Source organism: Lachnospiraceae bacterium JLR.KK002, assembly GCA_036941025.1.
GTDB lineage: Bacteria > Bacillota > Clostridia > Lachnospirales > Lachnospiraceae > Petralouisia.
This window is the reverse complement of the sequence record JAYMNP010000001.1, coordinates 57,672-288,357: the sequence shown is the minus strand read 5'-3', so window position 1 is coordinate 288,357 and position 230,686 is coordinate 57,672. Positions and strand designations below refer to the sequence as shown.

The 230,686-nt window shown below is 45.2% G+C and carries 220 protein-coding genes, 2 tRNA genes and 14 pseudogenes (2 of these 236 only partly in view); 52 read left to right on the top strand and 184 right to left on the bottom strand.

Going from position 1 to position 230,686, the window contains the following annotated elements; all coding sequences use genetic code 11:
* Both VSQ32_01455 and VSQ32_01450 read left to right on the top strand, forming a co-directional pair.
* Positions 1-175, top strand: the end of a protein-coding gene (locus VSQ32_01455) for a cellobiose phosphorylase (GenBank protein MEH2941550.1). It extends 2,525 nt beyond the left edge of the window; only the last 175 of its 2,700 coding nucleotides appear in the window; its start codon lies beyond the left edge, outside the window; the stop codon is at positions 173-175.
* 23 nt (positions 176-198) lie between these two features.
* Positions 199-2,610, top strand: coding sequence for a N,N'-diacetylchitobiose phosphorylase (locus VSQ32_01450; protein ID MEH2941549.1), 2,412 nt, complete (start codon positions 199-201; stop codon positions 2,608-2,610).
* A 6-nt stretch (positions 2,611-2,616) separates the two neighbouring features.
* Here the strand turns inward: VSQ32_01450 and VSQ32_01445 are convergent, their stop codons facing one another.
* Together VSQ32_01445 and VSQ32_01440 are read right to left on the bottom strand one after the other, a co-directional pair.
* Positions 2,617-3,390 carry a helix-turn-helix transcriptional regulator gene (locus VSQ32_01445; protein ID MEH2941548.1) on the bottom strand — a complete coding sequence of 258 codons (774 nt, stop codon included), beginning with the start codon at positions 3,388-3,390 and terminating at the stop codon, positions 2,617-2,619.
* 5 nt (positions 3,391-3,395) lie between these two features.
* Positions 3,396-4,010, bottom strand: a complete 615-nt coding sequence (locus tag VSQ32_01440) for a sce7726 family protein (protein ID MEH2941547.1) — start codon at positions 4,008-4,010, stop codon at positions 3,396-3,398.
* Positions 4,011-4,265: 255 nt separating this feature from the next.
* On the opposite strand from VSQ32_01440, the gene VSQ32_01435 reads away from it, so the two are divergent.
* Positions 4,266-4,601 (top strand): PadR family transcriptional regulator, encoded by a 336-nt coding sequence (locus tag VSQ32_01435; protein ID MEH2941546.1) that lies wholly within the window; start codon positions 4,266-4,268, stop codon positions 4,599-4,601.
* 190 nt (positions 4,602-4,791) lie between these two features.
* On the opposite strand, the gene VSQ32_01430 is transcribed toward VSQ32_01435, so the two are convergent.
* The 14 genes and pseudogenes from VSQ32_01430 to VSQ32_01365 all read right to left on the bottom strand — a co-directional run bounded on the left by VSQ32_01430 (position 4,792) and on the right by VSQ32_01365 (position 22,183).
* Positions 4,792-5,100: a type II toxin-antitoxin system RelE/ParE family toxin gene (locus VSQ32_01430; protein MEH2941545.1), complete on the bottom strand. Its 309-nt coding sequence runs from the start codon at positions 5,098-5,100 to the stop codon at positions 4,792-4,794.
* A complete protein-coding gene (locus VSQ32_01425) occupies positions 5,090-5,356 on the bottom strand; it encodes a type II toxin-antitoxin system prevent-host-death family antitoxin (GenBank protein ID MEH2941544.1) in 267 nt (88 codons plus the stop codon). Before VSQ32_01425 ends, VSQ32_01430 begins: the two co-directional genes overlap by 11 nt.
* A 204-nt stretch (positions 5,357-5,560) precedes the next feature.
* Positions 5,561-6,073 carry an AAA family ATPase gene (locus tag VSQ32_01420; GenBank protein ID MEH2941543.1) on the bottom strand — a complete coding sequence of 171 codons (513 nt, stop codon included), beginning with the start codon at positions 6,071-6,073 and terminating at the stop codon, positions 5,561-5,563.
* A 65-nt stretch (positions 6,074-6,138) separates the two neighbouring features.
* A complete protein-coding gene (locus VSQ32_01415) occupies positions 6,139-7,926 on the bottom strand; it encodes an ABC transporter ATP-binding protein (protein MEH2941542.1) in 1,788 nt (595 codons plus the stop codon).
* Positions 7,927-8,032: 106 nt separating this feature from the next.
* A complete protein-coding gene (locus VSQ32_01410) occupies positions 8,033-9,754 on the bottom strand; it encodes an ABC transporter ATP-binding protein (protein MEH2941541.1) in 1,722 nt (573 codons plus the stop codon).
* 446 nt (positions 9,755-10,200) lie between these two features.
* Positions 10,201-12,195: a CAP domain-containing protein gene (locus VSQ32_01405; protein MEH2941540.1), complete on the bottom strand. Its 1,995-nt coding sequence runs from the start codon at positions 12,193-12,195 to the stop codon at positions 10,201-10,203.
* Between the two features lie 120 nt (positions 12,196-12,315).
* Complete coding sequence (locus tag VSQ32_01400; GenBank protein MEH2941539.1) at positions 12,316-14,142, bottom strand: glycoside hydrolase family 2 protein; 1,827 nt, start codon at positions 14,140-14,142, stop codon at positions 12,316-12,318.
* A gap of 634 nt (positions 14,143-14,776) precedes the next feature.
* A complete protein-coding gene (locus tag VSQ32_01395) occupies positions 14,777-15,457 on the bottom strand; it encodes a D-lyxose/D-mannose family sugar isomerase (protein ID MEH2941538.1) in 681 nt (226 codons plus the stop codon).
* 105 nt (positions 15,458-15,562) lie between these two features.
* A complete protein-coding gene (locus tag VSQ32_01390; GenBank protein MEH2941537.1) occupies positions 15,563-15,943 on the bottom strand; it encodes a DUF4432 family protein in 381 nt (126 codons plus the stop codon).
* A complete protein-coding gene (locus VSQ32_01385) occupies positions 15,856-16,629 on the bottom strand; it encodes an aldose 1-epimerase family protein (GenBank protein ID MEH2941536.1) in 774 nt (257 codons plus the stop codon). Before VSQ32_01385 ends, VSQ32_01390 begins: the two co-directional genes overlap by 88 nt.
* Positions 16,630-16,689: 60 nt before the next feature.
* Positions 16,690-19,317 carry a transglutaminase-like domain-containing protein gene (locus VSQ32_01380; GenBank protein ID MEH2941535.1) on the bottom strand — a complete coding sequence of 876 codons (2,628 nt, stop codon included), beginning with the start codon at positions 19,315-19,317 and terminating at the stop codon, positions 16,690-16,692.
* Positions 19,304-20,050, bottom strand: coding sequence for a copper homeostasis protein CutC (locus VSQ32_01375; GenBank protein ID MEH2941534.1), 747 nt, complete (start codon positions 20,048-20,050; stop codon positions 19,304-19,306). Before VSQ32_01375 ends, VSQ32_01380 begins: the two co-directional genes overlap by 14 nt.
* A gap of 85 nt (positions 20,051-20,135) precedes the next feature.
* Positions 20,136-21,261: pseudogene (locus tag VSQ32_01370) on the bottom strand (DUF3502 domain-containing protein).
* A gap of 22 nt (positions 21,262-21,283) precedes the next feature.
* A pseudogene (locus VSQ32_01365) lies at positions 21,284-22,183 on the bottom strand (carbohydrate ABC transporter permease).
* Positions 22,184-22,646: 463 nt separating this feature from the next.
* Here VSQ32_01365 and VSQ32_01360 point away from each other — a divergent pair.
* Positions 22,647-23,369: a PD-(D/E)XK nuclease family transposase gene (locus VSQ32_01360; protein MEH2941533.1), complete on the top strand. Its 723-nt coding sequence runs from the start codon at positions 22,647-22,649 to the stop codon at positions 23,367-23,369.
* Here VSQ32_01360 and VSQ32_01355 read toward each other — a convergent pair.
* The 5 genes from VSQ32_01355 to VSQ32_01335 form a co-directional block, all read right to left on the bottom strand.
* A complete protein-coding gene (locus VSQ32_01355; GenBank protein MEH2941532.1) occupies positions 23,332-23,826 on the bottom strand; it encodes an AraC family transcriptional regulator in 495 nt (164 codons plus the stop codon). The two genes, VSQ32_01360 and VSQ32_01355, sit on opposite strands and share 38 nt — an antisense overlap.
* A gap of 79 nt (positions 23,827-23,905) precedes the next feature.
* Positions 23,906-25,324, bottom strand: coding sequence for a glycoside hydrolase family 125 protein (locus VSQ32_01350; protein ID MEH2941531.1), 1,419 nt, complete (start codon positions 25,322-25,324; stop codon positions 23,906-23,908).
* Positions 25,325-25,486: 162 nt separating this feature from the next.
* The gene (locus VSQ32_01345; GenBank protein ID MEH2941530.1) at positions 25,487-26,038 is read right to left on the bottom strand and encodes a GrpB family protein; all 552 of its coding nucleotides are present in this window, start codon (positions 26,036-26,038) and stop codon (positions 25,487-25,489) included.
* A gap of 21 nt (positions 26,039-26,059) precedes the next feature.
* Positions 26,060-27,007 carry a site-specific DNA-methyltransferase gene (locus VSQ32_01340; GenBank protein ID MEH2941529.1) on the bottom strand — a complete coding sequence of 316 codons (948 nt, stop codon included), beginning with the start codon at positions 27,005-27,007 and terminating at the stop codon, positions 26,060-26,062.
* Positions 26,995-27,756: a hypothetical protein gene (locus tag VSQ32_01335; GenBank protein ID MEH2941528.1), complete on the bottom strand. Its 762-nt coding sequence runs from the start codon at positions 27,754-27,756 to the stop codon at positions 26,995-26,997. Before VSQ32_01335 ends, VSQ32_01340 begins: the two co-directional genes overlap by 13 nt.
* A gap of 238 nt (positions 27,757-27,994) precedes the next feature.
* Between VSQ32_01335 and VSQ32_01330 the strand changes: the two genes are divergently transcribed.
* Complete coding sequence (locus VSQ32_01330; protein ID MEH2941527.1) at positions 27,995-29,245, top strand: phosphotransferase; 1,251 nt, start codon at positions 27,995-27,997, stop codon at positions 29,243-29,245.
* 121 nt (positions 29,246-29,366) lie between these two features.
* Here VSQ32_01330 and pdaA read toward each other — a convergent pair whose 3' ends face one another.
* The 4 genes from pdaA to VSQ32_01310 form a co-directional block, all read right to left on the bottom strand.
* Positions 29,367-30,179: a delta-lactam-biosynthetic de-N-acetylase gene (pdaA, locus tag VSQ32_01325; protein MEH2941526.1), complete on the bottom strand. Its 813-nt coding sequence runs from the start codon at positions 30,177-30,179 to the stop codon at positions 29,367-29,369.
* A gap of 599 nt (positions 30,180-30,778) precedes the next feature.
* Positions 30,779-31,336: a DJ-1 family glyoxalase III gene (locus tag VSQ32_01320; GenBank protein MEH2941525.1), complete on the bottom strand. Its 558-nt coding sequence runs from the start codon at positions 31,334-31,336 to the stop codon at positions 30,779-30,781.
* A gap of 79 nt (positions 31,337-31,415) precedes the next feature.
* Positions 31,416-32,054 (bottom strand): sugar O-acetyltransferase, encoded by a 639-nt coding sequence (locus tag VSQ32_01315; GenBank protein ID MEH2941524.1) that lies wholly within the window; start codon positions 32,052-32,054, stop codon positions 31,416-31,418.
* Positions 32,051-33,748 (bottom strand): alpha-glucosidase, encoded by a 1,698-nt coding sequence (locus VSQ32_01310; protein ID MEH2941523.1) that lies wholly within the window; start codon positions 33,746-33,748, stop codon positions 32,051-32,053. Before VSQ32_01310 ends, VSQ32_01315 begins: the two co-directional genes overlap by 4 nt.
* A 231-nt stretch (positions 33,749-33,979) precedes the next feature.
* On the opposite strand from VSQ32_01310, the gene VSQ32_01305 reads away from it, so the two are divergent.
* Positions 33,980-34,885: an AraC family transcriptional regulator gene (locus tag VSQ32_01305; GenBank protein MEH2941522.1), complete on the top strand. Its 906-nt coding sequence runs from the start codon at positions 33,980-33,982 to the stop codon at positions 34,883-34,885.
* Between the two features lie 138 nt (positions 34,886-35,023).
* On the opposite strand, the gene pdxA is transcribed toward VSQ32_01305, so the two are convergent.
* A complete protein-coding gene (gene pdxA, locus VSQ32_01300) occupies positions 35,024-36,028 on the bottom strand; it encodes a 4-hydroxythreonine-4-phosphate dehydrogenase PdxA (protein ID MEH2941521.1) in 1,005 nt (334 codons plus the stop codon).
* Between the two features lie 295 nt (positions 36,029-36,323).
* On the opposite strand from pdxA, the gene VSQ32_01295 reads away from it, so the two are divergent.
* Entirely contained in the window at positions 36,324-36,512 is a 189-nt protein-coding gene (locus tag VSQ32_01295; GenBank protein ID MEH2941520.1) for an alpha/beta-type small acid-soluble spore protein, read from the top strand.
* A 117-nt stretch (positions 36,513-36,629) separates the two neighbouring features.
* Here VSQ32_01295 and VSQ32_01290 read toward each other — a convergent pair whose 3' ends face one another.
* The gene (locus VSQ32_01290; GenBank protein MEH2941519.1) at positions 36,630-38,462 is read right to left on the bottom strand and encodes a methyl-accepting chemotaxis protein; all 1,833 of its coding nucleotides are present in this window, start codon (positions 38,460-38,462) and stop codon (positions 36,630-36,632) included.
* 562 nt (positions 38,463-39,024) lie between these two features.
* Here VSQ32_01290 and VSQ32_01285 point away from each other — a divergent pair.
* Positions 39,025-39,372, top strand: coding sequence for a hypothetical protein (locus VSQ32_01285; protein MEH2941518.1), 348 nt, complete (start codon positions 39,025-39,027; stop codon positions 39,370-39,372).
* Positions 39,373-39,840 carry a CYTH domain-containing protein gene (locus tag VSQ32_01280; protein MEH2941517.1) on the top strand — a complete coding sequence of 156 codons (468 nt, stop codon included), beginning with the start codon at positions 39,373-39,375 and terminating at the stop codon, positions 39,838-39,840.
* Positions 39,841-39,922: 82 nt separating this feature from the next.
* Here VSQ32_01280 and VSQ32_01275 read toward each other — a convergent pair.
* The 6 genes and pseudogenes from VSQ32_01275 to VSQ32_01250 all read right to left on the bottom strand — a co-directional run bounded on the left by VSQ32_01275 (position 39,923) and on the right by VSQ32_01250 (position 47,471).
* A pseudogene (locus VSQ32_01275) lies at positions 39,923-40,729 on the bottom strand (Fic family protein).
* A 379-nt stretch (positions 40,730-41,108) separates the two neighbouring features.
* Positions 41,109-41,375, bottom strand: a complete 267-nt coding sequence (locus VSQ32_01270) for a hypothetical protein (GenBank protein MEH2941516.1) — start codon at positions 41,373-41,375, stop codon at positions 41,109-41,111.
* 26 nt (positions 41,376-41,401) lie between these two features.
* Entirely contained in the window at positions 41,402-41,911 is a 510-nt protein-coding gene (locus VSQ32_01265) for a ferritin (protein ID MEH2941515.1), read from the bottom strand.
* 179 nt (positions 41,912-42,090) lie between these two features.
* Entirely contained in the window at positions 42,091-42,885 is a 795-nt protein-coding gene (locus VSQ32_01260) for a PocR ligand-binding domain-containing protein (protein ID MEH2941514.1), read from the bottom strand.
* A gap of 261 nt (positions 42,886-43,146) precedes the next feature.
* Positions 43,147-46,401: a carbamoyl-phosphate synthase large subunit gene (gene carB / locus VSQ32_01255; GenBank protein MEH2941513.1), complete on the bottom strand. Its 3,255-nt coding sequence runs from the start codon at positions 46,399-46,401 to the stop codon at positions 43,147-43,149.
* On the bottom strand, positions 46,401-47,471 hold the full coding sequence (locus VSQ32_01250; protein MEH2941512.1) for a carbamoyl phosphate synthase small subunit: 1,071 nt from the start codon (positions 47,469-47,471) through the stop codon (positions 46,401-46,403). Before VSQ32_01250 ends, carB begins: the two co-directional genes overlap by 1 nt.
* A 472-nt stretch (positions 47,472-47,943) precedes the next feature.
* On the opposite strand from VSQ32_01250, the gene VSQ32_01245 reads away from it, so the two are divergent.
* The 4 genes from VSQ32_01245 to VSQ32_01230 all read left to right on the top strand — a co-directional run bounded on the left by VSQ32_01245 (position 47,944) and on the right by VSQ32_01230 (position 52,331).
* The gene (locus VSQ32_01245) at positions 47,944-49,263 is read left to right on the top strand and encodes an extracellular solute-binding protein (GenBank protein ID MEH2941511.1); all 1,320 of its coding nucleotides are present in this window, start codon (positions 47,944-47,946) and stop codon (positions 49,261-49,263) included.
* 115 nt (positions 49,264-49,378) lie between these two features.
* The gene (locus tag VSQ32_01240; GenBank protein MEH2941510.1) at positions 49,379-50,257 is read left to right on the top strand and encodes a sugar ABC transporter permease; all 879 of its coding nucleotides are present in this window, start codon (positions 49,379-49,381) and stop codon (positions 50,255-50,257) included.
* 1 nt (position 50,258) lies between these two features.
* Positions 50,259-51,116 (top strand): carbohydrate ABC transporter permease, encoded by an 858-nt coding sequence (locus VSQ32_01235; GenBank protein ID MEH2941509.1) that lies wholly within the window; start codon positions 50,259-50,261, stop codon positions 51,114-51,116.
* 207 nt (positions 51,117-51,323) lie between these two features.
* Complete coding sequence (locus tag VSQ32_01230; protein MEH2941508.1) at positions 51,324-52,331, top strand: CAP domain-containing protein; 1,008 nt, start codon at positions 51,324-51,326, stop codon at positions 52,329-52,331.
* Between the two features lie 131 nt (positions 52,332-52,462).
* On the opposite strand, the gene VSQ32_01225 is transcribed toward VSQ32_01230, so the two are convergent.
* The 4 genes from VSQ32_01225 to VSQ32_01210 all read right to left on the bottom strand — a co-directional run bounded on the left by VSQ32_01225 (position 52,463) and on the right by VSQ32_01210 (position 56,218).
* Positions 52,463-52,900: a hypothetical protein gene (locus VSQ32_01225; protein MEH2941507.1), complete on the bottom strand. Its 438-nt coding sequence runs from the start codon at positions 52,898-52,900 to the stop codon at positions 52,463-52,465.
* A gap of 74 nt (positions 52,901-52,974) precedes the next feature.
* A complete protein-coding gene (locus VSQ32_01220) occupies positions 52,975-53,574 on the bottom strand; it encodes an MAE_28990/MAE_18760 family HEPN-like nuclease (GenBank protein MEH2941506.1) in 600 nt (199 codons plus the stop codon).
* Between the two features lie 21 nt (positions 53,575-53,595).
* Positions 53,596-54,819, bottom strand: a complete 1,224-nt coding sequence (locus VSQ32_01215) for a transposase (GenBank protein ID MEH2941505.1) — start codon at positions 54,817-54,819, stop codon at positions 53,596-53,598.
* Positions 54,820-55,129: 310 nt separating this feature from the next.
* Complete coding sequence (locus VSQ32_01210; GenBank protein ID MEH2941504.1) at positions 55,130-56,218, bottom strand: DUF262 domain-containing protein; 1,089 nt, start codon at positions 56,216-56,218, stop codon at positions 55,130-55,132.
* A gap of 228 nt (positions 56,219-56,446) precedes the next feature.
* Between VSQ32_01210 and VSQ32_01205 the strand changes: the two genes are divergently transcribed.
* Positions 56,447-57,070, top strand: coding sequence for a chemotaxis protein CheC (locus VSQ32_01205; GenBank protein MEH2941503.1), 624 nt, complete (start codon positions 56,447-56,449; stop codon positions 57,068-57,070).
* Between the two features lie 175 nt (positions 57,071-57,245).
* Here VSQ32_01205 and VSQ32_01200 read toward each other — a convergent pair whose 3' ends face one another.
* The 9 genes from VSQ32_01200 to serS form a co-directional block, all read right to left on the bottom strand.
* Positions 57,246-58,037 carry an SDR family oxidoreductase gene (locus tag VSQ32_01200; protein ID MEH2941502.1) on the bottom strand — a complete coding sequence of 264 codons (792 nt, stop codon included), beginning with the start codon at positions 58,035-58,037 and terminating at the stop codon, positions 57,246-57,248.
* Between the two features lie 80 nt (positions 58,038-58,117).
* Positions 58,118-59,380, bottom strand: a complete 1,263-nt coding sequence (locus VSQ32_01195) for a hypothetical protein (GenBank protein MEH2941501.1) — start codon at positions 59,378-59,380, stop codon at positions 58,118-58,120.
* A 117-nt stretch (positions 59,381-59,497) separates the two neighbouring features.
* Entirely contained in the window at positions 59,498-60,709 is a 1,212-nt protein-coding gene (coaBC, locus tag VSQ32_01190; GenBank protein ID MEH2941500.1) for a bifunctional phosphopantothenoylcysteine decarboxylase/phosphopantothenate--cysteine ligase CoaBC, read from the bottom strand.
* Positions 60,710-60,757: 48 nt separating this feature from the next.
* Positions 60,758-61,141 carry an aspartate 1-decarboxylase gene (panD, locus tag VSQ32_01185; GenBank protein MEH2941499.1) on the bottom strand — a complete coding sequence of 128 codons (384 nt, stop codon included), beginning with the start codon at positions 61,139-61,141 and terminating at the stop codon, positions 60,758-60,760.
* Positions 61,142-61,221: 80 nt separating this feature from the next.
* Positions 61,222-62,073 (bottom strand): pantoate--beta-alanine ligase, encoded by an 852-nt coding sequence (gene panC, locus VSQ32_01180; GenBank protein MEH2941498.1) that lies wholly within the window; start codon positions 62,071-62,073, stop codon positions 61,222-61,224.
* A gap of 20 nt (positions 62,074-62,093) precedes the next feature.
* A complete protein-coding gene (gene panB / locus VSQ32_01175; protein MEH2941497.1) occupies positions 62,094-62,921 on the bottom strand; it encodes a 3-methyl-2-oxobutanoate hydroxymethyltransferase in 828 nt (275 codons plus the stop codon).
* 10 nt (positions 62,922-62,931) lie between these two features.
* Positions 62,932-63,861, bottom strand: a complete 930-nt coding sequence (locus tag VSQ32_01170; GenBank protein ID MEH2941496.1) for a Rossmann-like and DUF2520 domain-containing protein — start codon at positions 63,859-63,861, stop codon at positions 62,932-62,934.
* Positions 63,862-63,987: 126 nt separating this feature from the next.
* A complete protein-coding gene (locus tag VSQ32_01165) occupies positions 63,988-64,830 on the bottom strand; it encodes a hypothetical protein (protein MEH2941495.1) in 843 nt (280 codons plus the stop codon).
* Positions 64,827-66,119, bottom strand: a complete 1,293-nt coding sequence (gene serS, locus VSQ32_01160; protein MEH2941494.1) for a serine--tRNA ligase — start codon at positions 66,117-66,119, stop codon at positions 64,827-64,829. Before serS ends, VSQ32_01165 begins: the two co-directional genes overlap by 4 nt.
* A gap of 209 nt (positions 66,120-66,328) precedes the next feature.
* On the opposite strand from serS, the gene VSQ32_01155 reads away from it, so the two are divergent.
* On the top strand, positions 66,329-67,714 hold the full coding sequence (locus VSQ32_01155; GenBank protein MEH2941493.1) for an MATE family efflux transporter: 1,386 nt from the start codon (positions 66,329-66,331) through the stop codon (positions 67,712-67,714).
* A gap of 71 nt (positions 67,715-67,785) precedes the next feature.
* Here the strand turns inward: VSQ32_01155 and VSQ32_01150 are convergent, their stop codons facing one another.
* The 4 genes from VSQ32_01150 to VSQ32_01135 are packed head-to-tail and all read right to left on the bottom strand — an operon-like array spanning position 67,786 to position 70,417.
* On the bottom strand, positions 67,786-68,586 hold the full coding sequence (locus VSQ32_01150) for an ABC transporter permease subunit (protein ID MEH2941492.1): 801 nt from the start codon (positions 68,584-68,586) through the stop codon (positions 67,786-67,788).
* Positions 68,583-69,512, bottom strand: coding sequence for an ABC transporter ATP-binding protein (locus tag VSQ32_01145; protein MEH2941491.1), 930 nt, complete (start codon positions 69,510-69,512; stop codon positions 68,583-68,585). The genes VSQ32_01150 and VSQ32_01145 overlap by 4 nt, the downstream gene beginning before the upstream one ends.
* On the bottom strand, positions 69,505-69,972 hold the full coding sequence (locus tag VSQ32_01140) for a hypothetical protein (protein ID MEH2941490.1): 468 nt from the start codon (positions 69,970-69,972) through the stop codon (positions 69,505-69,507). The genes VSQ32_01145 and VSQ32_01140 overlap by 8 nt, the downstream gene beginning before the upstream one ends.
* Complete coding sequence (locus VSQ32_01135) at positions 69,965-70,417, bottom strand: LytTR family DNA-binding domain-containing protein (protein ID MEH2941489.1); 453 nt, start codon at positions 70,415-70,417, stop codon at positions 69,965-69,967. The genes VSQ32_01140 and VSQ32_01135 overlap by 8 nt, the downstream gene beginning before the upstream one ends.
* Before the next feature lie 169 nt (positions 70,418-70,586).
* On the opposite strand from VSQ32_01135, the gene VSQ32_01130 reads away from it, so the two are divergent.
* Positions 70,587-70,865, top strand: coding sequence for a hypothetical protein (locus tag VSQ32_01130; GenBank protein ID MEH2941488.1), 279 nt, complete (start codon positions 70,587-70,589; stop codon positions 70,863-70,865).
* A gap of 129 nt (positions 70,866-70,994) precedes the next feature.
* On the top strand, positions 70,995-71,180 hold the full coding sequence (locus tag VSQ32_01125; protein ID MEH2941487.1) for a YlcI/YnfO family protein: 186 nt from the start codon (positions 70,995-70,997) through the stop codon (positions 71,178-71,180).
* A 79-nt stretch (positions 71,181-71,259) separates the two neighbouring features.
* Here VSQ32_01125 and VSQ32_01120 read toward each other — a convergent pair whose 3' ends face one another.
* From VSQ32_01120 to VSQ32_01105, 4 genes are read right to left on the bottom strand one after another with little or no spacing between them, the layout of a single operon-like run.
* Positions 71,260-72,513, bottom strand: coding sequence for an ABC transporter permease (locus VSQ32_01120; GenBank protein MEH2941486.1), 1,254 nt, complete (start codon positions 72,511-72,513; stop codon positions 71,260-71,262).
* A gap of 33 nt (positions 72,514-72,546) precedes the next feature.
* Positions 72,547-74,127, bottom strand: coding sequence for an efflux RND transporter periplasmic adaptor subunit (locus tag VSQ32_01115; GenBank protein ID MEH2941485.1), 1,581 nt, complete (start codon positions 74,125-74,127; stop codon positions 72,547-72,549).
* Positions 74,120-74,812, bottom strand: coding sequence for an ABC transporter ATP-binding protein (locus VSQ32_01110; protein ID MEH2941484.1), 693 nt, complete (start codon positions 74,810-74,812; stop codon positions 74,120-74,122). The genes VSQ32_01115 and VSQ32_01110 overlap by 8 nt, the downstream gene beginning before the upstream one ends.
* Positions 74,813-74,836: 24 nt before the next feature.
* On the bottom strand, positions 74,837-76,312 hold the full coding sequence (locus tag VSQ32_01105) for an HlyD family efflux transporter periplasmic adaptor subunit (protein ID MEH2941483.1): 1,476 nt from the start codon (positions 76,310-76,312) through the stop codon (positions 74,837-74,839).
* Positions 76,313-76,640: 328 nt separating this feature from the next.
* On the opposite strand from VSQ32_01105, the gene VSQ32_01100 reads away from it, so the two are divergent.
* Positions 76,641-77,300: an Ltp family lipoprotein gene (locus VSQ32_01100; protein ID MEH2941482.1), complete on the top strand. Its 660-nt coding sequence runs from the start codon at positions 76,641-76,643 to the stop codon at positions 77,298-77,300.
* Between the two features lie 346 nt (positions 77,301-77,646).
* The gene (locus VSQ32_01095) at positions 77,647-79,332 is read left to right on the top strand and encodes a methyl-accepting chemotaxis protein (GenBank protein MEH2941481.1); all 1,686 of its coding nucleotides are present in this window, start codon (positions 77,647-77,649) and stop codon (positions 79,330-79,332) included.
* 490 nt (positions 79,333-79,822) lie between these two features.
* Here VSQ32_01095 and VSQ32_01090 read toward each other — a convergent pair.
* A pseudogene (locus VSQ32_01090) lies at positions 79,823-79,993 on the bottom strand (type II toxin-antitoxin system prevent-host-death family antitoxin).
* Between the two features lie 163 nt (positions 79,994-80,156).
* Between VSQ32_01090 and VSQ32_01085 the strand changes: the two are divergent.
* Positions 80,157-80,465 (top strand): annotated as a pseudogene (locus VSQ32_01085) (ATP-binding protein).
* Between the two features lie 211 nt (positions 80,466-80,676).
* Here the strand turns inward: VSQ32_01085 and glyA are convergent.
* The 16 genes and pseudogenes from glyA to VSQ32_01005 all read right to left on the bottom strand — a co-directional run bounded on the left by glyA (position 80,677) and on the right by VSQ32_01005 (position 100,587).
* The gene (gene glyA / locus VSQ32_01080) at positions 80,677-81,915 is read right to left on the bottom strand and encodes a serine hydroxymethyltransferase (protein ID MEH2941480.1); all 1,239 of its coding nucleotides are present in this window, start codon (positions 81,913-81,915) and stop codon (positions 80,677-80,679) included.
* Between the two features lie 79 nt (positions 81,916-81,994).
* The gene (locus VSQ32_01075; protein MEH2941479.1) at positions 81,995-82,267 is read right to left on the bottom strand and encodes a DUF1294 domain-containing protein; all 273 of its coding nucleotides are present in this window, start codon (positions 82,265-82,267) and stop codon (positions 81,995-81,997) included.
* 91 nt (positions 82,268-82,358) lie between these two features.
* Positions 82,359-83,207, bottom strand: coding sequence for a DUF368 domain-containing protein (locus tag VSQ32_01070; protein MEH2941478.1), 849 nt, complete (start codon positions 83,205-83,207; stop codon positions 82,359-82,361).
* Positions 83,204-84,268, bottom strand: coding sequence for a histidinol-phosphate transaminase (hisC, locus tag VSQ32_01065; protein ID MEH2941477.1), 1,065 nt, complete (start codon positions 84,266-84,268; stop codon positions 83,204-83,206). The genes VSQ32_01070 and hisC overlap by 4 nt, the downstream gene beginning before the upstream one ends.
* 2 nt (positions 84,269-84,270) lie before the next feature.
* The gene (locus VSQ32_01060; GenBank protein ID MEH2941476.1) at positions 84,271-85,461 is read right to left on the bottom strand and encodes a pyridoxal phosphate-dependent aminotransferase; all 1,191 of its coding nucleotides are present in this window, start codon (positions 85,459-85,461) and stop codon (positions 84,271-84,273) included.
* A gap of 16 nt (positions 85,462-85,477) precedes the next feature.
* Complete coding sequence (locus tag VSQ32_01055; GenBank protein ID MEH2941475.1) at positions 85,478-87,175, bottom strand: M3 family oligoendopeptidase; 1,698 nt, start codon at positions 87,173-87,175, stop codon at positions 85,478-85,480.
* 98 nt (positions 87,176-87,273) lie between these two features.
* Positions 87,274-87,378, bottom strand: a pseudogene (locus VSQ32_01050) (DUF3990 domain-containing protein).
* Positions 87,379-87,627: 249 nt separating this feature from the next.
* Positions 87,628-88,752: a glycosyl hydrolase 53 family protein gene (locus VSQ32_01045; protein ID MEH2941474.1), complete on the bottom strand. Its 1,125-nt coding sequence runs from the start codon at positions 88,750-88,752 to the stop codon at positions 87,628-87,630.
* A 12-nt stretch (positions 88,753-88,764) separates the two neighbouring features.
* Positions 88,765-88,983 carry a hypothetical protein gene (locus VSQ32_01040; protein MEH2941473.1) on the bottom strand — a complete coding sequence of 73 codons (219 nt, stop codon included), beginning with the start codon at positions 88,981-88,983 and terminating at the stop codon, positions 88,765-88,767.
* Positions 88,956-90,791: a hypothetical protein gene (locus VSQ32_01035; protein MEH2941472.1), complete on the bottom strand. Its 1,836-nt coding sequence runs from the start codon at positions 90,789-90,791 to the stop codon at positions 88,956-88,958. Before VSQ32_01035 ends, VSQ32_01040 begins: the two co-directional genes overlap by 28 nt.
* Before the next feature lie 30 nt (positions 90,792-90,821).
* Positions 90,822-93,875 carry a glycoside hydrolase family 2 TIM barrel-domain containing protein gene (locus tag VSQ32_01030; protein ID MEH2941471.1) on the bottom strand — a complete coding sequence of 1,018 codons (3,054 nt, stop codon included), beginning with the start codon at positions 93,873-93,875 and terminating at the stop codon, positions 90,822-90,824.
* Positions 93,876-94,035: 160 nt separating this feature from the next.
* Positions 94,036-94,818, bottom strand: a complete 783-nt coding sequence (locus VSQ32_01025) for a carbohydrate ABC transporter permease (GenBank protein MEH2941470.1) — start codon at positions 94,816-94,818, stop codon at positions 94,036-94,038.
* A gap of 22 nt (positions 94,819-94,840) precedes the next feature.
* Positions 94,841-95,713: a sugar ABC transporter permease gene (locus VSQ32_01020; GenBank protein MEH2941469.1), complete on the bottom strand. Its 873-nt coding sequence runs from the start codon at positions 95,711-95,713 to the stop codon at positions 94,841-94,843.
* A gap of 190 nt (positions 95,714-95,903) precedes the next feature.
* The gene (locus tag VSQ32_01015) at positions 95,904-97,283 is read right to left on the bottom strand and encodes an extracellular solute-binding protein (GenBank protein MEH2941468.1); all 1,380 of its coding nucleotides are present in this window, start codon (positions 97,281-97,283) and stop codon (positions 95,904-95,906) included.
* A 424-nt stretch (positions 97,284-97,707) separates the two neighbouring features.
* Entirely contained in the window at positions 97,708-98,721 is a 1,014-nt protein-coding gene (locus VSQ32_01010; protein MEH2941467.1) for a LacI family DNA-binding transcriptional regulator, read from the bottom strand.
* Between the two features lie 24 nt (positions 98,722-98,745).
* On the bottom strand, positions 98,746-100,587 hold the full coding sequence (locus VSQ32_01005; GenBank protein ID MEH2941466.1) for a L,D-transpeptidase/peptidoglycan binding protein: 1,842 nt from the start codon (positions 100,585-100,587) through the stop codon (positions 98,746-98,748).
* A 150-nt stretch (positions 100,588-100,737) separates the two neighbouring features.
* Between VSQ32_01005 and VSQ32_01000 the strand changes: the two genes are divergently transcribed.
* Positions 100,738-100,812: transfer RNA gene (locus VSQ32_01000), tRNA-Pro, on the top strand.
* Between the two features lie 928 nt (positions 100,813-101,740).
* Here the strand turns inward: VSQ32_01000 and VSQ32_00995 are convergent.
* From VSQ32_00995 to VSQ32_00955, 9 genes are all read right to left on the bottom strand, one after another.
* On the bottom strand, positions 101,741-102,415 hold the full coding sequence (locus VSQ32_00995; GenBank protein MEH2941465.1) for a phosphatase PAP2 family protein: 675 nt from the start codon (positions 102,413-102,415) through the stop codon (positions 101,741-101,743).
* Positions 102,416-102,671: 256 nt separating this feature from the next.
* Positions 102,672-103,370: a 5'-methylthioadenosine/adenosylhomocysteine nucleosidase gene (locus VSQ32_00990; protein MEH2941464.1), complete on the bottom strand. Its 699-nt coding sequence runs from the start codon at positions 103,368-103,370 to the stop codon at positions 102,672-102,674.
* Positions 103,371-103,425: 55 nt separating this feature from the next.
* Entirely contained in the window at positions 103,426-103,923 is a 498-nt protein-coding gene (locus tag VSQ32_00985) for an S-ribosylhomocysteine lyase (GenBank protein MEH2941463.1), read from the bottom strand.
* Positions 103,924-103,954: 31 nt separating this feature from the next.
* The gene (locus VSQ32_00980; protein MEH2941462.1) at positions 103,955-104,599 is read right to left on the bottom strand and encodes an HAD family hydrolase; all 645 of its coding nucleotides are present in this window, start codon (positions 104,597-104,599) and stop codon (positions 103,955-103,957) included.
* 309 nt (positions 104,600-104,908) lie between these two features.
* Positions 104,909-105,802 (bottom strand): helix-turn-helix transcriptional regulator, encoded by an 894-nt coding sequence (locus VSQ32_00975; GenBank protein MEH2941461.1) that lies wholly within the window; start codon positions 105,800-105,802, stop codon positions 104,909-104,911.
* A gap of 145 nt (positions 105,803-105,947) precedes the next feature.
* Positions 105,948-107,747: an aspartate--tRNA ligase gene (gene aspS, locus VSQ32_00970; protein ID MEH2941460.1), complete on the bottom strand. Its 1,800-nt coding sequence runs from the start codon at positions 107,745-107,747 to the stop codon at positions 105,948-105,950.
* Between the two features lie 90 nt (positions 107,748-107,837).
* Complete coding sequence (gene hisS, locus VSQ32_00965) at positions 107,838-109,100, bottom strand: histidine--tRNA ligase (protein MEH2941459.1); 1,263 nt, start codon at positions 109,098-109,100, stop codon at positions 107,838-107,840.
* 73 nt (positions 109,101-109,173) lie between these two features.
* Entirely contained in the window at positions 109,174-110,727 is a 1,554-nt protein-coding gene (hemZ, locus tag VSQ32_00960) for a coproporphyrinogen dehydrogenase HemZ (protein ID MEH2941458.1), read from the bottom strand.
* Positions 110,728-110,739: 12 nt separating this feature from the next.
* Complete coding sequence (locus VSQ32_00955) at positions 110,740-111,369, bottom strand: MBL fold metallo-hydrolase (GenBank protein MEH2941457.1); 630 nt, start codon at positions 111,367-111,369, stop codon at positions 110,740-110,742.
* A gap of 368 nt (positions 111,370-111,737) precedes the next feature.
* On the opposite strand from VSQ32_00955, the gene VSQ32_00950 reads away from it, so the two are divergent.
* Positions 111,738-113,387, top strand: a complete 1,650-nt coding sequence (locus VSQ32_00950) for a methyl-accepting chemotaxis protein (protein MEH2941456.1) — start codon at positions 111,738-111,740, stop codon at positions 113,385-113,387.
* Positions 113,388-113,504: 117 nt separating this feature from the next.
* Here the strand turns inward: VSQ32_00950 and VSQ32_00945 are convergent, their stop codons facing one another.
* Both VSQ32_00945 and VSQ32_00940 read right to left on the bottom strand, forming a co-directional pair.
* Complete coding sequence (locus VSQ32_00945) at positions 113,505-115,835, bottom strand: bifunctional (p)ppGpp synthetase/guanosine-3',5'-bis(diphosphate) 3'-pyrophosphohydrolase (protein MEH2941455.1); 2,331 nt, start codon at positions 115,833-115,835, stop codon at positions 113,505-113,507.
* A gap of 194 nt (positions 115,836-116,029) precedes the next feature.
* The gene (locus tag VSQ32_00940) at positions 116,030-116,965 is read right to left on the bottom strand and encodes a GNAT family N-acetyltransferase (GenBank protein MEH2941454.1); all 936 of its coding nucleotides are present in this window, start codon (positions 116,963-116,965) and stop codon (positions 116,030-116,032) included.
* 160 nt (positions 116,966-117,125) lie between these two features.
* Here VSQ32_00940 and VSQ32_00935 point away from each other — a divergent pair, with 160 nt between their 5' ends.
* Positions 117,126-118,310, top strand: a complete 1,185-nt coding sequence (locus tag VSQ32_00935) for a glycosyltransferase (GenBank protein MEH2941453.1) — start codon at positions 117,126-117,128, stop codon at positions 118,308-118,310.
* Positions 118,311-118,351: 41 nt separating this feature from the next.
* Here the strand turns inward: VSQ32_00935 and VSQ32_00930 are convergent, their stop codons facing one another.
* A complete protein-coding gene (locus VSQ32_00930; protein ID MEH2941452.1) occupies positions 118,352-118,687 on the bottom strand; it encodes a helix-turn-helix domain-containing protein in 336 nt (111 codons plus the stop codon).
* A gap of 230 nt (positions 118,688-118,917) precedes the next feature.
* Here VSQ32_00930 and VSQ32_00925 point away from each other — a divergent pair, with 230 nt between their 5' ends.
* Positions 118,918-119,478, top strand: coding sequence for a hypothetical protein (locus VSQ32_00925; protein ID MEH2941451.1), 561 nt, complete (start codon positions 118,918-118,920; stop codon positions 119,476-119,478).
* 96 nt (positions 119,479-119,574) lie between these two features.
* Here VSQ32_00925 and VSQ32_00920 read toward each other — a convergent pair whose 3' ends face one another.
* From VSQ32_00920 to VSQ32_00885, 8 genes are all read right to left on the bottom strand, one after another.
* The gene (locus tag VSQ32_00920) at positions 119,575-120,498 is read right to left on the bottom strand and encodes a hypothetical protein (protein ID MEH2941450.1); all 924 of its coding nucleotides are present in this window, start codon (positions 120,496-120,498) and stop codon (positions 119,575-119,577) included.
* Between the two features lie 213 nt (positions 120,499-120,711).
* The gene (locus tag VSQ32_00915) at positions 120,712-121,110 is read right to left on the bottom strand and encodes a hypothetical protein (GenBank protein ID MEH2941449.1); all 399 of its coding nucleotides are present in this window, start codon (positions 121,108-121,110) and stop codon (positions 120,712-120,714) included.
* A gap of 357 nt (positions 121,111-121,467) precedes the next feature.
* Positions 121,468-122,604: a penicillin-binding transpeptidase domain-containing protein gene (locus tag VSQ32_00910; GenBank protein ID MEH2941448.1), complete on the bottom strand. Its 1,137-nt coding sequence runs from the start codon at positions 122,602-122,604 to the stop codon at positions 121,468-121,470.
* 187 nt (positions 122,605-122,791) lie between these two features.
* Complete coding sequence (locus VSQ32_00905) at positions 122,792-124,084, bottom strand: plasmid recombination protein (GenBank protein ID MEH2941447.1); 1,293 nt, start codon at positions 124,082-124,084, stop codon at positions 122,792-122,794.
* A 371-nt stretch (positions 124,085-124,455) separates the two neighbouring features.
* On the bottom strand, positions 124,456-125,433 hold the full coding sequence (locus tag VSQ32_00900; protein MEH2941446.1) for an AAA family ATPase: 978 nt from the start codon (positions 125,431-125,433) through the stop codon (positions 124,456-124,458).
* A gap of 98 nt (positions 125,434-125,531) precedes the next feature.
* Positions 125,532-125,921 (bottom strand): hypothetical protein, encoded by a 390-nt coding sequence (locus VSQ32_00895; GenBank protein ID MEH2941445.1) that lies wholly within the window; start codon positions 125,919-125,921, stop codon positions 125,532-125,534.
* Positions 125,918-126,982 (bottom strand): site-specific integrase, encoded by a 1,065-nt coding sequence (locus tag VSQ32_00890; protein ID MEH2941444.1) that lies wholly within the window; start codon positions 126,980-126,982, stop codon positions 125,918-125,920. The genes VSQ32_00895 and VSQ32_00890 overlap by 4 nt, the downstream gene beginning before the upstream one ends.
* A gap of 15 nt (positions 126,983-126,997) precedes the next feature.
* The gene (locus VSQ32_00885) at positions 126,998-127,192 is read right to left on the bottom strand and encodes an ICEBs1 excisionase (GenBank protein MEH2941443.1); all 195 of its coding nucleotides are present in this window, start codon (positions 127,190-127,192) and stop codon (positions 126,998-127,000) included.
* 179 nt (positions 127,193-127,371) lie between these two features.
* On the opposite strand from VSQ32_00885, the gene VSQ32_00880 reads away from it, so the two are divergent.
* Positions 127,372-127,920 carry a helix-turn-helix transcriptional regulator gene (locus VSQ32_00880; protein ID MEH2941442.1) on the top strand — a complete coding sequence of 183 codons (549 nt, stop codon included), beginning with the start codon at positions 127,372-127,374 and terminating at the stop codon, positions 127,918-127,920.
* 249 nt (positions 127,921-128,169) lie between these two features.
* Positions 128,170-128,637, top strand: a complete 468-nt coding sequence (locus tag VSQ32_00875) for a hypothetical protein (protein MEH2941441.1) — start codon at positions 128,170-128,172, stop codon at positions 128,635-128,637.
* Positions 128,638-129,021: 384 nt separating this feature from the next.
* Here the strand turns inward: VSQ32_00875 and VSQ32_00870 are convergent, their stop codons facing one another.
* From VSQ32_00870 to VSQ32_00820, 11 genes are all read right to left on the bottom strand, one after another.
* On the bottom strand, positions 129,022-129,552 hold the full coding sequence (locus tag VSQ32_00870) for an AAA family ATPase (GenBank protein ID MEH2941440.1): 531 nt from the start codon (positions 129,550-129,552) through the stop codon (positions 129,022-129,024).
* A 48-nt stretch (positions 129,553-129,600) separates the two neighbouring features.
* Positions 129,601-130,050, bottom strand: a complete 450-nt coding sequence (locus tag VSQ32_00865; protein ID MEH2941439.1) for a hypothetical protein — start codon at positions 130,048-130,050, stop codon at positions 129,601-129,603.
* A 23-nt stretch (positions 130,051-130,073) separates the two neighbouring features.
* Entirely contained in the window at positions 130,074-130,673 is a 600-nt protein-coding gene (locus tag VSQ32_00860) for a type 1 glutamine amidotransferase family protein (GenBank protein MEH2941438.1), read from the bottom strand.
* 141 nt (positions 130,674-130,814) lie between these two features.
* A complete protein-coding gene (locus VSQ32_00855; GenBank protein ID MEH2941437.1) occupies positions 130,815-131,192 on the bottom strand; it encodes a TnpV protein in 378 nt (125 codons plus the stop codon).
* 8 nt (positions 131,193-131,200) lie between these two features.
* Positions 131,201-132,358 carry a plasmid recombination protein gene (locus VSQ32_00850; GenBank protein ID MEH2941436.1) on the bottom strand — a complete coding sequence of 386 codons (1,158 nt, stop codon included), beginning with the start codon at positions 132,356-132,358 and terminating at the stop codon, positions 131,201-131,203.
* 145 nt (positions 132,359-132,503) lie between these two features.
* Positions 132,504-132,743 carry a hypothetical protein gene (locus VSQ32_00845; GenBank protein ID MEH2941435.1) on the bottom strand — a complete coding sequence of 80 codons (240 nt, stop codon included), beginning with the start codon at positions 132,741-132,743 and terminating at the stop codon, positions 132,504-132,506.
* Between the two features lie 75 nt (positions 132,744-132,818).
* Positions 132,819-133,052, bottom strand: coding sequence for a complexin-2 (locus VSQ32_00840; protein MEH2941434.1), 234 nt, complete (start codon positions 133,050-133,052; stop codon positions 132,819-132,821).
* 98 nt (positions 133,053-133,150) lie between these two features.
* Positions 133,151-134,281 carry an AAA family ATPase gene (locus tag VSQ32_00835; protein ID MEH2941433.1) on the bottom strand — a complete coding sequence of 377 codons (1,131 nt, stop codon included), beginning with the start codon at positions 134,279-134,281 and terminating at the stop codon, positions 133,151-133,153.
* Entirely contained in the window at positions 134,278-134,601 is a 324-nt protein-coding gene (locus VSQ32_00830; GenBank protein MEH2941432.1) for a mobilization protein, read from the bottom strand. The genes VSQ32_00835 and VSQ32_00830 overlap by 4 nt, the downstream gene beginning before the upstream one ends.
* Entirely contained in the window at positions 134,585-135,685 is a 1,101-nt protein-coding gene (locus tag VSQ32_00825; protein MEH2941431.1) for a site-specific integrase, read from the bottom strand. The genes VSQ32_00830 and VSQ32_00825 overlap by 17 nt, the downstream gene beginning before the upstream one ends.
* Before the next feature lie 20 nt (positions 135,686-135,705).
* Entirely contained in the window at positions 135,706-135,885 is a 180-nt protein-coding gene (locus tag VSQ32_00820) for a DNA-binding protein (GenBank protein ID MEH2941430.1), read from the bottom strand.
* A 218-nt stretch (positions 135,886-136,103) separates the two neighbouring features.
* Between VSQ32_00820 and VSQ32_00815 the strand changes: the two genes are divergently transcribed.
* The gene (locus VSQ32_00815) at positions 136,104-136,631 is read left to right on the top strand and encodes a helix-turn-helix transcriptional regulator (GenBank protein MEH2941429.1); all 528 of its coding nucleotides are present in this window, start codon (positions 136,104-136,106) and stop codon (positions 136,629-136,631) included.
* Between the two features lie 367 nt (positions 136,632-136,998).
* On the opposite strand, the gene VSQ32_00810 is transcribed toward VSQ32_00815, so the two are convergent.
* The 5 genes and pseudogenes from VSQ32_00810 to VSQ32_00790 all read right to left on the bottom strand — a co-directional run bounded on the left by VSQ32_00810 (position 136,999) and on the right by VSQ32_00790 (position 141,953).
* Positions 136,999-138,162, bottom strand: a complete 1,164-nt coding sequence (locus VSQ32_00810; protein ID MEH2941428.1) for an IS630 family transposase — start codon at positions 138,160-138,162, stop codon at positions 136,999-137,001.
* 161 nt (positions 138,163-138,323) lie between these two features.
* Positions 138,324-139,067, bottom strand: coding sequence for a hypothetical protein (locus VSQ32_00805; GenBank protein ID MEH2941427.1), 744 nt, complete (start codon positions 139,065-139,067; stop codon positions 138,324-138,326).
* A 17-nt stretch (positions 139,068-139,084) separates the two neighbouring features.
* A pseudogene (locus tag VSQ32_00800) lies at positions 139,085-139,765 on the bottom strand (KilA-N domain-containing protein).
* A 115-nt stretch (positions 139,766-139,880) separates the two neighbouring features.
* Positions 139,881-141,179 (bottom strand): tyrosine-type recombinase/integrase, encoded by a 1,299-nt coding sequence (locus VSQ32_00795; GenBank protein MEH2941426.1) that lies wholly within the window; start codon positions 141,177-141,179, stop codon positions 139,881-139,883.
* Positions 141,180-141,266: 87 nt separating this feature from the next.
* Positions 141,267-141,953 carry a helix-turn-helix transcriptional regulator gene (locus VSQ32_00790; protein ID MEH2941425.1) on the bottom strand — a complete coding sequence of 229 codons (687 nt, stop codon included), beginning with the start codon at positions 141,951-141,953 and terminating at the stop codon, positions 141,267-141,269.
* Between the two features lie 180 nt (positions 141,954-142,133).
* Between VSQ32_00790 and VSQ32_00785 the strand changes: the two genes are divergently transcribed.
* Both VSQ32_00785 and VSQ32_00780 read left to right on the top strand, forming a co-directional pair.
* Complete coding sequence (locus VSQ32_00785) at positions 142,134-142,349, top strand: helix-turn-helix domain-containing protein (protein MEH2941424.1); 216 nt, start codon at positions 142,134-142,136, stop codon at positions 142,347-142,349.
* A gap of 247 nt (positions 142,350-142,596) precedes the next feature.
* Positions 142,597-144,029: pseudogene (locus VSQ32_00780) on the top strand (MobA/MobL family protein).
* A gap of 129 nt (positions 144,030-144,158) precedes the next feature.
* Here VSQ32_00780 and VSQ32_00775 read toward each other — a convergent pair.
* The 16 genes and pseudogenes from VSQ32_00775 to VSQ32_00700 form a co-directional block, all read right to left on the bottom strand.
* The gene (locus VSQ32_00775; GenBank protein MEH2941423.1) at positions 144,159-146,639 is read right to left on the bottom strand and encodes an FtsX-like permease family protein; all 2,481 of its coding nucleotides are present in this window, start codon (positions 146,637-146,639) and stop codon (positions 144,159-144,161) included.
* Positions 146,623-147,321, bottom strand: coding sequence for an ABC transporter ATP-binding protein (locus tag VSQ32_00770; GenBank protein MEH2941422.1), 699 nt, complete (start codon positions 147,319-147,321; stop codon positions 146,623-146,625). The genes VSQ32_00775 and VSQ32_00770 overlap by 17 nt, the downstream gene beginning before the upstream one ends.
* 96 nt (positions 147,322-147,417) lie before the next feature.
* Entirely contained in the window at positions 147,418-148,338 is a 921-nt protein-coding gene (locus tag VSQ32_00765; protein ID MEH2941421.1) for a HAMP domain-containing sensor histidine kinase, read from the bottom strand.
* Positions 148,329-148,982 (bottom strand): response regulator transcription factor, encoded by a 654-nt coding sequence (locus tag VSQ32_00760; protein MEH2941420.1) that lies wholly within the window; start codon positions 148,980-148,982, stop codon positions 148,329-148,331. Before VSQ32_00760 ends, VSQ32_00765 begins: the two co-directional genes overlap by 10 nt.
* Before the next feature lie 242 nt (positions 148,983-149,224).
* Positions 149,225-149,605, bottom strand: coding sequence for a TnpV protein (locus tag VSQ32_00755; protein MEH2941419.1), 381 nt, complete (start codon positions 149,603-149,605; stop codon positions 149,225-149,227).
* A gap of 264 nt (positions 149,606-149,869) precedes the next feature.
* Positions 149,870-150,055, bottom strand: a pseudogene (locus VSQ32_00750) (KilA-N domain-containing protein).
* A gap of 235 nt (positions 150,056-150,290) precedes the next feature.
* Positions 150,291-150,761 (bottom strand): GNAT family N-acetyltransferase, encoded by a 471-nt coding sequence (locus tag VSQ32_00745; protein MEH2941418.1) that lies wholly within the window; start codon positions 150,759-150,761, stop codon positions 150,291-150,293.
* A 42-nt stretch (positions 150,762-150,803) separates the two neighbouring features.
* Entirely contained in the window at positions 150,804-151,589 is a 786-nt protein-coding gene (locus VSQ32_00740; GenBank protein ID MEH2941417.1) for a class I SAM-dependent methyltransferase, read from the bottom strand.
* 73 nt (positions 151,590-151,662) lie between these two features.
* Positions 151,663-152,124, bottom strand: coding sequence for a GNAT family N-acetyltransferase (locus VSQ32_00735; protein MEH2941416.1), 462 nt, complete (start codon positions 152,122-152,124; stop codon positions 151,663-151,665).
* Between the two features lie 146 nt (positions 152,125-152,270).
* Positions 152,271-152,648, bottom strand: a complete 378-nt coding sequence (locus VSQ32_00730; GenBank protein ID MEH2941415.1) for a TnpV protein — start codon at positions 152,646-152,648, stop codon at positions 152,271-152,273.
* Between the two features lie 8 nt (positions 152,649-152,656).
* On the bottom strand, positions 152,657-153,814 hold the full coding sequence (locus VSQ32_00725; GenBank protein ID MEH2941414.1) for a plasmid recombination protein: 1,158 nt from the start codon (positions 153,812-153,814) through the stop codon (positions 152,657-152,659).
* A 330-nt stretch (positions 153,815-154,144) separates the two neighbouring features.
* Positions 154,145-155,119 (bottom strand): AAA family ATPase, encoded by a 975-nt coding sequence (locus tag VSQ32_00720; protein MEH2941413.1) that lies wholly within the window; start codon positions 155,117-155,119, stop codon positions 154,145-154,147.
* Complete coding sequence (locus VSQ32_00715; GenBank protein ID MEH2941412.1) at positions 155,112-155,261, bottom strand: hypothetical protein; 150 nt, start codon at positions 155,259-155,261, stop codon at positions 155,112-155,114. Before VSQ32_00715 ends, VSQ32_00720 begins: the two co-directional genes overlap by 8 nt.
* On the bottom strand, positions 155,251-155,586 hold the full coding sequence (locus VSQ32_00710) for a hypothetical protein (GenBank protein ID MEH2941411.1): 336 nt from the start codon (positions 155,584-155,586) through the stop codon (positions 155,251-155,253). The genes VSQ32_00715 and VSQ32_00710 overlap by 11 nt, the downstream gene beginning before the upstream one ends.
* Before the next feature lies 1 nt (position 155,587).
* Positions 155,588-156,667 carry a site-specific integrase gene (locus VSQ32_00705; GenBank protein ID MEH2941410.1) on the bottom strand — a complete coding sequence of 360 codons (1,080 nt, stop codon included), beginning with the start codon at positions 156,665-156,667 and terminating at the stop codon, positions 155,588-155,590.
* On the bottom strand, positions 156,668-156,868 hold the full coding sequence (locus VSQ32_00700; protein MEH2941409.1) for a LysR family transcriptional regulator: 201 nt from the start codon (positions 156,866-156,868) through the stop codon (positions 156,668-156,670).
* Positions 156,869-157,044: 176 nt separating this feature from the next.
* On the opposite strand from VSQ32_00700, the gene VSQ32_00695 reads away from it, so the two are divergent.
* The 8 genes from VSQ32_00695 (at position 157,045) to VSQ32_00660 (ending at position 163,565) form a co-directional block, all read left to right on the top strand.
* A complete protein-coding gene (locus VSQ32_00695; GenBank protein MEH2941408.1) occupies positions 157,045-157,575 on the top strand; it encodes a helix-turn-helix transcriptional regulator in 531 nt (176 codons plus the stop codon).
* Positions 157,576-157,752: 177 nt separating this feature from the next.
* Positions 157,753-158,334, top strand: a complete 582-nt coding sequence (locus VSQ32_00690; GenBank protein ID MEH2941407.1) for a helix-turn-helix domain-containing protein — start codon at positions 157,753-157,755, stop codon at positions 158,332-158,334.
* 73 nt (positions 158,335-158,407) lie between these two features.
* A complete protein-coding gene (locus VSQ32_00685) occupies positions 158,408-158,992 on the top strand; it encodes a transposase (protein MEH2941406.1) in 585 nt (194 codons plus the stop codon).
* A gap of 123 nt (positions 158,993-159,115) precedes the next feature.
* Positions 159,116-160,279, top strand: coding sequence for an IS630 family transposase (locus VSQ32_00680; protein ID MEH2941405.1), 1,164 nt, complete (start codon positions 159,116-159,118; stop codon positions 160,277-160,279).
* A 166-nt stretch (positions 160,280-160,445) separates the two neighbouring features.
* Entirely contained in the window at positions 160,446-160,715 is a 270-nt protein-coding gene (locus VSQ32_00675) for a hypothetical protein (protein ID MEH2941404.1), read from the top strand.
* A gap of 463 nt (positions 160,716-161,178) precedes the next feature.
* Positions 161,179-161,688: a hypothetical protein gene (locus tag VSQ32_00670; GenBank protein MEH2941403.1), complete on the top strand. Its 510-nt coding sequence runs from the start codon at positions 161,179-161,181 to the stop codon at positions 161,686-161,688.
* A gap of 57 nt (positions 161,689-161,745) precedes the next feature.
* Positions 161,746-162,327: a hypothetical protein gene (locus VSQ32_00665; protein MEH2941402.1), complete on the top strand. Its 582-nt coding sequence runs from the start codon at positions 161,746-161,748 to the stop codon at positions 162,325-162,327.
* Positions 162,328-162,407: 80 nt separating this feature from the next.
* A complete protein-coding gene (locus tag VSQ32_00660; GenBank protein ID MEH2941401.1) occupies positions 162,408-163,565 on the top strand; it encodes an EpsG family protein in 1,158 nt (385 codons plus the stop codon).
* 48 nt (positions 163,566-163,613) lie between these two features.
* Here the strand turns inward: VSQ32_00660 and VSQ32_00655 are convergent, their stop codons facing one another.
* The 6 genes and pseudogenes from VSQ32_00655 to VSQ32_00630 form a co-directional block, all read right to left on the bottom strand.
* Positions 163,614-164,672, bottom strand: a complete 1,059-nt coding sequence (locus VSQ32_00655) for a DUF5692 family protein (GenBank protein MEH2941400.1) — start codon at positions 164,670-164,672, stop codon at positions 163,614-163,616.
* Between the two features lie 323 nt (positions 164,673-164,995).
* The gene (locus VSQ32_00650; GenBank protein MEH2941399.1) at positions 164,996-165,325 is read right to left on the bottom strand and encodes a desulfoferrodoxin family protein; all 330 of its coding nucleotides are present in this window, start codon (positions 165,323-165,325) and stop codon (positions 164,996-164,998) included.
* Between the two features lie 444 nt (positions 165,326-165,769).
* Positions 165,770-166,663, bottom strand: coding sequence for an aldose 1-epimerase family protein (locus tag VSQ32_00645; protein ID MEH2941398.1), 894 nt, complete (start codon positions 166,661-166,663; stop codon positions 165,770-165,772).
* 63 nt (positions 166,664-166,726) lie between these two features.
* Complete coding sequence (locus tag VSQ32_00640) at positions 166,727-169,621, bottom strand: EAL domain-containing protein (protein MEH2941397.1); 2,895 nt, start codon at positions 169,619-169,621, stop codon at positions 166,727-166,729.
* Positions 169,622-169,705: 84 nt separating this feature from the next.
* A complete protein-coding gene (locus VSQ32_00635; GenBank protein ID MEH2941396.1) occupies positions 169,706-170,245 on the bottom strand; it encodes a rubrerythrin family protein in 540 nt (179 codons plus the stop codon).
* Positions 170,246-170,336: 91 nt separating this feature from the next.
* A pseudogene (locus tag VSQ32_00630) lies at positions 170,337-170,921 on the bottom strand (peptidoglycan-binding protein).
* A gap of 232 nt (positions 170,922-171,153) precedes the next feature.
* Here VSQ32_00630 and VSQ32_00625 point away from each other — a divergent pair.
* Positions 171,154-171,630 carry a J domain-containing protein gene (locus VSQ32_00625; GenBank protein MEH2941395.1) on the top strand — a complete coding sequence of 159 codons (477 nt, stop codon included), beginning with the start codon at positions 171,154-171,156 and terminating at the stop codon, positions 171,628-171,630.
* An 18-nt stretch (positions 171,631-171,648) separates the two neighbouring features.
* Positions 171,649-171,840, top strand: coding sequence for a hypothetical protein (locus VSQ32_00620; GenBank protein MEH2941394.1), 192 nt, complete (start codon positions 171,649-171,651; stop codon positions 171,838-171,840).
* Between the two features lie 79 nt (positions 171,841-171,919).
* On the opposite strand, the gene VSQ32_00615 is transcribed toward VSQ32_00620, so the two are convergent.
* A complete protein-coding gene (locus tag VSQ32_00615) occupies positions 171,920-173,203 on the bottom strand; it encodes a plasmid recombination protein (protein MEH2941393.1) in 1,284 nt (427 codons plus the stop codon).
* A 499-nt stretch (positions 173,204-173,702) separates the two neighbouring features.
* Between VSQ32_00615 and VSQ32_00610 the strand changes: the two genes are divergently transcribed.
* The gene (locus VSQ32_00610; protein ID MEH2941392.1) at positions 173,703-174,344 is read left to right on the top strand and encodes an Ig-like domain-containing protein; all 642 of its coding nucleotides are present in this window, start codon (positions 173,703-173,705) and stop codon (positions 174,342-174,344) included.
* 176 nt (positions 174,345-174,520) lie between these two features.
* On the opposite strand, the gene VSQ32_00605 is transcribed toward VSQ32_00610, so the two are convergent.
* On the bottom strand, positions 174,521-175,258 hold the full coding sequence (locus VSQ32_00605; GenBank protein ID MEH2941391.1) for a Rep family protein: 738 nt from the start codon (positions 175,256-175,258) through the stop codon (positions 174,521-174,523).
* A 979-nt stretch (positions 175,259-176,237) separates the two neighbouring features.
* Here VSQ32_00605 and VSQ32_00600 point away from each other — a divergent pair.
* Both VSQ32_00600 and VSQ32_00595 read left to right on the top strand, forming a co-directional pair.
* Entirely contained in the window at positions 176,238-176,636 is a 399-nt protein-coding gene (locus tag VSQ32_00600) for a hypothetical protein (protein ID MEH2941390.1), read from the top strand.
* A gap of 52 nt (positions 176,637-176,688) precedes the next feature.
* Positions 176,689-178,389, top strand: coding sequence for a recombinase family protein (locus VSQ32_00595; protein ID MEH2941389.1), 1,701 nt, complete (start codon positions 176,689-176,691; stop codon positions 178,387-178,389).
* On the opposite strand, the pseudogene VSQ32_00590 reads toward VSQ32_00595, so the two are convergent.
* The 3 genes and pseudogenes from VSQ32_00590 to VSQ32_00580 form a co-directional block, all read right to left on the bottom strand.
* Positions 178,358-179,047, bottom strand: a pseudogene (locus VSQ32_00590) (carboxypeptidase-like regulatory domain-containing protein). The gene VSQ32_00595 and the pseudogene VSQ32_00590 sit on opposite strands and share 32 nt — an antisense overlap.
* A gap of 128 nt (positions 179,048-179,175) precedes the next feature.
* Positions 179,176-179,367 carry a hypothetical protein gene (locus tag VSQ32_00585; GenBank protein MEH2941388.1) on the bottom strand — a complete coding sequence of 64 codons (192 nt, stop codon included), beginning with the start codon at positions 179,365-179,367 and terminating at the stop codon, positions 179,176-179,178.
* A gap of 174 nt (positions 179,368-179,541) precedes the next feature.
* Complete coding sequence (locus tag VSQ32_00580) at positions 179,542-180,609, bottom strand: branched-chain amino acid aminotransferase (protein ID MEH2941387.1); 1,068 nt, start codon at positions 180,607-180,609, stop codon at positions 179,542-179,544.
* Positions 180,610-180,824: 215 nt separating this feature from the next.
* Here VSQ32_00580 and VSQ32_00575 point away from each other — a divergent pair, with 215 nt between their 5' ends.
* Entirely contained in the window at positions 180,825-181,340 is a 516-nt protein-coding gene (locus VSQ32_00575) for a flavin reductase (protein MEH2941386.1), read from the top strand.
* A gap of 332 nt (positions 181,341-181,672) precedes the next feature.
* On the opposite strand, the gene VSQ32_00570 is transcribed toward VSQ32_00575, so the two are convergent.
* Genes VSQ32_00570 through VSQ32_00555 form a run of 4 tightly spaced genes read right to left on the bottom strand, consistent with a single transcriptional unit; the run spans position 181,673 to position 183,361 of the window.
* A complete protein-coding gene (locus tag VSQ32_00570) occupies positions 181,673-181,855 on the bottom strand; it encodes an Ig-like domain-containing protein (GenBank protein ID MEH2941385.1) in 183 nt (60 codons plus the stop codon).
* On the bottom strand, positions 181,845-182,651 hold the full coding sequence (locus VSQ32_00565; protein ID MEH2941384.1) for a hypothetical protein: 807 nt from the start codon (positions 182,649-182,651) through the stop codon (positions 181,845-181,847). The genes VSQ32_00570 and VSQ32_00565 overlap by 11 nt, the downstream gene beginning before the upstream one ends.
* Before the next feature lie 57 nt (positions 182,652-182,708).
* A complete protein-coding gene (locus tag VSQ32_00560; GenBank protein MEH2941383.1) occupies positions 182,709-183,059 on the bottom strand; it encodes a hypothetical protein in 351 nt (116 codons plus the stop codon).
* Positions 183,020-183,361, bottom strand: a complete 342-nt coding sequence (locus tag VSQ32_00555) for a hypothetical protein (GenBank protein MEH2941382.1) — start codon at positions 183,359-183,361, stop codon at positions 183,020-183,022. Before VSQ32_00555 ends, VSQ32_00560 begins: the two co-directional genes overlap by 40 nt.
* 360 nt (positions 183,362-183,721) lie before the next feature.
* Here VSQ32_00555 and VSQ32_00550 point away from each other — a divergent pair, with 360 nt between their 5' ends.
* Positions 183,722-184,189 carry a hypothetical protein gene (locus tag VSQ32_00550; GenBank protein MEH2941381.1) on the top strand — a complete coding sequence of 156 codons (468 nt, stop codon included), beginning with the start codon at positions 183,722-183,724 and terminating at the stop codon, positions 184,187-184,189.
* Here VSQ32_00550 and VSQ32_00545 read toward each other — a convergent pair.
* The 8 genes from VSQ32_00545 to thyA all read right to left on the bottom strand — a co-directional run bounded on the left by VSQ32_00545 (position 184,186) and on the right by thyA (position 190,876).
* The gene (locus tag VSQ32_00545; protein MEH2941380.1) at positions 184,186-184,881 is read right to left on the bottom strand and encodes a LytTR family DNA-binding domain-containing protein; all 696 of its coding nucleotides are present in this window, start codon (positions 184,879-184,881) and stop codon (positions 184,186-184,188) included. The two genes, VSQ32_00550 and VSQ32_00545, sit on opposite strands and share 4 nt — an antisense overlap.
* Positions 184,882-184,910: 29 nt before the next feature.
* Positions 184,911-185,498 carry an HD domain-containing protein gene (locus tag VSQ32_00540; protein ID MEH2941379.1) on the bottom strand — a complete coding sequence of 196 codons (588 nt, stop codon included), beginning with the start codon at positions 185,496-185,498 and terminating at the stop codon, positions 184,911-184,913.
* 45 nt (positions 185,499-185,543) lie between these two features.
* Positions 185,544-186,065 carry an isochorismatase family cysteine hydrolase gene (locus VSQ32_00535; protein ID MEH2941378.1) on the bottom strand — a complete coding sequence of 174 codons (522 nt, stop codon included), beginning with the start codon at positions 186,063-186,065 and terminating at the stop codon, positions 185,544-185,546.
* Between the two features lie 95 nt (positions 186,066-186,160).
* On the bottom strand, positions 186,161-186,703 hold the full coding sequence (ilvN, locus tag VSQ32_00530; protein MEH2941377.1) for an acetolactate synthase small subunit: 543 nt from the start codon (positions 186,701-186,703) through the stop codon (positions 186,161-186,163).
* Between the two features lie 15 nt (positions 186,704-186,718).
* Entirely contained in the window at positions 186,719-188,437 is a 1,719-nt protein-coding gene (ilvB, locus tag VSQ32_00525) for a biosynthetic-type acetolactate synthase large subunit (protein MEH2941376.1), read from the bottom strand.
* A gap of 91 nt (positions 188,438-188,528) precedes the next feature.
* Complete coding sequence (locus VSQ32_00520) at positions 188,529-189,479, bottom strand: AEC family transporter (protein MEH2941375.1); 951 nt, start codon at positions 189,477-189,479, stop codon at positions 188,529-188,531.
* A gap of 1 nt (position 189,480) precedes the next feature.
* Positions 189,481-189,984, bottom strand: a complete 504-nt coding sequence (locus VSQ32_00515) for a dihydrofolate reductase (GenBank protein ID MEH2941374.1) — start codon at positions 189,982-189,984, stop codon at positions 189,481-189,483.
* Positions 189,985-190,027: 43 nt separating this feature from the next.
* Entirely contained in the window at positions 190,028-190,876 is an 849-nt protein-coding gene (gene thyA, locus VSQ32_00510; GenBank protein MEH2941373.1) for a thymidylate synthase, read from the bottom strand.
* A gap of 165 nt (positions 190,877-191,041) precedes the next feature.
* On the opposite strand from thyA, the gene VSQ32_00505 reads away from it, so the two are divergent.
* Positions 191,042-191,302 carry a hypothetical protein gene (locus tag VSQ32_00505; GenBank protein ID MEH2941372.1) on the top strand — a complete coding sequence of 87 codons (261 nt, stop codon included), beginning with the start codon at positions 191,042-191,044 and terminating at the stop codon, positions 191,300-191,302.
* A 60-nt stretch (positions 191,303-191,362) separates the two neighbouring features.
* Here the strand turns inward: VSQ32_00505 and VSQ32_00500 are convergent, their stop codons facing one another.
* The 3 genes from VSQ32_00500 to VSQ32_00490 form a co-directional block, all read right to left on the bottom strand.
* Positions 191,363-192,124, bottom strand: coding sequence for a class I SAM-dependent methyltransferase (locus VSQ32_00500; protein ID MEH2941371.1), 762 nt, complete (start codon positions 192,122-192,124; stop codon positions 191,363-191,365).
* A gap of 155 nt (positions 192,125-192,279) precedes the next feature.
* On the bottom strand, positions 192,280-192,459 hold the full coding sequence (locus VSQ32_00495; GenBank protein MEH2941370.1) for a hypothetical protein: 180 nt from the start codon (positions 192,457-192,459) through the stop codon (positions 192,280-192,282).
* 188 nt (positions 192,460-192,647) lie between these two features.
* A tRNA-Gly gene (locus VSQ32_00490) sits at positions 192,648-192,720 on the bottom strand.
* 98 nt (positions 192,721-192,818) lie between these two features.
* On the opposite strand from VSQ32_00490, the gene VSQ32_00485 reads away from it, so the two are divergent.
* On the top strand, positions 192,819-193,259 hold the full coding sequence (locus tag VSQ32_00485; protein ID MEH2941369.1) for a hypothetical protein: 441 nt from the start codon (positions 192,819-192,821) through the stop codon (positions 193,257-193,259).
* A 106-nt stretch (positions 193,260-193,365) separates the two neighbouring features.
* On the opposite strand, the gene VSQ32_00480 is transcribed toward VSQ32_00485, so the two are convergent.
* The 3 genes from VSQ32_00480 to VSQ32_00470 all read right to left on the bottom strand — a co-directional run bounded on the left by VSQ32_00480 (position 193,366) and on the right by VSQ32_00470 (position 196,951).
* Positions 193,366-194,205 (bottom strand): DegV family protein, encoded by an 840-nt coding sequence (locus VSQ32_00480; GenBank protein MEH2941368.1) that lies wholly within the window; start codon positions 194,203-194,205, stop codon positions 193,366-193,368.
* A 199-nt stretch (positions 194,206-194,404) separates the two neighbouring features.
* Entirely contained in the window at positions 194,405-195,601 is a 1,197-nt protein-coding gene (locus tag VSQ32_00475; protein ID MEH2941367.1) for a transglutaminase domain-containing protein, read from the bottom strand.
* 60 nt (positions 195,602-195,661) lie between these two features.
* Positions 195,662-196,951, bottom strand: a complete 1,290-nt coding sequence (locus VSQ32_00470; GenBank protein ID MEH2941366.1) for a M18 family aminopeptidase — start codon at positions 196,949-196,951, stop codon at positions 195,662-195,664.
* A 284-nt stretch (positions 196,952-197,235) separates the two neighbouring features.
* On the opposite strand from VSQ32_00470, the gene VSQ32_00465 reads away from it, so the two are divergent.
* Both VSQ32_00465 and VSQ32_00460 read left to right on the top strand, forming a co-directional pair.
* Entirely contained in the window at positions 197,236-197,751 is a 516-nt protein-coding gene (locus VSQ32_00465; GenBank protein MEH2941365.1) for a DUF5721 family protein, read from the top strand.
* A gap of 312 nt (positions 197,752-198,063) precedes the next feature.
* Complete coding sequence (locus tag VSQ32_00460) at positions 198,064-198,264, top strand: cold shock domain-containing protein (GenBank protein ID MEH2941364.1); 201 nt, start codon at positions 198,064-198,066, stop codon at positions 198,262-198,264.
* A gap of 228 nt (positions 198,265-198,492) precedes the next feature.
* Here VSQ32_00460 and VSQ32_00455 read toward each other — a convergent pair whose 3' ends face one another.
* The 6 genes from VSQ32_00455 to VSQ32_00430 all read right to left on the bottom strand — a co-directional run bounded on the left by VSQ32_00455 (position 198,493) and on the right by VSQ32_00430 (position 204,932).
* Positions 198,493-198,966 carry a signal peptidase II gene (locus VSQ32_00455; GenBank protein MEH2941363.1) on the bottom strand — a complete coding sequence of 158 codons (474 nt, stop codon included), beginning with the start codon at positions 198,964-198,966 and terminating at the stop codon, positions 198,493-198,495.
* 149 nt (positions 198,967-199,115) lie between these two features.
* A complete protein-coding gene (gene lsrF, locus VSQ32_00450) occupies positions 199,116-199,997 on the bottom strand; it encodes a 3-hydroxy-5-phosphonooxypentane-2,4-dione thiolase (GenBank protein MEH2941362.1) in 882 nt (293 codons plus the stop codon).
* A gap of 123 nt (positions 199,998-200,120) precedes the next feature.
* On the bottom strand, positions 200,121-201,332 hold the full coding sequence (locus VSQ32_00445) for a substrate-binding domain-containing protein (GenBank protein MEH2941361.1): 1,212 nt from the start codon (positions 201,330-201,332) through the stop codon (positions 200,121-200,123).
* Positions 201,333-201,385: 53 nt separating this feature from the next.
* Complete coding sequence (locus tag VSQ32_00440) at positions 201,386-202,384, bottom strand: ABC transporter permease (GenBank protein ID MEH2941360.1); 999 nt, start codon at positions 202,382-202,384, stop codon at positions 201,386-201,388.
* The gene (locus VSQ32_00435) at positions 202,381-203,400 is read right to left on the bottom strand and encodes an ABC transporter permease (protein ID MEH2941359.1); all 1,020 of its coding nucleotides are present in this window, start codon (positions 203,398-203,400) and stop codon (positions 202,381-202,383) included. Before VSQ32_00435 ends, VSQ32_00440 begins: the two co-directional genes overlap by 4 nt.
* A complete protein-coding gene (locus tag VSQ32_00430) occupies positions 203,397-204,932 on the bottom strand; it encodes a sugar ABC transporter ATP-binding protein (GenBank protein MEH2941358.1) in 1,536 nt (511 codons plus the stop codon). Before VSQ32_00430 ends, VSQ32_00435 begins: the two co-directional genes overlap by 4 nt.
* A gap of 368 nt (positions 204,933-205,300) precedes the next feature.
* Between VSQ32_00430 and VSQ32_00425 the strand changes: the two genes are divergently transcribed.
* From VSQ32_00425 to VSQ32_00415, 3 genes are all read left to right on the top strand, one after another.
* Positions 205,301-206,248, top strand: a complete 948-nt coding sequence (locus VSQ32_00425; protein MEH2941357.1) for a sugar-binding transcriptional regulator — start codon at positions 205,301-205,303, stop codon at positions 206,246-206,248.
* Positions 206,249-206,337: 89 nt separating this feature from the next.
* Positions 206,338-207,900 carry an autoinducer-2 kinase gene (gene lsrK, locus VSQ32_00420; GenBank protein MEH2941356.1) on the top strand — a complete coding sequence of 521 codons (1,563 nt, stop codon included), beginning with the start codon at positions 206,338-206,340 and terminating at the stop codon, positions 207,898-207,900.
* A 46-nt stretch (positions 207,901-207,946) separates the two neighbouring features.
* On the top strand, positions 207,947-208,285 hold the full coding sequence (locus tag VSQ32_00415) for a cupin domain-containing protein (GenBank protein ID MEH2941355.1): 339 nt from the start codon (positions 207,947-207,949) through the stop codon (positions 208,283-208,285).
* 267 nt (positions 208,286-208,552) lie between these two features.
* Here VSQ32_00415 and VSQ32_00410 read toward each other — a convergent pair whose 3' ends face one another.
* The 21 genes and pseudogenes from VSQ32_00410 to VSQ32_00310 all read right to left on the bottom strand — a co-directional run bounded on the left by VSQ32_00410 (position 208,553) and on the right by VSQ32_00310 (position 224,465).
* Positions 208,553-210,235 carry a S8 family peptidase gene (locus tag VSQ32_00410; GenBank protein ID MEH2941354.1) on the bottom strand — a complete coding sequence of 561 codons (1,683 nt, stop codon included), beginning with the start codon at positions 210,233-210,235 and terminating at the stop codon, positions 208,553-208,555.
* A 19-nt stretch (positions 210,236-210,254) separates the two neighbouring features.
* Positions 210,255-211,826: an ATP-dependent Clp protease ATP-binding subunit ClpX gene (clpX, locus tag VSQ32_00405; GenBank protein MEH2941353.1), complete on the bottom strand. Its 1,572-nt coding sequence runs from the start codon at positions 211,824-211,826 to the stop codon at positions 210,255-210,257.
* A gap of 106 nt (positions 211,827-211,932) precedes the next feature.
* Positions 211,933-213,003, bottom strand: coding sequence for a hypothetical protein (locus tag VSQ32_00400; protein ID MEH2941352.1), 1,071 nt, complete (start codon positions 213,001-213,003; stop codon positions 211,933-211,935).
* On the bottom strand, positions 212,996-214,411 hold the full coding sequence (locus VSQ32_00395; protein MEH2941351.1) for a HAMP domain-containing sensor histidine kinase: 1,416 nt from the start codon (positions 214,409-214,411) through the stop codon (positions 212,996-212,998). The genes VSQ32_00400 and VSQ32_00395 overlap by 8 nt, the downstream gene beginning before the upstream one ends.
* A 4-nt stretch (positions 214,412-214,415) precedes the next feature.
* Positions 214,416-215,078 carry a response regulator transcription factor gene (locus VSQ32_00390; GenBank protein ID MEH2941350.1) on the bottom strand — a complete coding sequence of 221 codons (663 nt, stop codon included), beginning with the start codon at positions 215,076-215,078 and terminating at the stop codon, positions 214,416-214,418.
* A gap of 216 nt (positions 215,079-215,294) precedes the next feature.
* Complete coding sequence (locus VSQ32_00385; protein ID MEH2941349.1) at positions 215,295-215,438, bottom strand: hypothetical protein; 144 nt, start codon at positions 215,436-215,438, stop codon at positions 215,295-215,297.
* Positions 215,439-215,703: 265 nt separating this feature from the next.
* A pseudogene (locus tag VSQ32_00380) lies at positions 215,704-215,865 on the bottom strand (adenylate kinase).
* Positions 215,866-215,943: 78 nt separating this feature from the next.
* The gene (locus tag VSQ32_00375; protein MEH2941348.1) at positions 215,944-216,432 is read right to left on the bottom strand and encodes a VanZ family protein; all 489 of its coding nucleotides are present in this window, start codon (positions 216,430-216,432) and stop codon (positions 215,944-215,946) included.
* 237 nt (positions 216,433-216,669) lie between these two features.
* Positions 216,670-217,497 (bottom strand): annotated as a pseudogene (locus tag VSQ32_00370) (phosphoenolpyruvate-utilizing N-terminal domain-containing protein).
* Between the two features lie 121 nt (positions 217,498-217,618).
* A pseudogene (locus VSQ32_00365) lies at positions 217,619-217,915 on the bottom strand (class II fructose-bisphosphate aldolase).
* On the bottom strand, positions 217,887-218,129 hold the full coding sequence (locus tag VSQ32_00360) for a hypothetical protein (protein MEH2941347.1): 243 nt from the start codon (positions 218,127-218,129) through the stop codon (positions 217,887-217,889). The pseudogene VSQ32_00365 and the gene VSQ32_00360 overlap by 29 nt, the downstream one beginning before the upstream one ends.
* A 111-nt stretch (positions 218,130-218,240) precedes the next feature.
* Entirely contained in the window at positions 218,241-219,011 is a 771-nt protein-coding gene (locus tag VSQ32_00355) for a hypothetical protein (GenBank protein MEH2941346.1), read from the bottom strand.
* Complete coding sequence (locus tag VSQ32_00350; protein ID MEH2941345.1) at positions 218,992-219,420, bottom strand: hypothetical protein; 429 nt, start codon at positions 219,418-219,420, stop codon at positions 218,992-218,994. The genes VSQ32_00355 and VSQ32_00350 overlap by 20 nt, the downstream gene beginning before the upstream one ends.
* Positions 219,417-219,728, bottom strand: a complete 312-nt coding sequence (locus VSQ32_00345; protein MEH2941344.1) for a hypothetical protein — start codon at positions 219,726-219,728, stop codon at positions 219,417-219,419. Before VSQ32_00345 ends, VSQ32_00350 begins: the two co-directional genes overlap by 4 nt.
* Before the next feature lie 50 nt (positions 219,729-219,778).
* Positions 219,779-219,970 (bottom strand): HAD hydrolase-like protein, encoded by a 192-nt coding sequence (locus VSQ32_00340; protein ID MEH2941343.1) that lies wholly within the window; start codon positions 219,968-219,970, stop codon positions 219,779-219,781.
* Between the two features lie 178 nt (positions 219,971-220,148).
* Positions 220,149-220,658 carry a nitroreductase family protein gene (locus VSQ32_00335; GenBank protein MEH2941342.1) on the bottom strand — a complete coding sequence of 170 codons (510 nt, stop codon included), beginning with the start codon at positions 220,656-220,658 and terminating at the stop codon, positions 220,149-220,151.
* A gap of 1 nt (position 220,659) precedes the next feature.
* Complete coding sequence (locus VSQ32_00330; protein ID MEH2941341.1) at positions 220,660-221,256, bottom strand: hypothetical protein; 597 nt, start codon at positions 221,254-221,256, stop codon at positions 220,660-220,662.
* A complete protein-coding gene (locus VSQ32_00325; protein MEH2941340.1) occupies positions 221,246-221,710 on the bottom strand; it encodes a DUF4869 domain-containing protein in 465 nt (154 codons plus the stop codon). The genes VSQ32_00330 and VSQ32_00325 overlap by 11 nt, the downstream gene beginning before the upstream one ends.
* Positions 221,711-221,824: 114 nt before the next feature.
* Positions 221,825-222,286 (bottom strand): GNAT family N-acetyltransferase, encoded by a 462-nt coding sequence (locus VSQ32_00320; GenBank protein MEH2941339.1) that lies wholly within the window; start codon positions 222,284-222,286, stop codon positions 221,825-221,827.
* 83 nt (positions 222,287-222,369) lie between these two features.
* Positions 222,370-223,851: an NAD(P)/FAD-dependent oxidoreductase gene (locus VSQ32_00315; GenBank protein ID MEH2941338.1), complete on the bottom strand. Its 1,482-nt coding sequence runs from the start codon at positions 223,849-223,851 to the stop codon at positions 222,370-222,372.
* A 26-nt stretch (positions 223,852-223,877) separates the two neighbouring features.
* Entirely contained in the window at positions 223,878-224,465 is a 588-nt protein-coding gene (locus tag VSQ32_00310; protein ID MEH2941337.1) for a TetR/AcrR family transcriptional regulator, read from the bottom strand.
* Positions 224,466-225,084: 619 nt separating this feature from the next.
* On the opposite strand from VSQ32_00310, the gene VSQ32_00305 reads away from it, so the two are divergent.
* On the top strand, positions 225,085-225,312 hold the full coding sequence (locus VSQ32_00305) for a hypothetical protein (protein MEH2941336.1): 228 nt from the start codon (positions 225,085-225,087) through the stop codon (positions 225,310-225,312).
* 78 nt (positions 225,313-225,390) lie between these two features.
* Here the strand turns inward: VSQ32_00305 and VSQ32_00300 are convergent, their stop codons facing one another.
* The 5 genes in view from VSQ32_00300 to aspS (VSQ32_00280) are tightly spaced (at most 23 nt apart) and all read right to left on the bottom strand, a layout consistent with a single transcriptional unit that may run on beyond the window.
* Entirely contained in the window at positions 225,391-226,026 is a 636-nt protein-coding gene (locus tag VSQ32_00300; GenBank protein MEH2941335.1) for a hypothetical protein, read from the bottom strand.
* Positions 226,027-226,049: 23 nt separating this feature from the next.
* Positions 226,050-227,480 (bottom strand): Asp-tRNA(Asn)/Glu-tRNA(Gln) amidotransferase subunit GatB, encoded by a 1,431-nt coding sequence (gene gatB / locus VSQ32_00295; GenBank protein MEH2941334.1) that lies wholly within the window; start codon positions 227,478-227,480, stop codon positions 226,050-226,052.
* A 4-nt stretch (positions 227,481-227,484) separates the two neighbouring features.
* Positions 227,485-228,930: an Asp-tRNA(Asn)/Glu-tRNA(Gln) amidotransferase subunit GatA gene (gene gatA / locus VSQ32_00290; GenBank protein ID MEH2941333.1), complete on the bottom strand. Its 1,446-nt coding sequence runs from the start codon at positions 228,928-228,930 to the stop codon at positions 227,485-227,487.
* A gap of 14 nt (positions 228,931-228,944) precedes the next feature.
* On the bottom strand, positions 228,945-229,253 hold the full coding sequence (gene gatC / locus VSQ32_00285; GenBank protein MEH2941332.1) for an Asp-tRNA(Asn)/Glu-tRNA(Gln) amidotransferase subunit GatC: 309 nt from the start codon (positions 229,251-229,253) through the stop codon (positions 228,945-228,947).
* A gap of 22 nt (positions 229,254-229,275) precedes the next feature.
* A protein-coding gene (gene aspS / locus VSQ32_00280; GenBank protein MEH2941331.1) for an aspartate--tRNA ligase crosses the window boundary here: on the bottom strand, positions 229,276-230,686 show its 3' portion. 335 nt of this gene lie beyond the right edge of the window; only the last 1,411 of its 1,746 coding nucleotides appear in the window; its start codon lies beyond the right edge, outside the window; its stop codon occupies positions 229,276-229,278.

The window sequence follows — 230,686 nt, the reverse complement described above, 5'->3', positions numbered from 1 at the left end:
TACCATCGTATACAAAAACACAGAAGGCAAAGATTTCGGCGCCTGTACCATTGGTTCCGCCCTCTGCGGGCAGACCATGCTTCCTGTCTGTGAAGATTCCTTTGCGGTTCTCACACGGGAAAGCATAAATGCCCTGCCGGATCACGCATACACAATCACAGTAGAACTTATTTAAAAGGAAAGGATGAAAACTGCAAGATGAAATATGGATATTTTGACGACGATAACAGAGAATACATCATAGAACGGCCGGATACGCCAGCCCCATGGGTAAACTATCTTGGCTCTCCGGAATACGGTGCAATCATTTCCAACAATGCCGGGGGCTACAGCTTTGCAAAATCCGGCGCAAACGGACGCATCCTGCGCTACATTTTCAACAGCTTTGACCAGCCTGGCCGATATCTCTACATACGCGACAATGAATCCGGAGATTACTGGTCCGCTTCCTGGCAGCCAGTCGGGAAAGATTTAAAAGATTATCAAAGCACCTGCCGCCATGGAATGGGCTATACCCAAATAGAATCCGTATATGCCGGAATCATTTCCAGGGCCTCCTACTATGTCCCCCTGAAAAAAGCCCATGAAGTCTGGGCCCTGTCCCTGACGAACACCTCCGAAAATCCCAGAGAACTTACCATTACCGGATATGGAGAATTTACCAACCACAGCAACTATGAGCAGGATCAGGTAAATCTGCAATACTCTCTGTTCATTGGCCGCACGTTATTTGAAGAAAACAGAATCATGCAGCAGATACATGGCAATCTGGATTCCCTTCGGGAAAACGAAAAAGTGGATGAAAAAAATGTAACGGAACGCTTCTTTGGTCTTGTCGGAGCCGAAGTTGCTTCCTACTGCGGAGAAAAGGAACACTTTCTTGGAAAATACCATGGATACAACAATCCGCAGGGAGTTTCCTCCGGTAACCTTGGAAATATCACAGGCTACAACGGAAACTCCTGCGGTGCCCTCTCCTGCAATATTACTCTTGAGCCGGGAGAGACAAAAACCATTGCATTTCTGCTGGGAGAACAGGAATCCCCAAAAGCGGCAGCCATCCTTTCTGCTTACACAGATACGGAAAAAACCGTAAGGAAGGAACTGGACGAGCTGAAAAACTGCTGGCATAACAGGATGGATCATCTGAAAGTCAGCACCCCCAGTACGGAATTCAATACCATGATCAATACCTGGAATGCATACAACTGCTTTATGACCTTCCTCTGGTCCCGCGCAGCCTCCTTTATCTATTGCGGCCTGCGCAACGGTTATGGTTACCGTGACACCGTACAGGATATCCAGGGAATCATCCACCTTGCACCGGAACTGGCGGCAGAAAAAATCCGCTTTATGCTTTCTGCCCAGACAAGCAGCGGAGGTGGTCTGCCCCTTGTAAAATTTACCCATAATCCCGGACATGAAGATACCCCGGACGACGCTTCCTACCGACAGGAAACCGGGCATCCGGCTTACCGGGCAGACGACGCTCTCTGGCTCTTTCCAACCGTTTATAAATATATCGCCGAAACAGGAAATATGGATTTTCTTGAAGAACGCATTCCCTATGCGGATAAAGAAGCAGACAGTGTGTACGACCATCTGAAACGGGCCATCCGCTTTTCTCTGGAACATTCCGGTCCTCACGGCATGCCTGCCGGGCTTTACGCAGACTGGAATGACTGCCTGCGCCTGGGGGCAGACGGAGAATCCTCTTTTGTGGCGATGCAGCTTTATTATGCCATGACTGTTTTGAAAAAGTTCGCAACATACAGGCAGGATACAGACTATCTGAATTTTTTAACAAAACAACAGGAAGAACTTGGCGCACTCATCCGGAAACTGTGCTGGGACAAAGACAGATTTATCCGGGGTTACACAGAAAAAGGCCAGCCTGTGGGCTCTGCCGCGGACCCGGAAGCCAATCTCTGGTTAAACCCTCAGAGCTGGGCTGTTATCAGCGGACTTGCCGATATGCAACAGGCTGACGCCATACTTGACAACGTTTATCACCGGTTAAATACGGAATACGGCGCGCTGCTAATGGATCCCCCTTACCATGCCCATGCCTTTGAGGGCGCACTGGCAGTGATTTATAATCCTGGCACCAAGGAAAACGCAGGTATATTTTCTCAATCCCAGGGGTGGCTGATTCTTGCGGAGGCTCTCTGCGGCCATGGAGAACGTGCCTTTACCTATTTCATGGAAAATGCCCCTGCCGCCTGGAATGAGCAGGCAGATATCCGCCGCCTGGAACCATATTGTTACGGGCAGTTTACAGAGGGAAGGGCCAGCAAACACCCCGGACGCTCTCATGTACACTGGCTCACCGGTACCGCTTCCACTGTTATGGTGGGCTGTGTGGAAGGCATTTTAGGACTTCGCCCCGACCCGGAGGGAATTAAAATCTCCCCGTCCATACCAAAGGAGTGGACACATTTTGAGATTGACAAAGACTTCCGCGGAAAACATCTGCATATCCTTGTGGAAAATCCCGGCAGACGGGAATCCGGCTGTGAAAAACTTACGCTGAACGGCAAAAAGCTCACCGGAAATTATATCCCGGCCAGCCTTCTTCAGAAAGAAAATGAAATAGTGCTTGTATTATAAAGGCAGCTACTCCGGGGCAGATTCTGCCCCGGTTTCAATATCCCATTGCACCATATAATTGATATCCCGGTATTTTTTCGGCGTCATACCCACAATTTCCCGAAACTGCTGTATAAAATGGCTCTGGGAAGAAAAGGAGAGACGGTTGGCAATCTCAATAACAGAGTAATCACTGTAGCGGAGCAGATTTCTGGCCTTTTCAATTTTCTGTTTCCGGATATAGGCGCTGACAGAATCCCCGGTTTCCTTTTTAAACAGCCTTGAAAGGTAGCTGGACGACACTCCAAGTTCATCTGCCAGGTCTTCAATGGTAATACGTTCTTTGATATGGGAATAAATGTATTCCTTACAGGCGCTGATATGTCTGGAGTTGGTATCACTCCGGCGGAGTATACGCATCTTTTCCGCATAATCCAATACCATTTCATCATGCAGATTATGCACTCCCTGCACAGTATGAATATCATCCAGCTTCTGAATATAAAAATCACTCATCCGAAAAGCCTGTTCCAGCTCCATACCTTTCTGCCTGCACAGACGTGTAATCATGGCCGTCGTAATCACAAAATGATATTTCAGATTCGTTACCTGATTGCGGGACAGTACGCCGACGCCCTCGCTGTCCAGAAACCGTTCCTGTTCACAGTTCTTCCGAACTGCAGCCACATTTCCGTTGGATACTGCCTGATAAAACAGAAATTCTTCTGTCGGTTGTCTGTGTTCGATTTCATCCACATCATCTTCCGCTTCAAAAAGAAGCCACTCATCCTGATATCCCACAAAGCTCACCCGCCTTTCTTCTGTAACCGCCTCAGCAGAGCTTCCTTTTTATAAGCCCTGATATTTTCCTCAATCTCTGTATAATCCCGCTCAAACAGTTCGTCGCTGATCTGTCTGTACAAACGCTCCTTCGGCACCTTTAGTAATATTTTATCTATCACAAAGTCCTTGCTTTTCTCCCTGTATTTCGGAAGCCTGTTTCTTTCCTGAATACGTGCAAGCTCCGGCCGCCACATCAGACCCATTTTTCGTTTCCAGTTTACTTTGGGATTCTCCCCGGCTTTCCGCAGCAGATAAAAATCCGGCCTGCCCTCTTCCAGTTCCACTGTAATAATGCCCCACCAGTCAGGCACATGTTCCTCTACATGGTGGGCGTGTTTCGTCCCCGCCACAATATAGTTATAATCAAAATACTGATTGTAATCTCTCACCTGACGGCTCAGCCTGGCATAAGTGTCCGCATCGCTTTTGATTTCCAGTCCGCAAAGGGATTCCGGAAGCACCATTACCACATCTGCACGGCTCCGCCCCACTGACTTTTCTTCTATAATCCTGATTTTCCCGTATTTTTCTTCCAGAAAATCAAACAGCGGTTCTCTGATATCCTTATCGTAAAGCATTTTCGGCCCTCACTTCTTTTGGATGTTCTCTGTCCGGTTCCGGTTTCTGCCGGAATTTTCAATGATATCTGTATCAGTTTACAGTTTAGCACATATAATGGCAGAAATCTATGGGAAAGGGACACAAACCCTCTGGTCTGGCTGCACATTTATTCCTTGACAAATATATATCGCAGTGCGATAAGCAGAATATAACTATCGTACTGCGATATATTTACGGTACTCAGGCATTGAACCGGACAGTGAGGTGGTGACATGAATGCCCATATTCAGAAAGTATACGTTCCGATGACAGAAACGGGATTTTACATTTTACTTTTTCTGCGTAAAGAAGCCCACGGTTACAGTATTGTGAAACAGGTGGAAGCGCTGACACAGGGGGAAATCCACATCAGTCCCGGCACCATGTACGGCAGCCTGTCAAAAATGGAGAAGGACGGTCTCATCCGTTTTGTCCGGGAAGAAGAAAAGAGAAAAATTTACTGTATTACGGAACTGGGGACACAGGTACTGGAGCTGGAACAGAAACGGATAGAGCGACTTTACCGGACTATGAAAGAGGTGTGTGATAATGAAAGACATGAAAACTGAAATCAGATTTTTTTCAATTCCAGATTTGTGGTATACCTTATAATGTTTTTCTGGTTCGCCATACAGTTTTGGAAGTATCAGAAATCCCTGTAAGAACAAAATGGGATCTTCCGGAAGCTGCCGCAAAACCAGCCTGCTGCGGCGGCTTCAAAGCACTTATATTTTTATCATCCAAATATTTCCTTTCACTTCACTGACAGAACAATTTCGTATAATCTGTCCGGGTGTCTGCGATATGGTAAATATAAACCACTGTGCCAGTCTGCTTATAAATGACAACATGCTTATCACATATAACCATTCTGTATCCCTGCTGATTCAGCCATTCATCTGGTGTTAAAGAACCTGAATCCGGAAACTCCCCCAAACGTTCTGTTACGTTCAATATATGGTCACTTATTTTCAAAGCTGTTTCCACGCCAAACTGAACCAGATACCAGTCTTCAATCCGTTTTAAATCCTCCCACGCAACAGGAAGGAACTCTACCTTATATGCCATCCGCCCGCTCCCTTAACCGCTTTCTGGCCTCTGAAACGCTGACTGTCTCAGCTCCATCCAGCCGCTCCTGTTCTGCCTGAAAAACCTTCGCACGGAGCTGTAAAATCTGTTCCCGCCTTTCAAAAGCCTCTATACTCATAAGAACCAGATCACCCTCACCATTTTTAGTAATATATATTGGCTCTTTTGTTTCTTTTGCCATATTAGAAATCGTTGTGTAATCATTTCTTAATGACGCTGATGCTTTTATGATCATCCATATCACCTCGTATCATTTTTTTGATATAATTATATCTCTATTATCACCTTTCGTAAAGTATTTTCACAAATTATTCAAAACACTGTGGGATGATACACAATTTACACAACACAAATGTGTCCGGCCAGATAATTTTACTGGCACAATACCTGTCCACTTATTTCCGATTTATCGCCGCTTTCAGCAACAAATTTTGCCTTTTCAACAGTTTCCGACAAACTCTTTCACCCACTTATCCAGTTCTTTCTGGCTGCGAATCACAGCGGTTTTGTATCCGTACTGCTCCAGCACCTTCCGATACCGTTCCTTCTGGCTCTTCTTCCTGTGAAGCAGCCACCAGATAAATTCCCGGTTCATCCGTTCCACGCATCCCTCTCCCATGGACTCTCTGGTTCGTCCCCGGTTCTGAACATACCGTTTCCAGGCCCGGAAGAAACAGGGAAGGCGTCTGAAATTCATCAGTACAATTTTGTCCGCTTCCTCCAGACGTCTCTCAAATTCCAGAGCGGAGTAAGTCCCGTCAATCACCCAGGACTTATGCTCATCCAGAAACTGTTTTACAATCTCTGCTGATTCCGCTCTGCTTCTCTCCTGCCAGCCGGGAAGCCAGTGCACCCTGTCCAGGTGCAGAACAGGAATCTGAAATTTCTCGCCCAAATATTTTGCAAGGGTAGATTTCCCGCTGCCGCTGTATCCGATCACTGCCACGCGCATTTTTATCTCCTCCCAACACAGGCGGCCACTTCTGCCAGCCCTCCGGGCCCTCCTCAGGGCAAGCCTTAAACATTCTTAAACTGGGCCATATACAGATTATAATAATGGCCTCTCTTCTCCATCAGTTCCGCCGGTCTGCCCTGTTCCAGGATACCTCCTTTATCAATGACAAAAATCCGGTCTGCCCGCTGTATGGTGGACAGCCTGTGGGCAATAACAAAGCTGGTACGCCCTTTCAGCAACGCTTCAATCCCTTTCTGCACCAGAATCTCCGTGTGGGTATCTATACTGGAAGTAGCTTCGTCCAGAATCAGGATTTTCGGCATACTCACCATAGTTCTGGCAAATGCAATCAGCTGGCGCTGGCCGATGGACAGTCCCGCTCCGCGCTCTTTTAACACAGTATCATAGCCCTTTTCCATCTTCATAATAAATTCATGGGCATTGACCGCCTTTGAGGCCGCAATGATTTCCTCCTCTGTGGCTTCCATATTGCCATAGAGAATATTTTCTCTGACTGTTCCCTGGAAAATAAAATTCTCCTGTGTCATCACACCCATCTGCCGCCGCAGACTTTCCATGGACACCTTCTGAATATCGTGTCCGTCAACGAGAATCCTCCCTTTCTGGATATCATAAAAGCGGCTGATTAAATTCACAATGGTGGTTTTTCCCGCTCCGGTAGGACCCACAAGGGCAATGGTCTCTCCCGGCTGAATCTGAAAACTTACATTTTCCAGCACTTTTGTTTCCGCAGGAGTTCCCTCATCATAGGTAAAGGACACCTGCTCAAATTCCACTTTTCCCTCAATATCCGGCAGTTCCTGTACATCCGAATTGTCAAAAATATCCGGCTTCGTGTCAAGAATTTCAAAAATACGCTCTGCCGCTGTCAGATTGGTAATCACCTGATTGTAAAAATTACTCAGGTTCATCACCGGATTCCAGAACATATTGATATAGGTGCCGAAAGCCACCAGCATACCAATACTCACATATTCACCGCCAATCATCTGAATTCCCACCCAGTAGAGAATCATGGCCCCGATACCCCAGCAGAAATCTATGGCCCCGCCGAACATATCTGAAATCCGCACCGCCCTGATAAAGGACTGTTCATGCTCTTTCACCAGACCTGCAAAAATATCCTGCGTTTCATGTTCCGCATGGAAACTCTGAACCACATTCATTCCTGCAATGCCCTCATGAACATAGGCGTTCAGATTGGAGCCTTTCTTCCTGAAAATCTGCCAGCGGGCATGGGAAAATTTCTGGATAAACCAGATTGCCACAGCCATCATCGGAATGCTGCTTAAGGAAGCCAGCGCAAGGCGCCAGTCCTTTACTACCATAATCACCACCACACCGCAGATGGTAATAAAATCCGGAATCAGAGTGGTGACTGCATTGACCAGCACATTTTTCAGAGAATTGACATCTCCGATAACCCGCGCCAGAATCTTCCCGGTGGGGCGGCTGTCAAAAAAGGAAAAGGACAGTGTCTGGATATGCTCGTAGAGCTCCTGCCGGATTTCCAGCAGAATCTGATTGGAAATCCGGGCCATCACATACATCCGCACCTTTACCATAACTATAAAAATCGCGTTAATTATCAGAGTAATCACTGCCAGCCTGGCCAGCCCCTGCATATCTTTTCCGGCAATATACACGTCAATTGCCTCCTCGATAATCAGAGGGTTAATCAGGGAAATCACGACGGTGATAACCATGCAGACCAGCACTCCTGCCACCTGAAGTTTATATTGAAACAAATAAGCAAACAGCCGCTTTAAGGTCTCTTTTTTCCCGATACTCTCAAGCTGTTCGTCTGTTTTATAAGAATTAACTGCCAAAATCACACCTGCTTTCTGTCTGTTTCTGTCTGCCTCTCCAGGTTTCCTCTCGCAGGAAAACACTTTCACTTATCAAAGCGGCAATGTATCCTGGGGAAGAAACACATCAGGCCTGCCCCGGCGCTGTGCCCATCTGAGCCACATAAGTGTCATAATAAAGGCCCTGTTTCGCCAGCAGTTCCTCATGGGTTCCCCGCTCTCTTATGGTTCCGTCCTCCAGAAAAATAATCTCATCTGCCCGGCGCACTGCGGAAATCCGATGGGCAATAATGATTTTCGTGGCGTCCAGAGTCTCCAGTGATTTCTGGATTTCATATTCCGTCTCCATGTCCAGGGCTGAAGTAGAATCGTCCAGAATCAGCACCGGATTGCGTTTTGCAATGGCTCTGGCAATACTGATACGCTGCTTCTGTCCCCCGGAAAGTCCCACGCCCCGCTCTCCGATAATGGTCTCATAAGTCTCCGGCATATTTTCTATAAATTTTCTGGCCTGAGCCAGCCCGGCGGCATGGACCATGGTTGGACTGTCCAGAGCCGCCCGTTTGCCCATACGGATATTCTCGGAAATGGTGTCAGAAAACAGAAATACATCCTGCATAACCGTTCCGATACTGCTGCGAAGCTGTGCCAGAGACAGTTCCCGCACATCCACACCGTCCAGCTTCACACTTCCTTCTTTCACATCAAAAAAGCGCATCAGCAGGTTTACCATGGAAGTCTTTCCGGCCCCGGTAGCCCCCATCACCCCAAGGGTTTTCCCCTGCGGCAGCGTAAAGGAAACATCTTCCAGAATTTTCTGCTTCCCTCTGGCAAAGGATACATGCTCAAAGGAAATTTCTCCTTTTACCTGTTCCAGTACCACGGGATTTTCATGCTCTGTAATGGAAGATTTCTGCTGATAAATTTTATTGATTTTTTTACAGGAAGCAACGGCCGAAGACAGATCATTGGTCAGCCATCCCAGCATTTCCATGGGCCACACAATATTCCGGCAATACTCGGAAAAAGCCACCAGACTTCCCAGTGTCATTTCCCCATAAATCACCTGTACTCCGCCGATAATCACCATTACCACCGGCAGCAGCTTTCCGGTAAACTGAAACACCGGATAAAACCGTACCAGCGTTTTCGCCTGCTGCATATTCAAATCATAATACTGCCGGTTGTGGGAAAGAAATTTTTTAATTTCAAACTTTTCCCGTGCAAATGCTTTTACCGTGCGCACACCCGCCAGATTTTCTTCGGCAATGGTGGTGAGCCTGGCATTTTCCTCACTGATTGCTTCATAAATTTTATCCAGCTTCCGTTCCATGAAAACGGCGATGATTCCCATCAGTATCATTGCTCCAAGGGGCAGAAAAGCCAGTTTCCAGTTCAGGGTAAACATACAGTAGAGCACCATGGAAATGTGGATGACCACCTCAATGGACAGCATTCCCACATATCCCAGTGCATTCCATACCGCGTCCACATCATCTTTTACCCGCGCCATCAGCTCTCCCGTATTGGTGTCGTCAAAATAATCCATGGAAAGCCCTTCAATATGGGCAAACAAATCTTTCCGCAGTCTGGCTGCAATCTTAACACTTACCGTATCAAAGGTAAATTCTTTCAGATAACCGCCCAGACTCCGGCCTGCCCCGATAATCACTATCATGGTAAGCAGTCCGCCCAAAAGCTCCATTTTCCCCTGAATGATAACATCATCCACAATACTCTTGGTGATTACCGGATACAGCATATCCAGCACAATGGCTGTAACCATACAGAAAATGGCAAACAGATACGCATACCAGTAATGGGCGATATAATTCAGTATTTTCTTCATAATCCTTCCTTTCCCAGATGTCTCCCGGTGACAGTTTTCATACTGATTCGAGTCCCTGTGACATACTTCAGATTCGCCGCAGTGCGATAAGGACTTTTTATTCTATAAGAAAACATTTTCACGCATTAGCGTGGCAAGGTCTTTCTTTTAAGATAAAAAAACCCCGTGGGCTTTACCCACGGGGTTTCTGTCTTCCTGTTATCTGTACGCACTCTGCGCATACAAATCCACTGCTATTTCATTCTTCAGGCACATCCGATACATGTGCATATCTTTCCCTGAAATAATGTGGAATCCTGTCTACAGTCACCGAGGTAAATCTGCAAGTTGTCTCTGTGAAATTATTTCTGTTCTTCTGTGCTAACTTAATCATGATCTTACCTCGCTTTCTTTTATTTTATCTGATTTCTACGTTCTATTAAAACATGTCTGCTAATATTTGTCAATTACTTAATTTTTATTTTTTTCCCCTGATAACTGCTGGTGTAAGTTTTTCCCCGGTAAACTTTGCAGGCTCTCACTGCAAAAGTATACGTCTTCCCGGATTTCAGATTCTTCCTGGTATAACGGAGGCTCTTTGTGGTTTTCAGATTCTTCCAGGAACCTTTTGTCCCGGTCTTATACGAAACGATATATTTGTCAGCCCTGGGCACCTTATCCCATTTTACAGCAGCTTTCTTCTTCCCGGCCGTTACTTTAAACTTCACATCTGCCGGATTTGTGGCAGTATACAGAGAAGTGTAGGACTTGCTGAACACCTGCTTTTTATTTACGGTCCGGTACGCCTTTACTGCAAACCGATAACCGGTGGCAGACCTGAGCTTTTTCACAGTACAGGAAGTTCGGCCGGAGGTTACCGTTGCCAGCTTCTCCCATTTTTTCCCGGAATACTGATAAACCCGGTACCCTTCCGCCCCGGAAACCTTCTTCCAGCTCAATTTGATACTGGTGGCCCCGGACGAGGCCTTAAGACCGGTCACATCGGAAATACCTTTTTCGGAATTCTGAGGCTGCTCCAGCTTTGGAACAATGGAATCCTTATAGCTGTCTCCGCAGACAGAGCAGGTGTGCAGGGTATAACCTTCCTCCGTATAAGTGGGCTCCACTTTGCTGACAACATACACATGGTCCGCCACAGTAATGGTTTTCGTCACAGTACAGGAAGCGTCTCCCTTTACAGAGGCAGTGATTACGGCGGTTCCCGGCCCCTGCACGTTAATCATTCCGCCGGCGTCAACCGTTGCCGCCGCAGGATTACTGCTGACAAAATCAAAGCCGGATGCAGACAGCTTCGGCTTACTGGTCTCAAACAGTTCATTTGCATGATAAATATCCATGGAAACTGCCGTTCCCTTATCTTTGCATACAAAGGCCTGATTTGCCGCTGGCTGCAGATGCAGCAGAGATTTCCGTATGGAAACGCTTCTGGTCACCTGGCTGCTGCCGGAAAGAGCCGGCTCAAGGGCTGCCGCATTGTCAAAAAACTGTACCCAGTGCCAGATTCCTCCGCTGTCCTGAAAGCAGCCGATTCCAATGCTGGTCATTTCCGAATCCGTGATATTGGCCAGATGGCCTGGGGAACTGATCCAGGCCGCCATCACAGCCTGGGGAGAAGGATAACCAACCGCTATGTTCTCCGCTCTGCGGGTACCCCGGTCAGTGGCGGTAAAACACTTCGTCCCATCGGGCCTGGTGTGACTGTAATACATGGCCAGTTCCGCCGCCCGCTGCATGGCAACCTCTGTCAGGGCCTGGTCCTGTTTCAGGGCCCCAAGTCCTCTCCTGGCACGTTCCTGATTAACCAGCGCCAGCACTTCATTTGCATAAGAATAATTTTCCGTACCGCTGATATCCACATTGACCTTTGGATTGGTTTCCTCATAATTCTCACCGGCAAAGGCTCTGATTTCTTTCATAATTCCGTCCGCAGACTGATATTCGGTCAGTACCTTCTGAACTTTATTGTTCCCGTCAATCAGAACCGTAAAAGGGAATCCGGCTCCTGCCCCCTCATTGAGAACGCCAAGGTCATAATATTCAAACGCGGCGTCCCAGATACTGCTCCCTCCATCATAACAGAACAGAATATGCTCATTCCCGTATGTTGCGGCAAAATTTTTCACCGCTTCCTGAGAGGCTTTATTAGCTTCTGCAAAAACCACCCGTATTCCCGCACTGCTTACCCAGTCGCTTTTTGCAATATTCCGGATGGTAGCCTGGGAATTCCCACAGGTTGTGTATCCAAATACAAGCACTGTGACTTTTCCCATCTCTGTTTTGGTGGAAACCTCCCACCCATTTATGGAAGCAAAGGTATATTCCATATTGTCCGGCTTCTCCCCGGAAGCTGCCTGGGCTTCCATTCCTGTAAAATTTCCCGCCAGGGGAATCAGCAGCAGCCAGACCACCAGAAACAGTGCGCGCAGATATGCCTTTTTCATTCTAATCTCCTTTCCATAGCAAACTCTTACAAAAACAGGAAGAATTTCCCATAATTAAAAATATAATTTAATAAATTGTATCATGAAAAAAGCCGGTATTCAACTGAATACCGGCAGATTTTACCTGATATCATACACGCTTCTCAACCGGATTCCCTGAGGCTCTCCGGAAAGAATTTTTACCCGCTTCTCTCCTGCGTTCATGTCAAAATAATTATCCGAAAGAATGAAGTCTTCCTGTTCATTCCGTATTTCCACGCTTTTTGCATAAGCGTCTGCGGATATTATGATTTCGTCCTCTTCCAGCCGGAAGGAAAGGCGGGGATTTTCATAGCGGAAGTATTTGGGATAAGAGAAAATCACGGTTCCCTCAGATATGACTTTTCCGTTCTGTCTCATTCCAAAACTCACATACTCTGAAAATATGTCCGTTTCCGGCAGCATCACTTTCTCAAGCCAGACACTGGTAAGGGCCGGAACATGCACCTGACGGATTTCACCCCTTCTGAGAACCTCTGCCGCGGCGTTTCTTACTTCCCAGAATACCTCCACCTGCTGGTCTGCTCTGGTCTCATTTGCAACATTTAAGCGGATGGACTTTTCAAATACAAAATGCTCCCGGTTCATATCGGCTTCCTTTGTCATCATTCCCTCTTCCTGACAGGAAATCATCAGAGGTGCAAAAAACCGTTTTTCCATATAATGCAGAGCCTTCCAGCGGCCGCAGTAATCAATGGAGGACCAGGAAATCACTGGCCAGCAGTCGTTTAGCTGCCAGACAATGGCTCCCATGCAGCGGCCCCGGTTCCTCCGGAAATGCTCCACGCCGTACCGGATGGCGTCAGCCTGCAGAAGCCGGGAAGCATAAATTAACATATCAAAATCCGAAGGATAGAGATAAGTCTGCTGAAGGTAATTCATAATCTTTCCGTTTGCCCCGTACTGTCTCTGGTGCTTTTCCATCACATAAGAAAACAGGTTCATATCCCTGGGGTCATCGGTGATGGTTTCCAGCGTTTTCCGGGCGGGCAGAGACTGGAAGCCGAATTCTGAGGCATAGCGGAAAAAGTATTTCCGGTATTCTGAAAAAGGCCTGTTCCCGTGCCATACGCTCCAGTAATGCACATCCCCTCTGTCCGGGCTGTTGGGCTCGTCAAAGGCTCCGCCGGAGGAAGGACTTGCAGGCCAGTAAAAGGTCTGAGGGTCATAAGTTTCCAGTACTTCCGGAATAAGCTGTTCGTACATGAGAATATAGTCCCGCACTTCTGTCTTTTTGGTGACCCAGTGATGGCCTTCCTCCACGAACATTTCCATCTCATTATTGCCGCACCACAGGCCCAGGGACGGATGGTGGCGGAGGCGTTTCACATTGTCAATAAATTCCTGACGGATATTTTCTTTAAATTCCGGGGTCAGTTCATAGACCGCACAGGCAAACATAAAGTCCTGCCAGACAATCAGCCCCAGCTCATCACAGATATCATAAAACCAGTCCTCCGGATAATATCCGCCGCCCCATACCCGAATGGCATTGTAATTTGCCGCCGCACACTGTTCCAGCAGCTTTCTGGTGGTCTCCGGCGTTACCCGGCCCAGCAGATGGTCCTCCGGAATATAGTCGGCCCCCATGGCAAATATAGCGACTCCGTTGATTTCATGGGCAAATCCTGTGCCCCACTCATCCTGTTCCGTTCTCACTGTCAGGGTGCGGAGGCCCAGATTCCGCTCCCATACGTCAGCGGGAATCCCATCTGCGTAAAGGGTTACTTTTACCCGGTAAAGGGGCTGGCCGCCATATCCGTTGGGCCACCAGAGCCTGGGATTGCTGATATGAATTTCTGCCGGAGAACCGGTACAGGTTCGGACTTCCCCCTCCGGCGCGGTAATTTCCACCGTATACGTAAGGGAACTCTGCTCTGTCGCAGCGGATATCTGTTCTGCTTCCACCTCAAAATGCAGGGTAACTCCCCGTCCGTATGCTCCTGACGGACATACACGCTGTCCAGTCTTGCATCTGTAATACCCAGTAAAGATACCTGCCGGAAAATGCCTGCGTCCGGCAGATGAGCGCCCCAGTCCCAGCCAAACATGCAGTGGGCTTTCCGGATATGGACAAAACCGTCCATGGCATCTTCGGAGCCCAGGGTCCGGCATTTCCCAAAGGCTTCCCGGATATAGTTCAGGGGCGAATGGAGAACAACTCTCAGTTTATTATCCCTTTCCCTCAGAATCTGAGTCACATCGTATTCCCATATACGGTGCATGTTATATGCTGATCCCACATGGACTTCATTGAGATATATGTCGGCAATGGTGTCCAGCCCGTCAAACCGGAGCAGAATCCTCCGGCTGGCCAGCAAATCTTTTTCCCCGTCAAAACAGATCTCATATGTATAATCTTTTTCCATCAGGGCCAGCGCGGAAATTTCATTGTCTTTCCAGAAGGGGTCTTCCATATCCCCGCTGCGCAGCAAATCCGTATACACTGTCCCTGGGACAACTGCAGGCCGGGGAGATTCTCCCGGCCCGTACATCTGCCAGTTATGATTTAATTTCTGCCGTATCAATCGGGTTCTCCTTCTCACTCTGCTTTCGGATATTCGTTGCACAGCAGACGATAGGGGACTTCATCTTCCTCAATCGCCGGAAAACGTCCGATGGGCTCATAAAACCTGTTGTCATTTTCATCGTCATTGCACATGGATACCTCTCCCAGAAGCACGTCGCCGCTTCCCTCCTCCACATGGAAATCATGGTACATATAAGGATAAATGGTAATGCTTTCTCCCGGCGTCAGCTTCACTTTCGTACCTGCCGGAACGGTAAATTCCCTTCCGTCGCAGCTGACTGTCACTTCCGTATCCGCAAACTCTCCGTCCTCTGTGGAATTGTAAACGGTAATCAGCACGTTACCCCCGCCCCGGTTGATGATATCTTCCATTTTATTCCAGTGAAAATGCATGGGAGCCATCTGCCCTTCTTTTACAAGGAGGAGCTTTTCCGCATAGGTCTTGGTATATTTATCCAGTTTCAGATTACCGTTGCGGATGGTAATCAGGGAAAATCCCACCTCGTCAAATTTTCCGAGACCATAATCGGTAATATCCCATCCCAGCATATTGTCCCGGATTTCATTGTATTCAGGCCCTCTGGCTTTCCAGTCATCTGCAGACCATTTGCAGAAGGGCGGAATTTCGAATCCGTGGGCCTTTATCATTTCTTCCATATGTCTGATTTCCGCATTTATTTTTGAACGTTTCATTTTCTTTTTCCTTTCATTAATTAACAGCTATCAGGCAATTGCAAAACTGTCCAGTTATCAAAATTTCATGTACAGTCATTGCATTTCGCGATTACCTGTCAACAGCTATAACCGACAGCTTCTATTCTCCCTGCACAGCTTTTCTGCTTCATCTTTCACCTGCTCCAGTTCCTTCCCAGCCAGAAAGCTCAGGGTAAGATGTTTCACTTCCGTTTCCAGAGGTTCCCTGGTGTGCAGGCTGTGTTCTCTGAAATGGTACGCTCTTCCGTACACGCTGGAGTTGGCAGGCTCAAGGCCCACCACATAGTCTCCGGAGGCAATGGATTTCCACTGCATGAGATACGGCAGTTCTTTCAGATTGTATTCTGTTTTCAGGCCAATCCCCAAATCCTCATTGATTACCGCCCCAAAAGTATTTCCCTGGGAATCCGCCGCCATTTCATGGAAAAACACGTATTCCGGTTCATTGTCTCCCGGCGGCTCCATCCTGTCGTAATCCTGTGTATGGGAGGCCGCAATTCATCTCTGGGCCGTACTTTCCTGGTGGGCAGGATAATCCGGGATTTTTCCGACAACAGCGGATAGCCCGCATTGATATGATACAGCAGCATCATGGGCTCCCTCCGGAATCCCTCATTGGAAATCCTGTCCTCAATACAGATTTTATGTTCTCCGTACACGGTGGTAATTTTCCTCCGCAGCACAATATTTTCCCCGAACAGCTCTGCCTCCCGCAGTTCTCCCGTTAAAGTCAGGGTATAATCTTCTCCCGTCCGGCAGATATCGGCTCCCACATGTTCTGCGGGCGTGGTGCGTATCCTTCCGTGCATGGGATACTCTTTCCCCTCCAGGCTGCAGGGCCCGCCGATATTTTCCAGGCCGCAGGTAAACAGAAGACCGCCCATAATGCTGCGCTGGGCTTCCGCTTCTCCGGTATCAAAATGATTTCTGCCCATCAGTCCCGGCTTTGACAGAAAACTGACATTATAACCCTGAAAAGACGCTTCTGCAATGTCCATACATTTATCCGCCGTTATGGTAAATGCCAGCGGGCCGTTTTTCACCTCATATGCTTTCATTCCCCTGGCTCTGCCTTCTTCATAAGTTACCGGGCGCGCGTACATAAGCTGCTGCATGTTGCCCACATGGCTGAGTAAATTTTTCTTCTCCATGATTTCGTTATTTCACCTTTCCAGTATGACTCACTTTCAATATGAGATTCACAACGGACATTACGCTCCGTTTGCTTTTAACAGTTCCAGCAGCAGATTCACACTGCCGGCCTGATAGCCGCTGCCGGCGTAAACAGCCTTAAGGCCCGGATTCAGAATGAAAAGCAGCGGAAGTTTTTCCGGGTCCGTGTACATGCGCCGGGCCAGCGGCTCCGTCAGCTCGTCAAAATCCCCGGTCACCACCTTTATCTCCGGAACTGCCTTCAGGAGCCGTTCCCAGGCCGGGGTTTTCCGTATCCTTTCCTCCCGCACCGCAAAGCAGATTCCCGCTTCCAGGGCCCGGAAATTTTCACGGAGCTGATACATTTCATTCAGCACATGCTCCGTGGGCTCCTCACCCGGCTCCAGAAATGCCAGAATATGTACGCCCTGAGCGGTCAGAGCGGAAGCATTGATTATGTGCCCGTCCTCTTTCAAATCAAAATCTTCCAGTTGTCTTGATACCAGCAGTTCTTCCGGCTGCCCGGTACGCATACGCAGTTCCGCCTCCTGGGGAAGTCCCGGCTCCAGGCAGAATTTATATTCTGCTGCAAGCTGGTCCCCTCCCGGCAAACGGTTTGCAGTGATAATCCGGTAAAGCCCAGGCTCCAGTTCCAGCTTCTGCTCCAGAGTTTCAAACTCCAGTCCCTGGTAATCCAAGGTGATAAACCGCCCCTGCCGGAACTGTCCGATGGTCCAGTTCTGATAATATATCCAGTCTTTCTCCGGTTTCCGTTTCAGGGTAAGGGTTACCCGTTCCGGTGCCTTCTGTTCTTCCCCGGTTCCTGATATTTTTACAAATTTATCTCCCTGATAAACCTCCACTTCCTGTTCCGCCTGGCTGATACGTGCCGGAACTCCCAGGGTACGCAGAATGGCCGCACAGAGAATTTTCTGACTCATGGGATTACCAAACCGGAATTGCAATGTATTCAGCGGCGTGGAAAAAATCGTGCTGTAATCATATATTTCTTCATAAAATGTCTGCTCCCGGACATAACGCCAGAGGGTTTCCGGCTGTTCCCGGAAACGTCGTTTCTCCTCCTGACTGAAATATTTCAGAATTTCCTCCCGGTAGCAGGTCAGTTCTTCATAAAAAATCCTGGGGCAGAGAATGTACTGTTCATACAGTTCCCTTTTCTCCTTTTCTTCCCATTCCAGACGGTATGTTCCGGCATACTGCAAATGATGTTCCAGCACATCTGCCCTGGCGTCCAGGTAATCTTTCCTGCTCAGACTGCGCAGCAGGCCTGCCCGGTCCGGGTTATCATCCTTTGCAAGAAACCGAAATATCTGGTCAAAATTCCCTGCCGCAAGGCGCAAAAATTCCTGCCCCTCCGGATATTTTTCTGCCAGTTCTGCTTTGTAATAGCTGCGGATTCTTCCGGCCCGCAAAGCTGCCGCTTCCTGCATACGCCGGCGGTTTTGGTTTTTCTGCTCCCTGGTTATGGTAACTTTGCAGAGGTTCTGCTCCTCCGGCGCCTTTATGTCAATATCTCTCCAGACGCCCGCCGGAGCCTGTTCTTCTGTCAGGGTAAGCAGAACTTTATCCTGCTGCCTGGTATCAATCAGGGCTTCGGCTGTTTTCTCTCCCATAGCAGCCCACAGATGTAAAGTACCCATACCGGTACACAGGACTGCACTTCCATCCTCATCTGTATCCAGTACCGCCATACTGCCATATTCCGCACTGTTCAGAAGTTCCGTATAAACTCTGGCATGTGATGCTGGGCCCCTGGAATCCTCCACCTTTATCTCAAGTTCCCTGGTTTTGGTATACCGGAATGTCACATTGTTATAACAGGGAAGCTCACCCTGCCGAAAGCAGGATTCCTGATTGCCGTAATCTGAAAATTCCCTGGCGTGAACCATCATGGTTCGGGAAGAGGCATTGGAAAACCATCCCTTATCCAGTACCGGTTCCGGCTCGCAGGCCCCAAGGAAATGCCAGTCTCCGTCCGCATATACTTCCACCCAGGCGTGGTTATCGTCACAATGGGCCCATTTGGGGGTATACACCTGCCTTGCGGGAATTCCCACGCTGCGGAATGCTGTCACCGCAAAGGTGGATTCCTCTCCGCACCGTCCTGCGCCGGCTTTGTACATGGTCAGCGGGGAAATGGTTCTGAAATCAGACGTCTCGTAGGTTCCGTTTTCCGCACACCAGTAATTAATTTCCAGCACTGCTTCCGTCATGGTCTTTCCCTGTATCCGCTCCCATAACTGCTCATAAAAGAAAGGCCTGCAGTCCTCAATATTTTCTGAATTAATCCGGTAATACAGGACATTATGGAGAAATATTTCCTCCGGAAGCCGGCGGCACCACTCCACGTTTTCCCGCAGCATAAGGCCGTGGCGGACAAAGGCCAGAAACACATCGAATCCATATTCGCCCATATCCCGCAGGGGCATGGTTCCGTAAAAAAATTTCATCAGAAGCTGTTCCTCCGGGGTACACATCTCCATGTTCCTCTGAATTTCGTTTTTTAAATATCCCATAAACGGCAGCCGGCTGTCGTACTGCCGCCGGGCATATTCCCACAGTGCTTTTGAAAACATTTCTGATTTCCTCCTTTTATCCGGTTTTATCTTATCCGGCTTCATTTTATCCGACTTCATTTTATCCGACTTTATCTTATCCGGCTTCATCCAGCGCCTGCCTTGCTTTTCTGATTTCCTCTCTGTCCGTGCGCAGAATTTCAAATTCACTGAACGCGGGAAGGCCCATATGAACCCGCCCGTTCCGGTATGTCATACCGCTGTCCAGCGTCCGTTTTCCGGACATGTGAAAACTGGCTGCATGAAGTTCTTCTGTCATCTCGCGTATGACCTTATCATTTACCCCGCTGCCAAGAAGAATCTCAATCCGGCCATCCGCCTGCGCAAGAAGCTGTTTCAGCACTTCCTTTCCTTCCGTGCAGACAGGGGCCTGACCGGAAGTAAGAACGGTGTCGATTCCCAGGGAAACCGCCTCTTCCAGGGTTCGATACGGGTCTTTGCATACGTCAAAAGCACGGTGCAGCGTTATCCGCAAAGGGCCTGCCGCTTCTCTTAACTGCTGCATTCTGTCTGTGTCCAGAGTTCCGTCCGACTTCAGACATCCCACCACAACACCTTCTGCTCCCAGTTCCCGGAACATACGGACGTCTTCCCGTATCATCTGAAATTCCGCATCCGTATACAGAAAATCACCGAATCTGGGACGCACCAGCACATGCAGAGGAATTTTGCACTTTTCACGGATTTGCCTGAACTGGCTGACCCCCGGCGTTGTTCCTCCGATTATCAGGCTGGCGCAGACCTCCAGACAGTCCGCACCCGCTTCCTTTGCAATGACCGCAGATTCCACCGAATCCACACATACTTCCAGCTTTCTTTTCATGTCCCGCCTCCGTTTTCCGGAAAAAGACAGCCCTGTCCCAAATGACACAGGATATTCCGGCTGCCTTTCTCCTTCGTTATATATGTTATTCTTTTGCCGCCTTCCACTCGTCAATCTGTTTCTGCATTTCTTCTATTACTTTGTCAATGCCGGTGGCTTTCAGCTTCTCCTGCAATTTAGGCAGATATTCTTCCGGGTCAACGCTTCCGGTAAACAGAGATTTTCCAAACTCATCCATAACATTTCCGAATCCTGCCACTTCGGTGCTGACCGGGTTCAAATCAAAGTCAAATCCAAAAGAGGGCGCTTCCACGGAAGAATCATTAAATTCCTTAAAGGTCGCCCATTTGTCCAAAGGCTCATTTTCCAGTACATAAGTGTTAAACAGTCCGCCCCGTACCCAGTAGGAAACGGAATAGTTTTTCCTGGTTTCCTCATTCAGTTTAATTTTATTTTCATACACATAAGGCTTGCCTTCCGCCTCTCTGGCTTCCTCGGCCGGAACCTCCACTTTGTCCCAGTGCTCTCCTTCAATTCCGTAGTTCAGAAGATTTCTCAGATATTCATCTGTGTTAATCAGGTTCAGAAGCTCCACTGCCTTTTCCGGATGTTTAGTCTGATCATTCACTGCGGTCAGAGCGCCCCGTGCGGAAATATTTGTCACATAAGTATCCATAATGGGAGTTGCCACCACTTCATATCCCAGGTCCTTGCCCCATACCAGATCCGCATAAGGCTGACCGTCTCCTTTTGTCACAAAACGTTTGATGGATTTGTCGTCGGAGGCGGTAGCGGCGTCTTTGTTGATATAGCCTGCCGTATAATATTTCCGCATGGTATCCAGGGTGGATTTCATCTTCTCCGTTTCAAATACATTTTTTACGGTAAGGGTTTCATCACCGTATTCGATTCCCACCGGATTCTGAATCAAATCCATGTAAGTGGGTGCGGAATAACTGCTGGTTAAATACATGGGCACCACATCCGGCGGTATTGATTTTCAGTTTTACCCCTATCTTTTCCTGGGTGTATTCGTTGACTTTCTCCAGCACCTTTTCCTGGTCTTTCTGAGCGTCTCCAATCTGCCACCAGGTCAGCTCCACCACTTCTTCCCCGCTGGAATTGGTTTCTTTTTTCCCGCCGCAGCCGGCAAGCAGTCCCGCAGCCATAACTGCCGCAAGGCCAACAGATACAATTTTTCTGAATTTCATGATTTCTCCTCCTTGTTCAATCTTACTCCTTCACTGCACCTACCGTCAATCCATTTACAAAGTATCTCTGGAAAAACGAATAGGCAAAGATAATCGGCAATGTGGATATGACCACAATTGCCATTTTAATGGTCTCTTTCGGCATATTGGCCGCCACTGCAATCCCGTCCACTCCCATGGTGGCCTTGTTGTTGGCCAGCCAGTCAATAGAGCTTTCTATCTGAATCAGCAGGTACTGCAGAGGTATCAGGTCCCGGTTATCCATGTACATCATGGCGTTAAACCAGCCGTTCCAGTAACCCAGTGTCAGAAACAGCCCGATGGTGGCCAGTCCCGGCAGCGCCATGGGAATAACTATCTGGAAAAACAGCCGCCATTCTGAGGCCCCGTCAATTTTGGCGGATTCCACCACTGCATCCGGAATGCTGGTCTAAAAAAAGGTCCGCAGCACAATAATATTAAATGAATTCAGACAGAGGGGCAAAATCAGCGCCCATATGGTATCTTTTAACATCAGAACCTTTGTCACAATCAGATAATTGGCAATCATACCTCCGTTGAACAGTATGGGGATGGTAATAACCGTGGTAAAAAATTTCCGGCAGGCGTAATTTTTTCTGGACAGGGTATAGGCATAAGTGCCTGTCAGAAACAGTCCAGTCAATGTGCCCAGAACGGTCACAAGGATGGTCACCCCATAGCTTCTCAGAATGTTTTCGCCTGCGCTTACAATATATTCACAGGCGTACAGACTGAACTTTTCCGGTATAAACCGGTATCCGTTCATGGCCAGTGACTCCTCATCCGTAATGGAAATGATAATCACGCAAATAAAGGGAATCACGCAAATCAGAGACAGGATTGTCAGAAATATGTTAAACAGCACATTAAACAGGTTGTAGAAAAATCCGTCCCCGGACAGCCGGAATTTCTTAAATGCCACCAGGATTCCGAATAATGGCAGATAAGCAAAAAACAGAAATCAGATTGCACCCGGCATACTTAAGACCAGCAGTTCCTTATTGGCTTTCAGCCGGCTTATGAAATTCCCTTTCGGCTTTCCGGCTTTTTTGATGTTTGCTTTCACTTTGAAACCTCCTTCTTTTCCTACTGCATATGTCCTTACCGGTTCGTCAATATGCAGTATGTTTTTTGTTTACTATATCATTGTGGAATTTGCACGGAAAGTTGAAAACTTTCAGGTTCATTGTACAAATTACAGTTATGTCTTTACAAAATTCATAAAAATTTCAGTTGTTGAACGGGTAAAATATGATATACTGCTATCAGACATAATTTGTTACAGATACAGCAAAAGGATTTCATATGCATAAAAAAGCAAAATACGGGAAGAAGCCAGAAAGTTGAATCCTGTCGATGATTTAATGTTTCGCAAAATGGCAGAAGACAAAGAATTCTGTCAGGAAATACTCCGTGTCATACTTGAAGATAATAAACTGACAGTTCTTGAATCTGTCCCCCAATGGACAGGAACAAATCTGCAGGGACGGTCTGTGATTCTTGATGCCAGATGTATCAGGGGCAATGGTACTCAGGTAGACATCGAAGTACAGAAATCAGATAATGATGACCATCAGCGGAGAGTTCGCTATAATAGTGCCATTCTCACAACTAACATTACTAATCCCGGCATAAAATTTGAGAAAATTCCTGATGTATGCGTGGTATTTATTTCCAAATTTGATATTTTTGAGGGCAATCTTCCACTTTATCATATTAATCGTGTGGTCAGAGAAACAGGAAAAATTGTCAGTAATGGATTTGAAGAAGTTTATGTAAATACAAAGATTAAAAATGATTCAGAAGTATCTGAACTCATGGAAGTGTTTGCCAGTGATAATATTTACAACAGCAAATTTCCAAAAACATCTGAAATGAAACACCGATATAAAGAAACAGAAGGAGGACTGGATGTTATGTGCGAAATTATGGAACGAATTACTTCAGAAGAAATCGGTAAAGTCAACAAATTAAATGCCATTTTATTGAAAAATAAGCGTTATGACGACTTACAGCGCACTACGGAAGACCTCGAATTCCAGGAAAAACTTATGAGAGAATTACTTCCGGAAGACATATTTGAATAATGATTTTTGTATTCAGAATCAGCTCCTTTGCGATTCCGTTTTTCGTATTGCTCAGATACCGGGCGAAGGAACAACCCACCTCTTTCTGAAAAATCTGTCCCAGATAGGAAGCGTTCATATGGTATTTATAAGCCAGAGTTTTCAGGTTCATATCTTCCCTGTAGTTCTGCTGTACCTTAGCAATAATCTGACGCACTACCGGGGTATACCGGGAATCCTCCTCATGCATACAGGCGATAATCTCTGTAATTTCCGAGGCAAATGCCGTCCGGATTCCATGAATATCATCTGCCCGGAAAATGATTTCAATCAACTCGGTAATATCCTGGAACTTGCCCGATTCCAGCTTATATTCCTTTTTGATTTCCTGCAGCAGCATGGCCATCCTGACTGCCATCTGGTACAGAGAACCCGCGGACGCATCTCCTCGTATATTATTGATAAACAAATCTTCCATAGCTTTCCTCTTTGCTGTACGTTCTTCGCAAAATCACAAAAAGGAAATGCAGATTCCTGCATTCCCTGATTGTCTCTGTTTAATTTCTGCTTTCCAGTTTCTGCATAATGCTCTGATTCATAAACATAATCAGAAACCCGTAAACGCTGCCCATAAACAGCACGGTTGTCCCCGCCGAAATCTCAAAAGCCGCCAGAAGGATGGCAAAGGCCGCCAGATTTCCGAGGGTGGATACGGGCCTGGCAATCAGCAGAGTTACCGCGGTCTTCACAATCTGCATATTCTCCATTTCATACCGGCTGGCCAGCAGATAAAGATTGGGCGTAACCAGCAGTGCAGCCGCAAACATCAGTATAAATATAATTGCCAGCGGAAGAATCCGAACCTGCAGCGTAAAAAATTCAATGTTGGTCCAGCAGAGCAGCACTGCAGTAAGCTGACCTGCCCCAAGCTGCATTTTCTGCCCAAAATCAGAGCAGTAGCCTTTCCGGTAATCTGCAAATCCGCTCCGCTCTGTTCCCTGTATCAGCCGGTTCATGGCATACATGACCGCCGAAAGAGCCGGGGCCATGGAAAGCAGACTGGGTACATTTACATCGTCCATCAGGTTGTACTGACCGTATCCATCCGTCTCACAGGCGTATACCTCTCCGAATTCTTCTGTCTTTACAATTCCGCAGGTTTCTATGCCCTGATAAATCTGTTCTTTTAAGTCCGCCGCCTCTTTCTGCATTTCCCAATCCTTCAGAATACTGCCCGCCATTTCTTCCAGATAGCCCAGCGCCACAACGGCAAACATATTGGAAGGAACCAGATAACCGTACATACACGCATCGTCACTGGGACGAAACCCTGACCAGGTCATGCCGATTCCCGATTTCACCAACGCCCCTTTCCCGTCTCTGGAAAGGGTATCTTTAAAATATGTATTCTGCCGCACAAAACTATATGGAGACCTCTCTTCGTGGTACTGCTCTGTCCGGAACACCTGCAGAATTTTTCCGGCTCCTGCCTGAAAGGACGAGTCCGGGTGCTCCCTGCACCTGGTATTTTTCCAGAGCAGATATGCAAACTGCAGAGGATAGCACAGGGAATCCACTTCGTATTTCCGTTCCCATACCCATCCGTTCTGCTCCGTAATATCATGTTCCCAGCAGTTTCCGTTGTCCGCCTCATTAAAAGCATTGGCATAGGGGTCTGTCTGAATGTACTGAAACTGCCTCCTGGACAGTCCGGCCAGAATCTCCTGCAGCGCAGGTTCCTGCTCCGCCACCGGAAGAAAGGGCCGAAGCTGCGCGGTGGAATCCCGCAGCCACATGGCGGGAATATCTCCTGTAATCACATAGGTTGTTCCGTCATCCATGGATTTCACCGTGGCGTCCAGTGTATTCAGATAGCAGTTTTGAAATATTTCAACTATTTTGGGGTATTCTCGTAATTTCTCTTCCACATTCCGAAACACGCGGCAGATGGAAGCATACCTTTGATTCTGTGTCATTTCTTTTCCTCCCATGATTCTTTTTGTTATAATCTGTCCGGTCTGACTCATTCCGGAATTTCATCATAACATCCATACTGAGAGGAAACAATTGCTTCCGGAGACACAGAACGGATATGTCCACTGAACCTGATATTATTCCATTCATGCAAGTGCGCATAATTATTGTTCTTTTGCGTACCGGGTATATTTTTTCACAAATGCTGTCTTTCCTTCGGTATACCTGTCCCGGTCGTGCTCAAACTGTTTCCACAGGCCCAGCTTCAGCTTTTCATACTCCCTGGCAATCTGAGGACGGGCACTCAGGTAATCACGGAAATACAGTTCATCATTGTCTCCCGCCCGGCGCAGGTGCAGATGGAATACCCGTTCTGCAAACCCCTGTTCCGTATACCCCTTATTGAAGGACAGGCGCTGCTCTTCTTCCGACATACAAAGGTATCCCGCCCGTACAATACATTCGGAAAACGTTTCAAATTCACTGTCTTCTGTAATTTCCACCAGAATATCAATGATGGGCTTTGCCTGTATATCTTTTATGGCTGTGCTGCCGATATGGCTGATACGAGCCACCTGCCTTGCAGGCAGATGTTCCTTTAACAGGGCCGCTTCTTCTTCATACCAGTCTTTCCAGTATGGTTTGTGCTCTGTGAGGAAAATCGGAAATAGCTGCCACAGTTCTTCGAGACTCATTTCAGAGAGTTGTCGGTTCATCCGGAATCCTCCTTTGTATGTTTAAATTCTGATACCGTAGTCGTCAAAGATAGAAACCTGTCCGGTTTCTATCATTTTTACCAGATATTTGCTTTTTACTTCCTCCAGAAATTTTGGAACAGCATCTCTATGATTTTTTAAAAACCACTCAATATGATTGTATAAATAAGTTATTCTGATATCCGGATCATTTAAATCATTTGGCACTCTGCTCATCCTTTCATCCATGCTGTCAAAGCCGGAAAAAGGCTCCAGAAGTCTGTTTTTAGCCATCTCAATATATTCTGAATTATTATCAATTCCTATCCCGTATCTGTTTAGCTGCTGGCACACTCTCAGCAGCGTCCCGGAGCCCAAAAAGGGATCAAGCACAGTATCTCCCTCATTTGAGCTGGCCAGTATCATCCGCTCATAAAGCCCTTCCGGCTTCTGTGTGGGGTGTTGCTGACGGTTCGTATTACAATAATGCATATGGGAAAATTCCCACACGTTTCCCGGATTTGCGCCACGCATATTGTTCACGCTTCTGTAAAATTTCTGCGGCACCCTGATATCATCAAGGTTAAACGTGAAATTTTTTGCATTCTTTGTGAAAAACAGTATATCATCGTGTCTTGGGCTGAACCCTTTTGTTTTTCCCACACCCTGAGTATAATACCATGTAATCCACCCGTTAAATGCAAATCCAAATGTTTTCTCCAATATTTCATATATATATGAAATATATCTCATTCCCATAAAAACATATATGCTGCCATTGTCCTTTAATACCCTGCTGCATTCTGAAATCCAGTTCTTACTAAATTCTATATATTCATCAAATTCCAGCCTGTCCTGACTCTTTCCATAGTTTTTATTCAAATTATAAGGCGGATCTGTCACAACCAAATCAATGGATTTATCAGGCAGCTCCTGCAATTTTTCAATTGCATCCCCTGTAATTAAAAACTGATTATCTATTTTATCCATCCGTTTTTTGAAGCCTCCCTGTAAAAATCTTCAATCGTTCTCCTGCTGCTGTGTAAATATTTATAATCCAGCAACTGGCACATTTCCCATGTAGTTCTGTACTGATAAGAGACATAATGGATATCTTTTATCTGTATCTGCCCTGTCCCCAGTGACGGATTATAATTTATATCCATGTCACTGATAAACTTCAAATCATACACATTATAATCTGATACTTCCATGATTCCATCCATTAATCCCGTATCTGCATTTTTCTGCACATATACCCTGTGCTTTATGGAAAGAATAACAAACATAAAATCCGGATCTCTTACATATGCAGTCCGTATTCTGCTAAAACTTGTAATATTTGGCCCTTTACCACTGCCTGGAATATCATCTGCTGCAGCTTTCACATCTACATTTCCTGTCAGGACAGTATTCCCCTTCCTGAACTGTAAAATAATATCTGCCATCCCCAAACGTTCCTGAGCTTCTACATTGATAAGATGATAGTCATTATCCATGTTATCTCTGATTCCTGCAAACACTTCATCCGCCCAGGCTTCAATCATGGGGCCGGCAATTTTATTAATATTTTCCAGAGGAAGACCCATTTTTAAATTGGTGTTTATTATAATTTTATCATCACCTGTTTCTTTTTGCCTGTCAAGAATTTTTCTAATCTGAGTAATAACAAATTCGGAATCTTCTTTATATGTTGCAGATTCCAGAGGCTGCTTTAAAAGTAAATCTTCGTACTTCAAAATTTCAGCTCCTTTTATATATCATTCCTGTCCATTATACCATACTCCCCCTGCAATTACATGAAATCTCCATTGATTTCTGAATCAGATACTTCCTCCATGATTGCTTTTATGGTATAATATCGTCAGATATTATACCGCCCGAATGGGCAACGGTACCATACCATATCACGGAGTGATTATGGTATAATATCGGCAGATATTATACTGGAAGGAACTTTGAACAGGAGAGACCCTTATGGATAAAATCAGAGAATTTACAGAACTGGAAACAGAACGCTACGTGAAAAAACACGGCCTGTTTCCTGCCGATGCAAAACTGAACATCAGAAATATTGCTTCCGGGAGCAAAGAAACGGAGGGACTGGTCAACCTGATTTATCAGGTAAGGGATGTCCATACCGGAAAATCTCTGATTTTCAAACAGGTTATGCCTTATGTACTGGCATTGATGAAACATGAGGGTATCCTGCGTCCTACCGCCAGAGGCCGCACTGTAAAGGAAGTACGGGCCATGGTGCTGATGGATGTAATTTATCCCGGAATTACGCCGAAGGTTTATTTTCAGGATACAGAGCAGGGCATTATCTGCATGGAAGATTTGAGCCATCTGAGAAATATGCGGTTTCAGCTGGCAGAACAACAGCAGTTCCCTGACTTTGGAATACGCATTGGAGCGTTTCTGGCTGAAATGCTGTTTTTTACCTCGGACCTTTATCTGGATACCCGGACGAAAAGACAGTGGGAACAGCTTTTTGACGCGCAGGGAGCCAAAGAACTGCTTCTGGATTTGCTGTTTCAGGAAAGCTGCGCTCTGTTCAACCCCGCCAGACCCTTTGAGGCAGAAGCCCGCGAAACCCATCGGCGCATAGCCGCAAACCGGAGACTGAAAGCGATGGTCTACGAGATGGGCACGCGGTTTTACGAGGAAAAACAGTGTATCTGCCATACGGATTTACATACCGGAAATATTATGATTGCCCCCGGCGAGGTACGCCTGATTGACTGTGAATACGGCGGCTATTCTGCCTTTTTCGGGGATTTGGGACGAATTGCCGGCAGCTTTATTGTCAATTATGTTTCCTGGCTGGGAACACCGGAACTTTCATACGAGTCGCGCCTTTGTATGCAGCAGTACGACCTTGATATGATTCGCGGCCTGTTTGACGGCTGTCTGGAAACCCTCAGGCAGTTATTTGCAAAATACCGACCGAAACGCCCCGCACTGAGAAACATCGTTCCGGAAACATATTTTATGTCTTTTTTCTGCGACGGTGTCCGCTTCGCTGCAGTAACCGCCGCATGCAGAACGCCTTCTGACTGGACACAGCCCTGTGACTTTGCCCGAATCAAACATCCGGAGCTTATGGGCCTTGTGCAGAAGCGCGCTCTGGAAATTGCAGAATATACGCTGAAGCACGCAGAAGAACTCCGCAGTATTGAGGATTTCTGCAGTCTCATTCATGACTATGCCGGTGTGGATGTATAAAAAGAAATAAGCCGTCACTATTGCGGGTAGCGGCGGCTATTTCTTTTTCCCTGTAAATCTGATAAATCAAATTAGCAAAGACAACAATGAGTATTCCAATCTGAATTACATGAAAAATCCTCTATCCTGCTTTCGGCAGTTCTTCCAGAGATTTGAAGGTATACCCCATTTCCTCCCATTTTGTCAGCAGTTCATCCAGAATTTCCCCGTTTGTCTTCGATGTATTATGTAACAGTACCACTGCCCCCGGATGCACCCGTTTCAGCAGTTTGTCAAAAGCCTCTTCATGAGTAGGCTGGCTGTCCTGATTCCAGTCCACATAGGCAAGACTCCAGAATACGGTTCTGTATCCCAGATCCTTTGCAAACTGCAGGCTGGATTTGCTGTATTTTCCCTGAGGAGGACGGTAATATTTCGCCATGGGTGTTCCCGCCACCTGTTCATATAAAGCCTCCAGTTCTCCCAGCTCTTTGGAAAATTCTTCTTTTCCCATCTGAGACATATCAGGATGGTGATAGCTGTGGTTTCCTACGATATGCCCTTCTTCTATCATCCGTTTCACCAGATCCGGACTGGTTTCCAGATAATTTCCCACAACAAAAAATGCTGCCTTTGCCTTATGTTTTTTCAATGCGTCCAGAATTGCAGGCGTATTCCCGTTCTCAAACCCGCAGTCAAAGGTAAGGTAAAGAACCTTTTCCTGGGTGTCCTCCGCATAACATGCATTGTATTTTTCCATTTCCTGAATGGTGGCGTTGGCAACCGGCAGTTTTCCTTCTTCCTGAAAACTCAGCCCCCAGTTCTCCTCTGCGTCCGTCTGAATGGCTGAACTGATGGTGGGCGCAACCTGAGCCGCAAACCTTCCAAGGAAAAAGGAACCGGCGAAAAGCACCAGTACCGCCAGACATGTTGTTATTTTTATGTTTCGCAGCACAGTAACTTCCTTTCTGCTCCTGTAAAGAGCAACGTTCTTTTGTTACATTATATTGTCCTGGAAGGTTTTTCATGCCGGGAAACCAGCGGTTTTTCTGTAACAGTTCAGCCTGCGGCCTTCCTGTTACAGAATCCGGCCCATGTAAAATCTGCTTTCAGCAAAGAGCCGGATTCTCCGGCTGAATTCACATCTTCTTACGGACTTTGCAGCAGGTGCAAAGTCCTGGGCTGAACTGCTATGTTTTTATTTCACAGAATTTAAAATGCTGTTGATTTTCAAATGCAGGAATGATTCTTACATTAAAAAATCTGCCATCAGTTCAAAATTCAAAACTGATGTCGCTCGCGTTGGGTGTATTAAATATGCGGTAGCTGGGAGAATTTACAGAAGAAGAAACTGAGGAATACCTGACGGCTATTCTCCAGAAAGCCGATCATTCCTGCAGAAAAGATTTAAAAGCGAGGCTTCACCGCAATGAATAATCCAGCCGTAAAAATTTTCTGCAGAAGAAAAAGGAACCGGAAATTTCCAGTCCCTTTTTCATTGCGTAACATTTTAACCCTCGCGGCATTGGCCAAATCCTGCGGCTGCTGCATAGCTCAATGCCCGCGGGAATAAATAATAGCCTCCGCCAGCTCTTTCGCCTTCTGTTCCGTGGTAAGATAAGATGTAAGCCTCAGTCCGAAAGGAATGGCAGTTCCCATGCCCCGGCTGGTAATTATATTTCCGTCTTCCGCCACTTCTTCATACGTTACTTCCGCTCCGACGAGTTTATCTTCAAATCCCGGATAGCAGGCAGCTTTCTTTCCTGCCAGGATTCCCGCCTGTCCCAGAACACCGGGCGCCGCACAGATAGCCGCCACCAGTTTTCCCTGCTCCGCAAAAGATGTTATGATATCATGGACGCCCGAATGGCTGCCCAGGTTTGTGGTACCCGGCATTCCTCCCGGAAGCACAACTCCTTCGTATTCCTCAAAATTTACTTCCTCGAATAAAATATCTGCCAGAACCGTAATGTTATGGGAACCGCAGACCTCTTTTTTGCCCATAACAGAAATGGTTACCGCATCAATTCCGGCCCGGCGCAGAATATCCACCACGGTCAGACCCTCGATTTCCTCAAATCCTTCTGCCAGAAATACGCCTGTTTTTTTCATGATATATATGTTCCTTTCTTTGTGCTGTTTTCTTTCCGAAAAGCAAATGTATGTTACTCATTGCAACAGCCTCATTATATCACAAATCATTCATATTAAGAACCCCGTCGTTGTAATCTTTCACGTCAAATCTCCGATTTTTATAATAATATTTTCTGTCCTCATCGGTTATGGGCCGCAGAACTTTACAGGGATTCCCCGCTGCAATCACATTCGCAGGGATATCTCCGGTGACCACACTGCCGGAACCAATCACCGCGTTATCCCCGATATGTACGCCCGGATTGATTACCGCATTTCCCCCAATCCATACATTATTTCCAATGGTGACTCCGATTCCGTATTCGTAGCCGGAATTTCTGGAATCCGGATGGACGGGATGGCCGGCAGTATAAATGGAAACGTTGGGAGCAAACATTGCGTTTTCTCCGATGATTACTTTACCCACATCGAGAATCGTCAGGTTGTAATTGGAATAAAAATTATTTCCAACTTCAATATTATACCCATAATCGCAGCGGAAGGGCGCTTCCACATGAATACTCTCCCCGCAGCTTCCCAGAATTCCCCGTATCAGTTTCTCCCGTTCTTCGCTCTGCTCCGGTGAAAGTTGATTATAACGGTAAATCCGCAGCTTATTTGCATTTCGCTCCTCTGTCAGTCCGTCCATCCATGCTTTATATGGAAGCCCGGCAAGCATTCGTTCTTTCTGATTCATATTCCACACTCCAATACCATAACACCGCAGCCTGCCAGCACCAGTTTTTCTCCGGCCTGATTTTCCGGCAGATTGGAAAGAAGCACCTTGCTTACCTTATATTCCGGCTGCAGTTCCACAGGTTCTTTTCCGAAATTAGCTGCAACCAGCACTCTTTTCTCTCCGTTTTCCTGGTTTTCTTCTTCCAGAGTCCGGTAAAAAGCCATTACAGATTCCTGCTCCCCATATACGGGCGCAAATACTCCGTAAGTAAATACTTCCTTATATTCCTCTGATTTGCGCAGGGCAATCAGTTTCTGATAATAATGAAGCACGGAATCCTCCTGTTCCTGCTGGTCCTTTACATTGATTTCGGAATAGTTCGGATTTACTTTCATCCAGGGAGTGCCTTCGGTAAATCCTGCGTTTTTCTCACTGCTCCACTGCATGGGCGTTCTGGCGTTGTCCCGGCTCATTCTGGCACAGGCCTTAAGGGCATCTTTCTCAGAAAGTCCCGCCTCTCTGGCAGTCTGGTACTGGTCTTTGGTGCTGATATCATCCCATTCCTCGCTGCTGTTCCATTCGCAGTTCTGCATTCCGATTTCCTGTCCCTGATACAGGAAAGGAATCCCCCGCAGCAGCAGGCTCACTGTCCCCAGCATCTTGGTTCCCGCCGGATTTCTGGCATATTCCGGCAGAAATCTGGAAACCCCTCTGGGCTCATCATGATTTTCAATAATATTGGCCTCAAATCCTACGTTCTGCACTTCAAGCTGGGAATTTACTATGGCAGCGCGCCACTCCTTAAAATCAATGTCCGGCGCGTCGTACCAGCCATGCTCTCCTTCGCTGAGGCAATGGGCGCTGAAATCAAAAATTGTGGAAAAATGCCCGTTCTCACCAATGAATTCCGGCAGCTCCTCTTCATGCATGTTGAATACTTCCCCCACGGTAAAAGCATCATACTTTGCAAAGGTGTTGTTCTTCAGTTCTTCCAGCAGCTCTCCGATTCCGGTGGTCTGCTCCACCGCCCGGTGATAGCCAGCCAGTCCGTCCGGGCCGTCCGGCTCCAGATCCGGGAAGTTCACATCTTTTTTAATATTGATGATGGCGTCAATCCGGAAGCCTGCCAGCCCCTTGTCCAGCCACCAGTTAATCATATCATACAAATCCTGCTTCATTTTCGGATTTTCCCAGTTCAAATCCGGCTGCTCTTTTGCAAATGCGTGAAAATAATATTTATCGGTTCCCGGCACAGGCTCCCAGCAGCTTCCTCCAAAATAAGACCGGTAGTTTCCGGGAGGATTTCCGTCTTTCCCTTCCCGAAAATAAAAGTAATCGGCATATTCCCCTTCCGGGTCCGCAAGGGCTTTCTGAAACCATTCGTGTTTATCGGAACAATGGTTAATCACCAAATCCATCACAATCTGTATTCCGTGCTTTTTTGCCTCCGCCAGCAGTTTTTCAAAATCCTCCATGGTTCCGAATTCCGGTGCAATTCCGTAATAATCCGAAATATCATAGCCCTGGTCCACAAAAGGGGACTCGTAAATGGGGGAAATCCAGATAAGGTCAATGCCCAGTTCTTTCAGATAATCCAGTTTTGCAATGATTCCCTGTAAATCTCCGATTCCGTCCCCGTTGGTATCGTAAAAACTTTTCGGGTAAATCTGATATGCCACTTTGTCATGCCACCATTTTCTCTTTACTTCCATCTCTGCTTCCTCCTGTTCTGACGCTTTGTCTGTCATATGCTAACATCTTTTTCACACAGATTTTAAAAAATGCTTTCTTTCTTTGTAAGATACTGCTATTATAATGGTATATTCACAGATTTTCTTGCAATATATTTGCCTGTTATGACACAATCCTGCTCTTTTCCGGCAGATATCTTTGCCGGGATGATAAAGACAGGACAGATGGACCTGCAAAACAGGAGGTAAGAAATGAAAAAATTACACTCTCTGATTTCAGAACAGAAAGAAGACGCCAGACACGGAGAATCCTTTTTCCCCATACAGAAATATATTACTTCTTTTTCTCCGGAATATCCGGTGCTGACTACCCACTGGCATGAGGAAGCGGAATTTACGCTGATTTCAAAGGGAAAAGGGATTTACCATATTGATTTGACCGAATATGAAACAGAGCCGGAAGATTTGATTTTCGTTCCGCCTCTGGCTCTCCACTCCGCCTCCTCTCCGGAAGGCTGCGGCCTTGTATCGGAAACGTATGTATTTCATATGAATTTTCTGGGCGGAAACTCCACGGACATCTGCTCCACCAGATACCTGCAGCCCCTGGCCCATCATGAAATGATTCTGCCGGCGGTCATCAAACCGGAACACCCGGCTTATCTTTCCCTGCGGAAAATTTTCGGACAGATCAGCAACCTGTACGACGGGGGAATCCCCGGATATGAGCTGGCTCTGAAAGCCCTGCTATTACAGATGATTTTCCTGCTGCTGCAATTTAAGGAACATGTGCCTTCTTCCGACAGCTCCAACGCTGTTCATTCCGAAAAGCTGAAAACCGTCCTGGATTATCTGGAGCTGCATTACATGGACGCCGTCTCCGTCTCCGACCTGGCCGGCCTGTGCTACTTCAGTGAATATCACTTTATGCGCTTTTTCAAAAAGCATATGAACATGACCTGTGTGGAATACCTGAACAACCTGCGGCTGGAAAAGGCTGTGGAACTTCTGGAAGACGAAAACGCTTCCATTCTGGACGTTTCACTGTCCGTGGGATTCCGCAACCTTTCCTATTTCCACCGGGCCTTTAAAAAGAAATACCATATGACGCCAGGAGAATTTCTCAAACTGAAAACCAAACCCCCGCCGCAGAGCTGATGGGGCATGGAAGGTCATACCGCCGCAAATTCCGCAGACCATCCACACTCCGCTGGCTGCGCTTTAAAGGAAGGTGAAAGCGTGGAAGAACATGCAGCTCCCACAGACCGTCCCCTTCACTGGCTTCTCCACAGGAAATCAGCTCTTTCCTGCAAAAGCAGGCGCATATTTTGCGGCAAGAAGTATGGCTTCCACCATGCTCACTTCTCCCGCTTTCCCCGTTCCCGCAATATCAAAGGCAGTTCCATGGTCCACAGAGGTGCGCAGGATGGGCATTCCGTTGGTGACGGAAATGGTCTTTTCAAAATCAAGGGTCTTCGTGGCAATGTGTCCCTGGTCGTGGTACAGCGACAGTACGCTGTTGTAGGTTCCCATGGCCGCCTGATGGAACACGGAATCCGCTCCGATGGGCCCGGCCACCGGATATCCTTCCGCCTTAAGCTCTTCCACTGCAGGAATAATTTCATGCACTTCCTCCCAGCCGAACAGGCCATGTTCTCCGCAGTGGGGATTTAAACCCGCAACTGCCATGGTTCCCCCTGTCACACCCAGCTTTTCCAGTGCTTTCAGGCAGCGTTTCACATAATTTTTGATTCTGTCTTTTGTAATCAAATCCAGCATTTCCCGCAGAGACACGTGTCTGGTCAGGAAAAACACCCGCATACCGTTGGTCTCAAACATGGTCAGCGGATCCTCCGTGTGGGTCAGGGCGCCGAAAATCTCCGTGTGGCCGATAAAAGGGACGCCTCCTGCCCGCAGAGATTCCTTGTTGATGGGCGTTGTGGCCACTGCATCCACCCTGCCGGAACTGGCAAGAAGAATGCTCTTTTCAATATATTCGTATGCGGCCTTCCCGCACATGCCGTTTACTTTTCCAAATACAGCCTGGCTTTCGTCCAGATTTTTCAAATCCAGAAAATTCAGCACACCCCGGCGGAACTCTCCTTCCTCCGGCTCCCGAATCAGGTGGAGCTTAAGATTTGTACCGGTAATCCGAACCGCCCGCTCCATAATGGACTTTTCTCCGATTACAATGCACTCCGCCGCCTCAGCTACTTTCGAAGAGGCGGCCGCCTTCGCCGCAATTTCCGGCCCGATTCCCGCGGCGTCTCCCATGGGCACTGCAATACGTGGTTTTTTCATATGTTTCACCCTTTCTGTTTTCATACTTCTACCATACCCATACTATACACATATCCGGCCGGAATCTGTCAAGTTCTTTTTTTGCTATTTTTAACCAGAAAACATAATATTTTCCATAATATTTTCTTTTTCTTTGCAAATAATAACACCATGATAAGCAACAACGTTTCGAGGCGGACGTCATTCCGAAGAATGAGCCATTTCGGAATGATGTTCTTATCAGAAAACAATAAGAAAAAATATTTGGAGGTGAATCGAAATGGCTAACAGCAATTCTGGTTCTAACACAAGTAAAATGGCAGTACCTCAGGCAAAAGAGGCTATGAACCGTTTTAAACAGGAGGTTGCTTCTGAAATCGGCGTACCTTTGAAAGAAGGTTACAACGGTGACTTAACTTCTGCTCAGGCTGGCTCTATCGGCGGAGAAATGGTTAAGAAAATGATTATGAAACAGGAACAGCAGATGTCCGGCGGACAGCAGTAATCTGCCCTTCTCCAGACATTACGACAACTGTTTTTGGATACAGGATTTCTCTTGTACCATAAGTAAAAGAAGAGGATGTTGCAGAAATTTTCTGCCACATCCTCTTTTGTATGCAGTTTATGCTTCCTTTTGGACATCCTCTGCTCCATTCACATGGAATTTCCCGATTTCCGCCCGCAGAGTTTCTGCACTTTGTCTTGTTCTGGTTACCTGCTCCAGCACCTCCGCAGATTCTTCCGCAATAACGGACGCCCGCTGGGCAATTTCTGTGGTGCCTTCCGCCCCTTCTTCTGCCGCTTTGGAAATATCGCTCATGGAATTTTTGATTCCTTCCATGTTGCCTGACAGTTCCTGTGCAATGGTGCTGAACTCGCTCATCAGTTCATCCACGGAAGCCCCGTCCTGGTCATACTGTTCTCCGATGGTAAGGAATCCTTCGTAATCCGCTGTTACATCTTTAACTACAAACTCCAGCAGCTTTCTGGCATTGGAAGAAAGGTTTTCCACAGCCTGGGTCACTTCCTGAGTTACTTCCTGTATCTGAATTACCGTCTGTCTGGACTGTTCCGCAAGGGTTCCGATTTCTCCCGCAACCACCGCAAAGCCTTTGCCTGCCTCGCCTGCTCTCGCCGCTTCAATAGAAGCATTCAGAGACAGAAGATTGGTCTGGGAAACCACGTTCATAATTACTCCGGACAGTTCGTAAATCTGGTCGATTACCTTTGCATTCTCCAGGGCTGACTCCAAATCCTGCTGGATTTCTTTTTTCAGCAGCACTGCCTTTTCCTGCGCTCCCTTAATCCGGATATTGGTTTTTTCTGCTCTGCCTTTGATTTCAGCAGCTCCCTGTGCTCCATCCTGGGAACGCCGGGCAATCTGCTGTACCGCCGCATGAATTTCTCCTGCCGATTCATCCGCCATTGTGGTGGTGGCTGCTGTTTCCTGCATACCTGCGGACAGTTCCTCCGTTGCAGCAGATACGCTTGCAATATCGTCGTTCAGTTTCGCTACGCATTCGTTGACCGAACCTGCCGCAAAACTGATATTTTCAGATTCCGTCTGCACCTGGCTGATAAGTTTCACCATGGATGTTTTCATATCTTCCATGCTTCTGGCCAGACCGCCGAAATCATCCCGCCGCTTCACAAATTTTTTCATATAATCTCTGGTGTAATCGCCTTCTGCCATACAGTTCAGCTGCCGGACCACTGCTCCGAGAGATTTCGTAATATCCACCACAATAAACAATGCGATTGCCATCAGCAGCAGAACCACTATTACTATGGCTGCAATGGATATCCCCCTTGTGGTTTCAAATATATTTTTTACGGATTCATTGTTTTGTACCGCCAGTTCTTCCAGTTCGTCCACATAGTTCCCGGTACCTACTACCCATTCCCAGGGCTCGAAGGCTTTACTGTATGCGCGCTTCGGATAATTTTCCGTACTGCCCTCTTTGGGATAATAGTATTCCGTAAATCCACCGTCTTCCTGCTGACCGTTTTTGATGATATCCTTTATCATCTGATAGCCCTGGCTGTCTTCTGCTTCCATACGGTTGGTTCCTTCCGTATCCTGTCCCAGCAGAACCACATTGTCTCCCTCGTATGTATCAATCCAGAAGTAACCACTCTCGCCGTAACGGAGTTCTCTCACCAGGTCTGCCGCCAGTTTTCTGGCCTCTTCTTCCGAGTATGCACCGTCCTGATATTCTGCATAGATTTTTTCCAGCAGAGTGATTACATTTTCCACCTGTCCCTTAATCTGTTCATCATAATCATCATAAAGAACCTCTTTCATGCCGGAAACTGACTGCCGGTAGGATTTTTCCATACCGCTCATATTCAGAATCCCCATGGCACACAGAGACAGTGCTGCCACCGCCGCCAATATAACCAGTTTCGTACGCACCTTCAGATTTGCAAACATGTTCTCCCATTCCTTTCTCATTCTGCGGGAAACTCCCGTTCTGCTGCGGAAAAATTTTCCGCCTGTCTCTCCCGCCTGATTTTCTCCTGCTCCTTGCGCTTCTTTATTTTATCACAAAGCGGGAGCAAAAAGCTGTATTTTTTTACATACACGACAAAATGTCAAACTCTCGTTCCTGTTGCAATTGTCCGGAAATCCGTCTATAATTATAGCATGAAAATTTTCTGAAAGAATATGAACGAGCACAACTGCGAAGCAATATTTTCCTTCTGTGCGAGTGCGCATCCTGCCCGGAGGGCTTTCTCTTATAGGAAATCCATATACTTTAGCACTTCACAGTAACACGGTATTTCCTATAAGGATTAGGGTATCAAAAGGTCCATTTTCATTGCAGAGCAAATTTTTTCAAGATTGTGCTACAATATCTTGAGGCGATGCGGCGCATCGTTGATAGATATTGTGGTGCAAGATTGAGGAAATTGTCCTGCAAAGGAAATTCAGACCTTTTGACACCCTAATCCTATAAGAGAAAAAAATGTACATTTCCCGTAATATAAAAATCAGAACAGAGGAGACATGAAATATGCCATTTACTGAAATATGTATTTATCAGGTCAAACCGCAAAAAACAGAAGAATTTGAAGCACTGATGCTGGAAGCGAAAAGCCTTTTGGAAAAACAGGAAGGACTGCTTCTGCTTCGGCTGGCCAAAAGAGGATATCACATAGACATGGAGCAAATCCGAGAGGGGCTTCCTCCCCTGGAAATCAAACGCATTGTAAAAAGTGTTAAGTACATGCTTTACTGGGAATTTGATACAAAAGAAAACTACGGAGCCGCGCAGAAAAACCTTTACAACAGTTACTGGAAGTCTGTTGAAAAATGCCTGTTCGTCCCCCACGACAAATATTTAGGAGAGTGTATATTTTAAATGGAAATTGAGCGCAAATATTTAATCAAATCGCTGCCGGCTCATCTGGAATCCTTCCCCTTTCATCAGATTGAACAGGGATACCTCTGTACGGAGCCGGTGGTGCGTATCCGCAGACAGGATGAAACATATTATCTTACTTATAAATCCAAAGGTCTGATGGTACGGGAGGAATACAACCTTCCTCTGACCAGAGAAGCCTGGCTTCATCTGAGGCCCAAGGCAGACGGAATTCTGATTGCCAAGAAACGATATCTGATTCCCCTGCCTCCCCGCTACACCATAGAGCTGGATATTTTTGAAGGAGAACTGGCCCCGCTGGTTCTGGCAGAGGTGGAATTTGAAACGGAAGAAGAAGCAAATTCTTTTGTTCCCCCGGAATGGTTCGGGGAAGATGTGACGTATTCTGAAAAATATCACAACAGTGTGCTGAGCAGAGGCAGCAACAGTTCAGAGAATCCTGGCTGACAGAGACTTGCATATCCGGTACATTTGCATGTCCATATCGGCAGCGGCAGTGCAGAAGCTAACGCTCTGCACTGCCGCTGCCGATATGCAGTTTTCTGTTATTCAGCTCATTCTTCTCATCCAGTAACAGGTTTTTTAAAAACAATTCCAGATATTCCCCGGTCTCGTGAATACCGTTTTTTAAATCATTATAATTGGCTCTGACCAGTGCATTGCGGAAATACCAGGCATGTTCTGCAAAAATATCATTCGTCACATCAAATCCAAGGGTTTTCAGATACTTTATAAAAAACACTGCTGTCGTCCTTGTATTTCCTTCCGCAAATACATGAATCTGCCATAATCTCGATACAAAAAAAGCAAGGTGATGAATGATTTCATCCATGGACAGACCTTTATAGGAAAATTCCTGCTCCTGGGAAAAATCGTATGCAAGAGTCGCCTGAAGTTCCGAAGCACTGCCATAAATCACAGACGCACCGCCGAGCACCCATTCCTTTTTTGTAATATTATAATCACGTATCCGGCCGGCATGGGAATAAATTCCCTGAAATAATTTTCTGTGAATGGCCAGGTACTGATTCGGATTGAATGAAAAGGCATTTTCTGCCAGAAGTTCCGCAATTCTTACCGAAACTTTGTCTGCTTCTTCTGTCCGGTCATTCGTATCATGTCCGGTACGTTCTTCATAATAACTGTCCAGGAGCTGCCGGGCCTGTGCCATGGTAATTTCTCCTTCGATATTTTTCACGGCAGTTTTCTGAAGATAATCGGATGTTTCCAGATGGTCTACCGCCTGTAAACCCATGGCTGTAAACCATGCATATCCTTTTTCTTTTTTTCCCGGCTCCTGCTGTCGGATGTATTCTCTGAAAGGATCCTGCGTCATGATGCCTGCCTCCTTATGGCTTCTGGTTTTCATTTACATTATACAGACTTATCAGATTTTTGCAATTCACTGTTTATACATTTTTAACCTGGGCGGCCGTTTGACGTGCCTGTTCCATACTGTCCGCACATTCTGCAAAACCCATTCCAAACAGGGTAATGGATTATCGGACAGGCAAATTCATGCCCTGCAAATTTTAACAAAAACAATGAAGCCATGAGTATAAAAGCTCCTCATGACTTTATCAGGCTCGAAATAATATGTATATTTTCTTAATCATATCAGGAAAATACTTTTTATTTTAACACAACAATGCCTTTTCTGACAAAACACCCCCCGGATGATTTTCACATTCCGATACGAACTTTCTGCCGGCAGTCTAAACACCCGGAGAACTCATAAAGGACACACCGCTTATGATAACAATAGCTGCAGGAATCAGAGAAACTACAGAGCATACAAGTCCGGCAATGGCCATCCCTCTCCCTTCTTTATTCCCTGACAGGCCAATACCTGCCAATATGATACCGATAATGGCACAGGGAATGGAAATAAAATAAAAACAGCAGGACATTACCAGTGCAACAATCCCCAGAACCATCGAGGCTACCCCAAATCCAACTCCTCCATTTGTCTGTCCTTCCATAGATGCTCTCCTTTCAAAAAACTCTGTTACAGTACCAGAGACGGTGCCGAATAAGTACGTGCGGCCAGTTCACTGTTCAGCATATACAGGCTGCGTGCGTCATCTCCGAACAGTTCCATTTTGGTAATCTGATCCATGGAATTCTTCTCTTCCTCTCCCTGCTCTTTGATAAACCAGTCCAGAAACTGTGTGGTACGGAAATCTTTTGCTTCCTGCGCCGCCTCATAAATGGTATTAATCAGTGACGTCACATACCTCTCATGTTCAAGTCCGGCTTTCAGCGGGTCCATAATTGTCTCGAATGTCTTATCCGGTCTGGCAATCGCCTCAAAGGTAACCTTTTCTCCGTTATTCTGTAAATACTGGTATATCAGCATTCCGTGATCCTGTTCTTCCCTGGCCTGAATCTCATACCAGTTTGCGAATCCGTCCAGCCCCTTCTGTGAATAGAAGTTGGCCATGTCAAGATACAGATAAGCAGAATAGAACTCCTTGTTAATCTGATCATTTAATAAAAAAGCAACTTTTTCGTTCATTGTCTTTCCTCCCTGTGAATGTACTGTCAGATAATTGCGAAACTATATAATTATCAAAATTTCATGTACAATTATTGAATTACGCAATTACCTGGATATATTATAATCTTTCTGTTCTTCCATATCAAGTGAAAAGTAAAACGGTTTCCTCCCGGACAATGAAATGTTCAGCGGAAAAATCAGGTATCATCAGCCTGAGCATCTCCGGTTAACGCCATAATCGTCTCTGTCACTTCCTCCAGTGCCCGCTTAATCTCTATGCTGGTGCGGCCCATACCCTGCGCAAGTTTCTGAACTTCATCTGCGACTACAGAAAAACCTTTTCCTGTTTCTCCCGCCCTGGCCGCTTCTATGCTGGCATTCAGCGCAAGTATTTTCTGACGCTTACTGAAACCCTCAATCTGCTTTGTATTATCATTGGCAACTACAATCTGCTTTGCCGCTTTACTGATTCCTTCCCTCATTTCCAGAACAAGTTTCTGATTCTGCATGGTTGCATAGCTCGCTCTGACAAACATATTGATGACATCCCCCAGTAACTGTGCGGAAGCCTCAATTTCTTTTTCTGTCTTAACATTTACCTCGCGAAGGGCCCTGATATACTCATCCTCATCAATACCCAAATCCCTGGCTGTCTGCCTGAACTTTTCCTCATCCGGATTTTCCGGCAATACCTGCCCGCCAATCACGCTCCCCAGCACGGTTCCATCTTCTAATGTAATGGGTATCCCGAAATCAACCAGCCCTGCATGGCAGGGATATACTCCCTTCCCCTCTCTGTCATTTTTCTCACACCTTTTTCGTCCTTCGTCGCTGCCTCTGGTCAGCTTAATGCAAAAATCCGTAAAATTATAACAGTCGCTGATATACTCACCATCATCTCCTACTGCCACCGTTGCAAGACCGGTACTGCTCGCCCAGTTATTCATGATTTCTTCGAACTTTTCCATATCACAAAAATCCTGTAATTTCATAATAGCCTCCTTTTCCAGCATACTCCATACCATTACAATATTTGAAAACAGGCAATCAACCGCCGATACTGGAAATCTTTCGTTCTGGTAAATCACCATATGCCGGAGGACTGATCTTATAACTACCATTCTAGAACAATATAAAGATAAAATCAATGTCACTTTACATTTTTTTGACAAAATAACCGGAAAAAGTATTAAATCAGACAGATTACAATCGGTTTTCATACGCCATTTTGGCGTATCCCCTGGTCGATGATTTTAAATATTCTTCACCTTCGCAATATCAATCAAATCCAGTTCTTCGCTGGCACAGGCATGTTCCAGACTTTCCGCCAGGGCATTGGCTGTGTCCATGGCGGTGATACAGTACACACCTGTCTCAATGGCATTCCGGCGGATTAAAAATCCGTCCCGGCTCTTATCCCGTCCCTGGGTTGGAGTATCAATGACAAGGTCTATTTTATGGCCCAGAATCAAATCCATTACATTGGGAGACTCCTGGGAAATCTTATTGATACGTCTTGCGCTGACTCCATGATTCTGCAGGTATTTCGCAGTGCTTCTGGTGGCGTAAATCTTATAGCCCAGCGCTTCAAACCGTTTCGCCACCTCCACGGATTCCGGCTTGTCCGCATCTTTTACCGTCATAATCATCTGTTTGTATTTCGGAAGCTGTACGCCCGCTCCCAGAAATGCCTTGTACAATGCCTCGTCAAAGGTTCTGGCAATTCCAAGGCATTCTCCGGTGGATTTCATTTCCGGCCCAAGGCTGATTTCCGCTCCACGGAGCTTCTCAAAGGAAAATACCGGCATTTTGATGGCCACATACTCTGCTTCCGGCGCAAGTCCCGTGGGATAGCCCATACCCTTTAAAGTATTGCCGATAATAACCCTTGTGGCCAGATCCACAATGGGAATTCCCGTTACTTTGCTGATATAGGGAACAGTCCGGGAAGAACGGGGATTTACCTCAATCACGTACACATCCTCATCCATGGCAATAAACTGGATATTGATTAAGCCCACCACATGAAGTGCCCTGGCCAGTCTCCTGGTGTATTCCACGATTTTCTCCTTTACCTCCTGGCTGATGGTGGGGGCAGGATAAACGGAAATGCTGTCGCCGGAATGTACGCCTGTCCGCTCAATATGCTCCATAATGCCGGGAATCAGAATATCCGTGCCATCGCAGACCGCGTCCACCTCAATCTCTTTTCCCTGTAAATACTTGTCCACCAGAATAGGATGGTCCTGGGCAATCCGGTTGATGATTTCCATAAATTCTTCGATTTCCTCATCAGTATACGCAATCTGCATCCCCTGGCCGCCCAGCACATAGGAAGGACGTACCAGAACGGGATAGCCCAGGCGGTTGGCCACTTCCCTGGCCTCCTCAGCAGTAAATACCGTGCCGCCTGCCGCCCGCGGGATTTCCGTCTCCTCCAGAATTTTATCGAATAATTCCCGATCTTCGGCTGCATCCACATCTTCTGCCCTGGTGCCGAAAATTGGAACGCCCATCTTCATCAGGCTTTCCGTCAGTTTGATGGCCGTCTGGCCGCCGAACTGCACCACAGCCCCATCGGGTTTTTCCAGACGGACAATACTTTCCACATCCTCCGGAGTCAGGGGCTCAAAATACAGTTTATCCGCAATGTCAAAGTCTGTGGACACCGTTTCCGGATTATTATTTATAATAATGGTCTCATAGCCCTCTTTTGCAAAAGCCCAGGTACAGTGCACGGAGCAGTAATCAAACTCAATCCCCTGGCCGATACGGATTGGCCCGGAACCCAGCACCAGCACCTTTTTGCGCTTTTCGGAACCGGACGCTCCGGTTTTCCCGCCGGAACTTCCCTGCTCTCTGTCGGGAAAGGCTTCATTCTCACTGCCGAAGCAGGAATAGTAATAAGGAGTCTCCGCTGCAAATTCCGCCGCACAGGTATCCACCATTTTAAAAGCTGCGGTAATTCCATGTTCATAGCGCAGATTACGGATTTCCTGTTCCTGTTTTCCGGTAAGGGCGGCAATGACAGAATCCGGAAATTCCAGCCGCTTTGCCTCTTTCAGAAGCTCCGGCGTCAGTGTTTCCTGTTTCAGTTGTTCTTCCATTTCTACCAGAATGGAAATTTTATCAATAAACCAGAGGTCTATTCTGGTAATCTCGTGAATTTTTTCATAGGAAATCCCCTGGCGCAGCGCCTCGGCAATCACCCAGATTCTCCGGTCGTCCACCTTTTTCAGGCGCTCCCTTAACTCCTCTCTGGAAAGGCCGCTGAAATCATAGCTCATCATGCTGTCCACATGCTGTTCCAGGGAACGGATGGCTTTCATCAGCGCCCCCTCGAAACTGGTGCAGATACTCATCACCTCTCCCGTAGCCTTCATCTGAGTAGTCAGACTCCGCTTTGCGGTAATAAATTTGTCAAAGGGCAGTCTTGGGATTTTTACCACGCAGTAATCCAGCATGGGTTCAAAGCTGGCGTATGTTTTACCGGTAATGGCATTTCTGATTTCATCCAGGGTATATCCCAGGGCAATTTTTGCCGCCACCTTCGCAATGGGATACCCCGTAGCCTTGCTCGCCAGCGCAGAGGAACGGCTCACACGGGGATTTACCTCAATCACACAGTATTCAAAGCTGGCGGGATGAAGTGCATACTGAACGTTACAGCCTCCGGTAATATTCAGCTCGGAAATAATATTCAGTGCGGAGGTGCGCAGCATCTGGTATTCCTTATCCCCCAGTGTCTGAGACGGAGCCACCACGATACTGTCTCCGGTATGAACGCCCACCGGGTCAATGTTCTCCATGTTGCAGACGGTAATACAGTTGCCGGCCCCGTCACGCATCACCTCATATTCAATTTCCTTCCAGCCTGCAATACAGCGTTCCACCAGCACTTCCCCTACCCGGCTGAGCCTCAGGCCGTTGGCAAGAATTTCCATTAATTCTGTTTCATTACGGGCAATTCCGCCTCCGCTTCCCCCCAGGGTATAAGCCGGACGCAGCACCACCGGGTAACCGATGGTATTGGTAAATGCAATTCCGTCTTCTATATTATTAACTACCATGGAAGGGGCGCAGGGTTCTCCTATTTTCTCCATGGTGTCTTTAAAGGCCTGCCGGTCTTCCGCTTTAAAAATTGTCTCCGCTGTGGTTCCTATCAGCTTTACTCCATGTTTTTCCAGAAACCCGGACTCTGCCAGTTCCATGCCCAGATTCAGCCCTGCCTGTCCTCCCAGGGTGGGAAGCACGCTGTCCGGCTGTTCTTTCAGAATAATCTGTTCCAGCACCTTTGCAGTCAGAGGTTCAATGTACACCTGATCTGCAATTTCCTTATCTGTCATAATGGTGGCCGGATTGGAATTGACCAGAACCACCTCCACCCCCTCTTCTTTCAGAGAGCGGCACGCCTGAGTTCCTGCGTAATCAAATTCTGCGGCCTGCCCGATGACAATAGGGCCGGAACCAATCACTAATACTTTTTTAATTTCAGAATTTTTTGGCATTACCGGTCCCCTCCCATCATACTGATAAAACGGTCAAATAAGTAACTGCTGTCCTGAGGCCCCGGACAGGCTTCCGGGTGAAACTGAACGGTAAACACAGGCTTCCGGATATATCTTAACCCTTCGTTTGTTCCGTCGTTTACATTGATAAAAGACGGAACCGCCACAGAATCGTCCAGGTGTTCCGTATCCACCACATACCCATGGTTCTGGGAGGAAATATATACCCGCCCTGTTTCCAGATCTTTCACCGGATGATTGCCGCCCCGGTGGCCGTATTTCATTTTATGGGTATCAGCCCCGGCGGCCAGAGCCATAAGCTGATGGCCCAGGCAGATGGCAAACACCGGAATACCCGATTCGTATAATTTCCGGATTTCTTCTATTATATCGTCGCATTCCTTTGGGTCTCCCGGCCCGTTGCTTAACATAATTCCGTCCGGATGGGAAGAAAGAATTTCTTCCCCTGAGGTATGGGCCGGATAAACCGTGACGCTGCAGCCTCTGTTCTGCAGAGATTTTGCAATATTTTTCTTGGCCCCCAAATCCAGAAGGGCTACTCTTTTCCCTTTTCCTTTTAACGTGGAAATCTCTTTGCATGTCACTTTATCCACCACGTTTCCGGTCCGGTACGCTTTCAGCCTGGGAATAATATCTTCCATCCGATAATTTTCATCGGTGGTAATCATCCCGTTCATGGTTCCCTTTTCCCGGAGGATTTTCGTCAGGGCCCTGGTATCAATTCCTGCAATTCCCGGAATATCATGTTCAGCCAGAAAATCCTGCACCGTGCCCTGACTGCGGAAATTACCGGGCATCCGGGACAGTTCCCGGACAATATACCCTTCCGCCCAGGGACGTTCCGATTCCATATCCGGCGTAATCCCATAATTGCCAATCAGGGGATATGTCATGGCAACTGCCTGTCCGGCATAGGAGGGGTCTGTCAGAACTTCCAGATATCCCGTCATGGAAGTGTTAAAGACAATTTCACTGATTACTTCTCCGGCAGAGCCAATGCTGATGCCTTCAAACACCGTTTCATCCTCCAGTATTAGAAATGCTTTCATTTATTTACCGCCCTTTCTGTCTGATTTTTTGCAAAAAAAAAAGAGTTCATTGCACCATTGCAGTCTTTTTCCTGTTCTTTTACCCATTATTTATTTATGCCTGAATTGTAAAGATTTTAACACACTGCAGACCATTTTTCAAGATTTTTATTATAACAGTCAAAATCACAGGTGCAAAGCCTTTATCTGATTTTCCGTATTGACACATTACTTATAACATGTTAATATTAATTCACCAAAATTTTGGCAATTTGTACATATGTCGGAGTATATCTCATTCCTTATTTGTACTATTTGCAGTGATTTTTTCAGTATATATGTAATTTCATTGTTATTTTGCATATATATTCCGGATTTTCCGTATTGCCCTGCCAGAAGGCGGACGCACCGCCGGATTACCGGCTGCTTCAGGACAACAGACGAATCCCTGTATTCTGACCATTACATTGCCTTTCATAAAAGGAGGAAAACTATGAAAAAGAAAAATCTGGCAAAAGTTCTCGCCCTCTCTCTGAGTATGGCAGCAGCATTATCCCTGGCGGCATGTGGCAGCACCCCCACATCCAACAATGATACTAAAAAAGATGAAACGGAGACCACACAGGAGAACAGCGGCGAAGAAACAAAGAAAGACAGCAGCGGCAAAACAGAAATCAGCGTGATTGCAGCTCAGTACGGTCAGAACACAGCAGACTGGTGGAAAACCTTTGAAACTGATTTCGAAAAAGACAACGAAGGCATTGACCTGAACGTGGAAGTTATTTCCTGGAATGATATTTCCACCACAGTCAACACCCGTGTTGCCAACAATCAGGCTCCTGATATTCTGAACATTGACGTATTTGCAGATTACCAGGCGGACGACCTGCTTCTTCCTGCAAAAGATTATGTATCAGATGAAACCTACAACAAAATGTATGAAGCGTTCCTGGAGCAGTCAAATGTTGACGGAACCATCTGGGCTATTCCGGACCTTGCTTCTGCACGTGCCATGTACTACAACAAAGATATCCTGGAAGGCGCCGGCGTGGAAGCTCCTCCCACCACGTGGGATGAACTGACAGAAGCCTGCAAGAAGATTAAAGAAAAATATCCGGATGTTTACCCATGGGGTATTGATATGACAACTGACGAAGGTCAGGCAGCATTCGCATACTATATCTGGAACAACGGCGGAGACTTCACAGACGCTGACGGAAACTGGACACTGAACAGCGCAGAAAATGTGGAAGCTATCGAATACGCTGTGGGACTTATCAATGATGGTTATACCAACACAGATCCTGCCAATGAAACACGTTATGACCTGCAGGATATGTTCGGAACCGGTAAAGTTGCCATGATGATCGCACCTAACAGTCTTCCCACCTATGTAAAAGACGGCGGCAATGAAGTAAACTACGGCATGGCTCCTATCCCCAACAACAACGGCACTTCCGTATCTGCCGGTGTTATGGACCGTTTCATGTGCTTTGACAATGAATACACAGACGAAGAAATGGAAGCAATCAAAACTTTCTTTGACTATTTCTTTGAAGACGAACGTTACTCTGCATGGGTTGAAATGGAAGGTTTCCTGCCTGCTACCAAGACCGGCGGCGAAGCTCTTGCAGCAAAAGACGAATCCATGGCTGAATGGATTGACATCGTAGGAAGCTGTAAATTCTATCCTACCGCAAAAACTGAGTGGGCAGACGTAAAACAGGGTGTTATCAGTGCAGAACAGAATGCACTGTTAGGCGGAAATGTTCAGGAACTGCTTGATAGCTTACAGGCAGAAATTGCTCCGTAACATTTTGTATCACCTGCATCCCAGGATGTGAACACGCAAGCCCTGATTAAGGCGAAATATGAGGCCGGGCTGTTACAGGCCCGGTCTCATTTTATAAGAATGATGAGGTGAACCTGTGAAAAAAATAATTCGAAAAATAGAACCTTATATCTGGATTTTACCCAGTGTGCTGCTTATGCTTGTCTTTATTCTGGTTCCCATCGTATTTGTATTCCGGATGGCATTAAGTAAAGTCAGCAGGGCCGGGTTGATTAAAGGCTTCACCGGATTAGCCAATTTTACAAAAATCCTGTCAACTCCTACTTTTTCCATGGTTTTAAAAAATACCCTGGTATGGACAGTGGCAGTGGTGGGCCTTTCCACTCTGCTTGGATTTATTCTGGCTCTCCTGTTAAACAATGCCTTTAAGGGCCGCAAAGTTGCCAGAGCCATCGTGGTATTCCCCTGGGCCACCACACTGGTGGTACAGGCAAGTATCTGGAAATTTATCATTGACACGGACTATGGTACGCTGAATACACTGCTGATAAAGCTGGGAATTATCGACCACGCAGTAAACTGGACTCCTTCTGCCGGCGCCTGGTTCGCCTGGGAAATTGCCTGCGGTATTTTCGTAACCATACCTTTTGTTACCTTTACGGTTCTGTCCGGCCTGCAGTCCATCGACGGCAGCTACTACGAAGCCGCAACTGTTGACGGCGCCAGCTACTGGCAGAAACTGTTCAAAATCACAATTCCGCTGGTAAGTTCTTCTCTGACCGTCAGCACGGTATTAAATATCATTTATGTATTTAATTCATTTCCAATTATCTGGAATATGACAAAAGGAGATCCCGGCAACCGCACGGACACTCTGGTTACCTACCTGTACAAACTGGCCTTTTACAATGGCAAGCAGGGAGAAGCGGCAGCCGTATCCGTCATCGGATTTCTGATCCTGTTAGTATGTGCGACCGCCTACATGGTGGTAACTTTAAGGAAGGGAGATGAATAATATGAATGAAAACGTAAAGAAGCCGGTAAACGGCAAAAAAATTGCATTGAAGATTCTCCTTTACCTGGTTGTATTCATTATATGTGTGCTGATTCTTTATCCGTATTTTGCCATGCTGTGCACAGCATTAAAGGACCGCTCCGAGATATTCTCGGCACAGGGCACAATTTTACCAAAGAAAGTCCTCTGGTCTAACTTTACGGATATCTGGGACAGAGCTCCCATGGCAAAATACATGCTGAATTCCATTCTGATTGCCGGAGGCTCCACGATTATCGCACTGCTCTGCGGAATTCCTGCGGCTTATGCATTATCCCGCATGAAGTTCAAAGGCGATATCATATTCCTGGGTTTTGTAATTGTTTCCCAGATGTTCGCACCGGTGGTTCTTCTGATTGGTATTTACAAAGTCATGATGACTCTGAACCTGACAAACAGCATTCTCGGATTAATCTTTATCAATGCTGCTTTTAACCAGGCCTTTACCATCTGGCTGCTGCGGGGCACGTTTATGAGTATTTCCTCTGAAATGGAGCAGGCAGCTAAAATCGACGGCTGCAACCGTCTGGAGGCTATGATAAAAATTCTGCTTCCGGTAGCGGCGCCCGGTATTGTAACCACTCTGATTTTCGTGTTTATCAATGCATGGAATGAATATACCGTTGCCCTGACACTGATTTCAGAAGATTTGAACAAACCTCTGACTGTTGGTATCAATATCTTTAACGGTTACAACATGATTGAATGGCAGTATCTGTTCTCCGCTTCTCTGTTTGCAATCGCTCCGGTGGTTATTCTCTTTGCAATTATTGAAAAGAATCTGGTCAGCGGTCTTGCATCCGGCGGTGTAAAAGGCTAAACCCTGATATAAAAACAACTGTGGCAGAGTATGGAACACCATACCCTGCCATATTTTTCAGGTAATTGCGAAACTCAATAATTATACCAATTTCATGTGCAATTCAAAAAATATTTCATAGAAAGTGCAGAAATTATACATGAAATTTTGACAATTTAATAGTTTCGCAATTGCCTGTGCCATATTTTTATCGGAAAGGAGAATAAAATGAGTAAATCACAAAGTACGTCTCGTTCTGCTTCGGCAGAAAGAAAACATTTCCCGGCAAAACTTATTTCCTTCTTATTAATTTTCACAGTTTCTCTGTTTCAGATGTCCGGCATCGTTCAGGCGGCATCCACCCGTCCCGCGGACAAAAACAAAGCCGGGAACGGCAACATCCTTGTGGGTGTTTCAGGCACCTTTGAACAGAAAGACAAATCTGCAATCCTGAGCAGAGTCAACGCCATCCGCAAAGAAGCCTGCGAAAAAGGCTATCCCAATCCTGCCAATGGACGCAAACTCACCATGGCAGATTATGTACCCATGAAATGGTCTTCGGATCTGGAATGGATTGCACAGCTCAGAGCTGCGGAAAGTACCGTAAATGAAAGCCATACCCGCCCAAATGGGCTGAGCTGTTTCAGTATCCGCCGAAATAACCAGCAAAGCCGGGCTGAGAATCTGGCATGGAATTATTCCGGACTGATGCAGGGAATGGAACAGTGGTACGGAGAAAAAAATGACTGGGTAAAACAGAATTCTCATGCTGTCACCGGACATTATACCAGCTTAATCAATCCAAAGTATCAATACATTGGCCTTGGTTCCTTTGTCCGCAGTTCCGGCGGCTGGCATGGCATCGCCGGTGAATTCAGCAGCAGCAACACAGGGTCTGAAAAACAATCTAAAGTAAAAGGAAGCTATATGCAAACCCTGGAAGTTGGCAAAGCAAACATAACACAGATGTCTTTAAAGGCGCCTTCCACAATAAAGGTGAAAAAAACAAAAACCTTAACGGTATCCTGCAAGGTTGTATACCCTGGCATTATGGGCGGGAACAACAGCACGAATGCAAACATTTTAAAAGGCATCACCTGGCGTTCCTCAAAGCCTTCCGTACTGACCATCAGTTCAAAAGGCAAAATCACCGCAAAGAAAGCCGGAAAAGCTACAATCACAGCAAAAATCAAGGGTAAAAAAACGTTGAAAAAGACTGTCACTGTCACAAAATAAATCAACACGGCTGCTTCAGCGAGCGTTTCACATATGCAGATATGATAAGAACTTTTTATTCTACAGGAAGATACTTTCACATGTCAGCATAACAAGGTCTTTCCTGTAGAACAAAAAGGAGGGCAGAAATTTTACGCTTTTTTGTTAAATACGGAAAACTCCTCATAATCTGCCATATTGAAAAATTTCTCAATATCATTGTGGGGAAACAGCATTTCCATGTAAAGGCTTCCCAACAGTTCTTTCACCTGTTCCGAATCCACCTGTTCAACGGGAAGTTCTTTCAACTCCATCTGTTTCAGATTGGCCAGAACCGCTTCTATCTGCTGTTTGTCCGGCGGCGCCTTTTCAAAAACCGGCACAGGTTCCGGAACCTGCTTTTCTTCCCCCGGCTCCTGCTCCGGTTGCAGAATTTCCCTGGTTTCCGGCATCCGGTACACAAGATTCCTGCATGTCTTTTCGAAACACTCCGGGTCATACTTTGCAAGATATTTCAAATCTTCCACCGTCAGGGTATGTTTGTTATGTATTTTAATGTAAATATTCACAAGACGCGTATCTTTTTCCATGGCAGCCTCCCTTCTTGTTCCTGATATTCCTGGTTATCTGGCTACAGGCAATGATATTAATGTACTATTGCCATTCACTTCTTACTCTGCTTTTTATACTTTTCATTGCAGGCATAATCATATAACAACCTTGTAACACCAGATAAAACGCCCATTGTTCCCTTTTCCCATTTTTGAAATTCTTCTGCTGAGACACCTGCTCGAAAATTCCCATGAGCAATAGAATTTCTACGATTTACAAGTGCATCAATATCTGTTTCATATTCCTGAAACAAATCCACCGGAAGTCCCAGCTTATATAAATTTTTTTGCAATACCACATACCATAAATTTGATTCCGTATTAATAATACTGTCATCTAGCTCCAGATTTTCTTCCATGAATTCTTCATATTGAGACATAAAATCCACACGTCTGAAAAATCTGTGCAGACTTGAATCATCTGGCAGTTCTCTCCGAAAAATCTCGCATTTTCTGTCCAGATTATCATATGCATTAAATTCTTTATTCATGGAAGCAGCCTTTAAACCGGTTTTTACCGTCTCCCTTGCCAACGATAATGAATTAATATATTGTACATACGTCTGTAAACTTAATTTTATGTATCCTTCCAGATGAGAATATAAAATTAATACCAGAGACTTACGATACCTGTTTTTATCATGTTCTGTAATGTAATCACCACTTTACAACTATTATAAATAGCGCTCCTTTTGCTGAACAAGGTATTTTAAGGCTCTCATAAGGGCAGATGATTTTATTATACTTTCGCTCTTTTTCACGAAAGTGGCAAAAAATACCTCCTGCCTGATCCGCTCGCTGAGCACAAACCTGAAATCCTGTGCGCTTTCCCTACGGTACTTTGAAAATGCTTCATCCTGATATGGCAGCAGTTTCATCGCACAATAAGCTATGTTGATCAGATTAACCAGCATTTCAATCCCTTTCCGGCTGCGCACCATATAGCTGCATAGTGACCAGAAGGTTTTCTGTTCGTAATAGCTGACTTCTATCTTCCATCTGAATGAGTACAGGAACAAGGGGATGTAATCCATCCATGCACTCCCCGTCTGGTTCAGGGGGGTCTTTTCCTGCCATGCACAAAAAATCTGCAGCTGTGTGGGGAAAACCGTACTGAAGAACAGGCGCCTGGAACCGCCTTCCTTCTCTGTGGCTGTCACATAGGCAAAAACTTCCCTTGTGCCGAAAATATTTGTAAGGACACGGCGCATCCCAATATAATAACCGCCTATTTTTTCATCCGAAAGTGTAAAATCTTTTTCCGCCGAAAGACGTTTCCCATGTTTTGCAGGCCTGCCCCTTTTTCCGGTCGGCTGCGGGGCAAGGTCATAAAGGACAGAGTCATACCTTGCATTTCCGATTAGGCCAAGGTTTGGGTATTCATCCACGACAGAAACCAGATCCCCTTTTGTATACCAGCTGTCGCATAGGATAATGACATTCGCCTTTTCCTGTAATTCAGGCATGGCCTGGCGTACCATGGAAGCAGCCAGCTTTAATTTTGACTCTTCTTTCTGCCACATACGGTAGGAAAGCGGAAACGCCTGGTAAACAATCTTGCCTTTATCCCACATTGGCACACAGAGCATGACACTTACAAAGCAGTGCCCATTCAGGTAGCCGCTGCCGTTGTGCGCGGAATGGTCAAAGAGTTTTGAGACATCCTCAAATTTCTTTCCATATTTGGGAACAATGGTATCATCCATGCATAAAAAAACGGGCTGCGTCTCTAAGGATTTCGGGATTAGTTTCAATGCCATAGATGCTGTTGCATTCATAAACCTGGAATAATCCACTTTGGCATAGGAGCAGGCATAGTAAAAGGCATTCAGGGATTTATCTGTTAGCTTTGACAGGAAATGTCTGTAAAGGAAACGGATGGAATCCGCTGACTCCAGTGTCAGTATGGACAGCAGGAGCAGGACCAATGTCTCGGCTGTAGGAATGGAACAAGCCTCAAAATAAATGTAAAAATAATGATAAAGTCTACCAATTATAGTTTTTTCGTTGTATAATAAGTCTGTCGTACAGGATCACTTTCTTTCGTATTTTTTTGTTTGCAAACTTATTATACATCAGAAAGTCCTGTATGACATTTTTTTTATGGAAAAGTTGTAAAGTGGTGTAATGTAATTTAACTGATTTTTAAAAAATGCAATTTCTTCCTGTCTCCATTTTAACTCATTTTCTAAATTTGCTCTGAATTCATCAGCTGTCAAGTATCTCCTGCACTCCTTCCGTAAATATCTTTATCCTTGTTTTTACACCATTCACACTTCCTGTATTATAAAATTTTAATTCCTCTCCAAATTTAATCTCGTTCAGTTTATCAACTAATTTTGACAAATCTTCACATGCTGATAATGAATCAATCATTTTTGCAACGGAGACAAACATTCCGTCAAAATAATATAATACAAATTCTTTTTTGTATATTTCATTTTTCGTCTTTCCGGAAAAAGCATCTTTCCCAAATTTTTCAGCGAAAAATCTGGAAGTTTTACAGAATATATCCCATTCCTTATCACAGTTAAATTCCCGTTCACCAGTAGTAATGTCCTCCAGATAGTTTGTAAGATACTCTGTTACGGGATATTTATAACTGTCCAAATCATTTTTCATGGCAAGATAACGCAATACCAGTTCCTGCCTGTATTGCAATCGTTCCCTCTCATTTCCAATGCGAGATACAATTGTTCGAAAATCTTTATTTTCACTGCATTTTTCCAGAAAATCTATTCCTTTAGAGCCAAGTAATCTTACAGTACAATTCCTGATTTCCTGTGCAGACAGCAATTCTCCTCCTGTATTCAACCGTTTGAACATATGATATTTAAGAGAAGGTTCACTTTCCTTCCGGATTACTTCCATTCTCACAAAACTTCTCTTGATTTTTATCTGCAAGGCTTTGGGCATAAGCTCAAACGATAAATTATTTAACTCAGGCACTATATCGCACCCGCACAGAATCAGGGGCTCCTGTTCATCATTTTCCAGTTTTTCTCCTCTGAAACGCAAATAACTGGATATCCTCTGCAAACCATCTATCAGCTCATACTCTCCGTCTTTTATTTCAATTACAAATATTGGCGGAACCGGCATCTCCAAAATTAATGATTCAATAAACCGGGATTGTTTTTCCGGTTCCCAGCGAAACATACGCTGATAATCCGGAGATATAATCAGTTCTTTATTCTGATACATATCATACAATTCATTAAAAGACACATCCAGACTTCTGGTTCTGATATTAACAATCTGGCTGTCCACATTTTCTATCAAATTCTCTATAGCCATACCATTTATCCTTTCTTAAAATTATTTTATACATACCTCCATACTTTTTACACATTCGATATCAGAATATTTACTTTTCTTTTTATTATACACGAAAAGAACCGGCAGCACAACTTTCCCATACCTGACATTTTGCTCTGAAATCCTGTACTATTTTTTCGGAATAAACTTTTCCTTTTGGGTTTATTTATGATATAATGGAAAAAAATTATTTAAGGAGAGATTCTTATGGGCGTAACAGATATTACCAAATTAGACGACATGCAGTTAAGCGTACTGACTGAAATCGGAAACATCGGTTCCGGCAATGCCGCAACGGCTCTGGCAACTTTACTGAACACCTTTGTAGATATAGAAATTCCCAATATCCATCTGCTCAATTTTGAAGACGTTTCCCAGTATCTGGGCGGCCCGGACAATTATGCACTGGGACTGACCGTTATGCTGGACGGAGATATTCAGGGAATGATGCTGCAAATCATCCAGAAAGAATTTGCCGCAAAACTGATTAATACATTTTATGAAAAAGAGATTTCCTCACTGGATGATATCAGTGAAATGGACTTATCCGTTGTGCGGGAAATGGGCAATATTACCACTGCCGCATATGTAAATTCCATTGCCAAAATGACAAATATTTTTATCAATATCACTCCCCCTCAGGACCATATTGATACCGTGGGCAACATTCTGGCGATTCCCTCCCACAATTTCACCTCCCTTGGCAAAAAGGTGCTGTTCATTGACGAGAGCTTCTGTATCTCCGGCACACAGATTAAGGGAAGTATGATTCTGATTCTGGAGTATGCTTCCATGAACGTTCTGTTCCAGAAGCTGGGGCTTCCTGTCTGATACAGCAAAATATCCATACCATACAGAAGGCTGCCATGCCTGTAATCAAATATCCATACAAGCATGGCTATTTGCCTCATTGCTCGCGGGAATAAAAATTCACGGGTACGGCAGCTTTCTGGCTGACAGTTTGACGCGGGGCGCTTTGCAGAGCGCTTTTATCCGGAAATGCCTGTCACGTCTTCTGAGCGCCAGCACCTTTCCTGCCTCCAGACTTCTTCTTCTGCTGATGAGCCGCAATCCGGATATAAAGTTCTTCCGGCAGAAATCTTCCCAGGGTCATGGCCAGACGCACGGAGCATTTCGGAACAATTACCGTTTTTCTCCGTTTCATCTGTTCATAACCGCAGCGGGCACAGTAAGCGGCGCTGATTCCCTTTAAGGCAAATTCCACGTTTGCCACCTGATTGAATTCCGTATCAACCGGTCCCGGACAGAGACATCCAATGTAAACCAGACTTTTTTCGCTGCGCAGTTCCTCTGATGCCGCTCTTGTCAGACTTGTCACATAGGATTTGGACGCATAGTAGGCGGCCATATAAGGTCCTGCCGGCATCAGACCTGCACAGGAAGCAACATTTAAAATATAACCTCTGTTCTGTTTCATCATTTTTCTCAGGGCCAGCTTGGTCAGAATGTGAAGGGCTCTTACATTCACATCCAGCATATCCAACTCTTTCTGCAGACTGCCGGCTGCAAAGGCGCCGAAATTTCCAAATCCCGCATTATTAATCCAGATTTCCACCGGCCTGTCCTCCACTGTCTGAAACAGGCGATAACAGTCTTCTGTTTTTCTCAGGTCAACTGTGACAATCTCACATTCTGTCTTTAAATGCTTTTTCATCTTCTCCAGTCGTTCCTGCCTCCGGGCCGCCAGTATCAGGCTGTATCCTTCTCCCGCCAGAATCCTGGCGAATTCTGCTCCGATTCCGGAGCTTGCCCCTGTAATCACTGCATATTTTTTCATTTATGATAAATTCCTTTCTTTGTTCCGATGAACCGTGCCGGCAGCCCCTGACAGTCTGAGCCGGATGCGGCAGCACATGTTCATATTCCTGTCTGCGCAATATACTGCTGCCAGTATTTTCGTTCCTGATAAGCCTTATCCCATGAAAACCGGACGTTCATTCGTTCTGCCCTCTCAACGGTTCTTCTTAAAATTCCCCTCTGATTCGTCCAGAATAATCTGCTGCTGGAAAAAGCACAGATTCTGTCCACGGGATATATACATTTCAGGTACGCGGGGGTACTGTAACAGGTGGCCGAAGATTCAAACAGCAGATATGTGGTCTCTCCGTCACATACCAGTTCTTCCGCCATGGGCGGAAAACTGCAGGTATTGTAACAGCAGTAAAGATTCTTTCCGGTAAAGCAGTCTTTCACCACCTGATAAAAATAAATATTGGAATGAAAATATCTGCCTCTGGAGGTTGAAACTGCCATGCAGGTTACCCCGCCCTGCTCCGTAAAGGTAACTCCGTTGGCAAAGCCCGGAATTACGATTTCTTCCTGCTTTTTCAGCGTGAAACGTTCTCCCTCTTCTGTCATCTGCTTCTCCACAGTATAACTTCTCAGCATTCCCATGCCGCTGACCCGGTTTCCGTAAGTTCCCACCCACAGCCTGTTGTCGTGCCAGGTTACAAAAGAAGCCACCGCACCGCAGGAAACGTTCTGGTCATATTCCGGCAGTTTATAGCTGCTTTTTCCGGAACCGACCGCCTGTTGGATAGTATCATAGGAAATCACACTGCACTGCCGGTCCGTACTTTTGGCAATCCAGATATTAGTTCCGTCAAAGGCCACGCCTCCCACATGATTGATATCAGGAAGCACCACCGTGGTCAGAAGCTGCCTGTTCTCCGGATTCCTGTCAGACAATACATACAGCACGGAAGGGTTGACTTCACGCCTGTTTTCTGTTTTATTACCCGCAGGAGCTCCATTGTCATAGGCTGTCACCAGCATATAGTCTCCGGCCACACAGATTCCCTGGGGAACCATCCGATTGCAGCTCTCCCCCAGAATATCAGTAGATTCCAGTCCCGGCACCGCAGTAGAGTAGTCTGCCTGATACTGGGACTGGAAGAATCCGTAACGGTTTAAGGTATTCTGAAATTCTTTTTCATACCGGAACCTGGTACTGGTGGAGACTTCTGACGTCTGTTCTGTTTTCAATGTTTCCATATTTTTGAAAAAAGAAACGGCCGCATGGCGTCCTTCTCCTGCTGTCAGGAGATACCATGCAGCCGCTGTCAGACATAATAACACACTGTATTTTAAAATGAAAGTTCTTTTTATCTTTTTTCTCATACATTTTCCGCCTTTGTTGCAGTTTTACAACATTTCTGTCTTTTTTATAGTATAACCAACAATTCTTTAGACAGCATTAACAAAAAATGTATATTCTGTAAATTTTTTTTGGCAAAATTATCCAATATCCGGAAGCATATGCCGGATTATATTCAGAATCTCGCCGGAAGCCTCCTCTTTGCTCATCCGCTCCAGACGGACAATATCTGTTCCGGTAATCAGGGTGAGCACATTGGTGTCCGTGCCAAATCCGGCTCCTTCCACTTTCAGATTATTGGCGGCAATCATGTCAAGATGTTTCCGCTCCAGCTTGGCTCTGGAATTCTCCTCCAAATCTCTGGTTTCCATGGAAAATCCGCACAGAACACTGTGGATTTCTCCCGCCTGTTTCATCCGGCCCAGCTCTGCCAGAATGTCTTTTGTCCGCTCCAGCCGAATGGATGATGCGCCCTCTGATTTCTTAATCTTGTCTTCCGCCACTTCTGCGGGCCGGTAATCCGCCACTGCCGCAGCCTTGATAATCACGTCCATTTCCAGCGCCCGGCGGATAACTTCCTGATACATTTCTTCTGCAGATATTACATGTACCGTTTCCACAAACATGGGCGGATTCAGGGCTGTGGCTCCGGTTATCAGCGTAACTTCCGCTCCTCTTAACATGGCTGTTTTGGCCAGTGCATATCCCATTTTTCCCGTGGAGTGATTGGTAATATAGCGTACCGGGTCAATGGCTTCCTGTGTGGCTCCGGCAGTGACCAGTACCTTCTGTCCGGCCAGGTCTTTGGGAAAGGCCAGTTCTTTCAGAACATAGTTCACCAGTACTTCTTCAGAAGGCAGTTTTCCTTCTCCTGTATCACCGTTGGCCAGCATTCCCGTATCGGGCGGAATGATTTCGTAACCGAATCGTTCCAGCTTACTCAGATTGTCCTGGACAATGGGGTTATGGTACATATTGTGGTTCATGGCCGGGGCCAGCAGGATTTTGCAGGTGCAGGCCATCACCGTTGTGGTCAGCATGTCGTCTGCAATGCCGTTTGCAATTTTCCCGATGACATTTGCGGTAGCCGGGGCCAGCAGAACCAGATCCGCCTGTTTGGCCAGCGCCACATGCTCTACGGAAAATTCAAAATTCCGGTCGAAGGTATCAATCAGGCATTTATTCCCGGTGAGGGTTTCAAAGGTGGTGGCGGTGATAAAATTTGTGGCATTCTCCGTCATCAGCACATGAACGTTGCAGTGGAGCTTCTTCAGCATTCTGGCCACGTTGGGCATTTTGTACGCGGCAATACCTCCCGTCACCCCCAGCAATACGGTTTTTCCTTGTAACATATTCGGATATTCTTCCTTTCTGCAGATTCTGAATCCTTTCAGATTTTATCAGGAAATCTCCCCGTGTTTTTCATAAGTGGTAATTCTGGAAATCCTGTTTTCCTCGTCCACAAACACCACCTGAGGCCGGAAGTCTTTCGCTTCCTCCGGGGTCATCTGGGCATAGGCCATAATAATAATATGGTCTCCGGTCTGTACCTGTCTGGCTGCGGCTCCGTTCAGGCAGATCATGCCGCTGCCCGGCTCTCCCATAATGGTATAGGTCTCAAAGCGGTTTCCGTTCTCAATGTCCACAATCTGCACATTTTCATATTCCAGGATTCCGGCTGCTTCCAGAAGCTCCGGGTCTACCGTGATACTTCCCACGTAGTTCAGCTCTGCCTGTTTTACCACTGCCCGGTGGATTTTTCCTTTTAACATTTTAAAATACATGGTTGTTCTCCTTTTGTGGTTACTGTTCCCTGGTAATTGTACATGAAATTCTGATAACCGGCCTGTTTCGCAATTGCCGGTTACTGTTCCGGGTTATAGCTGAAGTTATCAATCAGCCTTGTTTTTCCGATATAAACTGCTGTGGCTGCCAGAATGGGGCCCTCAATGGTCTCTGCCGGCTCCAGGGTCTCTCCGTCCACAATCTCCACATAGTCAATCCGTGCAAGAGGTTCTGTTTTCATATGCTTCACAATGGCATTTTTCACTTTTACAGCGTCTTTCTCTCCGGCCCGTATCAGTTCCTCTCCCAGAGTCAGGGATTCGTGCAGTATCAGGGCTGCCTTCCGCTCCTTCGGATTCAGATATGTGTTGCGGGAACTCATGGCAAGTCCGTCTTCTTCCCGGACAATGGGACATCCCACAATGGTAATGCCAAAATTCATATCCCGCACCATCCGGCGAATGACTGCAAGCTGCTGAGCGTCTTTCTGGCCGAAATATGCCCGGTCCGGCGTTACGATATTAAAAAGTTTGGATACCACCGTACACACGCCCCGGAAATGGGTGGGCCTTGTTTTCCCGCAAAGGCCTTTGGTCAGGCGGTCCATATCCACAAATGTACAGTTATCGGGAAAATACATTTCTTCCGGCTCCGGATGAAAAATCACATCTGCTCCCACTTCTTCACAGAGAGCGGCGTCGCGGTTTAAATCTCTCGGATAACTGGACAGGTCTTCGTTTACTCCGAACTGGGTGGGATTTACAAAATCACTGACTACCACCCTGTCATTTTCACTGACTGCTTTTACAATCAGGCTTTTATGGCCTTCATGGAGATAGCCCATGGTGGGCACCAGTCCCACGGAATGGCCTTCTCCTCTCCACCATTTTACAATGGAGCGCAATTCTTCTATGTTCGTTACTATCTGCATGGTTTCCTCCATTTCATACATTAGTACAGTTTTTCAATTACATCATCATCTATTTTAAAGGTATGTTCCGGTGCGGGGAAAGTCCCTGCCTTCACTTCTTCGCTGTAATTCCGGAAGGATTCTTTCATCAGTGCGCCTGCTTCTCCGAATCGTTTGACGAATTTCGGCTTAAAATCGCCGAACATGGCCAGCATATCCTGATACACCAGTACCTGTCCGTCGCAGTCTGCTCCGGCGCCGATTCCAATGGTGGGAATGCGGAGCTTCTCTGTCACCAGTTTCGCCAGTTTTGCCGGCACGCACTCCAGTACCACTGCCACTGCTCCGGCCTCCTCCACAATCTGTGCGTCCTCCAGAAGTTTTCTGGCTGCCGCCTCTGACTTGCCCTGTACTTTGAATCCGCCGAATGCGTTTAAAGACTGGGGCGTTAATCCCAGATGGGCCACCACCGGAATGGAAGCATTGGCAATAGCCCGGATATGGTCTGCAAATTCCCGGCCTCCTTCCAGTTTTACCGCCTGGGCCCGTCCTTCCTTCATCAGCCTTCCCGCATTGCATACAGCGTCATATACAGAGGTCTGATAGGACATAAAGGGCATATCCGCCACAACCAGTGCATTTTTCGCGCCCCGCGCCACTGCTCTGGTATGATGTATCATATCCTCCATGGTCACGGACAGGGTATCTTCATATCCCAGCATGACCATGCCCAGGGAGTCTCCCACCAGAATCATATTGATATCTGCTTCGTCAATTAATTTTGCCATGGAATAATCGTAGGCAGTCAGCATGGTGACTTTTTCTCCCCGTTCTTTCGCTTCCCGTATGGTTACAACTGTGTTTTTCATGGTTCTTTCCTCACTTGCTTTCCAATATCTGTTTCATGGTTTCATAACTGCGCTCCGGATGCTTTTTCTCTGCAAGCTCCGTGACCACGGTTCCCACTGCCCGGTAAGCGGATTCCCACCGGGGCCTGTCCATATGCTCCAGATGTTTTCGGACAGTTTCGGTATCATTGCGCTCAATGGGCCCGGTCAGCGCCTGTGCACATCCGCGGTATCCTGCTTCCTGTCCGGTACAGCCTGTATCTTCTTCCTGCAGTTCTCTTTCAAAAACGGATTTCACATTGTTTTCCACCAGCGGCTTTAAAAGCTCATAGGCGGAGGTTTCGGAAATCCCGGCTTCCTTCATAAGCTCTACCGCCATGGAAATCAGTCCCACCACCTGATTACTGGCAATACTGGTGGCCGCATGGTATTTTACCTTTTCCGCAGTGGAAATTTCCACAATTCGGTTGGGCAAAAGCTGAAAAAGTTCCTGCATTTTAAGCAGTGCTGTCCGGCAGCCTTCTACTGCAAAAGCTGCACCTGTTAAATTCTGATAAGCTGTGAATTTGTTACTGAACGCGTAAATCGGATGGACAGAGCAGACGTATGCGCCTGTCTCTTCCCAGTTTGAAAATATATCACTTGATAAAGAACCACTAAAGTGGCAGATGACTTTTCCTTTCACATTTTTCTCTGCAATGCAATCCCATACTCCGGAGATTTCTCCGTCTGTGGTGGTAATAAAAAGGGTATCGCTTACTTCCATCAGTGAATCCAGTGTTTTAAAATATTCTGTGCCTGTAAATTCCGCGGATTCCCGCCCGCTGGTTTCGGTTCTGCTGTAAAAGCCTGTGACACATGCACCGTGGTCTTTTACATATTTTCCCAGGGTGGTTCCTACTTTCCCGGCGCCTGCAATTCCTATCTGCATATCTGCCTCCATTTCCCGCCTGCCGGTCATTATGGCTTTTATCCAGGTGATACAGTTTCTTTTCTGAATACCGTTCGTTAATAAATTAACACAAACAGAGGATTTTTACAATAGGAAACGGCAGATTCACATGTACAAAATCAAATACCTGTTGTTTCACTGAAACAGTTCCTGCAGGCTGCTGACTGAGGCCCACAGTTTCGCAAACTGCTCAATATCCTGGTCCGCTATGAAATCATCGGGCAATTCTATTTTCTCCGGGGCTCCGAATACAAATCTGCCGGCGTAAACTGCCGCTGCCTGTTCTCCGGAATGGTCGGAAGCTGTTACCCTGACAGCAGGCTGCTCTTTCTCCTTGCCGGGTTCCAGAAGAATCCGGTAATTTTCCAACTCCATTTCAAACTGCCGCTGTCCGTCCGTTCCCTTTTTCCGCTTCATTCCCATAAAGGTACGAATTAACTCCGGAACGCTGCTCCCGTGATATTCCGCCAGTTCTTCTCCCTGAAACAAATCTTTCAAATCCACCTGGAAGATTTCTTCTGCCTGAGCGGTGGACAGAAAGGCGCCGTACCCCCATTCCGGCAATGCCCTGCCCAGCAGGGGATGCTGCTTCAGCACATTGTCACGGATGGTATTGTACAGCATTTCCACGTTGACAAAGCCTTCTTCCTGATGAAAATATACTTCTGTTACAGGCTCCTTCCCGCCCTTACAGTAAATCTGTCCATAAACCATTCCGTCAGATACTCTTCCGTCCATTTCCCAGGACAGGGCGGCATCTTCTTCCCCGGTCAGTATCAGAGACAGAACATTCATAAGCTGTTTCTGCTGCGCTGTGAGATTTTTCTCCTCCAGCTCCAGGGACAGTTCATATTCAAATTCCGACACATCGCGCAACAGAAAGGCCATCCGGACCAGAGGCGCAGCCCATACTGCCAGCAGCAGGAAGAACAGCAGAACTGCAGCCCCAATCCCCAATCCGATATACTTTTTCTTCATGAGTTTTCCGGCGGAACAATCTTATCCTGACCGCCCATATAGGGACGCAGCGCTTCCGGAATCCGCACGCTTCCGTCTTCACACAGATTATTTTCCAGAAATGCAATCAGCATACGGGGCGGAGCTACCACCGTATTATTCAATGTATGAGCAAAATATTTGCCTTCTTTGCCGTTTACGCGGATTTTCAGTCTACGGGCCTGGGCGTCTCCCAGATTGGAACAGCTTCCCACTTCAAAATATTTCTGCTGTCTTGGAGACCAGGCTTCCACGTCCACGGATTTTACCTTCAGGTCTGCCAGATCACCGGAACAGCATTCCAGCGTACGCACCGGAATATCCAGAGAACGGAACAAATCTACGGTATTCTGCCACAGTCTGTCAAACCACATGGGAGATTCTTCCGGTTTGCAGACCACAATCATCTCCTGCTTTTCAAACTGATGAATCCGGTACACGCCCCGTTCTTCAATTCCATGGGCTCCCTTTTCCTTGCGGAAGCAGGGGGAATAGCTGGTCAGTGTCTGAGGAAGCTGCTCCTCATTTAAAATAGTGTCAATGAATTTTCCAATCATGGAATGTTCGCTGGTTCCAATCAGGTACAGGTCTTCCCCTTCGATTTTGTACATCATGGCGTCCATTTCCGCAAAACTCATAACACCGGTTACCACGTTGCTGCGAATCATAAAAGGAGGCACACAGTAGGTAAATCCCCGGCCAATCATAAAATCCCTCGCATAGGAAATCACTGCGGAATGAAGCCTTGCAATATCTCCCATCAGATAGTAAAATCCGTTGCCGGCTACTTTTCTGGCGCTGTCCAGATCAAGGCCCTGCAAACGCTCCATAATCTCCGCATGATAGGGAATCTCAAAATCCGGAGTTACGGGCTCTCCGTATTTTTCCACTTCCACATTCTCGCTGTCATCTTTGCCGATGGGCACGGAAGGATCTATGATATTCGGAATGGTCATCATAATTTTCGTTACTTTTTCCTGCAGTTCCCCTTCCATTTTCTCCAGTTCGGCAAGACGCTCTGCCCCTGCGTTCACCTGGGCTTTCACTGCTTCCGCTTCTTCTTTCTTCCCCTGCCCCATCAGAGCCCCAATCTGTTTTGAGAGCTTTTTGCGCTCTGCCCGGAGGGCGTCTGCCTCCTGCTGGGTCTTTCTGGCCTGTACATCCAGCTCTATGACTTCATCCACCAACGGCAGTTTACTGTCCTGAAATTTGTTCCGGATATTCTGTTTCACCACTTCCGGATTTTCTCTTAAAAATTTTAAATCAATCATGATTTCCTCCTTACATCTGCTTGCTTTCTCATTAGTATAGCGGATTTCCCATAAAATTACAACTTTTCCCCGCATAATTCTCAACAATCAATTGACAAATACGGGAATTTGGAACTAAAATCTAACAGGTGAAATTATTTCATAATAAATCAGGGTGTCAAAAGGGTGCACCGCACCCGAATCATAATAAGAAAGAAGGTCAGATACAAATGAAAGAAAATCCTCTTGGATACGAGAAAATACCTGTGTTACTGAGGCAGTTTGCCATTCCCTCCATCATTGCCATGGTGGTCAGCTCTCTTTACAACATCGTGGATCAGATTTTTATCGGCCAGGGTGTGGGATATCTTGGAAATGCCGCCACTAACGTGGCCTTTCCGATTACTACTATCTGCCTGGCAGCCGCCCTTCTGGTAGGCGTGGGAGGCGCGGCAAAATTTTCTCTGGAGCTGGGCGCCGGAAACCAGAAAGAAGCCCGGCAGTGCGTGGGAAATATGTTCTGGATGGCGGCCGCTTTCGGCCTTGTCATCTGTCTGGCAGCGGAGATTTTTACCACTCCCCTGCTCTATGCTTTCGGCGCGACAGAAACGGTTCTGCCCTATGCTTACAGCTATGTGAAGATTACCGGCATGGGTATCCCTTTCCTGCTGCTCACCAATGTGCTGAGCAATATTATCCGGGCAGACGGAAGCCCCAGATATTCCATGGTCTGCATGGTAGCCGGAGCAGTGGTAAATACCATTCTGGACCCCATTTTTATTTTCGGATTCCATATGGGCGTGGCGGGAGCAGCCTGGGCTACCACAATCTCTCAGGTTATTTCTTTCCTGATTGCCCTCAGATATTTATTTCATTTTCAGACCATTGCGCTGGGCATGGATTTCTTCCATCTTTCTCCCCGGAACTGTGCGGCCATCGCTTCCCTGGGTATCAGCAACAGTCTGAACCAGCTTGCCATCACTCTGCTGCAGATTGTACTGAACAATTCCCTGACTTACTACGGCGCACAGTCTGTTTACGGTTCGGACATCCCCCTTTCCGGCGCCGGCATTGTCATGAAAGTCAACTCCATCGTAATCGGCGTGCTGGTGGGATTTGCCCAGGGCTCCCAGCCCATTCTGGGATTTAATTACGGTGCAAAACAGTATGACCGGGTAAAAGCCCTTTATAAACTGGAAATCAAATGCTCTTTTGTAATGTCGGTACTTTCCTTTATTGCTTTCCAGTTTTTCCCCCAGTACATTATTTCTCTGTTCGGCTCCGGGGAAGGGCTGTATATGGAATTTACCGTACGCTTCATGCGCATCTTCCTGATGATGGTGATTATAAACAATGTGCAGATGTTATCCGCCAGCTTCTTTTCCGCCATTGGAAAACCCACAAAAGGCATACTGCTGTCCCTGTCCCGGCAGGTGCTTCTGCTGATTCCGCTGATTCTGATTTTCCCCCTGTTCTGGGGACTGGACGGTATTTTATTTTCCGCCCCGGTTGCGGATACCGCCGCATTTTTCATCAGTATCCTGGTGGTGCGGAAAGAATTTTCCGATATGACCAGACTGGAAAGCATCCGAACTGCTGAAACAGAAAAGCAATAACAGCAGACGGATTGCCATATACCGGAAATCTGCCCCGGTTGCCGGAGATTTTCTGGCATCAGTGTTTCATCCTACAGGGAGATATCGCGCCTTGAGAACCATACTGCCCCCGCTGCAAACAGCGCCAGGGCAATTCCCAGAAGCGCCAGATTCTGAAGCGGAAATAAGCTGTTTTCCTTCAGAATTTCCTCTGTGGGAAGCAATGAATAGATAGTCATATATCTAAGTTTTTCCAGCTTTTCTCCCATATTGGAAATCATCTGCAACAGGAAAAATACCACCGGTATCCCGGCGCCTGCCAGATAATAAGATTTACTGCTGCTGACACAGCAGGCTGCCAGAAACACAATCCCGGTCACCGCAGTCTGCAAAAGCAGGGTACTGAAATTCAGCGCCAGATACCTGCCCACATCCAGCTCCCCCGGAAACATAATTTCGCAGCTTACCGCTCCGACTGCAGTTATCAGAACCAGCAGCGCAGCCATCCACAACACCATGGAACAAATCTGGGTCAGGATGAGCTTTTTCCTGGAATTGGGCGTGGCCAGAAGATTGGCCAGCGTTTTGGATTCTATCTGGCCCAGCAGCAGTTTCTGTACCATAATCAGAATAAAAATCAGAGGAAACAGCAGCATGATAAAACCATACAGATAAATCTGTATCCAATCCAGTAAATCAGAAGCGATTCCCGTCATGCCAACTGCCGCCATCATTTCCGGCAGCACCTGCTGATATCCGCTTAACATCTCGGAGAGTTCCGGGTTATACATATAGATAATCACTGTAGTGTACATACAGAGTACTGCAAAAATCACCAGAAAAGGCATAAGGCAGACTCTGATATTTCTTTTTAACAGCGGCACCGATATCATGTTTCCCACCGTCCTTTCTTCTGAACATGTGTTCCCTCATAATACTGCAAAAACAGTTCTTCCAGGCTCTGGCTTCTGACCTCCAGGTCTTTTACTCCATAAGAGGCAATAGTTATCAGCGCATCCGGCAGGCTGCCGGACACGGTAAATTCCGCCTGATTGGGGAGCAGGGCTTCTCCGGATTCGGAAGGATTCCATCTCTGAATACCCGGTTCTTTCAGCAGCCTTTCCGCGTCTTCTTTCTGTTCCAGTGTGACCAGATAAATTTTCTTCCGCTTTCCCGTCAGGTCTTTCATATGCTCCACTGCCGCAATCCGTCCGGAACGGATAATGGCCGTCCGGTCGCAGGTTTTCTCGATTTCCTCAAAAATATGGGAAGACATCAATATGGTGGTTCCTTTCTTCTTTTCCTCCAGAATCAAATCCACAAATGCATTCTGCATAAGGGGGTCCAGTCCGCTGGTGGGCTCATCCAGAATTACAACCTCCGGATCATGCATAAATGTATTCACAATCCCCACTTTCTGTTTCATTCCTCTGGACATCCTCTTTATCTTTCCATGGGGATTCAGTTCAAACCGTTCCATCAGGTCTTTCATACGGCTTACGTTCTTCATCCCTTTCATTTCCGCCATAAATTTCAGAAATCCCAGCCCGGTCATATCCTCCGGAAAAGCCAGTTCTCCTGCAAGATATCCTGTCTTTTTCTGAATTTCAAAGGCCTGTCTGAAACATTCCTTTCCTATCATCCGGCAGGAGCCTTTATCCGGCCGTATAAATCCCATCAACTGACGGATGGTTGTTGTTTTGCCCGCTCCGTTTGGCCCCAGGTATCCGAACACCTCTCCCTGGGGAACGGAAAAGGAAAGGTCAAACACCCCTTTTCCCTTCCCGTAATCTTTGGTCACATGTTGCAGTTCAATCACTTTTTTCCCTCCAAATCTTTTTCTGCTTCCGCCGGTTCAGCAGCTCATTCATTTCCTCTGTCTCTTCCCGGTAAAATTTTTTCAGAAACAGCCACAGCAGAATAAAATAGCAGAACATGATCCCGTAAAACCACAAAGATGTTTTACCCTCTGCCTCCGGAAACCAGTTTCCCAGGCCTCCCGCCGCTGCTGTCAGACATCCGGGCAGCAGACACCAGAGGATTTCCCGTATTCGGCAGGAACGCTCCGTGTAGGACTTTTCCTGTAAAAACAACACCTTCTGCACCCAGGAAATCACATATCCCAGTATCATCTGTTCCAGAATAACCGGAAAGGAAACGGTGCTGTCATACATCAGCCACCGGAGGAACCCGTAGAGAAATATCATGGCTGTAATGTGGGCGCAGGCAAATATCTCCACCTCCACTTCCGTTCTGATATATTTTCTCAGGTTATTCATGCTCCAATCCCCCTTTCAGCAATTCCCGAAATTCCTTCACATACCTTCTGGAAATAATAATGTGCTCCTGATTGTCTAAAAGCGCGTCTATCCGGTTCCCCATCTGGCTCTGTACCGACACAATATGGTCAATATTTACCACCATGGATTTGTTGCACCGGAAAAAACCATGGTCTTTCAGTTTTTCCTCCGCCTCTTTCAATGTAAGGGGAATCTGATATTCCTGTTCTTTCGTACAGGCAAAACTTTTATCGTCCACTTTTTCCAGATAGTAAATCTGCTCCGGAATCAGCCTGCACCGGCCATGTTCATTTTTCCCGGTAAGCACCGGGGACTCTCCTTTCAGAAATCTCAGGAGCCTGCAGAGCTCCGGCGTTACTTCCCGATAACGAATCAGAACTTCCTCCTGTCCGGCTTCCACCTGTTCCATGGTTATTTTCATCATCACAATCCGCCTTTCCGAGATCTTCTATTACTATACCTGCTTTCCTTATTGACCGCAACAGAAATCCCGGAAGCTGCATTTATTTCCCTGTAAAATACACAAAATACCGGTCTTGAAAATTTCCTTATCAAAGGAATATCTGGAAAGCAGGGAACAGGAGGTACCTGACATGATGATGGAATTATTTGATGATCAGGAAGTGCTCAGGTCATATGTGCAGAGTGAAAAACATGATGCAGTGAAAGAGGCAGCAAAAGATTTGCGGGAGGCTGTCCACCCTGTAACACGATTACTCCTGTACCGAATAATACTATATCCTGGCACTGATTACAAACACAACTTCCCGGCTCCCGACTTCCATTTTCTACAGTCCACCAGACATGGGCATACAAAACAAACTGATTATATCCGTGCTCTATCTTCTATTTCACCTGGAAAATTCTTATAATACACACAACTCTGACCGGGGAAATAGTTTTCTTCCCAAATGCACTGCGTATTGTCTTATAAAGTGCATTGCTTAATATTTTCGTTTTTTATAATATAATTAACTTATAAAAAACAGGTGGTGTTACATATGTCCTTTCAGATAAAATCAGATAAAAAAGAAACAGAAAATAAAACCGTACGATTTCCATTGCCATTAATTATGGAAATTGAAGACGCAATAAAAAACCACGGTGTGACTTTTTCCGGATTTGTAATTCAGGCATGTGAATATGCTCTGGAACATATAACTACAAAAGAAGAAACACTACTGTAAAACGGAAACAGGCTGTCCTCTGATTTGAACAGAAAACAACCTGTTTTTGTTATATGTTTATCCGGAAGACAACCGGCTCTTATTCATGACGCAATGCATCAATGGGATTCAGATTCGCCGCCTTGTAGGAAGGAAGCAGCCCGAAGATAATGCCGATAGCCATGGAAAATATCACAGCCAGGACAGAGGCCGGAACACTGATGGCCACCAGGGTACTGGTTATTCGTGAAATGACTTCTGCCAGAATGATTCCCACAATCACACCAATCAGTCCGCCAAGACTGGTAAGCACTGCCGCTTCTGTCAGAAACTGTCCCAGAATCTTGCCCTTTCTGGCGCCGATTGCCTTCTTCAGGCCGATTTCCTGGGTACGTTCTGTGACGGATACCAGCATAATATTCATAACGCCGATACCGCCTACCAGCAGTGAAATTCCGGCAATCCAGATTAACATGGTGTTGGTGGACTGACTGAGCTTCTGAATATCTTCTGCCTGTTTCAGAAGGTCGTCGGCTTTGTATTTTAAGGTTTCATCAGTTACATTCAAACCGGTATTCAGAATATTGGAAGCGTCTTTTCCGGCCACAGTCATATTATCCACGCTGTCCAGCTTCAGAATCACTGACTGGGGTTCGTCATACCCGTACAGTACAGGCCAGGAAGTTTCCGGAACATACACCGCACCGCTGCTGGATTCCGCATAGGTATAGTATTCTTCAATGCTGTTAATAACCGGTTCAAATCTGGTAGCTTTTGCAATCACTCCGATGACCGTAAAAGGCTCTTTCTGAATTTCCACTGTTTTCCCCACAGGGTCAGTTCCCTGGAATAAGGTCTCGGCAGAATTTTCATCCAGCAGCACCACTTTGCGGAATTTTTTATAATCAGATTCGCAAAATCCCCGGCCCTGTTTGATAATGTAATTGCAGGTGTCCAGATAATGCTGATCAATACCGCAGATTTTTCCTCCGGACATTGCGGTATTCTGGTAATACACTGCCTGGTAAGTCTCCCTTGAAGTATACAGAGCAACATCCTCCACATGGTCAAGCTCCAGCATTTTCTCCCGTGTTTCTTCTGTGATAACCGGCACACCGTCCGGTACCCCGTAATAATCTATTTCGTAACTGTTATCGCCCTGATAAAGCCGCACATTTACCGTGTTATCTCCGGATCCGATTAAGTTCTCTTTAATCTGCTCATTGGTTCCCTTGATGGTTGACACAATGGCAATGATTGCCGCAATACCAATGATAATGCCCAGCATGGTAAGAAAGGAACGCATTTTATGCGACCACAGTCCCTGAAAGGACAGTCTGATATTTTCTAACATCTGTTTTTCTCCTTCATTCTATGTCCGCTCCGACTATTCATTGCTTTCTACTTTGATGCCTTCCTTTGCAGTTTTTCCATATGGAAATGCAATTCTGTCACTTTTGGATAATCCGGACAGTATCTCCACAGACTGGCCCCAGATAGTCTTTCCGGTTTTTACATACTGTTTCACCAGACGGTTATTCTCATCTGCTTTCAGCACATATTTCTTCCCGTCTTCTTCTCTCACAAATGCCTTATCCAGATAAATGCCATCCGTCTCCTGTGTATTCGTCATGGTCAAATCCACATATTCTCCGTTGCGCAGGCCTTCCGTGTCCTCAATGTAAGCAGTATAAGGGTAATAGGACACATTGGGATTTCCTTCGCCATATGCATTGCTGTTTTCCTGAGGATAACTGGAAATCTCAGTAATCTTCGCTTCAAAATTCCTGCCGCTTTCCCAGGAATTGGCATAAATTACCTGGCCCACCTTCACCTCTCCAAGCTGCAGCTCGCTGAGGGAACCGCTCACATACAGCCCCTCGGAACCTGCCACTGTGAGAAAAGGCTCGTCTTTGGGCGGATCGTCTTTATCTCCAAGGTCTTTGACAATGCCATTTACCGTAGCTTTTACCACACCGTCCCCGGAAACTTTCTTCATCTGCTCCAGTTCCAGTTCTTCTTTCCTTCTGCTCAAATCCAGATCCCGGATTTCTTCTTCCTTTTCCCGGATTTTTTCTGCCAGTTCTTCTGCCGTATATCCTTCCGGCTGTTCCGGTTCTTCCGGCTCTTCATAATTCTCCGGAATCTCCGGTTCTTCCGGTTCCTCCGGCAGTTCCAGGTCTTCATCGGTAATCTGGGACTTTGTCTTCACCGACCATTTGGAGTCATCTGCCATCTGAGGAAATCCGCTTTCACCGCTGATTTCCCAGGAACTGATCAGTTTACCTGTCAATACATTTTTCTTATGTATTTCCAGGCTCACATAAACGGGATTATCCTCATCCTCGGACAGACTGTTGATAAATTCTCCCAGCACATAACAGTCCGGCATACAGAGATAAATATAGGGTTTTTCCTCTGTTCCCTTGCCCTTCGTGGGTTTGGAAGCACTGGTAATATAATTGTAGGCTTTCCCTGTTTTTTCAGGCGGCATGGCAGGCTCCGGGTCTGGTTCCGGTTCCGGCTCCACATCCGGAATCTCCGGCTCTTCCGGCCGGGGCGCCACCGGAGTGGTATTTTTCAGACGCTCCAGCTGCTTTTTCGCACCTTCCAGCCTGCTGTTAATGGTGGAAACATCCAGCTCCTTCATTTCCAGCTCCAGATTGGACATGGTCATATCATAGGAAATCAGCGGATCTCCCACGGAAACAGTCTGCCCTTCTTCCACATGTACTTCGGAAATGGTTTTCTCATCCAGTGCATAAACATCCTGAGACTGGTCGTTGGTTACCATTCCGGAACTGCTGGTTTCCTCTCCATAATAGTAGGCGCTTAAATCTGACACATACTGTACTTCTGCCGTAGTATTGCCATTCTGATAATTCTGATATGCTTTTATCCCGGCGAAAGCTCCAATTCCCACAACGCCAAGCACAATTACCGTAATAAGTATTCCTTTTTTATGCATTCTCTCCCTCCCTGCTGTCTTCTTCCGTAATCATTCCGTCAATGATATGCACAATTCGTTTCGCTCTGGAGGCAATATTTCTGTCATGGGTAATCATAACAATGGTCACCCCTTCCTCATTCAGTTTCTCAAACAGCTCCATAATCTGTTCCCCTGATTTGGAGTCCAATGCTCCTGTAGGCTCGTCTGCCAGAAGAATTTTGGGATTGTTTACCATGGCTCTGGCAATGGCCACACGCTGTTTCTGTCCGCCGGATAACTGGGTGGGCTTAAAGGTCACACGATCTCCCAGCCCTACCCGCTCCAGAGCCCCGACTGCACGCTCCCTCCGTTCTTTCTTTCTGATGCCTGCATAGCTCAGAGGCAGCGCCACATTGTCCAGAGCGCTCTGTCTGGAAAGAAGGTGAAAACTCTGAAATACAAATCCAATACTGCGCAGCCGTAAATCTGACATTTCTTTGTCCTTACATTTCAGCACATCTTCTCCGGCAAGCTGATAGGTGCCTGAGGTAGGCCGGTCCAGACAGCCGATAATATTCATCAATGTGGTTTTTCCGGAACCGGAAGGACCCATAATCGCCACATATTCTCCTTCTTCCACCTGAAGGGATATGTCTTTCAGTACCGGAACCACCAGCTTATCCTGCTGATAATCTTTAAATATGTTCTGTAAATCCAATATCATTCCTGTTCTTCCCTCCGGTTTCTGTTATTCCTCCTGCTCCCCGTCGCCTGAATCGCTGTCAGCTTCTCCTGAGTCACCATCGTTATCTCCGTCGTCTGAATCGCTGTCAGTATCTTCATTTTCGGTACCTTCGGCATCATCTCCGGAATCCTCCGGCAGTTCTCCGTCTTCTGACAGTTCTTCCGGAACTTCTCTGTCTTCTGACAGATTATCCATCATAGTTCCGTCTTCCAGCAGTTCTCCGTCTTCTGACATCTCTCCATCCTCTGACATTTCCCCGTCTTCTCCTTCCGGGTTGTAAAGAGGTGACGTATAATCTACTTCTGCCGGGTCTGTAACGGTAGTTACCCCTTCATACAGCCCGTCCATGGGGAATGCAATGGCATCTTCCTGGATAAGTCCTGACACAATCTGATATTCTCCCAGGTTTTCATCGTATTCTCCCAGTTCCACTTCGCGTTTTTCCAGACGGTTTTTCCCGTTGTCCGCCCACACCCAGGCTTTCCCTTCTTCCTGCACAATATAACCTTCAAACAACCAGATACCCTCTTTCTGCTCTGCCTGCCCCTCATCAAGTTCAATAAACAGGTGCTGGCCCATCATAAGGCCTTCGGTAGACTCCAGTGATACATAAAAAGGATATTTGGTAGCTTTTTCCACCCCGCTGTCACTCCCCATCATATAATCCTGACTGTCATCCCCGTCTCCCGCTTCATTCTGAGTATCAATCTTGGTAATCTTTCCTGTCCAGGTCTGGTTCTCATCAATCCTGGAACGCAGAATTACCGGCTGTTCCTCGGAAAGGTTCTGGACATTGGTTTCACTGACTTTCCCTTTCACCCGATAGTCACCGGATGCAAGCACCGTCATATAAGCTGCGGATTCCCCCATGGCGTCCGTACCTGATTCATTGATGGACTTCACCACACCGGCAATTTTGCTGGTAATCACTGCTTTCTCTATGGATTCTTTTTTCTTTTCAATTTCTGCTTTTTTACTCTGAATGTTGTATTCTGTCTGCTTGATACTGTTCTGTTTCTCCTGTATCTCAGCCGTATACTCGAATTTATCTTCTTCCGGCGCTGCGTTTTTCTCACGGGACAGCTGATTAATCTGGCTCTGCAGGTTGGTAATATCATTCTGCATTCCCTCCAGATCCAGCTCCGCCTGCTGAATTTCCCCTTCTGCTTCTTCCATATCATACTCAAACAGTGGACTGCCTTCTTCCACCATGTCGCCTTCTTTTACAAAAACTTCTTTTACTTCCTTTTCTCCGTCTTTATTTACTTTCCAGGTCTCCTGTGCTTCCACCACGCCGGTATATCGATTCTGGCTCCCGGCCCCCACAGAAGTCAGGGATGCAACAGATTCCACATACACTTTATCTGCACTGTTTCCTGTACCGGCATTTCCTTTCAGAAAATACCAGGCTCCTCCCCCTGCGGCTGCCACGATTGCTACAACTGCTGCAACAATAATACCCACTTTCTTTTTGTTCATGTTTTTCCTCCTAAACTTAACCGGTAATGTCTGCCGAACCACAGGGGCCCGGTAATATATGTATCATTCCGCCTGTTGTCCAGTAAACATCTTATCATAAAATGGTGATAAATCCTAATAAAATTTATTAATATTTTCTTAAATAACTGTCTGAAATATCCCGGAGAATCAGAAAACTTATGTTTACAAACTCCGGATTATCAGTTATAATAAAACAGCCCTGAGAATGTTCAAAAATCTGAACCGTTACATAACAGAAATACTCCGCAGACTGTAATAGCCATTCCCCAGGAATATATAAAAATACGTAAAGGAAAAGGGTAAATTTATGTCAAAAAAAGATGGAACCAAATTATGCAAACATTGTAAATCAGAGATACCCGCAGGAGCGAAAGTATGCCCGGCCTGCCGAAAGAAACAGGGAGGGATTGTAAAATGGATTATTATTGCAGTTATTGTACTCGCAATTGGCGCCGCTGCTGCCGGGGGCAGTAACAAATACAACAACGATTCCGCATCTTCAGACAAAGTCAAAGAAGCTGAAAATAAAAGTACGGACAAAGACAGTTCTGATAAGAAAACCGAGGACGCTAAGACAGATACAGATAATTCTGACGACGCAGATAATCCTGATGATGCAGATAATAATAGCAGCAATGAAGATGAAACAGACAATACATCCGACACAGACGATTCGCTGACTATGGGACAGAAAAATGCACTGGCGAAAGCCCAGACTTATCTGGCAATCTCCGGTTTTTCACACGATGGTCTGATTACCCAGTTGGAATTTGAGGGATTTTCCACTGAGGAAGCAACTTACGCAGCAGACAATTGCGGTGCCGACTGGAATGAACAGGCTGCTATCAAGGCAAAGGAATATCTGAAAATTTCATCTTTCTCCAAATCAGGATTGATTGAGCAGTTGAAATTTGAAGGCTTTACGGATGAACAGGCAGAATACGCCGCAACAGAGGCAGGATATTAAAATTCATTTATTTCTTAAAATTAAATATGTTATCATATCGGCAGACAGATATAGCAGTATGTATTATATATGCGCACCATACAAAACCCGAAGCAGCAGCTTCGGGTTTTTCTATGGCAGCGCCGGAATTATGCATGCCGCAATTACACCATCCACAGGAAAACTGCTTACATTTCCGGAATATATATCAAAGAATTCCAGTAATTTATGACTTGAAATTTCCTGTTGTTTTCTGTAAACTTATAGTATATTTATTATGATTTGAGTCTGTGAACTGCTACAAATTTTTAATTATTTTTCAGATGAAGAAACAATCAGAGTTCATGCATCAGGAGGAACAATTACAATGAAAAAATCCATCAACCAATCCACTTTATCATTTATTTTAAACGGGATATCCATTCTGGCCCTTTTATTTCTGGTCTTTTCCCTGCTGTCTTACAGCAGTATCAGCGGAAAACTTGACCTGGCCAATGAAAACCGTTTTGCACTGACTTACAATGCCAATCGTTTTATGAACGGTTCCGCCTATCTGACCAATGAGGTGCGCGCGTTCGCCTCCACCGGCCAGCAGGAACATTACGACAATTACTGGAATGAAGTAAATGTGCTGCAAAACCGCGACCGGGGCGTTGCAGCCATGCAGGAAATCGGCATCACTTCTGAGGAACAGAAAATGATTGACGATATGTCCGAACTTTCCAATACGCTGGTGCCTCTGGAAGACGAGGCCATGAAAAACGTACAGGCAGGCAATATGCAGGCTGCTCTGGATTATGTCTACGGGGAAGAATACAGTGCGTCAATTGCTCAGATTAATGCTCTGAAGGAGCAGTTTCTGGAAGCTCTGGACGAAAGAACCAAAACACAGGTAGAGACTCTGGGCCGGGAATCTGATTTTATCCGTGCTACCATGATTGCCGCTCTGATTATTGTGGCAGTGATTCAGCTTCTCATTATGGTTATTACCAAAAGGCGTGTGCTCCGGCCTGTGATTGCAGTCCGTGATCAGATGAGCGAGATTTCTCAGGGTAATCTTTCTGCTGAATTTCTCCTGAAATCAAATACTTCCGAAATCGGCATGTTGGTGGAATCCATCCATGAGACGAAGCGGGAACTGAAAAAATACATACATGATATTGACTCAAAACTGTCCGAAATGGCACAGGGCAACATGGATCTTGTAATTGGCGACGATTACCGGGGTGAATTTCTGCCCATTCAGGACGCCATGCGGCAGATTCTGGATTCCCTGAATAACGCTCTCTCCCGTATCAATATCACTGCAGAACATGTACTGGAGGAATCCAGACGGATGGCTTCCGATGCCGAAGTTCTTTCCAGCGGCGCTGTGGCTCAGGCCTCCGCAGTTCAGGAACTGGCAGCCAGTATCCACGAACTTTCCACTCAGGTGGATCACACTTCTTCCGATGCGGATACTGCTCAGAAGTGTTCCACGGAAGCTGCCACACTCCTGCTGGCCAGCAATGAGAAAATGGGCGAACTTACTTCCGCTATGGAAGACATCTCCAATGCCTCTCAGGAAATCGGCGGTATTATCAAGACCATTGAAGATATCTCTTTCCAGACCAATATCCTGGCTCTGAATGCCGCAGTGGAAGCTGCACGGGCCGGAGAAGCCGGAAAGGGATTTGCCGTTGTGGCAGAAGAAGTACAGAGCCTTGCAAATAAGAGTTCTGCTTCCGCAAAAGATATTACGGAGCTGATTGAAAACTCCATACGGATGATAAAACACGGCACTTCACTGACTGCCGAAACCACCAGCGCTCTGGGCGATGTGGTAGTGGGAGCCAAACAGGCTACAGACCTGATTGAACAGATTGCAGGTTCCGCCACGCAGCAGTCACAGGCGCTTCACCAGTTAAAGGCCGGCATGGAACAGATTGCAGGGGTGGTTCAGACCAATGCCAGCACAGCGGAAAAATCTGCCGCTTCTGCCAAAGAACTCCAGAGCCAGTCGGAAGAACTGAAAGTTTCCGTACACAGATTCCGGCTGCGCAGACACAGATAAAAAGAATCTGTAATGTAGAAAAAATAGCAGAACTCTGCTCTGCAAATGGCACATTACCTGTCTGGCAAATCAATTACAGGAATACAACGATTGCTTTTTACCGTTCTGTGACAGGCGCACCTGCCTGCGTTGCATGTTTTGAAGAAATATGTCTTATGGTCTTACCAATGCAGAAAAATATATGGTACTCGCCTTCGAATGTGGACCTGCCCTGTAAAAAGCAGGTATCACGATGCCCGCCTCAAATCCGGTCTTCCTCATACAATAGAAAGTCCGCCTCGCAGACTTTCTATTGTCATAAATAATTAGAGCCATTTTAGAGCCATTTTAGAGCCAACAGGCATAAATCAATCCCGAAAACGCCCATTTTATCTGCGTTTTCGGGATTTTATCCATCACTCAAACTCGGTGTGTTCTCCGCTGTTCCTGACTGTTTTTGTTTAAGTTCTATGCAGATACACATCTGTTTTTCCTTCAATTGCATCATTTATTATGGCTTGCTGATTTTCAATTCTTCCATTGTCAGCCATCCATTCCCGTCTTTCACAACTTCCTCTGCCTCATGCAGTTTCTCCAGCAGCTTCTTTTCCGCTTTATCACGCTCGTAATCTTCTATATCCATTACCACAAATCTGCCCCTGCCATTTTTAGTCAGAAACAAACGAAATATTTTACAGCATTTTGCTTATGTTTTTTCATCAGTCAAATTTCATCCCCCTGCGTTGCTTTCACTATTGTCAAAAAAGCAATCGGCGTTTTCTTACATTTTGCCATCGGCGCTGACACTCCGCCGACCGGTTTCCTGACATGGAAAAAGGGATGTGATGGAACTGCTGCGGCATATCCTTTATGAATATAAAATTCTTATGGAAGCAGAGGGCCTGACTCTTTCATGGCATCTGGAGGCGAAAAGCCATGCCGCCTGTATCAATACGCAGCAGATGGTACGGGTGTTTCAGAATCTGCTGGACAACGCGCGCAGATATGCCGCTCGTTCCGCTCCGGTAACCGTAACGGCACAGGACACGGGCCGGCTCCATATCTGTATCACGAACCAATTGACGGATGCTCACGCCATTGAGCCTGACCGAATCTTTGAGCGCTTCTACTGCGGAGACCAGGCCAGAAGCTCCGCCCAAAGCTCCGGGCTTGGGCTTGCCATTGTAAAACGCATCGTGGAACTCCACGGGGTGAGGTCGATGCATCGTTGCAGGGACAGGAACTGTCCGTTCATCTGTTTCTCAGATAGAAGAAATCTGCCATGCAATCGGATAAACCTTTTGCATGGCAGCTATTCTTTTTCCGTTTACCTGGCATTCGTCATAAGTTTTATCATTCTTCTGCTTATTCCAGAGGATATTTATCTGTCAGTTCTTTCACCATCCTGCGCACTTCTTCGGAAGCGGCTTCTCCCTCTTTCACCATTCTGGCAATACATTCCGCCACTTTATCCATATCGGCTTCTGTAAATCCTCTGGATGTAACAGCCGGAGTTCCCAGACGGATACCGCTGGTTACAAAAGGAGATTTGGGGTCATTGGGAATGGTATTCTTGTTGCTGGTAATATGAACGGAATCCAGCAATTTCTCCACTGCCTTTCCTGTCAGTTCATATGGTGTTAAATCCACCAGCATCAGATGGTTGTCCGTTCCGTCAGAAACCAGTTTTATCCCTCTGTCTTTCAGTCCCTTTGCCAGAGCCTGGGCATTTTTCACAATGTTCTGCTGGTATTCTTTAAAGCTGTCTTCCAGCGCTTCTTTGAAGCACACCGCTTTTGCGGCAATCACATGCATCAGCGGGCCTCCCTGGGTTCCTGGGAAAATCGCCTTGTTAAAGTTGAACCTGTCCGCCATTTCCTGGCTGGCCAGAATCATGCCTCCGCGGGGCCCCCGCAGTGTTTTGTGGGTGGTGGTGGTTACCACATGGGCATGGGGAATGGGGCTTGGATGGAGCCCTGCCGCCACAAGGCCTGCAATATGAGCCATATCCACCATCAGGTATGCGCCCGCCTCATCGGCAATTTCACGGAACCTCTTAAAATCAATGGTTCTTGCATAGGCGCTGGCTCCTGCAATAATCAGCTTCGGTTTACACTCCAGCGCTGTTTCTCTTACTTTATCATAATCAATAAACCCTTCGTCATTGACGCCGTAAGGTACAATATGGAAATAAGTACCGGAAAAATTTACAGGACTGCCATGGGTCAGATGTCCGCCATGATCCAGATTCATGCCCATTACCGTGTCTCCCGGCTCTAACATGGCAAACTGCACTGCCATATTGGCCTGGGCGCCGGAGTGGGGCTGTACATTGGCATATTCGCAGCCAAACAGCTCTTTTGCACGCTCAATGGCCAGATTTTCCACCACGTCCACACATTCACAGCCGCCGTAATAACGTTTTCCCGGATATCCTTCCGCATATTTATTGGTCATGGGGCTTCCCATGGCTGCCATCACTGCCTTGCTGACCCAGTTTTCTGAGGCAATCAGCTCAATGTGGCTGTTCTGCCGCTCCATTTCTTCTGTAATGGCCTGAGCCACCTGAGGATCTGCTTTCTTCACTTCATCAAATGAGTACATAGGTTCCTTTCCTTTCTCTTTTTATGTAACTTATGAAACTGTAACCTTCCATAACGATATGCTTTTCCATAATATTACTTTATCTTTCAAAAGTCAACAGCCAGACTGCACCGGCTGCCTGCAGCACCAGAATCAGGGGCATTCCCACCACAAAATACCAGTGTCTGGTCTTATGGCGGAACACATACATGCCTGCCCAGGTTCCGATACTGCCTCCGGCAACAGCAGTTCCAAACAGCGCTTTTTCAGAAATCCGCCATTTCTTATGTTTTGCTTTCCATTTATCCAGCCCCATCAGGAAAAATCCTGTCAGATTGATACAGGCCAGATATAACAACGGTAAATATTCCATTTCGGGTATCTGCACCCCACTTTCTTCCTGTACATACTTCGTCCTCTGTTATGTTCCTGCCGCTGCCCGCGCCGCAGACTCCGGCAGCAGATTATTCTTCCCCCAGTTTCAGAGCAATCACCACGCCTGCCGCCAGCGCCACAATTCCCGTTAAAACATTTACCGGAGTGATAGTTCCAAAACTGTTCATCAGCAAAATGGCAATGGGAGACGCCACAATCAGGCCGATAATGGCCCAGTATGCGTGCTCCGGAAATTTTTCAAATATAATCTCTATTACTTTGGCAATGGCAAAAATGCCGATAACAACGCCGATTCCGAAAGGCACCAGCACCAGACAACCATCCAGAAGCCCCGGTACATTAAAGTCCAGCAGGTTGTCGATAAAACGGTTTACCTCACTCAGCACCGGATTGTAATAGCCTATCAGCATCAGCATCATAGAACCGCTGACGCCGGGAATTACCATAGTGGCCGAAGCCAGAACGCCCACGAAAAACAGCTTTATCACATTCAGCACACTGAAGCTCAAATCTGCCGCCGCGCCCTCCTGCTCGCCCAGAACCGCCATTCCCGCCACAATGACAAAAAATGCCAGAAAAGACAGAATATGGCCCAGCCGGATACTTTTCCCCTTTACTTTCCGGGTGACAGCCGGAAGGCCTCCCACAATCAGGCCGATAAACAACAGGTTGGTCTGAAGGGGAATTTTCTCAAACATGATTTCAATAATCCGGGCCAGCGCCACCACGCCGATGGCTGCTCCGATAATAATGGGAATCAGCACTTTCATGCTTTTCTTAAATTCCGAAAAAAGATGGGTGGCCGCATGAATCATCTTATCGTAAATACCCATGGAAACCGCCATGGTACCGCCGCTGACGCCGGGAATAATATTGGCAATCCCGATGACAACGCCTTTCAAAATCATTCGAATCATAAATGCTCTCCTAAATAGTGTTCCAGAAAACGAATCAGTTCATCCATCTGTTCCTCTGTTCCGATGGAAATCCGCAGATAATTGTCGATACCCGGTTTCCGGAAATAGCGAACATAAATATCCGCCTGTTTCAGGGCTTCAAACAATTCTTCCGCCGGACAGCTCCGATGGGTGGCAAAAATAAAATTACTTCCGGAATCAGGAAAGGAAAATCCCAGTCGGTGCAATTCTTTTTTCGTCCGTTCTCTGGTATTAATTATTTTCTGCAGGGTCTCTCTGAAATATGTATCATCTCTGACGGCTTCCACACCTGCGACAAGAGCTGCGGCGCTCATGGTATAAGAATTGAAGGAATATTTCACATCATTCAGATATTTTATCAGCTTCTCATTTCCAATGGCATATCCGATTCTCATGCCCGCAAGGCTTCTGGACTTGGAAAAAGTCTGAACTACCAGCAGATTTTCATACTTCGGGAGTAATGATAACGCAGAAGTCCCTCCAAAGTCAATATATGCTTCATCAATTATTACAATTACTCCCGGATTTTTCCGGATGATTTCTTCCAGTTCCTCCAGATTCTTTTCCAGTCCGGTGGGAGCGTTGGGATTTGGTATCACAATCCCGCCGCAGTCTCTGAGATAATCTTCCGTGCGAATCCGGAATTCCTCATCCAGAGGCGGGCATTCGTAAGGAATCCGGAATAAATCTGCCCACACGTCGTAAAAGGAATAGGTAATGTCCGGAAATAAAATGGGTTTGCCGCTGTTAAAAAAAGTCAGAAAACTCATAGCCAGCACATCATCGGAGCCCACCCCCACAAACACCTGCTCCTTCGATACACCGTAATAATCCGCCAGCGCCTGCACCAGCGTCTCTGCTCCGGGGTTCGGATATCTCCGCAGGCTGTCCCCATCCAGTTCCTTTAACACCTTCGTCACTCCCGGAGCCGGAGGGTACGGATTTTCATTGGTATTTAATTTTATTATATTGGGGCGGTCAGGCTGCTCTCCCGGTGTATAGGGAATCACCCTGCGCACATTTTCTTCCCATGGCTTCATGTTCATTTCCTCCTGTATACTTCCGCCAGCTTTTCAAAAGCAGGCAGGGAACGCTCCAGCATTTCATAAGAAACACAATAGGCAAGCCGCACATAACCAGGACAGGAAAAGGTGCTTCCTGCCACAAGCAGAATGTGATACTTTTTCGCCTCTTCCACAAACTTCTGTTCCTCCGGCTCCGGAGATTTCACAAACAGGTAAAAGGCTCCCTGGGGCTTTACACAGGTAAAGCCCAGTTCTGTCAGTTTTCCGTAAATCAGTTTCCGGTTCCTGTCATAGTAATCCACGTCTGTCCTGGCGTCCAGAGAAGGAATCAGCGCTTTCTGCATCAGAGACGGGGCATTCACAAAGCCCAGAATCCGGTTGGCCACTGACAGTCCCTGCAGGGCCTGTTCCCGGTCTGCCATCCGGGGGCTGACCGCAATATAACCAATTCGCTCCCCCGGAATGGACAGGGATTTGCTGAAAGAATACGTCACAAAGGTATTATCATAATATTTCGTCAGAAAGGGCACTTCTGTTCCGTCATAGACCAGTTCCCGATAGGGCTCGTCGGATACCATGTAAATCTCACGGCCATATTCCCGCTGCTTCTTTTCCAGAATAGAAGCTATGCGCCGGATGGTTTCCTCTGAATATACTACCCCGGTGGGATTTACCGGATTGTTGATAATCAGAGCTTTTGTTTTTTCAGAGATTTTGGCCTCCAAATCCTCCAAATCCGGCTGAAAGGTGGGAATATCCGGCCTTACCTCCCGCAAAATCCCCTGATGATTAGCTGTATACCCCCGGTATTCTCCAAAATAAGGAGCCAGCGCCAGCACCTCGTCTCCGGGATCCAGGAGAGTTTTCAGTACCACATTTAACGCGCCTGCAGCGCCCACCGTCATCACAATATGCTCCTTCTCAAACTCTGTGCCAAACCGCCTGTTCAGATTGTCAGCTACCGCCTGCCGCGTCTCCGGATAGCCCGCATTGTCCATATATCCATGGAGCTCCAGAGAACTTTCTGTCTGCACTGCCTCAATAATCGCCTGGTTATAACTGTCCGGTACGGGAGTCATGGGATTTCCGAGGCTGAAATCATAGACATGTTCCGGGCCCACCTGCCGGGCCAGCTCTTTTCCCTCCAGAAACATGGCGCGGATTGCGGAACTGCCTGCCACTTCCCTCTGCATCTGCTTTGAAATCATATGGTCATCTCCTTTTTTATCTTTTCTCAGTCCCAAGGCGCTGTTTCAGCCCGGTCAGGGCACGGGCCACCGTGCCGTCCACATAAGCCGGAGACAGGCCGGACTGCTTCAGAATGGAAACATACTCCATGGAGCCGCCTGTTGCGCAGAACAGCTCATAATCTTTCCAGGCCTGTTCGGGATTTTCATCCATCCGCTCCTTAAACTCCAGCGCGCACATTTCGGACAGCACATAACTGATCAGATATTTCGGGTACATGTAAACGCCCATATTGCCAAACAGCATGGCCCCTGCAAGGATTTCCTCCCGAAATTCCCTGTTGTCCACGCCAGGATTATATTCCTGGAATAACTGCTCAAATTTCTCATACCGCTCCTGCATGGACGCCTGGGGATTCGTATACAGCCAGCCTTCGTACTCGTCTACCATGGTATAAAACGTCAGTTCACTGATAATTTCATACTGATGCATATACAGAAATTTCTCCGCATCCTTTCCGAAAAATGCTTCTGCATATGGATAAGCAAACAGCTCCATGGTTTTGGAGGGAATCTCCACAAGATCATTGGCCATCCAGTAATATTCCTGCAGGGGCTGCTTTTTCATACTGCAATATGCCTGCCAGGCATGGCCCAGCTCATGGGTCAGCACCGACACATCCGACATGGTACCGTTGGAATTTGCAAATACAAAGGGAATTCCCGTCTTATCCAGAGTGGTGCAGAATCCGATTCCCGTAATTTTATTGGGCGACTGTGCAGCGTCAATCAGTTCATGTTCCAGCATTTCATCATAAAATGCCCCGATTTCCGGAGACAGTTTATGATACATCTCTCCGGCCGCCTGGCAGAGTTCCTGAATTTCCCCGGCGGGCCTGGGATTCCCATCGGGGAAAATCAGATTGTAATCGTAAATCGTCAGAGTTTCCAGGCCCAGCCGCTCTTTCTGCTGCTCATACAATGCTTTCATTACCGGAATGACTTCTTCTTTTATCTGTTTCCGGAAAGCGGTCAGTTCTTTCTCTCCGTACTCCCGTCTTCCCTTTTCCAGATTTTTGTAATCCAGATAACTGTCAAATCCGTTTGCTTTCGCAATTTTGATACGTGTTTTCACCAGTTCATCCAGTATCTCTTCAAATTCCTGCTTCCTGTCCAGATAGCCCCGGTACATGACTTTCAGGCACTCCTTTCGTACCTCCCGGTCCGGGTTCTCCCGAAACGGACGCAGTTCTCCTTCACTCAATATCTTTCCCTGAAATTCAAACTTCATCGTTGCTTTCATCTTCTGATAACGGTTCATCAGCTCCTGCTCTTTGACCTGTAAATCTTTGCCTTCTGAGAGAAGCCGGTTGTCCTTATCCAGAATCAGAAGGAATTCCCTGCCGAACTCCCGATTGATATCTTCCGCAAAAGATGAAGATATTAATGCCTGATTTAATTTACTGCTGTCACGCATTGCCAGCGCTTTATCCTGCTCCATGGCTTCCTTTGCATAATATTCATCTGTGGAATCCTGATACATCCGTATCATGGCCAGCGTATGGTTTTCATTCACTTCCTTCTGCAGTTCCTGGCTCCCCAGCAGTATCTTTTTTACTGTATCATAATCTCCGGCCTGGGTAATCTGCTCTGCAAATTCATCCAGTTTTCTCTGGATTTCCTGAAAATCCATTCGCTTATAAGGGATATCCTTTAATTTAAAATTTTTCTCCATGGTTTCCCTCCATTCCGTATGGTTGGTTCATACTGCGTTTTCAGTTTATTTTTCGTCTGGCGGGCAGTATATTCAATCAACGAGCAGACATAAAAAAATCATCTCTTTCCTTTTCGGTCATATACAGGCTCACTCCCTTCAAATGTCAGACAATTCAGTGCTGATAATGTATGAAAACTAATCTGATGGGTGGGATATCTGAATCATCTGATATAAATATATCATACACAATACCATGTGGCAAGATTCTCTCCCTGTCGGCAATGGCTAATCAAACCCTGGCTTATGCTTACCGGGAATTTGCAGGCCGTCACAAAGGGCTGCCGGAAGCCACGCAGTGGTACAAGCAGAAATCAGGGTATCAGAAGATCCATTTTCATTACAGACCTTCTGACACCCTGACTCTTATAGAAGAAAATCTTCTGTTTTGATTCAGCTCCCGTTCCAGGAAGTTACAGATTTTTAATCACATCCAGCGCCGGCAGAGGCCTGCCTTCATAGTCAAACAGCGCCTGATTGGCCCATTCATTGCCGCAGGGGCCTGGATCTTTCATATAGCTCAGAGAAGCCTGGGTAGCCCAGCCGCTTCCCGGCACCGGAAGCCAGGCCGGCTCCCAGTAGAAAAATCCCCTTCCCAGACCTTTTGGAACATTGACCACGCGATTCATAAAATCTTTCATAAAATCCGCCTGGCCCTGTTTTGTCATGGGATAGTCAATATTTTTCACCAGTTCCGGTTTTGTGGCCATTCCTTTCCGTTCAGAAGGCTGCAGTTTCTCATAAGAAGCATAATCCTCCATGGTGTAGCCCATGGATACCTCCGCTACCACCAGTTCCTTGCCGTAGCGCAGCGCAATGTCATGCATATTATGCTCCAAATCTGCCAGAGAACCGTGCCAGAAGGGATAATAGGACAGGCCGATGACATCAAAATCTTCTCCGTCACTGGCAAAGTAGCTGTCAAACCATTCCCGGTACAAAGCATTATTGCCTCCGTTATCCAGATGGAGCATAACCGGAATGTCCGGGTCAATATCACGTACCCCGTGAATTCCCGCATTCACCAGCATGGCAATGCTCTCGTAATCGGGCCGCTTCCCGTCCGGCCACAGCAGACCGTTGGACAGTTCGTTGCCTGTCTGTATCATATCAGGCAGAATGCCCTCCCGCTGGAATTCCCGCAATACCGCCACCGTATAATCATATACAGCGGATTCCAGACGTTTTCCCGTATAGTCATACCAGGCCTTGGGCTTTATCTGCTTGCCGGGATCTGCCCAGAAATCACTGTAATGGAGATTCAGCAGCACATCCATGCCCCGCTCTTTCACCCGTTTTGCCAGCTCCATGGCAGTTTCCATATCATTGGTTCCCGCACCGTAGGGCTCTCCTTCTCTGGACCAGGGATTGTTCCAGAGGCGGATACGCACCGCATTGGTACCGTATTCCTGCAGAATGGCCAGAAGATTCCTCTCGTCCCCATCCTTATCGTAAAATTTAGCTCCAAGCTGTTCCAGCTCCGGCAGGGAAGATACGTCCATTCCCTTTATAAATTTTTTATCTGAAATAACTCCCATAAAAATTTCCTCTTAATCAAAGTCAAACTTTGTGATACGCTCCGCCATGGCACGGTAACGGAACCTTACCATCTCATTTTTTTCCAGCACGTCCTTTTCATTTCCGGTGTACTGGCAGCGAATGCAGTAATATTCATCCTTTTCCTTATCATAAAACATATCAATATCCAGATCCCGCATAAAACAGGAGGGACACCTGTAATTTAATCTGCCTTTTCCAGCCTGAGCCATGTTGCAAACACCTCCTTATCCGATACTGTTTTGGTGTATCCTAATGTAAACATGGGAGAAAAGGCATAGCCCTCTTTCACATATCCCACTGCTTCTTTATCAGAGGGCGTCATGGAAACCTTCGTCTCAATGGCCGGAATCACCGCACTCACCGCGTCTGCTCCTGCAAGCTGCGCCTCTCTGCATCTGTACTCATAGGAAATGGATTTCTCCTGGCTGCCCTCGCATTTCAGGGTAATGCCTGTCATATCCTCCGGATATTCTGTAGTTCCGTAACATGCCACCATGTACTCATTCAGCTCCACCTTTGCGTCCGGATTGCTCATTTCCAGAATGGTACGCTCCATTTTAATACCGGAACTTCCTTCCTCAAAGTAAATTTTTGTCTGCAGCTTTACAGTCAGATCGTAAAATTCGATTTCCACCGGATCCAGTGTGAGAATTCTGGTATTTCCCTCCTGAGAAAAATGGGCTTTGGTGCGGCACAGGCACAAATCCACTTCTTCTCCGTTATAAGAGAGTTTCGCACTTCTCACTGTCCCCTCTCCGGCATAGTGGGTAAAATAACCCGCCCGGTATTTTTCCTGAATCAGGAAAGGATAAGAAGCATCCTGTACGTGTTTCGTTCCGATTCCCACAGGCCATTCCAGTTTGGCCGCATAGGGACGCAAGTCCACAATGGCCCCGCCCTGGTCCATATTAACGCAGGCTCTCATGTATGGGTCGCAGTACCAGAACACCTGTTTATCCGAACCATAAAGAATATCACGCCACAGTGCGCATTCCGGCTCCGTATAACTCTTTTTCTCCCGGTAATAATCTGCAAACTCCGACATGGTCATATCAATCAGTTTGCCTTCTTTTTTCAGTTTGCCGTAGTAGGCGCAGCCGTCAGAATAGGATTTTTCCAGCAGTTCATAGGGCGCTTCCCAGCGGCCCATTTTATTCATCCAGCCCGGCCCCACGAACATCATGTTATAGGCGTAACCATTGTTATATTTCTCCAGAGAACGGTACTGGTCAATCAGATTGTACATATAGGGATATTCCCAGGTCTGGCTGTCGTAAATCATACCCCGGAGCACATTCTGGGGATGGGTGCCGAAATTGGAACCGTTTCCGTCATAACATGCCAGCAGGTCTCTGGAGAGATGAGGGATTGCCACAATCCCGCTGTCCTCCGCTTCATTTGCCGCCGGTGCATGGGTGTTCTGTTTTGAGGGAATCCAAGGGGCCCAGGGGCCTCCGTCAAACAGGGTATACCAGGAATTATTGCAGGTATGGTATGCCTTGGGGCCTTCTTCCCAGCAGGTTGCCACCGCACACTTGACGGATGGATATTTTTCTTTGATATAATTGGTTAAATCTGCATCCAGATAATAGGAACCGGTGGATTCCGGATAAAATCCAAAGCTCTGACAGAATTTTTCAAAAACATCATCCACAATGGATTTCTTGTCTTCCATGGAAAACATCCAGATACAGAAATCTTTGGTATTGTATTTCTCACGGAACTCCTTACAGGGCAGCCCCAGCAGAGAAAGGGCAATCTCATCCCCGTATTTCTCATGATCTGCTTTTGCGAGAGCCACTGCTTCTTCATTAAATAAACTTGCATATGTCATCTGAATGGTGGTTTTCAGGCCGTTTTCATGGGCAAGCCTCTGCTGGGTTTTGAAAATGTCCAGCGATTCTGTCAGCAGCGCCTTTCTTCCGATATCCTCCGCTTTTCCATGGCCGGTTACTTTTTCTGCGTACTCCGGCACCATTTCCGGACGGTGGATAATATTTACCACAAATTTGTCCATTTTGTCCTCCTTAAATCATCAGGTTACTTACTATAAACCTCTGAAACTGAATGTAAATCTCATGGGCTTATTTATGTCAATCAGGTATTCCGGATGTACTTTTGCTCCCCAGCTATCGTCTCCGCCTACGCCCATCTGCTGTGCGGATACCCGTACTACCGTGTAGTGGATTTCCGGCAGTTCATAGGGATGCATGGCAGCTTCCATCTCATGGGGCGTATAGGGCAGTGCGGAAAAATTCATATGATTTCCGGTAAACAGCATTCCTCTGCCCCGGTTATCGGTGATTTTCGCCCAGCGCACATCGGTTTTATTGCCGCATTCCTGGGGCACCAGGTATTTTGCCAGATTATCCATTACTTTGTTGGAGTAAATCCCCAGCTTTGCTCCGTGTTTCCGGTCCGCATAAGTTTCTGCCGGCCCGTTCCCGTACCATTCCACATTCTCGTAATCTGCATTGAACTTGAACATCATACCAAATTCCGGCATATCGCCCAGTTCTTTTACCGGGTCATAAGAGAGAGTTACGGTAATGGTTCCATCTCCGAATACTTCATAGGAAAGGGTACATTTGCTCACAGGTACGGTGGCCATAATATAATGATATGTAATCACCGCGCTGTTCTCTTTTTCTTCCAGTGCGGGATTCGGATAATCCTCGTCCGGCTGCTGATACAGGCTGGCAAGTTTCCACTGGCCGTATTTTTCCATCATATTATAGCCCTGGTCATTGTCTGTGGGCGCCCGCCAGAAACTGGGCGTGGGAATCTGCTCAATCATTTCCCGGCCGCCGCAGCGGTAGGATACCAGTCCGCTCTTTAAGGTACTGAACATACATTCAAAGTTCCTGCCTCTCACACCAATATTTAATTTTCCTTTAATAACTGTAATCTTCCCTGTTTCTTCTGCCGGAAGGCTGACTTTCCCATTACAGGGAGACCAGGTTTTTCCTGTCTCTTCCACCTGGAAGACGCCCTGCCCGAAGGCCACTTCATGGCCTGCAGGCGCCCAGTCCTGCGCTTCTTTTAATCGGAAAGAAACAGTTACCGCGTATTCTCCCGGCTGTTCCGGTACTGCCAGCGGCAAATCATAGGTCTCCTCGCTGAGGGGCGGTACGTCTGTCTCAAGGGCAGCCTGCTCTGTGAGTTTCCCTTCTCTTTCCAGAAGCACCACGCAGTCATAGCAGTTCGTATTCTGAAACAGGTTTTTATTCTTTATCAGCACTTTATCTCCGGAAACTTCTGCTGAAATATTCTGATAATTGAATTTTACTTCCTGCATTTTGGGAGACTCGTCCCGCTCTCCGCCGTATACAATACCGTTTCCGCTGAAATTGTAATCACAGGGCCGCTCTCCGAAATCTCCGCCGTAGGCCTGGAAGTTCTTTCCGTAACGGTCTTTTTTCTCAATGGACTGGTCGATATAATCCCATATAAATCCGCCCTGATACAGAGGCTCCGTATCAGTCAAATCCGTATATTTATGCATGGCTCCGCAGGAATTGCCCATGGCATGAGTATATTCACAGCAGATAAAGGGCCTGCTCCTGTCTTTTGCCAGAAATTCCCGAATGGATTCCACCGAAGGATACATCTGGCTTTCCATATCGCTGGTATCATTATAACGCCGGTCATGGAACACACCCTCGTAATGTACCAGTCTGGTGTCGTCCAGTTTGCGGAACAACTGCGACATTTCATAAATTACCGGCCCGCCGAAAGATTCATTTCCACAGGACCAGATGACAATGGCCGGATGATTCTTGTCCCGCTGATAGCAGGAATTTACCCTGTCCAGCATCATGGGCTGCCATTCTTTCCGGTCTCCGGGAACAGCCGCCTCCAGCCCTGCCTGTCCTTTGATAATGGGGTCCCAGGAGCCATGGCTTTCCAGATTGTTTTCAGCAATCATATAAAGGCCGTATTTATCACAGAGAGCATAAATTCTGGAATCGTCCGGATAATGGCAGGTGCGGATTGCATTGATATTATTCCGTTTCATGGTCATAATATCCAGAAGAATTTCTTCATCTGACACAGCCCGGCCTGTTTTAGAGCTGAATTCATGGCGGTTCACGCCCTTAAATACAATTCGTTTTCCATTGATATGCATCATATGGTCAATCATTTCAAATTGACGGAATCCCACCATCTGGGAAATCACTTCTGCTGTCTCGCCTGTTTCATTCCGTACTTCCAGCAGCAGCTCATAGAGGTTGGGCTCCTCCGCGCTCCAGAGGGCCGGATGTTTCACAGGAATTTTGATTTCCGCTTCCGGTTTCATCTCCGTCTGAGCCTGCACCACCGTATCCTGTCCGTTCCTCAGAGTCAGGAAAACCTGTCCCGAACCGGAGCCTTTCAGGGCGACTTCCAAATCTGCGTCCGTGTATGTGTCATCCAGCAGCGTTTTCACCCGGATATCCCGGATATGGGTTTCCGGCACGGTATACAGATATACGCTTCGGTAAATGCCGGAAAACCGGAAGAAATCCTGGTCTTCGCACCAGCTTCCTGCTGTCCATTTAAAAACCTGAACGGCCAGCTTGTTCTCTCCTTCCGTCAGATAAGGCGTCAAATCAAATTCCGAAGGGGTAAAGCTGTCTTCGCTGTAGCCTGCATAGACTCCGTTCAGCCACAATGCCATGCCGCTCTCCACACCCTGAAAAGAAATATATACCGGCTTCCCTTTCATAAATTCCGGAACGGTGAAGTATTTCACATAACTTGCCACCGGATTGAAAAGGGAAGGGATTTCTCCCGGCTCAATCTGTTCACGGCCATCCCAGGGATACTGTACATTGGCATACTGAGGACTGTCATATCCTTCCATCTGGATATGTGCCGGCACCCGGATATCTTCCCAGGAATTACAGTCATATTCCGCTGACTCAAAATTCGGAATAACCGAATTATAATTTCTGGCATACGCAAATTTCCAGAATCCATCCAGGGAATAGCGGAATCTGCTGTTTTTTGCCTCCATCTCCTCCATGGAGCCGTAACATATATGGTCCGAATGGGCTTCCAGCGTATTCTCTTTAAAGAACATGGGATCTTTTACTTTCTCATAATCAAACTGCGGCATATTTTACCTCCAACATAATTTTATAAGTTGGGGCTGCAGCATTAAGATACGTCTGACCTCCAATGCGACAGCCCCATTCCGGTATGGCTGAGATTCCTTCTTCTGTCCTCTTTCCTTACCGGCATACTATTCACTGTATTTTAATTGCATTACTGCACTATTACTTCACTGCGCCTGTAATACCTTCTGCAAAGCTCTTCTGCAACAGGAAGAACACAATAATTGTTGGCAGACTGCACAGCAGAACGGCTAACATCAGTACGCCATAATCCGTAACATAACCTTCTGTCAGGTTGGCAACCAGCATGGGCATGGTAATACTGGAATCATCCAGCATGATTACCTTCGGCCACAGATAATTGTTCCACGCATTCATAAATGTAATGGTCATGGCTGCTGCATAGGTGGAACGCATGGTAGGAATGAACATCCGGAAAAATATCTGTATTTCATTCAGGCCGTCAATTCTTGCCGCTTCAATAATATCATGGGGAAAACTTCTGGCACTCTGCCGGAACATCATAATCAGGAAGGGCGTGGAAATAGTAGGCATAATAAATGCGACTGTGGTGTTCAGAAGCCCTGCTGCGGAAAACATCCGGAACAGCGGAATCATCGTTGCCACAAAGGGCACCATCATTCCCAGAAGCAGGATTGACATAACCGTGTCTTTTCCTTTGTCATGGTAGATTTCAAATCCATAACCTGCCAGAGAACAGATAATCAGCGCGCAAATGGTAAGCACAATGGCATACTTAAAGGAATTCAGCATGGCTTCCTGTACCGGTGACTGGGCAAACAGTGCTTTCCAGTTGTCCAGGAAGGCCGTTCCCGGAATCAGTCTTCCTCTGGTTACGTCCACACTCTTATTTGTGGCTGCCATCAGCATCCAGTAAAGAGGGAATACTGATATCAGTGACACAATGATCAAAACAACATACATTAACGCATTTGCTCTTTTTGTTTTAGTCACGCTTATCACCTACTTTCATCTGAATAAACGCCAGAATTGCCACCAGGATAAAAATCAGGAAGGACATGGCTGCTGCGTAGCCAAAGTTCGGCACATATTTAAAGGATATATTGTATATGTAATGGGACATGGTAATCGTAGCGTTGGAAGGTCCTCCCTTTGTCAGGTTAAAGGACTCGTCAAACAGCTGCAATGTTCCGTTTGTTGACATAATTGCTGTCAGCAGAATCGTAGGTTTCAACAGCGGAACCGTAATCTTAAAAAATGTCTGCAGGGGATTTGCCCCGTCAATTTTTGCTGCTTCATATACAGAATATTCTATATTTTGTAATCCGGAAAGGTAAAATACCATATTATATCCGGTCCATCTCCATATCAACGCTATAATAATTACAGCTTTTGCACTCCCGGCATGACCCAGGAAATTATATCCCGTATTCAGGATTCCCAGTTTAATCAGAATTGAGTTGATAAATCCGTCTACGCCAAACAGGGAACGGAAAATAATTGCATAAGAAACCAGTGACGTCGCACATGGCAGGAAAATCGCGGTACGGAACAGACCTTTGCACCGCAGATTTTTGTTATTCAGCATCTGTGCCAGAACCAGTGCCAGAATCAGCATGATGGGCACCTGAATAAGCAGATAGAAAAATGTATTTCCAAGGGACGTCATAAAGACCTTGTCTTTAAACATCCTGACATAGTTATCAAGTCCGCCAAACCTTAAGTCGTTACCTTTACCTTTCTGAAAAGACAGGATAAAAGCCTGTATCATGGGCCAGAAACTCATTACTGCAATCATGAGCGTCGCCGGCGTTAAGAAGGCCCAGCCGGTCAGATTCTGTCTTTTGCTCAAAGACATTTTTTTCTTTTTGGGTTCGTTTGTCTGACTCACATATTTACCCCCTTTAGTCTCAGTCGGGGGCAGCAACTGCTGACCCCCTGACTGCTTTTTATATGGCCCGCTTCACCGTATAAAACGGGCGTTTGAATCACTCTGCACCGAAGCAGAATGTCCATAATTCACACTTATGTAATAAGTGCACGAACTCTTACTGCTCCATCAGTCCTTCTACGGTACCCTGTGCAATTTCAAGTTCAGAACCAATATCAGATCCGCCTACCACATTCTGGATAGCTGTTGCGATAGCGTCACGTGCTTCATAGTAATATACACCTGTATTGTTGCTTGGGCATTTGCTTGCATACTCAGTAATTTTCTTAAATACAGCATCTCCGCCGTAGAATTCAGAAGGCTCTGCGTATACTTCAGAATCACCTGCCGGCAGATAAGTAGCCAAAGCACCGGAACTCGGAAGAATGTTTTCATACAGTTCAACGCTTCCTGCAAAGGTGGATTTCAGGAAATCTTTTGCCAGATCCATATTTTTGCAGTTGCTTGTAATAGCCCAGGAAGAGCCACCGTTGTTGGAGTAGTTGGTTGCTCCTTCAACGCCAACCAGGCTTGGCATATTAGTCAGAGCCCATTTTCCGCTCTGGTCTTCTGCAGACTGAATGGAAGCCATAATCCAGCATCCGTTGATGGTTCCTGCTACGGTACCTGTTGTAAGGGTCTGAACATATTCATCCCAGCTGTTTACCAGCTTGCAGACACCGGTTTCTACTAACTGCTGATATGTTTCCATAACTTTCTTCAGAGCCTCGTTGCCAACCATGTCGGGCTTTCCTTCATCGTCAAACAGGGAAGCGCCGCAGGACTGAAGCATCATCATGATAACGTCAGATTCGGTGGACTGGCAGGAAAGTAACGGCTGTCCGGTCTTTTCCAGAACAACTTTGCCTTTCTCCAGATATTCATCCCATGTGATATCTGTGAAATCATCAACGGTAAATCCTGCTTCTTCCAGAACATCCGTACGATAACATGCCACAACGGCACCATTGTCAAAGGGAACGCCATAGTTCTTACCGTCAACTACGGAGTAAGCTGTTTTTGCTTCACCAAACTGGCTGAAATCAACGCCGCTGTCTGTCAAATCGGTAAATGCTTCCGGGAAAGAGATTACATTCTTCTGGAATGCATTATCCTGTACCAGCATAATATCCGGCAGAGTATCAAGAGCGTCGCCCGTTGCCGCTGTGGTCAGCTTCTTCTGTACATCATCCCATGGAGTCTCCACTACGTTAATGTTGAAGTCCGGATGATCTGCCTGATAAATCTTGCCTGCTTCTTCCATTGCATAAATGTTGAATTTCGGATCCCAGCACCATACGGTCAGTGTATTCTCATCGCCTGCTGCTGCCGCATCATCACCTGCGTCCGCATCGTCGCCTGCATCCGCATTGTCTTCCTGCTGTTTGTCATCCCCGGAAGTTCCGGAATTGCTGCTGCCGGAATTGTTGCCGCAGCCGGCCAGCATGCCTGCGGACATTGCTACACAGAGTAATGCTGCTAAAACTTTTTTCTTCATATTGTTTTCCTCCCATTTTTTTGTTTAGAACAACAAAATGCTTTTGTTGCGCAATCGGTTGTTCTATGTTTTATAGTTTAACAGAGGGACGGATTGTTGTCAATGTCAACACTTTCTATATTTTCCCTGGTGTTTTTGTATATTTTGTCTAATCATTTTTCGTCAGTTTTACCATATTTTTTCGCTGCGCAACCGTTTGCTCTCATGAGATTCCCTGTGTTTTGCACATATTTACTGTGCAACTTTTTTCCCGATAACGTTACCATCCCTGTAAAACCTGCCTTTTTTCTCTATTTTATGTTTTTACTAAAAAGCACTGGTAAATTTACCAGTGCTTTTCATCTTGTTTTACTGCAATTTTACCTGTATTTTTACTAAATTTTCTGAAAAATCTATGCAGAGCAAGACCGGCATATGTTTTGTTTTATTTTGTGGATTCTTTCAAAACCACCTCATAACCAAGCAAAGTACGGGAATCTGTCTGTTTCCCTTCCACCGCTTCCAGTAATGTTTTGCACGCCACATTTCCAAGCTCCCGCGCGTCAAAGGCAAGGGAAGTCACGGAAGGCAGATTATTTTCCAGCACTGTGCTGTCATAAAAGGAAGCCACACGCATCTGCTCCGGCACCTGAATGTTTTCCCGGCGCAGCTTGTTCAGCACCTGAATACATACCGCATCGTCCAGGCAGGCGATACAGTCCACACCGTTGGCCAGCAGACGTTCCACCCCCTGTTCAATCAGAATGTCTTTTTCCACATTAATATATATGATATTTTTATCCAGGGGCAGCCCTGCCGTTTTATATGCCTCAATATAGCCCTGCAGGCGGCTCTGGGTTACCACATGGGACTGTATCCCTCCGATGAGGCCGATTTTCTTCATTCCCTTTAACAGCAGAATGGAAATCAGCTCCCGGCAGGCGCTTTTATGGTCGTTATCCACCTGAATTACCCCCTGGTAATTAGTACTTCCCACTGTCACAAACGGAATTTCCTGCGATTTCAGATATTCAATATGGACGTCTTTGGTAAAGGTGCGCATAAGTATCACCCCGTCTACTTTGTGGTTTTCTATCATCCGCACCAGCTGGGCACAGTCATTTTCTTTTCCCATGGTGAGCAGCACGTCGTAATCCATGCTCACCGCTGTCTCCTGCACCCCAATCAGGCAGGTCTGGAAAAAGGGCAGATCCACCACCGTATAGTCCTCCGGCAGCATAACGCCAATGTTGTAAGTTTTAAGCTGGGCCAGTCCCTTCGCCAGTACATTCGGCTTGTAATTGTGCTCCTGAATATAATCCAGCACCCGCTCTTTCGTCTCTTTTCCAATTCTTCCTTTTCCGGAAATCGCTCTGGAAACTGTGGTTTTGGACACCCCCAATGCCTCCGCCACATCTGAGATGGTTAATTTTTTCTCATATTCTTTTGTATGTTCCATAACCTCACCCCGCAAATTGCTCCACTATTTCCTGTCTTTCTCCTTCTCCAGTTTTTCTATCTCTGCCTCAGCCTCCGTAAGAATATTGTAATTGGTTACTTTGCTGCGGGCGGCATCCGACAGTTTATTGTACTGTTTGCGGATATTTTTGACGGTGTCTTTCATATCCAGCGTAATTTTCTGCCCTGCAAGCTGGTTAATGGCGTCAATTACCGGCTGGGCTTCCGCCTGAGCCTGCTGGTCGGCAGTTGCTTCCGCCTCAAGTTGTCCAATTCTGGCTTCTGCTTCTTCCAGTACGTTGTAATTGCTCACATATCCTTTTGCTCCGTCGTCCAGCCCGTTATACTGATTTCTGGCATTTGCAACGGCCTCCCTGCTGTCCAGTGTAATTTCTCCCAGGGAAGCAATCAGCTCCGTCACCGCTGCCGCAGCGTCCTGCTGCCTGGCCTTGGCGCTTTCCGAGCCTGGAAGCTGGTACACCAGCACCGGACAGCCGGCTTCTATATTATCGTACAATGTCTTTGCCGCATTGTAGGGCATATTGATACAGCCATGGGAACCTCCTCTTTTATAATAGTTCCCGCCGAAATCCCGGCGCCAGTTGGCGTCATGGAATCCCACGCCGCCGTTAAAGGGCATCCAGAAGTCTACCGGCGTGGCATATCCTTCCCCGCGCAGCGTTTTATCCAGTTCCTTGTAATACAGGCCGAAAGCGCCCGGAGGGGTGCTCCAGCCTTTGGCGTCATTTCCGGATACAAAATCTGTCTCCAGCACCAGAGAACCATTTTTGTAATAATGCAGATGCTGGGCAGTCAGGTTTACTTCCACATATGTATTGCCGTAATCGTTTCCTCCCCGGCTGTTGGCGCGCTGAGCATATTCCGGCTCTCTGGAAAGGGTTTCTCCTTTTTTGATATTTCCCCGCAATGCTTCTGCTTCTTTTTCCTGGTCTATTTTCCAGCCGTAATCACCGCCGCTTACGGTCACATTGGCTCCATAGGAAGAAGCCAGTGATTTGGATTTCCCGGCAGTATTGTAAGTATCTGCCAGGCCGGCCACATATTCTTCTATTTTCTTCCGGGAGAGTTTTGCCTTATATTCATCATTTACTGAAATCCACTGGCTGATGGTTTTCCCATTCAGAACCTCCTGGCTGTCCCCAAATTCATAAGTAATCTCAGCTCCCACATACCGGTTCATGGTTTCCGCCAGTTTTACCACTTCTTCTGACTCTTTTGTATATTCCGGTTTCACGTAGCAGTCTTCTTCTGCCAGAACCATACGCTCCTGCAGATTCAGAATGGCATTTTCCAGGGACTGAAAAAACTGTTTTTCTTCTATTACAGTACCTTCTTCCTCCGGAATAATATGATATCCGTCTTTTTCAGAATATTCTGAAATAATGGCATTTTCCGCTTTTATCATCTGAGCTTCATCCATCAGCTCCAGGTTCTGAATGGATTTCTCCAGGGCTTCCTCATCATAGTCCACCATGGTCTTCAGCTCTATGCTGGATTCCCGAAACAGAAAGGACGGCCAGATAAATGCATTCTGGCTGAGCAATACTTCCAGCAGATTTCCGTCAAATACAGGCTTCAGCTTTATGGCTGAACCCTCGATTACTTCTTCTTTTCCTTCCCTGGGTTCCAGACAAATCTCATACCCGTCAATTTCATCTTCAATCAACTGTTCCACGGTCTCTACGGTTCTTCCCGAAGCCTTCACACCGTTGATGGTGGTTCCAAACATAAAATGCGTACTGAAGAACGCTGCAAATCCCAGATATACTGCCAGAATCACGAACAAAATGATTCCGATTATAACAAATATCCGCTGTTTCCTGGTTAAATTCTTTAATGTTTTCATATGTCCTGCCTCTCTTTAGTCTGTCGTATAACTGAAATGAATTATACTAATGTCTATTATAATTCTATTTCAGCTAAAGTCAAATAATTTCAATTTTCAATATTTAACAGTTGATTTTTATTTTTTTCTATGCTATAATAGGAAAGCATTCGGGGTATGGCTCAGCTTGGCTAGAGCGCACGGCTGGGGGCCGTGAGGTCGCAGGTTCGAATCCTGTTACCCCGATTCTTTTTATGTCATCGGAATGTTACAGCAGTAAAGTCATGGTGTTCAGCAGCCATGGCTTTTTTATTTCCCGTAGAATAAAAAAGCGGACAGGTCCGCTTCAACTCCCTGAATCCCTCATTCTTGAGGGACCTGGGTGCTTTGCTGCGCGCGAGCGGATTGCCTGGCAATATATTTCCTCTCCGCGAGCTGCGCATCCCGCCCGGTGGGCTTTCTCTTATAGGAAATCTATATACTTTAGCACTTCTCAGTAACACGGTGTTTCCTATAAGAGAACAAAGCGGACAGGTCTGCTTCAACTCCATGAATCCCTCATTCTTGAGGGACCTGGGCGCTTTGCCGCGCGCGAGCGGATTGCCTGGCAATATATTTCCTCTCCGCGAGCTGCGCATCCTGCCCGGAGGGCTTTTCTCTTATAGGAAATCTATATACTTTAGCACTTCTCAGTAACACGGTGTTTCCTATAAGAGAACAAAGCGGACAGGTCTGCTTCAACTCCATGAATCCCTCATTCTTGAGGGACCTGGGCGCTTTGCCGCGCGCGAGCGGATTGCCTGGCAATATATTTCCTCTCCGCGAGCTGCGCATCCTGCCCGGAGGGCTTTTCTCTTATAGGAAATCTATATACTTTAGCACTTCTCAGTAACACGGTGTTTCCTATAAGAGAACAAAGCGGACAGGTCCGCTTCAACTCCATGAATCCCTCATTCTTGAGGGACCTGGACGGTTTGCTGCGCGCGAGCGGATTGCCTGGCAATATATTTCCTCTCCGCGAGCTGCGCATCCCGCCCGGTGGGCTTTCTCTTATAGGAAATCTATATACTTTAGCACTTCTCAGTAACACGGTGTTTCCTATAAGAGAATGAAACAGCCCCCTGGAGTTTATCCCTCAGGCGGGCTGTATAAGAGGAAAATTCCTTTCTCTCTTTTATATTTCTCTGTACTGTCTCTTGTATACACGTCTCCTGCCGACGAGCAGTTCGCCACCATATACCAGCGTATACATCACAATGGCCATAATACAGCCAGTAATCACATCAAACACGGAATGCTGTTTTAAAAACATGGTAGAAGCAATGATGGAAACCATCAGTACAAAAGAAATTCTCCGAATCCATTTTTTCTCTTTCAGCTGTTCACTGTGCATAACGGAAAGGTGTACGCCGATGGAATTATACACATGGATACTGGGAAAGAGATTGGTAGGCGTATCTACCATATAAAGCCCCTTCACCAACGTTACAAATATATTATCCCTCTCGAATACCCTTGGCCGCAGGTAATGGCCATTGGGATACACCGTGGACACCACCAGAAAAACCGTCATTCCCACAAACAGAAAAATGCATAGTTTGTAATAATCCTGTACATTCCGGAAAAAGAAAAATGTAATTGCAAGGGCCACGTACCCAAACCACAGCAGATACGGTACGATAAACACCTCAATAAAAGGTATGTAGTCATCTATCGGCATATGAATTACATGGAAACGCCTGGTCACCGTTTGTTCCAGGTAAGCAAACCATGCCAGATAAATCAGCAGATATGATAAAATCCACCCATGCCGATAACGATAAAAAAAGTCTTTTACTGTCTCTTTCATTCAATCATCACCCTGAACCTTTTCATTTCCCTTCCTGTTTTGCGGTCAGACGAAAAACTTCTGCCGCTTTGGGTTATCTCACTGGATTATAGCACAGGAAATGGGGAGAAACAATGAATTTTTACCGAATTAAGAATTTCTTTATAACTTCCTGTCCTTTTTTCTCACAAATTTCCATATCGTAAATGAAGCAGAAGCCCAACAGCTTTCCCTGTCAGGCTTCTGCCATAAATATCTCAAATATTATATCAGGATTCTATATTCCCGGAAGCATATGCTCCACCAGAGCTGCCGAATGAACTGCCGCCGCTTTTTCAAAGGACGGATAATCCATTTCCGCGCTGTCATCCGCCTTATCTGAGATTGCCCGGATGATAACGAAAGGCACATGATTCAGATATGCGGCATGGGCGATGGATGCTCCCTCCATCTCCACACAGAATCCCTGGAAATTCTCTATAATCCTGTTCTTTACCTCTTTATCACTGATAAACTGGTCTCCGCTTACCACTCTTCCCTGATACACTTCAATATCCGGATTCACTTCCTTACAGCAGGACACTGCAAGCTGTACAAGCCTGTCATCCGCCGGAAAAGCCAGACAGCCCATCTGGGGAACCTCCCCCAGGGGATACCCGAACACCCGCACATCCACGTCATGGTGGAGGGCGTCTGTGGATACCACGATATCGCCGATATTGATTTCATTTTTCAGAGAGCCTGCCACTCCCGTATTGATAATATGGGTCACTTCAAAACAGTCGCATAAAATCTGGGTACAGAGGGCCGCGTTTACTTTGCCGATTCCGCTGCGTACAATCACAGTCTCTGTTCCGTTCAATGTCCCTTCCAAAAACTCCATGGAGGCCTTTTCCACCCTGCGGCGAATCTGCATGGCCCATTTCAGTGCTTCCACTTCCAGCTCCATGGCGCCGATAATTCCAACCTTTTTCATTCTGTTCTCCTGTCACCGGATCATGCCGGCCCTTTTGTCCGGCTCTCATCCGTTTCTATTCCATATCCTCTGTTTTCTCCGGATAAATCAGGTGCTTTTCATCTATTTTATAAAGTGTGTTCTCCAGATAACGGTTCGCCACATAATTGGTCATGGCAAGATTGTGATCCAGATAATTGCCGCAGTCCAACGCGCGGGCTCCCGGTATTTCTCCGCGGAAATCCCGGATAAATTCATACATTCCGGTGATTAATTTCACAATATCCCTGGACTCGTAATCCCCTGCCATCAGCAGATAGCAGCCGGTACGGCAGCCCATGGGCCCAAAATAGACGATTTTATCTTTATATTCCGGGTCATTGCGCAGATAAGTAGCTCCCAGATGTTCCAGGGTATGCATTTCCGCTGTGTTCATAACCGGCTCATCGTTCGGCGACGTCATACGCAAATCAAAAGTGGTCACCACTTCTTTTCCGATATGATCTTTGCGGGAAACATAAATTCCCGGCTCCAGCTTCACATGGTCTATGGTAAAGCTCGCAATTTTTTCCATTATCAGTTCTCCCTTCTTCGTGTGTGTTCTGTTACTGTTCCTTAAAAATTTCTTCTACCACCTGGGGAAGCTGCTCCAGATCCGTAATGGAAGGCACCTCCGCCTGGATAGTTCCATATCCGTTCTCCGCATGAATAAAAGGAATCTCCGCTTCTTCCGCCGCATAGTAGTCTCCCTGAACGTCTCCCACATAAACGGCTCTGTCCAGCTGGTTCCGCTCCACCACCATACGGATATTGCGGCCTTTCTCTCTTCCGGTTCTTCCAAAGCATTCAAAATCGTCAAAATAACTTTCCAGTTTGTGATATTCCAGAAATGCTTCTATATAGCCTGCCTGGCAGTTGCTCACAATACTCAGATGATAACCGCGGTCCCTCAGATTCTGAAGGGTATCTTCCAGCCCTTTCATCAGAATGCCTCCGTGACTTCTGATATGCTCATTCTCTTTCTTACAGCAGTACGCCAGCATTTCCCGCCGGTCTTTCATCTCAAATTCAGAAAAAAGAATATCCGAAATCTCATACATGCTCTTTCCCATAACTCCCTGGATCATCTCTGCTGTAATTGGTTTTTCTATGTCAAAATGTTCATCCAGCGCTGCCTGCCAGGATATTGCCACTTCCTCGGATGAATCCCACAGAGTGCCATCCAGATCAAATATAATCCCTTTTTTCATGATTCCTCCTTCTGTACCAACCATATGCTAATACATTTTTCCATGCAGAGACCCGAAAATCCTGTATGTTACGTCTGCCGGCCGCAACGCATGGTTTTCGGGTTCTTTATTCTCTTCGACTATTTGGTTTCTATTCTATCATGTTTTTCCTGCAAAGTCCATATAACATCCAAAAGGAAATAAAAATTTTAGCAACAGTTCAGCCATAGCCTGAATTATGGGCGAATCATGCCTGCATGAATGAGCACAGAATGCAGGCTATGAGCGGAACGCCCCTTAAGCCTCAGACAGGAGCTGCGTCAGCAGCGGTCAGCCTGCGTTGTTCCGCCCATTTAAAATCAGGGCCACAATCCCGCAGAGCAGCCCGCCTGTGGGCCAGACAATCCAGCAAATCCGCCAGAGGTCAAACACAAATCCTGTCACCAGAAATATGCCGGTGGCAAACAGCATAATACAGCCGCACCAGACGCCCACCCCCATATTTTTCCTTTTCTGTTCCGGACTGTTTTCCTTATTATAAGTATCCACTTCATACTTTTCTTTTCCCATCCCGGCATAGATAAGGATGCCGATTCCCAGAGCAGCCAGCAACAGGAAAATTCCCTGATAAAAATCTTCTTTCATCCCTGCCCGCAGAGGAAATTCATCTCCGTTCATGCCGACCAGCGCTCCAATCAGTATAAGGCCGATTCCTGTGGCAATCCGTCTGGGAAACTGCTGATCAGATTTTTCCTTTTCTGCCGGTGTGTAAAAATCCGGAATCACCGGATGATTTTTCCGGTAAATATCATGTTCCATTCCGGCCACCACAAGCACCAGAACCGACACCACTGCCATAGACATAAAAATCACATCTGACAATATTTCAGGGCTTTGAAACCCTTCCAGTATCTCGTAGACTGCCACCCCAAGAATCAGGAATGTGACGCCAAAGGTAATCTTTTTCCGCCTCTTTTCCATATGATTCTCATAGCCCTGACTGTCCGCCGTCTCCAGGAGCGCCGCCTCTTTTCTCAGCAGCGTATCCATATCACAGGAAAACAAATCGCACAGCTGAAGAATTTTCTCCATTTCCGGAAAAGAGGTTCCTGCCTCCCATTTGGATACGGTCTGTCTGGAAACATCAAGCTGTTCCGCCAGCTGCTCCTGCGTCAGATTTCTCTGCTTTCTGTAAAACTGTAAATTTTCTCCGAATACGTTCATATTATTTCACCTCTCTGTTTTGTTCCTTCTGCGCTTCCGGTGAATTTATCTTACCGTATTCTGCATGTAAAGTCTGCCGATTTCCTGTTGCGTTTGAAGATTTTGATGTAAAGTTGCGGTTGCATTGGCGTTTTTACGGGGAAAATCAGCTTTCAGACCCTTCCGGCTGCTGTACGGACAATGCCAGTTCTTCTAACTGCTTCTCCTCCACGGTACCCGGCGCTTCGGTCATCAGGCAGGAAGCATCCTTTACCTTGGGGAAGGCAATCACATCCCGGAGAGAGTCGCACTGTACCATCAGCATAATCATCCGGTCCAGTCCAAAAGCAAGGCCTGCGTGGGGCGGAACTCCGTACTTAAAGGCATTTAACAGAAATCCGAACTGCTCATAGGCGCGCTCTTTGGTAAAGCCCAGCACTTCCAGCATTTTTTCCTGAATATCGTCCTGATGGATACGGACAGAACCGCCGCCCAGTTCTGTGCCGTTTAACACAATATCATAGGCTTTGGCCCGCACAGCTCCCGGATCTGAGTCAATCAGATGCCAGTCTTCTTCCATGGGCATGGTGAAGGGATGATGAGCCGCCATAAAACGGTCTTCTTCCTCGGACCACTCCAGCAGCGGGAATTCCGTCACCCACAGGAAATTGTACTGGTTTTTGTCAATAAGTCCCAGTTCTTTCCCCATTTCCAGGCGGATTGCTCCCAGCACATTCCAGACAATTTTATTTTTATCTGCTGCGAATACCAGCAGGTCGCCCGGCTCTCCTTCCATTTTCTCCACCAGGGCCTTTAATACGGGCTCCTCCATAAATTTGGCAAAGGAAGATTTGTATGTCCCGTCTTCATTGACAGAAAGATATGCAAGTCCCTTCGCACCGCAGCCTTTGGCAAATTCCACCAGCTTGTCTATCTTCTTCCGGGGCATGGCTCCCTGGCCCTTCACATTCAGGCCCCGGACGGAACCGCCGTTCTCCAGCGCTCCGGTAAATACGCCGAATCCGCAGCCTGCCACCACCTCTGACACGTTCACCAGTTCCATACCGAATCTGGTGTCCGGCTTATCGCTTCCATACCGGTCCATGGCCTCCTGCCAGGTCATCCTTGGAAGAGGCAGGGACACATCCACGCCGACTGCCTCCTGAAAGACATATTTCAGAAGACGCTCATTTACTTCCAGTACGTCGTCCACATCCACAAAAGACATTTCCATATCCACCTGGGTAAATTCCGGCTGGCGGTCCGCACGCAGATCCTCATCCCGGAAACATCTGGCAATCTGGAAATACCGGTCATATCCGGAGCACATCAAAAGCTGTTTAAACAACTGGGGAGACTGAGGCAGTGCGTAGAACGTCCCAGGATGCACCCGGCTGGGCACCAGATAATCCCTGGCTCCTTCCGGCGTGGATTTTGTCAGGATGGGCGTCTCCATCTCCAGAAATCCTTCCTGTGCCAGAAAATTACGCAACAGCATGGACACTTTGCTTTTCATCATCATATTGCGCTGAATATCCGGCCTGCGCAAATCCAGATAGCGGTAGCGCAGACGGAGGTCTTCCTTTGTCTGGGAGTCTTCCTCAATGGGGAAGGGCGGCGTCTCAGACTCTGAAAGAATCCGGATATCTTCCGCAATTACTTCAATATCCCCGGTTTTCAGATTCTCATTGACTGCTGCCGCACGTTTTTCCACTGTTCCTGTCACAGCCACCACATACTCGCTCCGCAGCGTTCCCGCTCTGGCAAATCCCTCGCTGCCCACTTTGGGCTCGTCAAATACAATCTGGAGCAGTCCGGTGCGGTCCCTTAAATCTATAAATATCAGGCTTCCCAGGTTTCTCCGTTTCTGTACCCATCCCATCACGGTCACCTGCCGGCCGATATCGCTGTCGGAAATCTCCGTACATCTGTGGCTTCTGTGTAATCCCTTCATTGATTCTGCCATAATTCTTCCTCCTGAAATTAATTCCTGATTTCACTTTCATTCTGTCTGCTTTTTACAACAGGGTATTCATCCTGTTTCTTATTTTTATCCTCAGTCCCTGTTAAAAAACTCTTTTATTTCCGTATAGCCTTCCGCTGTCAGTTTTTCCTTCTGGAATTTTTTATTTTTATTCATGCGTGCTACCAGTACCTGCTTCCCTGCCCTGCGTTCTTCCTGGGCCTGGGCCGTCACCTGGGCCAGTTTATCTCCCGGATAATTTTTTTCAATCAGATATGCAATTTTTTTCGACTGTCCCGGTACCTGAAAACCGCTTTCCAGCAGCAGCAGGATAATCCGCTCAAAGCCGATGGAAAATCCGCAGGCCGGCACGTCATTTCCGGTAAATTTTCCAATCATTTTATCATAGCGCCCGCCTCCGCCGCAGCTTCCGCCGAATTCCGGCATGGCGATTTCAAAAATAGTTCCCGTATAGTAGGACATACCCCGCACCAGCGTGGGGTCAAAGACCAGTTCAAATTCCGCCTCTTTTGTCTCGTTTACACAGGCCGCAATTTCTTTTAAACTGTCCGCCACTTCCTGTTCCAGATAATCGCCCAGCCGCTCTGACAGCCAGGAAACGCCCTGAGCCACATCTTCTTTTCCCTGCATGTTCTGAAACAAATCCAGATATTTCTCAATGGACGCTTTTTCAAATCCGTTTTTCTCCAGTTCCCGGGCCACCCCTTCCAGGCCAATCTTGTCCATTTTGTCCAGAATAATGAATACCGTGTCGTAAGAATCCTCGGAAAATCCGCTGTAAGCCGCCATAGCTTTCAAAATTCGCCTTTCATTGATACGAATCTGGAAATTTTTGAAGCCTAACCTGCCAAGTGTGGTTGTGGTTGCAAGAATCAGTTCAATTTCTGCAAGATTACCTGCTTCTCCCAGAATATCAATGTCACACTGCATGAACTGGCGGTATCTTCCCCGCTGGGGACGGTCCGCCCGCCACACATTTCCCATCTGCAATGCTTTGAAGGGAGCCGGCAGGTTATTGACATTATTGGAATAGAACCTTGCCAGCGGCACCGTCAGATCATAACGCATTCCGAAATCCACCACATCATTTTCTTCTCTTGCAGTTTCCAGATTCAGCTTTTCCCCCCGTTTCAGTACTTTAAAGATGAGCTTCTCATTTTCGCCTCCCTGTTTGCTGCTGAGATTCCCGATGTTTTCCATACAGGGGGTCTCAATGGGGGTAAATCCAAAGCTCCGGTAAGTTTCTTTGATTACGTTCATCACATAATCCCGGATTTCCATTTCCTCCGGTAAAATATCTTTCATGCCGTTTACAGGCTTTTTTGCCAGTGCCATTCTGTTTCCTCCTTCAGTCCTGCTTCTGTATTATATCAGTATTTAATAGTGAATGATTCCATGCAGCCTTCTGTCATCCTTCCAGCAGCTTCCGCTTCCGTTCCGTCATTTCTCCGATTCTTTCCATATACTGAGCCACATCTTTTACATTCTCGCACCGCTCAATCCGTCCGTCGCTGCAAAGGCGCTTTGAAATGCTGCCGGCTCCCAGAGCCAGTATATCCTGTTTCTCCTCCATCATCAGAATATTATAGAGCCCGGCTTTTCCCTCCCTGGCATATCCTACGTTTTCAAAATTCCCGGCCATATTTTTCTGCCGGTACAGATAATAGGGCGACAGACCCATCTTTCCGGCATATGAGGCGGTCATCTCAATGATTTCCCGGCTGTTGGTCATCTCCATATCCCGGTATTCCTCAGAAAACATCTTCATCCTTGCGGCCCGCTTGATGGCAAGGGAATGGATGGTCAGATTGTCCGGGGCCAGCTCCTGAATCTGCTCCAGAGTATTTCTCACATCTTCCATGGTTTCTCCGGGCAGCCCCAGAATCAAATCCATATTGATGTTGTCAAACCCCATCTCTCTGGCCAGATAAAAACTCTCCAGCGTCTGCTCCGCAGTATGGCGGCGGCCAATCAAATCCAGCGTTTCCTGCTTCATAGTCTGGGGATTGATGGAAATTCTGGAAATTCCATGTTCCCGCAATACCTGCAGCTTCTCTCTCGTAACGCTGTCCGGTCTTCCCGCTTCCACCGTATATTCCAGCAAATTTGAAAAATCAAAGCAGGATTTTATTTTTGTCAGCAATCTGTCCAGCTGACGGGGCGCCAGTGTGGTGGGGGTTCCCCCTCCAATGTAAATGGAATTTAATTTCCTGCGGCTGCAAACCGCGGCGATAAAATCAATTTCCTGCTCCAGCGCATCCAGATACTCGTCCACCCGCCCCTGCCACTTTCCGATGGGCGAAGAGGAAAAGGAACAGTAGGAACAGATACTGGGACAGAATGGAATACCCACATAAAGGCTGTAGCCGTCCTGGTAATCAATCTGCTTCAGAAGCTCCAGTTCCCGTTTCGCAATCTCAATACTCAGGCTTATTTTCTGCTCCGACGCAAAATAAGTGTCCGCCATGTAAGTTCGGATTTCTTCTTCCCCTTTTCCCTGCTCCAGCATGGACATGGCAATTTTCACAGGCCGAATCCCCGTAAGGCTGCCCCAGGGCAGGGTACGTCCGGTATATTCCGACAACATTTGATAGAGGGTCTGTTTTAACCTGTCTTTTGTCATTTTCCGGTCTGAGAAATCTGTCTCCACCTGTTTTGACACTGCCAGGCGGTAACCGCCCCCCTGATAGTCCAGTCCTGATTTTTCACCGGAAACGGCTTCTGGCTCCTCCGGCGGAAGATACAGGGACAGTGCCATGACTCCTGCCGGGAAGTACCGTGCTTCCTCTTTACCCTCTCCATAAACAATTTCCATATGGAACAGGGGCGTCTGCTCCCGCTCCAGTCTGCCGATTTTCTCCGAATCGGCAAATACCTTTACTTCTTCCCCCGGAAAAAATGCTTTCACCAGAGAATGTATATCGTATTCAAATTCTGTCTTATTCAAACATACGGTTATCATAGGATACTCTTTCTATAAATAAGGATTATGGGCCCGCTCTGCGCCTATGGTTGTCAAATCCATATGGCCCGGATAAACTTTCACATCATCCGGGAGAACCATGAGCTTTTCTTTTATGGAACGTACAATCCCCGACATGCTTCCTCCCGGAAAATCTGTTCTTCCCACAGACTGGCAGAACAGAGTATCTCCGCTGAACAGAGCTTTTTCCTTTTCCAGATAATAGCAGCAGCCTCCTGCCGTATGTCCCGGCGTATGCAGAACCTTTAATTCCATACCGGCCAGATTCAATACTTCTTTGTCCTTCACATACACATCCGCATGATACACATCTCTGCTGCCAATCATCAGAGAAACATTTTTGCCGGGATCCTCCAGAGTATCTTTTTCCGCCTCATGGGCATATATTTTAATCCCAAACATCTCTGCCAGTTCCTCTGCCGCCATGGCGTGGTCAAAATGCCCGTGGGTGAGAAGCACTGCTTTCGGCTCCAGTTTTTCCCGCCGAATACGGTCGGCCAGCATCTCAGCAGAATCTCCGGGATCTGCAATCAGCATTTCTTTCGTTTCATTATTAATAATGAAATAACAGTTGGTTGCCACCTGTCCTACACAAAACTGCTCAATTTTCATGATTTGCACCAAGTCTCAGGTGAAAATGCCTGCACTTTCATTTGAGACGCAAACACAAAGGGTGAGAAATGTGTGTTTGCATTTTACCCTTTCTTCTGTTTTTCTTTCACCCTTTTCCTTTCCTGCAGAAAAATAACAGTTATTTTATTATAACTCTTACTGTAAAAATTGACCAGATATTTTTTATATTATCTTCAATCCGTAACAGTTCAGCCATAGCCTGTATTGTGTGCGAATCGTGCTGGCATGTATGAGCACAAAATACAGGGATTCCAGGCAAAAAGTCATATTGCATTTTACCGGAAAAGCCTATAAAATATACACAGGCATAGAAAATTAGTACTATATGCCGGAATAAATTACAGGAGTTGAGCAAAATGAACCGAACAGGTAAAAAAACGCGTCATCTCGGACGCAAAGTAGGCAGCTTAACATTGTTTCTGCTGGTTGTCAGCATTGCCATAACTGTCCGCCTGTGCCTTTACATGTTCTACGAACAGACAATGGACATGCTGGAAAACCGCTGTGTCAACGGTACAAATATGCTGGCTTACCAGATGGAGCACTATGAAATCAGTGACATGAACCAGCTGCTGGATGATTTAAAAGAACAGATGGGCTGTGAATTTACCGTTTTTGCAGGCGATGAGCGGGCCTATACCACTATTCAGCAAAACGGGGCTCGTGCAACGGGCACAAAACTGTCTGCTGAGCTCTCGGACATTGTGCTGAAACAGGGAAAATCCTATGTGGGGCGGGCAAAAATTCTGGAAGAAGATCATCTCTGCTCTTATGTCCCCGTCAAAGATTCCGACGGTAATATCACCGGTCTGATTTTCGCCGGAATTTCCATGGAAACCCTTTTCCGGCAGCTTAACCTTACCGTTATTCTTGCATGTGCAACAGGTGCGCTGCTTATCTTTGCCAGCATTTTAGTTATGGCTGCTTTTATCCGGCATTCTGTTTCCCGGCCTCTTGCCAGCCTTACCCGTCTGGCAGTCACCATGGAAGAAGGCAACCTGGGCCTTGAAACAGGCGAAACGCTGACGGTCAATATTCATTCTAACGATGAAATCGGCCTTCTGGCAGAAATTTTTGAGAAGACTATTCTCCGGCTGCGGGGATATATCGGAGAAATTTCCGCCATACTGGAAGCGGTGTCCAACGGAAATCTGGAAGCGGAGACCACCCAGGATTATGTGGGAGACTTCACCTCCATAAAGACTTCTCTGGATACCATTCTGGAAAAGCTGAATGACACCATGGCTCAGATTATGCAGAGTTCCGCTCAGGTTTCCAGCGGCTCCAGACAAATGTCCATAGGTTCTCAGGCTCTGAGTCAGGGAGCTGTGGAACAGTCCGGCGCCGTGGAAGAACTGGAGGGAACCATCCAGACCATTGCACAGCAGGTACAGCAGACGGCCGAACGGGCAGAACAGGCCAGCCATAAAGTGGAAGAAGTCAGCGAACATCTTTCAGAAAGTAACCAGAAAATGCAGGAAATGATAAATGCCATGGAAGAAATCAACGAAAGTTCCAGCGAAATAGGCAAAATCATCAAGACTATTGAATCCATTGCACAGCAGACCAATATCCTTGCCCTGAATTCTTCTGTAGAGGCAGCCCGTGCCGGGGAGGCCGGAAAAGGATTTGCTGTGGTTGCCAGAGAAGTACAGGAACTGGCCGGAAAGAGCACAGAAGCCTCAAAATCTACCGGTAATCTGGTAGAACGCTCTATTACAGCCGTGGGATATGGCACCAGGATTGCGAATGAAACCGCTGACCGTCTGGCTTCTGTGGTAGAGGGAACCGTTGAAGTTGTGGAAACCACCAACTGGATTGCAGACGCTGCCCGCACGCAGGCAGAAGCTGTGGCACAGATTCAGAACCGTATGATGCAGATTTCCGACGTGGTACAGACCAATTCCGCCACTGCGCAGGAAAGCGCCGCCACCAGCCAGGAACTCAGTTCTCAGGCCGGACTTCTGAAAAATCTCATGGAAAAATTTCATCTGAAACAATTCTGACCGGTGTTTTCCGGATATACATACGTAAATCAAAATGTGCAATTCCTCCTCTCAGCATTGAAAGAGGGATTGCACATTCTGACGCGCCGGGCACAATTGCAAAGCCGTATTCATCCTTTAACCTCTGGTCCTTTCAATATCAATGACACTTTCCACCTGACGGATTTTATCAATCATGCTGCTCAGTTCTTCCTTTCCTTTCGTCTCAAAGGACAGGGTGATGGTGGCCACCCCCTGCTTACTGGTGTTGGAATGAATGGCATTGATGTCAATCTGGCGCTCGGTCAGAATTTTCGTAATATCCACCAGCAGTCCGGTGCGGTTATTGCCGTATATTTTGATTTCCGCCATATACCGGCCGCTCTCCCCTTCCTCTGCCTGCCATTCCGCATCCAGAAGACGCGCCCGTTCCATCTCGGAAAGATTGATAATATTAATGCAGTCCGTACGATGAATGGAAATACCCCTTCCTCTGGTAACAAATCCCACAATTTCATCTCCCGGTACCGGTGCGCAGCAGCGGGAAAACCGTACTGCCACGTCATTAATGCCTCTGACCACAATTCCGCTTCCGGAACGCCTTTTTCCATGCTTCTCTTTACTGCTGCTTCCGTTGGAGGCGGCATTTCCCATCCCCTCATTGGCCACATTGCGCAGGATATCTTCATCGGTAAGCACCGCTTTGTGGTCTTTTTTGTAATATTCCTGCATTTTATTGATAATCTGACCTTCTTTCAGGCCGCCGTGCCCCACTGCCGCCAGCACGGATTCCCAGTCCCGGAATCCATATTTCCGCATAATACGGGCCTGACAGGAAGTCTGATTCAGTTCCGGCCAGTTAATGCTTTTCGTTTTACAGTACTGGGCCAGAAGTTCTTTTCCTCTGGAAATATTTTCCTCTTTGAACTCACTGCGGAACCACTGATTGATTTTATTTTTCGCCTGGGTACTCTTAACCACATTCAGCCAGTCCCGGCTTGGACCTTTGGAATTCTGAGAAGTGAGCACCTCTATTCTGTCCCCGTTCTGAATCACATAATCAATATTCACCAGTTTCCCATTTGCCCTGGCGCCAATCATTTTATTTCCCACAGCAGAATGGATGCTGTAGGCAAAGTCTATGGGAGTAGAACCGTTGGGCAGGTTTTTCACATCCCCGGAAGGAGTAAAACAGAATACCGTGTCGGAAAACAAATCCAGATCGCTTTTCAGCAGGCTCATAAATTCCCGGTTGTCGGACATGTCTTTCTGCCACTCCAGAATCTGCCGGAGCCAGCTTAGTTTCTCCTCTTCCTGATTTTTCTCCGTCACTTTATTTCCATTGGAAACTTCCTTGTATTTCCAGTGGGCGGCAATACCGAATTCCGCCGTCCGGTGCATTTCCAGAGTACGAATCTGGATTTCAAAGGGCTGGCCGGTGGGGCCGATTAATGTGGTGTGCAGGGACTGATACATATTGGGCTTTGGCATGGCAATGTAATCCTTGAACCGCCCCGGAATGGGCTTATACAGTTCGTGAATTACGCCCAGAGCCGCGTAACAGTCCTTCACGGAATTTACAATAATGCGGATGGCAAACAGGTCGTAAATCTGGTCCAGCGTTTTATCCTGATTCACCATCTTCTTATAGATACTGAAAAAATGTTTTGCCCGTCCGTCGATGGAAGCCTCAATCCCGGCGCCTTTTATATGGCTCTTCACTTCCTCCACCAGCTGAGATACATATTCTTCCCGCACGCTTTTGCGGACCGCCACTTTTTCCACCAGATCATAATAGGCTTCCGGTTCCAGATATTTCAGTGACAAATCATCCAGCTCGATTTTTATCTTGGAAATGCCCAGACGCTGGGCAATGGGAGCGTAGATGTCCATGGTTTCCCGCGCCTTTTCTTTCTGTTTTTCCGGCTTCATATACTTCAAAGTACGCATATTGTGCAGCCGGTCAGCCAGCTTAATCAGGATAACCCGGATATCCTTTGCCATGGCCAGAAACATTTTGCGCAGATTTTCCGCCTGCACCTCCACCTTGTCAGCGTCATAGGACAACTGTCCCAGTTTGGTAACGCCGTCCACCAGCAGGGCTACTTCCTCGCTGAATTCCTGCGCAATCTCTTCTTCGGTCATTACCGTGTCTTCTACTACATCATGGAGAATTCCTGCAACAATGGTTTCCTTATCCAGCTCCAGCTCCGCAAGAATAATGGCCACACACAGAGGATGGATAATATAGGCCTCCCCTGATTTGCGCACCTGTCCCGTATGAGCCTCGTCTGCAATCTTATATGCTTTTTCAATCAACGAAATATCCGCGGAGGGATGATACCGCCTCACGCTGGTAATCAGTTCTTCATACAGACTTTCCGGACTTACAAATTCTTTGGTGGGTTTGATATGATCGTCCGTATGCATGGCCAGTTCTTCCTGTTCGTTCAGTTGAATCATTTTCATATCTTCCATATGCACTACTCCATCCTGCAGGTTCTCTCTTCTTCCATCATTTATCTGACTTTTATCTGTCATGTATTCGAAAATATTTCCTGTTTTCCTTCGTTAGCTTATCTGAATCTGCTTTTCATACGCAGACTCAGGAAAATACAGGTATTTTCCTTCGTTAAGCTATCAGTCCTTTTGGGACTGATAGCTTACATTATAAATAATTTTGTCTGAAAATGCAACGTTTTCGTGTACCTTTGCATGTTCTTTCCCTGAATTTCCACTTCTTCCTCCCAGGAAAAGCCAAGTTTTTCTGCCAGATGAATGGAAATTTTATTTTCTTTTTCAATCAGACAGTGAATTTTCTCAAATTCTGTCCCTTCCTGGGCATACTGCAGAATTCCCTCACAGAGTTCTGTGGCATATCCCTGGTTCTGAAAAGGTTTTCCTATGACATATCCCAGCTCCAGCGCCGGTTTTCCGTGAATCTCCCGATTATTCAGACCTGCCCTGCCAATGATGGCTCCGGTGGATTTTTCCACTGCAGTCCAGGTACCGTATCCGTAGAACAGGTACATATTCTGAATATACGCTCTGGTATATTCTTCCTCTTTTTTCCTGTCTTCATACAATCCGTCTATATAATCTGTAATACCGTCGCCCTGATACAGCTCGTAGAGTTCCTCCAGATCCTCCGGCACGATTTCCCGCAGAACGCACCGCTCTGTTTCAATTACCGTCCAGGGCAGCCCGTGTTTCCTCTGATACATCCGTTCCAGAAAATAAAAATCCACTTCCTCAAATCCCTCTATCAGAATCAGGGGCCCGGAAAGGCTCTGGCCCGGCAGCAGAGGATTGCGGTAACCCACCGCAGCAATTTCCAGTTCCTCTGCCAGGGCAAGGGTCCTGTCGGAAGCCCCCAGCAGCAGGCATTCCTCCGGTGCAAGTCTGTGCAGCTCCAGTACCGCCCGGAGCTTTTCTCCGGTATCTGCCTGAAACATATCCAGATTAATAATCTGCACTCCGTAACGGTAAATACCGTCTAAAAGCTCTGTCAGTCCATCCTCCATCACAAAGCGCTCCGAATCTTCCGGTGTGGCCCTGTTCATTTCCTCCAAAGACAGAATCAGTCCCCGCAATGCCATAATTCCCTCCTGTTCGGTATATCCTGTTATATGTTTTCTTTTCCCATTATGACACTGAAAACAGAAAAAAACAAGAAAGAATCTTCCCTGGAAAATACAAACCCAAACATGTTATAATGATAAAAATTATAATCCATATCACCCGGAAAGGAATTTCAAAATGAAACCAGCCCGTATTATTTTCATCAAAGGCCCCATAGAAACACTGACTTTCTTCTCCCTGCAGATTGCAGAAGCCCTGGAAGAACAGGGACTGGAAACCTGGTTCTGGGATATGAAGTCCCCCCTTGACAGCCGGGAAACCTTTCTGACATTCCATGATTTTGAGCACACAGTACTTCTTACTTTCAATTTTATCGGACTGAACGGAGAATCACAGTTCCAGTCAGAGCCCCGCGCCACTCTCTGGGAACAGTATCATATCAGAATCTGCTGCATTATGGTAGATCACCCCATGTATTATTTCCGGCAGCTTTCCGCCCGTCACAGTTCGCTCACCCTGTTCTGTATCGATTGGGACCATCAGGCCTTTACGGAACATTTTTATCCGGAATACGGCAGAGTCCATTTTCTGCCTCTGGCCGGCACCATGCTCCCGGAACCGAGGATACCATATTCGGAACGTGAAACAGACGTAATCTTTGCAGGAAACTATGCGGCTCCGGAAAACCTGACCCGCCATATCAGGCATATGGATGAGGAAAGCCGGGAATTTTATTTTGGTTTGATTCAGGAATTTCTCTCCCGGCCTGACCAGCCCCTGGAGCAGGTACTGATACGCCGTCTGAAAGAAGAATTTCCTCAGATTACCAGAGAAGAAACCCTCTCCTGTCTCCATAACATGACATTTATTGATTTATATGTGCGCTCCTGGTTCCGCAGAAACATTATCCTGTCTCTGGCAGAGGAGGGTATTCCTGTTCTGGTTCTGGGAAAGGACTGGGAGTTGTCCGGGTGCAGCCGCCCCAAAAATCTGCTTCTGGCAGGCCAGCAGGATTCCCGCACCTGCCTTTCCCGGATGAGACATGCAAAGATTTCTGTCAATATTATGCCCTGGTTTAAAAAGGGAGCCCACGACAGGATTTTTAATTCCATGCTTCAGGGCTGTGCTGTAGTAACAGATTATTCAGATTACCTGCGAGAAATCCTGAAGGAAGGGCAGGATTCCATGGAATTCACACTGGAACAGTATCATGAAATCGGCGGGAAAGTCCGCTGGCTTCTCAGTCATCCCCAGGAAGCGGAAGCCATGGCGGAAGAAGGATACCGGAACGCTTCCCGGCAGCATACCTGGAAAAACCGCGCCTGTACCCTGCTGGAAATTATTTCTCATAGCAACGAATGATGACAGAAAAATGACGGACAGCTTTACAGCCCCGTAATTTTTCAATTCATGGACACTTTATATTCCTCGCCCCAGTTCCACATAGCGTCAAGGACAGGTTTCAGACTTTGCCCTAATTCTGTCAGCGAGTATTCCACTCTTGGCGGCACTTCCGCATAGACTTTACGATTGACAAGACCGTTTTCTTCCATATCACGAAGCTGGGCAGTCAGCACCTTTTGAGATACGCTGCCTATGGACTTCTTTAATTCTCCAAAGCGTTTTGTACCAGGAAGCAAGTCACGCAAAATCAATACTTTCCATTTATCGCCAATTAAAGTTAAGGTCGTTTCCACAGGACAGGCAGGTAATTCCTTTGCTGATTTTCGTTCGCTCATTATACCATCTCCTTACAATAGTTTCTGTCAGAAACTTTGTATAAAATTTTACCATACTCCCTCAAAATAATCAAGATTTCAAATCTATAGTATCTTTTTGGTAACTATGCCACAATAAAGTGCTTACTTTACACCTGAAACTGCCATTCGTATAATATAGTCAGAAGCTACGGAGAGCGGCCGCTGCGAAGCTCGAAAATAACCAATCACAGAATCTGGAGGTCATCATTATGAACAAGAACACATTTACTACTGTAAAACTGGCAAAAGGTGAAATGAATATTTACGATTTCGGCGGCATTAAGCTGCACGCGTACAAAACCAACGATTTTATCGACGATGAGGTTTTTATCATTGAGAAAAATGGCAAAGCCGTCATTATTGAATCCCCCTGCTTTTTTGATAATATAAAAGAACTTACGGAATATCTGAACGATGTTGAGGTCGAAGGTGTACTGATTGCCTGGCACGGCGCAGGAGCTGCTTTCCTGCCGAATGTCCCGAAATATGCAACACAAAACGCCGTAGACTATTCTGAAAATGGCGGAGGAAAGGCATTGGTGGATAATTTCACAAGCACATTCGGAGAAATTTTCGACAGTTCAATTCACAGGATTACCAATATCATCAAAGAGGGCAGGGTTACAATCGGCGGTATGGATTTTGAAATCAAACAGACCCCAGAGGCATTCGACATTGTGATTTCTGAAATCAACGCTGTTTACACTCATATGCTCGGACACGACTGCCACTCGGCGTGTCCTTTGTTGGCCTTAACTATATTTATTTAAGTTTCATGCGAATACACACCGTTTTTTTACTTCAATTACATCATTTATTCTGGCTTACTGATTTTCTGTTGCCAAAATGTTGCCGTCCAAATGTATTTACGCTGTTTGTTCCACACAGTATCCGTAAATTAACTCATCTAATTCCTCATCCTCCATAGACCCTCCATTCTCTGCATAAAAACGAGGCAGTTTTTGATGATACTCATTCAAGGCATCATTATCCTTTTTGGTATAAGAAACAGATTCATCATATTGCCAATGCTCTCCCGAAAATCTTTTCGCCTTTACTATCTCTTTTTTCGGAATAGGTTTATTCCCATCCATATACCCACCTTCTTCACGAATACGTTCAAGAATAATTCTATTAAAATACTGATTTGTACTAAACAGATATTTTTTTCTGACAATATGTTTGGGCACAACAAGCAATTCCTGACTATTGATACAATATGATGCACTTTCTATTTTTTTCCAACACAACTCTTTCATATCCCATGTCCAAAACTGCAAAATCCCGTTACTTCCCACACCATATTTCTTCATCTGCTTCAGTGTAAACTTATTCAACTGCTCATGAAGAATATTTGTAAGTAAGTCTGACAAACCATCCTCTGCAAAATCTGGAATCAACAATGGTAGATCTTCCACTCTTTTCATCGTAGAGATTGCTGGAAGAAGTTTTTCTAAAGGAGCAAATATTTCAAGTAAGCCATTTACCGTGTTCCCTTTTCCATTATTACCACGACCATAGCCAAGCCGAGTTCCATTCTGCTCCCCACCATGTGATAGCAACTCCCTCTTTCTGCCTATATCTTCATCTCTATACGCTTTGTAAAATTCATCGAAAAATGACTGAATCACCATATACGCTTCTTGGCACCATTCATCATCTGCTATTTCAATAAGCAACGGATCTATAAACAACAAATTATCATCATTGACAGCAACATCTACAAAATCATAACACAGATGCCCTTTTACTCCCTTATTCCAATATTCTGATACATAATGTTTCTTCATAAACTTAGTACATCCTTTCTTCTCAATGGAAAATTTTTATTTTTTAGATTTCATTTTTGGGTACAAAAAATACACCCTGCACCATTTTTTACTTGAAATCTGTCAAGGATGTGCTATACTATTCTTGCAGTGAATGTGTATAACACATTGACAGAGGCGCATCAAAGCTATTGCCGTAGCTAATGATGTGCTTTTTGTTTTACGATAATTCTTTTAATAATCTTCATCCACCTCCTTATTTTCCCCGTTCTCAAGCGCATCCAATACAGAAATATACAAAATCCTATCTTCCGTATCAAACTTAGCAACATAACGAATCGCTGGACTAAATTTCAACCCGGTTAAAGTTGACAGATATTTCACAAAATCTTTACATCCGATTCTTATCCAACCGTTCTTCATTCTGCTGTAAAATTTATATGATTTTACATTTTCAGTGCCGTCATATTGCTTTACGCCAATGGTCATCGTCTTTTCATCAAATCCCACAACCACTTCTTCGGGATTTCCGAGAAGCGATATAGAAGGCAAATTAAATCCAAGTGCCAATTCACTAATTGTAATATATGGCGCACCAGCCGCAACGCAATTCCAATCGAAATTGAATTTCATAAATCCACCTCCTTCGTACTCAATAATCTCTGACAAATCAAATTATATAGTAAACGCATCATGATGTCAACATGGTTATTGCAAAGAAACAACAAAAAAACATTTTTTACACTACGTTTAGAACTACATCAAAACGCAAACTTTAAACACTTAGAAATCCAACAAAAAAGAAACTCCTATGCTATTCAAATTAGGATAGAAGTTTCTTTTCGATTACAAATACAAATCAAACCCTCAATACCGAACATTTTGAGGTATATATCTTTCTTTTTATTCCCATTTTTTATATGCAAATAATTTTTCATTCAAATTAACTTGATGTTTCCAAAGTTTCCGAAACACAACAGGCACATCCACCTATTTCAGAATCTCCAAAGCCATTTCTTTTGCTTTATTTCCAGAAACCTGCTCTCTCTGTTCACTATCATTTAAGTATATAGCAAAGTATTTCCGTTCTTCATTTGATTCAGAAAAGCCAACGAACCATGCTTCTCCATTCCCACTCCCTGTTTTTCCATAAATTTTCTGTGTATCGCTTTGATCTACTAACATTATTCTTTTTAAAATTTCTATATTATCGCTTTCATAATCGCTTTTTCCTTCAAATATCCTTTGTAAAACTTCCACCTGCTCCAATGGCGAAATTTTTAACGAAGAATCCAACCAAAACCCATTCAGCATTTCCATAGGATTAATATTGCTACCATTCCACTCCGAAATATCGCAATTCCCATACTGTAATCCATTTAATTCTTCCTGTATTTTATCTTTGCCAACAGAATCTATTACTTTTCGAAAATACCATATACATGATTTTTGGAATGCTTCTTCTAAGGTTAAATCCCCATTCCAGTCTAAATTTCCATAGTTTGTCCCGTCATATCCCATTGTGGATGCTTCGTCAACAATAACACCATTTTGTAATCCTGATAAAGCTGAAATAATCTTAAAAGTAGAATAAGGTGATTCTTCTTGCCTGCACATATCTTCATTAAAAAATGAATATTCCTCTTGTACTGGCGAATAAATCACCGCACAGCCACTAATATCCTGAAATGCTTCGCTTAAATCAATCGTCTTTTCACTTACTTCTTGTTGTACTTCGTTCTGTTCTGTTTCCTCTCCAGCAACTTTTTCAAAGCTTACGCTACCTTTTGTTTTTTCCCCTGTAACTGTAATCTTATATGTTCCGCTCTCTTGAATTTCAATGTCAAAACTTTCAGAGGCTACCATATTATCGCTTTCATAAATTGGTGTATCACTATCTTTTTGAATCTTTATTGACAGTTTCCCACTGTCAACTACTACTTTCGCCCGAATGGTATCTCCTGCGTCCAACAATAATGATTGTCCATCCGTAGTATTAAAAATTTTGTACTCCATAACAAATTGACTATCATTCCCTATTCTGTTGCCGTCAAATGATGATTTTCCACATCCACTCAATGAAAATACAATAATAAAAATGCCAATTATACCTAAAAACTTTTTCATGTTGTCCTCCTATTTTAATCCGTAACGTAGCTGTTTTAATTATATCTCTCTGTTATTTCACTGTAAAGCAAAACTATCAAATCCCCACCAGCCAGTCAACAGTAAACTGAACAGCTACGCCGTTCTTGACTAAAACTGGCGGAGATTCGGTTCATGGCGCTAAGAGGGCTTTAAGCCCCTCCTCATGTCAGCGGACTTCTCGATTGTGTTTTCTCCTTACATCCTTTTTCTGCTCGGCTTCTATCCGTTCCTGCTGCTTTGCTCGGTTAATCACAGCGTTTATCTGTTCAGAGCCGACCACCGCCTTTACACGCCCAAAATCTGCCGCCACTATGCGCAATTCTCGGTTTTCCTCCAAGACTTCTTCCAGCCTGTTTGTCAGTCGCTCGTTTCCGCTCCGTTCCCTATTGTAAGCCGCTTGCAGCTTTGTAAACTTATTTGAAATATCCAGATACGCCGAATAAACAGAGCGCATTACTTGTACGATTTTCTTTATTAGCGGCTTTGCCTTCTTCTCCCGATACGACTTTGCAGATTCCATAACCGCTGCTTCTGGAAGCGTTTGCTCCGGGTCTGCAGAAAAATCTGCCGCCAGCTTCTCCATATTCTTTACCATAGGAGCAAGTTCATTCATGCGCTTCTGATATTTATCCACCTGTTTCTGCGCTTTCTCTGCTTCTTGCCGGGACTCCTGTAAATCTTCCCGCAAGAAATGAATCTCATCATCAACCTGCAACAACTGTTCATGCAAATCTTCGTTAATTTCTTGAAAAGTGGCATTTTCTTCTTGTAATTCTGCTTTCTTCGCTTCCAACTCTGCTACTTCTTTTGCCCGCTCCTTTTTCTCAAAATCCAGAACAGATAAATGCTTTTCATGTGTACCTTTTTTCTCCCATTCAAGCCCCTGTTCCAGCATGATAGCGGCAAGCTGTTCTTTCTCATAAGCCACCCACTGATTTAATTCCGTTTCCCGTCTTGTTCCGCCTTTAAATCCGAGAGCAGATAACGCCTGTTTCAAGGAAACTCTTGTATCAAGCCCCCGCTTGCTTCCTGTCGTGTAAGGGATAAAATCAATATGGAGATGTGGAGTAGCTTCGTCCATGTGGAGATAAGCACTGAATACTCTCAATGTAGGATTTCTACGTTGGAAGTCCCGCATATATTTGTCCAGCACCTTTTCCGCAAGCTGTCCATTCTCCGTTTTCGCTCCCATGTTGTCCTTATCCCCGATTTGCAGGATAATCTCATGGAATGGTTTCTCCTGCTTGCCGGAACAGATTTTATCATAATAATCGTCAATGCGGCGGTCACTTCTGGTCTGCTTCGCATTGTACCGGGCGAGTGCTTCATCAAATAATTCGTGATATACATCTTTAACATTTTCGTTGCAGTATTCCACATTCAAACAGCTTCGCTCCGGGTCCGTGTTCTTAGCATGGAATTTTCTGCTGTTATGATTGACAGAGCCTTTTCCTGTCATAAAACTAATCGTTCGCTTCAAACAATATCCTTTCTCCCTGTTCGGGTAATCAGCGCCGGACACGGCGCATAGGCTTTGTTACTTTCGCCGAAAGTAAAATAAAAGCACTTTTGACAGGCAAGCCTATCAAAAATGCAACCTGCAAGCAGGTTTTGCGCCCTGCCGGGGGCTAGCTGTCCGTTGGACAGCATACCGTCCTAACGGACGGGGCGGCTTTTCGCCGCCTTAATACCGCCGCTTTCTGGCTATCTCCCAACACCGCAACATTGCAATGTCTATAATCTTTGCAACCTTGCAATCTTCAAGAACGCAATTCCAAGACTGCAAAATTCCAATACCCTGCATTGTTGCGCTGTTACCTTGCCTGTTCGTCAGTGTTTGATTTTATCCAGTTCCCAATACCATGTGTTGTTTATCCGCTTCGCCCGGACACCTAATTCTTTCTTCGCATTTTCCAGTGTCCGTTTTGATATGCCCTGTTCGTCTGCAAGATTGAAAATCTCATTGCTTTGCATGGCGTTGTTTGTTTCTGCCAGTTCCCGGAGTAACCTTTTCGCCTGCTCCATTTTATTTGCTTTCGGGGCGATACCGCCTAACACTTCATCAGCGGTAATCTCATAATCCCCTAACCATTGAAAACCGTTCTCCGACAATGCAAATGCTTTCGGGTGTCCGAACGCCGCAAGGTTGTTTTTAATCTGCACCACAGCCCTTATATTTTCTTCCCCCTCAACCCTGCCGACTAAGAGAACGCTTCTTGCGACTGCAAAAAAATCAATCGAACCCATTCCCCGGTATGCCGCCTTATTTCCCGCCGCTTTATTCATGTGACCGACAAGGACAATCGCACACTGGTATTTCTCTGCAAGTGCCGCTAATTTCTTTGTCATATCCCTTGCTTCGTTTGCCCGGTTCATATCCATGCCGCCGCCCAAATAGGCTTGTATCGGGTCTAAAATCAACAGCCTTGCGCCTGTCTTTATAACAGCTTCTTCCAAGCGTTCATTTATCATGGAAAGAGATTTTATCTTTTCATCAATGACCGAGATCTTCTCACAGTCTGCCCCTGCCTGTTCTAACCGGGGCTTGACTGTATCGGCAAGACCGTCCTCCGCACTCTGATAGATGACATTCAAAGGCTTTGTAAAATTCATTCCACTGTCTAAACTTTCTCCCTTAGACAGTTTCGCCGCTATGTTCAGAATAAATGTTGTCTTTCCGTCACCCGGATCGCCTTGAACAATAGTCAGCTTGCCATAAGGAATAAATGGGAACCAAAGCCAAGAAACTTCCTGCGACTGTATTTCTGACAACTTAATCAACTGTAATTCTGTTTTTGTTTCTTCCATAATGCCCTCCATTTCTGAAAAATCGTTGCCACTGGAAGAAACCTCTGCTATACTTGTATTGTGAGGTTGATAACAGAGGTTTTCCAGTTATCACAGCCCTAACAGTTGCCGCTGTCGGGGCTATTTTCTTCTCCGCTAATGTTACCCTGCCACAGATATTTTGCTCCTTCCAATACCCACAGGATAGCTTTCAGCATATCAAGACAGTCATTCCGCATATCTTCCAGTCCCTCCGGCGTTAAATCTGCATCTGTCTTTTCAAACTGTTCCGTCACTTCCCGGATATTGGTCTGCATTATCTTTAGTTCCTCTACCAACTGATAAACCAGTTCTTTTTTGCCGACCACGCACACCCGGTTATAAATACAGGAACGGACAAAATAATCTTTCTTAGAAAGTCCGCTTGCCAAAATCTTTGCTTCGATTTCTTCCCTCTCTCTGGGTGAAATGCGAAAGCTGATTGTCGGGTATTTATGCACTCCACTCATTCTTCTTCCTCCCTGCTGTTCTCAATCTCCAATTTATCTGCAAGTTCCCCCTGCTTATTGGGATATAAATGTGAATAAGTATTTAATGTTGTTTCGATTTTCTCATGCCCTAACCGTTCCGCAATCGCTAATGGCGTAAAACCCATTTCCACGAGTAACGAAGCGTGGGAATGACGAATATCATGCAAACGTATTCTTTTCACTCCCGAAGCCTTGATACCTCTGATAATCTCATGCTCCATATAGGATTTTGTAAAACGGAACATTCTTTCGTCTGCCATAATTCCGTATAAGTGCGAAGTATACTCTTTTAATTCTTCTGTCAGAAACGGCGGTATCGTTATGATACGTTTGCTCTTTGGCGTTTTGGGCGGTGTAATAATATCCCTTCCCTCTATCCGCTGATAAGACTTGTTTACGGAAATGGTGCGCTTCTCTAAGTCAATATCATTGTAGGTAAGAGCAAGTAATTCTCCAATCCTCATTCCCGTCCAGTAAAGGAGCAGAAACGCCATTTTTGTTTCCGGCTTGTTCTCCACAGTCACAAGAAACTGCTTAAACTCCTGCTTCGTCCAAAACTCCTTTTCCCCTGCATGGCTCTTTCCGATACTCCCGGCTTTCCTGCATGGATTGTCTTTCAAATCATAGTACCGAACCGCATAATTGAAAATAGCCGACAACTGATTATTGACTGTTTTCAGATACGTTTCCGAATATCCTTTTTTCATCAGTGCATTTTGCCAAGCCCGAATGTCGGAAGCCTTAATCTCATTCATATTCTTTTTCTTGAAATACGGAATGATTTTCAAATCAATAATGAATTTCTTTGTACGCATGGTGTTTTCACGCAGACGGTGTTCCATATCCTCATAATAGATTTGTACGAAGTTTTCAAAATTGATGTCTAAATTCCTCTGCTGCTGTTGCAGGAAGTCACGCTCCCACTGTTCCGCTTCCGCTTTTGTCTTAAATCCCCTCTTGTTCTTCTTGTGGCTTACGCCCTGCCAGTCCTTATAATAGAACTGGCAACGCCACATCTTTCCGTCCCTTGTCGCTGACATAAAATCTCTCCTTTCCTACATGGCTACGGTCAGACCGTAGAATTTTTCTTCAAAGTATTTTGTCGGGACTTTGCCGCAGATTGTCCGATAGCCCTTTGCTTTCAGTTCCTCATTCAGCCCCCGAATAATCTTGTAGGCATAACCCGTTGATACGCCAAGCATTTCAGCCGCTTCCTCTGCCGTTACATACATTTTCTTTCCATTCTCCATATAGTCCTGTCCTTTCCTTTTTTATTTTAGGTACACATATGTGACCTTTATGTTTTTATTATACGGTACACTTTTGTGAACGTCAAGTATTTATTTTAATTTTTTATACACAAATGTGTCCTGATGTGATAGAATTGTACTAAGCACTTACGAAAATCACATAAATTGGAGGTATTGGCATGACTACCGGGGAAAAGATTAAACACTTTCGGAATTTGCGTGGCATATCACAGGAAACGCTCGGTCAGCTTTCCGGCATCAATTCCGCCACAATAAAAAAATATGAGTATGGCATCCGCAATCCAAAGCCCGACCAACTGCTGAAAATTGCAAATGCTTTGGGTATCAGTATCAATGTTTTCATGGATTTTGATATAGAAACAGTGTCAGATGTATTGTCTTTAATTTTGAAAATGGACGAACAATTAGATATGAACTTTGAAGCAGAGAGATACGAGGACGGAAGTTTCAATCCCGCTACAATCAAAATATCCTTTCAGAACTCCCTGCTCAATCATAAGTTGGGCGTATATATGAAAGCAAGGGAATTGCAGGAGAACCTTTTGAATGATACGGAACGCTTCTCGTCAGAGGAAGAACACCAACGGGCGATTGAAGCACTCTCAAAGGATTTAGACGCCGTTAAGCAAAGTATTCTTGATGACAGTAAGATTGTGAAAAAAGGTGTTAGAGGTATCTCTGTCAAAATATATCCCGAAAATGAATAGACAAAAGCTATATCCACCAAAAGGAGCACACAATGATAAAAAAGAGTATCCGAAAAGAAATTGATAAAGTAATAAAAAATATTTGGCTCCGTAATATCTGCACTGATTATGGTAATGGCTTTCTAATAAAAGAAGCAAGCCTTCAATGCAGTTTATACCACCACTTGCAAAACGAATTAAATTTTTTGCTTCAACAAAATCACCTATATATTTATCCCGAATTTTTTTAAGAAAAGGAGTTGATGATATATGCCACAGATGAATAAAGGCGGTAAATTTATTTTCGGAAAATCGCTGATACGAGATGACTTGACAATCCATCTCCCAACACAGGCTCTTACAGAGTACAACGCCACAGCAGAGAGAAAAGTCTATCTTTTTACTGGAAGCAAGGTCACTGGCGGCTTTTGTGTGACAAGAAAAGGATTGTTAGAACCATCAAAGTTAGGACACATTCTTACTGATAATCCGGCTTTACTGAATTATCAGACCGCAGAGGGCGAATTTGTCAAATACAAAGGGCGGTCATACTGTTGGGTAAATATTTCAGAGAATGGTGTAATTCAGCTTAATCAGCAGATATTAGATTTTCTTAATCTGAAGATTGGAATGGAACTATTGTCTATCCGAAGCAGTGATATAGCTTTTACAATGGGTGCAACCGGTCCCCTGTTGGAAAGAGCCGACAACTATGAGGGCGAAATTCCTCTGTATTAAAAAAGCAGGTATCATGATACCCGCCCAAAATCCAGTATTCCTCAAATAATTAGAGCCATTTTAGAGCCAAACGGCATAAAACACTCCCGGAAATGCCCATTTTATCAGCATTTCCGGGATTTTATCCGTTACTCGAACTCGACTTTTCCTAACTAATTTTGTTTAAGATTTATCCCCTGTCGAGTATGTAAATCTTTTGATTATTTGATATATCCATATTATCCTGCCTATATGAGCTAATGTTTTCATTTTGTTATCGCTGTTGATAACACTGGCTCTGTAACTGCGGATAATAGCTATATGCTATGGTTTAAATTATAAGCGAGTTCGCTTAGAAAATCAACACTAAGTTTTGCCGTCAATTTCACAAACAGGAAACTGTCGCTAGAAATCAATATTGACTTCGTATTTATCTTCAAATAGTATGTAGTTTAATTGATATTTCTGTGCATTACGTAATACTTCTGCATTGTCTTCCAAAATACTCGCCATCGTATAGCATTCATCATCTAATCGATTTTCAATGGTGTTTGCATATCCTCTTATGTCTGCAAAATGACTTCTAATATAGCCTTCACTCATTATAAGACAATAATATTTAATATTTTCGAGATATTCATAAACAAAATCCTTTTTCCAATCAAACGGAATATAGCAACCCTCAACAATTAAATTCTGCTTATTTTCAATAGCCGTTTTAACTATCTCACGAACGATAGGCCATAGATATGCAGTTAAATCCTTCTCACTGCTCATTGGTGTGAGTTCTGTATTTCCACTGCGAATTAACCCCATTTTTAGATGGTCTATTGATAAATATGGGTATTTATATTTTTCAAGTAACTTTTGAGCAAGTGCTGTTTTACCTGTATGCGATGCTCCTGTAATTAAAATAACCATCTCTTGTATCCTCATAATTTCAGACTTTTCGTTCCTTGTAACTTCCTGATAAACTCGAATTTATCAAACTATAAAGTTTGCTACTCCATATACCACATGACAAATTGTAAAAATTGAAATAGGAATTAAAGCTATACCATTTTTTCTATCAATCGCAAAAAACAAAAATGCTAAACAGGGTGGAATAGTCAATCCTAATATTACAATCGCATTTGTCATACCATTATAGTAAGCTATCCAGCTTGCCACATATAGTAAATAGCAAACTGTTACCATGATAACAAAAGGGGATATACACAACTTTTTACTCTCTCTGTTTCTAAAAATACATATAGAAACAATCATCAATATTTGACATACAGAAGCTACTGTATCGACCATTTCTGTAATTGATTCTGCTCTTAGTATATCGTTTGGCGCAGGGATAGCAAACCAAATAAAATTCGGTATCATAACAATCAAGAATAGCAACAATCCCCAAATTTCAAAACTTAACTTGTATCTTTTTAACATCTAATCCTCCCTAAAACTGGAATTTACATTTTAGGCATTGGAGCGATATAGAAGCCTAATTTGTGAAAGTTATACCAATCAGCGATTGTTTTTTCATCAGTTATATGTAATGCACGCAAAATCTCTTTTGCAAATTCTAAAGATGCCGTTCCATTAGCCGTTATCACATTTTTATCACAAACTGCCTGCTTCGCAATATAATTTGTTTCTCCAGTGTAATTCGTTTCTGCCCATTGTTTCAAATCATTCAAATCATTACTTGTATGAGCAACATGGTTCAATATACCTGCTGTACCCAAAAATGCAGAAGCGTCACAGATTCCGCATAACAATTTTCCCCGTTGAAAACAATCCTTTGCCAGTACCTTAATTGGTTGTGTATTTTCGCTTCTCCACGTCATCCCACCAATTAGAATAAGAGCTTCATAATCATTCGGAACAGATGCAACATCATAGTCTGGCAACACCTTAAATCCACCGATTGATTGAACGTAATCTTTTGATAAAGATACTGTTTTTATCTCATAGTTGTCTTGCCCTAACATAGAAATTGCAGATGAAATGTAAGCAGCTTCCCAATCTGCATATTGCTGCAAAATTACAAATAAAATTGTTTTTCTCATATTGTTCTCCTTTATCAATCCCAATTTATCAATCTAATTTCTTTTTCCAAGTATACACAAATTCATAAGATTTTTCAATTCTCCGAACTATTTTTTTGATTGAGAGGCACTTCCACATACGGCAGAAGTGCCACCTATAACTTATGAATAGATTACCTCGCTCTCCACAACTTCCCTCACACAAGCCCGAATGTTATTCATTTTCTGAACCCATAAAAGCTGGTTTTCCTCTTTTAACCTTTCCGTCACTCCCTGCCTATCGGCATATTCCTTTACCAGCCGAGAAAACAAATCCTCTGCCTGTTTATCCACACTTGCCAAATATTCATTCAGCCTGCCGCTTGTCAGCAGATTGAGATAAACGAACTGCTTATGCTCTTTGAAATACTGCAAATGCCTTTGCCCCCAAATGCCAATCGGTTTTTCTTCTTCGGGAAGTAATGCAAGCTCTGAGAGGTAATAGTCGCCTTGCCTTACATACCAAAGACCGTTATTTTCGTCATAAATCCTGTTTTCCATAGTGTTTCCTACCTTTCCTCTTTGCTATTTTTCAAATACTTTCCACGCTGTTTCGACTTCTGCGCCGCTTTTGCCTGCTCCAAAAGGCTGTCTATCTGCTTACTTCCAAATGCCTTGCGGAGCAGCTTATAATCTTTGTTTTCCGTACGGAGGTTTTCATTTTCCCCTGCCAGTTTCTCATTGGTTTTCCTTAACCCCTCATTCTCACGGTGGAGATTGCTGTTTGTGACATTCAAACGATAGTAGCTGTCCCACGCTTCAAAACACCTTACAAGTGCTGTTTTAATAAGCGATTTCAGCTTTTGCACCAAAGGCTCTGCCACTTTATTCTTATACGACTTCGCCGACATGAACCCCTGCGGCTCTGGCAACTGGTATTCTGGGAAAGTGTCAAGCACCTGTTCCAGAGTTTTTAGGTTTTCCATTCCTTTATCGTAATTCTCCACCCTGTCCGACAATATTTGAAATTCCTCTTTTTTCTCCGAAATCTGCCCCTCAAGCTGAATGACCTCTTTTTCCCGCTCCTGCTTTTTATAATCAAGGACAGACAAATGTTTCTCATGCGTGCCTTTATGCTCCCATTCAATGTCATACCGCCCCATTACGGCGGCAAGCTGTTCTTTTTCGGACTGTACCCATTGCGACCACTCGGTATTACCACGGGAACCGCCTTTAAATCCCTGCGCCGCCAACGCCTGTTTCAAAGATACTCTCGTATCAAGTCCACGCTTGCTGCCAGTCGTGAACGGGACAAAATCAATATGAAGATGCGGCGTTGCTTCGTCCATATGGATATGAGCGGAAAATACATAGAGATTAGGATTTCTTAATTGAAACTCCCGATAATATTCATCCAAAATCTGCCTTGCAAGCTGTCCGTTTTCACTTCCCGCACTCATATTTTCCTTATCGCCAATCTGCAAAATCAGTTCATGAAACGATTTCTCCTGCTTTGAGTTCCGTATCTTCTCGTAATAGTCAGCAATGCAGCGGTCTGCCCTCGTCTGTTTCTCATTATATCTCTGCAATGCTTCATCAAATAATTTATGATACACTTTCTTGATATTCTCATTACAGTAGTTTACATTGAAGTGTGAGCGTTCTCCGTCAACATTCTCCGCTTTGAATTTGCGGCTGTTATGGTTGACCGAGCCTTTCCCCACCATTGCGCTAATTGTCCGTCTTATAAAATCACGCCCTTTCTTTTCGGCTGGTAGGCTTTGTTACTTTCCCGAAAGTAACGCAAAAGCACTTTTGACAGCCGTTCCGTCCATCAAAAGCTGCCTTTGCGCCCTGCCGGGGGCTTCCGTCCTACGGACGGGGCGGCTGTTCCAGCCGCTTTACTTCCGCTGCCATCGCTTTTCGGATAACCGACAGCATATTCTCCATCGTGTATTCGTCCCACCCCGCAAGCCATATCAATATGCGCTGTTCATCTTCTGTCAGTTCTATCTCTCCAAAAATTTCATTGAGGGCTGCTATTCTCCGTGTTTCGCTTTCGTAAAAATATTTGTTCACATTCCGTGTTCCCCATTTCGGCTGAATAATCATCGAATCACACCTTTCTCTTTATTTGCTATGCACAGGAGCGTGACACGCTCCTGTCAATTATCATCAAAGGAATCCCTACCATCGAAAGCTATCCGACACTCCACGCCTGCTCAAATATTCCTGTCTGGCTTTTTCCCGCTCCTCCTGTGTTGGCGCAGTCTTATATTTGGCATATAATTCATGACGCACCAGTGAATCTAATTTCTGCTCTAACCCCTGCCGGATTTGATTCAGACAATCGTCATCTCCCACCAGATGATATCGGAGCAGAGATATAAACAGTTCATAAGAAATTTGCACGTTCTTCATAAAAATCCTTTCTGCGTCGGTTTGCGTCGATAGCGTCGATATTTTCTATACCAGCCCACTGTAAAAATTACCGTCGCAACCGACGCATATCGTCGCTTTTATGCTCTCGGCTCAAGCCGTTTCAGAATAATTTTCCTTTCATGCCCCCGCTTATTGTCATAGAAAATCCCATAATCATTAAGCAACTGGCTGTTGACTACATTGAGCTTTCTCGAAAGCACGTTTGCCTGTATCTGCATATCTGGCAACTGACTCACAAGTTCTGTTGGCGTTCCCTCCCATTCTGGCTTATCTTCTGCCAGAAAATTGTTGATTGCTTCCAGCAAAGGATTCGGCGGCTGTTTCCACAGTTCCGTTTCCGCCTTTTTGAATTTCCAGACACAGCGTTCCCGGTCAAACTCTATGGTCAGTTCCTGATCCGGCTGGTCACGCCCTACTATATCCATAACCGCTTCATTGTCAGTGCGCTTCTTCTTGTGCATAATGAACGCACCGTCTGCCGCACCCAACAGTCCGTTTGTGCCGGAAATCATATCGAAACTGTCCTCGGATTCCATCTTGCGTGTGTGATGAACCACCAGCAGGCAGATACCGTATTTATCGCTGAACGACTTTAACTTTGTCACATTCTCGTAGTCGCTGGAATAGCTGTACCTGTCCCCGCCGACCTCACGCACTTTCTGAAGCGTGTCAATGATAATCAGCCTTGCGTCCGTATGCACTTTCAGAAATTCCTCTAATTGCCTGTCCAAGCCCCCATTCAGTGTCTTTGCCTGTGTTGCAAAGTACAGATTATCCGCACATTCCACGCCGAACATACCAGAGAGCCGCCGCTGAAGCCTTGCGTAATCATCTTCCAGTGCCAGATACAGCACCGTCCCCTTTCGGACGGGATAATTCCAAAGAGGAAGTCCCATTGCCACATGGTAGGCAAGCTGTCCCATAAAGAATGATTTTCCCACTTTCGGCGCACCCACAAAGAGATAAGTGCCGCCATAGAGGAATCCGTCTACAATCGGCGTTCTGGGCGGATAGACTGTATCATACAGTTCTGTCATGGAAACCGTTTGAAACCCGCCGCTCCCGGATTTCTCCAGGATATTTTTGGCTTGCAGATTGATTTGTGCTGTTTCATTTGCTATAATTTCATTGTGATTTTTTAATTGCGGCTGCGCCCCATCTGCGCCAACAGATGATACGGGAGCAGTCGTTTGCATTTTTTCTGTCATTCATCTTCTCCTTTCAGACCATCTAACGTAATTGCAATTACCTGCAACGTGTAAAGCAGTTCGTCATTGTCCGGGCTTAATGTTTCCAGCCGCTTCAATTCCTCATAGATAGCCGCCATTTGATTTTTCAGAGCCTTATAAACCCTCGGATTGCCCTGTACCACCACATCCCGGCACAGCAGCCGCCTTGTGATATAGTCCTGCTTTGTCAAGCCTGACAACGCCACCAAATCATTAAGCAGCTTTGCTTCCTCGTCCGATACCCGGAACGCCACCGTATGATTGCGCCACCGCTCTTTGTAATCAAGTGTTCTTTCCATTTGTGTCCTCCTTATGTCTACGCTCCATTTCCAATTTCTCCGCCATTTCCGTCTGCACCGTGGGGAACAAGTGAGCATAACGATAAGTGATTTTCTCCGCTTCATGCCCCATGCGCTCCCCAATCGCAAGCACTGAAAATCCCATGTCGATTAACAGGGAAACTGCGCTATGACGAATATCATGCACACGAATCTTTTTCACTCCTGCCTGCTTTGCCCCTCGCTCCATCTCGTGATTAAGATAGGATTTTGTGACCGTAAACAGTCGCTCCTCTGGCTTAATGTCATAAAGCATTTTGATATACTCCTGCATTTCCTCACAGAGAAAAGTTGGCATTTTGATTACACGGTTGCTCTTTTTTGTTTTCGGGTTTGTGATAATATCCCGCCCTTTAGAACGATGAAAGGTTTTGCTGATCGTGACCGTCTGATTTTCAAAGTTGAAATCAGCCGGAGTGAGTGCCAGCAGTTCGCCGGAACGGATTCCACACCAGTAAAGCATTTCAAAAGCATAATAGGAACGGGGCTTATCCATCATGGCTTCGGAGAATTTCAGATATTCCTCTTTCGTCCAGAAATTCATTTCTTTTGGAATCTCATTTCCCATTGTTCCTGCCCGCCTTGCCGGATTGTAGGGCAAGCTATAGAAGTTCACAGCATGATTGAAAATCGCCGTAAGCTGGGCGTGAATAGTTTTCAGATAATCTGCCGAATAAGGCTTTCCCTTCTCGTCCCGGTACGCCATGAGTTCATTCTGCCATGCGATAATATCCTTTGCTTCAATCTCCGCTATTTTTCGATTCCCGAAATACGGTAAAATCTTTGTGCGGATTACATGGCTTTTGGATTCCCATGTGCTTTCCTTAACACGCTGTTTCTTGTCGGCTTCGTAAACTTCAAAGAAGCTGGCAAACGTCATATCCAGCTTTGCGCCCTGTTTCAGCATGATTTCATGCTCCCAGGCTTGCGCTTCTCTTTTGGTAGCAAAACCTCTTTTTTGTGTCTGTTTCCTCTCGCCTTTCCAGTTGGTAAAGCGGTAGATTACCCGCCACGTTCCCGTAGCATTGTCCTTGTATACAGCCATTCAAATCAACTCCTTTCCGTTTAATCGCTGTAACAGACCTTTTTATGAAAAAAAGTAGCGTTCACACGTCCAGCCACCGTCAGATACCCCTGCTTCTGCAATTCCGCGTTCAGTTCCCGCACAATCTGATAGGCTTTCGACTTTGACACCCGCAATTCCGCAGCCACTTCCTCCACAGTCATAAATGATTTTTCTGCCATTCAGTTATCCTCCCCTTTCTGGTTTAACTCTTTTTATTTAAGTTCTGTATGTATAATACTAAATAAATTCCGTTAAGTCAAGTGGTTTGTAGCAAAATCTTAACTTTTTTTATTTAAGTTTCTCTTGCTATTCCTATTGCACCATGCTATACTAACTTCAACGAAAATGTTTAAGTCAAGAATGGTTGTATCACTATAACTACAACGGAGGTTTTATTATGGCAATCGGCAAAAGAATCCGCTTTTTCCGCAATCGGAAAGGCATGACGCAAAAGCAACTGGGCGAACTCCTCGGTTTTCTCGGAAAAACCTCTGATGTCCGTATGGCGCAGTACGAATCAGAATCCAGAACGCCGAAGCAAGACCTTGTAAAAGAAATAGCACATATCTTTGATGTCAGCCCACGAGCAATCACAGTTCCGGAGATTGACAGCTATATCGGGCTTATGCACACGCTCTTTGCGCTGGAAGATATGTATGGGATGAAAATCGGAGAGATTGACGGAGAAGTGTGTCTGCGGCTGGACAAGTCCACCGGCTCCACCTATTCCTCCATGTTTGATATGTTCCACGCATGGCAGGAACAAGCCGCCCGTCTGGAACAGGGAGAGATAACCAAAGAGGAATACGACCAGTGGCGGTACAAATATCCCGAATTAGATACCTCAAATCACTGGAAAAAGGTTGTTCCCTCACAGGCATTAAGCGACTTTATTACGGACGCTCTAAAAGGCGAATCCGAATGATTTTCGCCCCCAAAACATACAAAAAAACCTTACCGACTTTCAGCTTCATTTCTGAAAATCAGTAAGGTTTTTCTGTTATTGAAGTATTCTATTATTCAGTGAGTGATAGCCGAAATGTTGCCAAATCGTTGCCAGAACTTAAACAATTTTGCTTGCAGTCCGCATAAACACAGGCTTTTCCAATCTCATTTCATCACTCGAACTCGACTTTTCCTAACTAATTTTGTTTAAGAATTATTCTCTGTCGAGTATGTAAATCTTTTGATTATTTGATATATCCATATTATCCTGCCTATATGAGCTAATGTTATCATTTTGTTATCGCTGTTGATAACACTAGTATAGCGAATATTAAATTGTTGATAGTTTAAATAGTTGCTGCTTCATCGGGATTAATTTCATCCATTTTATATGTCCAATGATAAACGATTGGATCGGCATTGATCTCATCGAAGTAGCGGTATATCCGCTCCGACAGTTCCTCCTTTGAATTGACGCGGATGCCTTTTAACATCTGCTTTGTCATTTTGCTGAAAAAGCTTTCAATCATATTCAGCCATGAAGTGTGTGTCGGGGTAAATACAAACAAAAAACGGCCTTCGGGTAACGTTGCAAGAAACTGTTGGGTTTCCTTTGAAGTATGGGCTGAGTGGTTGTCCAGTATCAGCCGTATTGTGTCACCCTCCGGATATTTTACATCAAGAATCTTTAGAAACTCGATAAAATCAGAACTTTTGTGTGTCTGGCTGACCAATGGAATTGCCTCCCCTGTCAAAAGGTCAATACCTGCAGGCAGTGACAGCGTCCCAAGCCGCACATACTCATAATCCCGGCGGACATAACCTTTTTCCTCTGTCGGGGTATGGTCGGGATATTTGTTGGCAACAGCCTGGATGCCGGGTTTTTCATCATATGAAACAGTATGTGTCAAATGCCCGTTTTCCGGTATGATGATATTCCCATCAATGCCAAACTGCATCTCGACCTGCTTATAGACCAGGAGGACGTCATGCATCTTATTCTCAAAATCAGGGTCTTTCCGTTCAAGATAATACTTGATCCTGAATGGTTTTATATCCATCTTTTTGAGATATTTTTGGAGCCATGGTTTGGTAACTGTCTTTAAGCGTGGATAGCCGGCTTCTTCAGCATATGCCTGTATATGTCTGTGCAACGCAGCCAGTGTCCATAATTCTGCAGCATAGCCAGGGTCACAGGGTTTTTGGCAGGCTATACTGACAATCCATGCTTTTGCATCGTCAGTAATCTCAACTGGTCTGCCGGAACGCTCGTCATCAAATATGGCAAGGTTAATTCCATTGTTAAGATAACGGTCAATACAGCGCCGGACGGTATTCACACTAATGCCCAGGCCGTCTGCGATAGCCTTGTCTGTCCTGGCTTCGGATTTCCATAGCAATATTCGGGCACGGTCAACAACCTGCGCCTGGATAGTTCTGGCTTTTATCAATGATTTTAGGTAATCACGTTCTTCATCTGATATTGTAATGCTATAAGATAACGCTGGCATAATCAGCCTCCATAAATTATATTTATTAAGTCTATTATACCAGATACCGAAACTATCAACAACTTAATTTATGATATACTAGCTATGTAACTGCGGATAATAGCTATATGTTGTGATTTAAATTATAAGCTATTTTGCTAAGAGAATCAATCCTTTTATTATCAATAAACGGAATATTGTTTCGCATCCCGATAGTTTGCACATAAAAGTTCGTCTACACTATCTTTTAACACAAAATGCTTATTTTTCCATTCTAAAATTACAAAAAACTGATTAATTTTAAAACAAACAAATGTATCTTTTTGCAAGCAAAGTCCATCCCTATAAGTTAGGATATTTTCAAAAATATGCGTTACCCTTTCTTCAAAATTCCCCATCATCGCTTTTGTAACTCCCACATATTCATACGGATAATACATGAATATATTTTTAGGCTTCTTCAAATTTTTTACAATACTAGCAATAGTATTATTTTTGTAAAACTCTTTTCTTAAATCATCCATCTTACATTCCTCAATATCATTAAGAATATTGTTAGGCGGAATATTCGAAACTTTTTCACGTGTCTTTGTAAAAATAAATCCTTTAGACATCTGACTGTAATCGACTTCTGGCATATTCTTATTTCGTTCTCTCATAACATCCGTATCAACCAATAACTTAAAATCAAGTTGATACGTTGATGAATAAACATCATCCTCCCCATTTGATTGTTCTTCAACTAATTTATAGTATTCCATAATAGGACGTTTTTCACTAAAAAAATGCGAACAATTTATAACATCTATCAAAAAATTTTCATACGTTACTCCTGGAAAAGCATTTTTCCCATTTAACATAAAATATTTAGGTTCTATTACCTCAAAGAGCAAATACATCACCTGCTTTCCATTAAAATCAAACATATTATAATCAAATTTACTTAGACCTTATTTTTTGCTGTATCTTTGATTAAATTTTTCTTCAATATTTCAATAGTATCTTTATTTTTTCTCAAAATTTCAAGTTGTCGATACGCCTTTTCCCTTAATATCTTTAATCGTTCAATGTTAGATAACCCTTGTCTTATCAAATCAGCATTCGTATCTTCCAAATTGATAAGCACAACTAATTCCTCTGCCGAAGCAAAATCTCTGATATTAGGTGATTTTCCGCTTATTCCCTTTTCGTTTCTCCATTGTGCCGCCGTCTTACCAAACAAAGCCATATTAAGAATATCTGCTTCGGATGCGTATGTATATGCCATTTCCTGCGGGGATAATGTTGGTGTTATCAGAAATTCCTTTACCGCATCTGTATGAATACGATAATTTATTTTTGAAAGTTCCCTCTTAGCATCCCAACCAATCGCTAATCGGTTTGCTTCATCTTTCTTTAACCGCTGATAGTCCTTAATAATATAGAGCTTAAATTCTGCGGAAATCCACGACGCAAACTCAAAGGCTATATCTGTATGGGCATATGTACCTCCATATCGTCCTGATTTTGATATAATACCGATTGCGTCTGTTGCTCTTATCCACTGTTGCGGTGTCAATGTAAATGCATTATCTCCCGATTCCGCTTTAAACCTATCGAATTCGATAGGTTTAAAATTGGGATTAAAAATTCAATTTTCCGAAATCCCTTGATTTTTCAAGGCTTACCGCCTATCAAATGTTCAAACCTTATGTATTTTCCCTTGTTTTTGCCCTTATGAGCCGAAACAAGGGAAATTTTTATGCTTCGCCCACAACCCTGTCCAAGAGCCTTGCGGAAGTTCGCTTTGCTTCTCTGGTAGAGTGGGCGTAGATGTTCATTGTGGTACTGACATCAGAGTGTCCAAGAAGTTCCTGCACATCTTTTGGCTTTGCACCGCCCGAAAGCAGATTGCTTGTGTAGGTATGGCGGAGTGTGTGGAAATGAAAGTCCTCCAATCCTTCAACCTCTGCCTTTGCCTTGCGGCAAATCTGACCGACTGCACTTGCAGAAACAAAAGCACCGTCCTCCTTTAAGCAGACAAAGGATAATTCCCTGTCATTTTCGGGCGTTTCCTGCGTTCTTTGCAGACTGTAAACCTCATAATAAGTACGACCTTTTTCTTTGACCGTCTTACAGTAATTCAGATGATACAGTTCGCCATAACGGAAACGGTTTTTATGCTGTTCTGTTTTTGCTTTTCGTAAGATGTCTGCCAATGTGTCGCAGAAATCAACGGTACGGACTTTACTGCGTTTTGTTGTGCCGACTTCGTGCTTATGCCTTGTGCCATTGTACCGCATACTGCGTCTTACAGTTAGATACTGCTCGTCAAGGTTGATGTCCTGCCAAGTCAGACCACAGACCTCTCCGATACGCAAGCCTGCATAATAGGCTATCTGCACCGCAAGCAGAGCAGGGTGTTTCTTTGCAATTAAGAAGTCCGTCAGTTTTTGGTATTCCTCGTGTGTAATGGTAGGAATAGGGGCAACATCTTCTTCGCTGTCCGAGAAAATATCGGTTTCCTCTTTTCTGCCACGCAGTTTCACATACTGCATCGGGTTAAAGGTTATCAGCCTTTTCGGAAATACAGCAAAACGAAATGAATTTTGCAGCACCGCCGAGAATTGCAGCATATAGCCTTTGCTCATCGGTTTTGAAGTTGTACCGTCAGGGTTTACCCCTCCGTAACTCATAAGGTCGATAAACGCCTGTAAATGGTCGGCGGTCACGGTTTTCAGTTTTCGGCTGCCAATGGGATATTTCTTAATCTTTTTGACTGCCGCCATATATGCCATAACCGTACCGTTGCTAAGACTGCCGGGCTTCAGTTCTTCCTCTACCCACATATCCAGCATTTCTCCAACCGTGATGTTTTCAGCTTTCCCGACAAACTTCTTTTCCTCATAATCGGCAATCGCCTTTCTGAGCAGGGCTTCTGTTTCAGACTTGCTTTCTGTTCCCACAAACTCTTTCTGTACTTTTCTGCCGCTTTCATCTTCGATGTAGAAGCGTGCGTACCACTTTTTACCTTTTTTTCTTACAGAACCTTTTGCCATAGATAAATTTCCCCTTTCTATCCGTGGCAATCGGGACTGTGACATATGGTGTGCGTAAAGTAATAGTGTCACTTATGCCGATGAATGTCAATCGGCATTTTCACTTGTCAAAGTGCCACGGAATTTTTCTTTTTCAGCAACCCTTTCTTCGGCTGCTGTCACTATCCCGAACAGGTCGCCCATCTTTACAGCGGTGCGTCCCTCATCGTAGATATGTAAAATCCCGTCTAAAAACTGTTTCATATCCTCGATAGGAAGTTCCATTTCTTTACGGTAAACCCTTTCCATAATCGCCCCTGACTCAATCGCATAGCGGCGTAAGGACTGCTTTAAGCCCTCGTCCTCCGCTACACGGTCAACCTCAGCCATAGCGTCTGCAAAGTGATAAGTCATAACCGTATAGAGGTTAATCATCTTTCCGAGGAATGTGGTAAGTAGTTGTTGGTGCGGCTCGCCCTTTACCACAGAAGAAACCGTATCAAGATATTTTTTGATATGTTCTTCCATATCCCTTGCACATAAAGTGCGGCTGTCGTATTCCTTATCTTCGGAAAGTCCTGTCAGCCATTCGGGAGTGGTCAGGAGTGCTTCTGCCAGCCCGTTGATAATCATTGTACGCTTCGGGTCTACACCGTCCGCTTCATATCTTTGAATGGTAGATTTGTTTACTCCGACACGCTTACCAAGTTCGGGCATTGTTAAGTTTAATTCTGTTCGGCGTTCTTTTACTCGTTCACCGACCTGTTTTGCGGTGAATGTAATTTCTTTTTTCAAGGTTTTCACCTCCTATTGCTGATAGTATAGCATAGCGAAACCTATTTTGCAACCATAAATTTAATAATAGGCAAAAATATTTCTTAATCAGTTGCAAAACAAGTTGACAAGGGATAGCAAAATAAGTATAATTACAGATACATAGTTGCAAAATGCGTATTTTGAAAGGAGGTCGATAAAATGAGCAACATCAAAATGGGTTTAACCATAGAAGAAGCAGCAGAATGTACGGGTATCGGAAGAAATACAATGCGTAAGTTGGTAGACTGGGGCAAACTTCCCGTCCTCAAAGTCGGCAGAAAAGCGATTATCCGCAGGGACACTTTAGAGCGATTTATGAGCGTCAATCAGGGAAGAAACCTGCTTAATGAAAACGATGTCCGCAAAGTAGAATAAGCATTCTCCAAGCCCTCGGCGTTTGAGAGCGAAATATACCCCTCGCACAAATCTTCGATTTGTACTCTGGGTATTTCGCCCTTGCAGGGGGCACTGTATCATCGCTTCGGGCAATGCACCGCCGCTATGATACAGAAGAAAACAGCCCGCTGTTTTCTTCGCTGTCCGTCTGCTTACGCCGCCGAAACAGCGGCAACCGATTTCTCGGTTGCAAAAAGAGTATGCCCGTCACGGGAGGAAGGAGTATATGGCAAGACACTCATTTTTACAGATGTCGAAGCTACACAATGTCAAGGGAAGAATATCCTATATCACAAGCCACGCAAGGCAGGAAAACCTTTATGCCACCTACCACACCGCCGACAATGAATTTTGGAGTAGCCTTGCAAGGGAAAGCCAGCAGGAGTTTAAGCGGAGCGGCACAGAGGGGAAATGTATCGAAGCAAGGGAATTGATTATCGCCCTGCCCGAAGTTTATACAAGATACGAGCCGCAGGAAGTCCTTGAAGATTTTACGGAGGAGTTCCGCAAGAGATACGGTGTGGAGTGCGTGTCAGCTCTCCACCACAACAAACGCAAAACCAATTATCATATCCATCTTATCTTCAGCGAAAGAAAACTGCTTCCTGAGCCTGACATCAAGATAGCCACACGCAGCGTGTTCTATGATGAAGCAGGCAAAAGGGTACGCACCAAGAAAGAAATCACAGGGGAGGACGGGCAGATACGAAAAGGCTGCACCGTCATTAAAAAGGGCGAGGTTTACGAAAGCCACCTCTTTACCGTGAAAGATGATAAATTCAAAAGCGAGCCTTTTCTTCGGGAGGTAAAAGAGATTTACACCGACCTTATCAATCGGCATATCTCCGATCCTAAGCAGCAGTTAAAGGTATTTGATAAGAACAGCGTTTATCTTCCCACTAAGAAAATCGGCAAGAACAATCCCAAAGCCGCCGAGATTGAAGCGGATAACGCCGCAAGGCAGGAATGGAACAGAACAGCGGATATGGCGTTGTTATCGGGTATTTCCGAAGCAAAGATTTTAGAAATCAAACAGTCCGAGATACACGAAAAAGCAAGCCAATCTATCAAGTGCAAGGGTTGGCTGCCCAATCTGTTTCGTGGGATTGTAGCAAAGGCAAAAGATTTTCTGCAAAACTTTATTCGGGAAAAAGATATGCCGCCCAAGCCAACGCTTGATATTGATATGGCAGAGTTCCACCATACGCGAAACCTGATGATAAAGTTGCAGGATAAGGCGGTAAAAATTAAAAACTTGCAGGACAAAGTTCTGCCACAGTTGAAACAGCAGCTTGCCGAAACAAAGGGGCTTTTCAAAGGTAAAGAGCGAAAAGCGTTGGAGGCAAAAATCAAAGAAACCGAAGCCGAGATTGCCGACAGGTTAGATAAAATCCCCGATACGCTCAAAGCGGTTATCCCGATGTGCAGGTGTTTATGCGGACTTTCCGAGAAATGGAAAGCGTTGTAGAACAGTACGACCGTGACCTTGCCGAGTGGGAATACCAAGTCAGCAGGAAACCGACAGTCGCCGCTAAAGAACAGCACAGACCGCCCGAAAAGCAGAGCGTGTTAAAACATCTGCGTGAGATACAGGAACGCAACAAGCAGCAACCGCCGCAAAGGCAGCGTAAGAAATCCATTGACAGAGATAGCCGATAGGCATTGAAAAACCGCCGTTATGGTTTTACTCATAGCGGCGGCGTATATAATCATACTCTATTAAAAGATACCGAAAAAAATGTACATTGCCTTTTCTTTATTTAACTCTGATTCCAAACTATAAAACCATTATTCAAATTCCCGTAATCGCTCAACGATAGAACGATTTCTTACAAGCTTTTTGTAAGTAATTAGTGGTGTCAGAATACATATCATCATTATAAGCAAAATTGCATATATCAATGGAAATATAGGCAGCATGAAAGGTATTTTCATGTAATTCATAGATTGAAAAACAAAGTAGGTAATACCTATTCCGATTGTCAGCGTGATAAAAACCGAACCGGCTGCATATAAAATTCCTTCCCGAATCAGTAATTTTCTTATTTGTTTTCTTGACATACCTACGCTTTCCATAATTGAAAAAGTCAACTTTCTATTTTGCATACTACTTGCCATTGTATTGATATAGTTCAACATACCCACCAACAACAAAAGAAGAGAAATTGCCGTACCTATTTCATACATACCACTTTGCGAATCCTGAATTATTTTCATATCATCATATTTTGAAAGGCAAATCAAATCTGAACTGTATGAACTTGATTCAATAATGTTTTTTATTTTATTTTCTGTTTCCACTTCGTAGGATTGTTCGTATTTAATATTGAGACTTAAAATATATGGATTCGCAGTTAAACTTTCCATATACTTTTCACTGATAATCAGATTTGCCCCGATATTCGCAGTTGCTCCATAATAGTCTCCATAATTGACAGCTCCAATTACAATTTCCTGTCTCTCCGTACCAATGAAAAACGGTATGGTACTGCCTATCCATTTTTCTGGTATTTCAAACCCTGCATATTGCAAAATTGCCGTTTTCCCATTCAAAAAATCCTGCTTATCTATAATATTTCCAAGTGTATCATTCAAATAATCAAACTCTGATTCGTCAATTCCCTTTATCATACCATAATATTTTTCAGGGTTTTGTTGATATTCCAAAGCTGTTTCGGAGTATGACAAATATGGTTTTAATTCCGTATAACTTTTTATCCAAAAATCAGAAAAAGAATTCTTGCAATATGGGAAAGTAACAGGAACTCCCTTCACAGCATGAACCTCTTTTATAGCCTCTGTTTCTTCTATATCAGATACAAATTTATCATCAATAGCAGCTTGTAAAGAGGATATATCGTCTGTTATCTGCGTATCATTATATACAATAAAATCAGCGTTCCAATAGTTGGGATATACCGTTCGTTTGCCCTGACTATCAATGAGTGTAGTTAAGCAGAAAAATACAATTAAACTTGTTGCAAGCGATAGAAAAACAACAATAGTTCTTTTTTTGTTTTTTCTAAGCTGATTTATCGCCATGTTCCAATACAAATTGCCCTTGCGAATTTTCTTTGTATAGGCAATTTCAATGTTATCCCTGTATTTGGTGGCTTCAACAGGCGTTACATCCGTAGCAATATGAATCGGAGTTCTAACACCGCATAGTACTGCAATTCCTGATACTAACGCACTCAGCACCAACACTTCTGGATAAAAATGTACCCCCGTATTTCCTAATGAAATTCCAAGAACTTTTATTACATGAGGAATAAGAGTCAAGGAAATTGTTACACCCAGAATTATTCCTGCAATAATCCCTGTCACTCCTACAACTGCTATTTGCTTTTTGATAAGTTGAACCAACTGTCTTTTTGTCATCCCTAATGTTTGCAACAATCCATAATATCTGATTTTCCCAGAAACCGATAGATAAAGAATATTGTAAATCAGCAAATATGCACTCAAACAAATAATAAAACCAAGTCCGAATACGGCAAGCAAGATTGTCAAAGATTTTTCAATATAATCGGTAGCTTGAAAAACCTGTGCTGACGATAGTTTGAGGCTATCTTTTAGATTTTCGATTGTTTTTTCTGTGACATAATTGCTCTTAAACTTCGCTTGTAAAATTCCACTTGATTCTAAATCATAACCTGTCTGCTTGTAAAAATCTTCCGAAACATAGAAATTTTCTTTATCTGTGCCGTAGCCTTTCCAAATTCCGCTGATAACAAAAACTTTTGTATGAATACCTGTATTATCTTCATAAGTTATCGAAAGATTATCGCCAATCTCCAAAGAACTTTTTCCACATTCGGCAAGAACTTCTTCTGTAGCTAACAGTTCATTTTCTTTCTGTGGATAGTGTCCGTCCATTTCGGTTCTTACGGGGCTTTTTTGACTTTCCCAATATGTTTCATCTCCCCAAAGGAAAGCAGCGTTAACTGTACTATCCATATCACTGCTTTTTACATTTCCGCAATAAGACAGCACACCGACTGTTTCAATCTTGGAATTGTTGATAAGAGTTTCTTTCTGATTTGCCGTAAATCCGTTCATAATAACAATGTCCCGTTCTGAACCATATAGACGAGAATTTTGTAATCTGCTTAAGTCCAAATAAGTTAATCCTACAGTAAAAACAGAAAAAAGCATAAATGCAGACAACATAATCGTAACAAATAGAATGGAAAATTGACGCTTATTTGTTCGCACTGTGTTTTTAGCTAATTTGTTTATTATCTGACGATTATTGTTTGCTAACATCAGAATCACTTCCTCCCACTAATTTTCCATCTTGTAATCTAACTATTCTATCTGCCATTTGTGCAATATCCAAATCGTGTGTAATGACAATTAGTGTTTGCTGATATTCTCTTGCAACAATTTTTAAAAGTCCTATAACATCATGGCTGGAAGATGTATCAAGATTGCCAGTTGGCTCATCTGCAAGGATAATGGCAGGTTTAGCCGCTAATGCTCTTGCGATAGCAACCCTCTGTTGCTCTCCGCCAGATAGCATAGAGGGAAACATTTCTGTTTTATCTGCAATGTGAAGTGTTTTCAGCAATTCTTGTACAAATTCTTTATCAGCTTTAACTCCGTCAAGTTCTAATGGAAACAATATATTATCATACACATTTAAATCTGGAATCAGATTATATTGTTGAAAAATAAAACCTATTTTTCTTCTTCTAAAAAGAGCAAGTTGCTCCTGATTCATTTCCGATAGATTTATACCATCTACAATTACTGATCCAGATGTAGGAGAATCGAGACCTCCCAACATATGAAGAAGAGTGCTTTTTCCACAACCAGATTTTCCTATAATAGAAACAAACTCCCGTTCCTTTACTTCAAAATCCACTCCGTTTAAAGCAACTACGGTATGAGTACCGACTTCATAATGCTTTTTTAAAGACTTTGTTTTTACAATGATATTTTCCATAGACATTCCTCCGTTTCTGTTTTTATCATAGAATAGAAAAATCACAAACTGTTCACAAAAAGAAAAAATCACAAAACTGTGATTTTTCCATGCGGTCTAATTAGGGAAATATAAATGAAAAGTACTTCCTTTTCCTGATTCTGATTCAACTTCAATATATCCTTTTTGCATACAGATAATTTCTCGTGCCAGATATAATCCAATACCTACACCCTCTGTATTATGAACATCTGGCTCACGGTAAAAACGGTTGAATATCATTCCCTGTCTTTCTAAAGGAATCCCTTTTCCCGTATCGGTAATGCTAATTTTTGTGAAAATGGTTTCTTTGTTTACGACTATGTTGATACTGCCATTTACGCTCGTATATTTAACTGCATTATCAAGAATATTAAAAATAGCTTCTGCTGTCCACTTTTTGTCATGCTCAAGTTGAAGTGTTTCATCATATGTAACATGAATCTGAATGTTTTTCTTATCTGCTTTTGGAACAACTGCTCCAATCGCCAATGCAAGAGTTTCTGCTATAAACTGTTTTGATTTCTGTATTTTGATTGTTCCAGTTTCCAATCGTGACATTTTTATCATGTTTTGAAGAAGAAAATCCAATTTATCCACTTGCTTGCTCATTTTTATTAAATGCTCTGTGCTTTCTGATTTATTTACTTTGTCGAAAAGCATTTCTTGATATAATTTAATATTCGCAAGAGGTGTTTTGGTTTGATGGGATATGTCAGAAACTAACTCTTTTAAATTTTCTTTTTCTTTGAACAGTTCTTGATTTTTATGCGTATACATATCAGAAATACGACATAGCTTTTCATAAACCATGCCCCATAAGTCATCTTGTTCACAGATTGTTTTGTTTAAATTTCTGCTGTTTAATAACTCATTTAAACTATTTTCTAATTTTTCTGTAAAGTCATAAATATCGTGTTTCAGACAGCGATTTTTCCATAATAGACTTATAATAATCCCTATGAACAACACAATAATAAGAATGTAAATTATTTCCATATATATCCCATTCCGTATATGTTTGAAATATAACTATGTTTGTCTGTTTCAATTTTCTTTCGCAAACGGTTAATGTTGACTGCAAGAGTATGCTTATCCATAAATTCAATTCCTTCTTCCCATAAGGAATCCAACAAAACAGAATAAGTTAGTAATTGTCCTTTATTATCAATCAATTTTTTCAAAATACGGTATTCGGTAGGCGTAATAGGACAACTTTTTTCTTCAATCTGTACAACTCCTAATTCAAAATCAATCTTTAGAAAACCGTCATCGTATATGTTTGTTTTTTTAACTTCCCTTGACAATATAATGGATATTTTCTTTAACAAAATTTTCATGGAGAAGGGCTTTGTCACATAGTCATCTGCTCCTATTTCATAACCATTTAGAATATCTTCTTCTAAATCTCGTGCAGAAAGAAACAATATCGAAACATTATTTCGTGCTTTTATCCATTTACAAAAATGAAATCCGTCGCCATCAGGCAAATTTATATCTAATATTGCTAAATCAAAGGTATGATTGATTGCGATAGCTTGTCCGTCTTTACAAGTATAAGCATTATATACACGATAGTTTTCTTTTTGTAAAGCTGTGCAAATCGTTTGATTTAATTCTAAATCGTCTTCAAGTACAAGAATTGTATAAATAAGTCATCTCTCCTCTGCATAAATAACTATGCCTCATTTAATGTCTATATTATAAACAATTAAAATGGCAGTATCAAGATTTTTATACCTTTGTATACCTTTGGAACAAAGTATTTCCATTTTGTTGGTCTTATCCTAATTAAAACATATAGATACTGTTATTCTTCTATGTTAAATCACACATAAAAAGAGCAACTATGCTTATTAGCTATAATTGCTCTTTCCGTAATTGCTTAAATATAGATGATTTCAGTGCAAACTATTTCTCTTGCCCTTGCTTGTATCTCGTTCATTCTTCCAATCCACAACATCGGGTTTTCTGCTTTGAGTTGTTCGGTCACACCCTCCTTATCAGCCATTTGCTCAACTAATCGAAACATCATTTCCGTTGCCTGTTCGTCAATATCAGCAAGATAACAGTTCAATTTTCCGCTTGTGAGAAGCGTGGTATAAACTGCCCGTTTATGTTCCTGCAAATAGTGTTTGTGTCGCTGCCCCCATAAGCCGATAGGCTTGTGTCCTTTTTCGGCTGGTAAAGTAAGGCAAGGAATATAATAATCTCCTTGCAGTTCATACCAAAGACCGTTGCTTTCATCATAAATATACTTGTCCATTAAAAAATCCTCCGTTATAATATATTCGCACATACATCACATTTCCCCGATTGCCACACTTTGTTATATCTTGTTATGAGATTTTTCTGCCCTTGATTTTGCCCTTATGATTGTGCAGAACAAGGGTAACATTGTGTGAAACCATATAAAGAATTAAGGTGTACTGATTGCGATAAATCCTTTATTTTCAAGGCTTTTGGAGGATTTTATTAAAACCCTATGAGGTGTGATAAACACCTGTAAAATTATGAGTTTCTAATTGAAATTATGAATCTGTTCCCACAAACCCAAAAATGCAATCGTGGAATGATTACGCATCCAGTTCGCAACCACGATAAAAGCATTGTCTGGATTTTTATATTTGGCAATATCCGTTAAAGAAATATAAGCTTCTTCATTTACAACATCACCTATTACTCTGATTTCTGTCCCATTGGCATCTATTTTCATATTTTTCATTATCTCCAACCACTTCCTTTATCACAGATTATCCCTTATATGACAGCATATATAACAGGCACTCTTGTAGCAATTTTTCTGGATTGTGTTCCAATTCTATTATCGCTTTTATCTCCGTTTTAGCCTTATACGGAATAGTGCTATTATTCTCAATAATGTTTTTAAGGCTTCCTTTACTGTTTTTCATCTAAATTATCAGACATTTACATATGCCCTCCTCATCACACTACAACCGACAAACCATGATGTATTCTTCCTCATTTTCGTCAATGACTTCAAAACCCACTTTCTGATACATACGAACCGCATAATTTACCTTCTGTACAGAAAGGGATGTCCGTCTGTAGCCTTTATTCTTTAAAAATTCAAGCATATCCCTCATAAGTGCTGTACCAATGCCCATATTCCTATATTCCTCATACAGTGAAATAGCAAATGAAGGCGTTTCATCATCAATATGCCCGTAATCATCCATAATACGCACCCATACTGCGCCTACAATCTTCCCTTTTACTTCTGCAACTAAGCACCAATCATCTTCTTTTCCAAAATCCTCAACATATACTTGCAGCTCTGGCTGCTCAATTATAGATTTTGGCGGCTTGTCCATGCCCTCTGGAATAAAAATTGCTTCATACAGAAAATCAGATAATATTGGATATTCATTTTTTCTGATTTCTCGAATTTTATAATCCATATTTATGCAAAACCTCATATATGTTAATTTAACAAACAAAAATTAATACTTTTTAAGCTCTGCAATAGCAGCATAATGCAAAATCTCAAATTCATTCAGCGCAATTCGTCCAAGGAGCGTCATATGCTCTTGTTCCCACATCGAAATCTCTTTCTGGGTAAGTGAAGCGCCAAGCCCACGGCAAGCCTTCATTCTTCCATTCCAGCTTTCACGGGTAAACGGTATTCTTAGAGTAAATTCTTCATGATATACAAGCGCAAAGTTTTCTTTATAACAATCTGGTATGTCTATTGGATGTTTCGTTTCTCCTGCACCACTCCAATTTGGATTATATTTTAATACGAGTTTTTCACTGGCTCCTGCAATCTCATCCTCAAACGGCAGCCATGCCATATATAAAACAAGAATACTTCCCCCTTGTTTCAGCATACGATAAAACTTAGGCATAACAGTTTCATGGTCAAAATACCAAAAACACTGACAGGCTGTAATTACATCAAAAGAATTATCCGAAAAACTTATATCCTCTGTTGATATAACATGATAATCTATATCCATACCCTTTGAGAGAATTTTTGCTTGTTCAATTTGGTTTTCTGAAATATCCGCAGCCGTCCACTTCGCCCCATATTGATACATATTTCTAGGAAGAACCCCCGTTCCTGTTCCAATATCAAGGACAGTTTGTCCGTCCAAGCATAATTTACGGTCAACAATCCTTTGATAAAACTCTTGTGGATAAATATCACGGAATTTCGCATAATCTAAAGAAGTTTGCCCCCAGTCAAAGGGTTTTCCGCTATCTATGTCTTTGTTTATTATCTTCATATCATTATCTTCCTCAATCTTAATTTTCTTTATATGCAGCATTACGATAAATTTCTTATATGCCTGTTTCAACTTATAATTCTTTTCCCATACAGAGAGACTCTGGCATATCTACATACGCACCATAATTAGGAATTTGCTTAAATCCTAACTTTAAATATACATGACAGGATTCCGCTAAAAGTTCTCCTGTTTCCAAAATCATTTTCTTATATCCCAGTTCTTTCGCCCACTCTATTAGTTTAGAAACCAACTCTGTTCCTATGCCCTTTCCTTGTTCAGTTGGTATGACAAACACTCTTTTTAGCTCTACTGTATTTTCATCATAAGGACGTATCGAACCACCACCAATCGGATTATTTCCCCGATAAACAACTATCGCTTCGTTTATTTTATCAATTAGGTTATATTGAGCATACTTATCCCGTTTAATCACTTTTCCAACTCGCAAATCCAAATCCTCATCAAGTAACCTGCAATTTTCTATAAAATCTTTGTTATTTCCATCGCATCTTAAAAATATAATTTCGCTCATCTTTATCTTACCTCCAAAAATCCCCAATTTCGCAGTCTAATTTCTTTTTTTCAGTATACATGAATTTATAAGATTTTTCAATTCCCCGAACTATTTTTGCTTAATTGAGAGGCACTTCCACATACCGTAGAAGTGCCACCTATCACTTATAAATAGATTACCTCGTTTTCCACAATTTCCCTCGCACAAGCCCGAATATTATTCATTTTTTGAACCCATAAAAGCTGATTTTCTGCCTTTAATTGCTCCGTTACTCCATGCTTGCCGGCATACTCCTTTACCAGCCGAAAAAACATATCCTCTGCCTGTTCATCTACGCTTGCAAGGTATTCATTCAGCCTGCCGCTTGTCAGCAGATTGAGATAAACGAACTGTTTATGCTCTTTAAGATACCGTAAATGCCGCTGTTCCCAAATACCAATCAGCTTTTCTTCTTCGGGAGGTAATGCAAGCTCTGGGAGGTAATAGTCGCCTTTCTTTGCATACCAAAGACCGTTACTTTCATCATAAATCCTGTTTTCCATAGTGTTTCCTACCTTTCTTCTTTGTTGTTTTTAAAGCGTTTTTCACGCTGTTTTGATTTTTGTGCTGCTTTTGCCTGCTCTAAAAGATTGTCCATCTGCTTACTTCCAAATGCCTTACGGAGCAGCTTATAATCTTTGTTTTCTACACGGAGGTTTTCATTTTCCCCTGCCAGTTTCTCATTGGTTTTCCTTAACCCCTCATTCTCACGGTGGAGGTTGCTGTTTGTGACATTCAGCCGATAGTAGCTGTCCCACGCTTCAAAGCACCTTATAAGAGCTGTTTTAACAAGCGATTTCAGCTTTTGCGCCAAAGGCTCTGCCACTTTATTCTTATAGGACTTTGCAGACATGAACCCCTGCGGCTCTGGCAGCTGGTACTCTGAAGAAGTGTCAAGCGCCTGTTCCAGAGTTTTTAGGTTTTCCATGCCTTTGTCGTAATTCTCCACCCTGTCCGACAATACTTGAAATTCCTCTTTTTTCTCTGAAATCTGCCCTTCAAGTTGGATGACCTCTTTTTCCCGTTCCTGCTTTTTATAATCAAGGACAGACAAATGTTTCTCATGCGTGCCTTTATGCTCCCATTCAATGCCATGCCGCCCCATCACAGCGGCAAGGTTTTCTTTTTCGGACTGTACCCACTGGCTCCACTCCGTATCGCCACGGGAGCCGCCTTTGAATCCCTGCGCCGCCAACGCCTGTTTCAAAGATACCCTCGTATCAAGCCCGCGCTTACTGCCAGTCGTGAATGGGACAAAATCAATATGAAGATGCGGCGTTGCTTCATCCATATGGATATGAGCGGAAAATACATAGAGATTAGGGTTCCTCTCTTGGAATCCATGATAATATTCATCTAAAATCTTCCTTGCAAGCTGTCCGTTCTCACTTCCCGCACCCATATTTTCCTTATCGCCAATCTGCAAAATCAGTTCATGGAACGGCTTTTCCTGCTTTGAGTTCCGTATCTTCTCGTAATAATCGGCAATGCAGCGGTCTGCCCTTGTCTGTTTCTCGTTATATCTCTGTAACGCTTCATCGAATAGCTTATGATACACTTTCTTTATATTCTCATTGCAGTAATCTACATTAAGGTGTGAACGGTCACCATCCACATTTTCAGCCTTAAATTTGCGGCTGTTATGGTTGACCGAGCCTTTCCCAACCATTGCGCTAATCGTCCGTCTTATAAAATCACTCCCTTTCTTTTCGGCTGGTAGGCTTTGTTACTTTCCCGAAAGTAACCGAAAGTAACGCAAAAGCACTTTTGTCAGCTGTGCCAACAAAAATGCAACCTGCAGGCAGGTTTTGCGCTCTCCGAGGGGTGAGCGTGTGCCAGTGGCACACAAGCTGCGAACCGACCGAGTCGGCAGACGAGACAGGGCGGCTTTTTGTAAAAAGCCCCCTGCACCCCGCAAAAACTTTAATATTGTCCACTCCCAACCGAAAAAGAACATTGCAAGATTGCACTTGTCCTAAACATTTGCAATGTTGCAACCTTAACAGTTGCTCGCTTCTTTTTCTTCGGGAAGTTCCCAATACCACCCATTGCCTTCCTTTATTGACTTAACGCCGAGAGATTTTTTTGCTTCGTCAAGCACTCTTTTTGAGATGCCGATATTCTGTGCTTTCTTTAATATAAGCTGCTGTTGGTATTTCCCATCAGACAGGCAATCCATGATTAATTTCTCTGCTTGTTCGGATTTCTTTTCACGGCTAATGCCGTTTAATAAATCATCAATGGAAATGTCATAATGACCTTTCCATACAAATCCAGTTTCTTTATTCAGTTCAAAAGCAATAGGCTCACCTTCAGGCGCAAGGGAAGATTTTTCATGCGCAACTACCCGCACTTCCTTGTTTTCCTTGAGCCTGCCGACAATGAGTACGCTTCGTGCCGTTGCTTGGAAGTCGATTGAGCCAAGCCCTCTGTAATTTGCTTTTCCGCCCTGTACTTTATTCAAGTGTCCGACAAGGATAACGGCGCATCCATGTTTTTCTGCTACCCGTCCTAACTGCGAAAGGACATTGCGGACTTCGTTTGCCCTATTCATATCAATTTGAGCGCCGATATACGCTTGTACAGGGTCTAAAATAATTACCTTTGCGCCCGTTTCAATAATTGCCTGTTCAATTCTTTCATCAAACATTGAGAGCGCAGCTTCCGACTCGTCAATTACCTTGATTTGCGTACAGTCGGCATTGGCTGCAAGCAGACGGGGCTTAATTGTGTCGCCAAGTCCATCCTCTGCGGTTTGGTAAATAATTCTTATCGGCTCACGCTCTGTATCGTCACAAGGCAGTTTATCTCCCCTTGATAAGATAGCAGCTAACTGTAAAATCATCATTGTCTTTCCATCGCCGGGGTCTCCGTGGACAATGGTTATCTTTCCATAAGGAATATACGGATACCAAAGCCACCCGACCTCGGTTGCAGGTATCTCGTCCATGTTCAAAATTTTAAGCTCAGCCATTGCAGCCACCGCCTTTTTCTACGAAAATATTGAATTTTTCGGTTTTTAGGATTATACTATTACTATTACATTTTTGAAGTGACTGCTCCGTATCTGCGCCAACAGATACAATAGGAGCAGTCACTTCTTTTTTATCCGTCATTTTCACCTTCTCCTTTCAGACCGCCGAGGATAACCGCAATCAGTTCGATTGTGTCAAACAGTTCTTCATTTACACCCCCGCCCGCTTCAATCCTCTGCAATTCTGCAAAGACAGCGGCAAGCTCGTTGCGGAGAGCCTTATACACCCTCGGATTGCCCTGCACTACCACATCTTGGCATAAGAGCCGCCTTGTGATATAGTCCTGTTTGGTAAGCCCCGAAAGCCGCACCGCTTTGTCAATCCGCTCATTTTCTTCGGGGGATACCCGAAAGGCGACGGTCTTGTTCCTCCAACGGTTGCAGTTGTCTAAATTCTTTGCCGACATATCAAAAATCCCCCTTTCCTAAATCGTCAAGCCTGTCTGCCATTTCTGCCTGCTTTGACGGAAATAAATGTGCATAGCGGTAAGTGATTTCAATGCTCTCATGCCCCACACGGTCGGCAATCGCCACCGCCGAGAACCCCATGTCAATCAACAAACTGATGTGGCTGTGGCGTAAATCGTGAATCCGTATACGTTTTACCCCTGCGGCTCTTGCGCCTCTATCCATCTCGTGATGGAGATAGCTCTTTGTTATTGTAAAGATACGGTCTTTTTTCTTTAAACCATACAGCATACCGATATATTCCTGCATTTCCTCGCAGAGAAACTTCGGCATTTTGATTGTACGGTTGCTCTTTTTCATTTTCGGGGACGTAATCACGTCCTCCCTATGCAGGCGTTGGTAGGATTTGTTAATCGTGACTGTTTCCTTATCAAAACTAAAATCTGCGGCGGTCAGGGCTAATAATTCTCCCTCTCGGATTCCGCACCAGTAAAGCATCTGGAACGCATAATAGGAAACTGACTTGTCCATCATTTCATCCGCAAACCTCTTATATTCCTCTTTCGTCCAGAACAGCATTTCTTTGTGTTCCTCGCTCCCCATATTGCCCGCCTTTGCCGCAGGATTGGAGCGGAGGTCATAATACCGTACTGCATGGTTGAATATCGCTGAAAGCTGATTGTGAACTGTTTTCAGATACGTCTGCGAATAGGGATTGCGTTTTTCATCACGGTAGGCAAGCAGCTCATTCTGCCATGCAATGATTTCTTTTGTGCCAATCTCACTAATCTTCATCTTGCCGAAGTACGGAAGAATCTTCGTCCGAATGATATGCTCCTTTGTCAGCCACGTGTTTTCTTTCAATCTGTTCTTGACATCATTCGCATAAAGCTCTGTAAAGGCTTCAAAGTCCATGTCAAGGTCAGCGGAATTTTGCAACTGGAATTTCCGCTCCCATTCCTGCACCTCCCGCTTTGTGGCAAACCCACGCTTGCATTTCTGTTTCCGCTCCCCTTTCCAGTTCACATACCTTGCCATCACATACCATGTGCCGTTGCCCTCGTTCTTAAATACTGGCATTTACTCCATCTCCTTTCCCTGTTTTTCCCCCGCCCCGTAGAGTCTTTCCTCAAAATACTGGCGGTTGACACGCCCCGCAATCGTGATAAACCCCTGCTCCTTCAGCTCGTCATTTAATTTCTTGATGAGCTTGTAAGCATAAGGCTTTGATACGGAAAGCTCTTGCGCCACCTCGTCCACACGGATAAATTTGTTGTCCATACAACCTCTCCTTTCTCTTTCTAAGCGTTTTTGCTTAATTCATAATACTAAACATTTTTGCTACTGTCAATAGGTTTGCAAGAAAATATTAAACTTTTTTGTTTCGCTTATTCTTGACTTTTTCTAAGCATATATGCTATACTCCTTATAAACATACGAACAAGGAGTGAAACATTATGGCGATTGGCGAAAGAATACATTTTTTCCGCATCATGCGGGGCATGACACAGAAATACCTTGGTATGCTTGTCGGTTTTCCCGAACGGAGCGCAGACGTGCGTCTGGCACAGTACGAAACTGGCTCACGCAAGCCAAAAGCAGACTTGGCGGCTGCACTGGCACAGGCTCTTGACGTTGCGCCGCAGGCTCTGGACATACCCGACATTGACAGCTACATCGGTCTTATGCACACCTTATTTGCACTTGAGGACATTTACGGTCTTACCGTCAGTGAAGCAGACGGAGAAGTCTGTTTGAAAGTCAACAAAGACAAAAGTAAGGATGCCGCCGAATTACTGCAAATGCTTACCGCTTGGCAGGAACAGGCTACAAAGCTCTCTGCCGAGGAAATCAGCAGGGAAGATTACGACCAGTGGCGGTACAATTACCCGAAGTTTGACACTACGCAGCATTGGGCGAATATCCCATCTAAGGAATTGAGCGATACCTTAGTCGAAGCGTTCAAGGACAAACTAAAAACCGATTGACAAGCACGACAAAAAACGCCCTTAGCCATGAGTTCCTACCCACAGCTAAGGGCGTTTTAAATATGGATTTATGCTAGTACAATGTTTCTTTGATAACCATATACTTTTTTCTTCCATTTTTTTATAAAATATGCAATAATATCTTAACAGGAATTGGTTCAAATTGGAGGGAATATTATGCGTGGTTTTCAAGCTGCTTCTTTTACTTTGTCTGATAAGGCAGAAACAATATTAAAAAATTTCAGCACCAGCTATTCCCTGCCATCATGTATTGTGACCCGATCCAAAATTATATTGATGGCCGCGGAGGAGAAAAACAATACCCAGATCGCAGAAGCGCTTGGAACCACCTATTCGACTGTCAGCATATGGCGGAATCGTTTTTATAACAACATAGACCTTATTGCCCAGACGGAGGAGTATGACGGACCGGATGGTGATAAAAAGCTGTCTGATGTCATAAAGTCTGTGCTTTCAGATAAACAAAGACCCGGAAAAGAGCCTGTATTCACCCCGGAACAGATCATGCTCATCAATGAACTGGCGTGTAAAAACCCAAAAGACTTTGGCTGTGAGCTGAGCTGCTGGAATCTTGCATCCCTTGCGAAAGAAGCTGTCAGGCAGGGTATCGTGGGATCCATTTCTGTCGCAAGTGTACAGAGGTTCCTTAAATTTGCGGGTATCGCACCATGGAAAAACCGTTACTGGCTCAACTCCCCGGAAAGGCACGATAACCCGGAATCCTTTAAAAAAAATTGAAACAATCTGCGGCATCTATCTTCAGGCTTCGGAACTTGCTGAATGCGGTACGGAAGTATATTCCACGGATGAAATGACCGGGATCCAGGCATTGGAGCGCAAATATCCGGACAAGCCGGTACGCCCGGGCAGCCCGGCGCTGCATGAGTTTGAATACATCCGTCATGGCACTATAAGTCTGATCACATTCCTGCGTGTTGCAGATGGCAGGATCCAGTCACCGTATCTGAACAGCACACGAAATGAGGAAGATTTCTGCAATGCTGTGGGGCAGCTTATATCAGAGGATGCAGATAAAAACTATATCATTATCTGTGATGGTCTTAATACCCATAAATCCGAAGGACCTGTAAAGTTGGTTGCACAGAAATGTTCCATTACGGTTGATCCTGGTATTAAGGGAAAGAAAGGCATACTGGAGAGCATGAAAAGCAGGGAAACTTTCCTTATGGATGAAAGCCACAGGATTCGTTTTGTATATACGCCGAAGCACAGTTCCTGGGTGAACCAGATAGAAATCTGGTTTGGTATCATCAATCGGAAGCTTTTGAAAAAAGGCAGCTATAAATCCGTAGAGGAAATGGCTCAAAGCATCCTTAATTTTATTAAACAATACAATTTAACAGCCAAAGCATTTAACTGGAAATATGCTGGTTAAAAACAGCCTTGATAGTATATGAGCATCAAAAAAACGCTGTACTAGTATATCATAAATTAAGTTGTTGATAGTTTCGGTATCTGGTATAATAGACTTAATAAATATAATTTATGGAGGCTGATTATGCCAGCGTTATCTTATAGCATTACAATATCAGATGAAGAACGTGATTACCTAAAATCATTGATAAAAGCCAGAACTATCCAGGCGCAGGTTGTTGACCGTGCCCGAATATTGCTATGGAAATCCGAAGCCAGGACAGACAAGGCTATCGCAGACGGCCTGGGCATTAGTGTGAATACCGTCCGGCGCTGTATTGACCGTTATCTTAACAATGGAATTAACCTTGCCATATTTGATGACGAGCGTTCCGGCAGACCAGTTGAGATTACTGACGATGCAAAAGCATGGATTGTCAGTATAGCCTGCCAAAAACCCTGTGACCCTGGCTATGCTGCAGAATTATGGACACTGGCTGCGTTGCACAGACATATACAGGCATATGCTGAAGAAGCCGGCTATCCACGCTTAAAGACAGTTACCAAACCATGGCTCCAAAAATATCTCAAAAAGATGGATATAAAACCATTCAGGATCAAGTATTATCTTGAACGGAAAGACCCTGATTTTGAGAATAAGATGCATGACGTCCTCCTGGTCTATAAGCAGGTCGAGATGCAGTTTGGCATTGATGGGAATATCATCATACCGGAAAACGGGCATTTGACACATACTGTTTCATATGATGAAAAACCCGGCATCCAGGCTGTTGCCAACAAATATCCCGACCATACCCCGACAGAGGAAAAAGGTTATGTCCGCCGGGATTATGAGTATGTGCGGCTTGGGACGCTGTCACTGCCTGCAGGTATTGACCTTTTGACAGGGGAGGCAATTCCATTGGTCAGCCAGACACACAAAAGTTCTGATTTTATCGAGTTTCTAAAGATTCTTGATGTAAAATACCCGGAGGGTGACACAATACGGCTGATACTGGACAACCACTCAGCCCATACTTCAAAGGAAACCCAACAGTTTCTTGCAACGTTACCCGAAGGCCGTTTTTTGTTTGTATTTACCCCGACACACACTTCATGGCTGAATATGATTGAAAGCTTTTTCAGCAAAATGACAAAGCAGATGTTAAAAGGCATCCGCGTCAATTCAAAGGAGGAACTGTCGGAGCGGATATACCGCTACTTCGATGAGATCAATGCCGATCCAATCGTTTATCATTGGACATATAAAATGGATGAAATTAATCCCGATGAAGCAGCAACTATTTAAACTATCAACAATTTAATATTCGCTATACTAGTCATCTAAACCTCTTGCAAATCATTCTCCCACCAACAAACCACTTGACAGTAAGAATAATCGCACTTAAACGACTGTTATCAATTTGTTATCAAAAGACCTTTCCAAAGTCCGCAAACCCGCATAAATACTAGGTTTGCTAAGCATTTTTGCTTATTCGAACTCAATCGTTGCGGGTGCAGATCACGCTGACGGAATTATCGCAGAACTCCGCAGTTATATTGAAAAGGGTTATGACCTGATTCTGACCTCACATTACACACCGGAGGACTTAAAAGACGCACAAACGAAAATCGACTATCTGGAAAATCTGAAAAAGATTGCGGCAAATTGTGCGGATGCTGACATCTTTAAAACAGAGGTACAGAAAGAATACCCCGCATACCCATTTATCAAACAGGGTTAAAAAACTTGTCCAGTTTATTGTAACCTATCCATATTTCATCATGTCATTCAGGGAGTTTCCTGGCGGGACAATCGGCCTGACATTGAGTTCTCTGTCTATGATAAATTCAATAACCGCAGGCGTTTTCGTATTCTGCTTTGCACTTATCAAAGCTGTTTTTATATCTTCTGGTTTTGTAACACGGATGCCTTTCGCCCCGATTGCGACGTCAAACCGCTTTTTTCCATGTCAATCGGATATTCCATTTTCCAGCGGTTTATTTCGTCTGTCCATTCTGAAACATGTAGTGGCTTTGCCTTTTCAATCAAAGCACATATCTCCTTATAATTGTCGAATAATTTCATAAATTGTCGAAATATACAGAAATTTGTCGACTAATTTTACTTGAATTTCACTAATTTTCGCTATATACTGATAAAAACAAACAATTTATATCAACGAAAGAACAGGAGGAATCAAATTTATGAGTAAAGGTAAAAAACGAGCTCTGATTATCGCAGCAATACTTCTGCTCCTTATCCTTACCATTGTCGTCTGCTATTTTCTGTTTACAAAAGAAGATGATAACGACCTTTTATACGACGACAATGCAACTGCCGGCATTCTGCCGGGTGTGGATGTGGACGAACGGAGAAAAGAACTGCAGAATCTTCTGGACCGCAGCATGATTGCATTTTCCATCAACACCTCTCCCGTTTTCCTGAACGGAACCTCGGAAGGCAACCTGCTGATTGAAAATCCCGGAAACAATGCAAAGCTCCTGCGGGTCAGCATTCTGATTGACGATACAAACGAGGAAATTTATGCTTCCAGATATTTAAAACCGGGAACTTACATTGAAAATGTCAAACTGGATAAGGTTCTGGAAAAAGGAACTTATAACGCCACCGCTTATTTCCTGGCGTATGAAGAAGACAGCGGAGAATATATCGGGCAGACAGGAGCCCAGATTACCATTACGGTGCAGAACTGACACCGCTCCATGAACCACGCTATTATACTGCGGCAGACGGGGACAGGAGGTATACATATGAAGAAAAAAACCATGTTTTTACAGCTTGTACTGGCAGCATGTCTGCTCTTTTCCTCAACTGCATTCGCCGCTGAGCCTGCTTCCACCAGAGACATTCCCGTTGGAGGTTCCGGACAGGTGGAGATGGTAGGAACTGTAGAACCGACGATTCTCACCGTCACCATGCCATCCTTTGTACCTTTTAACATCAGCAACAGCCTTTCCACCCAGAACAAAGTTATTTCTCCCAGAATCAATGTGAAGAATAACTCAAACGTTCCGGTTCAGGTAGACGTGGCTTCCACCAGAATTGACATCAGCAAGCTGAAAAATACAACCTGGAGCAACACCGGCGCAGTCAATGCACACCAGATTGCCATTGGTCTGAAACAGGAAGAAGTTGCAAACGAAATGCCGAAGGATCTGGCCAACACCAGATGGCTGCAGCAGAACCAGACAAATGAAATGAATGTTCTGATTCTGGATGCAAATCAGGACGGAGCTCTGTATGTGGTAGGAACTCTGGGCCAGGATGTATCAGAAAGCGCCACCTTTAACGTAACGCCTACCTTTGTGGTAAGGAAAACATCCATTCAGTAATTTCAGGATACCGATATAACAGACTGATTACATAATTCACCCGTCTGCCGCAGTATATAGATATAAAGAAAGGACTTATCATGGCTGTTTACTATTTTACGATTTCCGTACTTACGGGACTGGGATATATTTTTACGGAAAAAAACATACATTTTCACAACAGTAATCATACGGGTGTACAACACCAGAAGAAAGCAGCCGCCTTTTATCTGGCTGCTGCTTTTCTTCTGCTTACTTTTCTGGCATCCTTCCGCTATGCCATTGGCTTTGATTATTTTTCCTACCGGGATATTTATGCCTTTGTATCCGGCTGGTCTTTTCAGGACATTTTTCTTATTTATCCGGAAGAACCCCTCTATTATGCGGTATGCAAACTCTTTTCCCTGGCAGGATGTCCCTGGCTTCTCTTTCTGCTTATCATTAATATTTTTCTGATGGCTGTATCCATGCAGTTTATTTACCGTTTTTCCAGAATTCCCTGGGTGAGCGTGTATCTCTATATTACCCTGCAGTTTCTGGCATACAACATGAACCTGATACGCCAGTCCATTGCCACCGCCTTTTTCATGCTGGCTTATCCTTATCTGAAAAACAGGAAACTGCTGCCATTTACCATTTTCATACTGCTGGGAGGCCTGTTCCACAACTCACTGCTGTTCCTTTACCCTCTGTATTTCCTGCTGCCTCTGAAATTCAGCCGGAAAGCCCTGGGACTGCTGACAGGAGCCACACTCCTGCTATATCTGTTCTTTGATCCTCTGTTTCAGTTCCTGGCTCCCATTCTCCCGGTAAAATATGCTGCTTACCAGGGCGGCTACTTCTGGAATTCCAATGGATTTGACTACATTATCCCCTCCGGAATTTACTGCCTGCTGATTTATCTGTTCCGAAACCGGCTGGAGGATTCCCCCCAGGGCAGAATCTTTCAAAACAGCGCCCTGTACCAGTTTCTGATTACACTGTTTATCACAAAGCATTTTATTCTGGAACGGTTTGCCGTCTATCCCTTTATATTTTCCCTGATTGCCGTCCCGGAACTGATTTACTCTTTCCGGGAGAAACCGAAAAAAACAGAATCCTCCGGAAAATTTACTCTGACATATCGCGGCGTCCTGCTGCTGTTTCTGCTGTTTGGCCTTGGATACTTTCTCTTTGCAGCAAACCGGGGATTCCACCGGGTCTACCCTTACGTCAGCCTGCTGGACAAAAGCAGTTCCAGCCCTGTTGCAGCTCCATAAAAAGAATCCGGCTTTGCCGGATTCTTTTTATATCGAAAACAGTAATTCCTACTGCTCCTCTGCTCTTGCCATAGCAATCTGGAAATCCTTCTGATCTGTAAAGATTTCTTCTTTGTATGGATTCTTTTTCTGCTCCACAGCACGTTTGATAATGGCTGTAAGACAGATTACATTGGCGCCCAGTGCAATCAGTGCCACAATTCCCTGCGCCCTTGGATCTGCATAGGTGGGCTGTGCCGAACTGGTCAGAGCCATACCGTCTGCATATCCCGGTCCGTACAGAGACGGAAGCACGGAGAACCTGCCGCTGACCTGGAATAAGGGGAATACCTGAGCAAACATACACCAAGTAGCCAGCGTGTTGGCACGGTTCTGAATCCAGCCGCCCTTGTTCCAGAATTTGTTTGCAAAGGTGGGAGCCAGCAGCAAAGCAAATCCGCAGTACCAGGAATGGGTGGGCAGATTCAGATATGTATATTCAAAGTTCCAGAGATCATATGCAATAATGAAGCACCAGGTCATATCCGGCCACAGCATATCGTCTTTCTTTTTGGAAGTATAAATACCCCACCATCCTGTCATACAGAAAATATTGATGATTCCTGCAATACCGTTGACCCAGTTCCACCATCCGCCGTATCTCCATACGCCTTCGTTGGAAAACCAGTATCTGGACCCTGTCTCTGCCAGCGCCTGCGCACCCTTGATGGCAGATTCAAAATCGGAACCTACTGCAATCAGAATATTGATTGCCACAATCACAAAAGGAAATACTTTAAACCATTCTGTCTTGCCAATGCTCCATTTGTACTTGAGCATCATAAATCCAACACAGCCGGCTGCCGCCGCATACAGCTTCGCATAATGGAACCATCCGCCCATGTAGAGATGGGTCTGATTATTGACCGCCCATTCCGCTCCGGAAGAAGCTCCCACTGCAATGGCAATGAAATATACCGTCAAAACAGCAGGCAGTACCAGGAAAAAGAAAATTCCTCCTGCTTTTGAACGACGGGCAATCTCATTGCAGATTACCAGTCCGGCAAATACCATTACCCAGCCAAGCAACTGATACATGGCGTTTTCACCATAGATTTGAAATAACATAGCACATATCCTCCTTCATTCTTTCACTGTGCTTACTGAACTGCTACCTTTCAGCAAGGTATGCCTTATTGAACCGGTATATTCAATAAGGTACAATCCCAACTGGTCATACCAGTTATTTGATAAAATTTTAACACTTTCTTTATAATTTTTCAAGTTTTTTAATAATCTCCCCTGCAATCTCAGCATTTCTACTGAATTTTTCCTCTGAAATTTGTTATTAATTTATCAAACTCTCTGGTCTAACCAGTACCACAGACGGATTTCCATAAAAAGGAGCGCCCCTGGGAGCGCTCCTTTTTGCAGGTGATATGCCAAATGTCCTATTTTATTTCCGCCACCCACAGACCATGAAGGTTGCAGTATTCGTAAGCGGCCACCGGTTTTTCTCCGGCAGGCAGGACAAACTCTGCTTCCGGCTTCTCTCCGGGAGTAAGTTTCCGCAGCATTCCGCCCCGGTCTGTTTCCAGATAAATCCACATAATATGATGAGCTTCCAGCATGGGGTGTTCCAGCTCTCCAACCTTCACCACAATGGTATCGCCCTTTTTCTCCACAACGGGAACATGTTTTTCACCGGCAGCGTCCGTAGAATTGGCCTTCAGCTCCTGAAAAACCTTCGCTTCCTCCTGTTCTCCTGCCACAAGTTCCATTGCCAGCGTGCAGCATTCCCTGCATTTAAAAAATTTCATGTCAGTCTCTCCTTTCTTATCTTTAAACAGCAGGTAATTGCGAAACTACTAAATTATCAAAATTTCATGTACAATTTCTACACTTTCTATGAAATATTTTCATCATACAAAAAGGCCGAAATGCTGGACGCACCGGACATTCCAGCGAGCCTTTGACTACGAAAGAGCATGTCAGCAAAGGCTTCCATTCTCTTTTAAGTCTCGCTTCCCTGGTGCTGAAATGCATTTCTCACCTTTTGTATGAGAAAATATTTACATTTAAATTTTTCGAATTACATATGAAATTGGTACAATTATTAAGTTTCGCAATTACCTGTTTTAAACAGTATACCCACATTTCATCTTTTTTTATTCTTACAGACTGTCATCCACTATGGACATCGCCTGCTTCAGGTGGGATAATGATTATGAACATTCCGGTTCCACACAAATCTTCCAGAACCGCTCAAATGTTTCTCCCGGCCTCAGACAGTTGCTCCATTCACGGTTCTTTAATGTTCCCTCAAAGGTCTCCCGGTCGCACCTTCCGTACCAGGGCTCTATGCACACAAAGGGCGCCTGTTTCTTCTCCGGCGACCAGATTCCCACCAGAGGGGACTGGAAAGACACCGTCAGATAAAGGCGGTTCTCAGGATCCGCCAGCCCAACCCGGTTCACCTGATAATCTTCGATAATATATGCTCCTTCATCGAAAAATCCCTCCTGCAGAAGACGTCTGCCTTTGGACAGCTTCATCATGTTCTTGCCATTGAACATCAGCCCCGTCTCCAGGCTGGCTCTGGAAAATATCACCTCATCTTTTCCATCCAGCCAGATACTGTAATCTTCCTGCCGCTCCCCTTCCCGGAGAGGACAGTAAAAGCCCGGATGTCCGCCGATGGAAAAATACATATCTTTCTGTTTCTCCTGGCTGGTCACTTTCCATTTCACCGTCACTTCCGTTCCCTGCAGAACATATCCGATTTCCAGCAGGAAATCAAAGGGGTAACTCTCTCTGGTCACAGGCGTAGCTTCCAGAGAAAACCAGATTTCCTCCTGATTCTCCTCCGTACAGGTAAATTCCATATCTCTGGCAAATCCATGCTGAGACATCTGGTACTCCCGGTTTTCATACGTATATTTATTTTCTTTCAGCCTTCCCACAATGGGAAAAAGCACCGGGGAACGCCGGCCCCAGTACCGCTCGTCTCCCTGCCAGAGATACTCCTGTCCCGTTTTATTGTTTTTGAGAGACACCATCTCCGCTCCCAGTGTGGAAAAACGCACCGTCAGTTCCTCGTTATTTAATTCATATATCATGGCTTTTCCTCCTTTGCACTGATACAACATGTTCCGTATTATCCTGAATCATCCGACCGGAAATCAGGCCTGTATCATCTGCTCAAATTCCGTCACGGGAATGGGTCTGGAAAACAGATAACCCTGCGCCATGTCACAGCCGATTTTTTTCAGGAAAGACAACTGGCGTTCCGTCTCCACACCTTCGCACAATGTTCCGATTTCCATCCGTTTCGCCATCTCCACCACCTGCTCCACAATAATATTGCTGCGCATGGATTCTTCTGCTTCATCCAGAAATCCCTTATCTATTTTCAAAACATCCACGGGAAGCTCCTTCAACAGATTCAGGGAAGAATACCCGCTTCCGAAATCATCAATAGACACCTTAAATCCTTCTTTTTTGCATTCCTGAATAAATGCTTTTACCAGATCCAGTTCTCCTCCTATAATGGTTTCCGTCAGCTCCAGTTCAAAATCTCGTCTGGAAATCTGATATCTGTCCACCAGGCGGTTCAGCTTGTCGAAGAAATCCAGCGTACTGATATGTACCCTTGACACATTGACAGAAACACAGATGGAAGGCTTTCCCTCCTGCTTCCACTGAGCCATCCGCCTCAGTACTTCCTCATATACAAAAAAATCCAGTTTCAGTATAAATCCGTTTTTCTCAAACAGGGGGATAAACTCATCCGGCGGAATCAGCCCTTTCTCCGGGTCAATCCAGCGTATCAGAGCTTCCGCTCCCATAATCCGCTCGGACCGAAGGTCATATTTAGGCTGAAGATATACCTGGAATTCTCCGTTTTCCAACGCTTCTTCCATGCGCTTTTCAATAGCGCTTTCCTTTTCCAGAATATGTTTCATATTTTCGTCGTAATAAGCCTGGCTTACCCCCGCCGTATCCTTGATGGTTTTCCGGGCAATGGACGCCTGGTCCACATAGGGTATCAGGTCTGTTCCGGGCTCTCCCGGCATAATCCTGCGGATTCCGGCCTTTACCACCACTTTATAATACTGGCGCTTTCCGTTGTTGTTAAAATAAATGGGTTTGTTCAGCGGTTCTAACATTTCCGGCCGGTAATAGATTTCCTCTATGAGAATCAGAAAAATATCAGCCGTATTCCTGGCAGTATATCCCCTCTCTCCGAATATTTCCTGAATCCGTTCTCCCATCACACTCAAAATACAGTCTCCGGCTTTGGAGCCGAAATCATTATTGATAAACTTAAATTTATTGATATCCAGCGTTATCAGCAAATATGTTTTATCCCTGTTTTTTTCCAGAATATCCCTTACTTCTTTATAAAATTTCACCCGGTTCCACATTCCGGTAATGGAATCTGTCATGGCAAGATGATGAAAATGCTTCTCCCTTTTCCGGATAATAACAAATACAGCCAGTATCACTGCCAGCACTGTTATACAGATGTGGGGAAAAAACTTGCCCGCTGTCTCCATCAGGGAAGGCTCATAAACCACATTGATGGCATGTTCCGTAATACATTTTTCAAATTCACTTGCGGGAATCTGGTAGATGGCCTTGTCAATAATACTTTTCAGTTCTTCCGTGTGGTTATTCCCGATTCCCACACTGATGGGGAACGTTTTGGTCATATTAGGCACAATTTTCAGGTTGTCGTAACGGTTCAGATTATAGACGGTCTGGAGAAATATGGCATTTACCGCCGTAACATCTGCTTCTCCCTGATTCACCGCTTTCAGACAGCCGCTGACGTCATCGTAAAGGGCAATTTTCCAGCCGGGCTCCTCTGTCTGAAAAAAATACCGCAGCCCCACATAATTTTGAGGAAGGGCAATGGACATACCGTCTCTGATTTCCAGTCCTTTTCCTCCAATCAGGGTATATTCCGCCGACAGATAACTCTGTGAATAAGTCATATGGTAATATTCCGCGGTTCTGTCGTTTCCATAATTTCCGGCAATCAGATCTGCCTCTCCGCTGGCCACCAGATCCCAGGCTTCGGAAAAATTCACCAGGGGGATAAATTCAAAATTCAGCCCGCTTTCCTCAGAAATCAGCCGCATGGCCGCAGCATATACGCCGGTATATTCTCCTGTTTCCTCATCCACATATTCCAGCGGATAGCTGTTGGCGTCACAGGCCACTTTTATGGGCTCTTTCCGATTAATAAATTCATATTCCTTTCTTGTGATTCCCGTAAGTTTTTCTTCCGGATTCCCATAGAAAGTCTCATATATGGAAGAAATATAAAAAGGCTTTTCCTGCTGTAAGGCCGCGTTCGCCCGATTCAGTTCCTCCATCAGGGACTCACTGTCCCTGCGGACTGCAAAATATTCTTTCTCCAGTCCGGCTTTTCCCACATATTTACAGCGGTACGTTTCCTGAAGGCTGGACAGCAGCACCATGTCCACCTTTTTATTTTTCAAAGCCGCCATCTGTTCCGAAAGCCCGTCCAGGTACACGGGCTCATAAGTAATCCCGTGGGTTTCTCCATAGGTTTTCAGGCTCTGCTCCAAATCCGTATTTCTGTCAATTCCGATTTTCTTCCCGTTAATCGCTTCATAATCATTATAAAAAATTTCGTTATTGTCCAGCAGTGCACAAAGCATACCGTATTCCAGCCCGGAGCTGTCCTCACTGAACAGCAGTTCTTCCTGTTCTTTGCAGTCTCTGTGCACACTGCACAGCAAATCCACCCGGCCGTCCAGCAGACCTTCCATCCGTTCTTCCGGAGAAAGCTCCACATATGTATAGTCCCATCCGGTATACCCGGAAAGCTCGTCCAGGTAAGTAATCCCGTAACCATACAGGTTGCCGTTGCTGTCCTTCTGAATCATATCATCATTATCGCTGTAACCTACAATAATTTCCTTTTTTTCCTCCGTGCCTTCCGAAGAAGCGTACCCTGGCTCTGAACATATCATAATGGCAGTCAGCAGGATACATACTGGCAACATACAAAAAAATCCGATTTTTCTCCTGAATTTTCTCATAATTTTTCCACTTTTCCTTCCACCCAGTACGATGGTATTTACAAAGCCGCCCTCAGTCTCCGGACAGCGAGGGCGGCTTTCTTTTTAATAATTTTCTGCTTTTACCTGGAAATAAGCCTGAGGATGCGCACATACCGGACATTCCTCCGGTGCTTCTTTTCCAACACAGATATGTCCGCAGTTGCTGCACTGCCAGATTACGTCTCCATCTTTGGAAAATACTTTCTTACCGGTTACATTATCAAGAAGTCTGCGATATCTTTCTTCATGCTCTTTTTCGATTCTGGCAACACCTTCAAACAGGTCTGCGATATCGTGAAAGCCTTCTTCTCTTGCCTCTTTCGCAAACTGATCATACATATCGGTCCACTCGAAATTCTCGCCTTCAGCAGCAGCTTTCAGATTTTCCTCCGTAGTGCCCACACCGTCGTTCAAAAGTTTATACCACATTTTGGCATGTTCCTTTTCATTTGCCGCAGTCTCCTCAAAAATAGCGGCAATCTGTACATATCCGTCCTTTTTTGCCCTGCTGGCAAAATAAGAATATTTATTTCTTGCCATGGATTCTCCTGCAAATGCCGCTTCCAGATTCTTCTGTGTCTTTGTTCCCTTCAAATCCGCCATGTGTGTTTCCTCCCTGTATGTTTGTTCCTGTTTTGTTCTTTCGCTACTTTTCTACTTTACCTTTTTTTCCCACTTCTGTCAATAAAAAGAATTACGTGAGTTCTGCAATTCTGGTGACTCCCACATAAATCTCGGAAATTTTATACCAGGTGGCATAATCCACCACCCCGGTCTGAGGAAGTCCGAACACGGACTGGAATCTGCGGACAGCCGTCTCTGTGGCGGGGCCGAAAGAACCGTCTGCTGTAATTCGTGGAATAGAGGTATAGACCTGGGCAATCCGGTTTAACTGCTCCTGCATCTGGCGCACCTTGTCGCCTCTGGAGCCCACCTGCAGATTTTCACGGGGCCAGGAAGCCGGAATACCGGAAATCTCTTCCGCCTCATTGATGTACATATTATTTCCATAATAATAACGAAGGATTTCTATGGCGCTGTAGTTCTGATCTCCCAGGTATTTGGAGCCCCACTGGCTCAGCCAGTTGGGACAGGTCACCCGCTGTCCGTCGCAATACTGAGTCAGAATGGGCTGTTTTACATTGGGCCTGGACAGGAAGTTTGTAAACATTTCATCTACCACACGGGAAATACTGGAGAAATAGTTTCTTCCATACACCCATTTGTGGTCATAGGCAGTGGAAGATGTAATGGTAAAATCATAGCCTTTGTTCCGGTACACCGAAATCACCATATATTCAGGTCTTTCGTTCGCTGATTTTTAACGAGTTAATCATCAATCTACATGGTAAAAAAGGGTATGATTTAGCATACAAATAAATAACTTTTTGAGCCTTGCTCCTAAAAAATACGGATTACCCGATTTATAGTCGGGTAGTCCATTTTTTATGCCCTTTTCTAAGCTGTGAATTTAATAGTCGGGTGATTTTTTAAAAAAGGAGTACAGGCTTATGAAATACTTTACAGGGATTAAGACAATAGAGGAATTACGTCAAAGATACAGAGAGTTATTAAAGAAATATCATCCAGATAATGAGGGCGGTAGCGTGGAAATTACACAGGAAATTAACGCTGAATACGACCGCTTATTTTCCATTTTAAGTGAGGAAAAGCAGACAGACAAGGAAAGTACCAACTATGACTATCAGGCTGAAAATGACGCTTTTAAGAGCGTTATAAACAAGATTATCCATATCAATTCTGATGTGGAAATCATAGGTTCATGGATATGGGTACACAGTGGGTATGAGTACAGAGAGTTATTAAAGAATGTCGGTTTCAAGTATGCGCCGAAAAAGAAATGCTGGTGCTGGCACTATGGGGATTATGTACGCTATCACAAAGGCGAGGTTTCTCTTGAGGAAATCCGGCAGAAGTACGGTTCTAAGAAAGTCAACAACAAATCAAAACAGTACGCAATCGGCTAAGAAAGGATGTGGAGTACTATGAGCAAAACAGAATTTATAAAGGTTTTTGAATTAACGCTTGTATCTGCAAACCTTGACATTATCGGTCTGTCCCTTATGGATGACAGCCACGCATTGATTACCTTTAAAGGCAATGGGACAAGGAAAGTCAATATTGAGGGCGACAGTTACGGTGCTATTATCAAAGACGTTATGAAGTATGTATTTTGAGGGGAAAGAGCCTTCCATAAACATAAACAAGCATGATCTGCGATACTCCGTATCGCAGACCATGCTTGTTCTTAACGACTTATGCTGAAAAATCATAGCCGGTATTTTCGTCATCAAAATCGTCGGTATCGTTCATCCATGAACGCTCTAACATATCATTCCACCAGTCTGAATGTTTCTTTTTACGTTCATTCAAGAACTTTTTATACCAATATTCAAAAGGCTTGCGGTATTCCTTGCCATTCCGTCTGCCCTCACGGTCTAAGAACTCTAAAAATTTAGTGTCCAAGTGTTTTTCTTCTGAAAGAATCTGATTGCAGGTTTCAGCAGTGGACTGGATTTTTTCAAGCAGTTCCGCTACTTCCAGTTCCCTTTTCCGTACATTCATTTCCCTAACCTTGAGAGCCTTTGATTGCGCCTGTACGGTTGCCCTGTCGTTTTCAAGGGCGTTTTGCTGTGCAGATAAAATTTCACGTTCTTTTTTAATTTTATCCTGCTCTACTTTTGAAGTCGCCATAATATCGGCAACAGCCATTTCCAATTTTTCCAAATCATTTCTTTTAATGCTCATTTTGAGTTCCTCCATTCTTAAATTTAATTCTCTATCAGTCAACTCTTTGAGTTGGTCTGGGGTTAAGCCTTGTTGGTGCCACTCACCGTTTTTATCATAATACCCGGCAAGCTGTTCCTCAATCGGCTTGTTTTCTAATTCAATGTCATATCCTTTATCCAGTAATTTTTTACGAAATTTCCTATGTAACCCGGCTAATTGTTTTGGGTTTTTGAAGAACTTAGTTTGTGAAATAGAACATTTCACTTCACCGTCTTTGTCTGTTTCGTGGCAAGCCACGAATGAAACGTGGATATGTGGGTTTGTCTCGTCTTTATGGATTGAAAAACCAGTGATATTGTCTGTCCCAAATTCTTCTTCAAGAATCCCAATTAAATCCCACATCCATGTATTTTCATGTCCTGTAATTGAATCGTTACCCATTTGCAGGACAAGCGGACGGACAATCACTGTATCATTTTTCCCTTTTGTGGAAATCCTTGCCCCATGCTCTTTTGCGTATTCAATACGTCTGTTAATTGCATTTACCATATCTTTAGAGTGGCTTGTTCTCTGCCATTCTCCGTTAGAATCTTTATAATAAGATTCGTTTTCTAATGTGAGGTCAGAATTTATATCAGGGTTGCCATGCTGTACCTCACAGCCATTCATTTTGTCTGTACTCCTGTCAATATGCCGGATATATCCGGCAATCCCCATATTTCCAGATTTACCTGTTTTTGTGCTTGTGTATTTGCCGGAATAATGAATTTTTACACTGGCGTCAAATGATAAATAACCAATTTTAATCACCTCATTTCTTATTATCATACTTTAATGATAATCGAAAAACTTCAGAATGCAATGCCTTGTCAAGTATTCTTTGAAATTTTTTTCTGTATTTTTATGTCCGGTTATTTTCTGGCTTTTGCCAGGTTGTGCTGTCTATGGCGATAGGTTATTTCTTTCCCGAAAAAAGTATCTCGTTCCGTTCGCTGTAGCAAAATACATCGAAATAAATTTCGATAATTTTGCAAGGAGTTGCACTCCCTTGACCCTTGCTTTTCCCCACCTCTGCGGTGGGGGATTATTGCCCCGGTTCTGTATCTCTTTTCACTTATTCTGTATCTATTGCGTTAGGCTATAATTAAGGGAGCGGGTGCAAAAGTAAAAATAGAAAGGAACTGATTTTGAAATGGACAAAACTGATAAAAGAGAGTATAATTTTTAATTAAGCTAACATATGTCGAAAAATGACGAATTTTTTCACAAAAATGAATATTTAGCATATACCAAAGAAAGGGGATTCATTATGAAGAACATCATCAGAAAATCAATCGCAACTATCGTTGTTATCGCACTTACATTAACACTGGCTATGCCTGTGACAGCTGAGGCGGCTACGAAGAAAGCACCGAAGTTGAACAAGTCCAAAGTGACTTTGACTATCACGAAGAAAAAGACAAAGCCGACTGTCCAGTTGAAAGTGAAGAACACTGCTGGGAAGAAAGTGAAATGGACTTCTTCTAATAAGAAAGTTGTTACGGTAAGCAAGAAAGGGAAAGTCGTTGCGAAGAAGAAAGGCTCTGCTATTGTAAAAGTGAAAGTTGGGAACAGAACTTTGAAATGTAAAGTTACTGTAAAAGACAAAAGAAAGGCTGTAAGCAATAAGCCGAACAGTAATACTGATGAGAATAACAGTAATACTGATAACAATAATACGACTTGTCAGCATACATGGGTAACAAAATATGTTGAAGAAGAAGTGACAGTAATAGGTTCTCAGTGTGCTTGTGGACAAGTATTCAACTCAGCCAAAGAATGGCAAGCACATCGTGTCGAAATGGGTATGAACCATGAATACGGTCATGGTAGCTGTTCTGACATCGAAATCACTACAACTGTAACAAAAACAAAATACATTTGTTCTAAGTGTGGTGCTGAAAAAGAATAATTTGCTTGCAAATAAAGGATAACCCTCTCACAAAGGGTTATCCTTTAATGTTTTTTATGTGAGCATATGGGGGACTGGAATACTGCCCCCACATCCCTGTTACGATAAAATAAAAATAGGACTTAACAGAATGTTGGGATCTATTTCTGTCCCTAAATTGTTTGTCCCTGTTGTTTTTAGGAGTGTTTTTTTAGGATATATCCCCGGCAATTTCCATACTCTTTAAAATTTTTTTCCATTTTCGCTACAAGAAGTTTTGTTTCAAATGCTTCGTCCAACATTTTTTTATGCAAAGCATAGGTGAGTTTCCATTCCTCATTCATAAAAATATCTTCAATAGCAATCTCACCGCTCAAAATGCCGACCTTTAAGAAGTTGAGAAGTCCCTTTGCGGTCATGGTAATTTTTTCGGCTCTTCCCCTCATCCATGTTTCACGCTGTTCCCTGTAATGCTCCATGTAATCTTTACCGGCGACTGTCCGGACGGAACTGGGGGCATACTGGTACTTCTGGGGGTATTTGATATGTATTAAATAAGACAGCATATTGTCATAGGCGTAACGCCCCGACTTTGGCTTTTCAATATAAGATTCCCCAATGCCGATGGCACTGGCAATTTTGGGGAGTGTCTTTCCTTTTTTGAATTTGACAATAAAATGGGCATGGTGTGACGTGAATGCAATTTCATAAGCGTGTTTATACTCATTCCATAATTTTTTTTCATCCTTATCATGTTCAATAGCGTACATTTCCTGAATCTCACATCCTGCTTTTTCTAACCGTGTTTTGATAATTTTTCCCATTTCATCTATATTTCCAAGCTGTTTCTTTTCGTCATCTGTCCAGTTCCAGTGTTCGGGTAAAAAATCTTGTGTAATTTGTGCAATCCCTAAGTCAGCCAATCTTTTAGCCATATTTTCACCTCGTTTCTTATCTTATATAAGCATTGTACCAAATATGGGGGTAAAAATGCAATAGTTAAAACAAAAAGTTTTAATTAATCACTAACTATTACATTTTATAAGACGCTTTGCGGTGTGCAAAAACGCCGGGAAATGACCGTGCGGTATCGACAAGCCCTACCGCACGGTCATTCTATGTATGTGTGGTATTTGTAATAGTTAAATTGTACAAATTTTAACTATTCATGAATAATATATTGATATATCAATATATTTTAGCATTTTTGGAAAGTGAATAATTAAAAAATAGTGTTTTGGAAAGTAAAAGGTTTGAAAAAAATCGTAGACACCCCAAAATCGTATTCAAAACAGACTTTTTCCAATACTGGCGTGGTTTTCAATGAATACGATTTTGAATACGGTACAATTCTAAATCGTAGACAAATGTATTCAAAACAGGCTTTTTCCAATACTGGCGTGGTTTTCAATAAATACGATTTTTGGATACAGTAATCCCCAGACATCAGAAATCGTATTCATCCCCGAAATTGAGAGGGGAGATTCTGACAGATTCCCATAGTACAGCACTGCTTTTAGGGCTTTATGCATGTTTGGAATAGCTAACCAAACTTTTGGTTATTTTTTCAATGTTTTTTGTATCATATTCACAAAAAAGAAAATACGATTGACAGCGAAAAAAGATATGTGGTATAATATGGAAAAATAAAATATTATTGTGCTTTTCTCACAGTAGTGCCGACGGACAGCATAACCGGTATGCTTAATTTCCAAGTATATTGGTGCTGATAAGGCGGTCGTGGGGGAAATATATCGCAGGAAGTACCGAGTTCAGAGGAAATTTCTGACAGTGCCAAGTATGTGCAGGCGGTGTAACAAATATAAATTCCAATTAGTGATTATGCTGATTGGGGTTCATATATGTTACACCGCTTTTTTTGTTTCCCAATGCACAAAGAAAGGAGAAGTTCTTATGACTGATTTAATTACAGAAATTTATACAAAACGCAAGCGGACTTACCATGATTATGAATGCGAGGATATAGTTATTATGAAAAAAGATTACGGGTGCAGTTGGAAAGACACAATCAAATTATTCCATTTAAGAACGTATCAAGGAAGTGTATATCACCCCAAAGGGAATACCTCTTTTGCATGGGACAAAATTTTACGGAATAGTCATATAATAAGATTCATTTGCCCGGAGATTTTCATGTCCGATACTACTTATCAACAGATTGAACAGAAAATAAATGGTATAAAGGTTGTGCTTGAGTTCCCTACACAACCAGAACAGACGGATATTTTACATCAAGAAATAAAGTCTATTCTTTCAAGTGTCTTACGGGAACAGTTACAAAAAATCTCATAACGTCAGCAGAGGGATAACCCTCTGCTGGTTAGAAAGAAAGGACGATTGACTTATGAAAAAAGTGAGAATGTTATTACGCGTTAGTTCAAATCAGCAGTTAGAGCCGGACGGTGATTTGAGTGTGCAAAGAGAAATTGTAAAAGACTATGTAAAAAAACACGAAGAATGGCAACTCGATTCAAAGGAATACTTTGAGGGAAGTAACAGCGGATATAAAAATTCAGTCGCAGACAGAAATGTACTTCAAAACGCCTTACAGGACGCACAGGCAAAAGAATATGATATTTTGGTGGCATACAAAGACGATAGAATTGGCAGACTTATGTGGGAAATCGGAGCCTATGTAATGGCTCTGAAAAAATGTGGTGTGGATATTTACACCGTGAAAGACGGCTGCATTTCTCCTGAAACAGATGATACAATGGGGCAAATGATGTTAGCTTTGAGATACGGTAATGCCCAGAAACAAAGCGCTGATACAGGTATGCGTGTAAAAGATACCGCCCAGAAGTTAGTGCAGAAAGGAAAATTCATGGGTGGAAAAGCCCCTTATGGCTACAAATTAGAGTTATCAGGAGAAATCAGTAAACACGGACGGGCGTTACATCATCTTGTTATTGTTCCAGAACAGGCAGAGGTTGTCAGTTATATTTATGACCTATCTCTCAATAAGGAGTACGGTTCTTCCAAAATTGCCAGCGTTTTGAACAGGCATGAAACCTATAAAAACCTTGCCCCCAATGACACATGGAAAGGCGGAACTATCACAAGCATTTTAACGAATCCCATCTATGCCGGACATACAGCTTATAAACGCAGGGAGCGAATCAACGGACAATATCACAGGCTTGACAGTGAGAATTGGATTACTTCTATTGACGCAAACGAAAGTATTATGATTATCGACGGTGATACATGGAATAAAACACAGGAACGACGTAAACGCCGGGGCGATAAATACATAAAAGCATTAGAGCATAAGGATGTGAATGTGATTAGAAAGAATGATGGTATGTTAGCCTTAATTGATGTTTTATATTGCGGATATTGTGGAAGTAAAATGACAAATGGGAGTAAATATAACTATTGGACGATAAAAGGTACAGGAGAAAAAAGAGCAAGCAAAATTGCGATATATAAATGCCAAAATGCATGGCAAGGGGTAACCCATGTTAAGACTAAGCAAATCCGAGCCGACATGATTGAACCGATTGTATTTGAATCCATCGCACAATACATTGGGAAATTACAGGAAAATGAAAGTATTTTTAATGAGATTGAGAACAATCAGAATCAAGAAAAGAAACGGAAACAAGCTGAATTAAAAAAGGAAAAACAGAATCTTGAAAATATTCAGGACAAGATTCGGATTATGGAAGAAAATATTCCAAATGCTATGACTGGTGACTATCCTTTGTCATTGGAAGAACTGGTAGCAATCATCAAAAAGCATAAAGAACAGGCACAGCAACAACAGGATGTTGTTACCTTAAAGGAACTGGAATTGAAAAGCACTTCTGTATCAATCAACGAATGGGAAGATATTAAAAATAAGATTCCAACATGGCAGGATGTGTTTCTAAATGCAGATGTGGCAACAAAGCGGGTACTGGTAAATAAGCTCGTAGAGCGTATTGATGTAAAGAAAACAGAAGTCGTTATTCGTTTCAAAATCAACCTTAATGACTTCATTCCACAACCCAGAATATGTGGTGATTCCCATACCATTCTGTGTACACGCGATTCATGGTAAATGACATAATGGCCAGAATATTGGCCCGGATGGTGCTGTCCGGCCAGGTGGCATATATTTCACTGGAGGCCACATTTTTGATATAGTCCTTGTATTTCACATAATAATCGCTGGCAGTGGAATCGCCGGGCGCCCCGTCATGTACCACCACATATTCCGGGACTACCACCCTGCTCAGTACAATTTCTCCGCTCTCGTCCACCGGCTTAATTTCGGCCTCCGCAATCTTGGGCGGGAAATTTCCGAACAGGGTATTGGCCGGAATCACAATATTTTTCACATCCTGCTCCGATACCTCCAGAGGCTCCATCCGCACATTCTGCAAAGAAAGCTCTCCGGAAAATACATCCACACCTTCAATGCTGACAGGCCGGTATCCTTCCGCCTCCACCTGAACGGTGTACTCCGCATAAGGCTGAACCGGCTGCTCCGGCTCCATACTGTATTCCAGAGGCGGTGCTGCCAGTGTCAGAACCTCCGACTGGCCTTCTCCGTCCGTAGAAATCTGTTCCAGGGTGCTCTCCGGATCTCCGGTATAGGAAATGGTGATTCTGGCGCCCTCCACCGGAATCAGCCCCAGGGTGGAAGTCACCTGGACTTTCATGGTTCCATTGTCCACGTGCTCTGTCTGGGCCGCACGCAATTGATGATTTTGCATAACTACCTCGAAATCTCTGCTCTTATTTACAGTTTATGTAAAACCGGAGAAAATGTTCCCGGAATTTTCACGGAAAGCATTACGCACCTGACACGTTCCGGAATTTTTCCTTCCCGCGCAGGTGCGTATTATATTTCCTGTTCCATATGAATTTCTTCCAGGTTCATACTGATATATCTGGCGTCCATCTGCAGCTTTCTTGCATACAGGATACCGCTGATACAGACTGCCAGGATTGCCGCCATCAGCACAAACATATTTCCCCGCTTTTTCTTCCCGTTAAAATTGATATCCGCAAATTCATCCTGTTTTCTTCTCATATTCTTCTCATTTTCTCTCCTTTTTCACCGGATGTCAGTATACCGGATGTAATATATTCTTTCTTTACACGGATATACTAACATCATTCTGTGAAAAAATCTTTAAATCTATCCTGCTTTTTTCTTAAAAAAATATAAAGACAGAGCAGGAATCTGCGGTTTTCTTACGGCCTCCTAAAGTTTTACTTCCCGTGTCCAGCCATATTTATCTTCTTCATTTCCCCACTGGATACCGGTGAGATAGTCGTAAAGCCGCTGTGTCAGTTCCCCGATTTTAAAATCATTTACCGTAACCACATCGTCCCGGTAAACAAATTCTCCCACCGGAGAGATCACTGCCGCCGTTCCGGTACCGAAAGACTCTTCCAGCGTACCGTCATGTCCGGCCTTCATCAGATCGTCTACCGAAAGATGGGTTTCATTTACTTTATAGCCCCAGTCCTTTAAGATATGGATAATGGAATCTCTGGTTACACCGGGAAGCACGGTTCCTTCAATGGGAGCTGTATAAATCTCACCGTTAATTTTGAACATAATGTTCATGGTGCCGACTTCCTCTACATACTTCCGGTTGACACCGTCCAGCCAGAGCACCTGGGTACATCCTTTTTCCTCGGCCCTGACCTGTCCCAGAATGGAAGCCGCATAATTGCCGCCGCATTTGGTAAATCCTGTTCCGCCTTTCACAGCACGTACCAGTTCGTCTTCCACCAGGATTTTCACCGGATTGATTCCTTCCGGATAATAGGCCCCTACCGGACAGCAGATAATCATAAATTTATAGGAAACAGCCATATGGACTCCCAGAGAAGCCTCCGTGGCAAATACAAAGGGACGGATATACAGGGAAGTCTCCGGCTCCGAGGGGATCCAGTCCTTCTCCACCTTTACCAGTTCTTCTACGGCCTTCACAAACATATCCTCCGGAACACCCGGCATACACAGACGCTCATTGGACGTAATCATCCGCCTTGCATTCATTTCCGGCCGGAACAGAAGAATTCTGTCATCCCCGGTGCGGTATGCCTTCAGTCCCTCGAAGGTCTCCTGGGCATAATGCAATGTCACACAGGAAGGATTGATGGAGACCGGCCCGTAGGGCTCAATTCTGGCGTCATGCCAGCCGGTTCCTTTGTCCCAGTCCATCACAAACATATAGTCTGTCATATATTTGCCGAATCCCAGATTTTTCTGATCCGGTTTCTCTTTTAAAACATCTCTTTTTACAAATTTAATCTCCATAACGTCTCCTCCATCCTGTTTTCGTATCGTTTTATCAATTATTATACTTTTTTTGAGTACTGTCAAGATTATTCTCCGGGCTTATATTTCCCATAACTATTTATTATATAATTTTGTGTTTTTAATAACTTTTCTGCATATCTTAACTGTGGTAAAATGAGGTATACTCAAAGTAGCTCAACAAACAGCAAAGTAAACAGCAAAGGAGTCTTATTATGCATCAATTTCAATCTTATCCCGTTGATTTGTTAGAATTAAATCCTTTTACAAAACTGTCGGACGAATGGATGATCATTACTTCCGGAAATCAGGAAAAAGTCAATGGCATGACTGCAAGCTGGGGCGGACTTGGCGTTCTCTGGGGGCAGAACACTGCTTTTATCTTTGTACGCGAGAACAGATACACCAAAGAATTTATCGACAACGGAGACTGCTTTTCCTGTACCTTTTTTGACAAAAAATACAAAAATGACCTGAAGTATTTCGGCATCGTATCCGGCAGACAGGAGGATAAATTCAAAACCTCCGGGCTGAATGTAAATTACAGTAACGACGTTCCCTTTGTGGACGAGGGCAATTTCATTCTGATCTGCAGAAAAATGGCGGCTGTACCCATTACAGAAGCCCATTTCCTGAATCCGGAAATTAAGGAAAAATGGTATTCCGGCAAAGAGGAAAATAATTTTCATACCATGTATGTGGGAGAAATCAGAGAAATGCTGGCAAGATAAGCGCGCCGGGTATTCCGTAACACAGTGCAGGCCCCTCAGTGTTACCTGAGCGGCCTGCACGTTTGCTGATTTTCCTTTCAGTTCTGCCTGCGTTCCTTCTGTTCGGCAGTCTGTTTCCCGGAACTATATGGCTTTCCAGTAATTATATCCTGTCCGTCTGGTTGCGCTTCCCGTCTTTACTTTCTTCACCTTGCTCCAGTCTCCAAAATATTTCTTCCCGTTGTATGTAACATACGTTCTTGCTCTGAAATAATAATCCGTATTTTTTCTGAACACCGGAGGCATTTTTCTGATTTTTGACTTTTATACATACATTCCGGTTCGCCACCTTTTCAGATGACGTAATCCGGGTTCTGGAAGGCCTTACCACCACGTCGCAGGAGGACTTCGCTTCCGTCCAAAGCGGATACGGTAATGGTGGTAATCCCGGTTCCTCTGGCTTTCACTCTGCCGGAAGCATCCACCGTTGCCACGGAAGGATTGGCGGAAGTCCACTGCAGTTCCTTATTCTGCATTTGCCGGCAGAACAGCCTTAAGGAGACTGTAAGAGGCCTTCTGTTTCATCACAATGGCTTCTGCATTCAACTGTATGTTTTCCACATAATGGATTCCTTCCCATTTCAGCGTATAGCTTCCCGTTCTGGTGGATTCATTCACTTTTATATAGTATGTTCCCGGAGACAGCTTCTTTTCCCACACTTTTGCAGGGGAGGTCACATTACTGAAACTCCCGACCCTTATCAGGTCCGCATTCCATACGGAAAACTGATACTTTGACAGCGTGTTTATTCCCACAGTAACTTTTACCCTTGTTTCTTCTCCAATGGTAAATTTATAAAAATCTATACTGTCATCTTCAGAAAGAAATCCCTGAATCAACGCTCTGTCTGCCAGCGGCATGGCCGTCTGGAAACTGTTATTGGGCTCCGTTTCGTTATTTTCCACAGGGGCAAAAGAAAATTTCATTCTGTAATTTGAAGGCTTTTTGGGCTGGGTACCGCCATTGGCTCCGAATAATTTCAGCCGATACTCGCCCGCATTCAAATCGACACTGAATTCTCTGGTAGCCGGCGCCGCGCTGCTTCCGCTAATTCGCACGCCCTGATACATTTTTGTCAGGTCTTTGTCATATAAGTCGCAGTTTCCGTAAGACAGAAAGGACTGGTACGTGATGGTTACCCTTCCCGGAGCAGGAAGGTGCAGTTCATAATAATCCACCGTATTGCTGTCCGTATTTCCGGTAATCCAGGTGTTTTCACTGATTTCGTCTTCCGCTGCCTGCACATGCAGCCCGAACGTCAGCAAAAGCATCAGACAGCTTCCAAAGGTTATCATCCACTTTACTAATTTTTTTCATGCTTCTCCTCCTTATCCAAAATCATATTCTGTAACAATACTATTGTATCCCGGCTGCTCAGAATTTTCCGCCTCCGCCCCATGGGTTGTACCGGAAGAAGACGTATGGGTCTCTGAACCGCCCGAATCATTCTCTTTGGGCTTTTTCCTCCGTTCCACCTTCTCATACAGGAACAGATCCGTTTTCCTGGTCAGCTTCATACTGTCGTTCTTTATGTAATCATCCGCTACAGATTTGCTGCCCACGCTTTTCAGGCCGCTTCTCATAATTCCCGTTACAATCAGTGAAAAAATAAAGCCAACGCCCAGGGCAATCACAAGATTCAGGACGAACCCAAAGGGCTCCTTCGGAAGATTCCCCACATCGTAAGGTTCCCCGGTCTCCGCCTGGGTTCGGAAGGTTCCAGAAGGGTCAGCTGTTCCAGAAACTCCAGTAAATCCTCGCTTACCTCATCATCTGACACAGCTTCGGCTCCACTGCCCTGTTCCGTTTCGGAAGCATTTTCCTCTTCCTCAGACACATTGTCATCTGCCTCTTCTTCTGTTTTTGCTTTTGCAGAAGAACTTTCTTCTGACCTGCTTCCGCTTTCAGAATTTCCTCCACATGCTGCCAGAGACAGCACCATTACCAGGCTCAGTCCAAGTGTAATTAATTTTTTCTTCATACTTTTCTCCTTTTTATCTCTTTTTTCTTTGCCAGGCCATATTGGTGCCTGAACAAAATATACCGTAGCCATCTGCAAAAATGCGTGTTCTGTCATAGACGGACAAATCATCATCACAACATGCTACTTTTACCAGAATCAATCATGTCCTTTCTCCTGCTGCAACCCCTGACATGATATATGTTTTCTTGAAAATATCAGAAACGGACTGATAATCAGACGAATGCAGTGATACAGTTGAATTTTGGCATAAAAAGAAGCCCCGGAACTGCTGCCGGTGCAAAATGTAGCTGAGACTGCGTGAACGGTAACGGAAACTGTCAGAATTCAGATTAAAACCAGTTGAAATGAGGTACAGATATGAAATTTTTTCCAGAAGCTGCAGCTGTCTTAGCTGCACTGCTGCTTTTATCCAACGTCTTTCCGGCTCTCTCCGTAACAGCAGGACAATTACCGGAAGAAATCATAACACCGGACAACGCCCGGATATCTGACGAAATATCGCAGGAACTGCCGACTGTGACGCCGGAAGAAGCCAACGTGCCATCTCCCGGCGAATCGGCGCTCCCATTCAGCGCTGCCATCGAATACTCTCCCCACGAATATCAGGTAAGGGGCACCTTTACGGATTTTCCGGCCGATACCGTTTCTGTTCAGCCCATGCACTCCCTGGATGGAGAACACTGGCAGGCCTGTCAGGATAATTACTGGGATTTGGAGGGCCTGGGTGACGAAAGTATGCTGCCGTATCTGCAAAATCAGATCTGTCTCCTGTGTAACGATGAACCCCTGAAAAGCTATCTTGCTGAAAAACTGGACCGATTTTAATTGCAGGCAGCCTGCACCTGCCTGCGCCGCTGCCGGGACAGGGGAATCCTGTGATTATTCCTGGTCACAATACAATTTTCATCCATGGCCTGAACATAATTCAGATTGACCAGAAAAGAGCGGTGAGTTTTTAAGAATTCCGGCCTGTCCAGAAGTTTTTCCTCAAATTCTCCCAGCACGGCGGTCGCCTCATGAATCACACCACTTGCCAGATGGAAAGATACCGTCTTATTGATAACCTCCACATATTCAAGTCCTGTAAAGGGTATCCTGACCACGCCTTTCCTGTTCTTCAGCACAAATCCCTGTTCTTCCTGCGTATACAGTTCCTCTCTCACTCTGTCCAGCAACGGAAAAAGAGAGTCGGCTCCCAGAGGTTTGAGCAGGTAATAATATGCTCCCACATGGTAGCTTTCCACAGCAAACTCCGGGGAGAACGACATAAAGATAATTCTGACATTCCGGTCCCGTTCTCTCAGTTCCTGCGCCGCCTGCACGCCGCTGATTCCCGGCATAACCACATCCAGCAGCACAAGGTCGTACTCTCCGCTTTTCACATCGCACAGAAAATCCGTACTGCTGTGATAGGAATGGCAGTCCATATCCACTTCCCGATCCATCTGATATTCCATAAGCAGCTCTGAGACATAAGCAAGCTCCTTCTCGTTGTCTTCACAAATTGCTATCCGCATGGCTCAAATCTCCTCATACCAATATCTGTTTATGGACGGAACGTATCTTTTTCCACCACAGAATAAATGTCCCTGCCCGTCTTTTTTTCAAAATACTTCAGCAAATTCAGATTGCTGTCCCATTTTTCCTGCGGATATGCGCCATACCTGCGCTTCACATCTCCCATCCGCTCCTCAATGTCCAGCACGCCTTCCGCCCCTGCCAGCGAATCACATAACTGAATCAGTCTGTCATAATCATCCATCTCCACAGTTTTCAGCCTGTCTTCAATCAGCTTCATCTCCTCCTGCGTGGTATCAAACCGCCCGATATACCCGTCGGTGGTCTGATTATGAAAAGAATGGGTCAGGCAGATTTTCGCCGCCTCATCATACCCCAGTGACATCATATAGGAATATCCGTCCGATACATGTCCCAGGTGCCTTGCGCCAAATTTTCTTCCGATGTCGTGCAGCAGGCCGAGAATCCAGGCTTTCTCCCCATCCATGTCCCCGCACGCCTGCGCTATTTTTCCCGCACAGTGAGCGGCCACACGGCAGTGATTTCCCCAGGGGCCGGGATTGCACGCTTCCCCTTCTCTTAAAAGTTCCTCCGCCTGTTCTCTCGTGGGCAGCATAGCTTTCCTCCTGTCACTTTGTCCGGCACATACGCCGGTCTTCTGTCACTCAGTTTCTATCTGGCACATGCCCATGGTAAGCAGCGCCGCCTTATGGGACTCAGGCGTTACGCCTGCACAGCAGGACGCATCCACCCGGATGGTAATTTCCGGCATGGCTGCCTTCAGAAGAAGGGCGTTGCTCACCACACAGATATCGGTGCACAGTCCCGCCAGTTCCAGCTCCAACGTCTCCCTTTCGTTTTCCTGCTTCAGCAGTTCCATCAGTCCCAGGGAGCCGAAAGTGGGTTTGTCAATGATATGGGAAGGCTCTGCCAGTGCCTCGATTTCCGGATGAAGCTGCCACCCTTCCGTATCTTTCACACAATGAACCACCGGCAGCTTCTTTCCTTCGGCGGTTTCCAGGTAATCCTCCCCATGGGTATCTCTGGTCAGATAGATATCTGATTTTTCATAAGATTTCATTTTCTTAATAACGTGATTTACAATGGCCTGTGCTTCTTCTGTTCCAAGGGAACCGTCAATAAAATCCTTCTGCATATCCACAACCACCAAAATTTTACGCATGTTTCACGCTCCCTCCTCCGTCTGACAAACCAGCCGGAAATCTTCTGAATTTTATACGGTTTTCGGCCGATAAGCCATCAAAAAACACTATGATTTTATACGGTTTTCGGCCGATGGGCCAGACGGAAATACTCTGATCTTCCGGCGCAGGAAGTGCTGATGGACTCAATGGCCACCGCCCCTCCCCGGACAATCTCAATATGTTTATATTTGCTTCTCAGCAAATCAATCAGTTCATTGTTGCGCCGCTCCGTCATTTTGCATTCCAGCAGTACGCTGTCTGTGCCGATATCGGTCACCTCTACCTGAAATACCTGGGCAATCTGGAACAGCTCTGCCTTTTCCGCAACGGAGCATTCCTTTACTTTGGCAAACAGGATTTCTTTCATATGGATGGGCATATCCGTCAAATCTATGACTTTAATTACTTCCACCATCCGGTTTAACTGTTTCTTAATCTGTTCAAAGGTGATATCGTCGCTGGTAACGCAAATCGTCATGCGGGATACGGTTTCATCTTCCGTGGTTCCCACGGTCAGACTCTGCAGGTTATAGGATTTCCCGGAAAAAAGACCGGAAACCTTGGCCAGCACACCCACCTGGTTTTCCACATACAGTGCAATCCATCTGTTTTTCATTCCAGTTCCCCCTTCCTATTTCAAAATCATTTCCGTCATGGGATTGCCGCCTTTTACCATGGGCAGCACAATTTCCTCTGCTGCAATCATAAATTCGATTAAGACAGGCACATTCTGCTCTTTGGCCTTCTCGAATGCAGGGGCAATTTCTTCTTCTTTTGTGACACGAATACCGCAGGCTCCATAACTTTCCGCCAGCTTTACGAAATCCGGCTCGTAGGGGGGGCAGGCCGGATTGGGGCCTTTACAGTCATTGGGGCAGTTTTTCCTCCGCCGCAGGCAGGTGGCTTTGTAGCGCTTGCCATAGAAAAGCTGCTGCATCTGCCGCACCATCCCCAGATAATAATTGTTAAGAATACACACAATTACATTTGCCTCCTGGGTCATGGCAGTGGCCAGTTCCTGCAGATTCATCTGCATTCCGCCGTCGCCGGTGATACATACCACCTGTTTCTCAGGGCAGCCGATTTTGGCGCCGATGGCCGCCGGAAATCCAAAGCCCATGGTGCCAAGGCCGCCGGAAGTAATATACTGCTTCTTCTCATTCAGCTCTATGTACTGGGCCGCCCACATCTGGTGCTGGCCCACGTCTGTCACAACAATTCCCTCCGGGAACTGTTCATTTATCTGCTCCATGATCATCTGGGGCGTCATGCCTTTGTCTCTGCGCATTTCCAGCGGATTTTCCTTATCCCATTCCCGAATCTGAGCCAGCCATTCTTCCGTATCCTGAGGTTCCGCCCATTCCAGCAGTTTTTCCAGAGCCAGATTTGCGTCCGCAACAATGGGCACGTCCACCACCACATTTCTGGATATAGCCGCTGTGTCAATGTCCACATGTACAATCTGGGCATTCGGCGCAAATTCATTCAAATCCCCGGTAATCCGGTCATTGAACCTGGTGCCGATGGAAAACAGCACGTCGCACTGGCCCACCGCAATATTGGCCGCATATTTTCCGTGCATACCGCTGTTGCCGATATAATACGGATGGCCGGTGGGAATGGCCCCTTTGCCCATAATAGTGGTTACCACCGGTACTCTGGTCTGTTCCACCAGCTTTAACATTTTCTCATTGGCTCTGGCGATATTAACGCCTCCGCCCACCAGAAACAGAGGTTTCCTGGCAGCTTTCAGCAGCTTGTAACCCTTTTTCAGCTGGCCAATATGAACGCTTTCATTGGGTTTGTATCCGCGTATGGATACGGATTTGGGATATTCTCCCGGCCCGGTGGCTGTCTGAATATCTTTTGGCAAATCAATCAGCACCGGCCCCGGTTTTCCGGTTCTGGCAATATGAAAGGCCATTTTCAGAATCTTCCCCAAATCCTTCCGGTCGCGCACTGTCACACCGTATTTAGTGATACTGCGGGTCATACCTACAATATCCACCTCCTGAAAGGCGTCATTTCCAATGAGATTCAACGGTACCTGCCCGGTAATACATACCAGCGGAATGTTATCGTAATGGGCGTCTGCAAGACCCGTAATCACGTTGGTGGCTCCCGGACCGCTGGTTACCACGCAAACCCCCACGGTACCCGTGGCTTTCGCATAGCCCTCCGCTTCGTGAATCAGCCCCTGCTCATGCCTGGGCAGTACCAGTTCAATTTCTTCATGTTTATATAATTCATCCAGAATATCTGTTACCATGCCGCCGGGATAACCGAACACGGTGTCAATCCCTTCTTCCAGCAATGCTTTTACAAATAATTTTCTTCCTGTTATATCCATCGCCATAAGATTCACCTCTGTCTTAATTTATAGTATCCGCTCTATTGTAACAGAAATCTTTCATTTGGGAAAGTGTCATTCTTCACGAAATTTAAATATACCCCAGCGTCTTTAACAGAAAAATCCATCCGGTCAGGGTAAAAGACGCCAGCAGCGTGGTGGCTACCACCACACTGGCCGTCAGCGTTCCGTCATTGCCCATATTTTTTGCCATAATATAGCAGCTTGGGGTAGTGGGAGAAGCCAGCATAATCAGAATCCCAATCAGTTTTTCTCCTTCAAAGCCCAGCACCAGAGCAACCGGCACAAATACCGCAGGCTGCGCCGCCAGTTTTATCAGGGAAGCCGCCAGCGTAGGTTTCAGTTTTGTCAGAGCCTTTTTTCCTTCAAAGCCTGCACCCAGCGTAACCAGCGCCAGAGGCGTGGCCATCTGAGCCACATTGTTTATGGTTTTATCCACCATCACCGGAAACTGAATCCTTCCCAGTGAAATCAGAAGCCCCAGGAAAATACTTATTATGATGGGATTTTTCAGAATATTGATACAGGCCTCCCGGATTTTTGCTTTTTTATCTGTATTCTGATTCTGCTGTCCCTCAAAAGTCAGTACGATTACAGAATAAATATTGTAGAGGGGCACTGCCCCCACAATCATCAGGGGGCCCATGGCGGACTGTCCGTAGATATTCTGGATGAAAGCGAGGCCCATCACCGCCGCACTGCTGCGGAAAGAGGCCTGTACAAAGGCCCCCGTCATATACCGGTCTTTCAGAAACAGTCTGGTTCCGGCCCAGATGAGCCAGAAACAGGCAGAACTGGCCAGCGCACAGAACAGTACATAATGCAAATCGAATACAGCCCGGATATCCACGGAAGAAATATCCCGCAGCAGCAATACGGGCAGGGTTACCTGAAAATTAAACTTATTTGCCACCGTCACAAAATTATCATTCAGCATTCCGGTCTGCCTGAGTCCCCAGCCCAGCACCATCACCAGAAAAATGGGAATGGTCACGTTGAGGCTGAACATAAAATTACTCATTTTATTCCGCCTCTTTTATCTTTTTCTCATATTTCAGAAAATAATATTCCAGATCAAAATACGTCTGTTCCTCGCTGTCCGCCGCCAGTTCCCATTCCTCTCTCTCGTCCAGATTCGGGAACCATGCGTCCGCCCGATATTCATAATCAATTTTCGTAATATAAGCCGTATCGCACAAATCCGCCATTTGCCGGTAAACACTTTCCCCGCCCGCTATATAGACGTCCCGGCTGTCATACTGTTTCAGTTCTTCCAGAAGCTCTTCCATACTGTGCGCCACCTGAGCCCCTTTCACCTGAAACTCCCGGTTAGATGTGAGCACAATATTCGTCCTGTTTTTCAATGGCTGGCCGCCAGGAAAGGTTTCCAGCGTCTTCCTGCCCACCACCACCACTTTTCCCGTGGTCATTTTCTGAAACGATTTCATATCTTCCGGAATCCGCACCAACAGCTTATTGTCCATGCCGATGGCCCAGTTTTTATCCACTGCCGCAATTAAATTCATAGCCTGTCCTCCTGTCCAAATCAGTTAAACTCCATGGGAAATCCTAAACTGCCACGGGAATATCCGTAATCTGGGGCCCTGTCACATAATGCTCCAGCCTGACGTCATCCCTGGTAAATTCATAGAAATCCTTCACCTCCGGATTCAGCCAGAATTCCGGCGCCGGATAAGTATCCCGTGTAATCAGCTCCCGTACCAGCGGAATATGCCTGTCATAAATATGGGCGTCTGCAATCACATGAACCAGTTCCCCGGCTTCCATATCGCAGACCTGTGCCAGCATATGCATAAGCACCGCATACTGGCACACATTCCAGTTATTGGCCGTCAGCACATCCTGAGAACGCTGATTTAACACTGCATTCAGGGTCATCTTCTCCTGCCCCGGCTTCTGAATCACATTAAAGGTCATGCTGTAGGCACAGGGATAGAGATTCATCTCGCTCAAATCCTGATGGACATAGAGATTTGTCAGAATCCTCCGGCTGTAGGGATTATGCTTCAAATCATAAATGACCCGGTCTACCTGGTCCATCATACCTTCTCTGTACCGATGTTTTACTCCCATCTGATAGCCGTATGCCTTTCCAATGGAGCCTGTCTCATCTGCCCATTCATCCCAGATATGACTGTTCAAATCTCTAATATTATTGGATTTCTTCTGCCAGATCCAGAGCATTTCATCGGTACAGCTCTTAATGGCAGTTCTGCGCAGGGTAATTGCCGGAAATTCTCTGGACAGGTCATAGCGATTAACTACGCCGAATTTTTTAATGGTATAGGCGCTGACTCCATCCTCCCAGCGGGGACGCACCTTTTCACCCTCCGTACTGAAGCCGTTGTCCAGAATATCCCGGCACATTTCTATAAAGATATGATCTGCCAAACTCATTGCTTTCTCCTTGTTTTTGTATAGTTTTCCTCTTGCCTGAATCATCATAACATAATTTTTCATTTTTTTGTATTTTTTTAAGATTTTTTCACAAAAATGGTGTATACTGTAGAAGATTAAAAGCTGACAGACAGCTCATTTAATAAAATTACAAGGAGAATAATTATGAGCCAGAAAAAAGTAGACCGATATAAGGAAGAAAAAGCCAACCGGAAGAAAATCATGAAACGGGAGAAAATGAAACGCACAGCCCTTACCATAAGCAGTACCATAGTGGGCGTTGCCATTGTCGGATGGCTGGGATATTCCGCATTCGGATATTTCCATAAAGAAGATAAAAAGACTCCCTCCCAGACGGAGGTTGATTTAAGCGCATTAAATGAATACATGAGCGGCCTGTATACGGAAGAAGCATCCGCTGAATAAGAAACCATGGAAAACAGGAGCTTTCACTCAGGAAATCCGGTGAAAGCTCCTGTTTTTCAGTTATTTCCTGGCAACCAGAAGAAAACGGTGAATTTTTCCCTCTATCACGCCTTCCCGTTCCAGCAGTTCCTGGGCACGATACAGATTTTCCTGACAACCTCTTACATTAAAACCAGGAAATTCCCAGGGTATTACACGGGCAAACCAGACAAGGGCCCCCACATCCCGGAACTTTATGGGACGAAAGGCTTCCTCCGCCCTTATAATAGTAAGGCCCGCTTCCCGGAACTCCTGTTCTGCTATACACAGATACTGTTTGGGAAATGGAAGTTCCGGCACATCATCAAGCAATAATTCCACCAGTTCCCGGTCATTTTCCGCACCTACCTGTTCGGTAATAAATATGCCTCCATCTTTTAACAGCCGTGATGTTTCTGCCGGATGAAAGCTGCCGTGCCGGTTGAGAATCAAATCAAAACTCCCGTCGCCAAAGGGCAGCCTGCCGCCGCCATCCGCCTCCCTGAAATCAATGCCCAGAGGCAGTAATTTCTCTTTACATAACTCCACATTGGGCGGATAATTCTCCGTAGCCGCCAGATTACAGCAGGGATGATTCAGAGATAAGAGAAATTCCCCACCCCCTGTTTCAACATCCAGCAGCTTCTGCTCAGGTCTCCTATAATGTCTGACAATCTCTCTGTAATTCCAGGGCAAATCCTGTTCTTCTTCGTATCTCCCGCTGATGTGGGAAAAATCCCAGCCATGGATATGGGCCTGTTCTTCTTCCTGCAGCCATAATTTTAAATATGTTTCTTTTTCCATCTTTTTCCTGCTCCTTTTCGCATATGAGATTTTCCACGATTCGGTGCAGCTTCCTGATAACACAACAATCCCCCGATGCAACCTGTTATCAGGCTCTGTCACTGCACCGGGTATTTATCTCGCATGGCATTCATTACTGTCACCTCTTTCTTTTCTTAATCAATGATTAAATTCTCAGTTACAACCCCAAGGGCTTCCAGTTTAGCTTTCGCTTTACGAAGCTGGTTGGATAATTCTTTATCTTTATCCTCTGCTTTTTGAATCCTCTGTAAATCTGTGTAAATATCAATCATAATTGCCGCCTGCTCTTTTTCTGTCATTTCCAAACCCTCCATCTTTCTGATTCTCCTTTCATCAGATTTACCTGCCCATCCGAGCATACTGTCATATCATTATCAGTTACCTGTTTGTATCATAAAAATATGGCTTATATTTGTCAATATATGTATCAAATTTTATCAAAAACAGCCGCAAACCCCGATTTTATCGAAAAATCCTTACGTTTGCGGCTGTTATCCGTAAAAGCGATAGACGGGGCTCGAACCCGCGGTCTCGACCTTGGCAAGGTCGCGCGTTACCAACTACGCCACTATCGCATGTCATAGATGATACTATAAATTTCCTTTTTTGTCAATAGCATATTTTCCTTTTTTCTCTCATATAGTAATTCAAAGAGAGATTAAGGAGGAATCCTGTGAGTTCAAAAACCAAAATTGTTGTTCTGCATCTAAAAGAAGTGGTCTATACAGCTATTTTCGCCGTGCTTGGAATTCTGCTGATTTTACTGCTGATTTTTATGTTCCTGCCGGATAACAAATCCAGGGATACGGAAGAAACCATGAAATATACGGCGGGGGTCTATACTTCCTCCATACAATTAAATGACAACGCCATAGATGTGGAAGTTGTGGTGGATGACAGCCACATCAATTCCATCACGCTGGTAAATCTGGACGAAGCCACTGCCGCCATGTATCCTCTGATGCAGCCTGCTCTGGATAACCTTACCAGACAGATTTACGAGAAACAGTCTCTGGAAAATATTTCCTATGGAGATGACAATCAATATACCTCCATGGTACTGCTGAACGCAATTCAGACAGCTCTGGATAAAGCAGCCTACATAGAAGAATAATTACACTGCCACAGCCGTTCTGCCCCGAAAGGCTCCATAGTCCGAAAAAGGAACAGCCGCCATATTGTAACATATGACTGCTGTTCCTTTTCATATGCCGGTTCTGTTACACTGCCATGATAATGCCGCCGTCATTGGCATACATGCTGCTGATTCCCGCAGTATCTATCACAAATATTTCCTTAAATTCTGCCAGCTTCCGCACCTTCTCTGCCGCTTCTTCCGCTCTTTTCAGACAGTTACAGTGGGAAATTGCAAATATTTTATCCTGTGGGTTCACTGTTTTGGAAAGCAGATCGTGAATCATTTTGTCCACTGCCTTTCCAATCCCCCGCGCCTGGCCAATCTGGCAGATGGCTCCCTCTGCAGTTCCGGCCATTACCGGCTTAATATTCAGTGCTCCTGCCACAAATGCCTTCATATTGCTCAGTCTTCCATTCTTCCGGAGAGTCTCCAGGTTCTCCAGCACAAAGGAAGTATTCATTCCTGTAATAAATGCTTCCACCTTTTCCACCACTTCTTCAAAGGCCAGTCCTCTTTCCTCATATTCCTGAATCTTCATGGCAATCAGCGTTTCGCCCACAGAAGCAGATCTGGAGTCAAACACATGAATCTGTTTTTCTCCCTTTTCTTCCAGATACAGTTTACGGCCGATTTCAGCGCTGTTATATGAGCCGCTAAGCTGAGAAGAAAGGGTAACTGCATAAACATGTCCGGCTTCACAGTCAAAGGCCGACATATACCGTTCCGGCGAAGGACAGGTTGATTTGGGACTGTTGGGGCTTGCCGCCACCCGTCTTAAGAAATCAGCCTGATCAAAAGTTTCATCATCCACAATCCGGTAATCATCCACAAACATTTCCAGAGGCACATTTTCAAAATGTCCGCTCTCTTTCAGCTTCCCCGGCAGCTCCCCGCAACTGTCCACTACAATTTTATAGTTCATGTCTTTCCTCCTGATATAGTATCATTCCACGCAATATTCGACATTTAATATGGTTTTCTAATATTTCCATTGTCATTTTATGTGGTTTTCAATACTACTTTATAGTAGCATAAATATCAGGTTTTGAAAAGCCCTATTTTACGCAAAAAGGAGTGTCAGAAAAGAACTCAGGATTTCTCTCTGACACTCCGGCTCAGAATCAGTTGAAACAGAAACTGATTTCCTTCCACATATCGTCCTCAATATAATTTACTTCCGTAATTCCATTGCAGTAATCCGCTATAAATCCTTCTTCTATAAAATACCGGAACGCCTGCTTTTTCAGAAAATCATCTGCAAATCGCAGCGTTACCACCTGTCCCTGCATCCATGCTTCTGACAGAATTTCTCCCATGGCTTCCGGTTCCCATGATTCAATCCAGTTTCCCTCTTTCCGGTAATAGTTATTTGTCACAGACATGCATTCCGGCAGTTCCAGCTCCGTATCAGGCACATGGCCCATCAGCATTTCTTCGGTAGTCATGGCCATATAATTATAATCTATAAACGAAGTTTCCAGACCTTCTCTGTTCCGGTAACCATTATTTCCCCAGGTGGCGTCCATGTAATAATATTCTCCGTCCAGCCGTATCAGATTCCAGGCATGGGCCTCTCCCAGAGCCACACCGGATACTATCACGCTCTGGACGCCCAGCTGGTTCAGCAGATACTGAACTGCGCAGGCATATCCCTGACACACCGTCTGCTGTCTGAGAAACACACTGATAATATTCTGGCTGTCTTCCACATCCTGCACATATTCCGTATTGAGGGCCAGCAGTTCATACACGTATTTTGCCTTTTCATAGTCCGTATGATTAATGGTAATACCCGCAAGCCAGGCTCCCACAATCTCGTCAATCTGAACCTGTGTATTCCGGCGCTCTTCTTCTGTCATGGTGTATTTGGGGGCAAATTCCAGACTCACCAGTTCTTCTCCTTTGGTATATCTGGTAAATACATAACCCTCCACCCAGAACAGGCCGCCATAGTCTCCGCAGACTGCCGTGTAAGCCCTGCGCATCAAATCCAGATCTGTAGTTGAGAGCTTTATTTTTTCTTCATGATTCAGAATGGCTGTCAGCATTTCATCATAGACCACCCGTTCTTCCTCTGTCAGGTGGTCATAGGCATATTTTCCTGTTGAAATTTCCTGCTGCGCCGGAGGCGGAACAAGCTGCTTCGTATCTGTTTTTGGCACTTCTGCTTTCTGTTTGTTCTCATTTTGGGGAACACTTTCTGACTCCCTGCCCTCCGGCAGAATATCCTGGATTACATCCGCAGAACAGGCGTTCATAAAACTGCCGGATAAAATAATGAGAAGCAGCAGGACCACCCTGCCTCTTATCAGTTTCATTTCCAACTACCTTCCTTACATTATATTATGTATCCGAAATTCCAGGCTTTTTCTCATGGCCTACGTCTGAAAAAAAACAGTTATCAGACTGGTCAGAGATTTCATATCGGCAGTACCCATGGTTTCCACCGCGGAATGCATGGCCAGAAGAGGTACTCCCACATCCACGGTCCGAACCGGGAGAATGGCAGAAGCAATGGAGCCAAGAGTCCCTCCGCCCGGCATATCGGAGCGATTTACAAATTTCTGATAAGGAATCTTATTCCTTCTGCAAATCTGCTCCACAACCGCTACTGCTTCGCAGTCCGTCGCATAGGACTGGGAAGATGCTTCTTTGATACACAGCCCTTTTCCCAGAACCGGTTTACTGGTAATGTCCATTTTGCCCATCTGGCTGGGATGAAGCCCATGGGCAACATCTGTCGACAGGAAGAAAGCATCGTACAGGCTTTCCCCTGCCTGCGCCGCAGTTTTCCCCTGGCTGTCGTGGATTTTATCCAGAAGATTCAGCAGCAGCATGGAGCCTGCTCCCTGCTTTGTCCGGCTGCCCACTTCTTCGTGGTCAAACAGCGCCACCACATTCAGCCCGGAGCTCTGATTACTCTCTGTGAGCCCTGTCAGAAGAGCATGTACAGATGTGAGATTGTCCAGTCTGGGAGAAAGGATAAATTCCTGCTGTCGTCCCAGATACCGGGGCTGTTCCGCACAGTATACCCACAGTTCATAGTCCAGTATTTTTTCTTCTTCCACCTGCAGTTCTTCTGCCAGGAATTTCATCAGCATACGTTCTTCTTTCTGCCCTTCTTCCAGCAGCCCAAAAACGGGCAGCATATCCGTCTGTTTGTTCAGTTCTACTCCTTTATTAACGTCACGGTTCATGTGAATGGCCAGATTGGGAATCACAAGCAGCGGCCGTTCCACGGAAAGATAACGCATATCCGGATGCATTACGTCATTGCTTTCCACCGCCACACGTCCGGAAATACTCAGGGGACGGTCCAGCCAGGTGTTCAAAATGGCTCCCCCGTATACCTCTGTATTTACCTGTCCGTATCCCCCGGCAGACACATCAGGATTCGGCTTTATCCTCAGACATGGAAAATCCGTATGGGCCGCTCCGATGCGAATCTTATTCCGGGGTTCCGCCTGTTCTCCTGTGGTAAAGGCAAACAGAGTGGTATCGTGATGTTTTACATAATATTTTCCCTTTTCCGTCAGCCCCCAGGTCTGATTAAACTTCAGTTCTTCGAATCCTGCCTCTTTCAGCCGGGCTTCCGCCTCCTGCACCACCAGAACTGCACTGGTTCCCTTCTCCAGTAATCTGAATAATTTCTGTTCCGTCTGTTCCATGTCCCGCCTCCTGCATTCTGTTATATTACTATTATAATCGCTGAGCGTACTATCTTTTCGCACTCAGGGTCCCTCCCGTCCGGCCTTCAGGTCTCTTCCTGTCTCCGATGGGGCCCTCCCGTCTGGCCTTCAGGTCTCTTCCCATCTCCGATGGGATCCTCCTCAGGGCATATTATATCACATTTATCGTTTCTTTTCTACTATATCATCCTTGTGTTTTTGCCGATTCTGTAATATAATGTTTCGTGTTTCACACAATGGTTTTATATCCCGGAGGTATTCTTATGACCGCACTTTCTATTCTGGATGTAAAAGAATTTATGAATATATTTTTACGCACAGATACCTTTGACAGCTTTCTGCTGTCGGAAGGTTCCATTACCACCTGCATGACCTATCTGCTGGACGGACATGCCAGGGCCGATTTTTTCAGCCCGGAGGACGACCCTTATGAGCTGGTGGCGCAGGAAGAATATATTCCTTTCTCTCTGGTGCGTCCGGTATGTTTTCAGATAATCAGAGGGAAACGGACCCCTTCTTCCTTTAAATTTGTGTTCCGGCTCTCCGCCGAGAATCTGAAACGGACGGTCACATCCATAAACAGCGGTTTTTCTGCTGAGGATGTTTCCGGTATGTATCTGAATCTGAAATATCAGAATCAGCAGCTTATCTGTACCACCGGGATTTCCTACGGTATTTTTTCCATGGATAAGTCTCTGGAACATGGATGGGACGACATGGTCAGACTCTTTTTCCGGAAGCACGGCATCGCTGTGGAACCCCTGACTGCCCATATATAACTGTCTGTCCGGGGCCGATTTGCGCAGCAACACCCATTTCTTGTTACTGTTCACACTACGGGTGTTCCGGTAACGGCATCCGGCCATTTAAAGTCACCTCCGGCGAGGGGCCGATGCCCGGCAACCACTACTTCTTTGGCCGGACATCGTACAGCATGGTGCACAGTGCCTTGTGAAAAGTAACTTTTTTTACATTTTTTTTAAATTTTACTGGAATATTCCTTTACTTTTTTCCTATTATATGTTACCATTGTCCCATGTTATAAATAACTATAGCATATGTTTATTTTATTATTTATTGGAGGTAGTGACATGCAGGGTACAGTAAAATGGTTTAACAACCAAAAAGGATACGGCTTCATTTCTGACGAATCCGGAAATGACGTATTTGTTCATTATTCCGGACTGAATATGGAAGGCTTCAAATCCTTGGAAGAAGGTGCTGCAGTAGAATTTGATGTTACAGAAGGTTCCAAGGGACCCCAGGCTGTAAACGTAACTGTAGTTCGTTAATTTAATCAGTTTTTTCACAATGTGCCTTTGTCAATAATATAGATTTTTTGTTTTTATTATGATATTAGAATATTGATGATTATAATTGATTAGAAGAAAGCTGCTGTAATTGCTGAAAACAGTAATTGCAGCAGCTTTTTATTTTACAGGATCAGGGTGTTACTGTGAAATGTTAAAGTATATGAATTTCCTGTAAGATAACAGCAATTATGCGCAGCACATTCTTTTTCATCTTACAGGCAATACCGCATCACGCTCACGCGCGGAGAAAATAATCAGAAAACACCCCAGGAAAATGCACATATCCGACAGGTTAAACACAATCTGGTTCAGTTTTTTCCAGGGTGTGCGGAAACTGAAATAGTCCACCACATATCCTCGGACCACCCGGTCATAAAAATTATTTGCTCCGCCTCCCAGGGCAAGGCTCAGTCCCGTCAGCAGACCCGGACTTTTCTTTTTGCGGAGCATAATATACCACAGCAGGCTCAGAACCAGAAGGATTCCTCCGCTGGCTTTTTTCACCAGTTTCGGACGCTTTTCCATAAAGTTCAGGGCCGCCCCTCTGTTATGATATTTTTTCACTGCCAGCGTCCCTCTGCAGATTTCTGTCTGTTCCTGCATATCCCGGTGTTCTTCCATATATTTTTTCAGAAAAAAATCTCCGGCAAATACGGATAAGGCAACTGCTGCATATTTCATGTTCTGCCACCCTTCTTTCTGCTGTTCCATGGATAATTATGAAACTGTTATCCATGCAGCCTCTGCCATTACAAACCCCGGTTTCATATCTGCATGAAACCGGGGAATCATGTTTTCTATCCTATCGTTGCCAAAATTCAGGCTTATATTCAGGCTTTTTTAGTATCAAGGAAGAATTCATATGCTTCCTTATCGGTAGCGCCCTTATGTACTACCATATTAACTGCCTGTGCCATTGCCACCGGATCCTGGCTCTGGAAAATATTACGTCCCATATCAACGCCTCTTGCACCCTTGCTGATGACTTCATATGCCAGGGTCAGAGCATCTTTTTCCGGAAGTTTCTTGCCTCCTGCCACTACGATAGGTACCGGGCAGGCTGCCACTACTTCTTCAAAGTTCTCGCAGTTATAGGTTTTGATGATGTTTGCGCCCAGCTCAGCCAGAATTCTGGTAGCCAGCTTGAAGAACCGGTCTGTCCGCTCCATCTGCTTTCCGACAGCTACCACGCCCATGGTGGGAATGCTGTAGCGAAGCCCTGCGTTGATGGTTTTTGACAGATTGTCCAGACTGGAAAGCTGTCCGTCCGCACCGATAAAAGTCTGGATTGCCATACAGTCTGCATTCATGCGGATTGCGTCTTCAATATCCACTGCCACCACTTCATGGGAAAGGTCGTCTTCCAGCATGGAAGAACCGGATGTGGTACGCAGGGCAATTCCCTTACGGCACTCCGGCGGAACGCAGGTACGAAGGGCGCCTCTGGTTCCCATCAGCACATCCACGTACGGAATTAACTGAGGAATGAGAATATCCAGTCTTTCCAGCCCTGCGGTGGAGCCCATGAAATAACCGTGGTCAAAAGCAAACATTACCGTATTGCCGCTTTCCGGGTCAAAAATATTGGAAAGGTGCTTTTTCATGCCCCAGTCCAGGTTGTTGGCACCCTTTACATGGAAATTTCCCTGATTTGCAAAAGGTACGGAAACTTTATAATCTTTCGCTACTTTTAAGCCATCTACATCTGCCATTTTTATTCAGCCTCCTGTCTTTTTACAGAAAGCAACCACTGTTTACATATGAAACGGTGGCTGCTCTCCAAATCACCTGCAGCAGTTTCAATACCTTTCCTGCTGCAACTACTTCACTTTGTTTTAGAAGTTATAGTCATTTACATTGGTTTCATCAAAGATTACACGTTCCGGAAGAAGAACAACACCGTTGTTCTTGTCGGCTGTTGTGTCGCCTTCGTTCAGGCAGTCATTTGCCATAACTTCAACTTCGCCGATTCCAGGTACATCAATCTTATCGCCAACTGCCACGTCATTGCCTGCTGCTATGTAAGCTGCAAGATAACATCCAAGAGCACCCTGGATTCCGCAGTCCCACAGACCCCACTCATACAGAACGCCTGCATCGCAGTATTCTTTGATAGCCTGAGGAGTTGCAAAACCGGTAATGGTCATATCGTCTTTTGTAATGCCTTTGTTCTGAGCTGCTTTTAACTGGCCCGGAAGTGCTGTGGAGTCATTACAGATAATCAGATCAATGTCCGGATAAGCGTCCAGAATTGCCGCACCTGTGGTAACAGCCTGTTCTGCATCCTGATTGGAATAATAGTTGTCAGCAACCTTTTTCCAGTTGGGATATTTCTCTGCGATAATAGCTTCGCCTGCTACCTGCCAGGAGTTCTGGTCTGTAACAGTTGCCTGTGAATAATGCCATACATAGTTTACTTCGTCTTTTTCCGGGTCAACGCCGCGTTTCTTCAAAGCGTCTACGGACATGTCTACCAGCATCTGTCCGAGGATTTCAGGAGTACCCTGAGATACCATCAGCGCACGTGCGTCTGCTTCTGCGTCAGAGTCCCAGGTACATACAGCAACGCCTGCGTCTTTTGCTTCCAGCAATGCATCTCTTACGCCTGCTGCATCTACGGTGGAAATGCAGATTGCGTCTGCGCCGCTTGCTACTGCTTTGTTAATTACTTCTACCTGCTCTGCTGCGCCTGCTGTTGCGCTTCCTTCGTATTCAACAGTGAAGCCCCAGTCTTTTGCATACTTCTGAGCACCGTCATTTGCTGCTTCAAAGAACGCATTACCGGTTACCTTCGGAATAAATACAACGGTTTTACCGGAAACATCTGCGCCGCCTGCAGAAGATGTGTCATCTGCTGCTTCGCCGTCGTCAGCGCTGTCTTCCGGAGTTTCCTTTTCTTCCACATCATCTTTTGCTGAATCATCCGCTTCTGTGTTGGAATCCTCTTTTGCGGGAGTGGAAGTGTCTGCATTATTTCCACCGCAGGCTGTCAGTGAAAGAGCCAGGGATAATGCAAGTACGAGTGACAAAACTTTTTTCATTTTCATTGCTTTTTCCTCCTTTTTTATACTATATTCAATGGCTTATGCCATGAATAAACTTATGATTCCTTCTTCAGCTTTTTGAAAAATGCTGCTGTCTCCGGTCTGGATACAATGGCCCGGCCAATCACCACCACAAGAAGCAGAACGCCCACCGGGATATCCAGGTATTGGGTATTCACCCGGAAACAGAGGGAAAGGCCAAATCTTAAAATACCGATAACCAGTGCGGCCAGAGCAGTTCCAATTACGCTTCCCTTTCCGCCTGTACTGAGGGTGCCGCCCAGCACCACTGCGGTAATGATATTCAGCGTCAGGTTCGCACCCAGATCGCTCTTGGCAGTTCCCAGATAGGAAGTAAGCATAATTCCCGCCAGAGCCGCGCTGACTGCTGACAATACATAGGTACTTAAAATTACAAGCCTTGTATTGATACCGGAATATTCCGCCGCTTCCTGATTGATACCCACCAGGAAAATACTTCTCCCGTATTTCGTCCTGTGAAGCAGAATATAGGCGATAATAATCAATACAATAAATACCAGGAGCTGGCTGGGTATTACGCCAAACAGCTTGAACTTGGAAATAATTTTAAAACTGTCGGGAAATCCGCTGATTCCCTGATAAGCCTCCGAAGCGGAGAAATTGGATACCAGCAATGCAAAACCTGCATACAGGAAACTTCCGCCCAGCGTGACCACCATGGCCTGCACGCCGCAGTAGGCGATAAAGAATCCGGAAAGGGCTCCGCAAACTGCCGCTGCCACAATGGCAAGAATGGACGCCACCCAGATATTCATGCCTCCGTCCTGCCAGCCCACACCAATAATAATAGAAGTAAGGCCTACAATGGAAGCTGCCTGAATATCAATTCCTCCGGTAATCATAACAAAAGTTACGAACAGTGCAATAAAACATATGGCAATAAAGTCATTTACACTGGCAAACAACACTCTCGGCATCAAAAACTTGGGATTCTTTGCTCCAAATATGACAAATTCCAGAATCAGAATAATCAGAAGAAACATTTCCCAGCTTAAAAATTTCTTCGCCTTCATGCCTGTTCACCTCCTTTATTTCCCGATACATTTGCCGCTCTGGCTTTCAGACGCTCCCGTCTGATCCGCTCCGCCGCATTTCTCTGCATAAGGGCGTCCAGAACCACAATCGTAATCAGCATAACGCCGGTAATTGTATTATCATAATCAGAAGAAAATCCCATAAATACCAGAATACGGCTGACACTTGACATAATAACCGCGCCGATGGAAGCTCCGATGACGCTTCCCAGACCTCCGGAAAGACTGATACCTCCAATGACACAGGCTGCGATAGCCTTCATCTCATAACCGTTTCCTGCAATGGCTGTAATAAATCCGATACGTGAAGCATATAAAATACTTGCAACAGCCGCAAACACACCGCAGAGCACATAAGCTGTAATTTTCGTCCGTGTGGTGGGAATTCCAACCAGAAGAGCTCCTCCTTCATTGTCTCCCACTGCAATAAAATATTTTCCTTTTTTCGTTCTGGTCAGCAGTATATGTATGACAATCACCGCCAGAATCGTCACCGTATAAAACACCGTCAGATTTGCCAGCAGAGGTTTCGCCGCAAATGCGGTAAAGGGAGCCGGCAGGTTTTCCACCCAGGCGCCATTGGTATATACATAAATCAGTCCCCGCAGTATACCGTTGGTACCAAGGGTAAAAATCAGAGACGGAATCTTCAGAACCGCCACCCCGAAACCGTTAATCAGGCCGATAGCCGCGCCGATTAAAATTCCCACCGCAAAGCAGAACATCCAGTTATATCCGTCCCGCAGCAGAGAACCCACCACAGACGCGGTAAAGCCCAGATTCGCTCCCACGGAAACATCAATCTCGCCGATAAAAATGGCAAATGCCATACCCACTGCCAGCAGCGTGAACACCACGCTGTCATTAAAACAGGCCGCAATACTGGAAGGCGCCAGAAAGTTAATGTTAATGCAGCCCACAATGGCAAACAGTACGATTAAGAACAGCAGGCTGCTGAATTCTCTTGCCTTTGTGAGTTTTTTTATGTACTTCATGCTCCCACTCCTTTCTCCGTCTTAACGTCAAAAGCTGCTGCCATCAGATTATCCTGGTTGATATCCGCCTTCCGGAACTCTGCATTGATACGTCCCTGGAACACCGATACCACCCGGTCGGAAAGTTCCACAAGTTCTTCCATATCGGAAGAAATCAGAAGAACCGATACTCCCTGTTTCCGCAGGTGATGGATAATGGAATATACATCTCCTCTGGCTCCGGCGTCAATTCCGCGGGTAGGTTCATCCAGAATCACTACCTTAGGCCCGGTAGAAAGGCTTCGCCCGATTACAATTTTCTGCTGATTTCCGCCGGAAAGGCTTCCGGCAAGCTGTGTCTGCCCCGTTACCTTAATACGGAAATCATCTATGTATTTCTGAGTCACTTCTTTTTCTTTTTTCCGGTTCAGCAGGAATCTTCCCATGGACTTCTCCGATAACAGTGCGGAAGTGGTATTTCTGGCAACATCCGCAATCTTAAACAGCCCGTGGAGATGTCTGTCCTCCGGCACATAATTCAGTCCGGCTTCCAGCACCTTCCGGGTGGAAAGGCCTGTAATGTCTTTTCCGTCCAGGATTACTTTTCCGCCCAGCACTTCATCCATACCGAATATGGTTGTGGCAAGTTCGGTACGCCCCGCTCCTACCACGCCTGCCACTCCCAGTATTTCACCGGGATACAGCTTCAGGGAAATATTATTAAATCCATAGCCGCTGAAATCTCTGAGCTCCAGAACAGGATTCTGGTTCTTATAGTCAATCTCATGACCGGTCTCTTCTGCTTCTTCCTTCTCTTTCTCGCTGTCGGCAGGAAGCAGCCCCTTTACCAGGGCCTCCTTTGTAAATTCACTTACCTTGCCGCTGAGGGTGATGATACCGTCGCGCATAATGGCAACGCTGGTGGAAATCTCAAATACCTCCGCAAGCCTGTGGGTAATATAGATAATTCCGATTCCTCTGGAGCGCAGATCGTTCACGCATTTAAACAGGCTTTCCGCTTCATCAAAGGTAAGGGCGCTGGTAGGCTCATCCAGTATCAGTATCCGGGCCTGCCGAAGCAGCCCCCGCAGAATTTCCACAAGCTGCTGTTCCGCGATGGACAGGCTGCTGGCCTTGCGGTTCAAATCCATCTTCCAGCCTACTTCTTCCATCTGTGCAATCAGCCTTTTCCTGAGTTCCGCCGGCTTCTCCTCAAATCCGATAATGATATTCTGCTCCACTGTCATATTCGGAAACAGCATGGGTTCCTGCGGTACCATGTAGATTCCATTGGCAAGGGCAACGGAAGGTTTCGTAAGGTGTACCTGACTGCCTTTCATATAAATACAGCCTTCATCGGGCTGATAAATACCCATAATAATCTTCATCAGGGTACTCTTGCCTGCACCGTTTCCTCCTATTAAAGAAAGGACTTCCCCTTCCCGCAGCTTCATATTGATACCTTTCAGCACCTGATTCAGGCCAAAAGATTTATGTATATTCTGGATGGACAGCAGTACGTTCTTTTCTCCTGATGTTTCAGCGTTTTGCATTTCCTTTCCCCCATTCAAAATCAACATATGTTTGCTCTGTAATATTTTGTTTTATAATGTTTTATAGAATAATCATAAGTGCAATTTCATTATTTGTCAATACCTAAAACACCTTTTCCCCAATTTTCTTCTTTTTATTCCGAAATTATTGTGTATTTTTTCCAATAGATTTTCCTGGTTTTTTCTTTTCTTCTATCACAAATCCCATAAACCGTAAATTATATACGATTATTTTTCATATACACGTTGACTTTTCCCGTTCCTGTTGTTATACTGTTTTCATGATACATTTGATTTATACTTAAACATTTGTTATGCCTGATACTTTTCAGGCCCATATACTATTTTAATAAAGGAAACAGATGATTATGTACGATGCTATCACAGATTTTGAAGAAAATTTAATGATGAAGACAGCTTGGTATTACTATATGGAAAATATGACCCAGCAGGCCATTGCCGACCAGATGGGTATTTCCCGAATGCGGGTCATCCGTCTGCTGGAGAAAGCGCGCCAGACCGGAATTGTCCAGTTCCGGATTTCCTCCGCCCTGGACCGGCGCCATGAACTGGAAACCAGACTGATGGAAACATACCATCTGAAGGACTGTTATATCGTGCCCACCAACCCGGATGATTCCGCAGTCAACGACACCATCGCAAAGGCAGCTTCTATTTATATTGCCAACCATGTGTCTGATAACTGTTACATCAATTTCGGATACGGGGACACATCTTCCAGAACCATTGAATATCTGGCGCGGAATCTGGAAATGTCTGCTTCCTTTGTTTCCCTGACCGGAGGCGTTGGATATTACCTGCCCAATTCCGAGACCAATATTTTCAATGCGAAGCTGTACCTGATTCCGGCCCCTCTGATTATGTCTTCCAGAGAAATGGCGCAGGCCATGCGGGAGGAAAGTTCCGTAAAGGAAGTTACCAATATGATAAACCTGGCCAGCATGACTATCGTGGGAATCGGCGCCATGGACCAGAGGGCAACCATATTAAAATCTTCCATATTAAGCCACAATGATTTTCTCCTTCTGGATATGAAGGGAGCTGTGGGAGATCTGATCTGCCATTTCATTGACAAAAACGGCTGCCTGGTGGACACAGATATTGACTCCCGGCTGGTAAGCGTACCTCTGAGCACTCTGAACCGGCTGGAGAATGTCATCGGCGTATCTGCCGGAAAACATAAAGTGGCAGCCATCACCGCAGCCTTAAAGGGCGGCTATCTGGATATTCTGATTACGGATGAAAGCACTGCGGCACTGCTGTGTCAGGGACAGACGCCCCGGCAGAACCATTGAGGAAATGAGAAACAACACCCCGCCAGGCGGCAGAATCATGAACCTCAACATACTGCCTGGGGAGAATTAAATTTACAGGAGGTATTACCATGGGAAAATATTTAATGGCATTAGATGCCGGAACCGGCAGCGTCCGTGCCGTACTTTTTGATTTGGACGGAAATCAGCTGGGTGTTTCCCAGCAGGAATGGGAACACAGGGAAGACCCCCGTTTCCCCGGCTCCATGGACTTTGACTGGGTACATAACTGGGAACTGGCAAGAGGCTGTATTCAGAATGTTCTGGCAGAAACCGGAGCAGACCCCGGAGAAATCGCCGCAATTTCCACCACTTGTATGCGGGAGGGTATTCTGCTCTACGACAAAGATTACAATGAGCTCTGGGCCTGCGCCAACGTGGACGCCCGCTCCGACGACGAAGTGGTGGAACTGATTCAGAAATCACCGGAGCTGGAAAAGGAAATCTACCGGGTATCCGGCCAGACTTATGCACTGGGCGCTCTGCCCCGCATTCTCTGGGTCAAAAACAAAATGCCTGAAATCTATGAAAAAACTGCTTATGTGGGTATGTTCAATGACTGGCTGATTCTGAAACTTACGGGCGTTATGTCCATTGAACCCAGCAATGGCTCCACCACAGGCATTTTTGACCTGGCAACCAGAGACTGGGACACATCTATTATGGAAAAATGCGGACTGAAAACAGACATTTTCCCGCAGGTATACGAAAGCGGTACCGTAGTGGGTTCTGTCAGCGAAGAGGCCGCTGCACTGACCGGACTTGCACCGGGCACTCCGGTAGTGGCAGGCGGCGGCGACGCACAGCTTGGATGTATCGGCGTGGGACTGGTAGCTCCGGGCCAGGGCGCTGTATTCGGAGGCAGTTTCTGGCAGTTTGAATACAACACTTCCGTGGCCAAAACAGACGAAAAGTGCCGGGTACGCGTCAACTGTCATGCCCTTCCCAATCTCTGGCAGTATGAAGCGCTGGCCTTCTATCCCGGCCTGATTATGCGCTGGTACCGGGATTCCTTCTGCCAGCCGGAGAAAAAGCTGGCAGAAGAAACAGGCAGAGATACCTACGATTTGATGAATGAGGAAGCGGCAAAGATTCCTGCGGGCTGTTACGGCATGTTCTGCGCTTTCTCAGACGTGATGAACTATATTTCCTGGAAACATGCGGCCCCCACTTTCACCAATTTTGCACTGGATCCGGATAAATTCAACCGTTATACATTCTACCGGGCCATTATGGAGAACTCGGCGCTGGTGACCAGAGGAAACGTGGAACTTGTAGCTTCTGTGACAGGGGAATATCCCAAAGAGATTATCTTTGCTTCCGGAGCTTCCAAAAGTCCTCTCTGGTGTCAGATTGTCTCCGACGTACTGAATATCCCGGTACATGTGCCCAAAGTAAAAGAGGCAACAGCACTGGGCGCTGCCATCCTTGCAGGAAAAGGCGTTGGTATCTACACAGATATTGAGGAAACCGTACATAAAGTGGTTAAAATCGAAAAGACTTATCAGCCTGATCCGGAAAATGCCGGAGTTTACGCAGAGCTTTACAAAGACTGGCGTAAGGTTTATCAGGCGCAGCTTGACCTTGCAGATCAGAACCTTACCAGAAACATGTGGTCCGCCCCCGGCGTCTGAAACCGGAAAGCACCGCAGCATATATATATCATAAGGAGGAAAAAATATGTTTATTATTGATGAAAAAGACAGAGAATACCGTTTCGGAGACAGCGGCCCGAAATATCTGATGAAAGGCCCCCGTTCCAACTTTGCAGTGGTACAGTTCCAGCCCGGCCAGGATTTCAAAGCCCATTACCATAACATTATGGAAGAAAATTTCTATATTCTGGAGGGCAAAATTGATATCGAAGTGGATGGCGCCACCCATACTCTGAGTCAGGGCCAGATGATGCATATTGAGCCGAAAGAAGTGCATTATGTCATCAACCGTTACGACAAAACGGTAAAAATGATTTCCACTCTGGCGCCTTTCCAGGAATCTGACAAGGTGGAAGTGGACTGACAGGAAACCATATGTTTTAACACTTCATAGCAACATGGATATTTCCTGTAAGATAAAAAAGAATGCGCTTGTGCATTCTTCGCGCGCGAGCGGATTGTCTGGCAATAGATTTCCTCTCCGCGAGCTGCGCATCTTAGTTTTTATTCTATAGGAAGGCACTTTCACGCATTAGCGTGACAAGGCCTTTCCTATAGAATAAAAAACCGGGTGCTGCAAAACCCTCTTTACAGCACCCGGCTTTTAATTATGACACATCTCTGTTCTTCTTTAACGAATACGAAAATCCTCAAACGCCTGATAGAGATTCAGCAATCCCCAGCCAAATGCCTGGTCCGGATAAGTACGTTTGCTGTCTCTGGTAGCTCCCCGAATCAGCACATTTTTCATTTCCAGACTGGTAATTGTACTATAATTTCCGCGCACAATCCCCCATTCCAGCATTAACGCCACAGCTCCCGACGTAATGGCAGCCGCCACACTGGTTCCGTCCCTGGTGACAAACTGATTGCGCAGCCCCGCTCCAAGGACTCCCACACCCGGAGCCACAAAATCCGGTTTCACCCATCCATTCGAAGTAAATCCCCGGCCGGACTTCAGGTAAATACTGTTATCTCTGGCGTCGTAAGCCCCCACGCTGATGGGCACAATGGTTGTGGCCGAAACCGTCAGAGTCGTATCCGGATTGGAACGGACAAAAAATACATCCCCTGACAGAAGTTCCCGCATGGGCAGCCACATATGAAATATGCTGGCCATCTCCACCTCCGGCAGTACCCGTATATTCCACAGCCCCTGGGAAGGATGTGCAAAACGCATATAAATAATCTGGGCTCCGTCCAGAATTCCGGTAATCCTGTAATCTACCGTCACACTGGTATTCTCAAACAGAAAATCATACTCCCTGCCGCCGGACAGAATATACTCGCTGGGCATCCGTTCTCCGGTAGGAGAAATAATCTCCACAACAAACCGCTGGGGAGCCCGCGCCCACAGCTCCGCCACAAAGCCGTCCACGCCTTCTCCCACGCTGATTTCCACATTCTGGTACATCTGCCCGTTCTCCATCTCTCCCAGATAGTGGTGACGCTCATTTCCTTCATTTCCCGTGGCAGTTACAGCCATCCGGCCATTGCGCAGTGAAACGTGATTCAAAACGGAGGACAGGGGACTTGCCCCCGTATGGCTTCCCATATTGGTTCCCAGACCAAAACAGATAACCAGTGGCATATGGCGCTTCGCTGCAAGCTGGTCCAGATAGGCGATTCCCGCCATAATATCATTTTCCTGAAAGGCCTGTGCGTCTTCCGGGATAAAATAGAATTCCCGCAGGTATTCTTTGGCGGGCTTTAACTTTACCATCACAATTCTGGCATAAGGCGCCGCCCCGGTAAATTCCTCCTCCGGCACCGGGCTGCCCGCCGCGATACTGGCCAGAAAAGTCCCATGGCCTTCCGGGTCCGTCATGGGCACCACTTCTCTGGGATTTGCCGCCTGCAATGCCTCGTTAATCTGATTATCCTGATATTCGCTGCCATACAGGAACCCTTCCGGCCTGGTTCCGCTCCGGTCTGTCTGATCCCAGACCGCCGCAATCCTGGTACTTCCGTCGCTGTTGCGGAACACGGGATTTTCATAATCAATGCCCGTATCCAGAAATCCAATTAAAACACCCTGTCCCTTTAAGGACAGGGTCGGCTGATTCTGAATTCTTAAAATTCCGCTGGCCTCCAGAGCGCTCTCGTCCATAAGGGTATAGCATTTTGGAATCGAGGTATAATCATAATTCTGAATATTCAGCGGGGGATTTGTATTCCTCGGAATATAGGCCGCATCGTAGGCATCCGTGATTCTCTGTATGCATTCCCCGGCAGGCATTCCCCTCATCCGCAGCTCATATTCCATTATAAAATCGTAGTAATCATTTGAGTATACCGCTTCTTCACAGTCCATATGCTGCTCTTTTCTTTTTTTACATATGTATGTGACGTTTTTCCGGAATATTCAGGCATCCCCGCATACTGATCACCGGACCTCCTGTATTTTCCACATAATCTCTGGTAATGGTTACCACTCCGATGTTGTCATCCTTGGGAATCTCATACATGATATCCAGCATAAATTCCTCGATAATGGCCCGGAGCGCCCGCGCGCCCACATCTTTCTTTCTGGCTTTTCCGGCAATGGAGCGCAAAGCCTCTTCTTCAAATTCCAGCTTCACCTCGTCCATGGCCAGCAGCTTCTGATACTGTTTGACAATGGCATTCTTCGGCTCTGTCAGAATCCGCACCAGCATATCTTCGGTCAGAGCATCCAGCGCAAAAATAATCGGAAGACGTCCCAGAAACTCCGGTATCATCCCGTATTTGCGGATATCCTCCACTTCTACCCGATGCAGAAGATTCTCTTCCTTATCATATTTGTCCTTCAAATCCGCATGGAATCCCATGGCAGACTGTTTGTTCAGGCGTTCCTTAATAATATCCTCCAGATCCGGAAATGCACCGCCGCAGATAAACAGGATATTTTTGGTATTTACCGTGGCCAGAGGCACCATGGCATTCTTACTGTTGGCTCCCACCGGCACCTCAATCTCAGCCCCCTCCAGCAGTTTGAGCATTCCCTGCTGTACGCTCTCTCCGCTCACATCCCGCTGGTGGGTATTCTTTTTCTTGGCAATCTTGTCTATCTCGTCGATAAAAATAATTCCATGCTCCGCTTTCTCCACATCATTATCCGCAGCAGCCAGCAGCTTGGACACAACACTTTCAATGTCGTCTCCGATATACCCGGCCTCTGTGAGGGAAGTGGCGTCGGCGATGGCAAGAGGCACATCCAGCAGCTTCGCCAGGGTTTTTACCATATAGGTCTTGCCGCTTCCCGTGGGGCCCACCATAAGCATATTGGATTTCTCAATCTCCACACCGTCCAGATTGTCGCAGCCCACACGTTTATAATGATTGTAAACTGCCACGGACATGACCTTCTTGGCATGTTCCTGTCCCACCACATATTCATCGAGACTGGCCTTAATCCGGTGAGGCGCCGGAATGGATTTGATATCCAGCACCGGCTTTTCCTTCTTTTCTTCTTTTTTCTTCTTCTTTTTCAGTTTCTGGCTCCTGGGCATCATGTTCATACCCATATTCTGCAAATCCGACAGATTAATCATACTGATATTGGGCATGTTGCCAAAGCTGCTCATATCTCCCAGCGGAAATCCGCCATGATTCATGCTGTCAAAGGTTTTCTGCATACAGTCCGCACAGATACAGATTTCATTCGGTATCTTAATCATTTTCCCGGCCTTGCTCTCCGGCCGGTGGCAGATATAGCAGATATCTTCGTATTCGCTGTCCGGACTGCCTGTTTCGGAAACACTGTCCGGACTGCCTGTTTCGGAAGCGCTGTCCGAACTGTCCGTTTCGGAAGCCCCCTCTTTCACATCACCGCTGTCCGCAGGTTCCAGCTTTGTATATTCCTCTGTTTCTCCGGAATCCGAAACTACTTCCCGGAAATCTGTATCATCAAATTTATCCTTCATCCTGAAATCTCCTTTTTCTTTTCGAACTTTATCATCCGAAACATGACTTTATTATAAGCCAGGGAGTTCAATAGCACAACTGCTTTTTCAAAGGCTTTCGAAAAATTTAATATTCATAAAAATAATTGTAACCGCAGAAATCCTGTCTCACCGGGTCATAATAAATACCGATGGTATATTCTCCCTGCATCAGCAGCAGTATCATATCCTTTAATTCTACAATCTGATAGGAATAACCTTCCGTCTCTTCCGGTGCATCCGTCGACGACACAGCCCCGGTTTTCTCCACTTCGTATTCCGCATCTTTTGCCTTATTTTCATCATACAGCTCCGGACTATCATAAAATCCCCAGGCTTCCGTCAGATCTTTCAGTTCCCCGGGCATATGATCTGTTCCTGTTTTCTGCTCCAGAATATTATTCAGCCAGCGAAGCCCCTCCATATGTCCATTGACATAATCTCCATTTTTACTGTACATGGAAAAAAAATCCTGATTGCTCAGCAGCACCATATAATCAAAATACGCCGCCAGCTCCTTTTCGGATTCTTCCAGTGTTTTTACCAGCCTGTCTTTTCCCTTCTCCCACTGTTCCCTGTCCCGTTCTTCTTCCCTGGATTCCTGACAGATAAAACTTACGATATTCCACTCGCTGCAGGCAATCCGTACCTGATACTGCCTCTGGTTCAGTTCCAGCGTATCCCGGTAAAAATAAACGGAGCCCATGGGAGAATTTTCAGTCATAATCAGACTGTCTACGATTTTTTTCTGATTTTTCTGATAAACCTTCCATACATCCTCCGTCCGCACATGGCTCTCACAGGCTATCATCTGATACAGATACCAGTCAGCCCTCTCCCTGGTCTCTTCCGGACTTTCTCCATAATCCAGAAGTATCCGGTAAAAATCCGGATGAATCCCTGCAGAATCCTCTCCTTCCAGGTAGTGATTCCCCGCCGCAGTCTCATCCTCCGGGTAGTAATTCCAGGGAAACAGCTCAATATCTTCTTCAATCTTTCCATAAAAAATATTGGAACTGGTACTCTCATATTCCGCTTCTTCCAGAATCCGTTCTTTTTCCAGCACCTTTTTTCCGCTTTCTACAATTACGAGGTAACCGACTCCCAGGACAATTCCCGCACACAGAAGGGTCAGCGCCATGGATTTTATTTTAGCCATGTTCCCGGCCCCCTTTCATGGAAATCAGTACCTGCGTCCCTTCCCCCGGACAGCTCTTAAATTTCATGGTCCCCTGATGAAGGGATACAATTTCCTGACAGAGGGCCAGTCCCAGGCCTGCGCCGCCATTGGCCCGTCCCCGCACCTTATCTACCATATAAAATGCCTGGGTAATCTTTTCAATTTCTTCCTGTGGTATTCCCACTCCCTGGTCCGACACCTGAATCAGGAACTGTTCTCCCTCAAAGCGGCCCGTTACCTGGATGCGGCCTCCTTCTCCGGAGGCCTTCACCGCATTGTCCACCAAGTTATAAAGAAGGGATTTCATCAGCTCCCGGTCTGCCCACAGCGTACCCGGCTCTGATTCGCACACCAGCTCCATCTTCCGATGTTCCGTTATGACTTTCAGAGAGGTTCCGATTTCCTGAAACAACTGCTGCATGTCCTCCTGCTGCATGTCCAGATTGGTCTCTCCCACGGTAATCAGCTCCATGAGTTTTCCGGAAAGGGTACGCATACGGGTGGCTTCCGCTTTGATAATTCCGGCATATTCGATACGGTTTTCTTCGGTAATATCTTTTTTTATCTGAAGCAAATCGGAAAATCCCAGTATGGAAGTGAGAGGCGTTTTCATTTCATGGGAGAGATTGTCAATAAAGTGTTTCCTGTCCTCCGCCACATGTTCCAGCGCACGCACATTGGTTTCCACAGCTTCCGCCATACAGTTCATATTGCGGGCCAGCTCGGAAAGCTCGTCTTTTCCTTTTTCAGGAATGCGTTTCTGATAGCTTCCCTGGGCAATGGCTCTGGTTCCCTCATTTATTTTTTTCAGAGGATGGAGCAGCATTTTCACCACAACCAGCAGAATCAGAGCAATCACCATGGCGCACACCATACTGATGGCCTGTATCTGCCACAGCATATTTTCATGGATTTCCATAACGTCAGAAATATCGTGTTCCGTAACCACATAGTAAGTCTTGCCTTCCATGCTCTCGGAAGACGCCGTATAGAGGCGGTCTCCCTCTACCTGCATATAGCTTTTCCCCGTATTCTGTACGGCTTTCGTCAGCTCTCCCGGCGGCTCCATGTCCCGGTTGGCATATACTTTCTCATTCCGGGCATTGCAGAACATAATGCCGCTGCCTTCGGTATTTTTGCCAAAGGTGCTCTCCATAAATTTTTTCAGTTTCTTTTCTTCCAGCACAATGGCGTTTTCTTTCAGGCGTTCCGTAATCATCATGCTCTTGAAACTGGTTACCAGAAATTCATGCTCGCTGTACACGCTTTGCTTTTTCTGATTCAATGCATAAGAAAAACTGTTTTTCAACAGCAAAATACTGGTCATGCTTACCGCCAGCATAACCAGTATCAGAGTATACAGAAAAACTTTCTGCCACAGCTTCATCCCGTCACTCCTTTGCACTTTCCAGCCGGTATCCCAGCTTGGGAATGGTCACCAGCCTGTCTCTCAGATTCAGTTTCTTGCGGAGCTGCTGGATATGGATGTCAATGGTCCGTGTCTCTCCTTCATATTCAAAGCCCCAGACTGCCGCCAGCAGGCGGTCGCGGGAAATGGCCACATCCTTATGCTGAATAAAAAACACAAGGACTTCAAATTCCTTGGGCGTCAGACAAACTTCCTCTCCGCCGCATTTGCAGGTATGTTCCTCCACATTCACGGAAATGTCTCCGTAGGAATATGTGGTCTCGGTCCGTTTTACCCTGCGCAGAATCACTTCAATTCTGGCCAGCAGCTCCATGGCTTCAAAGGGCTTCACAATATAATCTTCCGCTCCCAGCCGCAGCCCTTTTACCTTATCCGTCAGCTCCTGTCTGGCAGTAATAAAAATCACCGGAGTATCCGTACTGGTGCGTTTCTGTATAATTTCAAATCCGCTCATATCCGGAAGCATCACATCCAGCAGTATCAGGTCGTATCCGCCCCGCTCTATTTTCTCAAAAGCCTCCGCACCGTTGCCGCACACAATCCCCTCATATCCGCCGATTGCCACCGTTGCTTCCATCAGCTTTGCTATATTTGCGTCATCTTCCACAATGAGTATTTTTATCATCTTTTATCCGGTCCTTCCCTGGTCTGCCATACGTACCGGTGCCTGGCCGCCAGCGTTTCGCTGTCCGGGCACACTTCGGCTTATATCATATCCGCTGCTATTATATCGGATATCCGGCAGAAAGTATGCAGGAAAATGTAAGAAAAATGTAAACTTTAACATGAGGAGGGGCCCTGATGTTTTTATCCGGCCCACGCCTGCCTTGAGGAGGGACCCTTATAAATCAATATTTATCTCATACTTATCATCAATAAGCACATAATTTACATGATACTTCTGAGCAGATTCTAAAAATTTTCTATTATCTTCCAGGACATGTTCCATCGTACACCATGCATCGTCCGGACGTGTTTCTACCACATCCGCATATCTTTTTATACTGGAAAAATGGTTTCTTATATAGCGTTCGCTCAATACAAGGCAATAGTCTGTTCTCCAGGGCTGTTTTAATCATTTCCCGAACAATGGGCCACAAATAATCTGTAAGTTTATCGTAACAGTTCAGACAGGTCTGCGCACCTGCTGCGCTGAGCGTGAGAATATAATTCAGGAGAGCAAAAATCCCATTGCGAAGCAATTTTAAATGGATTTTTGCATGTAACAGGGCAGCTTGTCTGAACTGTTACAGTTTATCATCATCTTCCGGGGTAAGTTCCGTATAGCCGCTTCGGATAAGCCCCATTTTCAGATGGTCTGTGGATAAATACGGGTATTTATATTTTTCAGGCAGTTTTTGAGCCAGTGCGGTCTTGCCCGTGTGTGAGGCTCCTGTTATCAATATAATCATTGTTTTCTCCTCTTTGACGCGCCGGGCATGGTCGCTTCAGCGACATTATTCTATTCATGCGAATGCGCATAATTGTTTTTATCTCATAGGAAATCTATATTCTTTAGCACTTCGCAGTAACACGATATTTCCTGTAAGATAAAAAAGTAACCCCGCCAGACTGCCGGCGCTGTCAATACACACATCCGCAAACCTGCCGGCCCGGCCCGGTACAAATATCTGATGAAATTCATCGGAAGCCGCATAGCACACCGCCAGCCCCAGCGCCAGCAGAATTTTTTTCCTGTTGCTGAAATCATAGCATTCCAGATGGAGTATCAGCAGAATGGCCAGCAGCGCATACTCGCTCATATGGGCTCCTTTGCGAATGACGAACTGCATACTTTCCGCCTGTTTTACAAGTTCTTCTTCTGTTTTTTCCTGTCTCAGCAGACGATTCTTAAGCTCTGCAATCCGGTAAGACACGGACTGGCTGGTCTGAGAAGATTCTGTTGCGTCCTGGGCAGAAAAAGCAAAGATAATGACCATCCATGCAAGAACCAGAGCTCCCGTTACATATTTTTTCATGAGGTGATTCTCCTTTCCCCCTGTGTGATTATCAGGCAATTGCAAAACGCTTCAATTGTCAAAATTTCTGAATTGTACATGAAATCAGTATAATTACTGAGTTTCGCAATTGTCTGTGTGTGATTATCTGAAAGAATGCCTTCAGGGTTCTTCTTCAGTGCATATCATATCACATCAGCCGGATTATTTAAAGCGTGCTTTCAGCAAAGGGCCGGATTCTCCGGTTGAATTCTCATGGGCTTTATTTTCCAGTACATATCCCACATCGCCCACACTTCCGATATTGGCATAAATATTGATTTTATGTCCGTCCCTGGTAATATTTTCCTTCCCCTTCAGTGTCTGCAGAAACTGCAGCTCCTCCTGAATCCTTTTTTCTGCCTGGGCGCAGATTTCTTCCGTCGGCTCCAGAATAATTTCTCCGCCAAATCCATCCACAACTGCTTTCATGCCCGTATGCACTTCCTCCAGATTCAGATTCACTCCAATCAGGGCCGGAATATTCATCATCCTCGCAAGAATTGCCGTATGGGAGTTGGCAGAGCCATGAACCGTCACCAGGGCAAGCATTTTGCTTTTATCCATCTGTACCGTTTCACTGGGGCTTAAATCATCCGCCACAATAACAGAAGGCTCCATATCTGCAAAATCCACATCTTCCTGACCGGACAGAATCCGCACCAGACGGTTGGAAACGTCCTTTACGTCCGCAGCCCTTGCCTTCATATAATCGTCGTCCATACTGGCAAACATTTCGGAAAAATTATCTCCTGTCATGGTCACCGCGTATTCTGCATTTACCAGTTCATTCCGTATCACATCTTCCAGCATCATCTGATGTACTTCAAATATAGCGGCGCTGGCTTCTCCCACTTCTTTTACAGCCTTTTCACAGAGTTGCCGAAGCTGTTTCTGTGCCTCCTGTCCGGCTTTTCCCATACGGAAAATTTCCGCGTCTGCATCCGTAACCTTTTTTCGCTTCACCTGCTGTCCTTCTTTTTTCAAAACAGCCACAGGGCCAGGGACAATTCCTTTGTAAACTGCTTTTCCTGATATTTTTATCATATTCTTTCGGCCTCCTTTGGCAATACCAACCCCCATGGAAATCCTGCGCAAACTGCCCGGCCTTCCATGGATTCCCAGTTCGTCTTTGATTGTATAAGAAAATTTTTTCATCCTTTGCCTCCTATGCTTTTCCCACGCTTCCACACACTTCCATCTTGCTCATCACATATTTCTTCACTTCTTCCCGGCCCTGAGCATTGTATTTCTTGGGGTCAATGGTATCCGGCTTTTCACCCAGCACCTGATTTACCCCTCTGGTAAACGCAATCCTTAAGTCTGTCGCGTAATTCACCTTGCAGATTCCTCTGCGGATACATTCTTTTACCGCCTCGTCCGGCACGCCGGAGGTTCCGTGAAGCACCAGGGGAATCTCAACCACTTTCCGAATCTCACTCAGATGTTCCACATCCAGTTTGGGGCTTCAGCGCTTCTCCGCTGGTATCCAGAATCACCTGTTTTCCGGCTTCTTTTGCCAGCAGAATCATGTTACGGTAAATATCCCCGGACATTCCCTGGGGCATGCTGCCCGACATGGTAACAACGGAACTGTCTTTTATCATTTCCGGAAATTCCGCCAGAAATCCTGTTTCTTCTTCCTCTGTAATCTGACACCCCGGTTCCAGATATTCCATGGAACCAAAAAAAACAGTCAGGATTCCTGCAGATTTTGTGCAAAAAAAGAGAACGGTTGAAATGGTTTCCCACGTATGGAAATCTTTTCAACCATTCTGTCCTGACTCTCCTTATTCCATTACTTCGTATTCGTATTCTTCAATAACTCCGGCCGCTTCCTCCGGGGTGCTGCACCGGTGCAGCTTTTCCTTAAATTCTGCCCGCTCCAGCAGTTTCTGACCGGACTGGCGGACTGCCTCTCTCCAGTCTCTGCAGTCCACATCCAGCAGAATATGAGAGGGCGGCAGCAGATGGTGCAGATAAGGGGCAAAGATTTCCGCATCTGCTTCCGCAGACTGGTGAAAATACTCTCTTACCGCTTTCCTGATTTTTTTCATCAAAGCAGGAGCTGCTTCCGGAACTGCTTCCTGGACAATGGGTGAAATCCGCTCAAGCATTCCCTTTGCCTTTATCTCGCTTTCATCAATTCTGACAGGAAGATGGCGGCTGCTTCGCAGAGCGTCAATTTTATTTCCCACACAGATATAATCTTCATCATTCAGCAACGGTGAGACAATCACGTAATCCAGCCGGCAACCTTCCAGCGGAACGGTACTGATAATAAAATCCGCCTTACCAGGCTCCAGATTTCCAGCTTCATGGGAAGATACAATATCCACAATCTGGAAATTAAAATGGGTTTTCAGTTTTTCCAGTAAAAGCCGGGAAGTACCGATTCCGGCATGGCAGGCCACAATCACATGAAAGGCGATTTTTTTGTTTTTTCTACGCTCCAGTGCGGCGCAGACATGGATACTGACATATTCCAGATCTTTATCTGACAGCTCCCGGTTCCCGTATCCTTTCAGAATATTTCTTTTCTTAATGACTGCTTCCGCCACATTTCCATTCTCCTTCAGGATTTTCCGGATAACTGACGTTTTTTTCCTGAAACACAGACGCCAGATGATTGGACAGATTTTCAAAAAAATCATAATCATCGTTCAGGTTTATGCCCAGATCTTCCGATATCTTCTCAATAAACTGGCGGGTCACCATCTGAATCACATCCTTCCGGACTGATTTGTTTTTCAGATATCTGGCGGAGGAAAGCGTAACATACTCTGAAGAACTGACCAGAATAGAAGCCGCTATTCTCACCCGTTCTTCCCTGGACAGCTTATAATCGTAAAAATCCCTGTCTTCTGTTAAATGAAGGGCCTGCTCAAAATCTTCCCCGCCGGAAACCACGCCGCTTTTTATATTCAGCCGGCACAGTCTGTAAATCACGGATACCATTCTTTTGTTCATTTCATCCCGCAATCCTTTCCCTGCAGCAACTGTCTGACTGCTGCCGGCAGCTCTGACGGTTTTGCAATCACCACAGCCGCCTGCTGTATTTCTTCCGGCGCATATCCGTATGCGCAGCCAATCAGAGGAATTCCATTTTCTTCCGCTGCCTGAAGGTCAAATTTCCGTTCTCCTGCCAGACATGCACGCACCGGTTTTATTTTTTCCAGCAGATTTTTTAACACCTCTGCCTTGTTCCTGCCCATCTCCAGTGAAGCTATCACATCAAAATACTCCCGAACCTGAATTGCCTGTAATACATGCCCAATATGCTCCGGAAAATTATTTGAACATATGGCCAGTTGAAAGCCTTCGGATTTCAGTTCTTCTTCCCCAATGTTCCGAAAAATTTTCGGATAATCAGTTCCGGACTTAATCCGATACAGGAAATGATTTCCTGAGCCGACACCTGTTTTCCCCTGTTTGCCAGGGCTGTCTGACAGGCTTCCACCGCATAGGGAGCTGTCTGATTCAAGGTTCCGTCAATATCAAAGATTACATATTTTTCCATTCTGATCTTTCCTTCCATTTCTGCATCTCTGGCAGATTTTTGTATCATCATACCACAGCAGCCCGTTGGAAAAAAGTATAATTCTTTTCCGAAAATATTGCAAAAATTTCCGGATATCATTCTGAAACCGGTGGAAGCATCTTCTGTTTTTGTCAGAATCAGCCCGGATTATCCCGTATCATTCCTTCCGGAAATCTTTCAGATACACTTCCATGGAGCGATTCATTTCCACAGAAAATTCACTTTCATATTTCCGGTTCCAGAATGCTTCCATCCAGGATTCATAGTCCCGGTTTCCCGTTTTTCCGGAAAACATAGCGCGGATACTTTCACTGTCTTTATCCTGATAAGCATTTTCACAGACCATATCGGAAAGGGCAAACCGCTCCGGCTTTTCCCGTTCTTTCTGCTGGCTGACAGGCCGCCCGAATACAAGCATACAGGCAGGATACACATAAGCCGGAAGGGACAGAAGCTCCTTCATTTCTTCCGCGCACTCCATCACATCTCCAATATAGCAGGAGCCGATGCCAAGGCTTTCCGCTGCCGTCACCCCATTCTGAGCCGCAATCACCGCATCCTCCACTGCCAGAAGCAAATCCCCCGGCCCCGGCTTTCTGGGTTCCAGCCCTGCCTCCCGGTAAAAGGACAGCCATTTCCGGCAGTCCGCACAGAAAATCAGTACCATTTTAGCTTTCGCAATAAAGGGCTGATGGTCGCAGAGTTCCGCCAGCGTTTCCTTCCTTACAAATTGCTTCGAACATTTCATAACCGGCGTTGGAATCTTCCGTAAGAATAACGGACAATTCCGGTATTCTTTTCACATTTATTTCCGGATATACCTGGTGCATGGAATTATAAACCTGTCTGGTATTCTGATAATACCCGCTGTTCTTCAGATAATAAATCTCATGGACGCTATATGGCAGCATATTCAGACTATCTCTTGTGATAAATACAAAGTAACAGCCGGAAGCCAGCACTGCTTCTGCAAAAGATTTCGAATATAAAAATCTTTCCTGCTCATCTACAAATACCACTGTTTCTTTCAGCAGCTGTAATCGTAATACCGCACTTTCGGCATCTCCTGACAAAACCGCACACTTCCTGTCACAAATCACTTCTGTTCCCGGCCCCGTTCTGCCGGAAAGATAATCACTTATTATCTGTATCAGAGTTGTTTTTCCACTTGCACTGTTTCCCTGAATCACCGTGATATTTCTGCGCAGGTTGAGTTCATAACGAAGTTTTTTCGTAGATACCACTACTCTTATATTACCCTTCAAAAATTTCCACCTCCTGAAATTCCTTTAAGAATTCTTCATAACTGTGAATTACATTTCCACTGTTTTTGACAGAAATTTCAAAAGGCTCTTCAAATTCCATTTCATACCCCAGTCTCACGGTAATATCCTGTCTCTTCCCAATTTCCAGTATCCATTTCGCACAATTATTTCCACAGGCAGAAGCATTAACAATAAGCGTGGGTTCCTTATACATAATAATAAGTGCTTTCACACCTCCCGACAATCGTTCGGGCGCAATGATTCCAAGTACCGGACTGTCAATAGAATACGCTGATATTACTGTTGAATCATCTACATCCCGAACCATTTCTTTTACCAGTTCATCTTCAAACCATTCTTCTTCATAATTATATTTAAACCATGTATCCGGACTGAACACATAATTCGTATTTTCTATATCTTTTGACCCTCTGTTAAAAATAATACTCAGCATATGACTTATCCTCCCTGTATTTTCCTGTCTGTTCCCATCATACTATATCTTCCGCAGGGAAAAAAGCCCGTTTCATTTACCGATATCCATACCGTTTTCTCCCCGGCCGAGGCCTTATAACAGCTCCATATTTATGGATTTCACAGTAAATCCGCAATTTTCATACATATGAAAAGCCGCTTTATTTTTCCCGTTCACCTGCAGCTCAATCCCGTCATATTCCTTCTGCTTTTTCAGTTCTTTCAGAAACTCAAAAAAAGCATGTCCAATCCCTTTCCCGCGGTAATTTTCATCCACTGCCATGGAATCAATGAAAATAACACTTCTGGCCACCTGATTTGGACCTTCGACATGTCGGTACATAATAAATAAAATTCCCGCCACAATTCCCTCATATTCCGCAACGAAAAATGTTTCATCCTTCACTGCCTGTTCAAATACGTCAGCAGGCAGCACCGTGTCACTGTATCTGTAAATATCCGGCCGCCAGTCAATATGCATTTGCTGCACCTGCTTCATAATGGCTTCCACCGCTCCATATTCTTCCGGTTTTGCATTTCTGATATGAATTTTCATCGTTCTTCAGACCTCCTCATACATATTATACTACGCTATTCGTAGCTATTTTACATTCTGCACCAGTTAATAAAGTTTTCCCATCATTTTTTATCTTTCCGAACAATCCGCCACACAGCGAACTTTCCTGCTGTTACTGCTACCGGAAGTCCGCCCGGCGCCATAACCCACTGGCTGGCAATATACAGATTTTTTATCCCTTTTATGATTCCTTTCACACGAAAAGACTTTACGCCTTTTTTCGTAATGAATCCCATATATGCTCCATGATATGCATTACAGTACCGTTCGTAAGTAATGGGTGTCCAGCAGTCAAGAAATTCCATGTGCCCCTGCAGGCCGGGGAACTGTGTCAGCAATCGTTTCTCAATTGCCCTTACTGTCTCCTTTTTCTGTCTCTCATATTCCTTCCCTTCCAGTCCTTTCCAGTAAAAGTATTCCTTATCGAATTGTGGAACATTTACCTGGAGTACCATTTTTCCTGTGGGAGCAAATCCAGGTTCATACTCGTAACTTTTCACCGAAATTCTCTCCACTTTCTTTCCCCCGGTTTCAAAAGGAGCGCAGTCGAAGAAAACAGTTCCTTTCCCGTCATATGCCTCCCGGTCAGCCACAAATGCCGCCTGAACAGCAGTGAAAAGAGGATATTTGTCATTATCTGCATAACAGGACCGCCATTTTGCATCCATATACTTTTTCCCGACTAAATTGCCGAACATTTCCATCGTATCCACGGATGAGATAACATAATCTGCCAGCACTGTTTTCCCGTCTGCCTTTTCAATCCCGATTGCTTTTTTATTTTTTATCAGAATCCGTAAAACCGGTTCATTACAGTATAAATTTCCTCCAAGCTCCTGAAATCGCTTCACCATACGCTGCACCATTGCCAGAGAACCGCCCATCGGTATTTCACCATTACCGGATATAATACTGGCATAAGAAACGAGAAAAGAACTTGCAACATATTCTTTGGGCAGATAATCTGTAAACAGTGCCTTCAGTGCAGGATGTTTAAACCGCCTGGACATTTCTTCCAGATCAATGGAACCGTATTCCTTCATCACCTTTGGCATATCCGCCATGGAAGCTCCCATATGGATATAATCAGTAATCCCCATAGCATCCAGAGGCTTCTCAGCTGGCATTTCACATTCCGCTGCGTATTTCACATGCTTCACAAATTTTTTTATTTCCGTTTCATCTTCAGGGGACAACTGGAGAAGTTCTGCCTTCGTCCTTTCTAAATCCTTCCACAGTGTTACCTGAAAACCTCCCCGGATACTTGTATAAAAGCAGTCGCAGTCTGCAAATTCCGTATGCTCATCCAGGGCTCCCACTGTTTCCCATACTTTCCGGAGAGACGTCCCTTTTTTAGTTCCGGTAAGCCAATGAATACAGTTATCAATATGGCAGCCTTTCCGGTTCCACCCCATACACTGGCCGCCGGCAATGGGATTTTTCTCATAAATATCCACGTCATAACCTGCCAGTCTGCCATAAATTCCTGCCGACAATCCGGCAATGCCGCCGCCTGCGATTACAATTTTTCTGTTTTCACTCATCATTTTCCTCCATAAATAAACGATTTTCACTCAATTGCTTCTGAATCGTTTTGCAGCATACCCACTATCCACTCCGGTTCCGGCAGGGGAATTTCCGGATGCAGCGCACACTGTTCCATGATTCCGTGTATCGCACACCAGTACATATTTGACAGCGACATGACGTTTCCTTTCCGAATGCTTCCATCTTTCTGTCCTGCTTCCACCCAGTTCTGGCAAAATGCAATAGTATCGACCGAAGCGGCCAGCCGACGAAGTTTCTCCGGTATATCTTCCGCCCACGCCACATGTCCCATAAATACGAACATTTTCGCAATAAAAGGATTTTTTTCGGTCTGCAGAAACAATAGTTTCGTAAATTGATAAAAAAAATCCAGACCATTTTCTGCCCTGACCTGCATGGGCATACGCATCCCTTCCAGTCCGATATTTACCAGCTCTTCTAACAGAATTTCCTTTGTTGGAAAATAATGAAACAGCAACCCTTCACTAATCCCCGCCCGCCTGGATATCTGGCTTGTTTTGGTTCCGTAATATCCCCGTTCCACGAATAAATCCAGGGTAGCCTGAATAATCTGTACTTTTCTGGCTTCCTTTTGTTCCTTCCTTGTCATATAACATCTCCTCCGGTAAATAAACACAGCTTAACATTAGCATAGTCAGCGAAAAATTTACAGAGTGATTTACTCAATGAAATTTCTGCCTGTCATAAAATATTTTCTCACAAAATTTCCTGTATCCTGGCCTCCTGCGCCTTCTTGACATTTTTTCAAAAATATGCCATACTGACACCATAAAACTCCTGCTGTCCCTTACGGGAACATCAGGAGCGTGGATTTTTAAGGAACCGCCTTTTTCGCCACACAATTACATTCGTAGTTGTGTGGTTTTTTTCTATTCAAAAGGAAATTATTTCCGGTAATTGCGAAACTGTAAAATTATCAAAATTTCATGTACAATTACTGCATTTCTTCTTAAATATTTTCATCATACAAAAGGCCGACATGTCGGACGCACCAGACATTCCAACGAGCCTTTGAATACAAAAGACCATGTCAGCAAAGGCTTCCATGCTCTTTTAAGTCTCGTTTCCACGGTGCTGAAATGCATTTCTTACCTTTTGCATGAGAAAATATTTGTATTCAGGTTTTCTGAATCGTACATGAAATCAGTACAATTATAGAGTTTCGCAAATGCCTATATTTAGATGAACTATTGAAAGGAGACACAAAAATGAAAGAAAAGATTGAGAAAGATGTAAAGGTTGCGGAAGGTAATAAGAGATTAATATTAAGAACAGCGATCCTGCTTTTTGCTGTTTCGATAATATATTCGATTAGTACTTTGGTGGGCGGTGCGTTTAATGACTTCTGCGAGGCTGCTATAAGATGGGTAATGTCAGGCATTGGTGTTGCGTTTGCTACGACATATTCCAGCCAAAAAGAATCCGGAAAAATATAAAAAATCCAAAGAAGAAGAAAATGGAAAAATCTGAATGGATACGCTGTCCTGTTTGTGGGAACAAAACTCGTGACAGAATTAGAAAAGTGATTTTGTCAAGATTAGTTGACACATTTTCCTCAGGGATTTTGCATCCTGTGCTGCTTCTTTCAGGGAATCATAGTATCGCTGTCGTTTTATCATGGGAGGAAGGCCTCCATCAGAGGAGCAGATCCTCCGGTTATTCCAATAGCTGATGAAATATCTCCGGATGCCATATTGACAGACTGCATCCCGGTAAAGCCGGCTGGTATACCGGCTTCCCCTGTCACTGTGGATGAACGCCCCGCGGATGCCTGGATATGCCCTCGCTGCATTTTCCAGTGTCTGCACACATAACGGGGCTTTCATGTCAGTGTCCGTCGCCAGGCCTGTCAGATAATCTTCCTCCCTTCCCCGTCGTTCCCGGATATCCATGAATTTTTCCCAGTCCGCCGGATTCAGTTTGCCTTTTACCTGATTTTCATGCCGGGCAAATTCTCCTGCCAGGGAATCCCCAGGACATGCCATAGCATTTTTGTAAGTCCTCTGTTTTGCCGATTTCAACGTTACCAGAATCACCGGATACCGGCACATTTCCCCGGTATATGTTTCCCCGGCTTTTTCAATGGCAAGGCCGGAAAACAGCTCCCGGTTCTTCCGGTTTTTTCCGGGTCTCCGGTATTGCTTTTCCATATTATATCCCAGGAGGGAGACAGTTACAACAATTCTTTCAAAATCTGATTTACCATGCCGGGATTTGCCTTTCCCTTCATGGCCTTCATGGTCTGGCCCACCAGAAATCCAATGGCTTTTTCCTTTCCGTTCCGGTAATCTTCCACGGATTTTGGGTTATCCTTTATCACCTGTTCCACGACAGCGCGAAGTTCCCCTTCGTCGTTGACGGTTTTCAGTCCATGGTCTCTGACATAAGCATCCGGGTCGATGTCCTCGTCAAATATTTTCTCAAATACTTCTTTCGCCACTGTGCTGTTAATGCTGCCTTCTTCTGTCAGGGCAATCAGTTTTGCCAGATGTTCCGGTGAAAAACGGATTTCCTCCGGCTCCATTTCCCGTTCCTTTAAGAGGCGCATGGTCTCTCCCATCAGCCAGTTGCTTACTTTTTTCGGTTTCCGGCACAGCTCTGCGGTGGCTTCAAACAAGTCAGCCAGATGTTTGGACGAGGTGATAATCTCCGTATCGTAATCAGGCAGTCCGTACTCCTGCCGGTACCTTGCCATTTTCTCCGGGCGCAGTTCCGGCTGCCCTGCCTTAATCTCTGCAATCCATTCCTCACTGATGGAAAGGGGAGCCAGATCCGGCTCCGGAAAATACCGGTAATCCTGAGCGTCTTCCTTGCTGCGCATGGGGTAGGAATACTCTTTTCCATCATCCCATCTTCTGGTTTCCTGGATTACCTGTTTTCCCTCTTCCAGCAAATCAATCTGCCGGGTTTTCTCGTGTTCAATGGCTCTGGCAATAGCTTTAAAAGAGTTCAGATTCTTCATTTCCGTCCGGGTGCCCAGCTCCTCTGAGCCTGCTTCCCGTACCGACAGGTTCACATCCGCCCGCATGGAGCCCTCGTTCAGTTTGCAGTCGGAGGCCCCCAGATACTGAATCATCATCCGCAGCTTTTCCAGATAAGCAATGACTTCTTCTGCCGAACCCATATCCGGCTCGGAAACAATTTCTATTAATGGCACACCGGAACGGTTGTAGTCCACCAGAGAACAGTCACCCCACTCGTCATGAATTAATTTCCCCGCGTCCTCCTCCATATGGATTTCATGGATTCCGATGGTTTTCGTTCCGGCAGAGGTTTCAATCTCAATTCCTCCATCCCGGCAGATGGGCAGATAGAGCTGGGAAATCTGGTAGTTCTGGGGATTATCCGGGTAAAAATAATTTTTCCGGTCAAATTTACAGTTCCTGGTTATGGTACAGCCGGCGGCAAGGCCCACTGCCATGGCGTATTCCACTACTTTCTTATTCAGAACCGGAAGGGACCCCGGCATTCCGGTGCATACCGGACAGGTATGGGTATTGGGCGCTCCTCCAAATGCTGTGGAACAGCCGCAGAAAATCTTTGTTTTGGTGGCAAGCTCCACATGGACTTCCAGTCCGATGACCGTTTCATATTCTTTGCTCATGTCCTCACCTCCTGTTCTGCTCAAATGCATAAGCTGCCTGCAGAATCTTTTTTTCCTGGAAACATCCGCCGATTAACTGCAGTCCGATGGGAAGTCCTTTTCTATCCATCCCGCAGGGCAGGGTCATGGCCGGCAGTCCTGCCAGATTTACAGAGACTGTATAAATATCTCCCAGATACATCTTTAAGGGGTCCTCCAGGCTCTTTCCGATTTCCGGTGCAGTGGTGGGCGCCGCCGGGCCAAGAATCACGTCGTATGTTTCAAAAGCCTGGTCAAAAGCCTGTTTGATCAGTGCTTTGGTGCGCAGAGCTTTCAGGTAATAAGCGTCATAATAACCGGAACTCAGCACAAAGGAGCCCAGCATAATCCTTCGTTTCACCTCCGGGCCGAACCCTTCGGAGCGGGATTTTTTGTACATCTGATGAAGCCCTTCGTATTCCTGGCTGCGGTATCCGTATTTCACTCCGTCAAACCGTGCCAGGTTGGAGCTGGCTTCAGCACATGCAATGACATAATAAGCCGGAATTGCGTACTCCACCAGGCTTAAATCAAATTCTTCCACCAGGGCGCCCTGCGCTTCCAGCACTTTTGCCGCCGCAAGAACAGATTCCCGCACTTCCCCATTCAGCCCTTCCCCCAGATAATCTTTCGGAATTCCGATTTTCATACCTTTTACATCTTTTTTCAGTGCGGAAATAAAATCCGTATCCTTCCGGTTCAGGGAAGTGGAATCTTTCCTGTCATAAGAAGTAATCACTTCCAGAACGGCCGCGCAGTCCGCCACATCCTTTGCCACCGGCCCAATCTGGTCCAGAGAGGAGCCGTAAGCAATCAGCCCGTACCGGGAAACCGTTCCGTAGGTGGGCTTTAGCCCTGTCACGCCGCAGAATGCGGCTGGCTGTCGAATGGAGCCGCCTGTATCGGAGCCCAGTGCATAAAAACATTCCTGAGCCGCCACCGCCGCACAACTTCCTCCGGAGGAACCGCCCGGCACATGCTTCGGATTCCAGGGGTTCCGGGTAATCCCAAAGGCTGAGGTTTCCGTGGTGCTCCCCATGGCAAATTCATCCATATTGGTTTTGCCCAGAATCACCGCACCCGCTTTCTGCAGATTCAGCACTGCTTCCGCTGTGTATGTGGGCACAAAATTTTCCAGGATTCTGGAACTGCATGTGGTCCGCAGCCCTTCGATGCACAGATTATCCTTGATTGCCGCGGGAACCCCGGCCAGCGGCCCTTCCAGTTCTCCTCTGCTAATTTTTTCCTGTATTTCGGCTGCCTGTTTCAGGGCGCCTTCTTCGTCCAGCGTCACATAACTGTGTATCTCCGGCTCCGCCTGATGGATTTGCTCCAGCGTCGCCTGTACTGCTTCTGTCACGCTGATTTCCTTATGCTTTATCTTTTCCGCAAGCTGCAGCGCGGTAAATTGTCTGATTTCTTTCACTGACATGGACATTCCCTCTCTCATTCCACTGTTTTCGGTACCTGATAACTTCCCTCCCGGACTTCCGGCGCATTTTTCAGCATATTTTCACGGTCATCCCCGTTTGTCACCACATCTTCCCGAAACACATTATCTACAGGAAATACATGGGACATGGGCTCCACGCCGGAAGTATCCAGTTCGTTCAGTTTGTCAATATAATCCAGCATTTCCTCCATATCCTTTCTGGCCCGTTCCCGCTCCTCCTGGGAAAGCTCCAGTTTGGCCAGAATTCCCACATATTCCATGGTTTCATCTGAAATCACATTTCTGCCCTGTTTCTTTTCCATTGTTTCCAATCCTTCCTCTCTCCTAATCCCTGACTTTGATATGCACTTCCCGAAGCTGCTGCTCTGTCACCTGATTCGGCGCGCCGCACATAAGATCCTGGGCATTTCCGTTCATGGGGTACGCAATCACTTCGCGGATGTTTTCTTCTCCCCGCAGCAACATCAGCATACGGTCAATCCCCGGCGCCATGCCTGCGTGGGGCGGCGCTCCGAACTGAAACGCGTGGTAGAGGGCGCCGAATTTGCTTTTCAGCGTTTCCTCATCATATCCTGCAATTGCAAAGGCTTTCACCATAACCTGTAAATCGTGGTTGCGGACCGCGCCGGAAGACAGCTCCACTCCGTTGCACACAATGTCGTACTGATATGCCAGAATGTCCAGGGGATCCATGGTTTCCAGCGCTTCCAGCCCGCCCTGGGGCATGGAGAAGGGATTGTGGGTGAAGGTCAGTTCTTTCGTCTGAGGATCCTGCTCAAACATGGGAAAATCATTGACATAACAGAACCGGAACGCATTTTTTTCCAGTAAGCCCAGCTTATCTCCCAGTTCCGTACGAATCATACCTGCAAAGTAAGCCGCCCGTTCTTCCCTGTCCGCCATAAAAAATATGGTGTCTCCTGTCTCAGGGCCGGCAAGGCTGCGGAACTCCTCTTTTAATTCTTCCGGTATAAACTTGTCAATGGGCCCCTTAAAGCTGCCGTCTTCCATCACTTCCAGATAACCCAGTCCGCCCATGCCGATTCCGGTGGCAAATTTCAGCAGTTTCCCATGAAAACTTTTGGACATTTCCGCATGTACCCGGAGGGCCCGCACGGTTTTTCCAAGGAAAGGCTGAAAGGTACATTTCTGAAAAAATTCTGTCAGATCCATAATCCGCAGAGGATTCCGCAAATCCGGCTTGTCGGTGCCAAACTCCAGCATAGCCTGTTTATAGCTGTACACAGGGTAGGGAGCCTTTGTAACTGTGCTTCCCTCCGGTGCAAATTTTTCAAAAACTGCGGACAATACTTCTTCTCCCACCTGAAATACATCTTCCTGGTCGGCAAAGCTCATTTCAAAATCAAGCTGGTAAAATTCTCCCGGCGAGCGGTCTGCTCTGGCGTCCTCATCCCGGAAGCAGGGGGCTATCTGGAAATACCTGTCAAAACCGGATACCATCAGAAGCTGTTTGTACTGCTGGGGCGCCTGAGGCAGCGCGTAAAATTTCCCCTTGTATTTTCTGGAAGGAACAATATAATCCCTGGCTCCTTCCGGGGAAGAAGCACAGAGAATCGGGGTCTGGATTTCCAGAAATCCCAGTTCTGTCATTTTCTCCCTCAGATATGCAATGACCCTGGAACGGAAAATAATGTTGTCTTTTACTTTCTGGTTCCGCAAATCCAGATAGCGGTATTTCAAACGCACGTCTTCCCGCACTTCTCTGCTGGTCATC

Bases quoted from the DNA above. Each gene is read 5' to 3' on its own strand.
- VSQ32_01450 (MEH2941549.1), top strand. From the start codon at position 199: ATGAAATATGGATATTTTGACGACGATAACAGAGAATACATCATAGAA.
- VSQ32_01440 (MEH2941547.1), bottom strand. From the start codon at position 4,010: ATGCTTTACGATAAGGATATCAGAGAACCGCTGTTTGATTTTCTGGAA.
- VSQ32_01435 (MEH2941546.1), top strand. From the start codon at position 4,266: ATGAATGCCCATATTCAGAAAGTATACGTTCCGATGACAGAAACGGGA.
- VSQ32_01430 (MEH2941545.1), bottom strand. From the start codon at position 5,100: ATGGCATATAAGGTAGAGTTCCTTCCTGTTGCGTGGGAGGATTTAAAA.
- VSQ32_01425 (MEH2941544.1), bottom strand. From the start codon at position 5,356: ATGATCATAAAAGCATCAGCGTCATTAAGAAATGATTACACAACGATT.
- VSQ32_01420 (MEH2941543.1), bottom strand. From the start codon at position 6,073: ATGCGCGTGGCAGTGATCGGATACAGCGGCAGCGGGAAATCTACCCTT.
- VSQ32_01410 (MEH2941541.1), bottom strand. From the start codon at position 9,754: ATGAAGAAAATACTGAATTATATCGCCCATTACTGGTATGCGTATCTG.
- VSQ32_01405 (MEH2941540.1), bottom strand. From the start codon at position 12,195: ATGAAAAAGGCATATCTGCGCGCACTGTTTCTGGTGGTCTGGCTGCTG.
- VSQ32_01395 (MEH2941538.1), bottom strand. From the start codon at position 15,457: ATGAAACGTTCAAAAATAAATGCGGAAATCAGACATATGGAAGAAATG.
- VSQ32_01390 (MEH2941537.1), bottom strand. From the start codon at position 15,943: ATGGAGCCGCCGGGAGACAATGAACCGGAATACGTGTTTTTCCATGAA.
- VSQ32_01385 (MEH2941536.1), bottom strand. From the start codon at position 16,629: ATGGAGAAGAAAAATTTACTCAGCCATGTGGGCAACATGCAGCAGCTT.
- VSQ32_01380 (MEH2941535.1), bottom strand. From the start codon at position 19,317: ATGAAGCCGGATAAGATAAAGTCGGATAAAATGAAGTCGGATAAAATG.
- VSQ32_01375 (MEH2941534.1), bottom strand. From the start codon at position 20,050: ATGAAAAGAAAGCTGGAAGTATGTGTGGATTCGGTGGAATCTGCGGTC.
- VSQ32_01360 (MEH2941533.1), top strand. From the start codon at position 22,647: ATGTTTCGCAAAATGGCAGAAGACAAAGAATTCTGTCAGGAAATACTC.
- VSQ32_01355 (MEH2941532.1), bottom strand. From the start codon at position 23,826: ATGGAAGATTTGTTTATCAATAATATACGAGGAGATGCGTCCGCGGGT.
- VSQ32_01350 (MEH2941531.1), bottom strand. From the start codon at position 25,324: ATGACACAGAATCAAAGGTATGCTTCCATCTGCCGCGTGTTTCGGAAT.
- VSQ32_01345 (MEH2941530.1), bottom strand. From the start codon at position 26,038: ATGAACCGACAACTCTCTGAAATGAGTCTCGAAGAACTGTGGCAGCTA.
- VSQ32_01340 (MEH2941529.1), bottom strand. From the start codon at position 27,007: ATGGATAAAATAGATAATCAGTTTTTAATTACAGGGGATGCAATTGAA.
- VSQ32_01330 (MEH2941527.1), top strand. From the start codon at position 27,995: ATGGATAAAATCAGAGAATTTACAGAACTGGAAACAGAACGCTACGTG.
- VSQ32_01320 (MEH2941525.1), bottom strand. From the start codon at position 31,336: ATGAAAAAAACAGGCGTATTTCTGGCAGAAGGATTTGAGGAAATCGAG.
- VSQ32_01315 (MEH2941524.1), bottom strand. From the start codon at position 32,054: ATGAATCAGAAAGAACGAATGCTTGCCGGGCTTCCATATAAAGCATGG.
- VSQ32_01310 (MEH2941523.1), bottom strand. From the start codon at position 33,748: ATGGAAGTAAAGAGAAAATGGTGGCATGACAAAGTGGCATATCAGATT.
- VSQ32_01305 (MEH2941522.1), top strand. From the start codon at position 33,980: ATGAAAAAATTACACTCTCTGATTTCAGAACAGAAAGAAGACGCCAGA.
- pdxA (MEH2941521.1), bottom strand. From the start codon at position 36,028: ATGAAAAAACCACGTATTGCAGTGCCCATGGGAGACGCCGCGGGAATC.
- VSQ32_01295 (MEH2941520.1), top strand. From the start codon at position 36,324: ATGGCAGTACCTCAGGCAAAAGAGGCTATGAACCGTTTTAAACAGGAG.
- VSQ32_01290 (MEH2941519.1), bottom strand. From the start codon at position 38,462: ATGAGAAAGGAATGGGAGAACATGTTTGCAAATCTGAAGGTGCGTACG.
- VSQ32_01285 (MEH2941518.1), top strand. From the start codon at position 39,025: ATGCCATTTACTGAAATATGTATTTATCAGGTCAAACCGCAAAAAACA.
- VSQ32_01280 (MEH2941517.1), top strand. From the start codon at position 39,373: ATGGAAATTGAGCGCAAATATTTAATCAAATCGCTGCCGGCTCATCTG.
- VSQ32_01270 (MEH2941516.1), bottom strand. From the start codon at position 41,375: ATGGAAGGACAGACAAATGGAGGAGTTGGATTTGGGGTAGCCTCGATG.
- VSQ32_01265 (MEH2941515.1), bottom strand. From the start codon at position 41,911: ATGAACGAAAAAGTTGCTTTTTTATTAAATGATCAGATTAACAAGGAG.
- VSQ32_01260 (MEH2941514.1), bottom strand. From the start codon at position 42,885: ATGAAATTACAGGATTTTTGTGATATGGAAAAGTTCGAAGAAATCATG.
- carB (MEH2941513.1), bottom strand. From the start codon at position 46,401: ATGCCAAAAAATTCTGAAATTAAAAAAGTATTAGTGATTGGTTCCGGC.
- VSQ32_01250 (MEH2941512.1), bottom strand. From the start codon at position 47,471: ATGAAAGCATTTCTAATACTGGAGGATGAAACGGTGTTTGAAGGCATC.
- VSQ32_01245 (MEH2941511.1), top strand. From the start codon at position 47,944: ATGAAAAAGAAAAATCTGGCAAAAGTTCTCGCCCTCTCTCTGAGTATG.
- VSQ32_01235 (MEH2941509.1), top strand. From the start codon at position 50,259: ATGAATGAAAACGTAAAGAAGCCGGTAAACGGCAAAAAAATTGCATTG.
- VSQ32_01230 (MEH2941508.1), top strand. From the start codon at position 51,324: ATGAGTAAATCACAAAGTACGTCTCGTTCTGCTTCGGCAGAAAGAAAA.
- VSQ32_01225 (MEH2941507.1), bottom strand. From the start codon at position 52,900: ATGGAAAAAGATACGCGTCTTGTGAATATTTACATTAAAATACATAAC.
- VSQ32_01210 (MEH2941504.1), bottom strand. From the start codon at position 56,218: ATGGCTATAGAGAATTTGATAGAAAATGTGGACAGCCAGATTGTTAAT.
- VSQ32_01205 (MEH2941503.1), top strand. From the start codon at position 56,447: ATGGGCGTAACAGATATTACCAAATTAGACGACATGCAGTTAAGCGTA.
- VSQ32_01200 (MEH2941502.1), bottom strand. From the start codon at position 58,037: ATGAAAAAATATGCAGTGATTACAGGGGCAAGCTCCGGAATCGGAGCA.
- VSQ32_01195 (MEH2941501.1), bottom strand. From the start codon at position 59,380: ATGAGAAAAAAGATAAAAAGAACTTTCATTTTAAAATACAGTGTGTTA.
- coaBC (MEH2941500.1), bottom strand. From the start codon at position 60,709: ATGTTACAAGGAAAAACCGTATTGCTGGGGGTGACGGGAGGTATTGCC.
- panD (MEH2941499.1), bottom strand. From the start codon at position 61,141: ATGTATTTTAAAATGTTAAAAGGAAAAATCCACCGGGCAGTGGTAAAA.
- panC (MEH2941498.1), bottom strand. From the start codon at position 62,073: ATGCAGATAGTAACGAACATAGAAGAATTGCGCTCCATTGTAAAATGG.
- panB (MEH2941497.1), bottom strand. From the start codon at position 62,921: ATGAAAAACACAGTTGTAACCATACGGGAAGCGAAAGAACGGGGAGAA.
- VSQ32_01170 (MEH2941496.1), bottom strand. From the start codon at position 63,861: ATGACCGGCAGGCGGGAAATGGAGGCAGATATGCAGATAGGAATTGCA.
- VSQ32_01165 (MEH2941495.1), bottom strand. From the start codon at position 64,830: ATGAAGAAAAAGTATATCGGATTGGGGATTGGGGCTGCAGTTCTGCTG.
- serS (MEH2941494.1), bottom strand. From the start codon at position 66,119: ATGATTGATTTAAAATTTTTAAGAGAAAATCCGGAAGTGGTGAAACAG.
- VSQ32_01155 (MEH2941493.1), top strand. From the start codon at position 66,329: ATGAAAGAAAATCCTCTTGGATACGAGAAAATACCTGTGTTACTGAGG.
- VSQ32_01150 (MEH2941492.1), bottom strand. From the start codon at position 68,586: ATGATATCGGTGCCGCTGTTAAAAAGAAATATCAGAGTCTGCCTTATG.
- VSQ32_01140 (MEH2941490.1), bottom strand. From the start codon at position 69,972: ATGAATAACCTGAGAAAATATATCAGAACGGAAGTGGAGGTGGAGATA.
- VSQ32_01135 (MEH2941489.1), bottom strand. From the start codon at position 70,417: ATGATGAAAATAACCATGGAACAGGTGGAAGCCGGACAGGAGGAAGTT.
- VSQ32_01130 (MEH2941488.1), top strand. From the start codon at position 70,587: ATGATGATGGAATTATTTGATGATCAGGAAGTGCTCAGGTCATATGTG.
- VSQ32_01125 (MEH2941487.1), top strand. From the start codon at position 70,995: ATGTCCTTTCAGATAAAATCAGATAAAAAAGAAACAGAAAATAAAACC.
- VSQ32_01120 (MEH2941486.1), bottom strand. From the start codon at position 72,513: ATGTTAGAAAATATCAGACTGTCCTTTCAGGGACTGTGGTCGCATAAA.
- VSQ32_01115 (MEH2941485.1), bottom strand. From the start codon at position 74,127: ATGCATAAAAAAGGAATACTTATTACGGTAATTGTGCTTGGCGTTGTG.
- VSQ32_01110 (MEH2941484.1), bottom strand. From the start codon at position 74,812: ATGATATTGGATTTACAGAACATATTTAAAGATTATCAGCAGGATAAG.
- VSQ32_01105 (MEH2941483.1), bottom strand. From the start codon at position 76,312: ATGAACAAAAAGAAAGTGGGTATTATTGTTGCAGCAGTTGTAGCAATC.
- VSQ32_01100 (MEH2941482.1), top strand. From the start codon at position 76,641: ATGTCAAAAAAAGATGGAACCAAATTATGCAAACATTGTAAATCAGAG.
- VSQ32_01095 (MEH2941481.1), top strand. From the start codon at position 77,647: ATGAAAAAATCCATCAACCAATCCACTTTATCATTTATTTTAAACGGG.
- glyA (MEH2941480.1), bottom strand. From the start codon at position 81,915: ATGTACTCATTTGATGAAGTGAAGAAAGCAGATCCTCAGGTGGCTCAG.
- VSQ32_01075 (MEH2941479.1), bottom strand. From the start codon at position 82,267: ATGGAATATTTACCGTTGTTATATCTGGCCTGTATCAATCTGACAGGA.
- VSQ32_01070 (MEH2941478.1), bottom strand. From the start codon at position 83,207: ATGATTCGAATGATTTTGAAAGGCGTTGTCATCGGGATTGCCAATATT.
- hisC (MEH2941477.1), bottom strand. From the start codon at position 84,268: ATGAAGCCATGGGAAGAAAATGTGCGCAGGGTGATTCCCTATACACCG.
- VSQ32_01060 (MEH2941476.1), bottom strand. From the start codon at position 85,461: ATGATTTCAAAGCAGATGCAGAGGGAAGTGGCAGGCAGTTCCGCAATC.
- VSQ32_01055 (MEH2941475.1), bottom strand. From the start codon at position 87,175: ATGGAGAAAAATTTTAAATTAAAGGATATCCCTTATAAGCGAATGGAT.
- VSQ32_01045 (MEH2941474.1), bottom strand. From the start codon at position 88,752: ATGGGAGTTATTTCAGATAAAAAATTTATAAAGGGAATGGACGTATCT.
- VSQ32_01040 (MEH2941473.1), bottom strand. From the start codon at position 88,983: ATGGCTCAGGCTGGAAAAGGCAGATTAAATTACAGGTGTCCCTCCTGT.
- VSQ32_01035 (MEH2941472.1), bottom strand. From the start codon at position 90,791: ATGGACAAATTTGTGGTAAATATTATCCACCGTCCGGAAATGGTGCCG.
- VSQ32_01030 (MEH2941471.1), bottom strand. From the start codon at position 93,875: ATGCCGCAGTTTGATTATGAGAAAGTAAAAGATCCCATGTTCTTTAAA.
- VSQ32_01025 (MEH2941470.1), bottom strand. From the start codon at position 94,818: ATGTATGTTGTTTTGATCATTGTGTCACTGATATCAGTATTCCCTCTT.
- VSQ32_01020 (MEH2941469.1), bottom strand. From the start codon at position 95,713: ATGTCTTTGAGCAAAAGACAGAATCTGACCGGCTGGGCCTTCTTAACG.
- VSQ32_01015 (MEH2941468.1), bottom strand. From the start codon at position 97,283: ATGAAGAAAAAAGTTTTAGCAGCATTACTCTGTGTAGCAATGTCCGCA.
- VSQ32_01010 (MEH2941467.1), bottom strand. From the start codon at position 98,721: ATGGAACATACAAAAGAATATGAGAAAAAATTAACCATCTCAGATGTG.
- VSQ32_01005 (MEH2941466.1), bottom strand. From the start codon at position 100,587: ATGAAAACATTAAAGAATTTAACCAGGAAACAGCGGATATTTGTTATA.
- VSQ32_00995 (MEH2941465.1), bottom strand. From the start codon at position 102,415: ATGAAAGAGACAGTAAAAGACTTTTTTTATCGTTATCGGCATGGGTGG.
- VSQ32_00990 (MEH2941464.1), bottom strand. From the start codon at position 103,370: ATGAAAAAGGTTGGAATTATCGGCGCCATGGAGCTGGAAGTGGAAGCA.
- VSQ32_00985 (MEH2941463.1), bottom strand. From the start codon at position 103,923: ATGGAAAAAATTGCGAGCTTTACCATAGACCATGTGAAGCTGGAGCCG.
- VSQ32_00980 (MEH2941462.1), bottom strand. From the start codon at position 104,599: ATGAAAAAAGGGATTATATTTGATCTGGATGGCACTCTGTGGGATTCA.
- VSQ32_00975 (MEH2941461.1), bottom strand. From the start codon at position 105,802: ATGAACGTATTCGGAGAAAATTTACAGTTTTACAGAAAGCAGAGAAAT.
- aspS (MEH2941460.1), bottom strand. From the start codon at position 107,747: ATGGCAGAATCAATGAAGGGATTACACAGAAGCCACAGATGTACGGAG.
- hisS (MEH2941459.1), bottom strand. From the start codon at position 109,100: ATGGCACTGGCAAAAAAGCCTGTAAACGGCATGAAAGATATTTTACCG.
- hemZ (MEH2941458.1), bottom strand. From the start codon at position 110,727: ATGATAACCGTATGTTTGAATAAGACAGAATTTGAATACGATATACAT.
- VSQ32_00950 (MEH2941456.1), top strand. From the start codon at position 111,738: ATGAACCGAACAGGTAAAAAAACGCGTCATCTCGGACGCAAAGTAGGC.
- VSQ32_00945 (MEH2941455.1), bottom strand. From the start codon at position 115,835: ATGAAAATGATTCAACTGAACGAACAGGAAGAACTGGCCATGCATACG.
- VSQ32_00940 (MEH2941454.1), bottom strand. From the start codon at position 116,965: ATGGCATTGCGGGGACTGATTCTGTCTTTGGAGGAAATGAACAGGGCC.
- VSQ32_00935 (MEH2941453.1), top strand. From the start codon at position 117,126: ATGAAACCAGCCCGTATTATTTTCATCAAAGGCCCCATAGAAACACTG.
- VSQ32_00930 (MEH2941452.1), bottom strand. From the start codon at position 118,687: ATGAGCGAACGAAAATCAGCAAAGGAATTACCTGCCTGTCCTGTGGAA.
- VSQ32_00925 (MEH2941451.1), top strand. From the start codon at position 118,918: ATGAACAAGAACACATTTACTACTGTAAAACTGGCAAAAGGTGAAATG.
- VSQ32_00920 (MEH2941450.1), bottom strand. From the start codon at position 120,498: ATGAAGAAACATTATGTATCAGAATATTGGAATAAGGGAGTAAAAGGG.
- VSQ32_00915 (MEH2941449.1), bottom strand. From the start codon at position 121,110: ATGAAATTCAATTTCGATTGGAATTGCGTTGCGGCTGGTGCGCCATAT.
- VSQ32_00910 (MEH2941448.1), bottom strand. From the start codon at position 122,604: ATGAAAAAGTTTTTAGGTATAATTGGCATTTTTATTATTGTATTTTCA.
- VSQ32_00905 (MEH2941447.1), bottom strand. From the start codon at position 124,084: ATGACAGGAAAAGGCTCTGTCAATCATAACAGCAGAAAATTCCATGCT.
- VSQ32_00900 (MEH2941446.1), bottom strand. From the start codon at position 125,433: ATGGAAGAAACAAAAACAGAATTACAGTTGATTAAGTTGTCAGAAATA.
- VSQ32_00895 (MEH2941445.1), bottom strand. From the start codon at position 125,921: ATGAGTGGAGTGCATAAATACCCGACAATCAGCTTTCGCATTTCACCC.
- VSQ32_00890 (MEH2941444.1), bottom strand. From the start codon at position 126,982: ATGTCAGCGACAAGGGACGGAAAGATGTGGCGTTGCCAGTTCTATTAT.
- VSQ32_00885 (MEH2941443.1), bottom strand. From the start codon at position 127,192: ATGGAGAATGGAAAGAAAATGTATGTAACGGCAGAGGAAGCGGCTGAA.
- VSQ32_00880 (MEH2941442.1), top strand. From the start codon at position 127,372: ATGACTACCGGGGAAAAGATTAAACACTTTCGGAATTTGCGTGGCATA.
- VSQ32_00875 (MEH2941441.1), top strand. From the start codon at position 128,170: ATGCCACAGATGAATAAAGGCGGTAAATTTATTTTCGGAAAATCGCTG.
- VSQ32_00870 (MEH2941440.1), bottom strand. From the start codon at position 129,552: ATGAGGATACAAGAGATGGTTATTTTAATTACAGGAGCATCGCATACA.
- VSQ32_00865 (MEH2941439.1), bottom strand. From the start codon at position 130,050: ATGTTAAAAAGATACAAGTTAAGTTTTGAAATTTGGGGATTGTTGCTA.
- VSQ32_00860 (MEH2941438.1), bottom strand. From the start codon at position 130,673: ATGAGAAAAACAATTTTATTTGTAATTTTGCAGCAATATGCAGATTGG.
- VSQ32_00855 (MEH2941437.1), bottom strand. From the start codon at position 131,192: ATGGAAAACAGGATTTATGACGAAAATAACGGTCTTTGGTATGTAAGG.
- VSQ32_00850 (MEH2941436.1), bottom strand. From the start codon at position 132,358: ATGGTGGGGAAAGGCTCGGTCAACCATAACAGCCGCAAATTCAAAGCG.
- VSQ32_00845 (MEH2941435.1), bottom strand. From the start codon at position 132,743: ATGATTATTCAGCCGAAATGGGGAACACGGAATGTGAACAAATATTTT.
- VSQ32_00840 (MEH2941434.1), bottom strand. From the start codon at position 133,052: ATGAAGAACGTGCAAATTTCTTATGAACTGTTTATATCTCTGCTCCGA.
- VSQ32_00835 (MEH2941433.1), bottom strand. From the start codon at position 134,281: ATGACAGAAAAAATGCAAACGACTGCTCCCGTATCATCTGTTGGCGCA.
- VSQ32_00830 (MEH2941432.1), bottom strand. From the start codon at position 134,601: ATGGAAAGAACACTTGATTACAAAGAGCGGTGGCGCAATCATACGGTG.
- VSQ32_00825 (MEH2941431.1), bottom strand. From the start codon at position 135,685: ATGGCTGTATACAAGGACAATGCTACGGGAACGTGGCGGGTAATCTAC.
- VSQ32_00820 (MEH2941430.1), bottom strand. From the start codon at position 135,885: ATGGCAGAAAAATCATTTATGACTGTGGAGGAAGTGGCTGCGGAATTG.
- VSQ32_00815 (MEH2941429.1), top strand. From the start codon at position 136,104: ATGGCAATCGGCAAAAGAATCCGCTTTTTCCGCAATCGGAAAGGCATG.
- VSQ32_00810 (MEH2941428.1), bottom strand. From the start codon at position 138,162: ATGCCAGCGTTATCTTATAGCATTACAATATCAGATGAAGAACGTGAT.
- VSQ32_00805 (MEH2941427.1), bottom strand. From the start codon at position 139,067: ATGTTTGATTTTAATGGAAAGCAGGTGATGTATTTGCTCTTTGAGGTA.
- VSQ32_00795 (MEH2941426.1), bottom strand. From the start codon at position 141,179: ATGGCAAAAGGTTCTGTAAGAAAAAAAGGTAAAAAGTGGTACGCACGC.
- VSQ32_00785 (MEH2941424.1), top strand. From the start codon at position 142,134: ATGAGCAACATCAAAATGGGTTTAACCATAGAAGAAGCAGCAGAATGT.
- VSQ32_00775 (MEH2941423.1), bottom strand. From the start codon at position 146,639: ATGTTAGCAAACAATAATCGTCAGATAATAAACAAATTAGCTAAAAAC.
- VSQ32_00770 (MEH2941422.1), bottom strand. From the start codon at position 147,321: ATGGAAAATATCATTGTAAAAACAAAGTCTTTAAAAAAGCATTATGAA.
- VSQ32_00765 (MEH2941421.1), bottom strand. From the start codon at position 148,338: ATGGAAATAATTTACATTCTTATTATTGTGTTGTTCATAGGGATTATT.
- VSQ32_00755 (MEH2941419.1), bottom strand. From the start codon at position 149,605: ATGGACAAGTATATTTATGATGAAAGCAACGGTCTTTGGTATGAACTG.
- VSQ32_00745 (MEH2941418.1), bottom strand. From the start codon at position 150,761: ATGGATTATAAAATTCGAGAAATCAGAAAAAATGAATATCCAATATTA.
- VSQ32_00740 (MEH2941417.1), bottom strand. From the start codon at position 151,589: ATGAAGATAATAAACAAAGACATAGATAGCGGAAAACCCTTTGACTGG.
- VSQ32_00735 (MEH2941416.1), bottom strand. From the start codon at position 152,124: ATGAGCGAAATTATATTTTTAAGATGCGATGGAAATAACAAAGATTTT.
- VSQ32_00730 (MEH2941415.1), bottom strand. From the start codon at position 152,648: ATGGAAAACAGGATTTATGATGAAAGTAACGGTCTTTGGTATGCAAAG.
- VSQ32_00725 (MEH2941414.1), bottom strand. From the start codon at position 153,814: ATGGTTGGGAAAGGCTCGGTCAACCATAACAGCCGCAAATTTAAGGCT.
- VSQ32_00720 (MEH2941413.1), bottom strand. From the start codon at position 155,119: ATGGCTGAGCTTAAAATTTTGAACATGGACGAGATACCTGCAACCGAG.
- VSQ32_00715 (MEH2941412.1), bottom strand. From the start codon at position 155,261: ATGACGGATAAAAAAGAAGTGACTGCTCCTATTGTATCTGTTGGCGCA.
- VSQ32_00710 (MEH2941411.1), bottom strand. From the start codon at position 155,586: ATGTCGGCAAAGAATTTAGACAACTGCAACCGTTGGAGGAACAAGACC.
- VSQ32_00705 (MEH2941410.1), bottom strand. From the start codon at position 156,667: ATGCCAGTATTTAAGAACGAGGGCAACGGCACATGGTATGTGATGGCA.
- VSQ32_00700 (MEH2941409.1), bottom strand. From the start codon at position 156,868: ATGGACAACAAATTTATCCGTGTGGACGAGGTGGCGCAAGAGCTTTCC.
- VSQ32_00695 (MEH2941408.1), top strand. From the start codon at position 157,045: ATGGCGATTGGCGAAAGAATACATTTTTTCCGCATCATGCGGGGCATG.
- VSQ32_00690 (MEH2941407.1), top strand. From the start codon at position 157,753: ATGCGTGGTTTTCAAGCTGCTTCTTTTACTTTGTCTGATAAGGCAGAA.
- VSQ32_00685 (MEH2941406.1), top strand. From the start codon at position 158,408: ATGACCGGGATCCAGGCATTGGAGCGCAAATATCCGGACAAGCCGGTA.
- VSQ32_00680 (MEH2941405.1), top strand. From the start codon at position 159,116: ATGCCAGCGTTATCTTATAGCATTACAATATCAGATGAAGAACGTGAT.
- VSQ32_00670 (MEH2941403.1), top strand. From the start codon at position 161,179: ATGAGTAAAGGTAAAAAACGAGCTCTGATTATCGCAGCAATACTTCTG.
- VSQ32_00665 (MEH2941402.1), top strand. From the start codon at position 161,746: ATGAAGAAAAAAACCATGTTTTTACAGCTTGTACTGGCAGCATGTCTG.
- VSQ32_00660 (MEH2941401.1), top strand. From the start codon at position 162,408: ATGGCTGTTTACTATTTTACGATTTCCGTACTTACGGGACTGGGATAT.
- VSQ32_00655 (MEH2941400.1), bottom strand. From the start codon at position 164,672: ATGTTATTTCAAATCTATGGTGAAAACGCCATGTATCAGTTGCTTGGC.
- VSQ32_00650 (MEH2941399.1), bottom strand. From the start codon at position 165,325: ATGGAACTTGTGGCAGGAGAACAGGAGGAAGCGAAGGTTTTTCAGGAG.
- VSQ32_00645 (MEH2941398.1), bottom strand. From the start codon at position 166,663: ATGATATATGAATTAAATAACGAGGAACTGACGGTGCGTTTTTCCACA.
- VSQ32_00640 (MEH2941397.1), bottom strand. From the start codon at position 169,621: ATGAGAAAATTCAGGAGAAAAATCGGATTTTTTTGTATGTTGCCAGTA.
- VSQ32_00635 (MEH2941396.1), bottom strand. From the start codon at position 170,245: ATGGCGGATTTGAAGGGAACAAAGACACAGAAGAATCTGGAAGCGGCA.
- VSQ32_00625 (MEH2941395.1), top strand. From the start codon at position 171,154: ATGAAATACTTTACAGGGATTAAGACAATAGAGGAATTACGTCAAAGA.
- VSQ32_00620 (MEH2941394.1), top strand. From the start codon at position 171,649: ATGAGCAAAACAGAATTTATAAAGGTTTTTGAATTAACGCTTGTATCT.
- VSQ32_00610 (MEH2941392.1), top strand. From the start codon at position 173,703: ATGAAGAACATCATCAGAAAATCAATCGCAACTATCGTTGTTATCGCA.
- VSQ32_00605 (MEH2941391.1), bottom strand. From the start codon at position 175,258: ATGGCTAAAAGATTGGCTGACTTAGGGATTGCACAAATTACACAAGAT.
- VSQ32_00600 (MEH2941390.1), top strand. From the start codon at position 176,238: ATGACTGATTTAATTACAGAAATTTATACAAAACGCAAGCGGACTTAC.
- VSQ32_00595 (MEH2941389.1), top strand. From the start codon at position 176,689: ATGAAAAAAGTGAGAATGTTATTACGCGTTAGTTCAAATCAGCAGTTA.
- VSQ32_00585 (MEH2941388.1), bottom strand. From the start codon at position 179,367: ATGAGAAGAAAACAGGATGAATTTGCGGATATCAATTTTAACGGGAAG.
- VSQ32_00580 (MEH2941387.1), bottom strand. From the start codon at position 180,609: ATGGAGATTAAATTTGTAAAAAGAGATGTTTTAAAAGAGAAACCGGAT.
- VSQ32_00575 (MEH2941386.1), top strand. From the start codon at position 180,825: ATGCATCAATTTCAATCTTATCCCGTTGATTTGTTAGAATTAAATCCT.
- VSQ32_00570 (MEH2941385.1), bottom strand. From the start codon at position 181,855: ATGCAGAATAAGGAACTGCAGTGGACTTCCGCCAATCCTTCCGTGGCA.
- VSQ32_00565 (MEH2941384.1), bottom strand. From the start codon at position 182,651: ATGCTTTTGCTGACGTTCGGGCTGCATGTGCAGGCAGCGGAAGACGAA.
- VSQ32_00555 (MEH2941382.1), bottom strand. From the start codon at position 183,361: ATGAAGAAAAAATTAATTACACTTGGACTGAGCCTGGTAATGGTGCTG.
- VSQ32_00550 (MEH2941381.1), top strand. From the start codon at position 183,722: ATGAAATTTTTTCCAGAAGCTGCAGCTGTCTTAGCTGCACTGCTGCTT.
- VSQ32_00545 (MEH2941380.1), bottom strand. From the start codon at position 184,881: ATGCGGATAGCAATTTGTGAAGACAACGAGAAGGAGCTTGCTTATGTC.
- VSQ32_00540 (MEH2941379.1), bottom strand. From the start codon at position 185,498: ATGCTGCCCACGAGAGAACAGGCGGAGGAACTTTTAAGAGAAGGGGAA.
- VSQ32_00535 (MEH2941378.1), bottom strand. From the start codon at position 186,065: ATGCGTAAAATTTTGGTGGTTGTGGATATGCAGAAGGATTTTATTGAC.
- ilvN (MEH2941377.1), bottom strand. From the start codon at position 186,703: ATGAAAAACAGATGGATTGCACTGTATGTGGAAAACCAGGTGGGTGTG.
- ilvB (MEH2941376.1), bottom strand. From the start codon at position 188,437: ATGGATATAACAGGAAGAAAATTATTTGTAAAAGCATTGCTGGAAGAA.
- VSQ32_00520 (MEH2941375.1), bottom strand. From the start codon at position 189,479: ATGAGTAATTTTATGTTCAGCCTCAACGTGACCATTCCCATTTTTCTG.
- VSQ32_00515 (MEH2941374.1), bottom strand. From the start codon at position 189,984: ATGAATTTAATTGCGGCAGTGGATAAAAACTGGGCCATCGGCATGGAC.
- thyA (MEH2941373.1), bottom strand. From the start codon at position 190,876: ATGAGTTTGGCAGATCATATCTTTATAGAAATGTGCCGGGATATTCTG.
- VSQ32_00505 (MEH2941372.1), top strand. From the start codon at position 191,042: ATGAGCCAGAAAAAAGTAGACCGATATAAGGAAGAAAAAGCCAACCGG.
- VSQ32_00500 (MEH2941371.1), bottom strand. From the start codon at position 192,124: ATGGAAAAAGAAACATATTTAAAATTATGGCTGCAGGAAGAAGAACAG.
- VSQ32_00495 (MEH2941370.1), bottom strand. From the start codon at position 192,459: ATGGAGGGTTTGGAAATGACAGAAAAAGAGCAGGCGGCAATTATGATT.
- VSQ32_00480 (MEH2941368.1), bottom strand. From the start codon at position 194,205: ATGAACTATAAAATTGTAGTGGACAGTTGCGGGGAGCTGCCGGGGAAG.
- VSQ32_00475 (MEH2941367.1), bottom strand. From the start codon at position 195,601: ATGAAACTGATAAGAGGCAGGGTGGTCCTGCTGCTTCTCATTATTTTA.
- VSQ32_00470 (MEH2941366.1), bottom strand. From the start codon at position 196,951: ATGGAACAGACGGAACAGAAATTATTCAGATTACTGGAGAAGGGAACC.
- VSQ32_00465 (MEH2941365.1), top strand. From the start codon at position 197,236: ATGACCGCACTTTCTATTCTGGATGTAAAAGAATTTATGAATATATTT.
- VSQ32_00460 (MEH2941364.1), top strand. From the start codon at position 198,064: ATGCAGGGTACAGTAAAATGGTTTAACAACCAAAAAGGATACGGCTTC.
- VSQ32_00455 (MEH2941363.1), bottom strand. From the start codon at position 198,966: ATGAAATATGCAGCAGTTGCCTTATCCGTATTTGCCGGAGATTTTTTT.
- lsrF (MEH2941362.1), bottom strand. From the start codon at position 199,997: ATGGCAGATGTAGATGGCTTAAAAGTAGCGAAAGATTATAAAGTTTCC.
- VSQ32_00445 (MEH2941361.1), bottom strand. From the start codon at position 201,332: ATGAAAATGAAAAAAGTTTTGTCACTCGTACTTGCATTATCCCTGGCT.
- VSQ32_00440 (MEH2941360.1), bottom strand. From the start codon at position 202,384: ATGAAGGCGAAGAAATTTTTAAGCTGGGAAATGTTTCTTCTGATTATT.
- VSQ32_00435 (MEH2941359.1), bottom strand. From the start codon at position 203,400: ATGAAGTACATAAAAAAACTCACAAAGGCAAGAGAATTCAGCAGCCTG.
- VSQ32_00430 (MEH2941358.1), bottom strand. From the start codon at position 204,932: ATGCAAAACGCTGAAACATCAGGAGAAAAGAACGTACTGCTGTCCATC.
- VSQ32_00425 (MEH2941357.1), top strand. From the start codon at position 205,301: ATGTACGATGCTATCACAGATTTTGAAGAAAATTTAATGATGAAGACA.
- lsrK (MEH2941356.1), top strand. From the start codon at position 206,338: ATGGGAAAATATTTAATGGCATTAGATGCCGGAACCGGCAGCGTCCGT.
- VSQ32_00415 (MEH2941355.1), top strand. From the start codon at position 207,947: ATGTTTATTATTGATGAAAAAGACAGAGAATACCGTTTCGGAGACAGC.
- VSQ32_00410 (MEH2941354.1), bottom strand. From the start codon at position 210,235: ATGGACTGTGAAGAAGCGGTATACTCAAATGATTACTACGATTTTATA.
- clpX (MEH2941353.1), bottom strand. From the start codon at position 211,826: ATGAAGGATAAATTTGATGATACAGATTTCCGGGAAGTAGTTTCGGAT.
- VSQ32_00400 (MEH2941352.1), bottom strand. From the start codon at position 213,003: ATGGCTAAAATAAAATCCATGGCGCTGACCCTTCTGTGTGCGGGAATT.
- VSQ32_00395 (MEH2941351.1), bottom strand. From the start codon at position 214,411: ATGAAGCTGTGGCAGAAAGTTTTTCTGTATACTCTGATACTGGTTATG.
- VSQ32_00390 (MEH2941350.1), bottom strand. From the start codon at position 215,078: ATGATAAAAATACTCATTGTGGAAGATGACGCAAATATAGCAAAGCTG.
- VSQ32_00375 (MEH2941348.1), bottom strand. From the start codon at position 216,432: ATGAAAAAATATGTAACGGGAGCTCTGGTTCTTGCATGGATGGTCATT.
- VSQ32_00360 (MEH2941347.1), bottom strand. From the start codon at position 218,129: ATGGAATATCTGGAACCGGGGTGTCAGATTACAGAGGAAGAAGAAACA.
- VSQ32_00350 (MEH2941345.1), bottom strand. From the start codon at position 219,420: ATGAACAAAAGAATGGTATCCGTGATTTACAGACTGTGCCGGCTGAAT.
- VSQ32_00340 (MEH2941343.1), bottom strand. From the start codon at position 219,970: ATGGAAAAATATGTAATCTTTGATATTGACGGAACCTTGAATCAGACA.
- VSQ32_00335 (MEH2941342.1), bottom strand. From the start codon at position 220,658: ATGGTACTGATTTTCTGTGCGGACTGCCGGAAATGGCTGTCCTTTTAC.
- VSQ32_00325 (MEH2941340.1), bottom strand. From the start codon at position 221,710: ATGCTGAGTATTATTTTTAACAGAGGGTCAAAAGATATAGAAAATACG.
- VSQ32_00320 (MEH2941339.1), bottom strand. From the start codon at position 222,286: ATGAAAATTCATATCAGAAATGCAAAACCGGAAGAATATGGAGCGGTG.
- VSQ32_00315 (MEH2941338.1), bottom strand. From the start codon at position 223,851: ATGAGTGAAAACAGAAAAATTGTAATCGCAGGCGGCGGCATTGCCGGA.
- VSQ32_00310 (MEH2941337.1), bottom strand. From the start codon at position 224,465: ATGACAAGGAAGGAACAAAAGGAAGCCAGAAAAGTACAGATTATTCAG.
- VSQ32_00305 (MEH2941336.1), top strand. From the start codon at position 225,085: ATGAAAGAAAAGATTGAGAAAGATGTAAAGGTTGCGGAAGGTAATAAG.
- VSQ32_00300 (MEH2941335.1), bottom strand. From the start codon at position 226,026: ATGGAAAAGCAATACCGGAGACCCGGAAAAAACCGGAAGAACCGGGAG.
- gatB (MEH2941334.1), bottom strand. From the start codon at position 227,480: ATGAGCAAAGAATATGAAACGGTCATCGGACTGGAAGTCCATGTGGAG.
- gatA (MEH2941333.1), bottom strand. From the start codon at position 228,930: ATGTCAGTGAAAGAAATCAGACAATTTACCGCGCTGCAGCTTGCGGAA.
- gatC (MEH2941332.1), bottom strand. From the start codon at position 229,253: ATGGAAAAGAAACAGGGCAGAAATGTGATTTCAGATGAAACCATGGAA.